Below are 230,686 nucleotides of genomic sequence, written 5' to 3' on the forward strand. Positions count from 1 at the left end.
CGTAAGTTCAGGCTTTCTCTGTAAATATGGCGGTGAGGGAGGGATTCACTGCGGCGCTGCGCGCCTTGCCCTTCGGGTGGCCTGCGGCCATGCAAAACGGCGCTGCCGTTTTGTCGAACCCTGGCGAGGGGTCTCACCCTCCCTCAAGGGGATTTCTGCATACAAAAAAGCCCGAACGTGAGTTCAGGCTTTCTCTGTAAATATGGCGGTGAGGGAGGGATTCGAACCCTCGATACGTTTTCACGTATACACACTTTCCAGGCGTGCTCCTTCAGCCTCTCGGACACCTCACCGGGGGTTGTCCTCTCAGACAACGGGCGCTACTGTAGGGAAATTCCCCCGCAGCGTCAACACACTTATGCCTCGTTATGGTGCGATTAGCTAAAGTTAACGCAATTTGCTGTTTTACTCGCCAGATGTACGTATTCAGGCGTCTGACGGGCGCTACAGCGTGTTTTGCATTTGTACGAATCACGTGACAATTACCCCGTGAGCTGTGTGGGGAAGGGAAGGATGGTATGCTGGCACGGTAAAATAAGCGCCAGGAGAAGCCATGTACCCCGTCGATTTACATATGCACACCGTAGCCAGCACTCACGCCTATAGCACACTGCATGATTACATTGCCGAAGCCCGGCGTAAGCATATTCAACTGTTCGCCATTACGGATCACGGTCCAGATATGGCGGATGCCCCGCATCATTGGCATTTTATCAACATGCGCGTCTGGCCCCGGATGGTGGACGGGATCGGTATCCTGCGAGGTATCGAGGCCAATATCAAAAATCTTAACGGCGATATCGACTGCACGGGACCGATGCTGGAAAGTCTGGATCTGATCATCGCAGGTTTCCACGAACCGGTGTTTCCCCCGCAGGATAAAGAGGCGCACACCACCGCGATGATCGCGGCGATGGCGCAGGGAAACGTCCATATCATCAGCCATCCCGGCAATCCGCGTTACCCGATCGATATCCCGGCGGTTGCCGCTGCGGCAGCCAAGTATGAAGTCGCATTGGAGCTGAACAACTCCTCCTTTATTCATTCCCGCAAAGGAAGCGAGGCCAACTGTCGAGTCATCGCTGAAGCGGTGCGCGATGCGGGCGGATATCTGGCGCTAGGGTCGGATAGCCACGTGGCGTTCGCGTTGGGCGAATTTCCCTACTGCGAACGCATTTTGCGGGAGATTGATTTCCCGGCGGAACGCGTGTTGAATGTCAGCCCTCGTCGGGTACTGGATTTTCTGGAACGCCGCGGTAAGCCGGCTATCCCTGAATTAGCCTCTTTGTGACGTTGTCACTCTTTATCTACAGGTTTAATGCATGAATGAATTCTCGATTGTGTGCCGTGTTCTCGGCTCACTGTTTTACCGTCAGCCGCAGGATCCGCTGCTGACCCCGCTCATGACGTTGGTCAAAGAGGGCAAGCTAGCCCCGCAGTGGCCGCTGGAACAGGATGCGCTGCTGACGCGAATGCAAACCAGCTTGAAGGCCGAAGGGCTTGATACCGTGAGTGCCGACTATTTGCGGCTGTTTGCCGGGGACGAGCCGGCGGTAACGCCCTGGCGTTCCGGATACGAGCCAGCGTCACCGGAAACGGCTGNGCGCGAATTTTTACAGCAACGCGGCATGCCGCTCGGCGAAGGTCCGTCAGACCACTTTGGCGGACTGCTGCTTGCCGCTTCATGGCTGGAGGATCAGGCGGAGGAAGATGAGACCGAGGCGCAGACTGCGCTATTCGATACCTACCTGCTACCGTGGAGCGACCGCTTTCTGGGCAAAGTCGAAAGTCATGCGACGACGGGGTTTTACCGTTCGCTGGCGATAGTAACGCGCGAAGCGCTGGAAGCGATGCGCGAAGAGCTGGCAGAGACAAGAGAGGGCGAGGAGTAAGCGAGCCAACGTTTCCCTCAAAAAGATAAGGCTGACCGTGAGCGAGATCGTCTCCGNCCAGCCACAAAATTACTCGGTCAGCTGGATCACCAACTGACCCGGTTTGACTTCTATACCCTTCGCCAATTTCTTGGCCATCGCTTCTTTCGTGCTGTGCTCAGCATTCAACACGTAGGCGGGTTTCTGGTCGAAATAACTTTTCAGCGATTGATTGAGATAAGGCGTCAGCGTTTTAAACATCGACTGCATTTTTTCCGGCTGCACGCTGTAATCCGTCAGCGTCATCTCTTTAAGATAAATGGCGCCCTGCGCTTTATCGAAGACCGGTTGCGCCTTGAGCGTTAGCTTCATGTCTGCCGACTGTGCGCCAATCAGTGAGCTGATATCGACTTTGGCATTGCCGCTGAGGGTCACTTTGCCCGGTTCTTCGCGACCGATCTGTGTGGTGAGATCGGTCAGAACGATATGAGCATCCACGACACCCGGCACGCCAATCTGTTTCTGATAGTCATTATGTTCCTGTAAATACTGATTGACTTCCTGTTCGCTCAGGGTGTATTGGGTCAGCTGATTACAGCCGCTGAGCATCAGTCCGCCCAGCAATGCCAGTGTCGCCCATCCTGTTTTTTTCATTGTAATAACCTCGTTAATTCCCTTAATACTATCGATATCTGATAGCGGGGCAGCGTGCGCTTTTGCGTGAACAGCGCCAATCGGAAAGTCCTGAAACGGTAACGCACATACCGGCACGTCATGTTCCGGTATGTGACGGCGATTCTGGTGCTTATTGAGCCATGCCGCTCAGCAGCGGGATCTGGGTTTGTTTGGCCATGTTGTCGCGGTAGTCCGCCACCTTCGACGGCACGCTGACGCCATTGACGATGGTCAGGGCGCGAAGCAGCGGGAACAGGTGAATATCATCCATCGACAGCTCGCCGTTACAGGCGTTGGCCTGAACAATCAGCGGTTCGAGATCTTTGAGATCGTTGCTGATGTTTTTGATCAAACCGGCGGAGTGGCTCAGCAGCTCTTCAAAATCGCCGCCCTGGGCCTGCTTTTTATTGATGAAATAGTCGCGTGCGGCAGGTGTGGCGAACTCTTCGAAGGGCGCACGGCTGAGGCGAGGCATGACGAGACGGCGATATACGTCATCGGAGACTTTGCGCAGCCAGGCGTCGATCTGTGGATTCGTCGGGCCGGTCAATAGAGGCTTGCCATCAGACGCATCGATATATTCCACGATATCGAGGCTTTCTGGCATAAAGCTTCCATCTTCTTTTTGCAGGATGGGCAGCATCTTTTTACCGACCATGGAGATGGGCGTTTTTTCGTCATCATTAAGCAGGTATTCCAGTTTCACCGGGATATCTTTCAGGCCGAAAATCATACGAGCTTTCACACAGAATGGGCAGTGGTCGTAAATATAAAGTTTCATACCAATCTTCCTTTGTTGTCGATCAATGCGATGCCGCTGCCGTATACACAGGGCGTCCCTGCGAGCACGTGATTTAAAAAGGGGGCATCTGTGACGAAAAAGTATGGGGGGGTTTTCGCTTGAGATCAATTCGGGTGGCGAGGGCGCCCGACACAAAACAGGCGGAGGGGAGATTAACGATCGCCCAGCATCGCAGGCTCAATACGCCGCAAATGGAATTGCCAGTAGAGCGCGGCCAGCGTCATCAGGCCGATGATCCCGAGCATACACCACGGCAGTTCAGGCTGGCCCAGCGCACGCCCGCTGTCGTACAACCAGCCGCCGCCGCTATAGCCGAGCGCGCCGCCCAGCGCCAACCCCATACGGCTGAAGCCCATATAGCTGCCGCGGGCGCGGGCGTTCGCCAGCGAAGCGCCCAGCGTTTCGCGCGCGGGTTCTGCGATAATAGAGCCGAAATAAAACAGGCCGATTAGAACCAGCAACAGGTTAAGGTGCGTCGCCATCCCCATCGGAAACAGACTGAGCGTCATAATGAACAGCCCGGCCATGAGACGCTGCTCCAGCCGAAAATGTTTTTCGCTCCAGCGCGCGACTGGGTAGAGCAACGTCAAAGAGAGCGCGGCTTCGATGGCGTACATCCATTTCACCGCCGCGGGCGTTCCGGCGACTTCGTTGACGACGATCGGCATCATCAGCAGTACCTGCACCGCCAGCATGAAATACCCGGTCAATGTCAGGACATAGATGACGAAACGGCTGTCGCGCAGAACCCGCAGCATGCCTTCACGCATGGGCGTTCGCGTGGTGGAAATGCGATAGGCGGGCAGCAGCCAGGCATTCGCGCCCGCAGCCAGCAGGAACATAAAGGCGCCGACCCAGCAGACGACGTTGAAATTGTATTGCATCAACCAACTGCCGAGCAGCGCGCCGGTGACTGAGCCAGCCGTGTCTTGCATCAGCAAGAGGGAGAAGAAGCGCCCGCGTTCGCTGGGACGGGTCAGCTTGATGACCAGCGCGGTGCGCGGCGGGTCGAATAACGTGCCGCCGAGTCCGGAAAGAAAACAGGAGAGCATCAGCACCAGCGGCGTAGTCGCCAGCGCCATGCAGATGAAACCGGCCGAGCGCATCAGCATGCCGGTGATAATCATCGGTTTGGCGCCGAATCGGTCGGCAATCGCGCCGCCGAAGATCCCTAAGCCTTGCTGGGTGAGCTGGCGCAGCCCTAATGCGGTGCCGACCGTCAGCGCGGCCCAGCCCATTTGGTCGACAAATCGTATGGAAATCAGGGGGAACACGACGAAAAACCCTAAAATCACCAGCATATTATCAAGCAGAATGAAATATTTACCCAGGCTGCGCGCCTGCGTCATCAAAGGCATGTTGCACCGTCACGGAAAGAAAGGATCCTACTTGTTTATTCTCTCGCCAATTGTGTTATGGCGATAGGTGACTTGGAGATAATATTTTTTTATCGTCAAACACCGCTCGATGCAGAGCTGTGATAATTGCAGATTGCAGACGTATTCAAATTGCGTGATAACCGCGCGTTGGAGCGGTTACGTTGATGCAGTCAACGCGGTTTATAGTAAGCTTAACGTCATGTTTATCCGCTTATTGCTGGCGAATAGACGTTTTTCAGTTCCATAAACATAATCGATTAACCACCCCGAACCTGAGGGAAGAGAAATGTTTGGCTATCGTTCCACATCTGCCACGGTACGTTTGACGACGGACCGGCTGGTGGTACGTCTGGCTCATGAACGTGATGCCTGGCGACTGGCAGAGTATTACGCGGAAAACCGCGAATTTCTAAAACCCTGGGAGCCGGTACGTGATGCCAGCCACTGCTATCCCTCGGGCTGGCAGGCGCGTCTGAGCGCGATCACCGATATGCACAAACAGAACAGCGCGTTCTATTTCTTGCTGCTTGACCCTGAGGAAACGGAGGTGCGCGGCGTCGCCAACTTCAGCCATATTCTGCGCGGATCTTTCCACGCCTGCTATCTGGGCTATTCGCTCGGGCAGAAATGGCAGGGGCAGGGGCTGATGTTTGAAGCGCTGAAAGCCAGCCTGCGCTACATGTTTGTTCAACAGCGCATGCACCGGGTTATGGCCAACTATATGCCGCACAACCACCGCAGCGGCGGTCTGCTGGCGCGTCTCGGATTTGAAAAAGAGGGTTATGCCAGAGATTACCTGCTGATCGACGGCGAATGGCAGGATCACGTTTTAACTTCCTTGACCAATGACCGCTGGGCGCAGCGGAAGTGATTGCCCGGCGATCAGAACTGTCGCAAAAATCCGGGCGATCAGTCACTTCTGCAGCTTAACGGTGCGGAGCGGGGGCACCAACCGGTAGCTTTTGCTCGCACAATGCGTAGACTAGGCGCACCCAATAGATGCGTACGGCCAGACGGCTGTTTGCGTCATTATCTTCCCCGGTATTCAGAACACTCGCATGAATTTACTTAAATCACTGGCTGCGGTCAGTTCAATGACAATGCTTTCGCGCCTGCTGGGCTTTGTGCGTGACGCCATCGTCGCCCGCGTATTCGGTGCAGGTATGGCGACCGATGCTTTTTTTGTCGCTTTCAAACTTCCGAATCTGCTGCGTCGTATTTTCGCCGAGGGCGCGTTCTCCCAGGCTTTCGTTCCCATTTTGGCCGAATATAAGAGCCAGCAGGGAGAAGAGGCCACCCGCACGTTTCTGGCTTACATCGCCGGGATGCTGACGCTGGTGCTGACGTTGGTGACGATCGCCGGCATGCTGGCCGCGCCCTGGGTGATCATGGTGACGGCGCCTGGCTTTGCCGAAACCCCGGCGCGTTTTGAACTGACCTCTTCGCTGCTGCGCATCACATTCCCCTACATCTTATTGATTTCGTTGACCTCGATGGTCGGGTCCGTGCTCAATACCTGGAACCGTTTTTCGGTGCCCGCGTTCGCGCCGACGCTGCTCAATGTCAGCATGATCTTTTTTGCCTTGTTCGCCACGCCCTATTTTCACCCGCCGGTGCTGGCGCTGGCCTGGGCCGTGGTGGTCGGCGGCGTCTTGCAACTGGGATATCAACTGCCGCATCTCAAAAAAATCGGTATGTTGGTCTTGCCGCGTATCAAATGGCGTGATCCGAGCGTAGCGCGCGTGATGAAGCTGATGGCGCCGGCAATTCTCGGCGTGTCGGTGAGCCAGATCTCGTTGATCATCAACACGATTTTCGCTTCTTTTCTGAGTCAGGGCGCGGTGTCATGGATGTATTACGCAGACCGTCTGATGGAGTTCCCCTCCGGCGTTCTGGGCGTAGCCTTGGGCACTATCCTGTTGCCTTCGCTGTCAAAAAGCGCCGCCAGCGGTGATCATAAAGAGTACTCCCACCTGATGGACTGGGGGCTGCGACTTTGCTTCTTGTTAGCGTTGCCGAGCGCGGTCGCGCTGGGCATCTTGGCAAAGCCGCTGACGGTATCCCTGTTCCAATACGGTAAGTTCAGCGCTTTCGATGCGGCGATGACACAGCGGGCGCTGGTGGCGTATTCCATCGGGCTAATGGGGCTGATTCTGGTGAAAGTGCTGGTACCCGGATTTTATGCGCGACAGGACATCAAGACGCCGGTGAAGATCGCTTTGGTGACGCTGGCGCTAACTCAGTTGATGAACCTGGCGTTTATCGGTCCGCTTCAGCATGCAGGATTAGCGCTGTCGATAGGGCTGGCCTCTTGTCTCAACGCCGCGCTGCTGTTCTGGCAACTGCGTAAGCAGCAAATTTTCCAGCCGTCGCCGGGGTGGGCACGTTTTCTGGTGCGGCTATTGCTGGCGGTCGTCGTGATGTCGGCGGCGCTGTTGGCGCTAGACCAGATCATGCCGCCATGGGATCAGGGCAATATGACGGNTCGAATCTTACGCTTGATGGCGATGGTGGTGGCCGGCGCCGGCGCTTACTTCGTCTCGCTGGGGCTGATGGGATTCCGTCCGAAAGATTTCTCGCGCCGCAGTATCTAATAACCCACATCAACAACCCACATCAACAATACGAACGGCGAGTTCGCTCGCCCTAGTTGCGGTGGTCGTTGCGATGAATGGCCGTCTGACTCACGCCTCTGCTCTTAATACACCTTCTCTGAGAAAAGCGTTATCAGCTGCATTGCCGGGAACAAGGCAAGCCCGGTTGATAGCAAATGATACGCATGTGAAAACGTCGTCTGGGATGATGGATCAGGGATGCTAAGAGGGGAGAAACACGCCGCCTTCAGAAAGACGGCGTGAGGAGGTAAACGCGTTACATCTTCTCGACGGTCTGGATACCTAGCGTGTCCAAACCTTGCTTCAGCGTCTTCGACGTCAGCATGGCGAGTTTAAGACGGCTCTGACGTTCCGCTTCGTTCTCGGCATTCAGGATCGGGCAGTGCTCGTAGAAGCCGGAGAACAGGCCGGCCAAATCGTAGAGATAAGCACACATGACATGCGGCGTACCGTCGCGAGCCACGGTTGTAATCACTTCTTCGAACTGCAACAGACGCGTCGCTAGCGCCTGTTCGCGCTCGTTGGTCAGTACGATGGGGTGGGTCAGGCTGGCTTCATCAACGCCGGCGCGCTTAAAGATAGAGGCGACGCGGGTGTAGGCATACTGCATATAAGGCGCGGTATTGCCTTCAAACGCCAACATGTTGTCCCAGTCGAATACGTAGTCAGTGGTGCGGCTTTTGGAAAGATCTGCGTATTTCACCGCGCCGATGGACACGACGTTCGCCAGCTCGGCCACTTCGTCCTGCGGCATTTCAGGGTTTTTGTCCGCGATCAGTTTTACCGCACGTTCGTAGGCTTCATCGAGCAAATCAGCCAGCTTGATGGTTCCTCCGGAGCGGGTCTTGAACGGCTTGCCGTCTTTGCCCAGCATCATCCCGAACATGTGATGCTCCAGGCTCACGCTATCGGGGATGTAGCCAGCTTTGCGGACGATGGTCCAGGCCTGCGTCAGGTGCTGATGCTGACGAGAGTCGATGTAGNAGAGGACGCGGTCGGCGCCCAGCGTCTCGTAGCGATACTTGGCGCAGGCGATGTCCGTGGTGGTGTACAGGTAACCGCCGTCTTTCTTCTGGACGATCACGCCCATCGGTTCGCCTTCCTTATTTTTAAACTCTTCAAGGAAAACGACCGTGGCGCCTTCGCTCTCAACTGCAAGGCCCTTGGCTTTCAGATCGGCGACAATGCCCGGCAGCATGTCGTTGTACAGGCTTTCGCCCATGACGTCGTCTTTCGTCAGCGTGACGTTAAGTCGATCGTAGTTATGCTGGTTTTGGCTCATGGTAATGTCCACCAGCTTGCGCCACATGGCACGGCAATATTCGTCGCCGCCCTGCAGTTTCACTACGTAACCGCGAGCGCGTTCGGCGAATGCGGCGTCGGCGTCATAATGCTGTTTCGCCTCGCGGTAGAATGCTTCCAGGTCGGACAGCTCCAGCTCACCGGCGTTTTCGTTCTGAACTTTTTCCAGATAGGCGATCAGCATGCCGAACTGCGTGCCCCAGTCGCCGACGTGGTTGGCGCGGATGACGTTGTGACCGAGGAATTCCAGCGTTCTTACCGCCGCGTCGCCGATGATGGTGGAACGCAGGTGGCCGACGTGCATCTCTTTAGCCACGTTGGGGGCGGAGTAGTCGACGACAATCGTTTGGGGTTCTACCGGCGCCACGCCCAGTTTCGGGCTGGTCAGCACGCGCTCTAACTGCGCGGACAGCCACTGAGGATCGAGGAAGATATTGATGAAGCCGGGACCGGCGATTTCAGTTTTGGCGGCAATTCCTTCCAACTGCAACAGCTGGACGACTTTCTCCGCCAATTGACGCGGAGGCATGCCTAATTTTTTAGCCACGGCCATCACGCCGTTAGCCTGATAATCACCAAATTGCGCTTTTGCCGATTGGCGAACCTGCGCTTCGCTGTCAGCGGGTGCGCCCGCCGCAACCAATGCCTGACGGACTTTTTCGGAAAGAAGAGCCTGAATATTCACCGGGTTACCTTACATTACAAATTAAGCCCTGCTTATACCATATTTGATAGATTGAGTCAGCAGAGCGGCGGTGTCACAGGCTCATCGGGGTGCTCATGATGTTGACGCATCACGGTTAAAAAAGCACAGAGGAAATAGGGAAGAAAACAGCCATACAGATAAATCTAAAAAATAAATAACCAGAGAGTCATTAACGTTTTTTATTTCGTCTATCAGTCACCAAACGCGTGTTTTTCATGTTTTTGAGATGACGAAAGATAGCGTAACCGGCTAATGCAATTAATAAAACCGATACAATAAGTAGAAACATGGCGAACGACCTTTTTATATCTTTTGGAATAATGAAATTATCCCTTTTATTGTTTATTAACAATGGGGGAAAGTGTATTTAAGATTACTCCCATGATATATAGGAATATGCGTAAAAACAGTGAATTAAGGTCGTTATTTACGTCAGGGTATTGTTGGAGGCAAGCAAAAAAAAACATCATGGCCAGGAATGATTTTCGTTAATAAATTAATCAGCGTGATGATCTTAAACGATAAAAAAACATACAGAAAACTGACAATCGACTGACAATTCCGTTTAAAGCTGGATGCTGATGCTAACTCTCTGTAAATTAATAAAGCAATTAAGTTAACGGAGGTATTTGAAAATAAAATGGCTGCTAATACATCGCAACCGCTACCCGCGTCATTAATGGAAGATCTGTCTCGATTCGAATCAGAGATGTTCAAACTGGCTGAGCAGCTTTCGTTAGATATTGCGCAGTTTGAAGCCGATCACATTTCACTGCGTTGCCATCAAAACGCAACGGCGGCGCGCTGGCGCGAGGCGCTGCTGGACAAAGGCGCGACGCTGTTATCTGAAAATATCATCAACGATCGGCCTATTTGCCTGTTTTTGCTTCCTCAACCGATGACGGTCGGCCCTTGGCAAATTGCGTGCATCGAGCTGCCGTGGCCGGGGAACAAGCGCTATCCTCATGAAGGCTGGGAGCATGTGGAAGTGGTCCTTCCGGGGGATCCGGCCACGCTTCATCAGCGGGCGTTGGCGTGTCTGCCGGATGCGGCGCTACTCACTCCGGGCATTCGTCTTAAATTCAGTCAGCCGCAGGGAGAGCAAGAACGATTGCCTAATCCCACGCTGGCCGTGACCAACGGTACGGTCACCCTTAAGTTTCACCCCTTTAGCTTGCAGAACATCGTCGAGAGCGAAAGGGATTCGCTCCCGCTACGCGGCGATCGCGCCGGGCGCTGAAGTCGATATTGTGCGCCACTTCATATCCTGTAATGTTGCTCTCCTCAAGAACAGTAACGCGGTGCCATAGTATATTGAGACATTGATTCAGGAGCACTGTTGCTCCTGGCCGCGATTTTAGGGAGGGACCTATGCCTAAGCTGGAAGTATGCTGCTACAGCATTGATTGCGCATTGACGGCAGAACGTGCCGGGGCTGACCGTGTGGAACTGTGCGCGGGCCTGCGGGAGGGCGGACTGACGCCGGGATACGGCATGCTACGCCAGGCGCGGGAGCACCTCACGCTCCCGGTGCATCCGATGGTACGGCCTCGTGGCGGCGACTTTTGCTACAGCGCGACGGAGTTCTCAGCGATTTTGTATGATATCGATCAGATACGCGACCTGGGATTTCCGGGCGTGGTCGTCGGTATATTGGATGACGAAGGGCATATCGATTTAGCGCGCATGAAGCGGGTGATGACGCATTGCGAGGGTTTAGCCGTGACGTTTCACCGCGCGTTCGATATGTGCTTCAACCCGCGACAGGCACTGATGCAGCTTGCCGATTTGGGCGTTTCCCGCGTGTTGACTTCCGGCCAGCAGCAGAGTGCCGAAAGCGGTTTGCCGTTATTGCGGGAACTTAACGCACTAGACCGTGGTCCTATCATTATGGCGGGTTCTGGCGTACGTCTGACCAATCTGCATAAGTTTCGCGCTAGCGGAATTAAAGAATTGCACAGCTCCGCGGGCCAGTGGCTGCCGTCGCCCATGCGTTATCGCAAAGCGGGCGTGACCATGAGTGCTGACGTCGACGGCGACGAATTCCAACATTACTGTGTTGATGGCGATGTGGTGGCGGCCATGAAGAGCGCCTTGACCTCCGATCAGCACACCGCTTCAGTGACGTGATGTGACGCGGTGTGCCTACCTTTGCCGCGCAGCATACTTCAGCAGGTTTGCTTGCGAGTACCAAGCCCCGGTGTGTTACCGGGGCTTTTTTTCGCCTATCGTCAGGCCATCTGACTCGCTTATCGGTGATATCGCCATCAGGCGATAGTGAAAAGTGAGGAGAAATCCTTTTTTCCCACAGGTCGGAACACTTGAAAGCAAACCCCTATTTCAATCGGCACGGCCCCTCAGACACAAGTGTTCCCGGAAAAATAGCGTAGAGAAGGCATCGGGTTCGATCAAAAGAGTAGAGGGCTTGAGAGGACGTGATGGCGATCGTCTTGTGGGCGGTTTGATGGCCAGGCGAGCATAATGGTGATTTGCCCCGGCGCGTAACCGGGGGTATGTGCGACAACGTATCAGGGTTTTTTGGCGACGACGACTGCGCGGAGTGGAGCCGGGTAGCCTTCTACCGTCTTGGTGCTATCCGCCGGGTCGAGGAAGTCCGCCAACGACTCGCTCACCATCCAGTCAGTGCGTCGTTGTTCCTGCGTGGTGGTGACGCAAAGATCGACAACCCGGACGTCCGTAAAGCCGCATTTTTCAAGCCACTGGGTGAGCGCCGCGGGTGAGGGAAGGAAATAGACGTTACGCATCTGGCCGTAGCGTTCACCTGGCACCAGCACGCTGTTTTCATCTCCTTCAATCACCAGCGTTTCCAATACCAGTTCACCGCCGCTGACCAGCTGATCTTTTAACTGCCACAGATGATCCAACGGAGATCGTCGGTGATAGAGTACGCCCATCGAAAAGACGGTGTCGAACGCGGCCAATGCCGGCAGCTGTTCAATGCCTAAAGGCAATACGTGGGCGCGACGGTCGTCGCCAAGCAGTCGGCGAACGGCTTCAAACTGACATAAGAACAGCTGCATAGGGTCGATGCCGACGGCCAGGCGAGCGCCCGCGCCGACCATGCGCCACAGGTGATAACCACTGCCGCAGCCGACATCGAGAATATGCCGGTCCTGTAGGGACGAAATATGCGGTAGCACGCGATCCCACTTCCAGTCTGACCGCCACTCGGTATCGATAGAAACGCCGTAGAGCGAGAAGGGTCCTTTGCGCCACGGCATCAAATTACGCAGCAGCTGTTCGATGCCTGCGCGCTGGCCGTCATGGATGTCGGGCGTCATCGTGGCCGTGACGCCGTTTTGCAAGTCGAGCGTCGTCGGCGTCAGTTCAGGCAGATGTTCCAGCGTGTTGAACCACTGTTTAAAACGGCCATGCAGCGACTCCTGCTGCCACTGGGTAATTTGCGCCGGCAATGTGTTCAGCCAGTGACTGAGCGGCCCGATGGCAATCTGCTGATAAAAGCGTCCGAAGTCGATCATTGCGCGCTCTCCGCTTTGATTGCCAGCAGGGAGCCGAAGTTGAAGCACTGGAACCAGACGTCGCTGTGTTCGAAACCGGCCTGCGCCAGACGCGCTTTATGCGTGTTCACACTGTCCGTCAGCATGACATTTTCCAGCATGCTGCGTTTTTGGCTGNCCTCCAGTTCGCTGTAGCCGTTCGCGCGTTTGAAATCATGATGCATGTTGAAGAGCAGGTCGCCGATGGTGTCATCGTCAAAGCTAAATTTTTCCGATAAGACCAACGCGCCGCCGGGGCGCAGCCCTTCATAAATCCGCGTCAGCAGGGTTTGTCGCTGTTCCGGCGCCACAAACTGCAGGGTGAAGTTCAGCACGACCAGCGAAGCATTTTCGATCGGCGTCGCCAGCACGTCGGCTTCGCGTACGTCGACAGGTGTGTCGGCGCGGAAGGCGTCAATATGTCGGCGACAGCGTTCAACCATCGCAGGAGAGTTGTCGACGGCGATAATCTGGCAGCCAGGCACCTGAATATGGCGACGCATGGACAGTGTGGCCGCGCCCAATGAGCAGCCCAGATCGTAAATCTGAGAGTTCGGCTGAACAAAGCGCTCGGCCAGCATTCCGATCATCGAAATAATATTGGAGTAGCCGGGCACCGAGCGCTGGATCATGTCGGGAAAGACCTCGGCCACGCGTTCGTCAAACGTCCAGTCTCCCAGATTGGCGATGGGAGCGGAAAAAAGCATATCGCGGTTGGTCATAGCGGAAAAATACATGTGAGCAAGAAATTGGGGCGCATTCTATCAGAAACGTGGAGCAAAGAGAGAGTGTCAAGGCAATACGGTAAGCGCGGGGTGTCCCGTCTTACCGTGGAATAGGGGTTAGCGCAGGGTCAGGATCAGTTCCCAGGGCAGATAATACAGATTTGCCAAAACCATCAATGCCAGAGAAAGGTAGGTCGACATCATGCCATAGCGGCGCCAGCGGAATTCTCGCTGCCGTAAGCCATAGTAATGAAACAGACGACCGACAATCAGCAGAATGCCGCAGAAATGGATCATGCCGATTAATGCGCCGTTCATTTCCATCAACACCAGCATGATAGCGCCGATAGGAATATATTCGACCGCGTTACCGTGAACCCGAATCGCGGTTTGCAGCTCGTAAAAACCGCCGTCGCCGTAGGCGACACGGTACTGCATCCTGAGTTTCACGACGTCAAAGGAAAGCTTGATTAACAACAATGCACCGAGCACCACATATAGCGTGCTTACCATTTTCTACTCCATTGCCTGTCCAAAGCGGCTGGCAGAATAATAGCCTCTCTTTTGCCCAGCTGTCGCCTGCAACGGCACGGTTTTTTATCTAAAATTTTCTGCCAATACGAATTGAGTATAAGAAAAAGAACTAACAAATGCCTTGTCAGAGTCGGTTAAAACAGCGTTGACTGCTCTGGCCAATGCGGCCGCGGCGGCATATCCGAAATTACGGCGCTTAGTTTGGGCCAAAGCCGACGTGCCAGCTCCGGCGCGAAACCGATATCCGGCGTGTGAATAAATAGGTAGGGCGAATGCTCGTTCTGCCAGTGAGCCAGTTTCGCGAGCCAAGGCGCGAACCAGCGCTGGTTATCCTCCTGACTGTCGTTGCCGATGAATCGAACCAGCGGCTGTGAGGCGGTCACTACGGCGTGGACGGGAACGCGTGGTTTTTTACGCTGAGCTTCTCGCATCGCTTCACTGTCGGCTATTGCGCTATGAACCGGCCTGCTGTCCATAATGACGCGGTTGACGCCACGCTGATGCAGCCCCTGATTGAGCCGGCGCTCATCCTCGCCTTTGGCGAAAAACTGCGGGTGACGAACCTCGACGCCGTAGGTATAGCCCGACGGCAGCGCATCCAGAAACTGCCACAGGTCCGGCAGTTGTCCGGGACCGAACGCAGCAGGCAACTGCAGCCACAATTGTCCCATTCGAGTCGCGAGCGGCGCCATACAGCGAAAGAACTGAGTCACTTCCGGCTGGCAATCCCGCAGCGCCGCCTGATGGCTGATGGTCGACGGGAATTTGAAGCAGAAACGGAAATCATCGTGCGTCATATCCCGCCAGCGTAAAACCACGTCTGCGGACGGCAGCGCGTAAAACGTGGTATTGCCCTCCACGCAGTTAAAATGTCTGGCGTAGTCCGCCAGATCGCTTAAACCCAATTTTCCCCAGGCCGCGTGCTGCCACTGCGGCAATCCGATATACATAGTTTGCGTTATGCCTTCTATTCCGTGTCCCTGGTTAACGCTTGCGCGATCTCGGCGCTGTTCCGTACCCGCGCGATACGCGGGAAAATATGCGTCATACTGCTCTGATGCTGTTCCGCGCTGCCGGCACTGCAGAGATCTTCGGCTATCACCAGGTTATAGCCGTGCTCCCAGGCGTTGCGCGCGGTGGATTCTACGCCGATGTTCGTGGAGATGCCGCCCAAAATGAGGGTGTCGATGCCGCGGCGACGGAGTTGCAAATCGAGATCCGTACCATAAAACGCGCCCCACTGGTGTTTGATGATGCGGATATCGCTGTCGCTGAGGTTTAGCCCAGACGCAAACGTCAGCCAATTCTCCGGCAGGGCTGCGGCTGCATTGGGTTGGTCGACCGTTTGCCGCGGAGCGTCGCCAAAGTCTGCGGACCAGCCGACGCGCACCAGGATGACCGCCGCGCCGTTCTGTCGGAAGATTGTCGCCAGCTTATCTGCACGGCTTACCACGTCTTGGGCGGCATAAGGACCGCCGGCGAAAGGAAGAATACCTTCCTGGAGATCGATCAGTACCAATGCGGTGGAGGAGGGTGTCAGTTTCAGCATTGTGATGGCCCCGTTGTGTGATGACTCTGGTCTTCAATCTTGGCTTCAGACTAGGCGGAGGCCCGTAAACAGGCCAGCAAAAAACGTTTACCAGATGATAATCATGTTAACTTTTTTACCAAACAAAGGGCAGCGCGGTGAAGAAAGCCGCCACAGCCCGTCGGGACTCTTATCGAAAGGGGGAAATTCCTTTATAATGCCCCCCTTTTTTCATCGGACAGTATTCCCGCAAATCATGCCGTCGCTTCGCCAGCCGTCAATCGGGTTGGCCGGGCGCGGCAACGGCGGTTGAGTATAAAGGACATCGTGATGCGTACTGAATATTGCGGACGGTTAAACTCGTCCCACGTGGGCCAGGAAGTGACATTGTGCGGCTGGGTTAACCGTCGACGCGATCTGGGTGGCTTGATTTTCATTGATATGCGTGACCGCGAAGGTCTGGTTCAGGTCTTTTTCGATCCTGATCGACAGGACGCATTTACCCTGGCTTCCGAACTGCGTAACGAATTTTGTATTCAGCTGACCGGTCAGGTGCGCGCCCGTCCGGACAATCAGGTGAACAAAGACATGGCGACGGGTGAAGTGGAAGTTATCGCGACTTCACTGACCATCATTAACCGCGCTGAGCCGTTGCCGCTGGACGGCAATCAGGTCAACAGCGAAGAAGCTCGCCTGAAGTACCGCTACCTCGATCTACGCCGTCCTGAAATGGCGCAGCGTCTTAAAACGCGTGCACGCATCACCAGCTTTGTACGTCGTTACATGGACAACAACGGTTTTCTGGATATTGAAACGCCGATGCTGACCAAAGCCACGCCGGAAGGCGCGCGCGACTATCTGGTGCCAAGCCGAGTACACAAAGGCAAATTCTACGCGCTGCCGCAGTCACCTCAGCTGTTCAAACAGTTGCTGATGATGTCAGGCTTCGACCGCTACTATCAGATCGTAAAATGTTTCCGTGACGAAGATCTGCGTGCAGACCGTCAGCCGGAGTTCACCCAGATTGATGTGGAAACATCATTCCTGACGGCTCCGCAGGTGCGCGAGCTGATGGAAAGACTGGTGCGCGAGCTATGGTTGGATATCCTCGACGTCGATCTCGGCGAGTTCCCGATCATGACCTTTGCGGAAGCCATGCGTCGCTACGGTTCCGACAAGCCGGACCTACGCAACCCGATGGAGCTGGTGGACGTCGCCGACCTGTTGAAAGAGGTCGAATTTAAAGTGTTCTCCGGTCCTGCCAACGACGCCAGCGGCCGCGTTGCCGCGCTGCGCGTGCCGGGCGGCTCGCAGCTGAGCCGCAAACAGATCGATGAATACGCGAAGTTTGTGGAGATTTACGGCGCTAAAGGGCTTGCCTACATCAAGGTTAACGAGCGTGCGAAAGGCCTCGAAGGTATCCAGAGTCCGGTCGCCAAGTTCCTGAATGAAGCGATCATCGCGGCAGTGCTGGAACGCACTGGTGCGGCGGACGGCGACATCATCTTCTTCGGCGCAGACAAAGCTAGCGTGGTCTCTGACGCGCTGGGCGCGCTGCGACTGAAGCTGGGTCGCGACCTGAAATTGACGGAAGAAGGCACTTGGCGTCCACTGTGGGTCATCGACTTCCCGATGTTTGAAGACGATGGCGAAGGCGGTTTGACGGCGATGCATCATCCGTTTACCGCGCCCAGCAACATGACGCCAGCGCAGTTGGAAGCCGAGCCGACTTCGGCCATCGCCAACGCCTACGATATGGTGTTGAATGGCTATGAAGTGGGCGGCGGGTCCGTACGTATCCACAATGGCGACATGCAGCAGGCGGTATTCCGCATTCTGGGTATTACCGAACATGAGCAGCGCGAGAAATTCGGCTTCCTGCTGGATGCCCTCAAATTCGGCACGCCGCCGCATGCCGGTCTCGCATTTGGTCTCGACCGTCTGGTCATGCTGTTGACCGGGACTGACAACATTCGAGATGTCATTGCGTTTCCGAAAACCACGGCGGCAGCCTGTCTCATGACCGAAGCCCCGAACTTCGCCAACCCGGCGGCATTAGATGAACTCTCCATCGCAGTCGTGGGCAAAGGCAAAACGGCACAGGATCAACGGTCAGAGAATCCATGATATGACCTATAAGCGACCCGTTTCGGTTCTGGTGGTTATCTATGCCCGTGATACCGGGCGGGTGCTCATGTTGCAACGGCGCGACGATCCTGACTTCTGGCAGTCGGTTACCGGCAGTCTGGAAGAGGGAGAAACCGCGCGGTATGCCGCACAGCGTGAAGTAAAGGAAGAGGTGGACATCGATATCGCGGCGGAAGCGCTATCGCTTGTCGACTGTCATCGCTGTGTTGAGTTCGAGCTTTTTGCTCATTTAAGACATCGCTATGCCCCGGGGGTCACGCACAATAAGGAATCGTGGTTCTGTCTGGCGTTACCTACGGAACGTGAGGTGCGGATCAGCGAACACCTCGCATATCAGTGGCTGGACGCGGCCAGTGCGGCGCGTCTGACTAAGTCATGGAGTAACCGGCAGGCGATTGAAGAATTTGTTATTTATCCGGCCTGAACAGGCTTTTTTCGGAGATTTTTATGGCAGGTCATAGTAAGTGGGCCAACACGAAACATCGTAAAGCGGCGCAGGATTCCAAACGCGGAAAAATTTTCACCAAAATTATTCGTGAGCTGGTGACGGCAGCCCGTCTGGGCGGCGGTGACGTCGCATCCAACCCGCGTTTGCGTGCTGCGGTCGATAAGGCGCTGTCCAACAACATGACGCGCGATACCCTTAACCGCGCGATCGCTCGCGGCGTGGGCGGCGATGATGCTGATAACATGGAAACCATCATTTATGAAGGCTACGGCCCCGGCGGCACGGCGGTGATGGTGGAATGCCTGAGCGACAACCGTAACCGTACGGTTTCCGAAGTCCGTCACGCCTTTACCAAAAGCGGCGGTAACCTCGGGACCGACGGCTCCGTCGCCTATCTCTTCACCAAGAAAGGCGTGATCTCCTATGCGCCGGGTCTGGATGAAGACACGGTAATGGATGCGGCGCTGGAAGCGGGCGCTGACGATGTCGTGACCTATGACGATGGCGCTATCGACGTTTACACCCCGTGGGAAACCTTCGGTGAAGTCAAAGATGCGCTGGATGCGGCCGGTCTGGTGGCTGAAGCCGCAGAAGTGTCCATGATCCCTTCGACCAAGGCCGATATGGATGCAGAAACCGCACCGAAACTGATGCGTTTGATCGACATGCTGGAAGACTGTGACGACGTGCAGGAGGTTTACCACAACGGTGATATCTCCGACGAGGTGGCGGCGCTGCTGTAATGGCGTTGCCGGCGATGAACCGGTGGGGAGACAGGCGTTGACGATCATCCTAGGTATTGACCCTGGTTCGCGAATCACCGGTTATGGCATCATCCGCCAGCAGGGGCGGCAGATCAGCTACCTGGGTAGCGGCTGCATTCGCACTGTGGTAGACGATATCCCAGGGCGGCTCAAGCTGATTTATGCGGGAGTGAGTGAAATCATCACGCAGTTTCAGCCGGACTGTTTCGCCATCGAACAGGTTTTCATGGCGCGAAATGCAGACTCGGCGCTAAAGCTTGGACAGGCGCGGGGAGCGGCGATCGTCGCGGCGGTCAACCAATCGCTACCGGTTTTTGAATATGCGGCGCGGCAGGTGAAGCAAACGGTGGTCGGCACCGGCGCTGCGGAAAAAAGCCAGGTGCAGCATATGGTGCGATCATTGCTGAAATTGCCCGCTAATCCCCAGGCGGATGCCGCTGATGCGCTGGCTATCGCCATCACGCATTGTCACTTTAGTCAGAACTTGACCCGCATGGGGCAGGAGAGGCTGACCTTAGCGCGAGGGCGGCTTCGCTAGAGACCAGGCTGGATATTCATCCAGCCTTTTTTATGGTATAAGCTATACCCCATCGTTAAGCGTAAATTCAAAAGGAAACGTCACGTGATAGGTCGTCTCAGAGGCATCATTCTGGAAAAACAACCCCCGCAGGTATTGATTGAAGCCAACGGCGTGGGGTATGAAGTGCATATGCCGATGACCTGTTTCTACGAGTTGCCCGAGCAGGGACAGGAAGCGATCATCTTCACCCATTTTGTCGTGCGTGAAGATGCGCAACTGCTGTTTGGATTCAACAACAAGCAGGAACGTTCCCTGTTCCGAGAGCTTATCAAAGTCAATGGCGTCGGACCCAAATTGGCGTTGGCCATTCTGTCCGGTATGTCGGCGCAGCAGTTTGTCGGCGCGGTCGAGCGTCAGGAAATCGGCGCACTGGTGAAACTGCCCGGCGTAGGCAAGAAAACGGCCGAGCGTCTGGTCGTGGAAATGAAGGACCGTTTTAAGGGACTCAATGGCGAGTTGTTCAATTCAGCTAGCGATCTAACGCTGCCGCCGGTAACGGATGCCGCAGCATCGTCTGCGGATATTGAAGCCGAAGCGGAATCTGCGCTGGTGGCGCTGGGTTATAAGCCGCAGGAAGCCAGCCGGATGATTAGCAAGGTCGCCAAAGCGGGTGCTGATTGTGAAACCCTGATCCGAGACGCGCTGCGCGCCGTTCTTTGAGGTAGCCATGATTGAAGCCGATCGTTTAATTTCCCCCGAGGTCGTCTCCGAAGAAGAGGTGCTGGATCGCGCTATTCGCCCCAAGTTGCTGACGGAGTACGTCGGCCAGCCCAAGGTGCGCGAGCAGATGGAAATCTTTATTCAGGCGGCGAGACAGCGGGGCGATGCGCTGGATCACCTGTTGATCTTTGGTCCTCCCGGACTGGGCAAAACCACGCTGGCTAATATCGTGGCCAACGAGATGGGGGTAAACCTGCGCACCACGTCCGGACCCGTGCTTGAAAAAGCCGGCGATCTGGCCGCGCTACTGACTAACCTTGAACCCCACGATGTGCTCTTCATTGATGAAATTCATCGCCTGTCGCCGGTGGTGGAAGAGGTGCTGTATCCTGCGATGGAAGACTACCAGCTGGATATCATGATCGGCGAAGGTCCTGCGGCGCGTTCAATCAAGCTGGATCTCCCTCCGTTCACGCTGGTGGGCGCCACCACCCGTGCGGGATCGTTGACCTCGCCGCTGCGCGATCGCTTCGGCATCGTTCAGCGTCTGGAGTTTTATCAGGTTCCGGATTTGCAGCATATCGTTGGCCGCAGCGCCGTTTGTCTCGGACTGGAGATGACGGAGGAAGGTGCGCTGGAAGTGGCCCGCCGTGCGCGCGGTACGCCGCGTATCGCCAACCGGCTGTTGCGTCGCGTACGGGACTTTTCCGAGGTGAAGTCGAACGGTGTGATTGACGGCGACATCGCGATTCAGGCGTTGGATATGCTGGCGGTTGATTCCGAAGGTTTCGACTATATGGACCGCAAGCTGCTGTTGGCGGTCATCGATAAGTTTATGGGCGGCCCGGTTGGGCTGGATAACCTGGCTGCGGCCATCGGCGAAGAGCGTGAAACCATCGAGGATGTGCTGGAGCCATTTTTGATTCAGCAGGGCTTTTTACAGCGCACGCCGCGTGGGCGTATCGCCACGCAGCACGCCTATCGTCATTTCGGTCTGACGCGGGAAGAGTCACGCTGATGTGTTTGTCTGAAGGTGTTTTGCAGAAGGCCGCCTATAGTGCGGCCTTCTTCTTTTTAAAACGTCCGATAAGGCAAAAGTCAGGGGAGAGGGGATTGAACTGGCCTGAATGAGGATCACGCAGACCAGCGAAGAAACTAGGCGGATTGCTTCTTCATCAGGCTCAGCATAAACAGCAGAGAGGCGCAGAGCACGACAGAAGGGCCAGCCGGGGTATTGGCATCGGCTGAAAGCGCCAAGCCGCCCGTCACGGCAATCATCCCGATGAGAATGGCGATCCCCGCCATCTGTTCGGGCGTGCGGGCAAAGCGCCGGGCGGCGGCGGCGGGGATGATCAGCAAAGACGTGATAATCAACGCGCCGACAAATTTCATGGCCAGACCGATGGTCAATGCGGTCACCAGCATTAACAGGAGTTTGCTGCGCTGCAGAGAGACCCCGTCGACGTGCGCCAGCTCCGGACTGATCGTCATGGATAGCAGCGCGCGCCATTGCCAGTATAGAACCACCACGACCACCACGACCCCGCAGCCGATGAACCACAGGTCGTCGGTGGTGACGGAAAGCAGGTCGCCGAACAGGTAGGCCATAAGATCGACCCTAACGTTGTTCATCAGGCTAACCACGACCAGACCCAACGAGAGCGCGCTGTGCGCCATAATGCCCAGTAGCGTATCGATGGCAAGGTAAGGGCGCCTTTCCAGCCATACCAGGCCCAGCGCCAGCGCCAGCGTTACGGCGATCACGGCGTAGAAGGGATTCACATCCAGCAGCAGCCCAAAGGCGACGCCCAACAGAGAGGCATGCGCGAGCGTATCGCCAAAGTAAGACATTCTGCGCCACACGACGAAGGAGCCTAAAGGTCCGGCCGCCACAGCCAACAATATTCCCGCCAGCCAGCCGGGAAATAACAATTCGATCATACGCCATCCTGCCTTTTCAGAATCACTTTTCCATTTAAATCATGTCGATGATTGTGGTGATGCCGGTAAACAGCCAGCTGTTCGGCGCCGCGCTGGCCGAACATCGCCAAAAACTCAGGGTGCAGAGAAACGACTTCCGGGGCGCCGGAGCAGCAAACGTGCTGGTTTAGACACAGGACCTCGTCCGTTTTCGCCATCACCAGGTGCAGGTCATGGGAAACCATCAGCACCCCGCAGCCATACTCCTGACGCAGCTGATTGATCAAATCGTAGAGCGCCAACTGGCCGTTGACGTCGACGCCCTGTGTCGGCTCATCCAGCACCAGCAATTGGGGACGGGTAAGAATCGCCCGAGCCAGCAGTACACGTTGGGTCTCGCCGCCGGAAAGTTTTTGCATCGGCTGCTCCGGCAGGTGTCCGGCGTTAACCCGTTTCAATGCCGGGAGAATATCCTGCTTTTTAACGCCGGGGCTGAGTTGCATAAAACGGCTGACCGTTAGAGGCAGGGTGGCGTCGAGATGCAGCTTCTGAGGCACATAGCCAATACGCAGGCCTGGGGTTCGCGTTAGTGTGCCGCTGGCAATGTCCTGTAGACCGAGGACGACTCTGACCAGCGTCGATTTTCCGGCGCCGTTTGGCCCCAAAAGCGTGAGGATACGTCCAGGTTGCAGCGTCAGCGAGATGTCTGAGAGTACGCGCCGGCTGCCGAACTGGACGGAAATGTTATCGAGAGAAACCAGTGTAGACATAGAATTCTGCTTGCAGATACCGTGTGACGTTATAATATAACGAAAATTTTTTCTGAAATCGATGGATGACCTATCATGACACGCCGTAATTTACACCAATGGATAAAAAAAGCGTTAACGGCCAGCACGCTAATGGTGGCGGCTGGGGCTGCCCCAATCGCGTCTGCGGACGTGGTGACGTCCATTCGCCCGCTGGCTTTCATCGCCGCCGCGATTGCTGACGGTGTCACGCCGACGGAAGTGCTGCTGCCGGACGGCGCGTCGCCCCACGATTATGCCCTGCGTCCATCTGATGTCCAGCGCTTACAGTCTTCTGAATTGGTTATCTGGGTCGGGCCGGAGATGGAAGCCTTTCTGCAAAAGCCCTTGAGCCAACTTCCTGCAAACCGCCAGATCACGCTTTCCGAACTACCTGCAATCAAAGCGGCGATGAGTAAAGCGTCTCATCACCACGGCAAGAATGAACATGAGGAAGAGAGTGAGCACGCGGATCATGACGATGCTGCCCACGCTGGAGAGGCGCATGCCGGGCACGACGACGCGCACGCGCACGGCGCGGCGGCGACACATGAAGAGCATGACGACGGCCATCATCACGGCGAGTTCAACATGCACCTTTGGCTGTCGCCGGAGATGGCGCAAGCGTCTGCGATCGCCATTCATGACAAATTATTGGAACTAATGCCGCAGAATAGGGACAAATTAGACGCCAATCTGACTCATTTCACTGAGAAACTTGCGCATACGGATAAAAATATTGTTAATATGCTCGCGCCTGTGCGAAACAAAGGCTATTTCGTGTTTCATGATGCCTATGGGTATTTTGAACAACACTACGGATTAAGCCCACTTGGTTACTTCACAATCAATCCGGCTATTTCGCCCGGAGCACAGCGTTTACATCAAATACGAACACAGTTGGTTGAGCACAAAGCGGAATGCGTTTTTGCTGAGCCACAATTCAGGCCAGCGGTCATCAGTGCTGTCGCCAAGGGAACGCAGGTACGCATGGGCGTCCTGGACCCGTTGGGAAGTGACATCGCTCTGGATAAAGACAGCTATGCACGTTTTCTGCTGCAATTGTCTAACCAGTATCTGAGCTGCCTGGAGAAAAAATCATGAGGATACGAATAAGTGCAGCAGATAGTCCGAACTATCGCTCAGGCGTATAACACCCTCCCAAGACCTCACCGAGTGATGTTGGGGTCTCTGACCATCGTAACCTTGGCCGTCGCCGTTTGGCGGCCCATGGTTTATCCGCCGGTCAATGATGCGCCTGTGATTATTAAAGATGCTGATAATGAAAGAAATCAGCCTAAAACGTTAACCCCTCCCGCCAGCGAACCGCTTGACGCGCCTTCATCCGCTAATGCGAACTCCGCCGACAGCGACGACAATTCGATGCTCGACCAGCCGACGCCCTCGGACGATATTCCGAAGGATGAACTGGACGATAACGTCTCTGACGGCAACGCCGCGCATGAATATGTCGTCTCTACCGGTGACACCCTCAGCAGCATTCTGACCCAGTACGGCATCGATATGTCCGATATCGCGACCTTAGCGGAGCAGAATTCCGCATTGCGCAATCTGAAGATTGGTCAGCAGATTTCCTGGGAGCTTGGGAAGGACGGGGAGTTGCAAAGTCTGCGTTGGCAGGTTTCCCGACGCGAAGTCCGCACCTACACCCGTAAGGGCGATGTTTTCAAAGAAGCGATCGAAAACATGCAGGGCGACTGGCACAACAAAGTGTTGACTGGGCGACTGACGGGCAGTTTTGTCAACAGTGCATTGAATGCGGGGCTAACCAACGGGGAAGTGCGTGAAGTAATTAAAGCGCTGCAATGGCAATTGGACTTCCGTAAATTGCGTCTCGACGATCGGTTCTCTGTGCTGATGTCCCGCGAAGTGCTGAATGGACACAATGAACAAAGCGAACTGCTGGCCGTTCGTCTGCGTAGCGGCGGTAAAGATTATTATGCTTTCCGTTCCGAAGACGGGAAGTACTACGATCGTGAAGGCTCTGGGTTATCTCGCGGCTTTATGCGTTTCCCTACCATGAAGCAGTTCAGAATCTCCTCCAACTTTAACCCTCGTCGGCTTAATCCTGTCACTGGCCGTGTGGCGCCGCATCGCGGCGTCGATTTTGCGTTGCCGGTAGGAACGCCCGTGTTGGCGATCGGGGATGGCGAAGTGGTGGTCGCGAAGCGCGATGGAGCGGCAGGTAATTACATCGCCTTACGTCATGGTCGCCAGTACACTACGCGCTATATGCATCTGAGCCGACTTCTCGTTAAACCGGGACAGAAAGTCAAACGTGGCGACCGTATCGCGCTATCGGGTAATACTGGCCGCTCAACCGGACCGCATTTGCACTTCGAAGTCTGGATCAACCAGCAGGCAGTCAATCCTCTGACGGCGCAGCTGCCGCGCTCTGAAGGGCTGGACGGCAGAGAGCGTCGTGACTATCTGGCTCAGGTGCGCGAGATGCTGCCGCAGTTGCAGCTGGATTAACTTCCTCAACGTCTTGCAACAGCCGGTCGCCTCATCGCCACCGGCTTTTTTTTGTGGGTCGCGTCCTCTCAGGACGGCGATCCGGCTAAATGACTGTTACCAGGCTGACTGCCCACAACGCGGTCACCGTTAAGTACTCAAGAGTAAACGCATGGAAAAAGTGAAGAAAAATCGGTCCGAGTTCATTCCCCAGTTCCAACCTGCTTTTTTTCTCCCACGTTATTGGGGAATTTGGCTGGGAGCAGGTGCGCTGGCGCTAGTCGCCTGCCTTCCGGCCAAGCTACGCGATCCGGTGCTGGGCGCGTTAGGCCGAACGGTTGGCCGCCTATCTAAAGGCGCGCGCCGCCGCGCTCGCATCAACCTGCTGTTGTGTATGCCAGAGATAACCGAGTCCCAGCGAGAGAAGATTATCGATGACATGTTCGCGACATCCATTCAGTCCATTGTACTGATGGTCGAGCTGGCTATTCTCCCGGCCAGACGCGTTTATGAGCGAGTGCGGTGGCACGGCGAAGACATCATCGATACATTGAGAGACCAGGATCGTAATGTGATTTTCATGGTGCCGCACGGCTGGGCGGTCGACCTGCCGGCGATGCTGATGAGTTGGCGCGGTCAGAAAATGGCGGCGATGATCCACAACCAGAAAAATGCGCTGGTCGATTATCTGTGGAACGTGCTGAGACGCCGCTTCGGCGGCAGATTGCACACGCGAAACGACGGTATCAAGCCCTTTATAGGTTCAGTGCGAGAAGGCTATTGGGGCTACTATTTGCCGGATCAGGATCACGGGGCCGAGCATAGCGAATTTGTCGACTTTTTCGCCACATACAAAGCCACGCTGCCCGCAGTTGGTCGTTTGATGAAAGTCTGCCGTAGTGAGATCGTTCCGTTGTTTCCGGTCTACAATGCTCGGACTTCACGGTTGAATATTCATATCCGTCCGCCGATGAGCGATATCGCAGAGGCGGATAATAGAGGCATCGCGCGCCGGATGAATGAAGAATTGGAGTATTTAGTGCGTCCTAATCCGGAACAGTACACGTGGATCCTGAAATTGTTGAAGACCCGCAAGCCGGGAGAAACGGAACCTTATCAGCGCAAAGATTTATAAAATAAAGACTGCTGAGTGTAATATGACGCCGTCTTTATCACACTTCACCGGTGTCGAAAATAACGGCATCGGTGAATCTGGAAATAATTAGTCATTAAATCTTACCCTATCCAAACGCAAGACATAATTAGCGCCTTATTTATGGCCGATATATTATTTTCTCGGACAATTCCGCGTATCAATATTTTCTGTCGCTTGTTATTACTCTGTTCCGGTCCTCATTAAGAGGGCTTTTTGTGTCAGGCCTATCCATTAAGCGAAGGATAAATATCTGACGCGTTTTATATGACTGACCATACTGATTAAATAATGCGGTAAAAGGATATTGATTATGCATTTCAAACCGGTGTTTTTAGGTGTCTTATTCGCTACATCAGCATTGAGTTATACGGCGGCGAACGCGGCTGTCGAGTCTGCTCACGGTAATTCTGTGGCGCCGGTGATAACGGACCCGGGGCGCATCGAAGCTGCTAGCCATGACGTCGGCACGCATTCGGCGAAGAAAGCGGAGGCGGGACGTGAGGCTGCCAAAGCCCACGCAGAAAGTCGCCAAAAAGCGGTACAAAAGAAAAATAATCAATTGCACGAAAAGGCGAAGACGAAAAAATCAACCATCGTGCATCACGAGAATAAGGTGAATTCGTCCAAAGATAAACAGCAGGAATTATTCCCGCCGAAAAAATGAGACGGCAAAGGTGTCAACAATAGACATGGGTTGTGATGAAGTCAGGAACTTAACGCGGCTGATTAAAGAAACACGCTGATGGCACATCCCGAGACAAAGCATTGACTCTTGCAGATAACATTTAATCTTCACCCTAATAAAAAAGCCGGAAGCTCCGGCTTTTTTCTATCCCAAACATCCTCGTCACCAGGGATGATGGCGAATAATAATCCGTTTATTCGACCCGCAAGATCCTGACCGTATTCGTCGTGCCAACCGTGCCCATGACATCGCCCTGCGTGACGATCACCAGATCGCCGGACATCAGGAATCCCTTGTCGCGCAGCAGAATGACGGCATCATTCGCGGCTTCCACGCCATCGGAATAACGAGTGAATTGAACGGGCGTGACGCCACGATACAGCGCGGTCAGGTTCAGCGTGCCTTCATGACGCGACATCGCAAAAATAGGCAGTCCGGAGCTGATGCGGGACATCATCAGCGCAGTGCGACCAGACTCGGTCATCGCGACAATAGCGGTCACGCCTTTCAAATGGTTGGCGGCGTACATGGCTGACATCGCTACCGATTCTTCAACGTTATCGAATTCGGCGTCAAGACGGTGAGTCGACACGTTGATACTCGGGATTTTTTCAGCGCCCAAGCACACGTTGGCCATGGCGGCTACCGTTTCCGCCGGATACTGGCCCGCAGCAGTCTCGGCTGACAGCATGACGGCGTCGGTGCCGTCCAACACGGCGTTGGCGACGTCCATGACTTCTGCGCGTGTCGGCATCGGGTTGGTGATCATCGACTCCATCATCTGCGTCGCGGTGATGACCGCTCGGTTGAGCTTGCGGGCGCGACGGATCAATTTTTTCTGGATGCCGACCAGCTCAGGGTCGCCGATTTCTACTCCCAGGTCGCCTCGGGCCACCATGACGACGTCGGAAGCCAGGATAATATCGTCCATGGCTTCGTCTGTCGCGACGGCTTCAGCGCGTTCGACTTTAGAGACGATTTTGGCCTCACAGCCCGCCTCCAATGCTAATTGACGGGCGTAATTGAGATCGGCGCCGGTACGGGGGAAAGACACGGCCAGATAGTCCACGCCGATTTTAGCGGCGGTCACGATATCCGCTTTGTCTTTATCTGTCAGTGCCGCCGCTGAGAGTCCACCACCCAGTTTGTTGATGCCCTTATTGTTCGACAAGGGGCCACCGACCGTCACTTCCGTATAGACCTTCGAATCAACGACCTCGAGTACTTTGAGCTGAACGCGGCCATCATCCAGCAGCAGGATGTCGCCAGAAATAACGTCATCGGGCAGACCTTTGTAGTCGATGCCGACCGCTTCTTTGTCGCCGTCCCCGCGAGCCAGGTTGGCGTCAAGCAGGAATTTGTCGCCGATGTTGAGGAAAACCTTGCCCTCTTTGAAAGTGGAAACGCGAATTTTCGGTCCCTGGAGATCGCCAAGAATAGCCACGTGGCGGCCTAATCTTGCCGCGATTTCACGCACATTATCGGCACGTAGTTGGTGGTCTTCTGCGGTGCCGTGAGAAAAGTTTAAGCGGACGACGTTCGCACCGGCGGCAATAATTCTTTCCAGATTATTGTCGCGGTCGGTTGCCGGCCCTAGTGTGGTTACAATTTTCGTTCTTCTTAACCGTCTGGACATGGATGACTCCGTTGACTGGTGAAGCTGAAATAGGGCGAAAGTAGCTAAAACACGGCTGACGCCCCTTTCTGAGTGGAGAGGGCGATCCGCACAATGGGGATACCGTGGCGGTTGAACCGTACCGACGAAAAGGCGCGACGCCGGCTGAATGCAAATCAGTTATAAGGGGTGCTGAACGGTCCTTCTTTATCAAAACGCGATTCTTTCAAGGCTTCCTTGACGCGTTTCAAGTTATCTCTAAATTTCGCGCCGCGCCGTAATGTAAACCCTGTCGCCAGAACATCAATCAGCGTGAGTTGGGCGATGCGAGACACCATCGGCATGTAGACGTCGGTATCTTCCGGAACTTCCAACTGGAGGGTCAAGGACGCTTCTCGTGCCAACGGCGTACCTTCGGAGGTAATAGCGATAACCGTCGCGTCATTCTCGCGGGCAATACGTGCCATGTCCACCAGGGTTTTGGTGCGACCAGTGTGAGAAATCAATACGAGGACGTCGCCTTCGCTTGAATTCATGCAGCTCATGCGTTGCATAACCACATCGTCGAAATAGGCCACGGGGATGTTAAAGCGAAAAAATTTGTTCATTGCGTCATGCGCGACGGCCGCTGAGGCTCCAAAGCCAAAGAAGGAAATTTTGCGGGCCTGGGTGAGCAGGTCGACCGCTCGGTTGATCGCGGCGATGTCGAGGCACGATTTGGCGTGTTCAAGACCGGCCATAGTGGACTCGAAGATTTTAGCTGTGTAAGCCTCGACCGAGTCGTCCTCATCCACATTGCGGTTGACGTAGGGCGTGCCGATGGCGAGACTCTGCGCCAGCTTCAGTTTGAAATCGGGGAAGCCTTTGCTGTCCAGCCGTCGGCAGAATCGGTTGACGGTGGGTTCGCTCACACCCGCTAATTTTGCGAGTGTCGCTATACTGGAATGGATAGCTGACTGAGGCGAGGCGAGAATGGCTTCAGCCNCTTTTCTTTCCGACTTACTCAACAAATGTAGGTGCGTTCGGATGTTATCCAGCATTTTCATAGAGTGATACCATCAATGGTCATGTCGATTTCAGTCAAAGGTGAATCGATGCGAATTTCGTGGAAATATACTATGCGCTATTCTGGCGTGGCAGAGGAAGGCGCGGCGAAAGTGTGGTTTTTTCACCAGAACATGACGTGTGTCTAACTTTCAAAATAGTCACTCGCTGTCAAAATTGTCAGCTCATTTTCTCTCTCAGACTCGTATCGTTATTTGTGTGTCAACGAGAATATTAGGTATCACGTTGATACACCGCGATTTGTAGGGTATGTCGCAGGCTAACGGTTTACTGGTCCCAGCCAAAAATAGTACATTACATCTGTAATAAAATTACAGCATCCTGCAATGAGGAGATAGAACATGGCGGTAACGTCAACGGCCCAGGCATGTGACTTGGTGATTTTCGGTGCAAAAGGGGATTTGGCGCGCCGTAAATTGCTGCCTTCACTGTATCAACTGGAAAAAGCAGGTCACATCCACCCGGACACCCGTATCATCGGCGTTGGCCGAGCGGAATGGGACAAAAAGGCCTATACCAAAGTCGTGCGGGAAGCGCTGGATACTTTTCTCAAAGAGCCGCTGGACGAAAAACTGTGGAAAACATTGAGCGGGCGGCTGGATTTCTGCAATTTGGATGTACAGGATGCCGCGGGTTTCAAGCGATTGGGCGAGATGCTTGACCAGGAAAGCCGCGTAACAATAAATTATTTCGCCATGCCGCCCAGCACCTTTGGGGCTATCTGCGGCGGTCTTGGTAAAGCGGGGCTGAACAAAGAGCCGGCTCGCGTCGTGATGGAAAAGCCACTGGGAACCGATCTGGCCTCTTCTCAGGTGATTAATGATCAGGTGGCGGAGTACTTCAACGAATGTCAGGTTTATCGCATCGACCACTACCTCGGAAAAGAAACGGTGCTGAACCTGCTGGCGCTGCGCTTCGCCAACTCGCTGTTTGCCAATAACTGGGATAATAGCACCATCGACCACGTTCAAATCACCGTCGCCGAAGAAGTGGGTATTGAAGGCCGTTGGGGATATTTCGACCAGGCCGGACAGATGCGCGACATGATCCAGAACCATCTGCTGCAGATCCTGACCATGATCGCCATGTCGCCGCCGTCTGACCTGACGACGGATCGCATCCGCGATGAGAAGGTCAAGGTACTACGCTCGCTGCGCCGCATTGACCGTTCCAATATTCATGAGACGACTGTACGCGGCCAATACACTTCCGGATTTGTTCAGGGCAAGAAGGTACCGGGTTATCTGGAAGAAGAGGGCGCCAATAAATCCAGCAACACCGAAACATTCGTCGCCCTTCGCGTGGATATCGACGACTGGCGCTGGTCCGGCGTGCCATTCTATCTGCGCACCGGTAAACGCTTGCCCAGCAAATGCTCAGAAGTCGTGGTGTACTTCAAAAACCCGGCGCTGAATCTATTCCACGACTCTTATCAGCAACTACCTCAAAACAAACTGATTATTCGTCTTCAGCCTGACGAAGGCATTGAGATTCAGATTTTGAACAAGATCCCAGGGTTGGATCATAAACACCGTCTGCAGACGACCAAATTGGATCTCAGTTTCTCAGAAACGTTCGATCAGGAGCATTTGGCCGATGCGTACGAGCGTCTGTTGCTGGAGACGATGCGAGGTATTCAGGCGCTGTTCGTTCGTCGCGACGAAGTGGAAGAAGCCTGGAAGTGGGTTGACTCCATTATGGAAGCCTGGGATCAAGACAACGATGCGCCTAAGCCCTATCAGGCTGGCTCGTGGGGTCCGGTTGCGTCCGTAGCGATGATCACCCGTGATGGTCGTTCCTGGAACGAAGTCGAGTCGTGATTATCCGCGGCCCCGGTTTCGTCGGGGGCCGAGCGGTTACGAATCACGGCGCGGTCCACTTGTGGAGGGACCGCGCCCAATTAATCAATGCCCGTTGGGCATGAGTGGAGAAAGCGCTTAATGAAAAACTGGAAAACCAGTGCGGAACAAATTCTGACGGCAAGCCCGGTCATTCCGGTGATCGTCGTGAATAAACTGGAACATGCAGTTCCCATGGCGAAAGCCTTGGTCGCTGGTGGTATCCGCGTACTGGAACTCACGTTGCGCACCGAATGTGCGGTAGAAGCGATTCGCCTGATTGCGAAAGAAGTCCCGGACGCGATTGTGGGCGCGGGAACGGTGACCAATCCGCAACAGCTGGCCGAGGTTGTCGATGCCGGCGCGCAGTTCGCCATCAGCCCTGGGTTGACTGAGCCGCTGTTGAAAGCGGCGACGGCGGGCGATATTCCGCTGATTCCGGGTATCAGCACCGTTTCTGAACTGATGCTGGGTATGGATTACGGATTGACGGAGTTCAAATTCTTCCCGGCTGAGGCTAACGGCGGCGTGAAAGCCCTGCAGGCTATCGCAGGNCCGTTCGGCAAAATCCGGTTTTGCCCCACAGGCGGCATTACACCGAATAACTACCGCGACTATTTGGCGCTCAAAAGCGTGTTGTGTGTCGGTGGCTCATGGTTGGTGCCGGCTGATGCGCTGGAGTCCGGCGATTACGGTCGAATCACCGATCTGGCTCGTACAGCAGTGGAAGGCGCTAAAGCCTGATTCGGCACATCACACGGTAAATGGGCGTCAATGACGTGATAACCGCGTATAAATTTTGCTTCTGAACCATCTCTTCGGAGGTGGTTTTTTTTGATGATGACCCCGATTAGTATTTCGTCGGACCGCGCGCCCCTTACCTCAACGTATCCTTCTATTAAGTCCATCCTGCCGTAGCTTTCAAACTTGACCCTGACTGACCCTGACTGACCCTGTATGTGGCATCCGCGCTTTTCTGGCTGACCGGATTTTCTGAGATTTTATACCAGCAAAATGCAACTTCCCTCGTGGCCGTTGCCGCAGCACCACCCAAGGCCCGGTCAGGAGCGCTTTGACCTCGGATACATCCCACAGGAAGCATCTGCAAGGAGTCAGCTATTCGGACATGGTTCGTCAGGAACTACGCTGGTCTACAACAAAACGAGGCCAATCAAACGACCCTCTTTTGCCATGTAGAAAATGGTGGCAAGATTATCTCCACATCAGGGACATAACGACATTTGAACGTCAGCATAAAACTGAATTCGGATGTTGTTCGCGAGGAAATAAGGGAAATATGATTTCTATCCAAATGGGGGGTAAGGACAAGACTGCAGAGATCGCCAACTGGTCGATCTGGAGCGACAGGGACGAAGGCTTACAACTGAGGTGCACTGACTTCAATAAAGAAACGACCCAACATCCTCTTTGTGATTGCAACATCTCGCCCGTTCGCGAGCTGGGCGAGATGTTCTTGACCAAGGCCGGCAGCGCCATCGTCACGCCCATCGCGAAGGCAACGATTTATGGTGAGAGGTATGCCGTCGTGTACTACACGGATNCCGACAAGCCGTATGTCTACAAGCTGGAGAGCATCAGCTTTGTCGCGCCGACGGCGATGAAAAACACCCCGGTTTTCCGCTATTTTATGGCTGTGGCGAATGCCCGGCAGGATAGGGCGGACTGCAAGAGCGACCGCGAGATTGCTGCCAATGTCGTTCGCCAATTAGAAAAACTGCCCGCTCGCGCTGACACAGCCTTAGAGGCCTATTGCACGGCGCGGAATAAAACGCTCGCAGAGGGAAAAGGTCTGATCTATCCATTTGGGGTGAACGAGAGCCAGCTTAAGGCGGTCGAGCAAGCTTTCCGCGCCCAGGTCAGCGTGATTGAAGGCCCGCCGGGCACCGGCAAGACCCAGACCATTTTAAACATTCTCGCCAATATCTTGTTGCGTGGACAGACGGTGGCCGTGCTCTCCAACAACAATGCAGCGGTGGATAATGTCTACGAAAAACTGGAGAAATACGGCTTGGGTCATGTGATTGCAAAACTCGGCAATCAGGACAACCGCAAGGACTTCTTCGCCAACCTGCCGTCTCAGCCAACGAGTGAACCCGAACCCGCACCGACTCTGAACGAGATTCAAACCATGCTGGCCCGTTTGAAAGAGCACTTGCACAATCACAATCGGGAGGCGCAATTACAGGTCGAACTCGACGAGCTGATGATTGAGCGGCGTTACCTGCACCAGTGGCAGGCAGAAAGCGGCGTGCGGGCCGTCGCCTCGCTGGACAAGTACGGACTGTCTCCACGCAAGATTGCCGACCTGATNGCTTACCTCGCCTATCTTGGAGAGCAACGCATCCGCCTTAAAGCTCGTATTGAGCTGCTATTCAACTTCAGAATTTTCCGCGCCCGCCCATTCATTCAGGGTGACACGCGCCTGTCCGTTTTCTATGCCTTGCAACTGCACTACTACGACAAAGCGTTACAGGAAAAAGATGCGGAGCTGCGAGCGTGTCGAGCATCGCTGGAGAGCGTAAATTTTACGGCTGCTCTGGAGGAATTGAAGAGGGCGTCGATGTGTCTCCTGAAGCAGCATCTGCACGGATTGCCCAGGGTTTTAGACAGCTTCGATGATAAGACCTACCGCAAACGATTCGATGCCTTTGTGCAACGCTTTCCCATCCTCGGCAGCGGCACGCATTCCATCGTCAATTCCATCGCGCCGGGTGCTGTCTTTGACTACGTCATCATCGACGAAGCTTCATTGCAGGATATTGTGCCGGGGATTCTGGCGTTGGGCTGCGCGAAGAATCTGATCGTCGTCGGCGACAACCGTCAGTTGGCGCATATTCCCGTAGCGTTAGGCCTGGAGGCACCCGCGGAGGCTTACGATTGCGAGCGCTACAGCCTGCTGGATTCGTGCATTAAAGTATTCAAGCAGGCGCTGCCCCGGACTTTGTTGAAAGAACATTACCGCTGCCATCCCAGGATCATTCAATTCTGCAACCAGCAGTTCTACGACAACGAGCTGGTGCCTATGACGAAGGAGGGTAAAGGTGAAGCGCCGTTACGTCTGGTGGTGACAGCCAAGGGCAATCACACCCGGCAGAACACTAACTTGAGGGAGCTGGACTCTCTGCTGAAGCTGCTGGAAGACGAGGGCGAAGCCGTGGGGGTAGACGGCGACGGGCGCGGCTTCATCGCGCCATTCCGAGCGCAGGTTGACCTCTCCGGAACATGTCTGCCGACGGATTTCGTCAAGGATACGGTGCACAAGTTCCAGGGGAGGGAGTGTGATGAGATTGTTTTCTCCACCGTGCTGGACAAAAAACGTTACAACCAAGACCCCAAGCGTCTGCATTTCGTCGATGACCCGCGCATGATTAACGTTGCAGTGTCACGGTCCAAGCATCGCTTCACACTGGTGACGGGCGATGAGGTCTTTACCGGTAATAAGGGGCATCTCGCCGCTTTGATGCGCTACATCGCTTATTACGCGCAGGACGAGCAGATCGTGCGCGCGCCTGTGGTATCGGCGTTCGACCTGCTGTACCGCGAATACGATCAGTCTCTGGCGCGGTTGAATGCCCGATTGCGACCTGAGGACTCACGCTATAAATCCGAGCAGATCGTCGCGCAACGGCTGCGCGAGGCGCTATCTGACCCCTCGTGCCGGGCGTTGCTGTGTCACGATCAGGTCAAACTTAATCAGATCATATCGCCGGGCGTACCTGATTTAACAGAACGCGAGCGTGCCTTCATGGCGCGTGCCAGCTGCGATTTTGTGATCTATTACAAGGTAGGAAAGACCCCTCTGGGGGTGATTGAAGTTGATGGCGGCTCCCATGACCGACCCGACCAGGCGGCACGGGATGCCTTAAAGAACGGTATTCTGTCGAAAGGCGGCATACCTATTCTGCGCCTACGCACCATCGAGAGTCGTATCGAAGAGAGAATCGCCGACTTTATCGGCCGGTGGGCCAGCCCTGTGCGCAGTGAGTGAGGCGACATCGGCGTGCAACATTATCGGCCTTGATCCAGACCGATTGTTAGCAGCATAAAGCCGGGGTATTCAGGATCTCTCTGCGTGCAACGGCGCAACTTGCTAAGCTTGCGTCTCATTCTTGGTGGCCTGTTTTATGGATGAAATCCGCCCGCCGACAGCATGTAGGACAGTATCCATTGGGTGGCGCTGAAAATCGCCTTCAATGACAGGGATACGAAGCTAGCCGGCCCTGTCTATGCAAAGCATATGCGCCTGAAATTAGACGCATCGACCAGCTTTCGGCTGTTTAAGTTACACACTTAATTTTGCGAAGATAAAGGGGAATACACCCAGAATAGCCGGCTCATAACGGCGAGACACGAACGAGGAAAAGGGCGCAGACAGACTGCGCCTTCAACACTAACCCTTGACTTTTACCGCCGCCGCGACGGTCTTGGCGCGTTGCACGGCAGCGTCTGTCGTCTCGTCCATCGCTAATGCGACGCCCATTCGACGCTGGCCGCTGATTTCCGGTTTGCCGAACAGGCGGATTTGCGTTTGTGGCAGCAGGGCGTGTTCCAATCCCTGATAGCGAACGTCACTGCTGGTCAGATACGGCAGTATCACCGCGGAAGCTGCTGCGCCGTACTGGCGAATGGCGCCCACCGGCAAGCCGAGGAAAGCGCGTACGTGTAATGCGAACTCCGACAAATCCTGAGAGATCAGCGTCACCATCCCGGTATCGTGCGGTCGCGGCGACACTTCGCTGAAAATGACCTCATCGCCGCAAACGAACAGCTCAACGCCGAACAGGCCGTAGCCGCCGAGTGCTTTAACGACCTTGCCGGCGATAGCTTTCGCCCGCTCAAGCGCTACAGCGCTCATCTGTTGCGGCTGCCAGGATTCACGGTAGTCGCCATCCTCCTGACGGTGTCCGATCGGAGCGCAGAAGTGAATGCCATCGACGGCGCTGACGGTGAGGAGGGTGATTTCGACATCAAACTTGACCAGCCCTTCGACAATCACTTTACCGCCCCCGGCTCGTCCGCCCTCCTGCGCGTAACGCCAGGCTGAGTCTAGTTGCCGCGCTTCACGCATCAGGCTCTGGNCTTTCCCTGAAGAGCTCATGACGGGTTTTACGATGCAGGGAAAACCGATGTCCTCCACGGCTGCGCGAAAGCCTTCCTCGCTATCGGCAAACCGGTAGGGAGAGGTTGGAACGCCTAGTGTCTCCGCCGCTAGCCGGCGTATTCCCTCCCGATTCATCGTTAATCGGGTGGCCTGAGCGCATGGCACGACGCGTTGTCCCTGCTTCTCAAGCGCGACGAGCGTATCAGTAGCGATGGCTTCAATTTCGGGAACGATGTAGTCAGGTTTTTCCAAAGCGATCAGCTGTTCCAGCGCTTCGCCGTCCAGCATATTTATGACGTGGCTACGGTGTGCGACCTGCATGGCGGGTGCGTCGGTATAGCGATCGACGGCGATGACTTCAATTCCTAAACGTTGGCATTCAATAGCCACTTCTTTTCCCAGTTCGCCCGATCCCAGCAACATGACGCGGGTGGCCCCGGCGCGTAGGGCTGTTCCAATTGTTAACATAAACGTCGTATCCGATGCGGTTAAGAATTCCGGCGCAGTATAAACGAAACCGTTTGCGTACGCATCCGGAGGTCATCTTTAAGACCGTTTGACCGACATTTCATTGCGTCAAGGTGGGTAAGAGAAAGACCGTCATCCTGCGGATGATGACGGTACGATTGGATCATTTACTGTTGGGGTCGTAAGGCAGAGTGGAGAACTGCAAAGAAAGCTGACGATAAAAGCTAACCCTTTCACGGAAATAATCGCGTAAATGCGCAGGCTGCTGCTGTTCGAGTACGTCAGGGATGACCGGCATGTTATAGCGCTCTTTGAAAGCGACACCGGAAGCGGCGAGATCGACGTTTACTTTTTCCATCTCTTCGAATGAGAGGTCGGCCAGATTATGTCCCATGATGTCCTCCTGTGTGTGGCGCGACAAACATAAAACAGCCCGGTTCAAATGGCAAGCGACGCGCTAACCCTCGTTAGATTCATCCCTAATCACAGTAAAATAAGAGCAATGAATGAATTCAAACGCCAATGTTGAACATTGTCTTTAAACGAAATCGATACCATGAAAAGTAATAAAAACCATTCTCATAGATGAATGATAATACTTTGAATTTAGGATAAAAATAATGAGATTATTCGTTAATAGTATGTGTTTAATTTTAATTTTTCCGTGCATAATGCCCTTCAAATAGTCCCTAGCCAGTGGAAAAGGATTCAACATGTTAAAAAAAGAAATGATCCAAAAGCTGAATGAACAGCTGAACCTCGAGTTCTACTCAGCCAACCTGTATTTGCAGATGAGCGCGTGGTGTGGAAATAAAGGTTTCGAAGGCGCATCGGCTTTCCTGAAGTCTCATTCTCAGGAAGAAATGGAGCACATGCAGCGTCTGTTCGACTACCTTGACGATACCGGCAGTATGCCTGTCCTTGGCGCGATTGAAGCTCCCCCGGTAGAGTTCGATTCTCTGACTGATATTTTCAAGCTGACTTTTGAACACGAACAGCTGATTACCGGAAAAATTAACGAGTTGGCGCATGCGGCCATGACGTTGCAAGACTATTCAACGTTCAACTTCCTGCAATGGTATGTGGCTGAGCAGCATGAAGAAGAGAAGCTGTTCAACTCTATTCTGGATAAACTAGCGATGGTAAGTACCTCAGAAGGCGGGTTGTTCTTTATCGACCAAGACCTCAAAAGAATGGCGGCAAGCACTACGCCTTCTGCTTGATAACGATACAGAGGCGGTGTTCATCCGACATCGCCTTTTCTCTGCATATCTCCTGATTCCCCCCTTGCTCGACTTCCCCCCAGTGCGTCGGTATGATTCTACCGAGGTTTATTCTTGACGGCTTGAATCAAGAAACCTTGTAAATACAACGGTCTGTCTTGCTTTGGAAATCAAAATGAAAAAATTAATCTGGCTTCTGATAACGACCTCTTTTTGCTCTTCAGCGCTCGCGGCGACGGGGATCGCCAACATCAGCAAACTGCAATATGGCGACAACTGGGCGTTCACTCGCGAAGAAGTGCAGTTGATCTGCCGACCTGGCAACGCGCTGTATGTCATCAATCCCAGCACACTGATGCAATATCCGCTTAACGATGTTGCCTGGACGCAGGTCAGACAGGGTAAAGTCAACGCTCAGCCACTGGATATCATCCTGCTGGACGATCCCAAACAGCCTGGGCAGAAAAAAAGTTTGCAACCCTTTGTGACCCGCGCTGAACAACTGTGCCAATGACAATAGGGCCGTTATCCCGAGGGTTATCGAGGTGCGGCAGGTATAGTGATTGAGCTAACGATCACAAAATGGGCCGAATGATGGCGCTGAAGTACTAAGTCAGCTCATACATAGCTGGAAAAGGGAAATGCCTCGTCTACGCTTAAAGCGTGGGTTCCTCGGAGCCTGCGTCAATGCCAACTTTTAGCGCACGGCTCTACCCTAGAGCCATTTCCCTAGACCGAATACAGGAATCGTATTCGGTCTTTTTTTTATGGTTAATTTATGAAAACTCCAATTTGGTTTAGCCCCCCTAAATGCATATCAGCTTATCGTGTTGTCAGCATTCAGTAGCGATTAAGCGCAGAAAGCGGTTAGCCGGCTTTTGAACACGGTTGTTAATGGGCCAGAACTTACCGCCGCCACCCTAGCTGGTTTCTGCTATTCGAAAGTCCAACATTAGGATTACTCTTTTTTGCTTAAGCAAGAATTTGGGTCAGGATCAGGCTATTCGTCAAAACCCTGCTTTGGGATGACGGCGAGACGGAACTGCGCACGCTTCGTGTTCGGTAAAATACCTTCGCGCCTCGGTTGATAAAGAAAAGCCAGAAGTGTATCACTCTGATGGACACCAGATTTAATTCCTCTACGCGAAGGCATAACGACCCGCGAAAAAGCCTTCTACACCACCAACGCCAACGAATCGTGGAACAGCGTAATCCAGCTGGGGATAACGAAATGCACAGTCTTCCGACTTCCGGACAGACAACTCAGCTCGGAAGGTGATTTATCTGGCTGTCGGGGATGCGTCAAAAAAAGGGGTATGCCGATCCAAAACAGGTGGCTGGCGATAAGCCGCTTTATTATCAAGTTCGGTGACCGCCTGGGCGATCACCTTAATCGGGTAGAAGTGACAAAGAATTATTTACAGAGTCGAATAAAACTAATTCTACCGCAATATTCATCGCGTTTATCAAAGTCATCCTGGTGATCGCACAAAACTGATCACACCAAAAAGCTAGCCTAGAATAAGGTTGAAATAAATTGCTTCTTTATTCCTGTTTCATTCTTCCACGCAAATAACTTTCGACGTAGTCGTCAAGTTCCTTCAGTCGCCCCTGAAATGAGTCAATCATGTGATCTTGTTCTGGCTCAGGCAGTTGACGAAATAAATTAAGCATTCGAATTTCACGATCTTTCAAGCCCGAGTCTTCGTCGACCTTTTTACCAAAGAGCCAGGCGATGGAAACACCACTCGCATCCGCTACGGCCAGTGCGGAGGCTTTGCTAATGGTTCCCGTTTTAAACCATCCAGTAACCGCTTGCTTGCTGACGTTTGCGGCTCTGGCCATATCGGCCTTGGAAAAACCTTTTTTGTTAAGTTCAGCGAGCCTGGAAATAAGGCTGTTATCAAAATCGTTCATTGGCATAGCGTTCATTGTGTTCCGGAACTGAGTTCGGCATGGTTAATTGAAAATTGATTTTTTAATAAAGTAATTCTTTATATCCCTATAGATATATTTAGGATAAATCATGTTAAGCAATGATTTGGTTAAATATAACAGTGAGTAAAGCTTAGTGTCATTCAATGGTTGATTCGCTTTTGATGCTGTGTGATGAAATGATGTCACGCTGGTAATGTTTCCTCCCTCTTAAACAGTGGGTGACATCGGCGCATAATTTCTTTAGTCGTGACTATATTTAACTAGCTTCACGTTTTGGGAGCAATAGTTATTAGTAATAAATTGAATGGGAGAATAGTCTAATTCGGCATCGATGAACCTTTTCAAGTTGAATTCTCATGGAGGAGATAACCATTCGTATTAAGGCAATAGGGTCTAAGAAAATGAAGTTTATCAGATATAACGTTTAGTCAGGTCATAACATGGCGATGTGGATAAGAGCCTTGGGTTGCTTAGCGCTCACATCCAGAAAAATTCGAGAGTCAGCGAAGAATAAGCGAGATTCAGGCGGCATCGGCCGCAAATACCAAGGGACCTTCTTCACGCTAATGTGTCACGGAGTCAGCCGCAACGATGACTTCTTTTTTCAATGAATCATCGACCTGGACACACCAGAGTTTGTCACCCTTCATTTATAGATAACCATCTTAGAACCAATGGATCGGCTTTGGACAACATCGCCTTCATTGAACGTAGGCTATTTCTCAGCTATGTAAATGATTTTCACTATAACCGGTTTATCATTTTTAGTTGTTTATTACTGTGAAATTAGTTGATGAGAATTCACTGAATTGAACAAATATTTTTATTCTCGAACGATCATAGACGTGTGGGGCAAGTTCGGGTAGCACCTTTAATATTCAACAGATGTTGTCTATGACAGGGTTTATTTTACAGAGGATTGAGAAGGACGTTTGGATAGAAATTATTAATGTGAAAACGATTGCGATTATGGCTTTATTTTTTATGAAAGCGTTGGTCTTAAAAAATTATTTTAGGCAATGAGCAGGTAAGGTAAGAGATTATTTTGGCGCTCTCCAACAATTATCGGGGAAAAGGCTCATGCCCTTATAACTTGACAAAAATACGAGCCGGTGTGGCGGGGCGGCTGAATAGCATGGAGTCGATTAGGTGCATTTGCCCCTATCTGCTACAAAGTGAAGTATCAAAAGCGATGATTAAGACTTGGATAAGCCAGGATTGAGCTGTGTGGCTACCACGTCGATATTTCGGGGTGAGGCTCTATATCCTGCCATGTATACTCTGATTATTTTTTAAAACGTCAATGGCGGTTTGCATGGCAATTTTATCATCACGCCGTTTCTGCTTGCCTTGCATGACTTGCAGAAAATCAAGCAGGGNGCGCGTGTTGACTGGACGACCGACTTTGATCACTTCCAGAACGGCGTTGCCTAAGATGATTTTGACCGGCGGTAGCTGGGCAGGATACCAGTTCAAGGCGTCTTCTGATTTCATATTAAAATTCTCTGGGAAGGGCAGTATAGCACGTTGCCGTCCCTAGGTTCTTAACTCATCTGCAGCTTATCGCTGCTCGGCTTCCTGGTGGAGGTGGCAATGTTCTGCCGGGTGACAACGGCACCAGGCGACATTCCGTTTGCTGATGAAGGTATCGAAAGGGGCTATCGTGACGAATATGGAGAGCGTAGGAAAGTTTTGGGCTGACTGATTACCCGCTGCGTGTATTAAGAATGCCTCCTGATAGCGTCATGAGGTGAACCTTGATTGAAGTCAGCCCAGGGATGGGGCGCGCCACGATCAGAATAACTATTCTGTCCGATTATTATCATTTGTGTCGCGACTTTTATCCTTATCACCTTGGTTGCGGGCGCGACGCTGTAGGAATAACTCTATCGTTTGATAACCCGCAATCCCCAACGCTGCGCCAATCCCATTAATGGCAATTGGGGACAGCGTCGGGAATTGTATCAATGCGACTCCGGCAATCATCGACACAAAACCTCCCAATAATAACCGGCCGGTAAATTGTCCCATACTGATGGGCTTGCCGCCGATCAAAACCTTGCCGACGGCAATCAGCAGGCCGATAAGGAATAGCGACAATACACTTTTATCTGCTTCACTCATTATGTTAACTCCTCTTGTAGGTCATTGATGGGGATGAATTTTCTTTTTGGCTAACGCATACCCCGTCCAAACGTTCATCTAAGCTGGATTTGACTAGCTTTCCGATGGCACGCCACGCGTCGGAAGGAAGATGAAATGTTGCTGTCATGCGGATCATTCCTGATTGCAACGTTGCGATACCAGTCACGTTATGTAATCAGTTTACGGCCCTTGGGAGCCAGCGCTTTGGGTTGTATAAGCGGGGAGCAAACAGTGTGTCTGCCAATGCAGGGAAAGCCGGGTTGAAACATGCCGCTGAAGNCAGCGGCAACCGACAGGGAGTATAGACAGGTAGAATTTTTTTGCTGATCTATTCGGTGACAGCGTCACTTATCACTGTTTTTCACGTCGTGTTTATAACCGCGAGATGAGTGAATACTTTGGCGTTTAGCCTGATACATCGCCGTGTCTGCCTGGTGGATGAAATGATTGACATCCAGACGGTCATTTTTACCCAAAATGGCGATACCCACGCTGGCGGACAGGAGGATGTTTTGGCCGCGGATGCGAATGGGCTTTTGAAAGCGCTCTTTTAGTGTACGACAAAGCTCATTCACTTCGTGCTCCATATCATGGTGCTCATGCCGCACCATCACGAACTCATCTCCTGAGAGCCGTCCGATTAAATCTTCTGGGCGGGTATTTTGACCTAAAATGCGTGCAAAGGTTTTGATGACTCGATCGCCGAATTCGTGTCCGTAACGGTCATTGTAGTGTTTGAAGTTGTCCAGATCGAAGAACAGCAGCGCCAGACCGCTCTGTCGTTGCTTCATTGCGAGCTGATTGAGGTAGGAGATCACGGCGCGTCGGTTGGGTAATCCGGTGAGATGATCGTGATTGGCTTCGAATTTCAGCTGATCGCGCAGGGATGTCAGGTCGGTGATGTCAGTGGAGAACACATATACCCCTTGCTCTGGCGGCTCTGCGGGCACCATCTGAGTGTGATAGGTGATTCGTTCCCCCGAAGGCAAGTCGACGGTGTGCTCAATATGCAACGGCCGCCGATCATTGCGCACCTTATCCAACAACGGGGTAAACAGCTTGCGCTCCTTAGGACGCAAGATTGTGTTAATGCTGCAATTGATAGGCTCATCGCCCGTACTTCCCAGCAGCAGCTTAAGATGACGATTGGCGAAGGTGAAGACGTTGTCAGGGCTGATGCATGAAATCATCGCGGGAATATTATCGGTGATGTCCTGGATGAACTGATGGCTATGCTGCAGCTCTTCCGTACGCTGTTCAACACGCTGTTCCAACTCTTTACTTAACGTGAGAAGCGCGGCTTCCGAGGCTTTCTGATTGCTGATGTCGGTAATTGCCAGCAGCAAGCCATGCTGGCTGCCATCGGGATTGTACAGAAGCGCCACCGACACCATCGCCCACATCAGCGAGCCATCCATCCGGCAATAGCGCTTCTGGAACGTTGTATTGCGATGGCCCATTTTTAAAAGGTGGTCATAACGCTCTCTGGTTAACTCGAGATCACCGTGGTACGTGACACTTTCCATGGTGGTCTGCAACAGCGCTTCCTCGGAATATCCCATCATTTTGCAGATCGTGTGGTTGACCCTGATAGGTTTTTTATCCGGCGTCATCAGTACGAGGCCAATCGCCGCCTGAGAAAAGATCTGACGGTTGACGTAATCTGCTCTGTGGAGCATATCTCGCGTGCTTTCGGCTTCCGCCTGCATCTCGACTCTCTGCAAATAGGTTTGCACTACATAAGCCATGTCGCTCAGCTGTTCAAGCTTTTTGCTGTCGAATTCAATGGGCTGGCTGTGATACAGACAAAGCGCCCCCAGCGGGATGCCGTAGAACGAACGTAGCGGATAACTGGCATGGAATCGGACCTGTTGCTTGCCCGTCACCATGGGATTATCGCTGAATCGGGGATCTTTCCGTGCGTCGGAAACGATAAGCGGTTCGTTGGAAGCCACCGTGTGAACGCAAAAGGAGATCGATAAAGGCGTCTCCGAATAGGGAAAGTTTCGCCGTGATAACGACCATTGTCGGTCGGAGTCGATTAAAGAGATCACCACGCTATCGACCTCGAAAAAGGACTGGGTAATGCGGGTAACACGTTCCAATTCTTCGACCGGTCGCGTATCCAGGATGTTCATCATGCGCAAGAGGGCACTCCGTTGTTCCTTAGCGCCGGCATCGAGAGGCGGAGTCATGGTTATGCCTTAAGTAATTTACTGTTAGGGTCGATGCCCGGATGGAGTGTCGTTCAAAAAAGAGTGGCCATCCCGGCATGTATAAAGGTTGTAAGGCCGATTAATCCTGCACGCCAGACTGGCCGCCAGTTCACCCTGTTCAGGAGGTGACAAGCCACAGAAGAAACGAACCTCTTCGGGAAAGAACGCTACGCTACCATTTCAGCATAATGCAACTTTTAGTTATTTATTCCACAGCCGCGGGCCGCCAGTAGCGTAAGTGACTGCTGTTAATTTGAATTATAGCCAGAAACTTCCTTGTGAAGAGATTTCTCGCCCGAACTCACTAATATGAAAGAAAAATTATATGGAAAACGACGCGTTTATGCCAATCGGCCGCTCAGGGGGACTCGTCAGGTGATAAGCCAGTGACGCCTACAATGGCTCTATGCCGACTATTCGCGTGTGTGGACGCAAATGCCATTGACGTAAGTTTTAGCCACATTTCTGTCATCACCTTGCATCATCAGAGCAAAAAGCTTCTCATCCAGCGTGGTCGCCTGCTCCTGTCGCAAGCGCTGTAGGGGGGTGTATGCCCAGTCGAGGACCACGAAGTCCGCCTCTTTCCCCGGCAGAAAATTTCCCAGTTTATCATCCAATGACAGCGCCGCCGCGCTCCCTAATGTCGCTTGATACAGCCCCTCTCGGGCGGACAGTTTTTCGCCCAGCAACTGCTGAACCTTGTAACCCTCATTCAGTGTTTGCAGGAGAGATAAACTGGTGCCTGCTCCGACATCCGTGCCCAGCCCCACTCGGATCCCGGCGGCTTTCAGAGAATGCAACGGAAACAGTCCGCTGCCTAGGAACAGGTTGGAACTCGGGCAGAAGGCGACAGAAGAGCGGCTGTGCGACAGCGTGTCCACTTCTTCCTTTTCGAGATGGAGGGCATGTGCGAACAGGGAGCGAGGACCGGTGAGACCGTGGTGGTGATACACATCCAGATAGTGGCGATGCTCGGGAAAAAGTGATTTCACCCAGGCAATCTCCTGCTTGTTCTCGCTGAGATGCGTTTGCATATAAACGTCTGGGAATTCTCGCAGCAGTTCACCCGCCAGCCTTAATTGTTCTGACGTGGATGTCGGCGCGAAACGTGGCGTTACCGCATATAAAAGACGCCCATGATGATGCCATTTTTGAATCAGGGCGCGGCTGTCCTGGTAGCTCTGTTGCGCACCATCGCATAAGGCGTCAGGCGCGTGTCGGTCCATCAACACTTTCCCGGTAATTAACCTCATCGCTTTATCCGCCGCTGCGGTAAAAAGTGCGTCGACAGACTGCGGGTGCACGGTCGCAAAAACCATCGCGCTGGTGGTACCGTGCCGCAGCAGCTCCCGGATAAATATGTCAGCCATCTGGCGAGAGTATTCGGCATCCGCGTATTTTTGCTCGGTCGGGAACGTATAGGTATCAAGCCATTCCAACAATTGTTCTCCGTAAGAGGCGATCATTTCAATCTGGGGGAAATGGACGTGCGTATCGATAAACCCGGGCATGATCAACCGGCCCCGATAATCTCTGACTGTCAGAGGCGCTAACTCGTTGGCAGCAACGTCTCTATAATTCAGCGCATTCAGTACTTTACCGTTGCGAACAATCAACAAGCCATCCTCAATAAAGTGGGTGGCTTCTGCGGGGTTATGCCGAGGGTCGGCGGTAAAGTGAAGCAGGCTGGCGCGGTACGCCTGAGTGTCAGCGGCATCAATCATTCACACCTCCCTGAGAAGCTAAAACAGGTTTTATCCATAAATGAGACCTCTGAATATTCATCGATGGCGAAGAATGGAGGGCATCAGCTGATTTTTGAGTGTGCTTGTCTGTAGCAGGAATTCGTCTGTTTGTTTGCACGTACGTAATGAAGGACCATAGGTGCAAGTGACTGAAAATCAGTAAAAGTCACTTGATACTAAAAGCACGGTCCGGCGGACGTCAATAACAGAAGACGGCTGAAATGATAAAGCTGATAAGCGAATCGAAGGTTCTTCAGTAATAGCCAGAATGGGGGGCGTTTCCCCCTCACTAAGCAAGGGGGGAGGAAGTGATTAGGGCGGAGGGGTATCGGCAAGAGGTTCTACGGGGTCCACTTTTCTTGGCACCATGATTGATCGTGTGACGGCTTCCAAGGTCACGAATGTGTGCCCGCAGTTAACGTTAGTACACTGGTGGTAGCGCTCCTTGGCGCCATCTGAAAGATATCGGCTGGAACGTGCATGGGCGGCGTGGTGGCATAAAGGGCAATGCATCATGTTGGGTATCTCCTCAAACATATTCATCTTTTCGACATAACTTAATGGTGAAACCTTTTATTTGAATTTGCAAACTTTTTTCTAAAGCAATTCTTGCAAAAAAAGACGGGTAGCGAAAACAAACCGCGATTTATCAATATTTTATTGTTTGTTTGTCGAAATTTGACGATTCGATAAAGTGTTTTTTATTTGATTTTTTGTTCACAAAATGAGTTTATGATATTACAGTTAACGGTGTAAAAGAGAGCGGATGTCGGTTTCGTACTTTCATTGGTGGAGCGCGTTGGCTATCATTCGCGCGCTCTGTCACGGAATCCGTCTTGACAGCAAATTATTATGGTCGGGCTGTTTTACTGTCGGAAATAATTGTTTACAGTGTAAGCCTTGGTTAACAGCCCGCAGAAGAGTTATCGGAGAGTAAGCGTGACAGGTTCCACCCCTTTAGACGTGAGGCAGCTCATCAACGAACGTCCCCTTAGCGCCTATCAAAAGCTGATTGTCATCCTTTCATTCTGCATCATTGCATTGGACGGCATGGATATCGCCATCATGGGCTTTATCGGACCTTCGCTGAAAGCCGCCTGGGGAATAGGCAACGCTGAGCTGGCGATTGTGATCAGCGCGGCACTAGTGGGGCTGGCTATGGGCGCGATGATTTCGGGCCCGCTTGCAGACTGGCGCGGACGCAAAGTCGTTATCATCACCAGCGTATTCCTGTTTGGGCTGTGGACGCTATTGGCGGCGTTCTCCGAAAACGTACAGCACCTGATTATTTTCCGTTTCCTGACCGGGTTAGGGCTGGGCGCCGCCATGCCTAATGTAGGCACACTGGTCGCGGAATACGCACCGGAAAAGAAACGCTCGTTTATCATCACTATCGTATTCTGCGGCTTCAGTGTGGGCGCTGCGGCGGGCGGATTTGCCGCCTCCTGGCTGATCCCACAGTGGGGCTGGCATACCGTGCTGCTGATGGGCGGGATTCTGCCGCTATTGCTGCTGCCGTTCCTGGTGGTGAAACTGCCTGAGTCCGTCAGATTCCTGGTGGCCAAACGCGCAAATTCAGAGCGTATTCATCACATCGTCGAAAAAATCGCTCCCGGTGTCAGTCACAGCGGGACTCAGTTCGCCATGCCCGCAGAAAACAAAAAAGCCACGTTCGCCGTACGTCTAGTCTTATCTAAAGAGTACCGCTTCGGCAGTTTCATGCTGTGGGGGGGGTATTTCTTTGGGTTATTCATGGTGTACTTGTTAGGGAGTTGGCTGCCTACTGTCATCAAAGAGGCCGGGATGACGGTCACTCAGGCGACGGTTATCACCGCGCTGTACCAGTCTGGCGGTGCTTTTGGTTCTCTGTTCGCCGGTTGGCTCATGGATCGAATCAATCCTCACCTGGCGCTCGGCGTTATCTACGCGGCGGGCGGCGCGGCGACGGCGATGATCGGGTTGTCGGAATCCTATTTTGTTTTACTCGCCCTACTGGCATCGACCAGCGGTTTTTGTCTCAACGGCGCGAATACCGGCATGAATGCGCTTTCCGCGCGTTTTTACCCGACGGCGGCGCGTGCGACGGGGTCAGGATGGATGCATGGCGTTGGGCGTATGGGCGCGATCATGAGCGCATTTGCCGGCGCGCAGGTGCTGGGCATGGAATGGAGCTTCGGTATGATGTTCGCCGTTCTGGCTTTGCCAGCCTTCCTGACGGCCTTAATGATCTTGGCGAAAGGACAGCTTGGTCGTCGTCATCGCTCCGTCGCTTTTATCTATTAGACTTCTGTGGTGTTGCCCTGAATGCCGGGGNAATACTGTTTCCACATTTTATCGGCTGCGTTTCGCATGCCGTTCCCAATTTTCTTGACGCGACCGCGCTGACTTTCTTAATGCGACATAACAGGCCCCGTGACCGCCGTGTACGGGCTGTGCGACGCAGAATGCCTGTACTGACTCAAATTGAGACAGCCAGCGGGCAAGGTAGCTGCGTATAATATTGGCATGAGATACCTCATCGCGGCCTTTACCGTGAATAATGAGCAGATTGCGCAGGTGGTCGTGCTCCGCCTGAAGCATAAACTGAAATAGGCTGTCACGGCAGACGGACACCGGTTTTCTTATCAGATTCAGACTGGCATCCAGCGAGTATTTTCCCTGACGTAGTTTATCCAGTACGCCTCGCTGGATCCCATCTTGAGTGTGCATCAAGGGTTCATCCAGAGGAAGCATGTCGATGTAGCCGCTGATCAGGAAATTAGTCGGTTTGCTGAACGCTACACTCTTTTTTTTCTTCAAAGCAGGCGCTTTTTGAAGGTGTACCTTCGTGCAGCAGGAGGGCAGTGGCGTGACATCGTCAACCGCGTGTCTGAACAGAAATTTTTCATCAGGCGTCATGTGAGTCCCCTCAATTAGCTACGGAGCATGATGACTATAACGGGAGCTGAAAAAAATATCATCGGGTTGCTTGAATCCAGTTACCGGAGCACGCCCCCATCCTGGATGCCAGGGGATGCGACGATAAAGGCGTGCACAATTATCTGACATAAATCAGCGCATAGTCTTATTGTTTTCCCTTTTTTCAATGTCTTGATTTGACCTTATAATATTCATGGTTTCATCAATATTTCATTCTGGGATTGCTTACATCAATCAGTGGTGCTGTAGGAAAAGCAGGAAATACAATATTGTTTTCTGTTCGGCTCTGTATGAGTAAATTATTCATTTCAGATGACTTGAGAAATAAAAAAGAGAGGCGTTGACGAGTGACGCGTAACGCTATTTTTCATGCTATGAAAACATTGTGTATTCAGGGGGATTTCACTTTTTTCTGATAAAGCTGTAGTCGCGGCAGCGAAAAATACAATTCAAAACATGAGCATTGGAAGTTTGCTATGAGCGATCCTTTCATTTGCTCCATCCTCTTAAGCGCGACGCGTATTAACCCGGCGACACGGCTAACCACATATGACGGCTGACCGGATCTATCGTGGGCTGCTGTAATGCGCGAGAGTCGCATGAGCAAGTCTGTCTGGCCGAGGAGAATAAGTAGGTAATAAGGCCGTGCTTACACCGCAAATCAATGATTGATACAGTGATAGTCGGGCTTTCCTGAGGGTGTTTTACTAATCTGCGGCTAATTGACGGTAAAGCTTTAAAACCAACGACGATTTATTCATCAGTGCGCCTGACAGAAGAAATATAATAATGATCATTGATGACTCGGGTAGGTAATCACCGTTGCATATGAAGCGTTCTTGATAGGGATACTGAGGTTCGAGTAGAAATTTTCACATACGACTTGCCATCGAAGATTGGAAATTATTCCAACAAGCCTACCTAGGCGGTTAATAGACATTAGGTCAAAACGACACTATTTTTAGTGAGTCACCCGTGTTGATGAATCACTGGATGAGAATAGGTTTGTTAACTTCCGCGTCCAGGCTGATAAATATCAAAAATGACGGCAAGATAATGCCTTTGGACAAGACTTTTTTGTTAACAGAAACATCAACTATTCAGGGATGCCGTGCGGGAACGCTGTCTACAAGGAATGCCGATTTAACCAGGCTTTGAGCCGCTGAATATCGCCGCTGTCCTGCAGCGCTTGCTGAAAGTCTTCCGCTTCTACCGCACCATGAGCCAGATCGGCAATCAACGACATCGCGACTTGCATCTCGTCAGGCCGGATATGTGAGAGTAGCGTCATATCCGCAATTAGCTTGATTCTGGCTAAGGTCAATTCTTGATTTTCGAGATGTTCCACAATAGTCTGCCCGTCTTCTTAACTGTATTTATGTACAGTATTTTATAGAATGCCATATTCGTCAACCCATAACTGCCCACGGAATTTGAGAAATGGACTTCTTAGCGTTACACCCAGTGCTATGATTATAACCTATTGATTAAAAATGAGTCGTTAAGCTGGTTGTGATCTTGAGAAAGGAAAAAGCGGGCTTGCGGCCTGATGTGGCGATTTTTTGATTAGTAAGTAAGTTAACTGAATCGTTGCACTGGAAATTTGGGGAAAAGGCCGCAATATTTCCATCCTGGATAGCGGTAAAATTGTAATATCATCAGATGTCGCGCAGTTTTACTTCGATAATCAAAGCTGTGACGGTTTTTAGGGCGGTTAAGGCACATATCTTATCTATTTCCATGCTCAAGAGGTGTTTTTGAACAGAGAAAGCAATACCACAGCAGCGGTTTCTGTGCTGGGGAGAATCCTGTCAAGCTATGGGGTGAAAACACAAAAGGAATTGAGCGAAGTGACAGGTATTCCGGCAAATACCATCAGCAACTGGGTTCAGCGAGGCAGTGTCCCCGGCAATATTATCCTAAAATGCGCGCTTGATAACGGCGTTGATGCAGGGTGGCTGGTGACCGGCGAGTTCGTTGACACGCCTGAGATGTTGCATCAAGACGTCGATCTCAAGGGCAAAGCGCTCTATGACCAAGTTCTGGCTTCTGGCGGTCGTGCCGTGTTGCGGCGGATGCTTGATGCCTACGGCTTTAGCACGCAAAAAGAGCTGGGCGAGCTGTTGGATATCGCGCCCGGTACCATCAGCACCTGGATCCGCCGTGATTTTTTCCCGGGTGATGTCGTGGTGGCGTGCGCGCTGGATACCGGCGTATCGCTGGAGTGGCTGGCTATCGGCAAAGGATCTCCCCATCACATAAGGCATACTGACGCAAATGATGCCGGGGATACCGTTTTGGTGCCGCGTAAGACGCTCAAGGCGGGCAAGCTTCAACTAGACAGTGACTGGAAAGCAGATTCCGTGCTCCTGCCTGCAGGCGTGCATTCGCCTCTGTTAGTGGAAGGCAGTACCGCGTCATGGCTGGTGGATACTGGCGTTACCTGCCTGGCTAACGGTCGTTGGCTGCTGGATATAGACGGCAGAAACGATATCTATGATGTTTCGCTGCTGCCGGGTAAAAAGATCTCCGTGACAGGCAGTGCCGCGCAATTCCAGTGCGGAGCTGATGAAGTGTCGCCGGTTGGACTGGTGGTCTTAACCATTATCCGCAATGTCTGAAGGGGCGAAGCGCCTATCGCTTCGCTCTACGTCACCGCAGGTGAATGGGTCATACCAGATTTACTGGAGCATGAATTTGCGGAATTAACAAAGCGCGCTTTGTGGATAAGCTGAATCTGATGACGCAGTCCTGTGCGTGTGCGCCGTGTTTATCGGTTTATACCGCTGCTTGCCAGTGTGATGCGGTGCAGACATTAGCGACTGATTACATGTCGCGGTATTCTTGCGCGGGGCGCCAGAACCCGTCGATAAAGTCTTCGATGGGATAACATCCGCCATTTCGAATGCGTTGCTCACCCATGGTTTTCAAACATTGTGTTTCTGTCTCATAAATGCCCGTAACCAGGTCTTCACAACTCCCGCCCACATAGCAGACAAAAATGATCAATACGAACATGAAATGCCTTCCTCTCTGGATGAATGAGGGCTTGAGAACTAACAGGCTAATGCGGGAAGTGTAGTTGAAAGTGAGTAAGAAAGGGGATGCCTGAGCCGCATCCCGGAAGTCACAGTATTAGTCGCCGCAAGGAGCGGCGCTGGCGCCATCGCGAACCAGGTCCCGTGGAAGCGCGTTTTTAAACCGGCTGCCGATGCGTTTCGCGATTCCCAGCGTGGCGTTGCGCCAAATTAACAGTGCTTCGCTGACATCGGGCAACGCTTCGGGATAGACATCCTTTCCCTGAAACCACGCCTGGGTCTCTGCGGCATTTAGTTCAAACGCGGCGGAGGCGGTTACATCCCCCAATGCGACAATTGCCTCATGCTGCCAGCGATAGCCTTTGGCATAGCGCTCGGCTAGCTTGACCCCGACTCTGGAGAAGCGGACTTTTCCAAGCAACGGTGTCAACGCGACGGGGAATAACCAGATTTCATCATCGCGCTGCCACAATTGAAGTTGCTCTCCGCACCATTCGATACCTTGTTCACGAGCTGCGGCAATGAGTTGCTGCGCTACTTTGCCTTGTAGCGGACTAAATGGAAACTTGCCCATTTTAAAGCCCGGATGCGGCAATGGCGGCACGCTGGCGGTTTTTCTCAGGCGTGCGACGAAGAATCCCTCGCTATCGAAAATCTGAGGGAAAACGTGCAGAAAACCGTCCTCAGTCGCGGCCTGATGAGCTGTTGGAAATAGGTCGTTTAAAGGTTCAATCACACAGGCGTCCGGGAATTGCGCTAGCAGCCAGCGGCAAACCTCCTGATTTTCATGGTGGTTAAGGGTGCAGGTGGAGTAAATCAGCGTTCCTCCCGGCTTCAAGGCGTGGAACGCACTCATGATCAGCTCGCGCTGGGTTGCAGCGATGTTCGCGATACTTTCAAGCGACCAGTGACTCATCGCTGCGGGATCTTTCCTGACTACGCCTTCGCCGGAACAAGGGGCATCCAGTAGCACGGCGTCAAAGCTCTCCGGCAACGCGCTGCCGAAGACGCGCCCGTCAAAATGCGTCAGTGCGGTATTACTGACACCGCATCGGTGTAAATTGGCATGCAATACTTTTACCCGACTGGCCGCATACTCGTTGGCGACGATACCGCCTTGATTATTCATCAGCGCTGCGATTTGCGTAGTTTTCGAGCCTGGCGCCGCTGCAACATCCAGCACACGTTGTGGCTGCGCTCCACCTGAAAAGAGTGCGCTGACGGGCAGCATCGAGCTGGCTTCTTGGATGTAAAACAAGCCGGCGAGGTGCTCAAGCGTATTGCCGAGCCGCACCACTTCTTCATCCGCATTCGTCAGCCAAAATCCCGTCTCACACCAGGGGATGGATTCCAGCGCCCACCCATGGGCTGCGGCAAGCGCACAGAAGTCCGCTACGCTAATCTTGAGGGTGTTGACCCGGATACTGCGACGCAGAGGTCGTTGACAGGCCGCAATGAAATCATCCATTGAGAGATGGCTTGGCATGATGCGCTGAGTGGCATCGATGAATTCGGCTGAGAGCGTTGCTGGGATAGGTTTGGCCACTGGCAATTTCCGTTAGGGCAAAAGCAAAGCGCGGATTTTAGCATAAAGTCATGACTTGCTGGTTCGGGGCGGTCCCTGCCGCCTTGTTCCGGGGATAAGCGGGTAAGACGTCAGTTGGGAAGTGAGACTGTCCTGAATTTTAATGGATCCGCATTTGCTGATTTTATGCGAATGAAGAAATCTAGTAGCATCCTGGTCTGAATACTTATTTAATGGCGCGTCGGCGTGAAACACTGGGCAGTTTGGAAAGAAAATCTTACCGTATGATGAAAAAACAAGAATTTTACGAAGAGTTGGTGAGGGATTTATCGTCACTGATCGCGGGTGAAAACCGATTTATTACTATACTGGCAAACAGCAGCGCCTTGTTGTACGAACGGCTGGAACGCGTTAATTGGGCCGGTTTTTACCTGCTCGATCAGGACACGCTGTTCCTTGGCCCGTTTCAGGGGCGCGNCGCGTGCGTCCGTATTCCTGCGGGTAAAGGTGTATGCGGTCGGGCGGTATCGGAAAAACAGGTACAGCGGGTGGGGGATGTTCACGCATTTCCCGGCCATATCGCCTGTGATGCGGCAAGCAATGCAGAAATCGTATTGCCGCTGGTGGTCAATGAACAATTTATTGGCGTGCTGGATATCGATAGCCCGGAATACCAGCGGTTTGATGCCGATGACGAAGCCGGGTTGAGTGCCGTTGTTTCAACGCTCAATGCTCAACTGGAAAACAGCGATGTACTTAGTTTCATCAATTCTCTCAGTTGAGACACGGATAACGTAGCAATTGCCGATGACGTCATTATAATGACGCCTGTTCATGCCTGCGCCGGTTGGCGAACCCGTTGTAATCAGGAAATTTCATGGAAAATCAACCTAAGTTGAATAGTAGTAAAGAAGTCATCGCTTATCTGGCAGAGCATTTCCCGCTCTGTTTCTCCATTGAAGGCGAAGCACGGCCGTTAAAAATCGGTATTTTTCAGGATCTGGCCGCTCGCGTGCCCGAGTCCGATAACATCAGTAAAACGCAGTTGCGTTCAGCGTTGAGGCTCTACACCTCCAGCTGGCGTTATCTGTATGGCATCAAGCTGGGAGCGCAGCGTGTCGATCTGGACGGTAATCCTTGCGGAGAGCTGGAAGAGCAGCACGTAGAGCATGCGCGTAAACAGTTGGAAGAAGCGAAAGCCCGAGTCCAGGCACGTCGTGCTGAACAGCAGGCTAAGAAACGGGCGGAAGGGGGCGATGCTGCCGAACCTGCACGTAGACGTCCTTCCGCGGGNAAAAACTCGCCCCGCCGCGACAACGGCGCTTCCACCACACGTAAGCCGCGCCAGCCTTCTTCTCGTACAGCACCAACATCCTCATCGGATCGACCGCGCCAGTCTCGTGCGGCTCGAGAAGATCAGCAGGCGCCGCGACAGGCTGTGACGGATATCTCCAGCCTGCACATCGGCCAGGAAATCAAAGTCAGAGCGGGCAAAAGCGCCATGGATGCCACTGTGCTTGAAGTCGCCAAAGATGGAGTCAGAGTTCAGTTGGCTTCAGGAATGGCGATGATCGTACGCGCAGAACACTTGCAGTTCTGATACGGAGGCCAACCTCGGCATGAACAAATTCGTAAAATCGACCGTATTGAGCTGCCTTCTGTTGGCGGGCAGCAGTTTTGCCAATGAGAACATCACGCGGGTCGATCAGATTCCACAATTGCAGCCGGAAGCGCAAGATGCCACCGTTAGTGAGCGCGTCTCGTCACGGTTTTTGCGTTCCCATTACCGGCAATTCATGCTGGATGAACAGTTCTCAGACAAAATTTTTGCTCGCTACCTCAACATGCTCGACTACAGCCACAATGTGCTGTTAGCGTCTGATGTAGCGCAGTTCGACAAGCAAAAAGGGCAGTTGGGTCAAGACCTGAACAATGGTCGACTGGACTTGCCTTATGCGTTATACAACCTGGCGCAGAAACGTCGCTTCGAGCGTTATCAGTATGCGTTGTCGCTGCTGAACAAACCGATGAACCTTACGGGCAACGACTACATCGACCTCGATCGAGACAAAGCGCCTTGGCCGAACTCGCAGGACGAGCTGAACCGTCTGTGGGACGCGAAGGTTAAGTTCGACTGGCTCAGCCTGAAACTGACGGAAAAAACCGACAGCGAAATCAAAGATATTCTGACTAAGCGCTATCAGTCGGCGATTCGCCGACTGGTTCAGACCAACAGCGAAGACGTTTTCCAGCTCGTGATGAACTCACTCGCGCGTGAGATAGACCCGCACACCAGCTATCTTTCCCCACGCAATACCGAACAGTTCAATACCGAAATGAGCCTGTCTCTTGAAGGCATCGGTGCCGTATTGCAAATGGATGAAGATTACGCCGTGATCAACTCCATGGTGCCGGGCGGCCCGGCGATGAAGAGCAAACGCATCGTAGTCGGCGACCGCATTGTCGCAGTCGGTCAGACGGGAAAACCGATGGTGGACGTTATCGGATGGCGATTGGATGATGTCGTCGCATTGATCAAGGGACCGAAAGGCAGCAAGGTACGCCTTGAGATCCTCCCGGCCGGCAAAGGTACGAAAGCCAAAACGGTAACGCTGACGCGTGAGCGTATTCGCCTTGAAGATCGTGCGGTCAAAATGACCATCAAAAATGCCGGTAAGGATAAAGTCGGCGTACTGGATATCCCCGGTTTCTACGTGGGGCTGACGGATGACGTAAAAGTTCAGCTCCAGAAACTGGAAGCCGAGAACGTCAGCAGCGTGATCATTGACCTACGGGGTAACGGCGGCGGAGCGCTGACTGAAGCCGTCAGCCTTTCCGGACTGTTTATCCCGAGCGGTCCCGTGGTACAGATTCGCGATAATAACGGCAAGATCCGTGAGGACAGCGATACCGATGCCACCCTCTATTACAAAGGTCCGTTGGTAGTTCTGGTAGACCGCTTCAGCGCCTCAGCGTCGGAAATCTTCGCCGCGGCGATGCAGGATTACGGACGCGCGTTGATTGTGGGCGAACCGACCTTCGGTAAAGGCACTGTGCAGCAATATCGGTCCCTAAATCGCATCTACGATCAGATGCTGCGCCCGGATTGGCCAGCGCTCGGTTCGGTGCAGTACACGATCCAGAAGTTCTACCGTATCAATGGCGGCAGCACCCAGCGTAAAGGCGTAACGCCTGACATCATTATGCCGACTGGGCTGGAAACGATTGAGACCGGAGAGAAGTTCGAAGACAACGCCTTGCCGTGGGACAGTATCAAACCGGCTGATTACACCAAAATGGGTGATTTCACCGCATTGTTGCCGGTCCTGAAGGCGGATTACGACCAGCGTATCGCCAAAGATCCCGAGTTCCAGTACATCCAGCAGGATGTCGCTCGCTTCAAGGCGCTCAAGGAGAAACGCGACCGTGTTTCTTTGAATTTGGCTCAGCGCCAGAAAGAGAACAATGACGATGAAGCAATTCGTCTGCAGCGAATCAATGAGCGGTTGGCCCGTCAGGGGAAACCGACGCTGAAGTCTCTGGATGCGTTGCCGAAGGATTATCAGGAGCCGGATCCGTATCTGGATCAAACTGTGCAGATTGCTGAAGATTTAGCTCTGCAAAAACAGGCTAAATGATAAACCTCGCAGTATGAATAACAGGCCCTGGCGAATAACGCCGGGGCCTGTTTGTTTCTATCCCCCGTTTTTATCCCTGTTTTTTTCGCGATTCCAATGCGTCTGATTCTCAACGAATCGTCACATTTTCTGTTTTATAACGCCTACCTATGCCTGCTTTGATATGAGTCAAACGGCAAACTGTCGACTGAAATATATTAAGAATTATTCTTACTTGTCTTTTTATCTCACAAAAAGACAGCCGTTTAAGCACACTCCCGCATGACAGGGATAGATAGGAGGTCCGCGGATGACCTTATGTATTCAAACACTGCTCGATGTTCCCCTTAACACACATAGCGTGGTCGCGCGTATACGTCTCGCGGGCGAACAGCAGCAACGGCTGATGGATCTGGGTATCCGTATCGGACGAGACGTCCGGGTTATTCAGCGCGAGGTCAATCAGCCGTTAATGCTGGCCGCAGGCGACAGCCGAATCGCCATCAACTGGGATATGGGTAAGCAGGTGTGGGTATCGCCACAGCAGTTAGGAAGGAATGGATAACATGACATTAGAAACTCTGACCGCCGGAACCCACTGGAAAGTCGTGGGATATCAGAAAGGCGCCGCAGATTACCGCAAGCGGCTACTGGCGCTTGGCGTGACTCCGGGCGTCGAATTCACCGTGTCGCGGGTGGCGCCGCTGGGAGATCCCATCGAACTGCGTGTGCGAGGCTCCGCCATCAGCGTACGTAAAAATGAAGCCAAAATCATGATCTTGGAACAGTGTTAATGCTGCTCAGCGAGTAAGGATGTTATGGATACGCAATCCGTTATTTGTGTCGTAGGAAATCCCAACTGCGGTAAAACCACGCTTTTCAACGCATTGACCGGGAGTCAACAGACGGTCGGCAACTGGCCTGGCGTGACGGTAGAAAAAAAAGTCGGGGAATGCCGTCTTGAGGACCGTCGGATCACTCTGGTGGATCTGCCAGGCGTCTACTCTCTCAATCCGTCTTCCGAGAGTGCCGAAGACGAGCGTGTCGCGCGCGATTACATTCTGGCTGGCGAAGCCCAGCTGGTGTTGAATATCGTCGATGCCGCCAATCTGGAGCGTAACCTGTACCTCACCTCACAGCTGCTGGACATGAAGGTGCCGATAGTGGTGGCGGTCAACATGATGGACATCGCCGCTTCTCGTAAGTTGGATATTGATATAGATGCGCTGCGACGAGAATTGGGCTGTCCGGTCATCGCGATTACCGCGACGAAGAAGCGGGGGATAAGCTTGCTGAAGGCGATGTGCCAGGAGGCGTTGGAGCATCCTGCGATTCCTCCGGTTGAGGTGCCTTACGATCCGCCTTTGTATGAGGCCGCACAGTCGATCGCCAACTTGCTGGAGCGCCAATCGGCCAGCGTGAATGCCTACTGGTCGGCGCTCCAGCTGCTAGAGCGCGATATCACGATGCGCAGCCACATCCCGGAAGATGTGCTGATCATTGCCGACGGAAAGGTGGCTGCGTTGGAAGAACACTACGGCGACGAGCTGGATATCTTTTTGGCTGACGCCCGCTATCGGTTCGCGGCGTCGGTTGCCAACCACGCGGTAGTCCGCCGTGGCGAAATCTCGGCCACATTGACTGACAAAATCGACCGGATTGTGCTTCACCGTCTATTGGGGATCCCGATTTTCCTGTTGGTGATGTACCTGATGTTTATCTTCNCCATCAACATCGGCAGCGCCTTGATCGATTTCTTCGACAAACTGTCCGAAACCCTCTTTGTTAAAGGTTTCGGCGAACTCTTATTGGCGCTCCACAGCCCTGAATGGCTGAAGACGCTGCTGGCTGATGGGGTCGGATCCGGTATACAGACCGTCTCGACCTTTATCCCCGTGATTGCTTGCCTGTACCTTTTCTTGTCCTATCTGGAAGACTCCGGTTATATGGCGCGAGCGGCATTCGTCATGGATCGCTTCATGCGGAGTTTCGGGCTACCTGGGAAAGCCTTCGTGCCGCTGATCGTCGGCTTTGGCTGTAATGTGCCAGCCGTGATGGCGACACGAACAATGGAAAAGCAAAGCGACAGAATCGTCACGGTGATGATGGCGCCCTTCATGTCCTGTGGTGCGCGGTTGCCCGTGTATGTGTTGTTCGCAACCGCGTTATTCACTCAGGGAGGCCAGAATCTAATATTTGGACTTTACCTGATTGGTATCGCCGCAGCTATCGGCACCGGCTTTCTGTTGAAAAAAACCGCGCTGCAGGGCGATGCTTCGTCTTTCGTCATGGAAATACCGCCGTACCACCTGCCCGGACTGAACAGCGTGCTGGTTAGAACCTGGGAGCGACTAAAAGGCTTCGTGCTGCGGGCTGGCAAGCTGATAGTGGTGGTCGTGACGGTGCTAAGCTTCTTCAACTCGCTGGGGACAGACGGTACGTTCGGCAATCAGAACACCCAGAAGTCCGTACTTTCCGTTATCGGTCAGGAGATGGTGCCAGTCTTTAAACCGATGGGGATCTCGCAGGACAACTGGCCGGCGGCTGTCGGTGTGTTTACCGGTATTTTCGCCAAGGAGGCGGTTGTGGGGACGCTGGATTCGCTCTACGGCACGATGGCGAGTCAACAAAGCGGCGCCGATAACGAAGCAGACGCGCCATTTAGCTTGTGGGGCGGTGTTCAAGAAGCGTTAGCGACGCTGCCGGAAAACTTCGGCAAGCTTGGCGACGCGTTGCTAAATCCCCTGGGAATTGAAATTGGAGATCTCAGTGATACGGCGACAGTCGCGAAAGATAATGAGTTTTCGGTGACCTCTCTGACGGTGATAAGCCAACAGTTTGATGGCCGCTTAGGCGCATTTAGCTATCTGCTGATGGTGTTGCTGTATGTACCTTGTGTGGCGGCGGTGTCCGCAATTTGGCGTGAGGTGGGGACAGGCTGGACACTGTTCTGCGTCGCCTGGACGATCGAGCTAGGCTATGGCGCCGCCGTGTTGGTGTATCAGATTGGTCGCTTTGCCCGACACCCGCTGTACTCGACGGTAGCTATCGCCGGTGTTGCCTTGATGGGGGGGATGACTGCGCTATTGCTACGTCATCGTGGGGTATCGCAGCAGCGGCTGGCCCACCATGTGCAATGACACGGCGCCTGCAAAAGGGTCGCAAGGGGGTAATGCATGACCTTGATAGAGTTACGCGATTTTGTTCGCGCAAAGCGTCAAGTCTCGGTACATGACATCAGCGTCGCATTTCATGTCGAACCCGGCGTGATTGACGGCATGATGAGCATTTGGGTTCAGAAAGGGCAGGTTCGCTTTCACGCGGCGCCCGTGAGCAGTCAATGCGGCAGTTGCTGCTCCTGTGACAAAAGTCTCAGCCAGTATTACGAGTGGCTGGAGACGCCCTCTGAGATCGCAACGCGCTGATCGTTCCTCTCTGATTTCCCGCTGAATTTGCTTAAAGTTTAGCGGGAATTTCCTGTTCTTTTTATGTTATGAAAACATATCGCTAACGTTGCGGGTTAGGCGGTTTCGCTACATGCATTTTCACATGCTTCTCCTTTTCCAGCTCTGAAGCGGCTTTGGCGGCGATTTATAGACTATCGTTATGTAGCGAAACTAATAAAAACTGATATGACGCAATATCAACCTGGAAAGCCCTCTTCATAATGCAACCTGCGGTCCATCCAAGGGAGTTAAAGATGGAAAAATTACTCGATCGTTTTTTAAACTACGTGTCTTTTGATACCCAATCCAAACCGGGCGTGCGGCAGGTGCCGAGCACCGATGGGCAATGGAAGCTGGCACAGGTTCTACAGCAAGAATTGATAGGCTTGGGATTGGCGCAGGTGACGGNCGGAAATCATGGCTGTGTTACCGCGACGCTGCCGAGCAATGTCGCCTGGTCTGTGCCGACCATCGGCTTTATCGCCCATATGGACACGTCCCCGGACTACACCGGGAAACATGTCAATCCGCAGATTGTTGAAAACTACCGCGGCGGCGACATTGCGCTTGGCGTGGGAGAGGAAGTGTTGTCGCCGGTCATGTTCCCCGTGCTGCATCAACTGCTGGGGCATACGCTGATCACCACAGATGGTAAAACGTTGCTGGGCGCTGACGACAAAGCCGGTATTGCCGAGATCATCACCGCCATCGCTCGCCTCAAAAAGCGACAGATCCCGCATGGCGATATCCGTATCGCCTTTACGCCGGATGAGGAAGTGGGTAAAGGCGCTCAATATTTCGATGTGGCGCGCTTTGGGGCCGAGTGGGCATACACCGTGGATGGCGGCGGTATCGGCGAACTGGAGTATGAAAATTTCAATGCGGCTTCCGCTACGGTCAAAATCGTCGGCAACAACGTTCATCCGGGCAGCGCGAAAGGCGTGATGGTCAATGCGCTGACGCTCGCGACGCGTTTCCACCAACGGGTGCCAGCCGACGAGTCTCCCGAGCACACCGACGGCTACCAGGGGTTTTATCATCTTCACGGCATTAAAGGCACGGTCGAACGGGCGGAAATGAAATACATCATTCGCGACTTCGAACGCAGCGGATTCGAACAGCGCAAAAAGACCATGATGGATATTGCCGCACAGGTCGGGAAGGGGCTTCATCCTGAGTGCTATATCGAAGTGAGCATGGCCGACAGCTATTACAACATGCGCGAGCAGGTGGAACAGCATCCGCATGTCATCGCTCTGGCGCAGCAGGCCATGCGCAAATGTGGGATTGAACCGGTGATGAAGCCGATCCGCGGTGGTACAGATGGGGCGCAGCTCTCTTTTCGCGGATTACCTTGTCCCAATTTATTCACCGGTGGCTACAACTATCACGGCAAACATGAGTTTGTCACTGTAGAAGGAATGGAAAGCGCCGTGGCCGTTATCATGAATATCGCCGAACTGACAGCCCAAAATACGCGTGAATCATTGCAAACGCAGCACGGGTATTCGATCAAAGTCTGAGCGCGTTTCGTTCGGCGTCATGATGATGAGCGAAAGCGACAGGGGGCTGGCGTCACGCATCCCGTTATTCGGATGCGTGAACAAAGGGAGGTCTCGGTGGTTAGTCTGCGAAGTACCAGTAGCCGATATTAATCAGCGCGGTCAGCTCTGCGAGGAAGGACGGATCGTCCAATGCGCCCCCCAGCATTTCGCTGTCGATAATAGGGTGTTCCGCCAGTGCCGACAGCGCTTCCTGATGCAGGCTGTTTAGCGGTTCGCCATTGACGAAACAGCGTCCCTCCAGCCAGATCACCCGTAGGCCACCCAGTCTACGCAGCGTTTCGCCCTGTTGCATCAACTCGTAGATTTCTCCCGACTGATAGGGCGGTTCCGCCGGCGACAGATCCAACTCGTGGCGCGACTGAGAGATAAACTCGCCAAACCACAGCCGGAACGATTCCGGCTGTTGCACCAGATCCAGCATCATCTGCTGAAGGCGATCCAGTTCTGCCGGTTGCACGGTAGCGGGATGCTCGCGCGGCGTGATATCCGGATCGCTATAACGATGGCTGCCCAATTCGCGTGCCAGAACGTAATCGGCAAAGCCGCTGACCAACTCACGCGCGCTGGGCGCGCGGAATCCCACGGAGTAGTTCATCGAATTTTCCAGCGCATAGCCTTCGTGCGGGAAGGCGGGCGGAATATACAGGATATCGCCCGGCAGCAGCTCTTCGTCGATGATGGCTTCGAACGGAGCGACCTGTAGCAGGTCGGGATGCGGACAATGTTGTTTCATCGGCACTTTCTCGCCGACACGCCAGCGGCGTCGACCGGTTCCCTGGATGATGAAAACATCGTACTGGTCGAGGTGCGGGCCTACGCCGCCGCCGGGGACCGAGAATGAGATCATCAGATCGTCGATACGCCAGTCCGGAAGATGGCGGAAAGGGCGCATCAGCGCGGCCGACGGTTCATGCCAATGGTCTACCGCCTGTACCAGCAGTGACCAGTTGGTTTCACCTAAGTGATCGTAGCTGTCGAAGGGACCGTGGCTGACGGCCCAGCGTCCGTCCTGATGACTGACCAGGCGGCTGTCCACCTCGTTTTCCAACGCCAGACCGGCCAGCTCGTCAGGACTAAGGGGATCGGCAAACGACGTGAAGCCGCCCTTGATCACCACAGGACGTTTTTGCCAGTAGCGAGCCAGAAAATCCGGCCAATCGAGATTAAGTTGGTAGTCCATCGTACATTTCCATTATCAGAGGGCTGAAGGCGATTATAACGGAACCGCCAGTACTGTGCGGACCTTTCAACGGTCGTTTTGATGGAGGTGCTGGCGGCCGAAAATCGCTTCGACTTTGGCGCCGCCCAGCGGACTCTCACCGATGATAATCTCCCCCTGATATTGCTCGATAATCTCTACCGCGACGGCGAGACCGATGCCCTGACCGGGACGCATCGTATCCGCCCGCTGGCCACGCTGAAAAATGACTTCCCGCTTGCTTGTCAGGATGCCGGGGCCGTCATCTTCAACGATCAGGTGCAGCATATGGCCTGAATATTGGGCGCTGATTTCGACGAATTCCAAACTGTATTTGCAGGCGTTATCGAGGATATTGCCCATCACTTCCATAAAGTCATTTTTTTCGCCAATGAATGTCGTCTCTGGCGCGATATCGAGTGACAGAGAGACGCCTTTACGCTGATACACCTTATTGAGGGCGGAGCAAAGGCCGTCCAGCATGGCAGGAACCGACTGAACTTCCCGGGTAATGCTGAGGTGATCCGTATGAACGCTGGCGCGATGCAGGTAGTAGCCGATCTGCTGAGATATCCGACTAATCTGCGTCAGCATCTCGGGTTCCGCCTGCTCGATGGTGAGCTCTTTGCCGGTACGCAGGGCGCGCAGCGTGGTTTGCAGCACGGCCAGAGGCGTTTTGAGACTGTGGGTCAGATCGGTCAACGCGGTACGGTACTTATGGTAGCGCTTGCGTTCGTTCTTGAGCAGCGTGTTCAGGTTGCGGACCAGGCTGTTCAGCTCCCGAGGCGGCCGCTCATCCAGATTTTCACGACTGCCGTTTTCGAGTTCCTGTATTTGGTTAGCCAGATTCTTGATTGGTCTTAAGCTCCAGTGGGCCGCCAGCCACAGCAGGGGAAGGACGAGTACAAGATGGGCTATGAAGACGTAGCGGAACCATTCCCAGACAACATCCGCCTGCTGTAGCTCCTGAGGAACACGGTCGACGACGACGATGGTTAGCTGTGGCAGATGATCGGAGGCGCGATAGACATTAACGGCTACGGAGTGGGTAAACGGTTTTTTTTCTTCAAAGCTGTAACCTTTGAGGCGATTCTGGATGGCAGGGCTACCTTGCAGCACGGCGTTGCTGGTGTTGGGGTCGGTATCCAGCTCATGATAATCTGTTTTGGACAGCCATTCTGGTTTTAACCGCGATTCTAGCTCGGGCACCGCGCGCTCGCGCCACAATAGTTTGCCGTGCTGATCGTAGATGAACACCAGCGTGGGGTAATTAATATCAATCTCGTCCGGCTGGGCGATGGTCAATTGATTATCCCGCCACTGGGCTAGGCTATAAAATAGGTTGCTTTCGCCCCGAAGAAGACGGAAAGACGTTTTATCGAAGCTAACGCTATAGCCCACGATAGCCACCCCACCGTAGGAGAGTGTGAGCGCCAGCACGACGGCGGCGGTGGCGATTAGAAAGCGAAAGCGTAATGACAGGGGCGATTTTTTGATCATGTATCAGCCCTGGCGGCCCTGGATATCGAAGCGATAACCCTGACCACGCACGGTCGTGATGACGTCATGTGAATCCGCAGCCTGAAGTTTTTTACGCAGGCGCCCCATCAGGACATCAATGGTGTGACTTTCGCGTAGTTCGGCGTCGGGATAGAGCTGCAACATCAGCGAATCTTTACTGACGACTTTGCCGTGATTGCGGATGAGCGTTTCAATTATCGTATATTCGAAGGCGGTGAGTTTTATCGGCGAATTATGCACCAGCAGTTCACGTCGTGACAGGTCAACTTCAAACGGCGGCATGCTAATCACCTGAGAAGCCAGGCCACTGTTACGGCGCATCAAGGCCTGCATTCGCGCCATGACTTCTTCCAGATGGAAAGGTTTGGTGACGTAGTCGTCGGCACCGGCTTCCAGCACGACGACCTTCTCCTGCCAGCTTTCGCGCGCCGTTAATACCAGAATGGGAATTTTGACCTGCTGAGAACGCCAACGGCGGATCAGACTGACGCCGTCCTCGTCAGGTAGACCAAGATCGACGATAGCGATATCCGGCGCATGTTCATGCAAAAAGTAGTCGGCTTCTTTAGCGTCTGCCGCTGCATCAACCTGATGGCCCATTTCGTTCATCTGAACAGTCAAGTGATGACGTAAAAGAACATTATCCTCAACAACCAGAATTCGCATATGTCTTCCTATGAAAGAACGTTGATTAACCAAGCTTATCCGAAGGTCGACGCGCTGGGAGTGGTCGGTTTCGCTAGCTTGGTTGAAAAATATATTATTTACTACGGCAATAAACTTAGAGTCAACAAACTGTGGGAATAAAGGGGGAGAGGGCAGGCGGAACAAGGTCCGCCTGCCCGATTGCCGGCTACTTCAGCTCATCGACCATTTTGACGGCGCGGCCGATATAGTTGGCAGGGGTCAGTCCCTTCAGACGGACTTTCTCTTCTTCGGGAAGTTCCAGACCCTCGATAAAGGCTTTCATGCCTTCCGCATCGACGCGTTTACCGCGCGTCAGCTCTTTCAGTTTCTCGTACGGTTTTTCGATGCCGTAGCGACGCATTACTGTCTGAATAGGCTCGGCAAGAACTTCCCAATTGTGATCCAGCTCATCCAGCAGATGCTCCCGGTTGACTTCTAATTTACTGATGCCTTTCAGTGTAGATTGATAAGCGATCAACGCATAGCCCAATCCAACGCCCAGGTTTCTCAGCACCGTAGAGTCAGTCAGGTCTCGCTGCCAGCGTGAGACCGGCAGTTTGGCGGACAGGTGCCCCAGCACGGCATTCGCCAATCCGAGATTTCCCTCGGAGTTTTCGAAGTCGATGGGGTTGACTTTATGCGGCATGGTCGAAGAGCCGATTTCGCCGGCGATGGTCTTCTGTTTGAAGTGATTGAGCGCCACATAACCCCACACGTCGCGGTCGAAGTCGATCAGGATGGTGTTGAAGCGAGAGAGGCAGTCGAACAGCTCGGCGATGTAATCATGCGGCTCAATCTGCGTGGTGTAAGGGTTCCAGGTGATGCCGAGCGACGTGACGAACTCTTCGCTAAAGGTGTGCCAGTCGACGTCCGGGTAAGCGACCATGTGTGCGTTATAGTTGCCGACCGCGCCGTTGATTTTGCCCATCACCTCCACCTGTTGTAACTGGCGGAATTGCCGCTCCAGGCGGTAAACCACGTTTGCAAACTCTTTCCCGATCGTCGACGGCGTAGCGGGCTGACCGTGCGTCCGTGAAAGTAGCGGGATGTCGCGGTATTCCTGCGCCAGCGCGCCAATCGCATCAATGGTCTTGCGCCAGATCGGCATTATCACTTCACGCCGCGCCGTTTCCAACATCAGGGCGTGAGACAGATTATTGATATCTTCGGAGGTGCAGGCGAAATGGATGAATTCGTTAACTGCCTGAAGAGCCGGAACGGCGGCCACTTTTTCCTTCAGAAAATACTCGACGGCTTTAACGTCATGGTTAGTCGTGCGTTCGATGGTTTTAATGCGGGCGGCATCGTCAACGCTGAATTCAGCGACGATTTTATCAAGGTAAGCGTTTGCGTCGGTATCAAATGAAGGAACTTCTTTAATCGCCGCACACGAGGCCAGCTTTTGCAGCCACCGTACTTCCACCTGCACGCGGAATTTCAGCAGGCCATATTCGCTGAAAATAGTGCGCAGGGCGCTGACTTTATCGCCGTAGCGTCCATCAATAGGGGAAACGGCGGTCAGTGAGGTTAATTCCATCGCGAGCAACTCCTGGGATCGTTTTTAATGAAAGACAAAAGCGTGACTACAAGTATCTCATGATGGCGGACGAACCGGAATCGTCGTCCGCCGGTCTGTCTATTGGTCGCGGCAGCGCGACAAAATCTGCTGTGCCTGTTTGACCAGCGTAGCGCGTGAAAACATAAGCTGCAGGCGTCCTCCGCCAATTTGCTGCCATAGCACAGCGGCACGAATGCCCGCCAATAAAATGGCGCGTACCTTAGCTTGAACCTGCGCGTTTTTGAGGACTTCCTGCGAGCCGGTCACCTGGATGCGCGGCCCCAGAGGACTGATGACGTCCACGTAGATGCCCGCCAGCACGTTAATCATCGGGTCGGATAATAACTCATAGTGCTCCAACTGACGCCCCAACTGGTCGACACGGTTGCCAAGCTCGCTGAGAGCATTGCCGTTTTTGTTCAAGCGACGTTCCAGCGCCATGAGACTAAAGGTATAGCGGGACTGATCGGCGCCGATTTTTTCGCGCGACGACGAACCGAGGATGCGAAGCAGAGTTTCAACGCCCAGCTTCAGATTGTTCTCGTCGTTACCAAAAATCTCCAGCGTGCTGGCGGCGTCTGTCACAAGAACGCTGTTGAGCGACGTCTGCAGCGCCGCCTGCGGGCAGGTTCCTGTTGTCGCGAGCTGCTGAACCAAACAGGCGGACTGACAAATTCCTGCCAGCGCCAGCGTAATGTCGTAATAGTTTTTGGCCACGATGGCTCCTGTATCCTCATTGCTTTCTGACGTCGACCGTCAGGAGTATGCAATCCGCGCGGAGAGCGTTAAACGGCGGGAGCGGGTATTCGCGCCGTACCGCTGTGGCAAGAGCGGAGGACGCTTGCGCGGACACCGTTATTTATCGCGCAGGCGCTCCTCGATAATCCCCCCGCCAAGACAGATGTCGCCCTGATAAAATACCGCGGACTGGCCCGGCGTGACGGCGGCAACCGGCTCATCGAAGCGAACTTCGATACGGTCTGCGTCCAGCGGCGTGACGGTGCAGGGAATATCAGTCTGACGGTAGCGAGTTTTCACCACGCAGCGAAAGGGTTCGGTGACGGTGTCACGATCGACCCAGTGCAACTGTTGCGCAATCAAACCGTCAGACATCAGGCGAGGGTGATCATGGCCCTGAGCCACGTACAGCACGTTGTTCGCCACGTCTTTGTCCACGACATACCAGGGATCATCGCCGCCTTCTTTTACGCCGCCGATGCCGAGGCCTTTACGCTGCCCAAGCGTATGATACATCAGGCCCTGATGCTGGCCCATGTTGCTGCCATCATCTACGGCGATGATCGTGCCGGGTTGCGCTGGGAGGTAACGGGCCAGAAAGTCGCGAAACTTTCGCTCGCCGATGAAGCAGATCCCCGTAGAGTCTTTCTTCTTGGCCGTGGCCAGATCTAACTGTTCAGCGATTTTACGAACTTCCGGTTTTTCCAACTCGCCGACCGGGAACAGGCTTTGCGCCAACTGTTGGTGACTGAGGGTGTACAGGAAGTAGCTCTGATCCTTGTTGCCATCGAGTCCGCGTAACAGACGGCTTTTACCATCGATATCCTGACGGCGCACATAGTGGCCGGTCGCGATGTAATCCGCGCCCAGATCCTCAGCGGCGAATTCCAGAAACGCTTTGAATTTGATTTCCTTGTTACACAGGATATCGGGGTTCGGCGTACGACCAGCCTTGTACTCTTCCAGAAAGTGTTCAAACACGTTGTCCCAATATTCCGCCGCGAAGTTGACGGTATGCAGGACCATGCCGAGTTTGTCGCAGACGGCCTGCGCATCGGCCAAATCGGCAGCCGCAGAACAGTATTCCGTGTCGTCGTCCTCCTCCCAGTTTTTCATGAACAGGCCTTCGACCTGATAACCCTGTTGTTGTAGGAGGTATGCGGAAACGGAAGAATCAACGCCGCCGGACATGCCGACAATGACTTTTTTCTGGCTGTTATCTGACATGACAGTCTCGCGAATAGAAAAGATTTAATGCAACAAATTAAGGGAAAATTGACAGGCCGCATAGGGTAGCACATTGGCCGCAGTGCCGCATCACGGGCATCGGGGTCAGGCCTGATAGGGCCAGTTGAATGCGCCGAGCACGCTTAAGGGATAGCGGATACCGCTTTGATAGCAGCGAATGCTTTCCGCGACCAGCGGCGAGCGTAATCTGTCGGAGCGTAGAATTTCCTCTGCGGTCAGCCAGTGGCAGCAGTCGATATCGCTGTCCTGAGGCGCCGTGGCGACCTGCTGCGGCAAATCAATTGTGAAGCTGAAACGCAGGAATGGCGTGCCGTCCTGCGCCACCCACTGATGAAGCTGCAGGAAGTGCTGAGGCTGCGTTTTGACGCCGGTCTCTTCATACAGCTCGCGGCTGGCGGCTTGAATCAGCGTTTCTTCGGCTTCGAGATGACCGGCCGGCTGGTTCCAGAGACTTTTGCCGTTAATGGTTTCTTCCACCACTAAAAAACGACCTTCCGCCTGAACGATGTTGGCGACGGTGACATGAGGTTTAAACATGCGTGATTTCCTTCCATTCCCCGGGCGATAACCCGGCCAGAGTCTGATTAGCCATACTGTAGCGGATTAAGCGCAGCGTTGGGAAACCAATGTGAGCCGTCATGCGGCGAATTTGCCGGTTGCGGCCTTCCTGCAACGTAATTTTCAACCAGCTCACCGGGATGCTTTTTCGCTCACGAATGGGCGGATTGCGCGGCCATAACCAGTCGGGCTCGTCCACCAATTCGACCCCCGCGGGCAGCGTGATGCCGTCGTTGAGCGTCAAGCCCGCACGAAATCGCGCCAGTGAGTCTGGGTCGGGGATACCCTCTACTTGCGCGTAATAAATTTTGGCCGTTTTCTTTCCCGGCTGAGTCAGTCGCGCTTGCAATGCGCCATCATTGGTGAGCACCATGAGCCCTTCACTATCGCGATCCAGGCGTCCGGCGGCATAGACGTCGCCGACAGGAATATAGTCTTTCAGCGTGGCGCGGCCCGAGTCATCCGTAAATTGGGAAAGCACATCGAAAGGCTTGTTAAACAGAATGATTCGACGCGGTTTCGGCGCTGTGGTTTTTTTTGCGGTTGAACGAGAACTGAATCGTTTAAGTTTGTGATTTCTAACAGGGATTTTATTCATTTTATTCATAGCTGAGAGTGACAAAGTCATTATACTCGAAAGGGTTGCGGTTGGCGCGGGTTTGATATTCCAGTAGTATTGACACGCATATTACATCTCATTAACAAAATGTGCTCTAAGGAGAGGTTAATGGAAAGCAAAGTAGTTGTACCGGCTAAAGGTCAGAAAATTACGGCAGATGTAGCAGGCAAATTAATCGTGCCAGATAACCCGATTATCCCTTTTATTGAAGGGGACGGGATCGGCGTTGATGTCACGCCAGCAATGATTAATGTGGTTGATGCCGCAGTCAAAAAGGCCTATTCGGGCAAACGGGCCATATCCTGGATGGAGATTTACACCGGCGAAAAATCGACCCAGGTCTATGGCAAAGATGTGTGGCTACCGAAAGAAACGCTGGATATCATTCGCGAATACCGCGTCGCCATCAAAGGCCCCCTGACCACGCCCGTCGGCGGCGGTATCCGCTCTCTCAACGTCGCCCTCCGTCAGCAGCTTGATCTTTATATCTGCCTCCGTCCGGTGCGCTACTTTGACGGCACGCCAAGCCCGGTAAAACATCCTGAACTGACGGACATGGTTATCTTTCGTGAAAATGCCGAAGATATCTATGCTGGCATCGAGTGGAAAGCCGGTTCTGCGGAAGCGGACAAGGTCATCAAGTTCCTGCGCGATGAGATGGGCGTTTCCAAAATTCGTTTCCCTCAGCAGTGCGGCATCGGGATTAAACCGTGTTCCGAAGAGGGCACCAAGCGCCTGGTGCGCGCGGCTATTGAGTATGCCATCACCAACGAGCGCGATTCAGTAACGCTGGTGCACAAAGGCAACATCATGAAATTCACCGAAGGCGCATTTAAAGACTGGGGCTATCAGCTGGCGCGGGAAGAGTTCGGCGGTGAACTGATTGACGGCGGTCCGTGGGTAAAAATCAAGAATCCGAATACCGGCAAAGACATCGTCGTCAAGGATGTGATTGCGGATGCGTTCCTGCAACAGATTCTGCTGCGCCCAGCGGAATATGACGTTATCGCCTGTATGAATCTGAACGGTGATTATATCTCTGACGCATTAGCCGCCCAGGTTGGTGGTATCGGCATTGCTCCCGGCGCGAATATCGGCGATGAATGTGCGCTATTTGAAGCCACGCATGGCACCGCGCCGAAATACGCGGGTCAAGATAAAGTTAATCCTGGCTCCGTTATTCTCTCGGCTGAAATGATGTTGCGTCATTTAGGCTGGTTCGAAGCGGCGGATTTGATCATCAAAGGCGTAGAAGGCGCGATCAAAAATAAAACCGTGACCTATGATTTCGAACGTCTGATGGATGGGGCGAAACTGCTGAAATGTTCTGAGTTCGGCGACGCTATCATTGAGCACATGTGATAATCACAGCGGCAAAATAATTTATGAGGGAGGCTTATGCGCCTCCCTTTTTCTATGCCGCTCTACGGCAAACCTCCTCATCATCTCGCCTCGACAGTTGCAACGACTCGGCATTTGCTCGCACGCTACCGTACGGGTTGGCGTCCTAAACTCGTCGGCCAATGACGACTTCCATTATCATCGCCTTTGATTTCCGAGCCTGCTCGCAAAGCCACGGTGCGCTCCTCGAATGAATATGACGAATGGCCTAGTATCAAATTACTTTGAAGCATTGCGGGTGGAATTAGAACGTACCCTGGTCAATATTGATCATATTTTGTCGGGATTTAGGGCATAGATACAAATTCTTCAGGCGCCACTCACTGAGTGGCGGTGATTTGCTATTCTTTATTGTGAGAATAAGAATTCTATATATGAAGCAGAACGTTTTTTGCCAGAAAGGAAATAGAACCGGGCTGGTAAGAAACCGTGTCTTAGGAACACTGTTTTGATTTGAGCGGCGTATGTCGCTTTATCAAACCGCGTTCAGGAGCGCTAGTTCATCCTATTATCGTTCACCGCGATGATCAGTATTGACGACAATAACAACAATGGAACAGTAAGGGGAACCCCCATGAGTCGAGCCCCAGTGAACAAAAAAAATGTGAACAGCCGACTTGATGCGGTGCGTGAGTATGGCATCGACGGCCCGTTGTCTGATGACTCCGATCTGGAGAATCTGATCAAATTGGCCGCGAACGTATTCAATGTCCCCGTCGTTGCTATCTCCATTCTGGACAAAGAGCGTCAACTCTTCGTAGCAAGCGTGGGGTTTTCCGTTTGCCAAATGGCCCAGGAAGATTCCTTTTGCAACTATGCCATCCAAAAGAAAGGCATCTTGGTCGTGCCGGATGCGCGTCGAGATCCCCGATTCAAAAATAATCCAATGGTGACCGGTGCTCCACAAATTCGGTTTTATGCCGGTATACCGTTGCGATCGCCTCTCGGTCAAACTATCGGCACGCTGAATATTGTCGACTTCAAGCCGCGTATCGGTTTGAGCGCGCGCGATGCTCACAATTTGCAGGATTTGTCTACGTTGGTTATGGATAAGCTGGAAATGCGGCGTCTCGATGTGGCCAGAAAAACGGGTCAGGCAAGCTTTGAGCGAGTGGCCCGGCTGTCCCCCGACGCTATCCTGTGTGTGAATCATCAGGGCATTATTACTTTCTGGAATGAAGCTGCCGAAAATCTGTTGGAATATTCCAGAGAGCAGATAGTAGGACAACATATTAGCAGCGTCGTGCCGGATATGTTTATTGTGCAGTTGCACCATTTGTCTACTGATGAAACGGCACGCTCCAAGGGCAGCCGGATTGAGCTGGATGCAGTGACCCAAAGTGGCGCGCTGCTGCCCGTCGAGCTGTCCGTTGGAATGTGGCAACAAGGTGAGGGCGATAGCTACAGCCTGATTCTGCGCGATACCTCTGAACGCAAGCGTTACCAGGAAAGGCTGTTCTTGCAGGCGCATCGGGATCCTCTAACGGGGCTAATCAACCGCACGCTGTTGGCTACCTCGCTGAATCAGCTATTAAAGCAGCATCCGTCTGGTTGCCTCATGATCGTCGATCTGGACGGTTTCAAAGATATTAACGACAGCCTGGGTCACGCGAGTGGCGACGAAATTTTGGTCAGCGTGGCGCAAAAACTGTTGGCTGATGTCAGACAAGGCGATGTGGTGGCACGCATGGGCGGCGACGAATTCGCAATATTGCTTCCGCAGTTGGAAGACCTCCAGGTCGCGGGAGAAATGGCCCGGCAAATCAACCATGATATTTTCCAAACGGTCATCGTCGGGGACAAGCAGGTATATACCAGTGCCAGTATCGGACTTGTAATGTTTCGTTCACAAGGCGCGACAACTCAGGAGCTGTTAACCAGTGCTGATTTAGCTCTGTATCAGGCTAAAGCCGATGGGCGTAACTGTTATCGTTTTTTCACGCGTGAACTGCGTGAAATCTTTCAAGCCAAACATGCATTCCAGCTGGAATTCATTCGTGCTTATGAAAAAAATGAATTTGAGGTGTTTTATCAGCCTCAGGTGAATTTGATCAACAACGAGATTGTCGGCGCCGAAGCATTGCTGCGCTGGCAGCATCCCTATAAAGGAGTGCTGGCGCCCAGCGCCTTCTTGACCGCGCTGGAGAAAGGTCCTTGGGCGGAGCGCATCGGTGATTGGGTCGTGCAGGAGGCCTGTCAACAGGCGGCGGAATGGCGAAAAGCGGGAGCCGAAAATTTCCGCATCAGTATCAACTTGTTCGCAGCGCAGTTCCGCTCCGGCATGTTATCTCAGAAAATCAGGTCTGTGCTGGAAAAAACCGGGCTTCCTCCGAGCGCATTGGAGCTGGAGATCACCGAAAACATCATCATCCGATACGATGAGAATATGCTCAGCCCCCTAAATGAGTTGCGTAATGAAGGTATCAGCATTGCCTTTGACGACTACGGCACAGGATACGCGTCGCTAAGTATGCTGAAGAACTATCCGGTTACCCGTCTCAAGATCGATCAGACGTTCGTACGTGCCATGTGCGAGTCACCGCCAGACGCGGCTATCGTTAGGGCCATTTTGTATCTGGGAAAAAGCTTCAGGCTGGATGTCATTGCAGAAGGTGTGGAAACGCAGGAGCAGTGTGAACGACTGAGAAATAAAGGATGTGAACAGGCACAGGGCTATCTGTTTGGACGTCCGATGCCAGCCGCCGACTTTGCTCGCCAGTTAGGCGTAGAGAAGGCCTGATTTGCCTATTAATAGTCAATCACAGTTATTGGGTGATTATATCAGGCGGTCGACAAAGAAAGCGTGATGTGCTGGGTAACGCCTAATGTCATTTAGCCGTGTGAACTCCGTGTGCGCTGTTGTTGAATCGTCGCTCACCCTTAATTTTTATGTTTTTTTTTGCGTAGCGTCTCGATTTTCCACGGATGATAACCTTTTGCGCGACACCAATAATTGAAAACGTAAAGTTATGTTGTTTAGGTAACTTAGATATCAAGAATGCTTGAAAAAGCCATTGCAGCCCATACGATATAAGCGTTGCATCCCAATTGTAGCTTTTGCCTGAGAGAGGAAATCAGACTTATATGATGCGTATTGCGCTTTTCCTAATTACCAACCTGGCGGTGATGTTGGTTTTTGGGCTAGTACTTAGCTTAACGGGTATTCGGCCCAGTAGTGCTTACGGCTTGATGATTATGGCCGGTCTGTTTGGCTTTGGCGGTGCTATTGTTTCATTGCTGATGTCGAAATGGATGGCGTTGCGCTCCGTCGGCGGTGAAGTGATTGACCAGCCGCGTAACGAAACCGAGCGCTGGTTAGTCGAAACGGTGCGAGTACAGTCTCAGCAGGTGGGGATTGCCATGCCGCAAGTGGCCATCTATCAAGCGCCGGATATCAACGCCTTCGCCACCGGAGCTCGTCGGAATTCGTCCCTGGTGGCTGTAAGCTCTGGGTTGCTCCAGAATATGAGTCGCGATGAGGCGGAAGCGGTTATCGCACACGAAATCAGCCATGTGGCTAATGGCGACATGGTGACTATGACCCTTATCCAGGGCGTTGTTAACACCTTCGTGATCTTTATATCGCGTCTGCTGGCTCAAGTCGCGTCGGGCTTTCTTTCCGGTAATCGCGATGACAGTGAGAGCAGCAACGGTAATCCGCTGATCTATTTCGCCGTGGCGACCGTGCTGGAATTGGTCTTTGGTATTCTGGCCAGCATCATCACGATGTGGTTCTCCCGTTACCGCGAATTTCATGCGGATGCTGGGTCCGCCAAGCTGGTGGGTCGAGAGAAGATGATTGCGGCGTTGCAGCGTTTGAAAACCAGCTATGAACCTCAGGAAGAGAGCAGCATGATGGCGTTTTGCATTAACGGCAAATCGAAGTCATTCAGCGACCTATTCCTGTCGCACCCTCCGCTGGACAAACGTATTGAGGCGCTGCGCAGCGGGGCTTACCTGAAATAATCCCTGCTTGATTTGAATCTTCAACAAAGGCCCTGTGGGGCCTTTGTTATTTGTATCTGCCATGGCAGATACGTCTTTCTTGCCGGAGTGCAGATTGTATAGCTCCAAGGATAAACATGTGACGCTAACCGTTTGAGAGATAAATTATCGTGCTGTTATCGAATGACTGAGGTGCTAAGTGGTAAAATGCTCCTTGAGTCGAAACATCCTAGGATTTAAGCATGAGTGGGGCGGTATCAAACATGTTAGAAATGGTTTTGGTGATAATGATTATTTTGCTGGCGCTGTTGGTGTGGTTCTTCGTGAACCGCGCGAGTGTGCGAGCAAATGAGCAGATTAGACTTCTGCAGGAAATCGTCAAACAGCAAAAAAAACAGCTTGCTTTGATGCAAACACTCATCCCTGTACCTCCCAGCACTGAGCCTGTGCAAGAGGCTAAACAGGAAGAGGACGATACTGACGTTTACTTCAGAAATGTTATTCCCGAGCGTTGAGTTTAGTGTCTCATCGGCTGTCCGACATCAAAGTAAGGGGGATAGCCGCTGATTTTGTCTTTTTATCGCTTGCAAAAAATACCGAGAATCTTGTTAGCTTCGCCGTGCTGTCTACTTATCCCTCTTATCCCCGTCAGCTTGCCGAATACGCCACTGTTTTATCAGCCCATTTCCCGCCGCGGGTGGCATGTACGGGGTCATGATGGTACTCTACGCCGTCAGGTTAATAGGGTTTGCTGCGAACATCGTTAACGATGTTGCCGTCTTTGTTATCCCGCTATGAATCACTGTCGTGGCAGCGTTTTAACAATTGTGGGTTAAACACGCTGCCGACAACTGAAATCAACACAATTATCTTTTGTATGTGATCTTGCGTGTGGGTCACCACTGCAAATAAGGGAATTATCATGCCTGTTATTACGCTTCCCGACGGCAGCCAGCGTCATTATGACCACGCCGTCTCTCCTCTTGATGTCGCCCTCGATATCGGTCCGGGTTTGGCCAAAGCCTGTATCGCCGGCCGAGTTAATGGCGAGCTGACCGACGCAACGGATTTGATTGAGTCTGATGCGCAACTGGCGATCATCACGGCTAAGGATGAAGCGGGTCTGGAAATTATTCGACACTCCTGCGCGCATTTGCTGGGTCATGCGATCAAACAGCTATGGCCGGACACTAAAATGGCTATCGGCCCGGTGATTGACAACGGTTTCTACTATGATGTCGATCTGGACCATACGCTGACGCAGGAAGACGTGGAACTGCTCGAAAAGCGGATGCACGAGCTGTCCAATAAAGACTACGACGTTATCAAGAAGACTGCGAGCNGGCAGGAAGCGCGAGATACTTTCGTATCACGCGGCGAAGTCTATAAAGTCGCCATTCTGGATGAAAACATCAGCCACGACGACCTTCCTGGCCTGTATCATCATGAAGAATACGTTGACATGTGTCGTGGGCCGCACGTTCCCAATATGCGTTTCTGCCATCACTTCAAACTGCAGAAAACCTCGGGGGCTTATTGGCGTGGCGACAGCAGCAATAAAATGCTGCAGCGTATATACGGTACGGCATGGGCAGACAAGAAACAGCTCAATGCTTATCTTCAGCGGTTAGAGGAAGCGGCTAAGCGCGACCACCGTAAGATCGGTAAGCAGCTTGACCTGTATCACATGCAGGAAGAAGCGCCGGGTATGGTGTTCTGGCACAACGACGGGTGGACGGTTTTCCGTGAGTTGGAAGCATTTGTTCGTCTCAAGCTGAAAGAGTACCAGTATCAGGAAGTGAAAGGTCCGTTCATGATGGACCGGGTGTTGTGGGAAAAAACCGGACACTGGGACAACTACAAAGACGCAATGTTTACCACTTCGTCTNAAAACCGGGAATACTGCATCAAGCCGATGAACTGCCCGGGTCATGTACAGATATTCAATCAGGGATTGAAATCTTACCGCGATCTGCCGCTGCGCATGGCTGAGTTTGGTAGCTGCCATCGTAACGAGCCTTCGGGGTCTCTGCATGGCCTGATGCGTGTCCGCGGGTTTACTCAGGATGATGCTCATATCTTCTGTACGGAAGATCAGGTTCGTTCTGAGGTCAATAACTGTATTAAAATGGTTTATGACATGTATAGCACCTTCGGTTTTGAAAAAATCGAGGTGAAGCTGTCAACCCGTCCGGAAAAACGTATTGGTTCCGATGAAACGTGGACCCGTGCGGAAGAGGATCTGGCGGCGGCGCTGGCTGAAAATGATATTCCATTTGAATATCAGCCGGGAGAAGGGGCTTTTTATGGTCCTAAAATCGAGTTTACGTTACATGACTGCCTGGATCGTGCGTGGCAGTGTGGTACTGTACAGCTCGACTTTTCATTGCCGAACCGTCTAAGTGCGTCTTATGTTGGCGAAAACAACGAACGTCAGGTCCCGGTAATGATTCACCGGGCTATACTGGGCTCAATGGAGCGCTTTATCGGTATTCTTACCGAAGAGTTTGCGGGATTCTTCCCGACCTGGTTAGCTCCGGTACAGGTGGTGATTATGAATATCACCGACAGTCAGTCTGATTATGTCAGCGAATTGACCCAAAAATTGCAAGAAGCGGGCATTCGCGTCAAAGCAGACTTGAGAAATGAGAAGATTGGCTTTAAAATCCGCGAGCACACATTGCGGCGTGTTCCCTATATGCTGGTCTGTGGCGATAAAGAAGTGGAAGCAGGTAAAGTTGCTGTCCGCACACGCCGCGGCAAAGATTTGGGGAGTCTGGATGTCAGCGAAGTTATCAGTAAGCTGCAACAAGAGATTCGCAGCCGTAGTCTTCATCAATTGGAGGAATAAGGTATTAAAGGCGGAAAACGAGTTCAACCGGCGCGTCCTAATCGCATCAACAAAGAAATTCGCGCACAAGAGGTACGCCTAACTGGCGTCGATGGCGAACAGATCGGTATTGTCAGCCTGAATGAAGCGCTAGAAAAAGCCGAAGAAGCAGGCGTTGATTTAGTAGAAATCAGCCCGAACGCCGAACCGCCGGTTTGCCGAATCATGGATTACGGCAAGTTCCTCTATGAGAAGAGTAAGGCCACTAAAGAGCAGAAGAAGAAACAAAAAGTTATTCAGGTCAAGGAAATCAAATTCCGGCCTGGTACCGATGATGGCGACTATCAGGTCAAACTACGCAACCTGATTCGCTTTCTGGAAGACGGTGACAAAGCCAAAATTACTCTGCGTTTTCGTGGACGTGAAATGGCGCACCAACAGATTGGTATCGAAGTGCTTAACCGCGTTCGAGACGATCTGAGTGAACTGGCAGTCGTGGAATCTTTCCCATCGAGGATTGAAGGCCGTCAGATGATCATGGTGCTTGCACCGAAGAAGAAACAGTAAGGCATTCAAGTAATCGAGTCCGCGCTATGCTTGCGTAGCGCGGTTTCGTTCGCCTTATCTGATTCGTTTTATTAACAATGCGAAGTGGAAATAACAATGCCAAAGATCAAAACAGTACGTGGCGCCGCTAAACGCTTTAAGAAAACCGCCGGCGGTGGTTTTAAGCGTAAGCATGCTAACCTGCGTCATATTCTGACCAAAAAAGCGACTAAACGTAAACGTCATCTGCGTCCTAAAGCTCAAGTTGCCAAAGGCGATCTGGGTCTGGTCATACGTTGTCTGCCTTACGCATAAGTTACCTTTTCATTCAGAATAAGATTTTAGGAGAGAGCATATGGCTCGCGTAAAACGTGGTGTGGTTGCTCGTGCACGTCACAAGAAAGTATTAAAACAAGCGAAAGGTTACTACGGTGCCCGTTCGCGCGTTTATCGTGTTGCCTTCCAGGCAGTAATCAAAGCTGGTCAGTACGCGTACCGCGACCGTCGTCAGCGGAAACGTCAGTTCCGCCAGCTGTGGATTGCACGTATCAACGCAGCAGCCCGTCAGAACGGTTTGTCCTACAGCAAATTCATCAATGGCCTGAAAAAAGCCTCTGTTGAAATTGACCGTAAGATTCTTTCTGATATCGCCGTTTTCGATAAAGTGGCCTTCAGCGCACTGGTTGAAAAAGCGAAAGCAGCTCTGGCGTAAGCCGGTTAGAAGAGGGGGCTTGCTCCCTCTTTTGATTTTTAGCTCATGAGCCTCGTCGATTATTTTTCATCAGCTTTGAAATAATTGAACGCAGCGCTTAGCCCCCTCAGAGATAAATAACGACAAGGTAACGCAAGTATGAAAACTGCTATTTTCCGTTTCTTTTTTTACTTTAGCGCCTGAACTCAGGAGGCTTTGCGCGTAAGAAAAGAAACGAAAAGTAGCGCTTAAGCCTCCCTTGTGGAGGCTTTTTTATTGGTCAGGGAAAGGCCCAGGACCATACAAGTCGTACTATCAGATGCACTGAGAATCATACTTTTCCAATCATCACCGTGGCCGTAGAGGCAGAAGAAGAGGAATGTAATGCAACATCTCGCAGAACTGGTTGCTAAAGCCAGAACAGCCATAGAAGAGGCGCAGGATATCGCCGCATTGGAAACTGTGCGCGTGGAATACCTGGGCAAAAAAGGTCACTTAACCCTTCAGATGACCTCGCTGCGCGAGCTGCCTGCTGAAGAGCGTCCTGCAGCGGGTGCTGTAATCAACCAGGCCAAGCAGGAAGTTCAGGAGGCGCTGAATGCCCGTAAACAGGCAATGGAAAGCGCTGAACTGAATGCTCGCCTTGCTGCGGAAACCATTGATGTATCAATGCCGGGACGAACTATCGAAAATGGCGGTCTGCACCCGATTACGCGCACCATCGACCGCATTGAAACCTTCTTTGGCGAGCTGGGTTTCTCCGTCGTATCGGGACCCGAGATAGAAGATGATTATCATAACTTCGACGCGCTGAACATCCCCGGCCACCATCCCGCTCGCGCCGACCACGATACGTTTTGGTTTGATGCCAAACGCCTGTTGCGGACACAAACCTCCGGCGTGCAGATCCGAACGATGGAAAAGCAGCAACCGCCTATTCGCATCATCGCGCCGGGCCGCGTTTACCGTAACGATTACGACCAGACACATACCCCGATGTTCCATCAGATGGAAGGACTGATTCTGGATAAAAACATCAGCTTTACCCACCTGAAGGGCACACTGCACGATTTTCTGCGTAACTTCTTTGAGGAAGATTTACAGGTTCGCTTCCGTCCTTCGTATTTCCCGTTCACCGAACCGTCCGCCGAAGTGGACGNCATGGGAAAAAACGGTAAATGGCTCGAAGTTCTGGGCTGTGGGATGGTGCATCCGAATGTTCTGCGCAATGTTGGCATCGATCCGGACGTGTATTCCGGTTTCGCATTCGGCATGGGGATGGAACGACTGACCATGCTGCGCTACGGCGTGACCGATCTGCGCGCTTTTTTTGAAAACGATTTACGCTTCCTCAAACAGTTTAAATAAGGCAGGAATAGCATTATGAAATTCAGTGAACTCTGGTTACGGGAATGGGTTAACCCAGCTATCAGCAGCGAAGCCTTATCTGAACAAATCACTATGGCCGGTCTGGAAGTTGACGGCGTAGAGCCTGCCGCCGGTGCGTTTAACGGTGTGTTTGTGGGTGAAGTGGTCGAGTGTGAACAGCATCCTAATGCCGACAAACTGCGCGTCACCAAAGTGAATGTAGGCGGCGAACGACTGCTGGATATCGTCTGTGGCGCGCCTAACTGCCGTAAAGGTTTGAAAGTGGCGGTGGCGACCATCGGCGCGGTATTGCCGGGCGATTTCAAGATTAAAGCCGCCAAGCTTCGTGGTGAACCGTCTGAAGGGATGCTGTGCTCCTTCTCTGAATTGGGCATTGCCGACGACCATAACGGAATTCTGGAACTGCCCGCTGATGCGCCGATTGGGACTGACCTGCGCGAGTATCTGAATCTGGATGACAACATTATCGAGATTAGCGTAACGCCTAACCGAGCGGACTGTCTTAGCCTGCAAGGCGTCGCGCGTGACGTCGCCGTGTTAAATGGTGTTGCCTTCAACGCGCCGGAAATCACGCCCGTCGAACCGACAATCACTGACACTTTCCCTATCAGTGTCGAAGCCCCGGAAGCTTGTCCTCGTTACCTCGGCCGCGTGGTGAAAGGGATCAATGTGAAAGCGTCCACACCGCTGTGGATGCGTGAAAAACTGCGTCGCTGCGGTATCCGCTCCATCGATCCGGTTGTCGATGTCACCAACTACGTTCTGTTGGAACTTGGCCAGCCGATGCACGCGTTTGATCTTGCCCGTCTGGACGGGAACATCACGGTTCGCACCGCGCAGGAAGGCGAAATGTTGCGTCTGTTGGACGGTAACGATGCGAAGCTGAACGCAGAAACGCTGGTTATTGCCGATAGCAGCAAAGCACTGGCAATGGCCGGTATTTTCGGTGGCGAGCACTCGGGGGTGAATGAAGAAACGCAGGACGTTTTGCTGGAATGCGCCTTCTTCAATCCGTTGGCGATCACCGGTCGCGCGCGCCGCTACGGCTTACACACGGACGCTTCTCATCGTTATGAGCGTGGCGTTGATCCAGAGCTGCAATCTCAAGCCATGGAACGCGCCACGCGTTTGCTGCTGGATATTTGCGGCGGCGAAGCCGGCCCGGTAATTGATGTGACGCACGATAAAAACCTGCCTGCTCGCGCTACGATTGCGCTGCGTCGTGAAAAATTAGATCGCCTGATCGGCCATCATATTGCTGACGACAAGGTGAGCGATATTCTCGAACGTCTGGGCTGCCAGGTAACGCGTACCGCCGACGGCTGGCAGGCGACCGCGCCGAGCTGGCGTTTCGATATGGAGATTGAAGAAGATCTGGTTGAGGAAGTCGCTCGTATCTACGGCTACGACAATATTCCTAACGAAGCTGCGCTGGCACCGTTGAAAATGACGAGCCACCGTGAAGCTCATCTTTCTCTGAAACGCGTTAAGACCATGCTGGTGGACCACGGCTATCAGGAAGCGATTACCTATAGCTTTGTTGATCCAAAAATTCAGGCACTGGTACATCCTGGCGAAGAAGCGCTGATTCTGCCTAGCCCTATCTCGGTTGATATGTCCGCTATGCGCTTATCGCTGTGGACTGGTTTGCTGGGCGCAGTCGTTTATAACCAGAATCGTCAACAGAGNCGTATCCGTATTTTTGAGAGCGGATTGCGTTTTGTGCCCGATAGAGACGCGGAGCAGGGTATCCGTCAGGAAATGATGTTAGCAGGTGTGATCACAGGTTCCCGATATGAAGAGCATTGGGACCTGGCACGACAGCCAGTTGACTTCTATGATTTAAAAGGTGATTTTGAAGCTGTGCTGGCTTTGACGGGTAAACTTTCCGCCGTCGAGTTCAGAGCTGAAGCGAATCCTGCGCTACACCCAGGTCAAAGCGCCGCGATCTACCTGGATGGGCAACACATTGGTTTCATTGGTGTTATTCATCCAGAACTGGAACGGAAGTTGGATTTGAACGGTCGCACCGTCGTATTTGAAGTGCTTTGGGACAAAATTTCAGACCGTGTTGTGCCCGAAGCGGCTGATGTTTCTCGCTTCCCGGCTAACCGTCGCGATATCGCCGTTGTGGTCGCTGAAAACGTGCCTGCAGGAGATATTCTGGCTGAGTGCAAGAAAGTTGGCGCAAATCAGTTAGTTGGCGTAAACTTGTTTGATGTGTACCGGGGCAAGGGCGTAGAAGACGGATATAAGAGTCTGGCTATTAGTCTGGTATTGCAGGATACCGCTCGTACACTGGCAGAAGAGGAAATTGCCGCCACAGTCACGAAATGCGTGGCAGCATTGAAACAGCGATTCCAAGCATCCTTGAGGGATTAAACCTATGGCGCTTACAAAAGCTGAAATGTCAGAATACCTGTTTGAAAAGCTTGGGCTGAGTAAACGGGATGCCAAAGAGCTAGTCGAGTTGTTTTTTGAAGAAGTTCGTCGTGCCTTGGAAAATGGCGAGCAAGTCAAGTTGTCAGGTTTTGGCAATTTCGACCTGCGAGACAAAAACCAACGGCCGGGACGTAACCCAAAAACAGGCGAGGATATTCCGATTACGGCGCGCCGTGTGGTCACATTCCGTCCGGGGCAGAAGTTAAAAAGTCGGGTTGAGAATGCTTCACCTAAAGACTGAGTAAGTTGTAAGTAAACGAAAAGGCCGCTTTAGCGGCCTTTTTCTTTTACGGAATCCTCTGGAAAGCCGTCCTGTAAACGTGGCGTTTTCGTCCTGGCTCGCGGAATTTCCGGTACCGGACGGCGATCGTCCCAAAGATGCTTGAGAGCAAGCACGGGATGGTGCAGCAGCATTCTCGGTCCTGACCAAAGCATGATGAGTTTCATCATTTCACGTTTGGTCGGTTGATAACAGTGGATTGGACACTGCTTGCAGGCCGGTTTTTCTTCCCCGAAATAACATTTATTGAGACGGTTGATCGCATAGCGAAACAGCACCGTGTAGTGGTCATTGCCATCGAGAACGGGATGAGATTTGGCATACAGTTTGATCATTTGTCCGACAGTGCGAATCTCGCGCTGAATTCGTTTACCCGGTGGAGGGCGGCGCATCATAGTTATCTCACGTTAGAACTTTGACTCACAGTGTAGTCGCAATTGTATGACTTGAAGCCTACGGGACGCACAGAAAAGAAAACGGCAGCCTGGCTGCCGTAAAAGTTTCAGAGAGGACACTGATTTTGATGCAGTTGAAGTTCTGTTATTTCCAGAAATCGTCGAAAACGGTAATCGGCGGACGGCGTTTATGCTCCGTTTTGCGGTACCAGTCCTCAATGATCGCTGCGTCGCGCCGATCGATTTTCTTACCTTCGAGATAGTCGTCAATACTCTCGTAGGTGACGCCCAAAGCAACTTCATCAGGTAATGCAGGACGATCTTCTTCCAGGTCGGCAGTCGGGGCTTTGGTATAAAGATGGGAAGGGCACCCGAGAAGTTTCAATAGGGACTTACCTTGACGTTTGTTCAACCGGAAGATCGGGTTAATATCCGTTCCGCCATCACCGTATTTGGTAAAAAAGCCGGTAACGGCTTCTGCTGCATGATCCGTTCCGACGACCAGCCCGGCATTCATTCCGGCGATGCTGTATTGCGCTTTCATGCGCTCACGCGCCTTTTCGTTGCCCTTCACAAAATCAGACAGCTCAATGCCGAGTTCTCGGAGCGTCGCTTCGCTGGCATCTACGGCAGGTTTAATATTGATGGTCAAGACGCGGTCCGGCTGGATAAACTGAATTGCGTCCTGACAGTCCTGCTCGTCAGCCTGTACGCCATAGGGAAGGCGAACAGCGATAAACTGATACGCCGAGTTGCCGGTCTCTGCGCGAAGCTCTGTGATGGCCATTTGGCAGACTTTGCCCGTCAACGTGGAATCCTGGCCGCCGCTGATGCCGAGCACCAAGCTTTTGACGAAAGGATGGGCCTTGAGATAATTCTTTAAAAAATCAACGCTGACTCGGACTTCCTGTGCGGGGTCAATCGTGTTTTTGACGCCTAGTGCCTGAATGATGCTCTGCTGTAGTGACATTTCGCCTCTCCTGAACTTATTGATACGGCAGCATAATTAATAGGATTGTCTCAGTTTAACGTGACTTCCCACGGAGTAAAAGAATAAGCGAACGGGCTAGGATTGCCCAGGGAGACCTATTTTCTTACCCATTATCAGGTCATTAAAGCATTGACGTCGGGTTGAAAAACCGCCTTTTGCCATCTAGCCTTAAACTAACTAATACCAAAAGAGGTAATGCAATGAACAAGAATCGATTATTAATGTGTATTGCTGCAGGGCTGGTGCTCCTTTCTGGTTGTACGGCATATGACCGTGCAGAGAATTATTTCACCAAGCCGGTGGTAAAAGACGTCAAAAAAGGGATGACCAAACAACAGGTCAATCAAATCGCAGGCCCAGCTTCTACCCAGGCCACAATGATTAATGCTCGTGGTACCTGTAATACCTATATCCTGGGGACAAAAGACAAGAAAATACAGTACTACTTCGTCAGCTTCGATGAAACGGGTCATGTCCTGAATAAAGGCTTCCAAAGCTGTCAGGAATACGATACTCATCCTCAAAGCTAACCTGGGTCGAGCAACAAAAAAAGCCGAACATCTTGTTCGGCTTTTTGGTTTTTAAACGCGAAAGATCAAACTTACTGCTGCTTTAATTCCACGTCTTCCCGCGAATTAAACACCTGTTTGTCGGTTTGCTTCAGTAACTGACTAGTCACCGTTCCCGCCGTCATCGAGCCGCTGACGTTCAACGCGGTACGCCCCATATCAATCAGGGGTTCGATTGAAATAAGCAGAGCCACCAGCGTGACCGGAAGCCCCATCGCGGGCAGGACGATCAATGCCGCGAAGGTCGCGCCGCCGCCCACGCCAGCCACGCCGGCGGAACTGATGGTCACGATGCCCACCAGCGTGGCGATCCAAACCGGGTCCAGCGGGTTGATGCCCACCGTTGGTGCGACCATCACCGCCAGCATGGCCGGATACAACCCCGCACAACCGTTTTGACCGATGGTGGTGCCGAACGAGGCGGCGAAACTAGCGATAGACTCCGGGATGCCCAGACGTCGGGTTTGCGCTTCAATACTCAGTGGGATAGTGGCCGCGCTGGAGCGGCTGGTAAAGGCAAAGGACAGTACCGGGCCAACTTTACGGAAGAAGCGAGCCGGGTTGATGCCGGTCAGCGAGAGCAGCAGGGCGTGAACGACGAACATCATGGCCAGTCCCAGATAAGAAGCAACCACAAAGCTGCCGAGCTTGATGATCTCCTGTAGGTTGGAGCTGGCCACCATCTTGGTCATCAACGCCAGCACGCCGTAAGGCGTCAGACGCATGACCAGTCGCACCAGCTTCATCACCCATGACTGAAGAGTATCGATGGCGATCAAGACCTGTTGGCCTTTTTCAGCGTCATCTTTCAGCAGTTGGAGCGCGGCGACCCCCAGAAACGCGGCGAAGATGACCACGCTGATAATGGCTGTCGGACTGGCGCCGGTCAGATCCGCGAACGGATTCTTGGGGAGAAGCGACAGGATTAAATTCGGTACGGAGAGATCGGCGACCTTACCGGCGTAGTTGTTCTCAATTGCAGACAGTCGAGCCGTTTCCTGAGCGCCTTGCACCAGCCCTGAGGCGTTAAGTCCGAACAGGTTGGTGACGAAAACCCCGACCAGCGCGGCAATCAGCGTAGTGAAAAGCAGCGTGCCGATGGTCAGCAGGCTGATTTTTCCCAGCGACGAGGCGTTATGCAGCTTCGCCACCGAGCTTAGAATAGACACAAAGACCAGCGGCATGACGACCATTTGCAGTAGTTGGACATAGCCATTGCCGACGATATTGAACCAGGCAATCGACTGTGCAATCACGGGTGCATTATTGCCGTAGACCAGGTGCAATCCCAGGCCTAACAACACGCCTAGCACCAGACCCAGCAGCACTTTCTTCGCCAGACTCCAGCGCGCGTTGCCGCAGTAATTCAGCGCAATCAGTAGCAGGGCGAAAACAATGACATTCAGTATGAGCGGAAGATTCATCTCCACTTCTCCCTCGTTGGTTATCTTTTATCTTGCTCCCCGGCCGAGGAGGCAAGCGCGCTAGAATAACAGGTCTTTTCAACGGGTGTTACCGGCAAACTGGGCAGGTTGCACCTAAAAACGCAGTGAGGTGCTGCGTTGTGGGGTGAGTAGCTGGTGGAGTTGTATGCTAAGGCCCTGGAGCCATTTCGGTGGTTGAGGATAGTTCCAGCTTTCCAGCGACTTCTGGGGCTGCCATAACGACAGCACAATCAGCCCTGAACATAGCATCCGTTCCAGCTGATTGCCTTTTTGGCTTTGTAATATAGGGAAGCGGAATCGCCAGCGGCACGGCCATAGTAGCGGTACGCCTGCAGACGTCAGCATATCCGCAACGATATGGCTGAGATAGCCCACTATCATGGCGTGGTAGACGTCGCCGGGCACAGGCCAACTCGCGGGGAGCTGAGTGTGGATAAAGTACAGCCCGGCGATGATGGCTAACAGGCTGTGAGTAAAGCCGCGATGTCCACACAGGCGCGCTACCGGGACAGAGATCCACTTCAAACGTTGTCCCAATACTGATTTAGGGTGGTCGATATCCGGCAACAACGAGGTCAACATGGCCGCAGGGATAATATGCCACCAGTCTCCGGCTGCAAGGGCGGGAGAAAGCTCTGCTTTTTTGGCGAAAATGGCGCTGGCAACAGCGAATAGAAGGTGGCCTTCGGCGGTCATGCGATATCTCTGGAGGCTGTCATTTTATACAGTATAAAATATTGCGACGAGAGGTTAAAGGCGTGACGGCGTAACTCTTTATGATATCAGGCTTCGTAAACAGGCGATTTGAAGCCGTTATTGTGAGGTTGGTAAGCGGGAACGTAGGGGCCTGGGCGGCAGGAAAAGAGGTATCCCCGTGGTGAATCCACGGGGAAGAGACGATTACAGCGACAGATCGACGACGATACGGCCTTCAATCTTACCGGCATGCATGCGAGCGAAAATGTCGTTGATATTTTCCAGCGGTTCAACGGCGATATTCGCTTTCACTTTGCCTTTGCTGGCGAAGTCTAGTGACTCTTGCAGGTCTTTACGCGTCCCAACGATGGAACCGCGAACGGTAATGCCGTCCAGCACCATGTCGAAGATCGACAGGTCGAATTTACCCGGCGGTAGGCCGTTCAGAGCGATGGTACCGCCGCGGCGGGCCATGCCGATGGCCTGCTCGAATGCTTTCGGAGAAACTGCGGTGACCAGAACGCCGTGCGCGCCGCCGATTTCTTTTTTCAGATAGGCCACCGGATCGGTGTTTTTCGCGTTGACGGTGACGGTCGCGCCCAGACGTTTGGCGAACTCCAGCTTGCTATCGTCGATATCGACGGCTGCGACGTTTAGGCCCATCGCCTTCGCGTACTGAACAGCCAGATGACCCAGACCGCCGATACCGGAGATAACGACCCAGTCGCCCGGTTTTGTGTCGGTCATTTTAAGACCTTTATAAACGGTTACGCCTGCGCATAGGATCGGGGCGATTTCATTAAACTCGACGTCGTCCGGCAGGATACCGACATAGTTGGCATCGGCGAGGCAGTATTCTGCGAAGCTTCCGTTGACGGAGTATCCGGAGTTCTGCTGTTTTTCACACAGCGTTTCCCAACCGTCCAAACAGTAGTCACAGTGTCCACAGGCGGAATACAGCCAGGGAACGCCCACGCGATCGCCTTCTTTCAGGTGAGTGACGCCCGCGCCGACTTTCACCACGTGTCCCACACCTTCGTGGCCCGGAATAAATGGCGGATTGGGTTTGACCGGCCAGTCACCTTCTACGGCGTGGAGATCGGTGTGGCATACGCCGGTGGCGGCAATTTTAACCAATATCTGACCTGGACCCACTTCCGGTACCGGCACCTGCTCGATAACCAGAGGCTGTCCGAAGGCTTTTGCAACTGCTGCTTTCATCATCATGAAACCATCTCCGTTGTATTGGTGATATATCGATAGTAAGCGTAGCATATCGGCGGGATAAAAAATGTGAAAAGAGAAGCAAATTCGTTCTCATTAACAGTTTGATATACTTGTTAAAATCTTTTTTGACGATGCGGATGACATCCCTATTTTCTGTAAGGAAAACAGGGATGGGAAGGATAAAGAGGAACAGGATTGACGGGTGCTTCGGGTTGACGGAGCACCGCAGAGTTGTTCAGTAAATGTGGGCCGCGGTGAGCTCTTGCAGCGACGCCAGTTTAACGTCAGCTAATGCCCAACGCGGGNCGTGGCGCATCTCTGCTGCCGGAACGACGATAGAACGCATGCGGGCGGCCTTGGTCGCGATCATGCCATTGACCGAATCTTCCAGTGTGACGCAGGCGAGTGGGGATACGTCCAGCGCCTGCGCCGCGCGCAGATAAACTTCGGGATGTGGCTTGCTATAGGGGAGTTGATCGGCGGACATCAGCGTATCGAAATAATCCCGCAGATTAAACATCTCCAGCACCTGCTCCAACATAAACAGCGGGGAGGCGGAAGCCAGACCAATCTTCAGATTTTGACTGCGGCACAGTTGCAACGCCTGCTCCACACCGGGTAACAAAGGACGGGCTTCTTCCACGCACTGAATGGTACGTTTGATAATGCGGGTGGTGACCTCTTCTTTGCTCGGGCCTTTCCAAGGGGAGTGCTGATACCAGAGTGCAACTACCATATCGATGCGCAGGCCCAGCAGGTCCGGCATGCCATCGGTTGATGACATATCCACGCCCAATCCGCTGATGACCTCGTGTATCGAACGCTCCCAGAACGGCTCGGAGTCGATCAGCAATCCGTCCATATCGAAAATGGCCGCGTTAATAGGGTAAATGGCAGGCATAGGGCTGGGCTCCTGTGATGGAAACAAAATCGAAAAGAATTGCAATTATAAACCAGTTATACGCTAAATCATTGCTTCAAAAGGCCATCCCGCAAGAAAACGTTGACTCGCTGGAAACCTGAAGTACCCTGCTAACGGTTTTTATGTGTCTACACTATGTGTTATCTCATCGAGATATTTAGGCTGCGTCACTCATCAAGGGGAACTCATGACGTATCAACAGGCAGGCCTCATCGCCGTGGTCAAACGTATTGCGGGATGGCTCATTTTTATTCCGGCCGTGCTTTCTACGATCATTTCGCTGGCGAATGTCATTTATGACTTCACGGAGAGAAAGCAGGGGATTAATGGGGTCATGCAAGACTTTTTGCACCTGGTCGTGGAAGTGCTTCGCTTCAATACGCCGTTTCTCAATCTCTTTTGGTATAACTCGCCGGTGCCGGACTTTAGCCGATTATTCTCCTCGCCGACTCTGATGTTCTGGCTTATTTATATTTTAATCTTTGTCGGGTTAGCGATGCAGGTCTCCGGTGCGCGCCTTTCTCGTCGGGTGAAACATATTCGTGAGGGGCTGGAGGATCAGATGATCCTGGAAAACGCAAAAGGCAACGACGGCAAAACCCGTGACGAGCTGGAAAACCGGGTCAAACTTCCGCGTCATACCATTCTGTTGCAGTTCTTCCCGCTGTACATATTGCCGATTATCGTCGGCGTCATTGGCTATGTCGTGCTCAAAGTTATCGGTTTGATCGCCTGATGACGCGAGTCGGGGAGCAGCCCGACTCACGCCATATCCGCTGCCTGTAGCTGTGCTTCGATCGCCTGCTGCGCCGCAGCGATGCACTTACCACCGAACAAATTCGCGCGATTGAGCAAAGTGTAAATCTGGTAAATCGGTTGCCGTTCCACAAACCCTTTCTCCAGCGGCCAAACATTCTGGTAACCGTCATAGATTTGCGGCGGCAGTTCCGGATAGAGCGGCAGCATCGCCAGATCGCACTCCCGATCGCCCCAATAACAGGCTGGGTCGAACAAATACACGCCACCCGCGCTGTTCCCCCAGTTGTTAGACCACAAATCGCCATGCAGCAGCGACGGCGGCGGCTGGTGGCCAGACAGNTTCTGTTCTGCAACGGTCACCAACGCATCGATATCTCCGAAAGACATCCCTTTTTCTGCCGCCAGTTGCAGTTGCCAGCCGATTCGTTGTTCGGCAAAAAAACTGGACCAGCGGCGGCGCCAGGCATTCGGCTGCGGGGTGGTGGAGAGGTCGTTATCGAAGTCAAAGCCAAACAGGAGTTGTTCGCTCCACTGGTGCAGGCGCGCCAGCTGTTCGCCGAGACGCCAAGCGCCGTGCGCATCCAGCGGCCTGAATTCGATATATTGCAGGAGAAGGAAGCTGGTGTCTCGGTGGCTGCCGACGCCATATACCTTAGGAACGTGCACCGTTTCGCTGCGGGCCAGTAGTTCGAGCTGTTCCGCTTCCGCCCGGAATTTCGGCAGCATTTCCCGTGAGTCACTTTTGATAAAGACGTCGTGCTTGCCATAACGGAGATACCATGCGGAATGAATTTCTCCGCCTGGCAGTTCCCTGCGATCCCGTAATTCTCCCGGCCCCAAATGCTCTGCCAATAATTGACCGATCGAGTGCCACATAGAGAAACCTCCTGTTGGAATGACGCGATATATCGTTACGTTAGCGGTTTATGTCCTCTGGAGCTCGTCACCGTCGCCGTCCATCGCTATGATGCGTTTGGACTGACGACGGGCAGGGCAATGAAAGTTTGGGTTAAATATACGGCGCTGGATTCACCATACCGCCAACCGTCATCTTTTGTCACTGTCGGCATTCTGAATTTTTGCGATTAAACGCGGCTGCGTGGGCGGCGAGACTTCACTTGGTGATAGCTCAGCGCGACGGCAAACAGACATGCCTGAATAATGACGATGCACGGACCGGTTGCGCCATCGATATAAAAGCTCACCAGCGTGCCGGATACGCACGATAAAACGGATATTGTGGTCGCGATAATCAGCATGCGGTCAAACGTCTTGCAGAGCATATAGGCGATGATACCGGGGGCGATCAGCATGGCGATCACCAGAATCACGCCGACGGCCTGTAAAGACGCGACGATAGTCAGCGACAGTAGGCACAGCAGCCCATAGTGCAGCCATTTAACCGGCAGTCCGATCACGCGGGCGTGGTTAGGATCGAAACAGTACAACATGAAGTCCCGGCGGCGCAGCAGCACGATCGTCAATGTGCCGGCAGCGATAATGACGATTTGCCATAAGTCACTCGCTGAAATCCCCAGCACGTTGCCAAACAGGATATGGGTAAGATGCTGGTCGCTGTCGACACGCGCAAACATCACAAGTCCCAGCGCGAACATACCGGAGAAAATAATCCCCATAACGGTATCTTCCTTCACCCGACAATGGGTCTTTACATAGCCGGTGGCGACTGCGCAGAAGAGGCCGGAGGCGAAAGCCCCTATCGCCAGTGGCATGCCGAGTAAAAAGGCCAGCACAATCCCCGGCAGCACGGCGTGGGAAATCGCATCTCCCATTAAAGACCAGCCCTTCAGCACCAGGTAGCAGGACAGGACGGCGCAAACAACGCCAGTGATGACCGCCGCCAGCAGGGCGCGTTGCATAAAAGGGTAGCTCAGCGGGTCGGTAATCCAATGTATCAGACTCATAGGTTCTCTCCCCGGCTGGCCCGTCTGCGTTGGCGACGCGCAGCCAGCACGCCATGTTTTGGCGCAAACACAAAAGCTATCAGGAACACCAGCGTTTGTAGCGTGACGATAACGCCGCCGGTGGCGCCGTCAAGGAAGAAACTGATATAGGCGCCCATCGCGCTCGTCAGGGTTCCTACGGCGATGGAGATTAAAATCAGGTAACCAAATCTGTCGGTCAGCAGATACGCCGTCGCGCCCGGCGTAATTACCATAGCAATGACGAGAATCGCGCCTACGGTCTGTAGTGCGGCGACGGTGCAGGCGCTCAACAAGGTAAAAAACAGTATTTTCAGTCTCATCGGCGACAAGCCAAGCGAACTGGCATGGTTTTCATCGAAAAACACCGCCAGTAAATCTTTCCACCGCAGACATAATATGAGGAAGGTGACGACAATGATCACCAATACCTGCAAAGCGTCTTCATCAGCAATGCCCAGAATATTGCCAAAGATAATTGACTGGACATTGATGGACGTTGGGTTGAGCGAGATGATCAGTAGCCCTATGGCGAAAAAAGTCGAAAAAATAAAGCCAATAATAGCATCTTCTTTCAGGCGCGTTATTTGTCTGACGAACGTCATGGCCAATGCGGCCAGCATTCCGCTAAAAAACGCGCCAGCCGCATAAGGCAGCCCCAGCGCGTAGGCGCCGGCGACGCCCGGCACGACCGAATGGGACAGGGCGTCGCCCATTAAAGACCAGCCCTTGAGCATCAGGTAGGCGGAGAGGAACGCGCAGACGGCGCCGACCATCGCGCTGACCCAGATGGCTTTCACCATGTAGTCGTAGCTAAAGGGAAGGAGTAATTCGCTCATGGCGTTTTTTTCTCCCCCGGCTGCTGGCTAAACGTCGGTGGATCGCTTTTGGTCGAACCGTAAAACACGGCGGGACGTTCGTCATCCGTTAATACCGTTACGCAGCGACTATCGTCGTCAGCGTGCAGATTGGCCCCCCCCAAGTTGATATGACGAAGTACACCGCCAAAGGTTTTCTCCAGATTGGACTGCGTAAACGTGCTATGAGTGGGACCTGAGGCGAGAACGGTTTGATTGACCAAAATGACCTGGTCGCAGAACTCCGGCACGCTGCCGAGATTGTGGGTGGCGACAAGGATGAGATGACCTTCTGTCCGTAAAGCGCGTAGCAGGTCGACGATGGCATTTTCCGTTTGAACATCTACGCCGGTAAACGGTTCGTCGAGCAATAAAACGCTCCCCTGTTGAGCCAGCGCCCTCGCGAGAAAAACTCGTTTTTTCTGGCCGCCGGACAGCTCGCCGATTTGACGTTCGCGTAGGCTAGAAAGCCCGACACGTTCAAGCGCCTCCGCAACGATAGCTTTATCTTTCGCTCCCGGTATTCGCAGGAAGTTCATCTTCCCATAGCGGCCCATCATGACGACGTCGTAAACGCGTACTGGAAAATTCCAGTCAACTTCCTCTGTTTGCGGTACATAGGCAATCAGGTTTTGTTTCAGTGCGGAAGCGATAGGTTGCCGATTAAGTTTTACCTCTCCGCTGGTGGGCTTCACTAGTCCCATAATGCTTTTAAACAGAGTGGATTTACCGCTTCCATTGACACCGACCAACGCGCAAATCGTGCCGTCGGTCAATGAAAAGGAGGCATCTCGGATAGCCTGGTGACCGTTATTGTAAGTGACAGAAACGGACTGTACCTCCAACGACAGCTGATCAGTTGTTGCCTCTGCCGATTGATTCATCGTTCGAATCCTTTAGCGATGGTATCGACCGTGACCCGAAGCAGGTCCAGATAACTGGGAACCGGTCCGTCTTGAGTGGACAGAGAGTCGACATATAACACTCCGCCGTATTTGGCGCCGGTTTCTTTACTTACCTGGCGTGCTGGTTTATCGGAAACGGTGCTTTCGCTGAAAATAACGGGAATGTGTTTTTGACGGACCTGATCGATCACCCGGCGAACCTGCTGCGGCGAGCCTTGCTCATCAGCATTGATCGGCCAGAGATAGATCTCGTTCAGATGGTAATCCTTGGCGAGATAGCTAAATGCGCCTTCGCTGGTCGCTAACCAGCGCTGCTCCGCTGGAATGCGCGCGAGTCGCTCGCGCAGTGGGGCATCCATGGCTCTAATTTTTTCGGAATACATGCGGGCGTTCTCGTTATAAGTATCTGCATGGGCAGGGTCGTACTTTACTAGCCCCTGACGAATATTCTCGACGTAGATCAGTGCGTTAGTGGGGGACATCCATGCGTGAGGATTCGGATTGCCATTGTAAGGGCCTTCTCGGATGGGAAGAGGCGTGATGCCTTCGGTTACTACGACGGCAGGTACGTTTTTTATGTTCTCAAAAAAGCGTGTGAACCAGCGCTCCAGATTCATCCCATTCCACAAGATCAGTTGGGCCGACTGAGTTTTGACAATATCTCGCGGTGTGGGTTGATAATCATGGATATCCGCGCCGGCTTTGGCGATGGAGACTACCGTCGCGGCATCGCCAGCAACGTTTTGTGCCATATCCTGAATAATCGTCGAGGTTGTTACAACACGGAATTTATCAGCAGCGTGTACGGGCGATAAGGTCAATGCACTGCAAAACAACCAGACGAAGGTATAGAAAAAAACGGAAAGAGAGTGTCGAGACGAATTCATTCAAAGTCCTCGAGGCTAATTGTATGGTTTAAATGATAATACTTATCATTCAATTTATGGTATGACGCTCTCGAATCAGTGTCAATCTTTCCGATTTCTGTACAATCGCTGTAAACAAGAGAGTGTAAGGCTGTAGGGCGTTGGGCTCGCTAAGTTCTGCCTTAGTTAACAGATTAGCGCAAGATTAATGAATGTCGTTAAATGTTACAAAGTTTGTGTGGTTGTCTTGAGGCTATAATTCTTATGGAGACCATTTTCCCACGCGTGAGCTGCCTCTAACGCATCAAAAGGGCCTTATCTCAAAGGTGTCAACACTGGAATGTGGCGTCATCGTCGCCGCTGGTTTTCTATCAAACCGATAGTGCGAAAGTGTTTGTTTTATAGGCTTTGATATTATCGAAAAGGGTGGCTGAGTAACGCAGAAAAAGAAGAAGAGAATGTTCGTTCTATATTAAAACCAGTGTTTAGTGTTAGCAGTTCAAGGTACTGATGTTTTCTCGTCCAATGAGATGTAATGCTATCTATCCATAATGACAAATTAATTAATCAGGTTACTGGCGAGCTGACGTGAGGGTGCCATAATAATCATGTCTAGAGTAAGGTTACGTTGTGTGTTCATTTTTATCATCAAACTGCGCACTAATAATGCCAGCTATTAGAATTAGATATACGAATAAAGCATGAAATATACAAATATGTGCGTCGTGCCAACCATTGGTAAAAAATGGCTTGCCAAGGATCACAGAGTATGTGATAACGCATTTGGATGAAACGAGGTTCAGTTCTGTATATGAATGGCATTTTCCGTAAAGAAGTCTTGAGTACTAACGTTCACGTTGAATACCACTTCTCTGTCGATCCTTACTTTGGTGCCTCTAGCAGCAACGACTCAAATTTATCTGTACAACGCCTTCGGGCGGTCTAGAACGTTTAAAGGAAATATTGAAATGGCAAAGATTAAAGGTCAGGTTAAGTGGTTCAACGAGTCTAAAGGTTTTGGCTTCATTACTCCGGCTGACGGCAGCAAAGATGTATTCGTACATTTCTCTGCAATTCAGGGTAATGGCTTCAAAACTCTGGCTGAAGGCCAGAACGTTGAGTTTGAAATTCAGGATGGCCAGAAAGGTCCTTCAGCAGTAAACGTCACTGCACTGTAATTTACACATTCTGCGTAATAAAACCCGCCTTGATGCGGGTTTTTTGTTTTTGTCGTCAGCCGAACTATGCAACAAAAAGGTAACAAGATGTCGTCTGCGCTTTACCAATGCCCCCTGTGCCATCAGCCCCTTCAACCCGAACCCTCCCGCTGGACCTGCGGACAACACCATTTCGATCGCGCGAAAGAAGGGTACGTCAATCTGCTCCCAGTGCAGTTCAAGCGCTCAAAACAGCCCGGAGACAATGCGGAAATGATGCAGGCCCGTCGCGCATTTCTGGATGCGGGCCATTATTTGCCTCTACGCGATCATCTGTGCGCGGCGCTAAAAAGCCAATTGACGGAGCAGGCTGAGGCGGTATTGGATATTGGCTGTGGCGAAGGGTATTACACGGATGCATTGTCATCATGCCTGGCGGATGACGGCGTACAGGTTTGTGGTTTAGATGTCTCTAAAGTGGCGATCCAACGCGCCGCACGCCGGTATCATCGTGTGGATTTTTGCGTTGCATCTAGCCAGCGTCTACCGTTCAACGCGCACTCATTGGATGCGGTATTGAAGATTTACGCTCCTTGTAACGATCAAGAGCTGGAGCGCGTTGTGAAGCCGGACGGTCTGGTGATGACGGTTTCTCCCGGTCCGCGACATTTATATCAGTTGAAAGAGCGCATTTATCGAGAGGTAAAACTGCATCCAATAAAGGAAGAAACGCTGGTGGGATTTAAGCTGGAAGACACGAAGACGCTTAGCTACATCCTGTCTCTAACAGGCGAGGAAGCGGCGGCGCTATTGCAAATGACGCCTTTTGCATGGAAGGCGTCACCGGAGGTGATGGCGTCATTGACGGCTGAATCACTGTTTGAATGTGAAACGGATTTTCTGATTCGAACGCACCGCAAGCTGTAATCGTGATAAATAGGGCGGCGAAAGAAAGGCTCGCTTCGTCGACCTGATCATCCGGCCAGGCTGGATAGATGGCTGTGCAGAATATTACACCCGATACCAATGAGCACTACGCCGCCCATGATCTCCGCTTTCTTACCGAGCAGCGGACCGACGTAACGTCCAATCATCATACCGAAGGTGACCATAATCATGGTGGCGCATCCAATTACCATCGCTGTGTGAACAATATTGACCTGCAGGAAAGCGAGTCCCACCCCTATCGCCATCGCGTCAAGACTGGTGGCGATAGCGGTGCAAACTAACGTAAATAGACCGTGTTTGCGGAGTTTACCGTTATGGGCGGAGGTTTCTTCACCCTTGAATCCTTCGACGATCATACGTGTGCCGAGGATTAACAGCAGGCTGAAAGCGACCCAGTGGTCCCATTCAATAATGAAGCGACTGGCGTAGAAGCCGAGGCCCCAACCGATTAATGGCGTGATGGCTTCGATGAGACCGAAAATGAGTCCTGTGCGGATGGCATCGCTAAAGCGAGGCTTGTGTAAGGCGGCGCCTTTACCAATTGAAGCGGCGAAAGCATCCATGGACATGCCAAAGGCAAGAATTAGAGTTGCAGATAGATTCATTGTAAATAGCCTCGGCGGGGCGTTTCTCCATATCACACGATCTATCCCCCCAACCAGATAATAGATCGCGTGCATATGGTCTCNCCTGCCTGTCTGGCCGTTCGCACCACGTTTTTAAGAAAAACGAGCATGTTGACACGAACATTCCTGATAAGAAACTCAGGAATTAGCTACTCCCCAAATGACCGCGCAACCTTAACATATTATTTCTGGGCTAAACAACAATAAATATATTGAGGAAAACAAATGCAACTGATAATTATTTTCACCTTTGACATCTGTGAAACATACCCGAAATGACAGTATAATTCGCATGGATAAAAAACGGAGAAGATAACGCTGATTATCCTTTGCCATCATATGGGGATGACTAAGTTTCAATTTATTGATTTTCAATCATAAAATTGTAGATTCTTTCCAGATCATCTAATTCACGGACGCTGATTTTTAATGCTTTTTTTTCCAAGGAAATAATTAGAACGCCGTCTTCGGATAAATTGATATTTTTTATTCTCGCATAAGGAATATAAATGTTTTCATAAAAGAAACCCTGTTGTTTAAATAGTAGTTTGGGGTGTCTGATAAAGAAAAGATAAATAACCATCAGTAACAGGGAGAACAGTAATATCGTGGTAATTATTGTGCCCAAACCTGTAATGTTTTTATAAATTAAAATACCAATCAACCCGATATAAATTACCGCATCCAAATGACTGTGACGACGTAATAATATCCGCAGGCGTGTTGGCCCCTTGCGACGGTCCATTAGAAATTCATCATAAACGGCATAGATGAGGGTGAGGGCGATACAGAGGATGATAACGATATCGGTGAAAGTCATGGCAACTCCATGAATGGACCGGGGACAGCAACTATCCCCGGCAGGAGAGCGTTACAGCCCCAGTAGGCCAATCCAGTAACCGAAGATGCCGATGGCGAAGAAGCCCATGATAAGCCAAAGCGCATTCACCTTGCGGCGAAGCAGCCACATACAGCCGAAGGTCAGCAGCAGCGGCACCAGCCCTGGCATGAGCTGATCGAGGATGGATTGCACGGTAGTGACCGTGGTGTGACCATCCTGACCGGTAACGCGTGACACTACCATGGGGATATTGACGTGGGTCCATTTGTTAACCAGCGCCCCCATGACGAACAGACCAAGGATTGACGCCCCCTCCGTCATTTTTTGCAGGAAACCGCCACCCATATCGCTGACGATGTCCGCGCCTTTACGGTAGCCATAGGCGACGCCGTAATAGCGCACGAGCAGACGTACCAGATTAAAGAGCACGAAGAACAGGATCGGGCCGAGCAGGCTTCCCGTCATGGCTATCCCGGCGCCGAGCGCGGCGAATACCGGGCGGGCGGTTCCCCAAAAGATCGGGTCTCCGACGCCAGCCAGTGGTCCCATCAATCCGACTTTAAGGCCGTTGATGGCGCCGTCGTCGATGGGCGCGCCATTAGCCCGCTGTTCTTCCATCGCCATTGTCACGCCCAGAATTGGAGCGGCGACAAAGGGATGGGTATTGAAAAATTCCAGATGGCGCTTGATCGCCTGTTTGCGTTCTTCCGAATTTTCCGGATACAGACGGCGGATGACAGGTACCATCGAGAAACAAAAGCCGAGCGCCTGCATACGTTCGAAGTTCCACGATCCCTGGAACAGGTTAGAGCGAATAAACACGCCTCGTACGTCGCTGGCAGTGAGTTTTTTTACTTGGGTTGAATCGGTCATGATTTCACTCCTGTTAATCCAGTTCGTTGTCGAGATCGTTGTTGCCCTGAGCGGGAGCCGCCGCACCTTGAGCCTTGTTGTATTTCGGGCTGACCTGGATATACAGCACGGCCATGACAACGCCAATCACACCCAGTGCGACCAGGTTGAAGTTGGTGAAGGCCGCGGNGACGAAGCCGAGATAGAAGAACGGCATCAGATAGCCGGCGCGCATCATATTGATGACCATTGCATACCCAACAACGACAATCATACCGCCCGCGATATTCAGACCGTTGGTGACAACGTCCGGTATAGAGGAAAGCAGGGTGTGCACCACTTCGGTCCCGACGGAAATAGCGACGAGAACGGCCGGGATAGCGATACGCATGGCTTGCAACAGCAGCGCGGAGATATGGAGCCAGCTGATCGCCGACAGATTGCCGCGCTCAGCCGCACTGTCCGCCGCATGCTGGAAAGCCACCGTGATGGTGCGAACGATGATGGTCAGCACCTGACCCGCCGCCGCCAGTGGGATAGCCAGTGCGATCCCCGCGCCGACGCTCTGTCCGCCCGCGATGACCAGGATCGTGGAAATAATGGACGCCAACGCGGCATCGGGCGCCACGGCGGCCCCGATATTCATCCACCCCAAGGCGATCATTTCCAATGTCCCGCCGATAATAATACCGGTTTTAATATCGCCGAGAACAAAACCAATCAAGGTACAGGCCACCAGAGGGCGGTGGAACTGGAACTCATCAAGAATGGACCCCATCCCCGATATACAAGCTACGATAAATATCAGCACAATCTGAAGCGTGGTGATCTCCATTGTACTTCTCCTGTATGAATAGCATTCTGAGTCTTTAAAGGGTTACGCATCACTATTTTTGGTGTATTAGCGAGCCGCCTTGTTAATTAAATCCATCATGTTGATTTTGCTATCGCTTGAAACTTTACGGACCTCTAACTCGATACCGCGATCGGCCAGTTTACGAAATGCCTCAATATCTTTTTCATCTATGGACACGGCGTTATTGACCTGTATTTTCCCTTGTCGGTAGGCCATGCCGCCTATATTGACTGATGGCAAATCCACACCGGCTTCAACCAGCGTTTCGACATCGGTAGGATTGGTGAACAGCAGCATGACGCGGTCGCCAGCATATTTGGGGTTGTTGTAAACACGAATGGCCTTCGCAACGTCTACCACATGCGCGCTGACCCCGGGAGGCGCGACCTGAGTCAACAATGTCTTGCGCACGTTGTCCGCTGCGACTTCATTGCTCACGACAATAATGCGGTTGACGCCGGTTTCTTTGGTCCAACGGGTTGCTACTTGTCCATGGATTAACCGGTCATCAATACGTGCCAGACCGATTTCCATGTGACCGCCGGAGCCAGGCAGGTCGGCGGCAGCGGGCTTGGCGGCAGGCTGTGCCACGGAGACCGCTGGGGTTGCATTAGCTGTTTTGAGCGCTTTGACACCAGCGCTGCCTGCCTCAAGAGCGATAGCCACCAAATCGGCAAAGTCCGGATCGTCGTCACGCGCCATAAAAGTCTCAACCAGCATGGGGATGTTGGCCCCGGTGATCACTTCATGGTTTTCTTTGCCTGTCACCAGGCGACTGGCTGCATTGAAAGGACTGCCCCCCCAGGTATCCACTAGGATGAGGACGCCTTGAGTCGTGTCCAACTCGCTGAGTTTAGCCTCGTATTTTTCCAACAATGTTTCAGCATTTTCGCCGGGAACAAAATCAACCCAACTGACGTTGTCTTGTTTTCCCAAGATCATTTCAGCCGTATTGAGTAGTGGCCCGGCAGTGGCACCGTGAGTGCATAAGATCATTGCGATACTCACTTGCTACCTCCTCATTTGACACCTTCTTAAGGTGCGTTGTGTACAGGGAGGACGGGGACGCATCTTTTGAAAAGGTTTCCCGTCTTGTTGACAATAGTTTGCTCAATGTTTTTACGAATCCGCGTCGTGAATAAGCGGAGCTGCTTGGGATGAACTGTGAATCGATTCAAGCCGTTCAGAAATGTCTTACCAAGCCGTGACTTATTTTATGTTGCGAAAAAATAAATAGTGTGACGCCGCTCCCCAATCTTTGGGGGCAAAATGTGATCTGTCATACGAATCCTGAAAAGTGTGCTTTTGTTATCAATATTGGCGAAGAAAGTACGCCTATAGAAAATCTTTGTTAAAACCAGAAACAACCTGCTAGAGTTAACATTCTTTCAATTAAAGAGGAGTTACAGGCGGACGCCTTTCCTATGGACTGTCATCGACGATTCATTTCTATTACACCGGCTGCGGCGGGTGATTGCTACTTCTTAAATGGCCATTCCGACCCACATCAGCCCCAAGCCGATCGTGCACACACTTCAACCTTATTCAAAAACGCTGTGGCATTAATGTCATTAGTTCGTTCATTTTTCGGAGTCTGACATGGAATTTTTGCTAGATCCTTCAATCTGGGCAGGCTTACTGACGTTGGTGGTACTCGAAATTGTTCTGGGCATCGACAACCTGGTGTTCATCGCCATTCTGGCGGACAAACTTCCGCCAAAACAGCGTGACAAGGCTCGAGTCATCGGCCTGTCGCTCGCACTGTTGATGCGTCTGGGACTGCTCTCCTTGATTTCCTGGATGGTGACGCTGACGCGTCCGCTGTTTCACGTCGGCGACTTCAGCTTCGCTGGTCGAGACCTGATTCTGCTCGCCGGGGGGATATTCCTTCTCTTCAAGGCGACCATGGAACTGCATGAGCGGTTGGAAAACCGTCCGCATGATCCCAACGCCAGTCGCGAACATGCTAATTTCTGGGCGGTCGTGATTCAGATCGTCATTCTGGATGCGGTTTTCTCTCTGGATGCGGTGATTACCGCCGTCGGGATGGTCAACCACCTGGGGATCATGATGACCGCGGTGGTCATCGCGATGGGCGTGATGCTGCTGGCCTCGAAACCGCTGACGCGATTCGTGAACGAACACCCTACGGTGGTGGTGCTGTGCCTTAGCTTTCTGTTGATGATTGGGCTTAGCCTGGTTGCCGAAGGTTTTGGTTTCCATATTCCCAAGGGATACCTCTATGCCGCGATTGGTTTCTCCATCGTCATCGAACTGTTCAACCAGATTGCGCGTCATAACTTCGCGAAGCATCAGTCGCATCGTCCCATGCGCGAGCGTACCGCCGAAGCGATTTTGCGCCTGATGGGCGCGCGTGCCACAACCCACGAACAAAATGATCAGGAAGAGCCTCAGCAGCGGATCGAAGAGACATTCGCCGAGGAAGAACGCTATATGATCAGCGGCGTCCTGACCCTGGCCTCGCGTTCATTACGTAGCGTCATGACGCCGCGGACGGAAATTTCCTGGGTGGACAGCGAGCGTTCCACTGAGGAGATCCGCCTTCAGCTGCTGGATACCCCGCATAGCCTTTTCCCGGTCTGCCGCGGGGAATTGGATGAGCTGGTGGGCGTCGTGCGCGCGAAAGATCTGCTGGTGGCGCTGGAAGAAGGGCAGGATGTGGAAAAATTTGCCGCTGTGACATCGCCTATCGTGGTGCCGGAAACGTTGGACGTCATCAACCTGCTACCGGTTCTGCGCCGTGCGAAAGGCAGTCTGGTTATGGTGACCAACGAGTTTGGCGTCGTACAGGGGCTGGTGACGCCGCTGGACGTGCTGGAAGCGATTGCCGGTGAATTCCCCGACGAGGATGAAACGCCGGAGATTGTTGCCGACGCCACAGGCTGGCTGGTGAAAGGCGGGACCGACCTGCACTCGCTACAGCAGGCGTTGGACATGCAAGATCTGGTAGACCCGAAAGAGGATTACACCTCGCTCGCCGGACTGCTGCTGGCTCACAGCAATGAGTTCCCGCATGTAGGAGAAGTGCTGGAGTTTAGCCGCCTGAGATTTACCATTATGGCGGCCAGCGAATACCGCATCGAACTGGTGCGTATCGAACGCATTGTCGACCAGCCGGATCACGACGAAGAAGCGTAATTGGTTTTACCCTCGGCTGTGCGCATTCGCGCACAGCCTTTTCAATTCAGCGCCGCCTAATCACACTGCACTTTGATGGCCAACCCGCCGCGCGACGTTTCCCGGTATTTCGCATTCATATCTTTACCGGTTTCATACATCGTTTCGATCACTTTATCTAATGACACCCGAGGTTCGGAGGTGCGCCGTAATGCCATGCGCGATGCGTTAATCGCCTTGACGGCCGCAATCGCATTGCGTTCGATACACGGCACTTGAACCTGACCGGCGACGGGATCGCAGGTCAGCCCCAGATTGTGTTCCATCCCAATTTCCGCTGCGACGCAGACCTGTTCGGGGCTGCCGCCCAGCAGTTCGGTCAGACCGGCGGCGGCCATCGAACACGCGACGCCGACTTCGCCCTGACAGCCAACTTCGGCTCCCGAAATGGAGGCGTTCATTTTGTACAAAATGCCGATAGCGCCTGTCGTCATGAAATAGGGCAGGAAAACCGGCGGGCCGACGGGTTCGATGAAGCGATCGTAGTAGGCCAGCACGGCGGGAACGATACCGCAGGCCCCGTTGGTCGGCGCCGTGACGACGCGACCGCCTGCCGCATTTTCTTCATTGACGGCCAGAGCGAACATATTGACCCAGTCGACCACGGTCATGGGATCATGAGTCAAGGCATCGGACGACATCAACATGCGTCGCAGTGCGGCAGCGCGGCGAGGAACGCGCAATGGTCCGGGAAGTACGCCTTCGGTATTAAGACCGCGGTCGATGCACTGGCTCATCGCGCGCCAGACATGCGTAAAATAGTCCTCGATCTCGTCCTGCGGCCGGATGGCCCGCTCATTGCGCAACATCAAGGCAGAGATGGACAGACCGTTCGCTTTACACTGAGCGAGCAACTGCTGCGCCGAGTGATAAGGATAGGGCACGTCCACGGGGGATAATACGGGCTGGCCGAAGTGGGCCTCGTCGACGATAAAGCCGCCGCCGATAGAATAATAGGTCTGGCGGTAAATCAGCGCCGCGCCCGCGTATGCGCTCAGCGTCATACCGTTTTCGTGCAGCGGCAGGTTTTCCGAATGAAAAGTCAGTCCGTCGGCCTGGGAAAACGTCACGTCATGATGCCCGTTCAAAGGCAAGCGCTGGTGGAGAGCGACATCCTGAATAAACGTGGGAATAGCATCGATGTCCACGGTATCCGGCTGATTGCCGGCGAGACCCAAGATGATTGCGATATCCGTGTGGTGACCTTTGCCGGTGAGCGCCAGCGAGCCGTAAACATCGACTTTCACACTATCGGTCTTGGCGAGAAGGCCGGCCTGCTCCAATTCATCGACGAACTGTTTACCGGCCTTCATTGGGCCGATGGTATGAGAACTGGAAGGCCCGATACCGATCTTGTACATATCGAAAACGCTGATCACGCAGCACTCCTTTGAACGTCCGTCGAACGCCTTTGTTAGGCGGCTAAATATTGGCGCTATTGTAGTGGGATTACGGGGGGCGGAGGCGTCTTTTCGCATGAAATAAACTTATTGCACCAGGCTATGAAGACCATAAAAATCTAATGTCGGACAGGGGATGTCGGCAATCAGCATAGGGGAAACAAGCAGACACGATGAGATGCAGCGATAACGTCAAGCGGGGCTAAAACGATACGGCTCGCCGTTGAATGAGTGTGGTTGTCGCTGCCACGAAGGTCAACGCTCGGCGTGTTGGTGATTGGGGGCTGTGCGAAATAACGGCCGTGATTGCATGATTAAGAGTCTGCGACCTGCAATGCCAACTGACGAATAATCGTCGCGGTCAGCCCCCAGACCCACTGATGCTGATAGCTGCGCAGATAAACGCGATGCTGACGATTCTCGCGTTCGAATTCCAGCGAATGATAGCGGTGCAGGGCAAAAGCTTCTCGTAGCGGCATTTCGAACACGGCGGCCACCTCGTCCGCCTGCGCCTTCAGTGTCAGGTCCGGGGGCAGCAGGCCGATGACCGGGGTGACCTGAAAGCCGCTCACGCTGTCCTGTGAGGGCAGCGTGCCTAACACCTGCACACGGGACGAGGGGATCGCCACCTCTTCATACGCTTCCCTCAGCGCAGTGGCGATCAGTGAGCGGTCTTCCGGGTCGGCCGCGCCGCCGGGAAAGGCCACCTGACCCGCGTGTGTGCGGAGATTCGCGGCGCGTCGGGTTAACAGCAACGTGGGTTCGCGACGACGAATAATCGGCACCAGCACGGCGGCCTGCCGTAGAAAGCGGCTGGACGGCGTCGCTTCCGGCGCTTGCAGTTGGAAACGGGTGACGAACTGGGCCAAGTCGAAAGGGACTACGCTTTCCGCCTCCGTGGCACGATTTTGTGTGATGAAATGAGTCACGCCAGCTCCTCGTCGAATCGCTATCAAGAGTGAGACATCAGCACCGGCAGAATACGTCCGACCTTATCGAACGTTTCCTGATATTCCGCCGGCTCCTCGCTGTCGGCGACGATCCCGCCGCCGGCCCAGCAGTAGATCGAACCTCGGTCGGTGACGAGTGTACGGATGGTGATATTGGTATCCATAGTGCCGCAGATGCTCAGGTAGCCGATGCTGCCGCAATAAGCGGTCCTGCGCTGTGGCTCCAGCTCTTCGATAATCTCCATCGCCCGGACTTTTGGCGCGCCGGTGATGGAGCCGCCGGGGAAACAGGCGCGCAGCAGATCGGCCGCGTGCAATTCAGCGGGCAGCTGCGCCTCTATGGTGCTCACCAGATGGTGTACCGCCGGAAATGCTTCAACCACAAACAGCTCCGGTACGCGGACGCTGCCGGGCGAAGCCACGCGGCCGATATCGTTGCGCAGCAGGTCGACGATCATCAGATTCTCAGCCCGATCTTTGGCCGAGGCGGCCAGACGTTCCGCTTGCCTGACATCATCTGCGGCATCGGGAAGACGGGGCAGCGTGCCTTTAATCGGGCGGGTCTGAATATGATGGTCGTTCAGCCATAAGAAGCGCTCGGGCGACACGCTGATGACCGTATTATGCGGCAGCTGGATAAAGGCCGAAAAAGGCGCGCGATTGCTGGCGGAAAGACGCAGGAATGCCTGCCATTCGCTGCCTTCATAACGAGCTTGAAAGCGTTGCGCCAGATTGACCTGATAGCAGTCGCCGGCGCGAAGATAATCCTGAACCTGACGAAATTTGGCGCCGTACTCTTCACGCGACATGCTCGCCTGCCAGTGGGAGGTCAACGTGAAGGGGGCGATGGACGTCGAAGCGCTCTGCGCTTTCAGCCATGCCAGCCGCGGCGCCGGGTCGCCCTGCGTGATCAACGTCAGCCGGCGCTGATGATGGTCGGCAATCAGCGCCCAGTCATACAGACCTACGGCCATGTCGGGGATATCAATATCCTGCGCAGCCCGCGTCGGCAGCCGTTCCACGCGTCGGCCCAGATCGTAGCCGAACAGCCCCAGCGCGCCGCCCTGGAACGGCAAATCCGGCGTGGGCGTAGCGGTCAGGCCTAATTGTTCAAGCTGGTGCTGTAACAGCTGAAAGGGATCAGCGGGCGAAACCTGAACCTTGTCGCCCTCGGCTATTTCCGTGGTGTCGCCGCGGGTTTGTAGCGTGACTTTGGGATCGGCGACCAGAATATCGAACCGATTATGCGTGTGTTCAGCGGTGCCGGAGTGCAGCAGCATCGCCCAGGGCTGTTCAGCGAGCGGGGCGAACTGGGTTAACAAAGCGTCCGGTTGATAGGGCAGAGCATGGTAGACTAACGACATTGGCATATAGGTTTCGAGCGATCTCATACGGGTATTGACCGGAAGTATACCGGTCGCGTGGACATGAAGGCACCTCAACATGCAAGCGTACCACACTCGTGAGCCGTGCGACGCCTATGATGCCGGGATGACCCCGCCAGATTCAGGAGAGAGAAATGTTTGCAGGTATTCCGTCGCTCACGCATGAACAGCAGCAGCAGGCCGTAGAAGAAATCCATCGATTGATCTCGGAAGGGCTCAGCAGCGGCGAAGCTATCGCCCGTGTCGCGGAGGCGCTTCGTCAGGGACATCAGGGAGAGCGTGTTGTCGCGCGCTTTGAGGATGACGAGGACGACGAAACGCGGCAGGAATAGCCGCTGGCAGCGTCGAGATGTGTCCTGTGATGCTGGATATTTTGCTCGTTGGCTCCCCGTTGGCTTATGGCGCTGACGGGGAGTGATCCTTGTGCTTTCCTGCTCGGTAATTGACCCCTTTGATGTTGTGGTCGGCACGTCAGGATGTGTATTGCCCTAGAGAGTAGAGCGTACAGCGCTCAATGATATTCGGTCTGATACCGAGAACGCCTGCGCCACGGAGGCGATAGGCACTTCCCTCCGTCAAGTTAATCAAGCTGATGACCTTATGCGTTTGGCTCGGTAGCCGCTGAGCCAAAATGGATTGCTTTTCTTTGTTTTCATAAAGACAACGAACATGGTCGTTGATGGCCATAAACGGCGGCGCGCAAGTCAAATGCACGGGGGTGTGTACGGAAGAATCACTCCGATTCCAGCACATGATCAGAGAGCGATTGCTACAGGTAAAGAAGAAGGCTTTGTAGTGGACTTCATCCTCTCCTTTCCTTGCACTCCATGACATGTCTTGTACGTGATTCACATTGCCTTCCAGCAGAAGATCGCTGTCTTTTGCCTGACTACGCCACTGCTCATCGAGTGCTTTGACGATGAAATGAGTCTCGTTAGTCGGGGGGGAAGTAAAAAAACGCCTGTCCTGGCTTTTCACTCGGGCGAGATATTTCAACGACAGGATGTTAAACGGATGATAAAAAGCGAACAGGTTGGAAAGACTGACTGACGCCCCTATCGCCGCAAATATGCCGACCATCGCTACGGTGGTGGCAAGGACGGGGTAAGTATGAATAAAAATGCAAAACGCGATGGCGGCAAGCAACGTTAACAATGACGACACGATGCTTTGAATCAGTATCGGCCCCGCTTTCTGAGACGCGTTTTCAGGTTCGAGTATCAAACCATTGTCATCGGCTATCCAGTGTATCCAGTAACTCCCGTCAGCGAGTTGATGGGCGCAAAAATACCAGTTGCCCGTCGTGGATAAGCGTTCAAATTGTTCGGGGTGTTTATAGTTTACTTTGTGGGTGTAAAAGACGTTGCCTTGGTAAATGACGCGCAGATAATCGCCGAACCGATCCCCGTTGGGGGTGAATGAGGTACTGGGGATCGTAAAAGTATAAAGCTGGTTCAAAATGAACATCCCTGATCTATAAATAGTTTGCGTCGCAATTTTATCTGTTCGCGCCCAAAGATAAAATCTCGGTCTGGCACTTACCTTCTGGCCTGATCACTCTGCGTCGCCCAGCGGCACGCCTATCACGCCGTCCAACTCATCCTCTTTACGCGTCTCCAAAAACGGCTATTGGGCATATTAAGGTGGAGGCCGGGGGGCGAGCTTGGCATAATCCTCCCACTCGCATCGGCGCCGCCGGTGCCGATCTATCCCCCAGCAAAGAGAGAAAGCGTGGCTTCAGCAGCAAACGAGATTGATGATTTTGCCCCTGAGGGCGCATTGGCAAAGGCCATCAAGGGATTCAAACCTCGAGAGCCGCAGCGGCAGATGGCGGCCGCCGTCGCCGATGCCATTGCCCGCAAAAAGCCGCTGGTGGTCGAGGCGGGAACCGGAACGGGCAAAACCTACGCCTATCTTGCTCCCGCGCTCCGGGCCGAAAAAAAGGTGATTATCTCCACCGGCTCCAAAGCTTTGCAAGACCAGCTCTACAGCCGCGATCTGCCGACCGTGGCGCGTGCGCTTAACTATCCCGGTAAACTGGCTCTGTTGAAAGGGCGCTCCAACTATCTGTGCATTGAACGGCTGGAACAGCAGTCGATGACGGGGGGCGATCTTTCCAAGGATAACCTGCGAGAGTTGGTTAAGCTGCGGGGCTGGTCCTCGCTGACCGATGACGGCGATACCAGCGCCTGCCGCGATGTGCCGGAAGACAGTCACATCTGGCCGTTAGTCACCAGCACGAATGACAACTGCCTCGGCAATGACTGCCCGCACTATAAAGAGTGCTTCGTGGTCAAGGCTCGCCGCCGAGCGATGGATGCGGATGTCGTGGTGGTCAACCACCATCTGTATCTGGCGGACCGGGTCGTGAAAGAGAGTGGTTTTGCGGAGCTGATCCCCGACGGTGACGTCGTGATTTTCGACGAAGCCCATCAGATTCCCGATATTGCCAGTCAGTATTTCGGTCAGCAGCTAAGCAGCCGACAGCTGTTCGATCTGGCGCGGGATATGGTCATTGCCTATCGTACCGAAGTACGCGACGCGGCCCAGTTGCAGAAAAGCGCCGATCGGCTGTCGCAAAGCACGCAGGATTTTCGCCTGGCGCTGGGCGACCCCGGCTATCGGGGCAATCTTCGTGACGTTGTCACTGATGCCGGGCTGCAGCGAGCACTGCTGCTGCTCGATGATGCGTTGGAGCTGTGTTATGACGTCGCCAAGCTCTCTCTCGGGCGCTCCGCGCTGCTGGATGCCGCGTTCGAACGCGCCACCCTTTACCGCCATCGGCTAAAACGGTTGCTGGACGTGCAACAGCCCGGTTACAGCTATTGGTATGAATGCACCAGCCGCCATTTCGTGCTGGCCTTAACGCCGTTGTCGGTGTCCGACCGTTTTCATGAAGTGATGAAAGAGAAAGCCGCGAGCTGGATCTTTACTTCCGCCACGTTATCCGTGAACGAAAAGATGGATCATTTTACCGCTCGACTGGGACTGGAAGAGGCGGAAACGTTGCTGCTGCCTAGCCCCTTTGACTATGCCCGCCAGGCGCTGCTGTGTGTCCCGCGTTTTCTGCCGGAAACCGCGCGTCGGGGCGGCGGAAAGCAGTTGGCGCAGATGTTAACGCCGCTGATTCAGGCGAATCAGGGGCGCTGCTTTATGCTGTGCACCTCGCATTTGATGATGCGTGAGCTGGCGGCGGAGTTTCGCGCCAGCCTGACCCTGCCGGTATTACTGCAGGGCGAGACGAGTAAAACCCAATTGCTGTCGCAGTTTCTGGCGGCGGGCAACGCGCTGCTGGTGGCGACCAGCAGTTTTTGGGAGGGGGTGGACGTACGGGGCGATGCGCTGTCCTGCGTCATCATCGATAAACTGCCGTTCACCTCGCCGGACGATCCGCTGCTGAAAGCGCGAATGGAGGACTGCCGCCTGCGCGGAGGCGATCCGTTCAATGACGTGCAGTTGCCAGACGCGGTTATCACCCTCAAGCAGGGCGTGGGGCGGCTAATCCGCGACGTCGACGATCGCGGCGTACTGGTCATCTGCGATAACCGTTTGGTGATGCGACCTTATGGCGAAGTCTTTCTCAATAGTTTGCCGCCCGCGCCGCGCACGCGAAGCCTGCCGGAGGCGGTGGATTTCCTGACGCGCAAAGCGTAGCGGCGTTCCGACTCTGTGCTATCATGCGCGCCGTTATACGTTTATTTCCCGCCTGAGGTTGGCATGTCTACGCGAATTTTAGCGCTTGATACCGCAACGGAAGCCTGTTCCGTTGCCTTGTGGAATGAAGGCGAAGTCCACGCATTGTTTGAAGTTTGTCCCCGCGAACATACCCAGCGTATTTTGCCGATGGTTCAGCAGATCCTAAGCGAACAGGGCCTGGCGCTGAGCGATATGGATGCTCTGGCGTTCGGTCTTGGCCCCGGCAGTTTTACCGGCGTGCGGATCGGCATCGGCATCGCACAAGGGCTGGCGCTGGGTGCTGACCTGCCGATGATCGGTGTGTCCACGCTGGCCACGCTGGCGCAAGGCGCCTTTCGACTGACCGGCGCCAACCAGGTGCTGACGGCGATAGATGCGCGCATGAGCGAAGTCTATTGGGCGCAGTACCGCCGCGATGAACAGGGTGTCTGGTGCGGTGAGGCGTCGGAAGCCGTGCTCTCGCCCTCGCAGGTGCAAGCGCAGACGTCTGCGCTCGACGGTGAATGGGCGACCGCCGGTACCGGCTGGCAGACTTACCCCGATTTAATCCATCCCGCCGATGCGGTGCTGCAAGATAGCCAGTATTTGTTGCCGCAGGCGGAAGATATGCTGCCGCTGGCCTTACAGCATTGGCAGTCGGGCGCGACATTGCGCGTTGAGCAGGCTCAGCCGCGCTATCTGCGCAATGAGGTCGCCTGGAAAAAATTGCCGGGACGTGAATAACCAATAACCGCAACTTATTGCATGGCTTATAGTCAAATTATCAGGCTATCAAATAAGGTACATGCTATGTCAAGTGAACGGCAGTGGAGTCGTCGAGTGAAGCGCGTTGTCTGCAGGTCGGGCCGCTATGGGCTGCTGCTAGTTTCGCTGGGCGCGTTAACCGCGTGCGTGACCGTACCCGAGTCTCTGCGTGGGACATCGGAAACGCCGCAGATGGATTTGGTCCGGGTGATGAGCGCGCCCGCAGTTTACGTCGGTCAGGAGTCACGCCTGGGCGGACGGGTGGTGGCGGTCAGCAACGAGGCGAGTCGTACCCGCCTTGAAATTAGCAGCATGCCTTTGGATGCAGGGGCAAGACCTATTTTAGGCGCGCCGTCGGAAGGTCGTTTTGTGGCTTATGTTAACGGCTTCCTTGAGCCGACGGATTTTAACCAGCAGCTGGTCACCGTCGTGGGGCCTATCACCGGCTCCGAACAGGGCAAGATAGGCAATCGTCCTTACCATTTCGTCGTGGTGCAGGCCGACCGCTATAAACGCTGGCGTGTCGTGCAGCAACTGGCGCCGTCCGCAGGAATGTACGATCCCTGGTGGGGATATCGCGGCCGTCCCGGTTGGGGGCCGCGCTGGGGATGGGACGGCGGGTTTGGACCGGCCAGACTGGAAACGATAGTGACGGAATAGTCGTGCTACAACCGGTTGTCCTCCCGCATGACGACGTAAGGTGCGTTTCGCGGGGGGCTGACCGGGTGGCGATTTCCGGCGCACTGAATTAACTAGGGTGACTGCGGTCGCCTTATTTTTTGTGAATGATGGCATAGGTGATTACACGTTTGACAAAAAACGAGTACGTCGCTTTGCGGGAGTGATGTGACATCTCGAAGACTGTCCCGTACACCGCCAGAGAAGACCTATGGAGTGAAGTCTTGGAAAAAATTTGGTTAGCGCGCTATCCGACTGATGTTCCCGCAGAGATCGAGCCGGATCGCTATTCGTCATTGATGGAACTGTTCGAAAATTCGATGGCGCGAAATGCCGATCGGCCTGCGTTCATCAACATGGGCGAGACAATGACCTTTCGCCAGTTGGAACAGCGCAGCCGGGCATTTGCCGCCTATTTACAGCACCAGCTCAAATTGAAGAAAGGCGACCGCGTCGCGCTGATGATGCCTAACCTGCTGCAATATCCGATTGCGCTGTTCGGTATCCTCAGAGCCGGTATGGTCGTGGTGAACATCAATCCGCTTTACACCCCGCGTGAGCTTGAGCACCAGTTGAACGACAGCGGCGCCAGCGCGATGGTGATTGTGTCCAACTTTGCCCATACGCTGGAAAAAGTGGTGTTCAACACCCCGGTGAAGCACGTGATCTTGACCCGTATGGGGGATCAGCTTTCGGCCGCCAAAGGCACGCTGGTCAATTTCGTCGTCAAATACATCAAGCGGCTGGTGCCGAAATATCATCTTCCCGACGCCATCTCCTTTCGCAGCGTGCTGCAACAGGGCAAACAGATGCCCTATGTCCGTCCTGAACTGGATCGCGGCGATTTGGCTTTCCTGCAATACACCGGCGGAACCAGCGGCGTGTCCAAGGGCGCCATGCTGACGCATCGCAACCTACTGGNTAATTTGACTCAAATTCGCGCGGCATATGGGTCGTTGCTGCACGAAGGCAACGATTTGGTAGTAACGGCATTGCCGCTCTATCACATCTTTGCGCTCCTTGTGAACTGCCTGTTGTTCATCGAAATGGGCGGTCAGAACTTGCTCATCACCAACCCAAGAGATATTCCAGGGATGGTCAAAGAGCTAGCCCGTCATCCGTTTACCGTTATCAGCGGCGTCAACACGTTGTTCAACGCACTCTTGAATAACGACGATTTTCATCGGCTGAACTTTTCGACGTTACGCCTGTCCGTCGGCGGCGGCGCGTCGGTGCAGAAGGCGGTGGCAGAACGCTGGGAGGCGCTGACCGGCAATCATTTGCTGGAAGGGTATGGATTGACGGAAAGCTCGCCGCTGGTCACCGGCAATCCCTACGATATGCAGCAGTACACCGGCAGCGTCGGATTACCGATTCCATCGACGGAGGTCCGCATCGTTGATGAAAAAGCGAATGACGTGGCGCTGGGCGAAGCGGGAGAGCTGTGGGTCCGGGGACCTCAGGTCATGAAGGGCTATTGGAATCAGCCGGAAGAAACGGCGGCGGTGCTGAAAGATGGGTGGCTCGCCACAGGTGACATTGTCACTTCTGACGAGCAGGGGTTTTTACGCATCGTCGACCGTAAAAAAGACATGATTCTGGTTTCGGGGTTTAACGTCTACCCGAATGAGATCGAAGATGTCATCGTTCGTCATCCTGACGTAATGGAAGCGGCCGCGGTCGGCGTGCCGAGCGAGATATCGGGCGAAGCGGTGAAGGTGTTCGTCGTACGTCGTCCCGGTAGCGCGCTGGAAACGGAGGCGCTAATTGCCCACTGCCGTCGCTATCTGACGGGGTATAAGGTGCCTCGCCAGTTCGAATTTCGCGATGAATTGCCGAAATCTAACGTCGGCAAAATTTTGCGACGTGAACTTCGGGATCAAACCAAACCGTCCTAGGCTATTGTTATATCAGATTGTTTACGGGTCGTTAGCAGGTTATGGTTTACCTCGTCACGTGTGCATTCCGTCATCCGCGATGGACGACCCGAATTAACCTGAATATGGATACACCGCGCGTCAACCTTGAGTCATTGGGTTGCCGGTGTTTTGTCTTCGTACGATTTTCGATTTTGCGCTCTCATGCCTGGCGCGTTGGCCTTTTCCGACGCGCCTTTTATCGCCATGACCCTTGTTGGACATAACCAAGAGAATGATGTTTTGAATTATCAGTTGATCACTACCGATGCCGGGCTATCACAGGTTTGCGCGCAGGCGCGCGCTACAACGCAGGTGGCGCTGGACACCGAATTTGTCCGGACACGCACTTATTATCCGCAGTTGGGACTGATTCAACTGTATGACGGCGAAACGCTGTCGCTGATCGACCCGCTTCCAATCGAGGATTGGACGCCGTTTAAAGCACTGCTCGGCGACGCTGATGTGACCAAATTTCTGCACGCGGGCAGCGAAGATCTGGAAGTGTTCCTGAACGCGTTCGGCCGTGTGCCGACGCCGTTTATCGACACGCAGATTCTGGCTGCGTTTTTAGGTAAGCCGTTGTCCTACGGGTTTGCTGCGCTGGTGGCGGATTATCAGCAGGTGACGCTTGATAAAAGCGAATCCCGCACGGACTGGATGGCGCGTCCGTTGAGCCAGAAACAGTGCGACTACGCGGCGGCCGACGTGTTCTACCTGTTGCCAATGGCCAAAACGCTGGTGGAGCAGACGGAGGCCAGCGGCTGGATGGATGCGGCGCTGGATGAGTGCCTGTTGCTGTGCCGCCGACGTCAGGACATTCTGGCGCCGGAACTGGCTTACCGCGAGATCAGCAACGCCTGGCAGCTGCGAGGCCGACAGCTGGCCTGTCTGCAGCGTCTGGCTGACTGGCGTCTGCGCAAAGCGCGCGAACGCGACAGCGCGGTCAACTTTGTCGTGCGCGAGGAGCATTTATGGCAGGTTGCACGCCATCTGCCGACGTCGCTGGGCGAGTTGGATTCGCTGGGCCTGAGTGGACCGGAGATCCGCTATCACGGCAAAACGTTGCTCGCACTCGTCGCGGAGACGGGGGAATTGAATGAGGCCGACTTCCCGCCGCCGGTAGCGAATCTGCTGGATTACCCCGGTTACAAGGCGGTATTCAAAGAGATCAAAGCGTTGATACAGGCGACCAGCGTCAGCAGCGGATTATCCGCAGAACTGCTGGCTTCTCGCCGCCAGATCAATCGTCTGCTTAACTGGTACTGGAAATTGTCCATCGGGGGGAATACGCCCGAACTGGTCAGCGGTTGGCGCAATACACTGTTCGGCGATGCGCTGCGGGCTATTTTGAACCGCGATTAAGGTCGGGGACGTTGCAGGTGTTGGCGTTGGCTGGCGTTGGCAACGTCCTGACACCGCAGGAAAGGGCATCGGTCGCTTGAGGTGGCGTGCTGAGAGTGAGAGGGAACAACGACGGCAGATGATAATCGCCGCGAACCGGCCCGAATGCGCTTAGCGCGTATCGGGCACGGCCGCGACGTGGTGGTTACTTCGGTGTTTCTTCCGCTTCCGGCAAGGTGACGTTTAGCTCCAGAACGGAAATGTCGTCGCCTTTTTGTTCAAGCTGGACGGACACCATTTGCGGGTCAATCTGCACGTATTTGCAGATCACTTCCAGAATGTCTCGTTTCAACTGTGGCAGATAATGGGGCTCGCTGTCCCCACGGCGCCGCTCCGCGACAATAATTTGCAGCCGTTCCTTGGCGATATTGGCTGTCGCTTTTTTGCGGGACAGAAAGAAATCGAGTAAGGCCATGGTTTACCCCCCAAAAAGTCGTTTGAGGAAGCTCTTCTTCTCTTCCTCGATAAAGCGGTAAGGGCGATCTTCACCCAGTAAGCGATCTACTGTGTCGGCATAGGCTTTACCGGCATCGGCCGAATCATCCAGGATCACCGGCTCGCCCTGGTTAGATGCGCGCAGCACCGACTGATCTTCGGGAATGACGCCCAGCAGCGGAATACGCAGAATTTCCAGTACGTCTTCCATGCTCAGCATATCGCCACGACTGACGCGGCCCGGGTTGTAACGGGTCAACAGCAGATGCTCTTTGATCGGTTCTTCGCCGCGTTCGGCGCGCCGTGATTTGGACGACAAAATGCCAAGAATTCGGTCGGAGTCACGTACGGATGAGACTTCCGGATTGGTGGTAATCACCGCTTCGTCGGCGAAGTAGAGTGCCATCAGCGCGCCGGTTTCGATCCCCGCCGGCGAATCGCAGACCACGAAGTCGAAATTCATTTCATTCAGACCGTCCAGCACTTTTTCGACGCCTTCACGTGTCAGCGCGTCTTTGTCACGGGTCTGAGAGGCAGGGAGGATGTACAGATTTTCAGTGCGCTTATCTTTAATCAGCGCTTGATTCAACGTCGCATCACCTTGGATGACGTTGACGAAATCGTAAACAACGCGGCGCTCGCATCCCATGATCAGGTCAAGGTTGCGCAGGCCAATATCAAAGTCGATGACAACTGTCTTTTTGCCTTTTTGGGCTAAACCGGTAGCAATGGCCGCGCTTGAAGTAGTCTTGCCAACGCCCCCTTTACCCGATGTAACAACGATGATGCGTGCCATAAATGATTCCTTGATAAGGGCTTAGTCTAGAGTTTGTATGTTGAGAACATTGTCCAGCAGGTTGAGATTTACCCGTGCAGCCTGCCCAAAAAAATCTTGCGGTATCTGGTCGCTGAGCCAATACCGGCCCGCGATGGATACCAACTCTGCGGCCAGATGGGTGCAGAAGATCTGACTGTCAACGTCGCCAGAAACACCTGCCAGGGCACGGCCCCGCATCATGCCGTAAATGTGTATATTGCCGTCTGCGATAATTTCGGCGCCCGCACTCACGCTGCTGGTGACGATGAGATCGCAGTTACGCGCATAAATCTGTTGCCCGGAACGAACGGGCGCGCTAATCACTTTGGTTTTCACCGGCTCCGGCGGCGGGGCGGCGGGTTCGGCGGCCCGCCGCTCTTTACCTTCGTTCAACAGTGGGAGACCTGCGCGGACGATAGCTTGTTTGAGCTGCTCGTCCTGGCAGCCGCTCACGCCGACCACACGCAGACCAGAAGCGGCAACAGCTTGCTGAAGCGTCACCCAATCGGTGTCGGCGGTCAGTGTTGAGACATTGATGACAACGGGCGCGTTTTTAAGAAACGCGGGAGCCTGTTCGATTTTTTCCTGCAGGGCTTGATAAATTACCTCGGGTTGAGATTCATGCAAATGAACCACCGATAAGGTAAAGCTGCTGCCTTTTAACTCAATTGGCGATTGTGACATCTATCCTGACTCAGTTTCGGCATCTTTAAACCCCAGAGTAACATTTAACTATGATATTCCAGAGCGCTATAAGCATGTTATAGTCACCTGTATATACAGGCAATACACGACACCCATTTAATTTAGAGTAAAAATATGTTTTGTGCGATCTATAGAAGTAACAAACGGGATCAGACATATCTCTATGTCGAAAAAAAAGACGATTTTTCGCGCATTCCTGAATCGCTGATGAAAAGTTTCGGCGCGCCGACTTTCGTGATGCTTTTACCGTTGGATGGACGGAAAAAACTGGCTTCGGCAGATATCGACAAGGTGCGACAATCGCTTAAAGAACAAGGATTTTATCTTCAGGTACCCCCGCCGCCGGAAAACCTGCTAAATATACATCATGGGTCGATTGAAAAATAATAGGGTTATTATTTTCGGACAATACCTTATCGCCAGCAGATATTAATGAGCTAGTAACGAAAAATAGTCAGGTCGCAAATTAATCTACGTACTGACTTTTATTCGGACTGCATTTCATTTCCTGATTTTATATACAGTGTTTGCCGGTTTAATTGTTTATCCGTCCTTATTGGACTTATCTGAGGGACCTTTTCCCTTATGGATAAAGACGGATCCCGACGACATTTTCGCTCACGTTTGTGTGCTTATCTTTTTGTCATCAGTATCGGTATGATGGGGAGCCTGGCGCCGCGGGCGTGCCGGGGTCAATATCTCAACAGACAGGTCAGGAGATGATGCATGTATCAGCACAGAGACTGGCAGGGGGCGTTACTGGACTTCCCTGCGAATAAAGTAGTGTGTGTCGGCAGCAACTATTCCGAGCACGTCCGGGAAATGGGCAGCGCCACTTTTCCAGAGCCGGTGTTGTTTATCAAACCGGAAACGGCGATCTGCGATCTACGTCAGCCCTTAGCGATCCCCGGCGATTTGGGGCCGGTACACCATGAAATCGAACTGGCCGTTTTGATCGGCACATCGCTAAAGAATGCAAACGAAGACCGCGTCGCTCGGGCCATCACTGGCTATGGCGTGGCGCTGGACCTGACGCTGCGTGAACTCCAGGCCTCCTTTAAGAAGGCCGGTCAGCCGTGGGAAAAGGCGAAGGGCTTTGATGGGTCTTGTCCGATATCCGGTTTCATACCTGTTGCAGAATTCGGCGACCCACAGAATACCGATTTGGCACTGAGCATCAACGGCGAAGTACGGCAGCAGGGAAATACGCGCGACATGATAACGCCGATTCTACCGTTGATTGCCTACATGAGCCGCTTCTTCACCTTGCGGGCAGGGGATATTATTCTGACCGGCACACCGCAGGGCGTCGGGCCGCTGCAGTCGGGCGATGCGCTAAAAATCACCTTGAATGATAAAGCGCTGGAAACCCGCGTGATTTAATCCACATCAGGCCATCTGTCCTGTGCGGCAGGTGGCTTCTCCTTATTACCTCGTTAAACTTGTTAGACGGGCCGCTTCCCGTCACCTTGGATACTATTGCAATGAATCAATCACCTTTTTGGCAACACAAAACGCTGGCGGAAATGTCTGACGAAGAGTGGGAAGCACTCTGCGACGGTTGTGGCCGCTGTTGCCTGAATAAGCTCATTGATGCGGATACAGAAGAGCTTTACTTCACCAATGTCGCCTGTAATCAGCTGAACATCAAAAGTTGCCAATGCCGTAACTACGCCCGTCGATTCGAGTACGAACCGGACTGCATCAAGCTGACAAGGGAAAATCTGTTGTCTTTTGAATGGCTGCCAGAAACCTGTGCTTACCGCCGGATACATGAAGGCAAAGGTCTCGCGAGCTGGCACCCGCTAATTGCCGGTTCAAAACAAGCGATGCACCAAGAACGTATCTCTGTGCGCAATATCGCCGTCCGCGAGCGTGACGTTGTTGACTGGCAGGNCCATATTTTGAATAAACCGGATTGGGCCAGGTAATTAAGATCACGATAGAGTCAGCTGCTGCCAGGTTAATGCATGCGGCAGCTAACGAGCTATCCCCCTCAAATTTCTGTGCAGAAAGCTGAGCTGATCCGCGCTACTGTTGGTCGTCTGTTTCCCTGAATCACCATGAACATGTGTACAGCGTTGCGTCTGACACTCGTGAGCATCCAAAGCTGCCCGTTTAGCTAAAATCCATCGTCATCGACTTTGATATTGGTTTGCGCTACCGCGACGGTATGTTTTAGAACACAGGTCTTCGGGGGCGTATTCCCACATTTTGTCGTTCGTCATTCGTGCTGCTCCAAAGTCCCGCAACAACAAACAGTCGCTACCCAATCCCTTCTGCGTCGTAAGTCTTGACAGATACCCGTGTGAAATTATCTGTGCGGGTAAATTTAAACCCGCGCGGATTCTTTTATTAGCAAATGACTTACTCATGCGTGTGCCATGTCAAAGGCACCGCTGGGCGCGAGAACTGGTAGATTAAATTATTGCGCGGTGCTGAGCGTTTTGACTAATTGATGTCAGCATCCTCAATCTGATCAATCCGCTTACGGGTCTGATAAGGTACCAGTATGGAGCAAATTTTTTCCGTGCGTCTTTATCCAGGCAGAGCACCCGTGTCTCTGTTCTCAATCGAATAGACGCATTGTCCAATCGATCAATGGAAAAGCTTAAGGTGAGTTTGGCTGACGCGGGTTCACTGAAGGCGAAAAAATCTTCTGCATCAACGAGTGGGGTTTGACCATAATCCGATCTCCAAAATTTCCCGGCCAATCCAAACACAATATCCTGATTGTTTCGTTGTTCTAAAAGCGTGAAATTTTCCATATTAAAAGGCTTTCGTGACCTAAAATTCCTGCCCTGTAGCCGGTCGAATAGCCGTATTGGCATTTCGCGCAGGGTAATGGCATTCCGGAACAAAAAATCGTTATCAGGTCGATAGTTAAGCACCGCTGCCATCACATGTTCAGGTGTTGAAGGGACGTCCAATGCGTGTTTTTCGCTGAAATGATAGGTAGGTAAGTACGTATCAATTAAGTCCATGTTGATTTCCCAATGAAGATTTTGTGGCGGGGGATGTTCCGTGTTGTGAAATATGCGGGCTTACCTGCAGGTGGTCAGATCCGATGCGCCGGATAGAGGACGTAAGGACCACGCGCAGAGTATAACAGTACACAGATCAGGAATATCTCTGAATCAACCTTGCGGATTATGGGTCGCCGTCGGCGCTGTTGGTTTATTGCTCGGACTCGCTGTAGGTATACCTCCTGTGGAGGGACTCATCCAACAGGGCATATCCATATCCAGTCTGCTGGTTCGTCTTTTGAGTTTGTGGGTCATGTCTTACGTTGGATCGACATCAGGAGGGTTTAGGCGTTCACCCCGGTGACTACGATATTGGCCGAGCGCTGTTATTCCTGGCCGGTTTTCTTGACCGTCCCCAGTTTGATGGTTTCAACAATCATATCGTTGATATCCTCCGCCACCGCAGCGGCATCCTCATCGTCCAGCTTGGACAAATGTTCATAGTCGGATTTCACCACCCGCGTTTCCGCAAGCTTGGTTAGGCTCTCTCTTTGCTCGTCGTTCATGATGGAAATCATGAATCCAATGACGGTTCGCAGCGCGGTGACTTCTTTCAAAAGATAGAGATCGGCAGTAATCATGGTCGGTATGTCCCATTGAATGGCGATGGAGTGTAACCCTCAATATAGCTCATAAATTCAAGGGGGATTGATGCGCAGAGGAACTGCTGTCAGCGGTGAGAAAAGCGTGCGGTGGACCGCGAGAAGGAGCCGCGACGGGGGCGAAGAGGCTGGGACGGGGGAGGTGGAAAACGCGCAGCGCCTATCGTTTTAGCACTAGCGAGGTCGCAATAAAAAGCCCTGGGAAACAGGGCTTTTATCACTGTGAGGATTTATTTGTCCGACGTAAAGTAGTCTTTGTCGCCTTCCATCGGAATGTAGGCGCGGACCCACTCATTGCCGTCAATGATTTCCCAGCTATGACCCGGACCTTTCAGATCTTCCGCCAACAGGACGGTACCCGGCGCGATGATGAAAGTAGAGCCATTGCTGACTTTAAATTTCAACGTGCCTTTCAGCGTGATCACATACTGCTTTCTCGGGGCGGCATGGGTATTTTTTTCCCAGTCCTCGGTCGAGTTGCTGATCCAGAATTTTTGGGTCGGGATTTTTTCCAGCGCAGGAATACTGCCTTTAACAAAGCTGGAATTGTCGCCTTCGACGTTGATAAGTTTGATTGCGGGGATTCTTGCTTGTTCTGCGACTGTGACCTTGCCAGATTCACAGTAGCCTTTCAGGGACACGGCCAAAGCTGCAGCCATAAACAGGAACGCTTTTGCTTTTTTCATCTACTCGAGCCTAAAAAGATAATGGTTTTATTAGCCTGAATATAGTCAGGCTGGCGGGGGATGNTAGAGGAAAGCGATAAAAACGCCATCAATCGCTGCCAATGGTAAAACCGATGAAACGGCGGTCAGGTCTTAGACCTGAGAAGGGCGGTTGAAGACGAATCGGGTGTGGAAAAGGGGAACGTGGTTCGGGACGAAGACGGCCCGGCTGGGCTTTGACAGGCAACCGGGCGGCAGAGCGAGAGGGGTTTAGTGGAATAGATCGCGACGTTTGGGTCTGAACAGCTGAGCAATTAGCACCAGCGCGCAAACCAGCAAATAGGCGCCGAAGATCACGATCATCCATTGCGGCATTTCCAATCCCATAAAATGCCACTGACGTTCGGCACAGTCACCCGAAGCGCTAAACACGGCCGGAACCCATTTGTCTAAAGGCAGCCAGGAAGGAAAGTTGACGAAAAAGTCGCAGGTGGCGAAAGGCGATGGGTGAAGCTGAATGTCGGTATGTTTCAGCGCCAGCAGCAGTCCTTCGAAAGCGCTGTAAAGCCACAGTGCGATGGCTGGTAAACGGATAACGACGCTGCCCGGCGCGATAGCGCCTAGGAGTCCTGCGGCCATGACGCCAAACATCGCGTTACGTTGATAAATGCAGAGAACGCAGGGCTTCAACAGCATCACATGCTGAAAATAGAGCGCGATCAGTTCGAAGATTAGGCTGGTCAGCGCCAGAAGCAGCCATGCCCCCCGACCATGAGAGCAACGGTGTAAATATCGCAACATCAGCAGCATAAAAGTATTCCATGGAAAACGTTCGAATTATAACAGCGCTATCGATTTCGCTGTCCTCACAAAGAGTGATGCCCTCAGTAATAACAACAGTCTGAGAGGAGAAATCATCTTTCCTCCAGGGCGGGATTTTTTCGCAGTGTAGTGCATACTCTTTTGTTTTTTAAGGTGATATCAGCAAAAAACGTAAGTTTTCACCTAAGAGTTACTATACACGATATAGGCGGGTGGATGGACTGGCGCGGCCGGTTATATAGGCAGCGATCACAACAAATATGTGTCAGGCTGTAAATTGTCAGGCGAGGGGGGCGTTATCATTTCCCATTACCAGGCGGGCATGCCGAATAACCCGGATAAATCAACCCTGACGGCCCTCCAAGTAAAAAAAGCTGCCCAGGATGTGTTCCATGTCATAACTCGGCATTTTTCTCTCCCTTAAAACTTCTTACACTATAAAATGAGTCCTTAATAAGAATTTCTCGATGGTGTGAGCCTCAGTATCGCTGTCTGAGCCGGTGTGCGGGGGGGCGCTACTGAATTGTTTTGTCACCCCCGGAAACTATGTGATGGTAAAGGGGTTTGTTATGATGATGTTGACTTTCTTAAGTAAGCATCGCTACGGAATATAAACTTATGGTTATAAAGGCGCAAAGTCCGGCGGGATTCGCGGAAGAGTATATTGTTGAAAGTATATGGAATAATCGTTTCCCCCCTGGAACCCTCCTGCCAGCAGAAAGGGAATTATCCGAACTTATTGGCGTCACGCGTACCACGCTGCGGGAAGTATTGCAGCGTCTTGCGCGTGACGGTTGGCTGACCATACAGCACGGAAAACCGACGAAGGTAAATAACTTCTGGGAAACCTCCGGTCTGAACATCCTGGAAACATTGGCGCGGCTCGACCACGATCGCGTACCGCAGCTCATCGATAACCTCCTGTCCGCACGAACGAATATCGCGGGCATTTTCATTCGGACCGCAGTGCGCCAGCATCCCGAACAGGCGCTGGAAATCCTGCAGCAGGCCGATACCGTTAGCGATACCGCGGAAGCTTTCGCCGAACTGGATTACACGATATTTCGGGGACTGGCGTTTGTTTCGTCCAACCCGATTTATAGTCTAATCCTGAACGGGCTAAGAGGGTTGTATATCCGCGTCGCTCGCTATTACTTTTCCAATCTTGACGCTCGCGAGCTGGCGCTGAAATTTTATCGTCAGCTCGGTACCCTGTGCCGCGAAGGGCGCTACGAACAGGTGCCGGAGACTGTGCGCGAGTATGGTAAAGAAAGCGGCGCCATCTGGCATGATATGCAGAACGCCATCCCGCACGATCTTGCAGGAGGCGGTCGCTGACCTGAGCGAATAAAAAACGGGTAACCTGTCAAAGCGGTTACCCGTTGCTTCAAGTGTCGGACGGCTAAGACTGATTGCGAGGCGGGCAGCGGTCGATCAGCTCCACGCTGCCATCTTCATTCAACTGCTCCATAAACACTTCAAATCCCCACAGGCGATACACATGTTTCATGACCTCATGACTGCTCTTGTCGAGCGGAGCTCGATTTTGCGGGATATAGCGCAGCGTCATCGAGCGGTTGCCGCGCAGGTCGACATTCCAAATCTGTATGTTGGGTTCGATATTGCTTAAATTGTATTGCGCGGAGAGTTCCTGTCGGATTTTCTTGTAGCCTTCCTCATTATGGATCGCGGCGATCTCCAGGTAGTTATTGCTGTCATCATCCAGCACGGTGAACAACCGGAAATCACGCATCACTTTCGGCGACAGGAATTGGCTGATGAAGCTTTCGTCTTTGAAGTTTTGCATTGCGAAATGCAGCGTATCCAGCCAATCCGTACCGGCGATGTCCGGGAACCAGTGGCGATCTTCCTCCGTGGGGGCCTGACAGATACGCTTGATGTCCTGAAACATGGCGAACCCTAGTGCATACGGGTTGATGCCGCTGTAATAAGGGCTGTTGTAAGGCGGTTGATAAACCACGTTGGTGTGGCTATGCAAGAATTCCATCATAAAGCGATCGGAGACTTTGCCCTCATCGTAAAGATGATTGAGGATCGTGTAGTGCCAGAAGGTAGCCCAGCCTTCGTTCATGACCTGCGTCTGCTTCTGCGGATAGAAATACTGACTGACCTTACGCACGATGCGTAGCACTTCACGCTGCCAGGATTCCAGCAGCGGTGCGTTTTTCTCCATGAAGTAAAGCAGGTTTTCTTGCGGTTCTGCCGGGTAGCGCGGCGTTTTTTCCGGCGCGGATTCCAGCTCGCGCCGTGGCAGAGTTTTCCAGAGGTCGTTTACCTGACTTTGCAGATAGGCTTCACGACTTTTCTGCCGTTGCTGCTCCTCTTCCAATGAGATTTTCTGAGGGCGTTTATAACGGTCTACGCCGTAATTCATCAAGGCGTGGCATGAGTCCAGCAGGCGTTCCACTTCCACCACGCCATAACGCTCCTCACAGCGCGCAATATACTGGCGGGCGAAAATCAAATAATCCACAATGGAACTGGCGTCGGTCCAGCTGCGGAACAGATAGTTGCCTTTGAAAAAGGAGTTGTGGCCGTAGCAGGCGTGGGCGATAACCAGCGCCTGCATGGTCATGGTGTTCTCTTCCATCAGGTAAGCGATACACGGGTTGGAATTGATGACGATTTCGTACGCCAATCCTTGCTGCCCGTGCTTATACAGCTGTTCGGTCTCGATAAACTTCTTGCCAAACGACCAGTGGGTATAGTTAATGGGCATGCCGATGCTGGAGTAAGCATCCATCATCTGTTCGGAAGTGATAATTTCAATCTGGTGGGGGTAGGTGTCTAACCGATATGATTTGGCGATCCTGTCGATTTCATCCAGATAGACCTGAAGCAACTCGAACGTCCAGTCCGGCCCATCGCTCAGACATTGTGGGTTTTTTACCCGATCATCAATTGATACAGCCATCTGCGCGCCCTCACAATTACTTGTCACCACATTATCGCGTGACACTGTTTAATCGTAGTTCAATCTGAAAAATCAGTGGCATGGATGTTTATTATTCGGTTGGCGAGTGAGTCATCTTACGCCGACGCCGCTTCAACCGCGTAATAACTAAAAGCTATATCAAAGAGGATCCTGTCATTGAGGAACCCCATAGGGAGGAGGGGCAGCGCCGGTCATCTGAGTGCCTATACGTAAAAAACGGCGATGCTGATTGAGCGAGTTTCACGACCCGGCCAGGGTATGCACCTGGCCAAACGCAGAATGAAGTTGCGCTCACGGACCGTCATCGACGCGATAGATGGCTGAGCGAGACCATAAGCACGGAGAGCAGGATCAATGCGCCGACCGGCGCAAGGACGCACCAGGGCGCGCGTTCGACATACGGCATGCCTTCCGCCAGAATTCGGCCCCATTCCGGCGCTGGCGGCTGTTGCCCCAGCCCCAGAAAACCCAGTGAAGCCAATGCCAGCGCGATGCCGGGTAGGCGAAGCATGGCGTGGCGCATCAGCGGCCCCAGCAGGCCTGGCAAGGTATAATGCAACAGGCATTGACGGCGACCCATCCCCAGAACGGGAGCGATGAGCACATAGGGTCGCGCATGAATTTCGGTCACCAGCGCGGCGGTATGCGCCGCCAGCGGCGCCCAACTGACCAGCATGACGGCGACCGCCGCGCCGGTAATGGAGGGGCCGTACAGCGCGGCCACTATCATTCCCGAAATGACGGGCGGCAGGGCGTTCGTCATTTCAATCGGTCCGGTGAACAGCCGGGGAAACAGGCCGATGCATAACCCGATCGCCAGACTCCCCAACGTGACGATCAGTGCGGTCGCCAAAGTAACGATCGCGCCGTGGGCGACGCGAGCCAACAGGTCGCGCCCGGTGGCGTCTACGCCGAAAGGCAGCATGAGCGAAGGTTCTTGCAGGCGCATGAAGTCCGAAGAGAGCGGTTCGCGCGGCAGCCCGGTGACCAGCAGCAGCGCGAGCAGGCCTCCCGCCAGCGCGGGGACCCCGTAAGCGCCCGGACGAATAGGGGCTGACTGTATCGGCACCGGCAGTGATGCTGTAGAGATCGCGCGGCCCAGTAGCCTATGGCGCAGCAGACCAATGCCGCTGCCCGCCGCTGTGGCGAACAGCAGCAGGAGTAGCATGCCGCACTGTAACGCAGGCAGATCCTGTGCGGCCGACGCGCCAAGCGTAGCGCGTCCCAATCCGGGGATCGCAAAGACCTTTTCGACGGCAACCGCACCGCCGGTCAATCCTACCAGCACCAACCCTACCTGAGGCAGAACCGCAGGAAGCGCGCGGCGCATCACCGCAAGCAGACACGCGGTGCGCGAGAATCCGGCGACGTGCCAGGTGATCAACCAAGGCTCGGCAAAGGTGGAGCTCAGCGTATCGCTGAATAGCTTTCCAAGCAGGCCTCCCGCGGGCAATCCCAATGCCAGCGCGGGCAGCACGGCGTACTCCCAGCCTCGCCAGCCGTAGGGAGGAAACAACTGCATCCACACGGCCCCGGCGAGCAGCAAAAAGGCCGCCAATAAAAACTCCGGCATGGCGGTGAGAGCGATGGCAATAAGCCCGCTGCCGCGTCGATTGTCGCCGCGTAGTCCCCGGAACACGGTGGGGGCGCACAGAAGCATCGTGACGACGAGGGCGACTAATAGCGCGCAGCTCATCAGCTGCAACGAGACGCCGGTTGCGGCCAGCATGCCCGGCAGTACCGGGTTGCCGGAGACCCAAGAGACGCCAGCGTCGCCATGCATCAGGCCGACGAGCCAGTGCCACAATAGCTGTAGCGGGCCTTGGTCAAGTCCGTAATGCTGGCGGATTGCCGTCAGCGCTTCTTGCGTCGCTTCCTGCTCGCCAGAGCGAGCGCGCAGCAGGGTTAGCGCCGGATCGCCGCCGGATAGCCAGGGCAGAAGCCCGATCAGCGTCACAATACCCGCAGTCATCGACAAACGCGACATCAGTGCGAGCGCGGGTCTCGCAAGAAAGGCGCGAGCGAAAGTGCGGGAGCAGGCCCGACGCATATTCGGTTCGGTCATGGCGTCGGCAGCACCTCATTGACCGTGGTCTCGCTGGTAATCAGCTCTCGCTCTCGCGGGTCGCGCATAACCTGACGCGCCCGCTCGGACTCTCCCTGAATGACCCGCTCATGCAAGAGCGGTATGGCGGCATTGGTGCCGAGGATGCGTTTTTCAGCGCGCATGATGGCCTGACGGNGGGCTTCGCCCGCGGGTATGCTTGCGGCTTCCTGCAACGCCTGATCGACGTCGGGATGGCAGAGCTGAGAGAGGTTGAACGAGCCTTTGCAGGCGAAGTCGCTGTATAGGTAGGCGACGGGGTCGCCGGAGTCTAATACCGTCGCACGGGACAGAATGAAAGCATCGAATTTTCCGGCGAGCGCATCGGACTCTATCTGGGCGTACTCGCGCACCTCCTGTTTGACGGTGAAACCGGCCGCGCTGAGTTGTTGCGACAGGTACACGGCCACTTCCGGCAGCTCGGTGCGGTCGCTAAAGGTCGCCAGCGTAATGGACGCGCCATGCGGCGCCCCGGCGGGCGTCGGCGAGGTGACGGGCTGACGCAGCGGGGCCGCCCACTGCAACGCAGGCCCCAGTAGTCCGACCGCCACATCCGCCCGCTGTTCGTATACGCCGTTAACTAGCGCCGTACGGTCGATGGCGTCGCGTACGGCGGCTCGCAGCGCCGGATCGCTAAATGCGCCTCGGCGGGTATTCAGATATAGCGTGTTGGTGCGCGGCATCGGGACTTCATGCACGCGGGCCGGGTCCAGTAATGGTACCTGAGAGACAGGGATCGCCTCGACGACATCCGCTGACTGAGTCCGTAGGGCGGCGGCGCGAGCCGCGCCGTCCGGTACAAAATCAACGTCAATTCCGGGCGCGGCGGCGAGCTTTCCCCAGTAGCGTTCAAAGCGATCGAGATGTGCGGTGGAGGTACCGTTGACGCGAGTCAGCACAAACGGACCGGTCCCTGCTCTGATTGGATTGACGACACCATTTTCCTGGTAGGCGGCGGGGGACAGAATAGCTAACTGCGGACTTGATAAGCGCTGAGGCAGCAGGGGATCGCGGCGAGCTGTTTTAATAATGACGGCGCGATCGCCGTCGGCGTGAATAGTCAGTTCGACGCCGTCCAAAATACGTGGTTTAGGAACGGCGCGTGTCGCTGCCGTCAGCGCGTTGACCACCGACGACGCATCCATGCTGCTGTCATCATGAAATTTGACGCCGGGGCGCAACGTCAGATGCCAGGTCGTTTCATCCAACGGGCGCCAGTGTGTCGCCAGCACCGGCTGCGTGTCTCCGTTGGCATCCAGTTTTACCAGCGTTTCAGCGGTGCTCCAACGGGACAGTTTGAAGGCGTCATCGCTAAAGGGCGACAACCCGGAACGAGGCGGCAGCAGCATGGCCACCCGAATGCGGGGCGAGGCGGCGCCGTCTGCGCTCGGCGTTTCCTGGTCGAAGCAACCGCTAAGCAGCAGACTGCCGATCAGCAAGGCGGAGGTACGATGCTGGAGAGGTGAAAGGAGGTTCATACACAATCCTTTTGGTTTTAATCGCACGTGGGCGACAGGTCGGTCGAAAATACGGGTACGGCTGCCAGCAGCGCGGCGCTCTGGGCGTGAGCGGGGTACGTCAAGAGCTGAGCGAGGGGGCGGTCTTCTACGATACGGCTTTGATGCATGACCAATACACGCTCGCAGAGTGCCGCGACTGCGGAGATATCGTGCGAGACAACCAGAAGGCCCATCTGTCGACGGCGGGCAACGTGCGCCATTAATGTAATGATCTGCTGGCGGAGCGGGAGGTCGAGTCCGCTGACCGGTTCGTCGGCCAGCAGAAAACGGGGTTTCAGCGCGATAGCGCGGGCAATGGCGACACGCTGAGCCTGCCCGCCGGATAGTTCCTGCGCATTTCTCGTCAGTAAGTCCGGCGCTAACTCCACTTGTTCGCACGCCTCCTGCACGGCATCCGCTATCTTTCCGCGATAGCCCAGCCGTCGTAGCGGCTCGGCTATCAGTTGGAATACGTTATGGTGCGGCGCCAGCGATCCTGCCGGATCTTGCGGAATGTACTGTACTCGCTGGCGATACCAGAGCAAGGCCGATGCGCGACCGGGACGGATGAGGCGTCCTTCGCAGTAAATCTCGCCTTCGGTCAGCGTCTCGAGCGCCAACATCGCTTTCAGCAATGTGGATTTACCTGAGCCGGAAGCTCCCACCAAACCCACTCGTTCTCCCTCCTCGAAACGCAGAGTAATATCGCTTAACGCCTGATAAAAGCGCGGACGCTGGAACCATCGACCGGGCTGCGGGTATCGGCGAGTCGCCTGCGACACATGGAGAAACGGCGTGTTCATCGGATTAGCTTGCCCATTGCAGCGAAGGTTGCGATAGCATCGCCAGCGTTTGGTGCTGTTGCTGTGCGGCGCTAATCAGTGTTCGCGTGTAGGGATGTTGGGGGTGGGCGAGTAGCGTGCGGGTATCACCTTGTTCAACGATATGACCGTCCTTCATAATCAGCAGGCGACGACATAGCGCGGCGGCGACGGCAATGTCATGCGTGATAAACAGCAGCGCGGAATCTGGTTTGTCGAGGCTATAGGCCCGTAGCGTGTTCAGTACCTGTGCCTGCGAAATGACATCGAGCGCGGTGGTGGGTTCATCGGCAATCAACAGAGGGCGCTGGCAGAGCAATGCCAGCGCGAGGCATACGCGTTGACGTTGGCCGCCAGATAGTTCTCCTGGGTGGCGTGGAAGAATGACGTCGGGATTGTCAAAGCCAACGGAGAGCAGCAAGGCGCGAAGCGGCTGAGGCGAGAGGCCGGCTGACTGCATGGCCATTCGTAGCTGTTTTTCAACGGTCACCAGCGGATTGAGCGCCGTCGAAGAGTCTTGAAATATAGCGGCGGGGCGGCTCCAGGCAGAACGACGCTGTATCGGGCGATGGGCGACTTCCTCACCGAAAAATCGAATACTGCCGCACACCTGGGTGTGGATGGGGAGCGCGCCCAGCAGCGCACGGGCGGTGAGCGACTTTCCGGAACCGGAGGCGCCCAGTAAGCCGACGCTTTCGCCCGCCGAGACGGAAAAACTGACGCCGCGAACTTTTATCCGGCCCTGAATCGCTAATTGCAGGCGGCTAACTTCAAGCACAAGTCGACCTCATGAGGCTCATTTTGATATGTGATAACATAACAATAAAATTATCAAAGATAAAGCTGCTTGAGTGCGTTGGCGGGGATAGGCTCGATGAGGCTTGTGACGGAATCGGCGTTGATAAAATCAGCCAGCGCGGGCGCGGCTGGCTGATGAAGGGTCAGTTGTTGACGGTTTGCTTGTGAAACAGCTCGCGGAATACGGGATAGATATCGTCCTGATCGCGAATGTGCTGCATGGCGAAGTTCTCGTACTTTTCCTGTAGGCGCTCGTATTCGCGCCATAGTGTCTGATGAGAGCGGCGTGTGATCTCGATATAGCTGTAATAGCGCACGAAGGGTAACAAATGACTGGCCAGCAGGTCGTGACACAGCGGCGAGTCATCCGCCCAGTTATCCCCGTCCGACGCTTGCGCGGCATAAATATTCCACAGCGCGGGATCGTAGCGCTCCTTAACCACTTCTTCCATCAGCTTCAATGCGCTCGATACAATCGTACCGCCGGTTTCCTGTGAGTAGAAAAACTCCTCCTCGTCTACTTCTTTGGCTTGCGTATGGTGCCGAATATAGACGACTTCCACGTTTCTGTATGATCGGCTGAGGAACAGATACAGCAGGATGTAGAAACGTTTGGCGATATCCTTGGTCGCCTGATCCATCGAGCCGGAAACATCCATCAGGCAAAACATTACCGCCTGACTGGAAGGCTCCGGCCTGCGTTCAAAGTTCTTGTAACGCAGGTCGAATGTGTCTATGAACGGCACGCGCGCAATGCGCTGCCGCAGTTCGGCGATCTCCGCGCGCAGCCGTTCCTCTTCCAACAGCTGGGCTGGCTCGGAGTTCTCCAGTAACGCGAGATGTTCTTCCAACGCGTGCAATTCGCGGCGTTTCCCCGCCGTCATCGCCATGCGGCGAGCGAGGGAATTTTGCAGCGATCGTACGACGCTGATATTGGCGGGCACGCCGTTCGAGGTATAGCCCGCTCGATGGTTTTTATACTCCGTCATCTGCCGATGTTCGGTTTTTTTCAGGTTAGGCAGCGCCAGGTCCTCGAACAGCAGGTCGAGATATTCGTCTTTAGATATCTGAAAAACGAAATCGTCCTGACCTTCGCCATCTTGGCTCGCTTCGCCCTGACCGGAACCGCCGCCGCCGCCGCCCTGCGGTCGCTCGATTTTATCATTCTGCACGAAGTGGTCGTTGCCAGGGTGAACACGGTGGCGTACGCCACCGCGGCCCTGATGAAACATCGGCTCACTGATATCCGAATTAGGGATCGTAATTGACTCCCCGTTGTCCACATCGGTTACCGAACGTTTATTAATGGCATCGGCAATCGAATGTTTTATCTGCGACTTATAGCGGCGCAAAAAACGCTGACGGTTAACCGCGCTTTTATTTTTACCGTTTAGCCGGCGATCGATGAAATAAGCCATGTTTCCCCCAAACGACGTTGCCTGTCGGTCTGTCGCATTAAGACGACTTTCTCACGCGCAGGTACCATTCGCATAACAATCGAACCTGCTTGCGGGTATAGCCTTTTTCCATCATACGGTCGACGAAGTCGTCGTGTTTTTTTTGCTCCTCGGTTGAGGTCTTGGTATTGAATGAAATCACCGGCAACAGCTCTTCGGTGTTGGAGAACATCTTCTTCTCAATCACTGTGCGCAGTTTTTCATAGCTGGTCCAGTTTGGATTGCGACCGTTGTTGCCCGCGCGAGCACGCAACACGAAGTTGACGATTTCATTACGGAAGTCTTTAGGGTTGCTGATGCCAGCCGGCTTCTCGATTTTTTCCAGCTCGCTGTTAAGCGCTTCGCGGTCGAACAGCTGGCCGGTATCGGGATCGCGATATTCCTGATCCTGAATCCAGAAGTCCGCGTAGGTGACATAGCGATCAAAGATGTTCTGGCCGTATTCCGAATAGGATTCGAGATAGGCGGTCTGGATCTCCTTGCCGATGAATTCCGCGTATTTAGGAATCAAATAGCCTTTCAGGTGCTCCAGATATTTTTCCGCCACGTCCTGCGGGAACTGTTCGCGTTCAATCTGCTGCTCCAGCACATAGAACAGGTGTACCGGGTTGGCAGCGACTTCGCTGTGGTCGAAGTTGAACACGCGAGACAGAATCTTAAAGGCGAAACGCGTGGACAATCCCTGCATGCCTTCGTCGACGCCGGCATAGTCCCGATATTCCTGGTAGGACTTGGCTTTCGGGTCCGTATCTTTCAGGCTTTCCCCGTCATACACCCGCATTTTCGAATACGTGCTGGAGTTTTCGGGGTCTTTCAGACGCGACAAGATAGAGAAGCGCGCCAGCGTTTCCAGTGTGCCTGGGGCGCAAGGCGACTGGCTCAGCTCACTATTTTGCAACAGCTTGTCGTAGATTTTGACCTCTTCCGATACGCGCAGGCAGTACGGCACTTTGACGATATACACACGGTCGAGGAAGGCCTCGTTATTCTTGTTGTTGCGGAACTGCACCCATTCCGATTCGTTGGAGTGAGCCAGAATGATGCCGTTGAACGGCAGGGCGGCAATGCCTTCCGTCCCGTTGTAGTTGCCTTCCTGCGTCGCGGTCAGCAGTGGATGAAGCACTTTGATTGGGGCTTTGAACATTTCCACGAATTCCATGATGCCCTGATTGGCGCGGCAAAGTGCGCCGGAGTAGCCATAGGCATCGGGATCGTTCTGGGCGAAATGTTCCAGTTTGCGGATGTCCACTTTCCCGACCAGCGCGGAAATATCCTGGTTATTCTCATCGCCGGGTTCAGTCTTGGCGATGGCCAACTGCGCCAGTATGGAGGGCCAGACTTTAACGACGCGGAACTTGGTGATGTCTCCGCCGAACTCCTGAAGCCGCTTGGCCGCCCACGGCGACATGATGGNGCCGAGATAACGACGCGGCACGCCATNCTCTTTTTCCAATATGGCGGCGTCTTCATGTGGATTGAACAGGCTCAGCGGGTGGTCGTTCACCGGGCTGCGTTCGCCGTCGGCGCTGAGTACGTAGATGGGCACGAGCTGCATCAGGGCTTTCAGGCGTTCGGCAAGAGAGGATTTCCCCCCGCCCACCGGACCGAGCAGATACAGAATCTGTTTTTTCTCTTCCAGACCTTGAGCAGCATGACGGAGATAAGCGACGATTTGCTCGATCGCTTCTTCCATACCGTAAAACTCTTCGAAAGCAGGGTAGCGGGCTATGACCCGGTTGGAAAACAAACGGGAAAGACGTGGTTCTTGCGCGGTGTCCACCATGACCGGATCACCGATAGCCATCAACAATCTTTCGGCAGCATTCGCATAAGCACTGCGATCCTGCTGGCAGATGTTAAGGAACTCTTGCAGAGTGAACTCTTCGTCTTTGGCAGCGTCGTAGCGCTGACGGTAATGATCAAATATGTTCATAGCGATGCCCGTCCTTCGTCGATTAACAACACAGAATAAGAGAGCGAGAGTATGAATACCGCCTATATAATGGTTAGCTCTCCTAAAGAAGAATTCCCCTTCAGAGTAGAGCAACCCTTATGCCAACTTGTGACGCGCTGCGCAGGTTCAACATCAATCTGTGCGGCAAGGGAATGTTGTCTTCACTTTAAAGCGTAGTTTGCCTCGGTGAAATTTCCTTCATTCTTCCTTGGGCTTTTCAAGATATTACAATGACTCAGTCCTTTGCGTCATAGGGAATCCCCCTTTACAGCGGGTCTGAACGAGTATGCCAGCGCTCCCGTCCGCCACTAGAAAAAATGGTTATAAGTTATCCGTTTCAGTCTGTAGTGGCGTTATTTTTCCACCATGACCATAATGGCAACCTACTCCCACGGGAGGCCCGATCGGAATAGGAGAAAGTGAGCAGTGAAAAAACTTCAATCAGTAGGTGTCGCGTTGGCGCTGAGCGTGACGGCGACGTTATCCGCACAGGCGGAGACCTTTTCTCTTGGGGTGGGTGTCATCGGCGAAACATCGGTTTATCGCGGTGACGACAACCACGTCTATCCTTTCCCGCAGGTGGTGTATGAAAGCGATAACTTCTATTTCCGAGGGTTGGGCGGCGGTTACTATCTGTGGAATGACGAGCAGAACAAACTTTCGTTGACCGCCTATTACAACCCGTTCGGATTTAAGCCGGGAGACAGTGACGACGGCAGCATGAAACAGCTGGATAAGCGTCGAGGCACGCTGATGGGTGGGGTGGCTTACCGTCATGATGCGCAATGGGGAACCATCCGCAGCGTCCTGGCCGCCGACACGCTGGGCAACAGCGATGGCGTCGTATGGGATACGGCCTACCTTTACCGCATCGATGCCGATCAGTGGCATTTCACGCCGGGGATTGGCGTGAACTGGTCGAGCGCTCGACAGAACCGCTACTACTATGGCGTGAGCAATAGCGAGTCAGCGCGTTCGGGCATTCAAAGCTATCGACCGGGAGACAGCTGGGATCCGTATCTGGAGCTGAGCGTGGGGTACACCATTACGCCTCGCTGGAACACCTGGATTATTGGTCGCTACACCCGTCTTAGTGATGAAGTGAAAAGCAGCCCGATGGTTGAGAAAAGCGATAGTCTGATGCTGGGCGGCGGAATCAGCTACGCCTTCTAAGCAGGAATGCACTCTTTTTGTGCTTTGAACGCACCGTGAACGTCAGTTAACGGTGCGTTTGCTTTATGATGAAGCACTTCAGTTCAGAAGGGCAGGCATGGTGAGACAATAACCGTACCGGCCTTTCATCCAAAATAGGATTATTTTGCGCTGGTGGAATGAACGCGTATAGAGGTCGCCAATTTAGCCGGCGCATGCCGGGTGAGGTTAAATGGTTGACTGATACGGGCAGTTTCCACACACACGAACGTTTTGTAACCCTCATCGGTGAGATCCGACATCGTTTTTGACAGCTGTTCCCCTGGGTTCCAGGCTACCACATCGCTATGGTCATGGTGGTGCACTTCTATTGTGCGCTCCAGAACCGGATCGTGGATAACGCTGGTCGCTTTAGGTTTGGTATAGACCCGGTCGGTGCGGTTGGGGAATGAGAGGTCACCTTGCTGGAAGCCGGGGTTTTCCGGATCGACCTTATCGATAAAGCGCTCACCCAGCCCGCTGACGTGCACGCGGCTGATGTCCCCGATATTGAAATAGCTGTGCAGGGCGCTGGTCATGCTGTATTCCCCTTCGAACTCCAACTCCACATCGCAAGACGTCTTAGTGAGCACGAAACGCGCATCCACCTTAAACGCCTGCGGCCAAATGGCGCGCGTTTCCTCATTGTCGCGAAGCGTGAGAGTCAGCGTAACGCCGTCCGCATCATCGATATGGGATGAGAAGGCCCAGGGCATGATGCGCGCAAAGCCGTGACTGGGTTCGGCCACGGGACCAAACCAGGGGAAGCAGACAGGAATGCCGCCGCGAATGGCTTTCCCTTCCTTAAATAACGTGTTGTCGCTGAGCCAAATAACCGGTGCGGCGCCGGTGGGTTGCCAGGCGATTAAATGGGCCCCTTGCAGTGCGACGGCGGCTTTCAACTGCGGATGGTCGATGACGACGATCGGCAGTTGATCCTGCTGACGCAACGTAATATGGGGGGAAATCGTTTTACTGACAGGAAGGGAAAACAGGGCATCAGTCATAAGCGGGCCTATTCATCTATAAGTAGAAATCAATCATGAATATTGTGGCACTCATGACGCCATTCCCCAATAGGAATTCGCCGTCTCGTCGACCCGCGTCAAAAAATAGCGTTATCGGTTTCCACGTTACTTTACCTGGAGACGTTAGCGTGCGCAGCTCTGTTTGGACAGGGAATGTCGCCGGCAGGCGGAGGCCATCGCAACTCACCAAGAAAAGACGAGAATAGACGTCATGATGCGAGTGAGAACGACGAATCGGTCAGAGAGTCGGAAAGGGGGGTATAAAACGTCGTGCGGGGTGGGGCATGGCACTCGATGGCGCGTGAGAAGCCATCGCGCAGTAAAAACCGCCGTGGACCAAGATCGTCGTGTATTAAAAAGGGCGACTTGCGTCGCCCTTGATTCAGTTACCGATCTTCAGCTCATTATTTGGAGATGTGAGCAACCAGATCCAGAACCTTGTTGGAGTAGCCTGTTTCGTTATCGTACCAAGCAACCAGTTTCACGAAGTTGTCGCTCAGAGCGATACCGGCTTTAGCATCGAATACGGAAGTCAGTTTTTCACCGTTGAAATCGGTAGAAACCACTGCGTCTTCGGTGTAGCCCAGCACGCCTTTCAGTTCGCCTTCAGAAGCTTCTTTGATTGCAGCACAGATAGCGTCGTAAGAAGCGCCTTTTTCCAGACGTGCAGTCAGGTCAACAACGGATACGTTCGGAGTCGGAACGCGGAACGCCATACCAGTCAGTTTACCGTTCAGAGCCGGGATAACTTTACCGACAGCTTTAGCGGCACCGGTAGAAGACGGGATGATGTTCTGAGATGCGCCGCGGCCGCCGCGCCAGTCTTTGTGAGACGGGCCGTCAACGGTTTTCTGAGTAGCGGTAGTGGCGTGAACAGTGGTCATCAGCGCTTCAACGATACCAAATTTGTCGTTGATAACTTTAGCCAACGGCGCCAGGCAGTTAGTGGTGCAAGATGCGTTGGAAACGATATCCTGACCCGCATAGTCTTTATGGTTAACGCCCATAACGAACATCGGCGTGCTGTCTTTAGAAGGACCAGTCAGTACGACTTTCTTAGCGCCAGCCTGGATGTGTTTACGTGCAGTTTCGTCAGTCAGGAAGATACCTGTCGCTTCTGCAACAACGTCAACACCCGCTTCGTTCCATTTCAGGTTAGCCGGATCGCGTTCTGCGGTAACACGGATGGTTTTGCCGTTAACGACCAGATGACCGTCTTTAACTTCAACAGTACCGTTGAAGCGGCCATGAGTGGAGTCATACTTCAGCATGTAAGCCATGTAGTCCGCATCTAACAAATCGTTGATTGCAACGATTTCAACGTCTGAACGCTCCTGGGCAGCGCGGAAAACAATACGGCCGATACGGCCAAATCCATTGATACCTACTTTGATAGTCATATATTCCACCAGCTATTTGGTTTGTGAATAAAAGGTTGGCTGTAAAATTACAAAAACCTTCCCGAGGGTCAAGCGGAATCGTGTCAATAGTTGCTGTATGTCAAAACTATGGGCAACCCTTGCACGATAAATCATCTATTCGGTCATTTCAGTTGTTGGACAACATGATAGGAGCATTGGCCGGGTATGAGAACACCCGATGGGGGTATTATTGTGACATGGATCACAATTAGCACCCCGTCAGGCTCTAGCCTATCGCAATAACAGGCCAAATAACGTTTCGAGTGTTAATTTTTTGTAGTGCTTACGGTCTATACTCTTTAACACGCATAATAATTTTTTTTGTGAGCAAAGCGATGGACAAAGACCTTAATGACTCTCCTCAGCGCGATAACCTGACGGAAATACAACGATATGTCACCCAACAGCGGGGAACTGAACCGCCGTTTTCCGGCAAGTTGCTGCATAACAAGCAGACCGGCATTTACCACTGCTTATGTTGTAAGCAGCCCCTGTTTTACTCGGATAACAAGTTTGACTCTGGCTGCGGCTGGCCCAGTTTTGATCAACCTGTGTCTGCGGAGGCGATTCGTTACCTGGATGATAATTCGCATAATATGCATCGGGTGGAAATTCGTTGCGGCAATTGTGATGCTCATCTCGGGCATGTATTTCCTGATGGCCCCAAAGAGACGACCGGTGAGCGTTATTGCGTCAACTCGGCCTCGCTAAGTTTCATCGATGCGGAAAATAATCAAAAAATAGACGGCTAGATGTCTATTTAATTGAAACGTTTCAGCTACCAATGATTCCAATGGGGGCGTCGCTACCTCAAGGCACGCTAATACGGTCATTAATCTTGCGTGCCGTGGACCTCAACACCCTCTAACACGCATAAATCAAGGAATATGGGCAATGCAGATTGAGGATGTGTTAAATGCGATGACGCCGGAGATCTACCAGCGTTTGGCGACAGCGGTGGAGTTGGGAAAATGGCCCGACGGCGTGGCGTTGACTGCGGAACAGAAAGACAACGCCATGCAGATGGTCTTACTCTGGCAGTCACGTCATAACGTAGAGGCCGACCACATGAGCATCAATCAGCAGGGCGAAATAGAAATCAAAAGCAAGCAGGCGCTTAAGCAGCGATTTATTGCGGCTGCAGAGCCAATTAGGATGTTTAAACCGCAGGACTGATGGCGTTGACCTTGTTGCCCTCGCCACCGATTATCTAGCCTTACGAGGAGGCAAGCGCGGTGATAAACGCCTGCGACTCTGTCAAGATCGCGCCCTGCGCCTGCATCTCCTCGAGCGCCTTCTGGCTGTCTGCGGGCTGTAGATTGACTCCGCGACAGCCGTCCACCAAGACCTCAGTACGATACCCCAGCGCCAAGGCATCCAGCACCGAGTACTTCACACAATAGTCCGTCGCCAATCCCATGATGGCGAGCGAGTCGATCTGCTGGGCGCGAAGCCAGTCGTCCAGTTCGGTTTTTACCCGATGGCCGTTATCAAAGAAGGCGCTGTAGCTATCTATATCGCTGGCGGTTCCTTTATGGACGACCCAGTCGATAGCCTGCCGATTGAGCGCCGGGTGGAACTCGGCGCCCGGTTCGCCTGCGACGCAGTGCACCGGCCACCATACCTGAGGCAGTCCGTCCAGCATGCCGAGTTCGCCGATGGTCGTGCCGGAATTGGCGGCAAAGCTGCGATGATCCGCCGGATGCCAGTCAAGGCTTGCCACTACGGTGATCTGCGCGTCATGACAGGCGGAGATCGCACGGTTAGCCACCGGGATGACACTATCGCCCTCGCTGATGGCCAATGCGCCGCCGGGACAAAAATCATTCTGCAAATCGATCAGTAACAACGCTTTGCTCATGCCGCCTCCGAATTTTAGCTATTGCTGAGTTCACCCCGCAGATCCTGCTGCATTAGACGGCGGATATCATCGGGGGACAGGTCTTCCCGGCTTAGCAGATAATGCAGCTTGGTGAGCGTCGCTTCAACGGTCATATCGAAACCGCTGATCACGCCGGCTTGAGACAGCGCATTACCCGTCGCATAGCCTTCCATGTTGACGCAGCCGGACATGCACTGCGTCAAGTTGACCACAATAATGCCCCGATCGGATGCTTCCCGCAGCTCCTGCAGAAACGCTTTGTTCTGCGGAGCGTTGCCGACGCCGTAAGAGCGCAGAATTAACGCTCGAACAGGTTGAAGCAGGAAGTTGCGCACGACGTCGGCGGAAATACCGGGGTAAATGGTGATAACGCCGATTGGCTGAGGGGTGATGTCATGAACGACCAGCGAATCTGCCGACTCAACCAACGGCGCCGAGGAGAGGCGACGAATATGGATACCGGTTTCCAGCAGCACGGGGTAGTTGGGTGACGAGAACGCATCAAAGCCGTCGGCATGCGCTTTGGTGGTGCGGTTGCCGCGCAGCAGCTTATTGTTGAAGAACAGACTGACCTCGTTGATAGGATGATTGGCCGCCACATACAGCGCGTTCAGCAGGTTGGTTTGTCCATCGGAACGCAGTTCTGCCAGCGGGATCTGTGACCCTGTCACGATAACGGGTTTGGCCAGATTCTCCAGCATGAATGAAAGCGCCGACGCCGTGAAGGCCATCGTGTCTGTCCCATGCAAAATCACGAAACCGTCATAATCGTCGTAATGCTGCCGTATGTCGTTGGCGATGATCTGCCAGTCTTCCGGCGTCATGTCCGAGGAATCGATCAGCGGCGTATATTCATGAATGGTAAAGGACGGCATTTCCGGCCGATGAAACTCGGGCATCTGTGCCAGCTGCTGCTGGAGATGGCCTGAAACCGGGATATAGCCTTGAGCGGAGTGTTGCATGCCGATTGTGCCGCCCGTATAGGCGACATAAATGGATTTCTTTTGCATGGATGTGATTACGTCAAAATCAAAAAATGGATTATAGAGCGAAGCAAGGGGAAAAGCAGCCCGGCGATTGTCGCCGGGCGGGTGAAGCGATTAGCGAACGTTGCCGCAACTTAGGCAAATGACGTAGCGATGTTGCGGGTCGGTTAGTTTAGTCGATAGAGAGGGTTGTGCGCGAAGCATCTCGCTCAACTCCGCGACGGGCGCAGGAAACAGCGTCTGCAAAGCGTCGGGAAGCGTGGCGTAGACCGAGCTTCGCACCTGATTGAAGAGCACATCCAACACTCCTTCGTCCTCTTCGAACCAGACCAGCTGATGATGATCCAACTTAGCTAACTCCGCCGCCTTCTTCACCGCGTCGTCGAAGTCGCCGAGCGTATCGACCAGGCCGTTGGCTTTTGCGTCACTGCCGATCCAGACGTGGCCCTGCGCAATTTCGTCCACTTGTTCAGGAGTCTTGTTGCGAGACTTCGCCACCAGAGAGAGGAAGTTTTTGTAGCCGCGCTCAATGTTGACCTGCATCAGTTGGCCGAATTCGGGCGGCAGCGCCTTGGTCATAGACAGATCGGCCAGCGGCGAGGTGGCGACACCGTCGGTATGTACGCCAACGCTGTCTAAGGTATTCTCGACCGTATTGATCACGCCGAAGATGCCGATGGAACCGGTAAGCGTACTGGGGCTGGCGACAATAGCGTTAGCTGGCGTGGAGATCCAGTAACCGCCTGAGGCGGCCATGCCTCCCATCGAGACCACCACCGGTTTGCCAGCCTGACGTGCGGCGGCCAGCTCGGCGCGGATTTGCTCGGACGCGGTGACGCTGCCGCCTGGGCTGTTCACGCGCAGGATGATGGCTTTCACCTTCGGATCGAGCCGGGCATCGCGAATTTGTCCAGCCGTCGTATTACCGCCGACATAACCGGGCGCCTCATTCCCATCGACGATCATGCCATTGGCGAAGATCACGGCAATCTGGTTGTTATCCGGCTGAGGATCGGTCAGCGCGTAGTCATAGAAAGAGGTGTAGTTAAAGTCTTTGCTTTTTGCATCCCAACCGAAGGTCTTGATCAGCTGCTGTTCAATGACCGTGCGGGAAGCCACTTCATCCACCAGTTTGTTATCCAGCGCATAGCGTGCGGTGTCGCCGTCCGCCGCGCGCAGGGCGGTGAGCAGGCCGTCGGCGCCAGGGAAGAGCTGCTGAGGCGTGATTTCACGATTCGCGGCTATCGTCGTTAGGTAGTTTTGCCACAGGCTGTTAATCCAGCGTCCGTCGGCATCCCGTGCCGCAGGGGACATGTCATCTCGTATATAAGGCTCGACGGCGGATTTGTAGGTGCCGACGCGGAAGATGTGGGTCGTGACCTTTAGCTTATCCAGCAGCGTTTTATAGTAGAGATTGTTGGTGGCGAAGCCGTGCAGGTCGATGCCGCCCTGCGGCGTCAGGAAAATCTTGTTGGCGTAACTGGCCAGATAGTACTGAGACTGGTCGTAGTTATCGCCTACGGCGTAAATCGGTTTGCCCGTGTCGCGGAATTCGCGCAGTGCTTTGCCGATATACTGCAATGACGGCTGATCGGCGCCGACGAAGTCGGACAGATCCATCACCATGCCGGTAATATTGCGGTCGTTTTTGGCTTGCCTAATCACATCAATGACGTCGAATAGCGAATTCTCTTGATTGCGATTGGCGGACACGCCTAAAAACTCGCGGCCGAACTGCCGCAGCTTATTATTCACTGAGGGTTTATCGACGACGACGCCGGTGATGTTCAACATCAGCGCGCCTTTCGCAGCTTCAGGCGGGGTCGCCTTGAATTGACTGTAAATACCCACGCCAACCAAGATCAGCATGATAAGAAAAATATTGAGGATGAATTCCCGGATGAAATTAAGCAGGCGCCACCCCCACTTAAAGAATCCGCTGAAAATCCGCCACATCGTGCGCATGATAACTCCGAAAATGGGAAAAACAGTTTAGTATCCTAATGAGCGGACAGGTAAAAGTCAGCTTTTTATCTTGCCCTGCGCGGCCACACAGGTTGTTAACTTGTAACAAAACTTCTGGCTGTGCTACCGTTGCGCGCGATCTCGTCTTAACCCTTGCTACCTGATGAATTACAGGAGATGTGTGATGGATGCCTTGGAACTATTACTTAATCGTCGTTCGGCTTCCCGGCTGGCTGCACCGGCCCCCGCTGGCGCTGCGCTGGAAAATATCATTCAGGCCGGTATGCGGGCACCCGATCACGGCGCACTGCAACCGTGGCGCTTCTTCGTCATTCAGGACGAGGGCCTCAGTCGCTTCAGCGATGTGCTGGTCGAAGCGGCGCAGCAAAATCATCTGGATGAGTCGGCTATCGAAAAGGCGCGTAAGTCGCCGTTTCGGGCACCGCTGATTATCACGGTCATCGCGCATTGCGAAGAAAATCACAAAGTTCCTGTATGGGAGCAGGTGGTGTCGGCGGGCTGCGCTGTTCATGCCATGCAGATGGCGGCTCAGGCGCAGGGGTTCAACGGCATCTGGCGCAGCGGCGCCTGGACGCACAGCGAGCGCGTACGCGAAGCCTTCGACTGTCGTCCGCAGGATGAAATTGTCGGATTTCTTTACTTGGGTACACCTCAGCTGAAAGCCTCCTCGACGCTGACGCCGATCGACCCGGATCGGATCGTCCGCTATTTCTGAAGTGATTGGCCATGTCGAATCGCTATCTCGCTGCCTCTATACCAATAGAGAAGCAGCCTTAATAACAACTGCCGGTAGTGCGGTGAATCATGCGACTTTTTATTGCCGAAAAGCCCAGCCTGGCGCGGGCTATCGCCGATGTTTTGCCTAAACCCCATCGGCGGGGTGAGGGTTATATCGCCTGCGGACAGCACGATGTCGTGACGTGGTGCGTGGGCCATTTGCTGGAGCAGGCTCAGCCGGATGCCTACGATCCCCGCTATGCGCGTTGGGCGCTGGACGATCTGCCGATTGTGCCGCAGAAGTGGCGGCTGCAGCCGCGGCCTTCCGTGAGTAAGCAGCTCAATNCCATCAAAAAACTTTTAGCGCAGGCGGACGACGTTATTCATGCCGGCGACCCCGACCGCGAAGGTCAGCTGTTGGTCGATGAGGTGTTGGAATATCTCGAACTTCCTAATGAAAAACGTCAACGCGTTCAACGCTGCTTGATTAACGATCTCAACCCGCAGGCGGTCGAGAGAGCCGTGGCCCGTCTGCGGGAAAACCGTGAATTTATCCCGCTGTGTGTTTCTGCGCTGGCGCGTTCGCGCGCAGACTGGCTGTATGGCATCAATATGACCCGCGCCTATACACTGCTGGGCCGACATGCCGGCTATGATGGCGTGCTGTCGGTGGGAAGAGTGCAGACGCCTGTGCTGGGATTGGTGGTTCGGCGCGACGAAGAGATCGAAAACTTCGTGCCTAAAGACTTTTTCGACGTCAAAGCGCATATCGTGACGCCGGCGGATGAGCGCTTCACGGCGCTGTGGCAGCCCAGTGAATCCTGTGAACCTTATCAGGACGAGGAGGGGCGTTTGCTACACCGGCCGCTGGCGGAACATGTGGTGAACCGCATTGCCGGACAGCCAGCGCACGTCACCGGCTATAATGATAAACGGGAATCAGAAATTGCCCCGTTGCCTTATTCGCTGTCTACGTTGCAGATCGAAGCCGCCAGACGGTTTGGTTTAAGCGCCCAGCAGGTCCTGGATACCTGTCAGCGGTTGTATGAAACCCACAAACTGATTACCTATCCCCGTTCGGACTGCCGCTATCTGCCCGAAGAGCACTTTGCGGGACGACAGGCGGTATTGCAGGCGATTGGGGTGCATCAGCCTGATTTACAACCGCCGGAGCCGATTTTTAACAGCGAACGCCGCAACCGATGCTGGGATGACGGCAAGGTGGATGCTCACCACGCGATCATCCCTACGGCGCGAACAACTAAGACGACGCTGACTCAGCATGAAAGTCAGGTTTATATGCTGGTTGCCCGGCAGTATCTGATGCAGTTCTGCGCTGAAGCCGTTTTCCGCAAATGCGTGATAGAACTCGATATCGCGGGCGGTAAATTTGTGGCCAAGGCCCGTTTTCTGGCGGAAGCGGGCTGGCGCACGCTCCTCGGCGGCAAAGAACGGGACGAAGAGAACGAAGGGACGCCGCTGCCGGTTGTCAGCAAAGGCGATGAACTATTGTGTGAACGGGGAGAGGTGGTCGAGCGCCAGACTCAGCCGCCGCGCCATTTTACCGATGCGACGCTACTCTCGGCCATGACGGGAATTGCCCGGTTTGTGCAGGATAAAGAACTGAAGAAAATTCTACGTGCGACCGATGGTCTAGGAACGGAAGCGACGAGAGCCGGCATTATCGAACTCTTGTTCAAACGTGCTTTCCTGGTCAAAAAAGGGCGTTACATCCATGCCAGCGAAACCGGGCGAGCGCTAATCCATTCGTTGCCGCCCAGCGCCGCGCATCCGGATATGACCGCGCATTGGGAGTCCACGCTGACAAAAATCAGCGAAAAACAGTGTCGCTATCAGGATTTTATGCAGCCATTGACGGAATCTCTGTGCGACATCATCCAGCAGGTCAGGCATCGTGGCAGTATGCCGTTATTACGTGGCCTGCCGCCCGCGCCCGGCAAATCGAAACCAAAAAAGCGGCGTAAGTCGCAGCCTAAGGTGAAGGAGCAAAATTCATGACGGTAAAATGGGGACAGATTCTGGCGGCAACGCTGGTGATTTTCCCTCTCTGGGGGCAGGCTAATCCAGGGAGTCATACGAATACCGATATTGTCGTGCCGGTTCCGCCGCAGGTGATTTGGGGCAACGGCAACCATTCAGGCCAACAGGAAAACGCTCAGCAATGCATCCGTTGCTGCACCTATCAGAACAAGCAGTATTCCGAAGGGGCGGTCATCAAGATGGAAGGCGTATTGTTGCAATGCTCTGAGGATAAGCAGCGGCTCAGCACCAATAATCTGGTGTGGAAAATGGTCAAATAAACCGTGGCGGGGCTGAGATGCGGCCCCGCCGACGAGCGTTTAAAGTGAAAATTCTGCCCAGATAGGCGCATGATCCGATGGTTTTTCCATCGCACGGATGGTGTAGTCGATACCGGTCGAGGTGCAGCTTTCCGCCAGAGACTGGCTTGCCAAAATCAGATCGATACGCAGGCCGCGATTAGTATCAAAGCCTTTGGAGCGATAGTCGAACCATGAAAATTGGTCGTTGCAGGAGGGATTGGCGGCGCGGAACGTGTCCACCAGCCCCCAGTTTTGCAGTCGGGCCAACCACTCACGCTCTTCCGGCAAGAAAGAGCACTTACCGGTGCGCAGCCAGCGCTTACGGTTCTCTTCTCCAATCCCTATATCCAGATCGGTCGGGCTGATATTCAGATCGCCCATGATGACCAGCGGTTGCCCTTCCGGGTGATGGTGTTCGATATAGTTCTGCAGATCCTGATAGAAACGCGTTTTTGCAGGAAATTTAGTCGGATGGTCTCGGCTTTCTCCCTGAGGAAAATAGCCGTTGATGACGGTCAACGGACCTTGAGGGGTATTGATATCCGCCATGATAATGCGTCGCTGCGCGTCTTCCTCATCGGTCGGAAATCCGCGGCGGACCGCCAGTGGTTCTTTCTTCGTCAGCAACGCTACGCCGTAATGACCTTTCTGGCCGTGGTAGAACACGTGATAGCCATGCTGTGCCACGTCTTCCAACGGAAACATGTCGTCGTGTACCTTGGTTTCCTGTAAACCAATGACGTCCGGCTGGTGTTGTTCGACCACTGCGGCTAATTGATGAGGCCGCGCTCGCAGGCCGTTGATGTTAAAAGAAACAAACTTCATGTTCGCTGCCGTTGTAATGAAAATGTGCCGTGATGGTAGCAGAAATGAGGGCGGCGAGTCACGGTCGAGACCCGGCATAAAGGCCGATAGTAACCATCGTTGTGGCAGGGTTGATGGCGGTCCTGAGAGCCCGTATACTCCGCGTCTCGCAGGAGAGAGGAGGCCATCACAGGCCATCCCGCCGAAGGCGCAAACTCCCATAATCGCTCAGGCCACCTTACTGCAGATTCTATCCACGCCAACTGGAGAGCGGTTGCCAGACAACCCACCGAAGGGGCAAGCAGCAGCTGCTGCACAAACTCTCAGGTAAAAGGACAGAGGGAGGGGCACAACCACGAGAGGCTCGTGTGCTGACCTATATCTATCTTATTGCCATCACCGCAGAGGGGATGTCCGGCGCGCTGGCGGCAGGCCGCCGCAATATGGACATCTTCGGCGTTTCCTTGATCGCCTTTATTACCGCGCTCGGCGGCGGCACTGTCCGTGACATTCTCCTCGGCAATTTCCCCATCGGCTGGACTCAACATCCGGCTTACATCTATCTCACGGTCGGCGCCGGTCTGTTTACCGTCATTATTGCGCGCTTCATGCAGCATCTGCATCGGCTGTTTCTGGTACTCGATGCCATGGGGCTCATTGCGTTCACGATTATTGGCTGCAACGTGGCGCTGCNCCTGAATTACTCGTTGACGATCGTGGTCATCACGGGGGTGACGACAGGCATTTTCGGCGGGATCTTGCGGGATATTTTCTGCAACCGCACGCCGATGGTGCTGCGTAAAGAGCTGTATGCCTGCGTCTCGCTGCTGGTCGCGTTGCTGTATCTCGGTTTTCGGCACGTCGGCCTTAACCACGATATCAACCAACTTCTTTCCTTTTTGATCGGACTCTCTGTGCGCTTGGCGGCAATTCGCTGGTCATGGCAACTGCCGGTATTTACCTATATGCCCGGAAGTTGGAAAGGGTAAGCGAGCGGCATTGGCTCATAGAGGGATCTTGAGGCCGACTGCGAGATGTGGAGAGGAACAGGCAACTTCAGCGTGTTGGGTTTGCTTGGGGAGAGACTCTGAGAAGATGGTGGTGGGGGAAGGATGACTCGTCACTTCGTTCCTCGCCCTTCGGGCCGTGCTGCGCACGTTGTCTCGCTATGCTCGACTCGAACCTTGTCGAAGGTTCTCACCTTCCCCCCTACGGGAACAGGCGACTTCAGCGTGTTGGGTTTGCTTGGGGAGGGACTTTGAGAAGATGGTGGTGGGGGAAGGATGACTCGTCACTTCGTTCCTCGCCCTTCGGGCCGTGCTGCGCACGTTGTCTCGCTATGCTCGACTCGAACCTTGTCGAAGGTTCTCACCTTCCCCCTACGGGAACAGGCAACTTCAGCATGTTGGGTTTGCTTGGGGAGAGACTCTGAGAAGATGGTGGTGGGGGAAGGATTCGAACCTTCGAAGTCTGTGACGGCAGATTTACAGTCTGCTCCCTTTGGCCGCTCGGGAACCCCACCACTGGCCTGAAACGTGTTTTGCGTTAAGCGGGGCGCATCATAACAAATGCCGCGCCCCTGTAAAGTCTGAACCGGCAAATTCAGATTCGTTTGCCGGTTTTTTATGCCATCTGACGCTGTCTTGAGCGGCTCGATGACATGAGGTTAAACGTTACAGGATGATCGTGCGATTCCCATAGACGAAAACTCGCTGTGCCAGCACTTGATAGAGCGCTCGGCTGAGGACGTTTTTCTCGACGTCGCGACCCGCACGCATCATGTCGTCCGCGGTATAGGTGTGATCAACATGAATCACGTCCTGCATGATGATGGGGCCTTCATCCAGACTGTCATTCACATAGTGAGCCGTGGCGCCGATGATTTTGACGCCACGCTCATACGCCTGGTGGTAAGGGCGGGCGCCGATAAATGCAGGCAGGAATGAATGGTGAATATTGATAACCTGATTCGGGTAGTGCTGTACGAAGGCCGGGGTCAGGACCCGCATGTATTTCGCCAGGACCACATAGTCCGGCTGATACTGGTCGATCTGCGCGATCATTTTTTGATCGTGTTCGTCGCGGGATAATCCTTCGTGACTAATCAGATGGAACGGAATATCGAAACGTTCAACCAGCGTGCGCAGCGTTTCGTGGTTACCAATCACCGCGGCGATTTCGACATCTAAGCCACCGTAGGCGTTTTTCATCAACAGGTCGCCGAGGCAGTGAGCTTCTTTGGTCACCAGAATCACAATGCGACGACGACCTGCGTTGCTGAGTTCTCGAACGGAGCCTGCAGGTAAAGCGCTGTCCAGATCTTCCAGCAATGTATTATCGTTGAAAATGCCTTCTAATTCGGTGCGCATGAAGAATCGCCCGGTGCGATGGTCGACATACTCGGAGTTCTGCACGATGTTCAACTCGTGCTTATAGCAAATGTTGGTTATTTTTGCGATTAGCCCTTTCGAATCAGGGCAGATGGTACGAAGAACTTTTCTTTGTATATTCTGGGATTGCATGGGGGTGTCGATCCTGTCCAAAGCAAATATCAATTATTTTTTCAGCGCGCGGGAAGGGCGAGCTGTCACTCTATTGTCCGCAGCACTTTTTGTATTTTTTACCTGAGCCGCAGGGACAGGCTTCATTTCTGCCAGTAGGCAGATGAACGCCGTCGACATAGTACCAGCGATCGTGATGGCGAAGGAAGCGTGAGCGCTCTCTCATCAATACGTTACGGTGAGGCGTGTCCTTGTCTGCATATCGCGCCGCAAACTCGACGAATCCTTCATCGGCCGCTTTCCCCGCACTCGTCGCCAGTACGTTAAGACCCCGCCATTCTGTGTTGCTGCAGGTGGCTGCGATATCGGCTCGAAAGTTTTCGGCCTGACAGGTTGGGTGCCATGTGGCTATCAGATAGTCAATGTCTTGTTGAACGTAAGCGCTATAGCGCGATCGCATCAGCGATTCTGGGGAGGGAGCGGCCTTGACACCCTGAATATAAGGCTTACAGCAGCGTGAAAAGGGTTGTTGATTGCCGCAAAAGCAACATTCGGACACAATATCTACCTTAATAATTTTTTAATGAATTAACTAGTTGAGACGTATCTTAAAAACACTTCATATAGTACCCAGCGAGTTTGACGCATGGCAATGTAGTCTAGAATAAAGCAGGCAGGGGGGAAACCATGCGTAAGGTCAAGGTCGGATTGGCTTTGGGATCCGGTGCTGCAAAAGGATGGGCACATATTGGCGTCATCAATGCGTTGAAAGATCTCGGCATTGAGCCTGAAATCGTCGCCGGATGTTCGGTTGGATCGTTGGTTGGCGCAGCTTATGCGACGAATCAGTTGGACAGCATGGCGCGTTGGGTCAGTGGTTTCGGCTATTGGGATGTGATCCGACTAATGGATCTGTCGTGGCGGCGAGGAGGATTACTGAGGGGCGATCGTGTTTTCGAACATGTTCGTCAGTTGTTGCGTACCCAGCGTATTGAGGATTGCGCCATCAAGTTTGGCGCGGTTGCCACCAATTTGAGTACAGGTCGTGAACTCTGGCTGACAGAGGGAGATCTGCACCTGTCTATACGCGCTTCATGCAGTATGCCGGGGTTGCTGTCCCCGGTCTCGTTCAACGGCTATTGGCTGGTGGATGGCGCTGTCGTCAATCCTGTCCCCGTGTCATTAACGAGGGCCTTGGGCGCGGATGTCGTGATAGCCGTTGATTTACAGCATGATGCAAGTCTGAAAAGTCATGATTTGCTCTCCGTGAAACCGCCTCAACCGGCGATGGAAGCCGTATCGGTAGGAGGGTGGTCGCAGCGGATACGCGAGCGACTTCACCTGAGAGGACGGCGTCCGGCGGAAGTCAGACCTACGGCGATGGAGATTATGAGCACCTCGATTCAGGTGCTTGAAAACCGCCTGAAAATGAGCCGTATGGCCGGGGACCCGCCGGATGTATTGATTCAACCCTACTGCCCGCAGATAGCGACGCTGGATTTTCATCGCGCGCAGGAAGCCATAGAGGCGGGCAGACGGGCGGTAGAAAAACAACGAGAGATGTTATTGCCATTGGTTCACCGGGCTACCTGAGCCACATTCGGGTAGTCTGAATGACAACATCAGCACGATGAATATGAACAGACTGAGTTTTAAGGGGCAACTGATGGCACGACCATTAACGGGGAAAGAGATTTTAATCGTTGAAGACGAAGCTGTTTTCCGGTCTGTGCTGGCTGGTTATCTGACCTCATTGGGCGCCAACGTCATAGAAGCGGACAATGGCCACAATGCCTTCGAAATGATTACTCACCAGCAGCCGGATCTCATCATCTGCGATTTGAATATGCCTACCATGGGCGGATTTGAGTTTGTCGATCGATTTCGTCAGCAGAATACCGACACACCTATCCTCGTCATATCGGCAACCAGTCACATGGCTGATGTCGCGAAAATATTACGGCTCGGTGTTCAGGATGTCCTACTGAAACCGGTCAATGATTATAGCCGATTACGCGAAACGGTAATGTCATGTCTTTACCCTGATATGTTTACTTCACAGGTGAGTGAAGTCGATAAGTTAATGCAGGATATGGAATCGCTGAATCAATGCCCGGCCGATGTAAACAAACTATTGGAGCAATTACAGCCGCCTGTCAATCAGACGATTGCGCAGTGCCGTATTAATTATCGGCAACTCACCGTAGCGGATCATCCTGGATTAGTATTGGATATCGTTGCGTTATCTGAAGATGAACTGGCGTTTTACTGCTTGGACGTTACACAGGCCGATCATAATAATGGTGTCGTTGCTGCATTGTTATTACGCGCATTATTCAACGGGCTATTACGCGATCATCTCGCCAATCAGCAGCGTAAACAGCCTGAATTATCCATGTTGTTAAGACAAGTGAATCAACTGTTACGTCATGCCGGTCTTAAGGGCGAGTTTCCATTATTGGTCGGTTATTACCATCACAGTGTGAAAAAACTGATTCTTATTTCCGCAGGATTACATGCGACGCTTAGCGTAAAAGAAAATCAGTTGATGCTTCATAGCGGAATTCCGCTTGGCGCAAAGGATAGCGCTTATCTGAATCAACTCGGATATCAGTGCGAATCGTGGCAATGTCAGATATGGGGAAGTGGTGGGCAACTACGTTTAATGGTTTCTACGGATTAATCTGATGGTCACCGGGATAAGCATACTTCAACCTGTAGCGACGCATTGTAATTATTTGGCTTTCTACAATTTGAGGGGTAATGCGCTTTCTTTTTCCGAGTATGGGTCAGTACCGAGCAATGCGTATCGTAACTGATATACTCAGTGCTCATGGGTAGAAGATAAATAAAGCTCATTATTTGAACGAAATATACGAGGTTGTTTATGTCAGCTGTCAATAAAAAAGTAAAAAAAGCGGTCATTCCTGTGGCCGGGCTGGGAACGCGGATGCTGCCAGCCACCAAGGCTATTCCAAAAGAAATGTTACCGCTGGTTGATAAACCTTTAATTCAATACGTAGTCAATGAATGTATTGCGGCAGGCATTAACGAAATTATTCTGGTAACGCATTCCTCCAAAAATTCGATTGAAAACCACTTCGATACCAGCTTTGAACTTGAAGCTATGTTAGAAAAACGTGTTAAGCGACAACTGTTGGATGAAGTTAAATCGATTTGTCCTGAGCATGTGACTATTATGCAAGTACGTCAGGGCGTGGCTAAAGGCCTGGGGCACGCGGTATTGTGCGCCTATCCTCTGGTGGGCGACGAACCCGTGGCGGTTATTTTGCCGGACGTCATCATTGACGAATACGAGAGTAACCTGAAGAAAGACAATCTCAGTGAAATGCTTCAACGTTTCGATGAAACTGGACATAGCCAGATAATGGTTGAGCCTGTTGAAGACGTCAGCAGCTATGGGGTCGTGGACTGCCAGGGAAGGGAACTGAAGCCAGGTGATAGCGCGCCTATGGTTGGCGTTGTTGAAAAGCCGAAAGCAGATGAAGCGCCATCAAACCTGGCTGTTGTCGGCCGTTATGTTCTGTCGGCTCAAATTTGGGACTTCCTGAAGAAAACGCCTCCGGGAGCAGGGAATGAAATTCAGCTCACCGATGCTATCGCAATGTTAATGGAGGAAGAGACCGTCGAGGCTTATCACCTTAAAGGTATCAGTCACGACTGCGGAAATAAGCTGGGTTATATGTCAGCTTTCGTAGAATACGGGTTGCGCCACAAAACGTTGGGTTCTGAGTTCAACCAGTGGTTGAAAACAGCCGTTCAGGAAGAAAACAACTAATCAATATCATCCCTCTGTTCTATTGCAGAGGGCCTCCTCCCAGCCTGTCTCACGTGTTTTTCCCATTAAATTAAATAAAAAAACACCCCCTGCGAACAGGGGGTGTTTTATAAGAATTAATTATTTGGTGGTATTAAAGCAGGAAGTCATCCAGAGATTTACCCTGTTCTTCGATTGCCTTTTTGATCACTGCCGGGGTACGACCCTGGCCTGTCCAGGTTTTGACTTCGCCATTTTCATCGGTGTACTGGTATTTAGCAGGGCGAGCAGCACGTTTGCTTTTACCAGCAACTTTAGTAGAGCCTAAAGACTGAAGCAGTTCATTGGGATCGATGCCGTCAGCAATTAACATATCGCGATACTGCTGCAATTTGCGAGTACGCTCTTCAATTTCTGCCTGAGCTTGGCTTTCTTCTTCGCGGCGTTCATTAACCACGACTTCCAGTTTTTCCAGCATTTCTTCCAGGGTTTCCAGACTACATTCTCTTGCCTGGGCGCGCAGGGTACGGATGTTGTTTAGAATCTTTAGTGCTTCGCTCATTGTATTAGTCTCAAAATATATTTAATTAGTGGCTGTATGAGAGATAATAGAGCGCTATTTTATTTTCTGCAATAGGTAGATTTGTATTATGGGCAAAAATAACAAATCTAATACAGCCATCACGTATCTACAGACAGATATAAATCTTTCAGAGTTGCTAATACATTTGGTTACGTATACGGCGCCGAATTATGGTCTGACCTGCTGCCACGGTTTGTTTATCCAACAATTAATCGCCAATTGTCCGTCCCTACCGGCTCAATTACCTGTTACCGCCACATCCTTGTAGGGAATAGCATAAATGATGCTCGCGATTGTAGGCTGGCGAGATTGTTACCATCATTTCCAAAGTACCAAAGGGGAAGTAGGAACGGCTCTGTATTTGATATCAGTCGAATTTATTTTAAGGCTAACCAGAGCCCAAAGATCTTGTTTTTGGCAGAAATAAACGCAGGTATCATGAGGGTAAGCCTATTTCCTAGACTTAGAAAAAAAGCAGTATGGTCGTGTATCCTCGCCTGGTGAGAGACGCATCAGCAAAGCTGATGATGGTCTATTTTAAATCCAATAGGGAAAGAACATCTGACAGGAACTATTCACGCATAAATTATATGTCGGCATCCCGCCATCCCTCATTAAGAAGACGGCAACCCGTCATCACCGGTAATTTATTCATATTAATTGCGATGCATATGGGTCCGCAGGTTAACGGTTTTATAGAGAAAACGATGAGATAATTGATTAATCTTACGACATGCTTACTTTTGTAACTATTGATATAAAGAAAATTTTATCCCGCTTACGCTTCGCATCTAAGTCATATTAATAAGCCCTATGAATCTTTGCCGTTGTCAGCGTTAACCTGACAGCGAGTCGTTTTTTCTCTTCGCTATGAGCCGGATATAACGTACCAGAACGCGTTTTGCATGTGTTGCTTAAGGTATTAACCTCAATGCGCGTGCGAATAAGTCTGAACATAAAACGCGACCCATGAAGTATACAGGAATCTTTATTGGCGAAAGGGGCGCGCGCCGCGGTTTGATTAAATAAATAACGGGTCGAGCACTTACCATGCAGCATCCTTTACCACAACAGCTTCAGACGACGCTGGCGCTATTTCCCTTGAGAAGTCGATGTAACCCCTAACCCTGATGCGACATCGGGTGATGTCGGACTTTTATGAAAGACAATAAAAAAACCCCACATTATGGACGCGGGGTTCGATTATCACAACGAGGTTAGTTTACTCAACTCACGACTTTCCGGCTTTTCGCTTTTTAGCCGGCGCCTTCGTGGGTTCAGCGATAGATGCAACCTCTTCTTGCTCTGAGAAGGTGCGGCCATAGTAACAATCCAGCAGAATTTGCTTCACCTCGACAATCAACGGGAAGCGCGGATTGGAACCGGTGCACTGGTCATCCAGCGCATCTTCGGACAGTTTGTCCACGGCCGCCAGGAAATCTGCTTCCTGAACGCCAGCTTCGCGGATGGAGGCGGGAATGCCTAACTCTTTCTTCAGCGACTCCAGCCAAGCCAGCAGCTTCTCAATTTTCTGCGCCGTACGGTCGCCAGCCGCACTCAATCCCAGGTGATCGGCAATCTCCGCATAGCGACGACGGGCCTGAGGGCGGTCGTACTGACTGAATGCCGTCTGCTTGGTCGGTACGTCGTTGGCATTGTAGCGGATAACGTTGCAGATCAGCATCGCGTTAGCCAGGCCATGTGGAATATGGAACTCAGACCCTAACTTATGGGCCATGGAGTGGCACACGCCAAGGAAGGCGTTAGCAAATGCGATACCCGCGATGGTAGCGGCGTTGTGCACGCGCTCGCGGGCCACCGGATTTTTGGCGCCTTCGCGATAGCTCGACGGCAGGTATTCTTTCAGCAGTTTCAACGCCTGTAGCGCCTGACCGTCCGAATACTCGTTCGCCAACACGGAAACATAGGCTTCCAACGCGTGTGTGACCGCATCCAGGCCGCCGAACGCGCATAAGGACTTCGGCATATCCATCACGAGGTTGGCGTCGATAATGGCCATGTCCGGCGTCAACGCATAGTCTGCCAGCGGATATTTTTGGCCGGTGGCATCATCGATGACCACGGCGAATGGGGTGACTTCTGAACCCGTACCGGAAGTGGTCGTAATCGCCACCATCTTCGCTTTGATCCCCATTTTCGGGAATTTATAGATACGCTTGCGAATATCCATAAAGCGCAGAGCCAGGTCCGCGAAATGCGTGTCCGGGTGTTCGTACAGGACCCACATGATCTTCGCGGCATCCATCGGGGATCCCCCACCCAGCGCGATAATCACATCAGGGTTGAACATGTTCATCTTGTCAACGCCGCGTCGCACGACGCTCAGAGTCGGATCGGCTTCCNCTTCGAAGAACACATCCACTTCCATGCCGTGGCGTTTGAGCACGCTGGTGACCTGATCAACATAGCCATTATTGAACAAGAACGGGTCCGTAACGATGAAGGCGCGTTTAGCGCCTTCCGTGGCGACTTCTTCGAGCGCCAGCGGCAGAGAGCCGCGACGGAAATAGATAGATTTGGGAATTTTGTGCCACAACATATTTTCAGCTCGCTTCGCTACCATTTTACGGTTGATCAGATGTTTCGGCCCGACGTTTTCTGAAATCGAGTTACCGCCCCAGGAGCCGCATCCCAGCGTCAGTGACGGCGCAAGTTTGAAGTTGTACAAATCACCAATCCCGCCCTGAGATGCAGGGGTGTTAATCAAAATGCGCGCGGTTTTCATCTTGTCGCCGAAGGTATTAACGCGCGCTTTTTGGTTGTCCTGATCGGTGTACAGGCAGGAGGTATGACCGATACCGCCCATCGCCACGAGCTGTTCTGCCTTCACCACTGCGTCGTCAAAGTCCTTCGCGCGGTACATGGCAAGCGTGGGAGACAATTTTTCATGTGCAAACGGTTCAGATTCGTCAATTTTGCTGACTTCGCCGATCAACACCTTGGTGTTTGTCGGTACGCTGATGCCAGCCAGTTTGGCGATATCCGCCGCCGTCTGGCCGACGATCGCGGCGTTAAGCGCACCGTTTTTCAATAGGACGCCCTGAACGGCAGTCAGCTCCTGACCGTGCAGCAAGTAACCGCCGTGGGTGGCGAAACGCTCACGTACGGCGTCATAAACTTCATCCACAACGACGACGGACTGTTCTGATGCACAAATGACACCGTTATCGAAGGTTTTGGACATGAGGATTGAAGCGACTGCACGCTTGATATCCGCGGTTTCATCAATCACTACGGGGGTATTTCCTGCGCCTACGCCAATAGCCGGTTTTCCCGAACTGTAAGCGGCTTTCACCATACCGGGGCCGCCTGTCGCCAGGATCAAGTTGATATCCGGGTGGTGCATCAATTGGTTAGATAGCTCGACGGAGGGCGCATCGATCCAGCCGATGATGTCTTTCGGCGCTCCCGCCGCAATGGCTGCTTGCAGCACGATATCTGCCGCTTTATTCGTGGCGTCTTTGGCGCGTGGGTGAGGGGAGAAGATAATGCCGTTACGGGTTTTAAGACTGATTAATGCTTTGAAAATCGCGGTGGAGGTCGGGTTGGTCGTAGGGACGATACCGCAGATCAGGCCGATAGGTTCTGCAATCGTCATGGTGCCGAAGGTATCGTCGACGGATAACACGCCGCAGGTCTTCTCATCCTTGTAGGCATTGTAGATATATTCGGAGGCGAAATGGTTTTTAATCACTTTGTCCTCGACAATCCCCATGCCAGATTCGGCAACGGCCATTTTCGCCAGAGGGATTCGTGCATCTGCGGCGGCCAGGGCGGCGGCGCGAAAGATGGTGTCCACCTGCTCCTGAGAGAAGCTGGCAAACTCGCGCTGAGCGNTTTTCACACGTTCGACCAAAGCGTTAAGTTCTGCCACGTTGGTTACGGCCATAATGATCTCCTGTAATTATTCAAACTCTTTCAGTCAATAGTTGCCGTTTGATGAGCTGTCCCGTTGTGAGACACGCTGGTATTACGGAGGCCAGTGTTGAGGCATCTGTCCGTGCCCCATTGACTCAAAGAGCTCGCGCTATACTGATTACTGAGGTCAACATCAGTCGTGTTTGGCTGCGTCTTTGCTACCCTTCAAGAGGGTCTAAAGTGAAATACTTTTTTGGCTATTTATTCTGTGAGTCTCGTTTTAGCGATCGGATTCAGGTTACAGGGTTATCAATTGCATTTTTGTGATCCTTGTCCGATATTTTACCGGCTGACTCCATTCAGCTTTTTTGTATTGATAGCTTTTATCAATCAATATGAAGATTTCATAAAATACAGGTTTTTTGTAGAAAAGTGTATTTATCTGTTTATTTACTTTACAAAGAAAAAAACAGAGGAATATTCGATTATCGAGAGGGACGTATCGTCTTATTTTCATTACAATGCGCCCGTAAATTTTTTATCTTCCTGATGATGGTCTGAGGTGCCGAGTGATGCATTCTGTGCTGGATTTTTCCAGCTTTATAAAATTTTTCGTCGGCTTATTTGCCCTCGTTAACCCTATCGGAGTGTTACCCGTATTTATAGGGATGACCAGTTACCAGGATAATAAGGAACGAGACAAAACGAATTTAACGGCGAATGTTTCCGTGGTTCTTATTCTCTGGGGCTCTTTATTTTTCGGCGACGGCATTCTGCGATTGTTCGGTATTTCCATTGATTCATTTCGTATCGCCGGCGGCATCCTGGTGATGACCATCGCGATGTCGATGATTAGCGGTAAGTTGGGTGAGCATAAGCAGAACAAACAAGAAAAAACGGAAAACGCCAACCGTGAAAGCGTCGGGGTCGTTCCTCTGGCGCTGCCGCTAATGGCGGGGCCGGGCGCTATCAGCTCCCCCATTGTCTGGAGCTCTCGCTATCACGGCTGGCCGAATCTGGTGGGGTTGTCGTTAACTATCGCGCTGTTTTCATTCTGTTGCTGGCTATCATTTCGCGCAGCGCCGATGATTGTCCGACTACTGGGCCAGACGGGTATTAACGTGGTCACCCGTATCATGGGCTTATTATTGATGTCGCTTGGTATCGAGTTTATTGTGACCGGCCTGCGATCGACATTCCCCGGCTTATTATAAGCACCGCTCTTTTTTCTATTTATTGCTTCATTCGTGACGAGTCCCGATATAGGTTGATACTTTTCAGCCTTACAAAACGCCCGATGAACTTTATCGGGCGTTTTGTATTTTTAACGACAGGTGGGGACGCCGGATGTTGTAGATTTCCACCGACTCTCTGACCATCCTCCTTGCCTACGCGATATCGTCTTTCGACCTGTCCAGCAACGGCCAGTTCGAAGCACGGAGAGTAAACACGTTGCGTGCGGCAAACATATTGGTTCATCTGTGTCAGCGTTATTTAGGACGGGTCATCATCTTACCGGCTGCCGCCACGGCGTCAGCCGTTTTTTATGTCAAGAACATAAAGGTTGCTGATGTTTTTTTACTGCGGAAGGATTGATGACTCTGCCATTCATTTATCCCTCGCATAGTGAGGGGGCGCTGTTGCCTGTTTTTGTGCTCGTCCCCATCCCCATCATCAGCGATGACGGGCCGTCAAAATCCACAAGCCGAGCCAGGAAAAGGAAATACGCCAGACTGGTATAAGATTTTCTTATTTCAGAATAATGCGCTGTTAATGATAACAAAAAACCTATATCACGCTGTTGTTTTAATGGAAAGCTCTGAAGCTATCGCGCGGGTTTTACGCCGAATATCTAGTGAGAGAAAATTGAGTAACATCCCGTGAATTCTATTGGCGAAGCGTAAATCATTTGCTACGTTCGGCTTGGTTAGGCGTTTAATCATTACAAAAGGTAAGTTAATTTTAACTTACGATGCAGTTGCTCTTTAGCCGTGATTTCTCGGGGGGAAGGCACGGCCCGGCGGTATGGAAAACCGTTGCGTTTCCCTGTGAGTGGCGAGGTGAGGGGCGACGCACGACAGAAACTCGCTTGGCGGCAGGATTTCGTTTAGGGGCACTGAGGGTGCTTTTACGACGAGGTTCTTGGCCTGGCTTGTGGTGATAACCAGACTCGTTCCCTGGGGAGACCGTGAGCTTGAGTCGATGTGGTGCAATGAAAAAATAAAACAGGAGCATAATCAACAATGGCAAAACACAAATTAAAACCGCGGTGGGTGATGACGGCACTGGGCATTTTTAGCGTATCGATATCCATGTCAAGTTGGGCTGCCGTGATTCCTCCCGGTGTCCAGTTGGCGGAGAAACAGGAGCTGGTGCGAAATAACGGCGCGGAAGTTGCGTCGCTCGATCCGCATAAAATTGAGGGCGTGCCGGAAACTAACGTGTCTCGCGACCTGCTCGAAGGTTTGGTTAACACCGACCCGGATGGAAAGATCATCCCGGGCGTGGCGGAAAGTTGGGATAACCAGAACTTCACGGTCTGGACCTTTCATCTGCGAAAGGATGCCCGTTGGTCAAACGGCGACCCGGTGACCGCAGAGGATTTTGTGTATAGCTGGCGGCGAGTGACCGATCCTAAAACGGCATCGCCTTATGCCTCCTACTTGCAATTTGGTCACATTGTGAATATCGACGATGTGGTTGCTGGTAAAAAACCGACAGAGGCGTTGGGCGTTAAGGCGATAGACGATCACACGCTGCAGGTCACATTGAGTCAGCCAGTACCGTATTTTTATAAATTGCTGGTCTATCCTGCGACTTTCCCGGTGTATAAAAAAACCGTCGAAAAATTCGGCGAAAAATGGACGCAACCCGCAAATTGGGTGGGTAACGGCGCCTATAAGCTGAAAGAGTGGGTGGTGAATGAGAAGCTGGTTCTGGAGCGAAATACCCATTATTGGGACAACGCGCACACTGTTATTAACAAGGTCGTCTATCTGCCTATCACCTCCGAAGTGACCGACGTCAATCGCTATCGCAGCGGTGAAATTGACATGACCTACAACTACCTTCCGATTGAACTGTTCCAAAAACTGAAAAAAGAGATCCCGAACGAAGTCCACGCCGATCCTTATTTGTGCACCTATTATTTTGAAATCAATAATCAGAAGGCGCCGTTCAACGATGTCAGAGTGCGTAATGCGCTCCGTCTGGGTCTTGACCAGGTCATTCTGACCAACAAGGTGAAAAATCAGGGCGATATTCCCGCCTACGGTTATACCCCGCCTTACATTGACGGAATAACGACCGCTAAACCGGAGTGGGCGAGCTGGTCTCAGCAGAAACGTAACGAAGAAGCGAAGAAATTACTGGCCGAGGCCGGCTACAGCGCGCAAAAACCGTTGACGTTCACACTCCTGTATAACACCTCCGATCTGCATAAGAAAATGTCGATCGCGGCGGCGTCCATATGGAAAAGCAACATCGGCGTTAACGTAAAACTAGAGAATGAAGAGTGGAAAACCTTCCTTGATAACCGCCATCAGGGCAATTATGACCTGGCGCGGGGCGGCTGGTGTGCGGATTACAACGAACCCTCTGGGTTCCTGAACAGCATGGTATCCAATAGCAGCAGTAATACCTCGCACTACAACAGTCCGCAGTTCGACCAGTTGATGGATAAAGCGCTGGCGGCGAAAACCGATGCCGAGCGAGCTGCATTTTATCAGCAGGCGGAACAACAGCTGGATAAGGATGCGGTAATTGCGCCGATCTACCACTACGCTAATCTGCGGTTGGTCAAACCGTACGTCGGAGGATTGACAGGGAAAGATCCGCTGGACTATGTCAAAGTCAAAGATCTGTACATCATCAAACATTAAGTTCATTGCTGCCGCGCCACGCCGGGCGGCAGTCTTGCAATAATAAGAACCGCTTTTTGACCGGTTTGATAGGTAAGGTCCATGCTTAAATTTATTCTGCGCCGGTGTCTGGAAGCGATACCGACACTCTTCGTGCTGATTACCCTCTCTTTCTTCATGATGAGGCTCGCGCCCGGTAGTCCTTTCACCGGCGAACGCAACCTTCCGCCGGAAGTGATGGCCAATATTGAGGCTAAATACCATCTGAACGATCCCATCCTGACGCAGTATGGCCACTATTTGGTTCAGCTGGCGCACGGGGATTTCGGCCCTTCGTTCAAATACAAAGACTATTCAGTAAATGACTTAGTGGTACGCGCCTTTCCTGTGTCGGCCAAGCTGGGCGCCGCGGCGTTTTTGCTGGCGGTCATTCTGGGCGTCACCGCCGGCGTGGTGGCCGCGTTAAACCAGAACGGAAAATGGGACTTTACGGTGATGGGATTTGCGATGACGGGCGTGGTGATCCCAAGCTTCGTTGTTGCTCCGCTGCTGGTGCTGGTTTTCGCCATCACGCTTCAATGGTTGCCGGGCGGCGGCTGGAACGGCGGGGCGCCCAGGTACATCATTTTGCCGATGGTGGCGCTTTCACTCTCCTATATTGCCAGTATCGCCCGCATTACACGCGGCTCGATGATCGAAGTTTTGCATTCGAACTTCATTCGCACCGCGCGCGCCAAAGGATTGCCCCTGCGCAAGATCATCCTGCGCCACGCCCTGAAACCGGCGCTGCTGCCGGTGTTGTCATNCCTGGGGCCGGCATTCGTCGGCATCATTACGGGGTCGATGGTCATCGAGACGATCTTCGGTCTGCCCGGCATCGGCCAGCTGTTCGTGAATGGCGCGCAGAACCGAGACTATTCGCTGGTGCTCAGCCTGACTATTCTGGTTGGGGCGCTGACCATCCTGTTTAACGCGATTATCGACGTACTGTACGCGGTAATCGATCCCAAGATTCGCTATTAAGTCGAGGCGCAGATGTTTTGGAATAAAAAAAATCGGGACGCGTTGGGCCGCTTTAGCGAACAGCTGGACGTTGAAGGCCGCAGTTTATGGCAGGACGCGCGTCGTCGCTTCATCCACAACCGCGCAGCGCTGACCAGCCTGTTGTTACTGCTGCTGATCACGCTGTTTGTGGTCATCGCACCGCAGTTTTCCTCGTTTAACTATGCCGATACGGATTGGAATATGATGTCGGCCGCGCCAGACATGGCGAGCGGCCACTATTTCGGTACGGACTCCTCAGGGCGAGATTTGCTGGTCCGTGTGGCCGTCGGCGGTCGGGTATCGCTGATGGTGGGTGTGGCCGCAGCGCTGGTCGCGGTAGTCGTGGGCACGCTGTATGGCGCGCTGTCCGGCTACATGGGCGGCGTTGTTGACTCGGTCATGATGCGTATATTGGAAATTCTTAATTCATTTCCTTTTATGTTTTTCGTGATCTTATTAGTGACGTTTTTTGGGCAGAACATGCTCTTGATTTTCGTAGCCATTGGTATGGTGTCCTGGCTGGACATGGCGCGTATCGTCCGGGGGCAGACGTTGAGCCTCAAAGGTAAAGAGTTTATCGAAGCGGCGCTGGTCGGCGGAGTGTCGACGCGCGGTATTGTCCTCAGGCATATCGTGCCAAACGTGTTGGGCGTGGTCGTGGTGTATGCCTCGCTGCTGGTGCCTAGCATGATCCTGTTTGAATCCTTTCTGAGTTTCCTGGGGCTGGGGACGCAAGAGCCCATGAGCAGCTGGGGATCGCTCTTGAACGACGGCGCCAACTCGATGGAGGTGGCGCCCTGGCTGCTGTTCTTCCCGGCAGGCTTCCTGGTGGTCACGTTGTTCTGTTTCAACTTTATCGGCGATGGCTTACGTGACGCCCTCGACCCGAAAGACCGCTGAGGAGAGGCGCGATGACGAAAACAACACAACCCCGCGAACCGCTGCTAAGCGTAAACGACCTGCGGGTGGTTTTTAACACGCAGGACGGCGCGGCCACGGCCGTGAATGACCTCAACTTCTCACTGTCTGCGGGCGAAACGCTCGGTATTGTGGGCGAATCTGGTTCCGGAAAGTCGCAGACTGCCTTTGCCCTGATGGGGCTGCTGGCGGCCAACGGAAAGGTGAGCGGTTCCGCGCGGTTTGATGGCCGCGAGATACTGAACTTGCCGGAACGCCAGCTCAATCGCCTGCGCGCCCAGGAGATCGCCATGATATTTCAGGACCCGATGACATCCCTGAACCCTTATATGCGCGTGGGTGAACAGCTGATGGAAGTCCTGATGCTGCACAAAAAACTGAGTAAAGGCGATGCGTTCGCTCAGTCTGTAGCCATGCTGGACGCGGTAAAAATGCCGGAAGCGAAAAAGCGAATGCGTATGTTTCCGCACGAGTTTTCCGGTGGGATGCGCCAGCGCGTCATGATCGCCATGGCCTTACTGTGTCGGCCTAAACTGCTGATCGCCGATGAGCCGACGACGGCGCTGGATGTCACCGTGCAGGCGCAGATCATGACGCTGCTGGGTGAGCTACAGCGAGAGTTCAACACGGCTATTATTATGATCACGCACGATCTGGGTGTGGTTGCCGGTATCTGCGACAAAGTGTTGGTCATGTATGCCGGGCGAACGATGGAATACGGTTCCGCGCGCGACATTTTTTATACACCGACGCATCCTTATTCAATCGGGCTGCTAAATGCAATACCCCGGCTGGATGTGGAGAATGAGGTGCTGGCGACAATCCCCGGCAATCCGCCTAACTTGCTCCGTTTGCCGCAAGGGTGTCCTTTTCAACCCCGTTGTCCATACTCCCAGGCGGATTGTGAGCAAACGCCGATGTTGACTGAGTTTGAGAAAGGGCGGATGCGCGCCTGCTTCCGTCGTATTGAGGAGGTGGCGCTATGAATTCGATGGAACAATGTAAAACGCTACTTGAGGTCGATGACCTAAAAGTCTATTTCGACGTGCGTAGCGAACAACAGTGGTTCTGGCAGCCGCCCAAAAAATTAAAAGCGGTGGACGGCGTCTCTTTTCGCCTCTATGAAGGAGAAACGCTGGGCATCGTGGGAGAGTCCGGTTGCGGCAAGTCGACGTTGGCGCGGGCCATCATCGGTCTGGTCAAGGCCAGAGGGGGCAGAATCAGCTGGCTGGGTCAGGATCTGCAAGGATTCAACGACAAACAATGGCATGACGTGCGCAGCGATATCCAAATGATATTTCAGGACCCGCTGGCGTCGCTGAATCCTCGTATGACGGTGGGTGAAATTATCGCCGAACCGCTGAAAACCTATCGTCCTGGGCTTTCTCGATCGGAGGTCAAAGAGCGGGTCAAGGAAATGATGAACAAGGTCGGACTCCTGCCGAGTCATATCAACCGCTATCCTCATGAGTTTTCCGGCGGGCAATGCCAACGCATCGGCATTGCCCGGGCGCTTATTTTGCAGCCGAAGCTGATTATCTGCGATGAACCGGTTTCCGCGCTGGATGTGTCTATTCAGGCGCAGGTCGTGAACCTGTTGCAGCAATTGCAGCGGGAAATGGGGCTAGCGCTGATTTTCATCGCTCATGACCTTTCCGTGGTGAAGCATATCTCCGATCGCGTTCTGGTCATGTATCTGGGACATGCGGTGGAATTGGGGACGGACGGCGCGTTATATCGTAATCCGCTGCATCCCTACACCCGGGCGCTGATGTCTGCTGTGCCAATCCCGGATCCGGACAAAGAGCGCAACAAGCAGATACAATTGTTGGAGGGGGATCTGCCATCGCCCATCAATCCGCCATCAGGCTGCGTATTCCGTACACGTTGTCCTATGGTCGGCCCCGAGTGCAGTCAAACGCGTCCGCAATTAGAGGGCGGGATCGAGCATGCGGTGTCTTGTCTGAAAGTGGAAACATTACCGTAACACGGCACCCATCCGCCGTTTGCTCCAGACTCTCCCTGCATACGGGGAGAGTCTGGAATCTTACGGCAATCTGCTATGACACAGAACAGGATAGGGGGAGTCAGCCGCGCGGCGATGTTGGCGGCCCGATTCAGGCCGGAGTAACAACTGAAGGGTCAATTACGCTTTCCACAGAATGTGGCAGAGCTTATGGTCTTTTTCGCGGCAAATCAGCACTCGGGCGAACACATCATTGATTTCCGCATCTTCGCTCTCGGCCAGACCAATGACGACTTCGCAGAAGAAGTCTGGATTCAGATCGAAATCGACGTGATCCTGCCAGTCTTCCGCCGGGTCGAACAGTTCGGCGCCGCCGCGCTCTTCAAACTGCAGGTTAAACAGCAAGACGTCGGCGGGGTCGAGATTATCCGGCGCTAACTCTAGAAAGATGTCGTATGCCTGTTCCAGCGCTTCATCTTCGGTCAGGCGGTTATTTAAATCCATGAGACAGTCCTATTCATCCACAAGGCGTGTTATTAGACCATGAAGGACACGGGGTTTACAGCAGCGGGCTGAAAAAGTAGAACAGACGCTCCACGATGCGTTGCCAATAGGGCCTTCTCTGCCATTTCCCTGCATCCAACAGGCGTGAACGGGCGATATAGTCGTCCTGAACACAGGCCAAATCATTGCCGAAGTCCGCATCGTCGATGACCATCGTGATCTCAAAATTGAGCCACAGGCTGCGCATGTCGAGATTGACGGTGCCGACCAAACACAGCTGGTCGTCGACCAGCACGCTCTTGGTATGCAGCAATCCACCTTGGAACTGAAAGATTTTTACCCCGGCGCTGAGCAGCTCGCTGAAAAAGGCTTTACAGGCCCATCCCACCAGCACCGAGTCGTTTTTGTGCGGCACGATGATATTGACGTCTACCCCTCGCTGCGCCGCTGTGCAGATGGCATGCAGCAAATCATCGCTTGGCACGAAGTAGGGCGTTGTCATGATCAGGCGGCGGCGCGCGGCGTATACCGAGGTCAGCAGCGCCTGATGAATCATATCTTCTGGGTAACCCGGCCCGGAGGCGATCACCTGAATAGTATGGCCGCTTTCTTGCTCAAACGGCATGATGTTGACGTCCGGCGGCGGCGGAAGTAAGCGTTTTCCGGTCTCCATCTCCCAGTCACAGCTGTAAATCACGCCCATAGTGGTTGCGGCGGGNCCTTCGGCGCGCACCATTAGGTCGATCCATTGACCAACGCCGGCATCCTGCTTGAAATAGCGAGGGTCAACCATATTCATACTACCAGTGTACGCAATGCGGTTATCGACCAATATGATCTTGCGGTGCTGACGCAAGTCCATCCTGCGCAGGAACGCACGAAAAATATTCACCCTCAGCGCTTCCACCACCTGAATGCCTGAAGCGCGCAGGATGTCCGGGTAGGCGCTGCGCAGAAAGGTTCTGCTGCCGGCGGAGTCCAGCAGAATGCGGCAGTGGACGCCACGTTTAGCTGCCGCCTGCAACGCGGCCATGACTTCATCGACGAGTCCGCCCTGTTGCCAGATGTAAAACACCATTTCGACGTTATTGCGCGCAAGTTCGATGTCGCGCACCAACGCTTTTATGGTGTCAGGAAATGAGGTGATGAGCTGAAGTTGGTTGCCTTTGACGCCGGCGATACCCTGGCGACGCTCGCAGAGTTGGAATAAGGCGCTTGCCACTTCGCTATTCTCTGTAGCGAAAATCCGGCTGTAGCTCTTAAGCTCCTGCAGCCATTTGGCTGTGGAGGGCCACATTTTGCGGGCGCGCTCGGCACGTTGCTTACCCAAGTGCAGTTCGCCGAAAGACAAATAGGCGACGATACCGAAAAGCGGAAGGATAAAAATCACCAGTAGCCATGCCATGGCGGAGGGAACAGTACGTCGTTTCATCAAGATGCGCAGCGTGACGCTGGCGATTAATAGCCAATAGCTGAATACCAACATCCAGCTTAATACCGCATAAAAAGTTGTCATGGCAAAGCGCACCGTTCCCTTCAGCGAATGCTTATCAGCAAAGTGTACGCATAGTTTACCTAAAGAGGAAATGTCTTGCGTCTGAATAGAATAGGCGACGTCTGACGGCAATCTGGGCCTTAAAACGCAAAGGCGACTTGGATGCTGTAGACGGGGAGGTATAATGTGCGGCGTTCTGCTTCCTGACAAAAAGAGTCTCTCCATGAAACGCAGCCCTAATGAAGTCAGCCGCTGGCGTATGCAACGCCAGGTTCAGCGCCGCCGCCGCCGCTGGCTCGAAGCTCAATCCCGCAGCTATCGTCATATCCATTCCGCCCGGTACTTACAGCAGAAGAAACAGCGTCGAGCGCTGCTTTATGCTGTCGCTTATGAATGGTAACTCACTGGCGTGATTGGTTTTTTAACGCCGCGCCATCCTTAAGCCGCAGATTTGGCGCATCGTTGTCTTTCTCCACGCTGGCGCGGTACGGAATCTCAACGGTGCTTGACGACAAGGGGGCGATGGCGGCCTAAACTCCGTTTTCATTCTGCGAGGACTCAGGCAGTTGGAGGCGACATTGTCGATCAGGTTGATGACATCGGTTATTCGCTGATTGCGTTCGGATATTGCGCCCCTGGCGTCCTTGACGTCGCCCATCATTTTTTCGCCTTTCCCTGCGATATGGCGGGTCTGCTGGCTAGCCGTGTCTGTCGCTCGTGGTTTTCCAGGTGTCGGTCGAGTTCTTCGACATGCTCAGTTGCCGCGCTCAGTGCTTCGAACTGGTATACGGCCTGTATCGATAGTTTTTGGTTATCGTCATTGTCCTGAACAATGGGAGCCAACAGGGTTCCATGCCCTTGCACGCTTGATCGACCAACGTTAACACCCGGATTGCATTACGGTAATGCTTTGTCTCAACGGGTGGACGATCTCTTCAATCAAAAACGATAAGTCCCGCCAACGTACCATTGATCATTAACCAGATTACTCAGGAAGTTAGCCTTGACGGAAGCATGATACGCCGGCTTTTGAGGAGGGGATAGGACAGCTTCTGTCGTCAATCCGCACACGGGGAATCGACCGTATGACACAGTGCGTGACACCGTCACTTATCGACGTGCCCAACTTCGTGCGATGGCGCGCAACAGGAATATAGAAGGGTGGCGAAGAAAGATGAGAAAGAAAGTATCCCACAGGCTGGATAACGTCGGCATGTGGCCATTGTTTATCAGCGTCGTGGGATCTTATCTTTTAATAGAAATGCGTTAAGCGATTAGAACACTTGTTTAAACGGTTTCACGATAACCTGCTGATACACGCCGGCGGCGACATAAGGATCGGCGTCCGCCCAACTTTTGGCTTCTTCCAGAGAAGGGAACTCGGCAATGACGACCGAGCCGGTAAAACCGGCGCTGCCCGGATCGTTGCTGTCTATGGCCGGTAGCGGCCCGGCGGTGAGCAGACGGCCCTGATCGCGCAACGTTTGCAGGCGAGCAAGATGGTCCGGACGCGACGCCTGACGTTTCTCTAAGGTGTTTGCTGCGTCTGTTGCAAAGATAACATAGAACATATTGACCTCTATCATTGTCGGGAAGCGGTTTGTTTGTTCATCTTACGATATGTCAGGAGAAGGGCAACCCCTTGAGTTTGCCAATAAATATTTCTGTTTTTGAGTTTATTTTTACAATTAGAAGGCTTCATGTTGAATATGATTGCTATTTGCATTTAAACTTGATGCGGCCTGAGAGGACACCGTAATACTATGCCGCAAAAAAAGAATTTCCTTACCCGCCGTTATTCATGGCCAGTGATCGTTTCCGTGGCATTTCACGGGTCTCTAGTCGCAGCCATACTTTATGCTTCGCTTAATCGCTCGGCGACAGTGGAGCAGGCGCAGCAGCCTATCACTATGACTCTGGTCGCACCGGCGCCGGTCGATGCCGCTCCTGCGCCTCAGCCGGAAAGCGCGCCGGAGCCGCAGCCTGAACCCGAGCCTGAGCCAGAAGTACAGCCGCCGGAGCCTGTGCCGGTCCCCGTCGCGGTGCCTGAACCCAAGCCACAGCCAAAACCGAAGCCCAAGCCGCAGCCGAAACCCAAGCCAGTGACGAAAAAAGAAAACCCGAAGCCGATCGAAGAGCCGAAGGAGTCGCTATTCACCAGTAACGAACCCACGAAGGCGCCCAATAATGCACCGGTTCGTCAGGCGCCTGTCGCCAGCGCGCCCGCTAGCGGNCCGCGGCCTCTGAGCCGTTCTCAGCCGGAATATCCGGCTCGGGCCTTTGCGCTGCGCGTGGAGGGTCGGGTGAAAGTTCAATTTGACATAGATGGCTCAGGTCGCGTCAGTGACATCCGTATTCTGTCTGCTGAACCGAAGAATATGTTTGAGCGTGACATCCGGCAGGCGATGCGGAAATGGCGATACGAAGAGAACAAGCCAGCTAACAATCTTGTGGTGACGATCGTCTTTAAAATCAACGGCGGGGCGGCGATGGAGTAGTGCAAGGACTTATGTCTGCACGTCGCGAAAGGTTATGCAAAACGGGCGCCTGAAGGCGCCCGTCGTTTAACTAAAGGTTTTCTGCTGTGAAGTGGCTTTTCCCTTCGGGCAATTCCCGTGATTTTCCCGCCTCATCCACCGCTACATAGGTAAATGACGCTTCCGTCGCGCGATAACGTTGTCCGATAGGTTCGGAAGACACTTTCTTCACCCAGACTTCAACGTTGATATTAATGGAGCTACGCCCGGTTTTCAGGCAGCGTGCATAGCAGCAAACCACATCACCCACCGCTAACGGTTTCAAAAAGGTCATGCCGTCGACACGTACGGTTACCACTCGGCCGTGAGCGATTTCTTTAGCCAGAATGGCGCCGCCGATATCCATCTGCGACATAATCCAACCACCGAAAATATCGCCGTTGGCGTTGGTGTCGGCGGGCATCGCCAGGGTGCGTAGCACCAGTTCCCCATGGGGCAAAAAGTCTTGGTTGCTCATAAATGGTTCAATACATCATCCCGGTAAGGTGTTGTTGAAATTCAAGGATGGTGGTCGTTCTCGCGATTATCTTCCGCCGCTTTCTTGTCTGCGGGTAAATGGCGGTAGAGGTAGACCCCGCAGAGTAAGGTAAATAGCAATGTGGCGCCGGTCAATCCAAAAACTTTGAAGTTTACCCAGGTGCTTTGCGGCAGCCTGAAGGCAACATACACATTCGCGAGTCCGCAGAGTAAGAAAAATACGGACCAAGCGACATTTAATCGCGCCCAGACCTGTTGCGGTAGGGAGATCTCTTTCCCCAGCATTTGCTGAATCACGTTTTTCTTCATGACGAACTGGCTGGCTAGCAGGATCAATGCAAATAAAGTGTAAATCACCGTCACCTTCCATTTAATGAACTCGTCATTATGGAAGACCAGCGTGAGCGTCCCGAAGAGGGTCACCATCGCGAACGTGACCAGCATCATTTTTTCAATTTTGCGGTAGATAAACCAACTGACCACCAGAGCCAGGGCCGTTGACGCAATCAGCGCGCCGGAGGCGACATAAATGTCGTAAAGTTTGTAAAAAACGAAAAAAACGACCAGGGGAAGAAAATCAAGAAGTTGCTTCATCAAGGGATTCCATACTTAAGGTGCATTGATGAAAGCCAGCCAGCGGCTGGCGCTCAATGCGTATTATCGCCGCTCCCGATGTGAATACGTCTGTCAGATCGTAATAATTTGCAGAAAATTACAATCATATGCAGCGTCTGGTCGCCGAGAGGACGGGCCGGTGTCAGTTACGCAGCAGCATATAGAGACGGAACAGATAAATGAGCAGCAATGCGGAGATAAAGTTGCTCAGGCCGTTAATGACAATAGCCATCACGGTAGGGGCTGCCAACGGCAAGCGCGCCACCAGCAGCAACAACACCACTTTCGCCACCAGCCACAGCATGACGGCGGGGGCGGTGACGCGGAAGTTGGCGAAGACCAGTTTGCTGCTCTGGCGCATGGAGGTGAATACACCGCGCTTTTCCGTGACGCTGATCACCGGCGATAAACTGAGGGCGATGGCCAACAGGACTCCCGGTACAATCAAAAACAGCATGCCTAATTGAATCAGCAGCGTGCAGATGAGGATCAATAACAGGAGCCGAGGCAAAACCGGCAGGGATGCGCCAATTGCCCTTAACGCGCTGGTGGGCGTGCCAGCGGACACCATCTGAACCAGCAGCAGCAACCCACCCACGAGCAGCGTATTGCCGATCAGTGAGGCAAACGTGCCCGCCGCGGACGCTTTCAACAATACGATCTGCTGTTCGGGGGACATTTGCTGAATCAGATCGCTAAGCCCCAGCTGTTCGCCTGCGGAGAGATCGATATTCGAATCGTTGAGTATTTGCAGTTGTTCACTTCCCGGAGTAAACAGATGCCCCAAAACCACGGTAATAAGCGAGGCCAACAGCGACAGCAGGAGGATGCTGACGAATTGGTTACGCGTGAAATTCATTGTGTCACGGTACAATGTACTGGCCGTGATAGGCATGACAACTCCTTGGCAAAAAGGTTAGCGATAAAATTCAGTCATTAATCGCTAATTGTAACCGGTTCGGCAAGACAGTGGCACCCCGACTGCGACCTCAACTATCTAATTCTTTTTATTCCAAACTTTCTTCCGCCTGCGAGATCACATCGCTGAGTGTCAGCGGCGGCATGCCGTAATGTGCTCGCGCCCGATCGCAGGCGTCATTCGGCCGCTGATTTTCGCCGGAAGCCGCGAATTCATGACAGGGCGAAGGGCGATTGGCATAGATGCGACAGCTGACGGACTCGCCGATAGCGCCGTCCAACGCCGAACAGCGAGGGGTTTTGCTGTTGGTGCCCTGCATGCAACGTAAGAACGGCGTCAAAGGCTCAGTCAGCTCAATCGGAACCGGCCCCGCGGCATCATTGCCTTCGGCCCAATAAAACGACACCCGGAAATAACCGCAGCAGGCGCCGCACTGCATGCATGGATTCACGCTTTCTACCATCGAATCTGCCATCGAAGGACCCCACGGTATTTGACCGCTGAAATTTGGGTTAAGAATAAAAATCTACTGCAGAATCGGGTCATTGGGCAGGGGGATTTTTGTGCAAAAGCACGTTCTGTCTCTTCACGATATCAGCAGCATAGTGGAAGTCCGGCCTGTGGTCAGTGAATGCATCGCTGCCATAGACAGGGCACCATAACCCATCAGAGCAGCCTTAATTTGATTGTGGGGCAACGTTATAAAAGGCGAAAAGAAGCTGAGGGAACCGTACAACTGTTTATCTCTGCCGTACAGGCGACCGCCGTTAAGCCGCGCGAGCTCAGTCAGTCAATCAGGCGCGAGGCGTTGGCATGATTTTGGCAGCCGCGACCAGTGAAGGTTGTGAGATAAAGGCGCTTGGGGGATAGAATCAGGGCGACGTATAAACGCCGCCCGTGCGTCAGCCTTACCTGAGGTGATGGAGGTGATAACGTTTAACCCGGCTGGCGTGTCGCGGCTTTCATTCGGCTGACGAACTCGCCCAGGTGTTTCAGCATCGCTTCCGGCTGCTGCTGGTGCTGCTCAATGATTTTCACGATGGCGGAACCGGAAATCGCCCCGGCGGCGCCGGCTTTGAGCGATTGATCCACCTGAGAAGGCTCAGAGATGCCAAATCCCTGCAGAGGCGGCGCGGCGTGATACTCGGTTAATTTGTCGATGAGATGATTCAGCGGTAGCTCGGCCCGATTTTCCGAACCGGTCACGCCGGCACGCGAAAGCAGGTAAGTATAGCCGCGACCAAACGAGGCAATCGCGCGCAACAGATCGTCATCCGCATTAGGCGGACAGATGAAAATCGGCGCTACTTCATGGCGCATCGCCGCAGTGCGGAACGGCGCCGACTCTTCCAGCGGGACATCCGCCACCAGTACGGAGTCCACGCCGGCCTGCGCGCAGCGCGCGTAGAAGGCTTCGATGCCGTTATTGAACACCAGATTGGCGTACATGAGCAGCCCGATGGGCAGGTGCGGATACTTCTGTCTCACCGCCGCCAGAATATCAAAACAGTGATCCGGCGTGACGCCCGCTTTTAATGCGCGCAGATTCGCGCCCTGAATGGTCGGGCCATCCGCCAGCGGGTCGGAAAAAGGGATCCCCAACTCCAGCGCATCAGCGCCGGATTCCACCAGCGTATCGATGATGCGCAGAGACATCTCAGGGGAGGGATCGCCCAGCGTGATGAAGGGGACAAAAGCGCCTTCGTTTTTCTCTGCCAGACGTCGAAACAGTGCGTTATAGCGTTCCATTACACCTCTCCCCGAGCTTTCAAAATGTCGTGTACTGTAAAAATGTCTTTGTCGCCGCGGCCTGATACGTTGACGACCAGAATTTGCTCTTTGTCGGGATCGGCCTGGATAATTTTCAGCGCTTGAGCCAGCGCGTGGGAAGATTCCAGCGCAGGAATGATGCCCTCATGACGAGACAGCGCTTTAAAAGCATCTAGCGCTTCATCATCGGTAATGGACACGTAGTCGGCGCGGCCGATGCTATTGAGGTAGGCGTGCTGAGGTCCGACAGACGGGAAGTCCAGCCCGGCGGAGATAGAGTAGGACTCCTCAATTTGGCCGTCCGCCGTCTGCATCATCGGCGATTTCATCCCAAAGTAAATGCCGGTGCGCCCATGTTTCAGCGGCGCGCCGTGTTCTCCGCTCTCAATGCCATGCCCGGCGGGCTCGATGCCGATGAGTTTGACGGACGGTTCGTCGATAAAGTCGGCGAACATACCGATGGCGTTGGACCCGCCGCCCACGCAGGCCAGCACCCTATCCGGCAGCCGGCCTTCACGCTCCAGCAGCTGCGCTTTGGTTTCCTCGCCGATCATGCGCTGGAATTCACGCACGATGGTCGGGAAGGGGTGCGGACCGGCCGCCGTGCCCAGTAGATAGTGTGCCTTGTCATAATTGCCGGACCAGTCGCGCATCGCTTCATTACAGGCATCTTTCAGCGTGGATGAGCCGCTGTGCACCGGGATCACTTCCGCCCCCATTAGCCGCATGCGGAACACGTTGGGGGATTGACGCTCGACGTCTTTTCCGCCCATATACACGCGACATTTCAGGCCCAGCAGCGCGCAGGCCAGTGCTGTCGCCACACCATGCTGCCCGGCGCCGGTTTCCGCGATGATCTCTGTTTTGCCCATGCGCTTGGCCAGCAGCGCCTGACCCAGCNCCTGATTGGTTTTGTGCGCGCCGCCGTGCAGCAGATCTTCGCGCTTCAAATACAGTTTGGTGCGGGTGCCTGCCGTCAGGTTTTTACAAAGGGTCAGCGCGGTCGGCCGTCCCGCGTAGTTTTTCAGTAAGTCGACGAATTCCGCCTGGAACTCGGGATCGCGCTGTGCGCTGACGAAAGCCTCTTCGAGCTGACGCAGGGCTGGGACTAAAATCTGAGGGACGTATTGCCCGCCGAACTCACCGAAGTAAGGATTGAGTAATGTCATAATCAGCCTGTCTTATTGATGCAATGAAGTACGATTCTGTTGCGCTGTGCCTAGCGTTCTGAATATTGCCTGGATTTTCCGCGCATCTTTGATACCCGGCTGTGACTCCACGCCGGAGTTCATGTCCAGCCCTGCACAGCCGAACGTGGCGGCCCGGTCGGCGTTATCTGGGGAGATCCCGCCAGCCAGTAGCACGTTATCCAGCTTGGCGCCTTCCAACACTTGCCAGTTAAACGCCTTACCGCTGCCGCCTTGCGCGTTATCCAACACAATGCGATCAACATGGGGACGGTCGAGAGTAGGCAGGGATTCACCGACGCTGACGGCCTGCCAGATTTGACAGTCGGCCGGCAGTTGTTGACGCAGCGCCGCGATGTAAGCCGTGTCTTCGTCGCCATGCAGCTGAACCGCCGTCAGTCTGAGTGCGTGGGCTGCGGTGGCGATGTCGCTTAACGGCGCGTTGCGGAATACGCCGACATAGCGCAACGGCGCACCGGCCATCACGTTAGAAGCTTGCTGCAAAGTGAGGCTGCGCGGCGACGACTCGACGAAGATTAAACCGCCGTAGACGGCTCCGGCCTGGAAGGCGGTCTGGGCGTCTTCCGCCTGGGTCAAACCACAGATCTTGTTATCGCCCAGAATCACCCGGCGAACGGCCATGGCGAGATCGGACTCCGACATCAGTGAACTGCCGATGAGGAAACCGTCGGCATAGCGGCTCAGCGCCTGGATCTGCGCATAGCGAGTGATGCCGGATTCGCTGATAACGGTGACGTCCGGCGGAAGCTGCGGCGCCAGCGTGCGGGTGCGGTTAAGATCGATGGACAGATCGCGCAGATCGCGATTATTGATGCCGACGACCTGAGCCTTCAAGGCAATCGCCCGCTCCAGTTCTTCCGGATTGCTCACTTCGGTCAGAACGCCCATTTTCAGGCTGTGCGCCACCTCGGCCAACTGCTGGTATTGGTTATCGTCTAGCACGGAAAGCATCAGCAGGATCGCATCGGCCTGATAATAGCGAGCTAGATAGATCTGATAAGGATCGATAATGAAATCTTTGCACAGCACGGGCTGGTGAACGGCGGCGCTGACACGGGACAAAAACGCGACGTTACCCTGAAAGTATTTTTCATCCGTTAAAACGGAAATCGCGGACGCGTACTCTTTATAAACCTGCGCTATCGCCGCCGGATCGAAATCTTCGCGAATCAGTCCTTTCGAGGGCGAGGCCTTTTTGCATTCCAGAATGAAGGCCGGTCGTGTTTGCTTTAGCGCCTGATAAAAGCTGCGCTGACTGGGTACTATCTGTGACTGAAAGTCCGCCAGCGGCTGCTGCTGACGGCGGCGTGCAAGCCATTCAGCTTTGTCGCGAACGATTTTGGTTAATACGGTATCCTGCATTTTTACTGTCCTCTGGCCGCCAGATCTTTCACACGCTGATAAACCTGACCGCTGTGAATCACTTCCAATGCCTGCTGCGCATTTTGCACCAGGTTCTCCTGCCCAAACAGTTTTAACAGCAGCGCGACGTTGGCTGCAACGGCGGCGTTGTGCGCCGGTGCCCCTTTCCCTTGGAGCAGGCGGGCCATCATGTCCCGGTTTTCTTCCGGAGAACCGCCGGTCAACGCCGACATCGGGTAGGTTTCCAGCCCGAAATCCCGATGAGTCAGCGCGTAGGTGTCAATATCACCGTCGCGCAGCTCCGCAACCTGGGTCGGTCCGTGGATGGCGACTTCATCCATTCCGCAGCCGTGGACGACGGCGGCGCGCTGGTAGCCGAGCAGCTTCAGCGTTTCCGCGATAGGTTTCACCAGGTCCGGGCTGTACACGCCGATCAGCGCCAGCGGCGGGCGCGCCGGGTTGCTCAAGGGACCCAACACATTGAACAGCGTATGCGTCTTCAACTGCTGGCGCACGGGCGCCGCATGACGAAAGCCCGAGTGGTACTGCGGCGCAAACAGGAAGCAAACGCCCAGTTCGTCCAACGCTTTCCGAGACGCTTCCGGCGACATATCCAGCTGAATGCCGAAGGCGGCCAGCAAATCAGAAGAGCCGGAACGGCTGGTGACGCTGCGGCTGCCGTGTTTGGCCACCTTTGCGCCGCAGCTGGCGGCAACGAAGGCGCTTGTAGTGGAAATATTGATGCTGTTAGTGCCATCGCCGCCCGTCCCGACGATATCGGCAAATGGATAATCCGGGCGCGGAAATGGCTGCGCGTCTTGCAACAGCGCGCTGGCCGCGCCGGCGATTTCATCGGGCGTTTCACCGCGAATTTTTATGCTGATCAGCGCGGCCGCCAACTGAGAAGGTTCCAGCTCATTGCGGATGATTGCCGCGAACAGCTGCTGGCTCTCCTCACGGCTCAACGTTTTTGCGGAGTAAAGCTTTTGAAGTAAGGTTTGCATTGTCCTGTCCTTGCTAATTTATGCCAGAGCCCATTCCAGCGTTAGATTCAGTAAGCGGGCACCCTGGGCGGTAAGAATAGATTCCGGATGAAACTGGAAGCCGCAGACGCGATCCTGATCGTGGCGAACGGCCATCACCATCTCGTTGAAATGTGCGTTAACGGTCAACGTTGCGGGAATATCGCTGCCCACCAGAGAATGATAGCGGGCGACTGGCAGCGGGTTACTCACTCCGCAGAACATGGCCTGTCCATCGTGTTCGATGCTGGACGCTTTGCCGTGCAAGATTTCTCCGGCCTGACCTACGTGGCCGCCGTAGGCTTCGACGATCGCCTGGTGCCCCAGGCAGATGCCGATAATCGGTAAATGACCCCGTAGCCGCTGTAGTAGTTCCGGCATGCAACCGGCATCGGTAGGGGTGCCCGGTCCCGGTGATAGCATCAGCACCGGCTGTTCCATTAGCTTTAAGCGTTCGATAATCGTATCCGCCGACATGATGTTGCGATACACCACCACATGATGGCCGCTGGCGCGCAGTTGATCGACCAGGTTGTAGGTGAACGAGTCGATATTATCGAGTAACAGAATATCAGCCATCAGAACACCTCCTTGGCGTGATGGGCGCTGGCGATGGCGCGCAAAACGGCGCGAGCCTTATTGCGGGTTTCATCGGCTTCGGCCTGAGGGTCGGAATCCAGTACGACACCGGCTCCCGCCTGTATGGTGGCGATGCCGTCTTCCACATAGGCAGAGCGGATAACGATGCAGGTATCCAGATCTCCGCGAGCGGTGAAATAGCCGACGGCGCCGCCGTAGCTGCCGCGTCGCGTTTTTTCGCTCTCGGCAATTAACTGCATGGCGCGGACTTTAGGGGCGCCGCTCAGCGTGCCCATATTCATGCAGGCTCGATAGGNGTGTAAGACGTCAAGGTCGGCGCGCAGCTGACCCACCACGCGGGAGACAAGATGCATGACGAAGGAGTAGCGGTCGACTTTGGTGAGGTCGGCGACATAGCGGCTACCGGGTTCGCAGATGCGCGCCAAATCATTACGCGCCAGATCGACCAGCATCAAGTGTTCCGCCAACTCTTTATGATCGGTACGCATTTCCAGCTCGATGCGGCTGTCCAGATCCCGATCCAGCGATCCGTCGGCGCGGCGGCCGCGCGGGCGGGTTCCTGCGATGGGGTAGATTTCAATCTGGCGGCTGGCGGCATCATATTTAAGCGCGCTTTCCGGCGAGGCGCCGAACAGCGTGAAGTCTTGATCCTGCATATAGAACATATAGGGACTTGGGTTGTGTTCCTTCAGCGTCTGATACGCCGCCAGCGGGGAAGGGCATGGCAGTGAAAAACGGCGCGATGGCACCACCTGAAAAATCTCGCCCAGTCGGATGGCCTGCTGCATCTGTCTGACGACGTCGCCGAAATCTTCGTCGCTTTGATTACAATCGAGCGTCATGCTTTCAACGTGCTGGCGAGGCAGTGCAGGCGCGGGCTGGTTGATCTGGTGCTGTAACTGTTCGAGACGCTGTTCTAAGCGGTAACGCTCGACGGTGTTCGGCGTAAACAGACTTGCCTGAAGATGCGTCGTCTGGTGCTGGTGGTCGACAATCAGCAGGGTCTCGGCAAGATAGAAACAGTAATCCGGACAACGTTGCTGCTGATTCAGCGGGGGCAGCGTCTCGAATCCAGCCACCAGGTCGTAAGCGAACAAGCCGCCGAAGAACATGGCATCCCGTTCATTGTCCGGGCAACTTACCAGCGTCAGCAACTGCCGTAATGCATCGAAAGCGGATAATGAACGCAGACGCGCATCTTCATCCTGCATCGCGTCAATGTCCGGAAAGGTCAGCTCGCGGCTGTTCGGACGCGCTTTGACGATAACGTCCTGCGGCAGTGCGTAATCCAGTAACGGCAGGAGTGATGCGCCATTGGCGGTCAGCGCCTGAACCGAAACCTGCGTTCCCATGGCGGTGATGCGCAGGGCGCTGTCTACGATCAGCAGACTCTGCAAATTCAGCTTACTGTCGACCTCGGCGGACTCCAGTAACAGCGTGGCGGGNCTGGCGCCGCACAGCTGATGAAAAATCGCGCTCGGATCGTCTCGGTATTCTGCCTTGGCGCGAAGTAATTCAATTTCTGGTTTTGTCTTTGGCATGATGGTCACTCTTTTTATCCATAAAAAAACCCGCTTTGAGCGGGCTTAAGGATGCTGCATATCAGATAATGGGTATGCGCGATCGATTCGCCCTCAGAGGGATAAGCGCCACCAACCTGCACTGTATTTTTTCGATTGCATCACCATTTGTCTGCCTCTATACCGTTACTGAACTTGCGTACTAGTTAACTGGAGCGCTGTAGGTAAGTCAACCCAAAAACAAAATTAATTGTAGTAAAGTGTGCGGATATGACGGCCATCGCCATGATTATCTTTCTTACCTTTTTATCGCTATTGATGGCATCATGCCGTCTGAACTTATCTTTGCCCGACGAGATGGATACCACGAGTGTCAGAAGAAACCTCCCTCCTTGCTTCATTCCCACTGTACGACCTGCACAGTCATACCCAAGCCTCCGACGGTGGATTAACGCCTGCCGAACTCGTGCGTCGCGCCGTAGCTATGCGGGTTGGCGTGTTGGCCATTACCGATCATGATACGACCGCTGGCCTGCCGGAAGCGCGAGAGACCATCCGGAACGAGGCGCTGCCGCTGAGACTGGTGGCGGGCGTCGAGGTGTCCACGCTATGGGAAAATCATGAAATTCATATCGTCGGATTGGGTATCGATCCTCACCATCCCTCGATGGTGGCGCTGCTTGCCGAGCAGGCGGACTACCGTCAGCAACGTGCCGAGCAAATTGCGGTCCGGCTGGAAAAAGCACAGGTCCCCGGTGCGTTGGAAGGCGCGACCCGTCTCGCGGCTGGCGGCGTGATCACGCGCGGGCATTTTGCCCGTTATCTGGTCGAGCAGGGGAAGGCCACGGCGATCAATCAGGTGTTCAAGCGCTATCTGGCGAAGGGCAAAACCGGCTATGTGCCGCCGCAGTGGTGTACAATAAAACAGGCCGTCAACGTCATTCACCAGTCCGGCGGTGTGGCGGTTATGGCGCATCCCGGCCGTTATCAGCTTAGCGCCAAGTGGCTAAAACGACTGCTGGCGCACTTTGCCGAATGTCAGGGCGACGCGATGGAAGTCGCGCAGTGTCAGCAGGCGCCCGATGAGCGTACGCAGCTGGCGCGTTATGCGCAGGACTATCATTTGCTGGGCTCACAGGGATCGGACTTTCACTCTCCCTGCGCCTGGATAGAACTTGGACGCAAATTGTGGTTGCCTGGCGGAGTGGAACCGGTGTGGGAACATCCGGCACTGAAAGACGGGCTGACGGCGTGATTGTGAGCCGCACGTGAAACGCCGGGCGCGGAGCGCCCTAGTGGCGGACTTCACGTTTTGAAGAGATGAGGTGGTACATGAGTCAATTTTTTTATATTCATCCCCAAAATCCGCAGACGCGGTTGATCGCACAGACGGTCGACGTCTTGCGCAAGGGCGGTGTCATCGTTTATCCGACTGACTCCGGCTATGCGTTGGGCTGTCAGTTGGAGGACAAATCGGCGATGGAGCGCATTTGCCGCATTCGTCATCTGGACAGCAGTCACCACTTTACGTTGATGTGCCGCGATTTGTCGGAGCTGTCCACTTACGCACACGTGGACAATGCGGCGTTTCGGCTCATCAAGAACAACACGCCGGGTAACTACACGTTTATTTTGAAGGGTACGAAAGAAGTTCCGCGCCGCCTGATGAATGAGAAACGTAAGACCCTTGGCCTGCGCGTACCGGCAAACCCGATTGCGCTGGATCTGCTGGCGGCGATGAACGAGCCGCTGATGTCCACCACGTTGATGTTGCCGGGCAACGACTTCGCCGAGTCCGATCCGGAAGAGATCCAAGAGCATCTCGGCAAGCAGGTCGACCTGATTATTCACGGCGGCTTCATCGGGCAACAGCCCACGACGGTTATCGATCTCACCGGCGATGCGCCGGAGGTGATTCGTGAAGGCACCGGCGACATTACCCCGTTTCTTTAACGCGTTCCACATCGGCAACATTCAGCATACATTCGGCGCGAATGCGGTTATAAGCGCGCCGCAAATTTTCTTGCGCGGGCGTATGACGCCGGTGTCTGTGAATCAAATAATAATTATCATTTTCACTAATAACATCAATAAATCGAATATTTTGGATTTGTTGTGCTTGCCAGCTTATGTGACCGTGCAATACTTGATTGGTCTTTCACCAAATAATATAGAATTGGATCGGATTGTAAGAATGTCAATTATTTGCGTCTTCCTTAGGGTTACAATAACTAGATCAAAGTAATTCTGGTTAAGTTACATCTTAATTTACAATGATGATCTTTTTTAGAAGTTACTCTAAGATGGTATGCTATTGGAATTGGTATTAGGCCTTGAGTGGATAAAGCACTGCCAGTTTAATATTTTTATTTTTCATAAGTGAGGGCAAGTTTGAAAAAAACTCTAGTAACAATTTTAGGGCTTTGTATTTATAGTGGCCTGTTTTATCACCCAGCATTTGGACAAAGCAGCTCAATTCCAGGAAAAGATGTACAGCTTAGAAAAGAGGATATTATAGGTTATATCAAATGGTTAATATTTTCTGGGTGCGAACAAGCATTATCAGGCTATCCAGCTGAGGACTTGATTGATAATGCGACGGAGGGGATGAAAAGAGATGTTAAAAACGACGCTTACGCTGAGGTTCATGATTATATTACTTTGGGATGGAGAATAGGCGGTTGGCTAAACGAAAATAATTGGGAAACAACGAGTGGGGTTAAAGTATCAAACTGTGAAGGATTAGCAAGCAACCTCATAAATAACAAGGATAAGAATGATGCTGCTAATTATGAATCGAGTATTGAAAGTTTTATTTCCTTTCCTTCACAAACAGCGATAGCATTAAAGAATGTTTCTGTTTATCAAACCACGGCAAAATCGTTAGCAGAAATGTATAATAAAAATGAGATTTTGTTAGATGATAAGATCAGAAAACGAAAAGTTGAGATAACAGGTGTAATTCAAAATATTCGAAAAAATTCTAAAGGTAATGTTGTTATTGAGCTGCGAAGCGGAAATGAATTTATGCCTGTACGTCTTAGCATGGATGTTGGCGAAAGAAGAAAATCATCAAAATTAAATAAAGGACAGAAAACAATTATCACATGCGACAAAGTAATGTTTTTTGCGGGTTCTCCTTCAGGGGATAAGTGTACGATTGATTAGTTATCTGATACCAGTAGTGTCAGGTATCTTTTCCAAACCTTAGGATACTTATGAACGTACTCAAGGGAAAAAGAACCGAGCCAGTTTAAAGCTTCACTCGTGTAAAATTTGACTCTTTAGACTAAAATAAGTGAAATCGCTGGCTCAAACTAAAACTCACAGCATTTACTTAATTTAAATGGCTGCAGAGCTTCATAACAGGCGACTAAGTAGTCAGTTAAGGTGATGCTGATAAAAATCTTCTTTTATGGAATTTTGAAGCTCTGTGCACGACCAGCAGCATACAAATTTGTGAGTATTCAAAGATCCGTTTTGTAGCACAGCTATTAATCTAAAAACTCAGTTTATAACTATATACGCTTGTTTATAGCTTATCGTACGCAGTTCGACACGAATAAAACTAGGAGAATCATTTATCCTGAAGTTCGTGTAGTATGTCGGCCCACAAATCATTGTGTATGGCACGTTGTTTACGCGATGCATATGGTGGAACAGTTACATATCAGTGAGTTGGCCTTTTTGTGGGTTAATTCATTGTTTTTGAAAGTATACTAGACGCCTGTGAAGGCGACACTCAGAGGTTGCTCAATGAGCGAAAAGCTACAAAAAGTACTGGCGCGTGCAGGACATGGTTCACGCCGGGAAATCGAAACAATGATTCAGGCAGGGCGCATTAGCGTCGATGGTAAAATCGCCACGCTCGGCGATCGCGTCGAAGTGACCCAAGCGACCAAAGTGCGCATCGACGGTCACGTGGTGACGGTGCGCGATACCGAAGACACGGTATGCCGGGTCTTGATGTACTACAAACCGGAAGGCGAACTGTGTACGCGCAGCGATCCTGACGGTCGTCCGACGGTGTTTGACCGCCTGCCTAAAATGCAGGGAGCCCGCTGGGTCGCGGTCGGTCGACTGGATGTTAACACCTCCGGTCTGCTGCTGTTCACCACCGACGGCGAGTTAGCAAACCGTTTGATGCACCCTAGCCGTGAAGTCGAACGTGAATATGCCGTTCGTGTCTTCGGCTCGGTTGACGACGACAAAATTAAACAGCTGAGCAAAGGCGTACAGCTGGATGACGGCCCCGCGTCGTTCCGCACTATCCGCTATCAGGGCGGTGAAGGCATGAACCAGTGGTATAACGTGACGCTGACAGAGGGGCGTAACCGCGAAGTGCGTCGCCTGTGGGAAGCCGTCGGGGTTCAGGTTAGCCGCTTGATCCGCGTACGTTACGGCGACATCCAACTGCCGAAGAGCCTGCCGCGTGGCGGCTGGTCTGAAATGAAGTTGGAAGACGTCAACTATCTGCGTGAACTGGTCCAGTTGCCGCCCGAAACGGTGAGCAAACTGCCGGTTGAACGTGAACGTCGTCGGATGAAAGCTCATCAGATCCGCCGTGCGGTGAAACGTCACAGCCAGGTAAGCGCTGCGCCAAGCCGCCGTAATCCGCCTTCCAAGCGTAACGGATGATTTACCACGGGATACCCAATGCAATACGGTATCCCGTTTGATTTTTCTGGAACGTCTTTCTTATCAATACCGTCTCCTCCTGCCTGCGTTATTTCGCCGCTCCGGGTTTCCTTCTCGGTTGGGCATCAAAACTCATTCCCGTCTTACGTCGACTGTCATCGCCCATCAGATACAAATAGAGCGGCATGATATCCGCTGGCGTTTTCAGTTTTTCCGGATCTTCGTCAGGGAAGGCAGCAGCCCGCATTGAGGTTCTCGTTCCGCCGGGATTGATGCAGTTCACCCGCAAATTACGATGGCGATACTCTTCGGCCAGCACTTGCATCATGCCCTCGGTGGCGAATTTGGAGACGGCATAGGCGCCCCAGCCAGCGCGGCCTTGGCGCCCCACGCTGGAACTGGTGAAAACAAGTGAAGGGCTGGACGATTTAAGGAGCAGGGGAAGTAGCGCCTGCGTCAGCATAAAGGTGGCATTCACGTTGACTTGCATCACCTGTCGCCAAACGTCGCTCGACTGTTCCGTCATGGGGGCGATCTGCCCCAGCAATCCGGCGTTGTGCAAGACGCCGTCCAGGCGCGGCATCGCCTGGCTCAGCGCATCCGCGATCTGATGAAATTGCTCCGACGTAGCCGTTAGCATGTCGCATGGAATCAGATAGTTGTGGGCGCCGCACTCCTCTTGGATCTGCCGCTCCACGGCGCGTAGTTTGCTTTCTGTACGGCCCAGCAGCACCAGGCGGGCGCCGTAGCGGGCATAGGTCAGCGCGGCTTCGCGTCCGATGCCGTCGCCCGCGCCGGTCACCAGAATAATGCGTTGTTTCAGCAGGTCGTTTTTAGGTTGATAGTACACGTCAATGTCCTCTTTCCGTCGTCAAATCAGACGCTGAACGAAGGGGGATTGCTATCGGCCACGTAAGGCGGACTGAATCCGAAATCGATTTAGGAAGGCATAAATAGAGAATTTATGCCTGAAACGATAGGCATTTTCAATCAGACTGAGGTGATATCCGGGCGGGGCGTTGGAAAAAACAGCGAAAGTGTGAATTTCATTGCTGAGGCATCGCCATTACGTATGGCATACGCTACGTTATGACACTGATGTTATGTAACCCAAGCAGGAACGCTGGCAAAGTCAGTTTCCTGCTCGTCAAAGAATAAGAGGCGGTATTCGTGGAATTAGTGGCTTTATATGGATTATTTCTGGCAAAGACCTTGACCGTGGTGGTCGCCATCGGCGCGCTGGTGGTGCTGACCGTCGGCCTGTCTCAGCGAAAACGCCAGCGAAGCGGCGAGCTGCAGGTGATCGACCTCGGCGAACAGTACCGTGGCGTACAGCAGGAAATGGAAAGCGCAGTGCTAAGCGACGCGGAATGCAAGGCGCTGGAAAAAAAACATAAGAAAGAGGAAAAGGCGAAAACCCGGCTTGAGAAGCAGCGCACGCGGCGCGGCGAGGAGGCGCACGGNAAACCCAGCCTGTATGTGCTTGACTTCAACGGCAGTATGGACGCCTCAGAAGTCAGTTCGCTGCGCGAGGAGATCTCCGCCGTGTTGGCCGTAGCACGCAAGAACGATGAAGTGCTGCTAAGACTCGAAAGCCCAGGCGGCGTGGTGCATGGCTACGGTCTGGCGGCCTCCCAGCTCCAGCGTTTGCGCGATAAGGGGATCCGTCTGACGGTGGCGGTGGATAAAGTCGCGGCCAGCGGGGGGTACATGATGGCCTGCGTAGCGGATCGCATTGTGGCGGCGCCGTTCGCCATCGTCGGTTCCATCGGCGTGGTTGCGCAACTGCCGAACTTTAACCGGTTACTGAAAAACAACGATATTGATGTCGAGCTTCATACGGCAGGTGAATACAAACGCACCTTGACGCTGTTTGGAGAAAACACCGATGCCGGACGGGAGAAATTCCGCGAAGAGTTGGATATCACGCATCAGCTGTTTAAAAATTTCGTCAGTGAAATGCGTCCTGGTCTGGATATCAATGCGGTGGCGACGGGTGAGCACTGGTTCGGTACTCAGGCGAAAGCGTTGGGGCTGGTGGACGCGATTGGCACCAGCGACGATTTGCTGATTGCGGAGATGAAAACGCATAACGTCTTGTCAGTGCACTATTTGCGCCGTAAACGTCTGATGGATCGTTTCACCGGCAGCGCGGGCGCGACGCTGGAACGCTTGATGCTGCGCTGGTGGCAAAGAGGGCATCAGCCTCTCCTGTGACCTGCCAGTCATAGCCCGCTGCTACGGCGGGCTATGACTGAATCAAACTTCCTGCTTTACGCCTCTCGACGTTTCTCCGCTGGCTGACTAATCCTGCAGGCTGTATTTATCAGACAGCTCATGCGCCAGGTATTTGAACATATTGAAAACGGCGGTAGTTTTGCGCGAAGGAAGGCCTTCGTCGTCAAGAAAGTAGTCGCCGCGGAAAACCAGCACGCCGTTTTTTTGTTCGACGTCGGTGGCTTCAATACCTTGCAGATAGTCGTCGTGATTTTTGATGAGGGTGTTGGCTTCAGCCAGCAAGGTGGCGCGATCGATTGGGGTCTTTTCTTTATGGGTGTGCATAACGCCTGTGCTCCTGCGGATAAAATCTTGCCGCATTGTACTGCCTGACGCCTTTACACGGCAAATTACCAGATTTTTATCTTACCCGTTTAAGTTCTCGCGGGGCGATCGGTGGCGAAAACCGCCTTTACATGCTAATTAAGTTGCGTGGTCGCATTTATCAGGTAGAGTGTGGGATTTTCCATAGTCAAGCAGAATAATTTATTTACGCCGTGGATGATAACCGTTAACTATGGTTACAATGCGGTATATGACTATTCCCACGGGATCATAGAGTTGCGGCGGATCAGCGGTGCCTGCAAGCCCGTGAAGACAAGAACAGAACGATGTTCCTCGCAGCCGAAAGCGAATTGAGCTGGGGTGATGACGGTTATCATCCCGTGATGGTGAAGATTTTTTCTTTTCTCAAAGAATTCAGTAGGTAACAATAAATTATGGGTAAAGCTCTCGTCATAGTTGAGTCCCCGGCAAAAGCCAAAACGATCAATAAGTATCTTGGCAATAACTATGTGGTTAAATCCAGCGTCGGTCATGTGCGTGACCTGCCGACCAGCGGCTCTGCGAGTAAAAAGAGCGCGGATTCTGCACAGGGAAAAACCAAAAAAGCGCCAAAAAAAGACGAGAAGACCGCATTGGTCAATCGTATGGGCGTCGATCCTTATCACGACTGGGCGGCGAATTACGAGATCCTGCCGGGCAAGGAGAAAGTGGTTGCCGAGCTGAAAACGTTGGCGGAAAACGCAGAACACGTCTATCTCGCAACCGACCTTGACCGCGAAGGGGAGGCCATTGCATGGCACCTGCGGGAAATCATTGGTGGAGATGAAACGCGCTTCAGTCGCGTCGTGTTTAACGAAATCACCAAAAACGCGATCCAGCAAGCGTTCGAAAATCCAGGCGAACTGAATATCGACCGCGTTAACGCTCAGCAGGCCCGTCGATTCATGGACCGGGTCGTGGGTTACATGGTCTCGCCGTTGCTGTGGAAAAAGATTGCCCGCGGCCTGTCAGCCGGACGCGTTCAGTCCGTCGCGGTGCGGCTGGTGGTGGATCGCGAACGTGAAATCAAAGTGTTTGTTCCTGAAGAGTACTGGGAACTTCACGCGGACCTGCTGGCGTCAAGCGACGTCGCACTCAAAATGCAGGTCACGCATCACAACGGCAAGCCTTTCAAACCGGTCAACAAAACGCAGACCCACGCGGCGGTTTCTCTGCTGGAGAAAGCCCGCTATGTCGTCTCCGATCGCGAAGATAAACCGACCAGTAGCAAACCCGGTGCACCTTTTATTACCTCCACGCTGCAACAGGCGGCCAGCACACGTCTCAGCTTCGGCGTGAAAAAGACCATGATGATGGCGCAGCGGTTGTATGAAGCGGGTCACATCACCTATATGCGTACCGACTCCACCAACCTGAGTCAGGATGCGCTGGAGATGGTTCGCGGCTTTATCGGCGACGAATTCGGCCAACGTTACCTGCCGGACTCGCCTAATCACTACAGCAGCAAAGAGAACTCCCAGGAAGCGCATGAAGCGATTCGTCCTTCCGATGTCAACGTGCAGGCCGAACAGTTAAAAGATATGGAGCCGGATGCGCAGAGGCTCTATCAGCTGATCTGGCGTCAGTTCGTCGCCTGTCAGATGACGCCGGCGCAGTACGACTCCACTACGCTGACGGTCAGTGCTGGCGACTACCAGCTGCGCGCCAAGGGCCGCACGCTGCGTTTCGACGGCTGGACCAAAGTGATGCCTGCGCTACGCAAGAATGATGAAGATCGTTCTCTGCCAGCGGTCGAGGTGGGCGAAACCCTGACGCTCGACAAACTGTTGCCGAGTCAGCACTTCACCAAGCCGCCTGCGCGTTACAGCGAAGCCTCTCTGGTGAAAGAGCTGGAAAAACGCGGGATCGGGCGTCCTTCAACCTACGCTTCCATCATTTCGACAATTCAGGATCGTGGCTACGTCCGCGTCGAGAACCGTCGTTTCTACGCGGAGAAAATGGGCGAAATCGTCACCGATCGCCTGGAAGAAAACTTTCGTGAGCTGATGAGCTACGATTTCACCGCGCGCATGGAAAGCAGCCTCGACCAGGTCGCCAACAATCAGGCGAAGTGGAAAGCCGTGTTGGATGAGTTCTTCGACGAGTTCACCAAGCGTCTGGAAACGGCCGAGCTGGATCCGGAAGCGGGTGGTATGAAGCCGAACCAGATGGTGCTGACCAGCATCGACTGCCCGACCTGTAGCCGCAAAATGGGGATTCGTACCGCCAGTACCGGCGTATTCTTGGGCTGCTCCGGCTATGCGCTGACCCCGAAAGAGCGTTGCAAAACGACGATCAATCTGATCCCGGAAGAGGAAGTGCTGAACATCCTGGAAGGGGATGAGGCCGAAGCCCACGCGTTGCGCGCGCGCCGCCGCTGCCCGAAATGCGGTACGGCAATGGACAGTTATCTAATCGACAATCAGCGTAAGCTGCACGTCTGCGGTAACAACCCTTCCTGTGACGGGTATGAAATCGAAACGGGCGAGTTCCGTCTGAAAGGCTACGACGGCCCGGTAGTGGAATGCGACAAATGCGGCGCGGAAATGCATCTGAAAATGGGGCGTTTCGGTAAATACATGGCGTGCACCAACGAAGACTGCACCAACACGCGTAAGATCCTACGCAGCGGCGAAGTCGCTCCGCCGAAAGAAGATCCGGTGCCGCTGCCTGAACTGCCTTGCGAGAAGTCCGACGCCTATTTTGTGCTGAGAGACGGCGCCGCCGGGGTGTTCCTTGCCGCTAATACGTTCCCGAAATCTCGCGAAACGCGAGCGCCACGGGTGGAAGAACTGGTGCGATTCAAGGATCGACTGCCGGAAAAACTGCGCTATCTGGCCGATGCGCCGGTCGATGACGGTGCGGGCAACAAAACGATGGTGCGATTCAGCCGTAAAACCAAACAGCAGTACGTCTCGTCTGAAAAAGACGGTAAGGCCACCGGCTGGTCCGCTTTCTATGTGGATGGCAAANGGGTTGAGACCAAGAAATAATTCGCACCCGGCGAAAAGACTTACGCCGAGCACGACAGGTAAGAGAATGATATCGGGGCCGTCTTTGACGGCCCCGTTTTTTATTGAACGATCGCACTATTTACCGCGCTCCTGAAGGGGGGATCTGTCGCCGTCATTGCGTACGGGCACCGACCTAAGAGAGTGCGGTCAATCCGTGCGACGCTGTGCCTGAAGGGCAATCAGATGGTCGGCGATCGCTCGGATGACCCAGAACGCCGTCTGCCCGACATCACTATGCAAGTCCTGTGCTAAAGGGTCCCCCGAACGTTGCAGAAAGTCCGCCTCCAGTGAATCCACGAATGCGTCGAAATCAAACTGGCCCGTCCGGGGTTTATCTTTTTGACCTAATACCTGATTTATTCGCAATGACACCAGATGGTTCGCCTTATCGAACGCACACCGTTCGGNGGGCGACAGAGATCCGCCCGGCGTGACGCGGTCACGCCAACGGGGGGAGGCGGCGTGGGGTAAAGAGGGCGTTTTGCTATTCATCTCAGCTTACCTGTAATGCGGCCGAGGTCGGCACTTTGAATGAATTGTTGACGTCACTCAGGCTGTTATTTTGGGCGGTGATAGTAAGCCCGTTGCTGTCGCTTTTAACAAAGGCGAACTTACCGTTCTCCGCATCAACATGGCTGAGGTTGAGATTCCAGTTTCCTTGCTGGCCGCCGTTGGTTCTCACGAAGGTGCCGAAGTCTTTAACCTTAAAATTATCCACCGTGAAGTTGGCGTCCGCATTCAGTTGGAAGACCTTGTCGGAAGCTCCCTGAGCGCTACTGTTGGTGATCGTGACGTTGGCTGGATTGCCGGTGTTCTCCTTCACCGTTAACGCATCCTCGCCGACGTTGGTCCAGTGAACATTATCGATCGTGGCGTCGCCGTGCAGGTGAATGCCATCCGCAGCGTTATCGCCAAAAATGACGTTTTTAACTGAGCCGCCGTCTGCGACTTCAAACAGCGGTTTCTGTCCTTCCGTTTGGCTGCCATTGCCTAACCCAGCCCCCGCGACATAGGTTTTTCCCTGGCCGTCGAAGGTTTCCCCGGCGCCGNCTTTGATCGGCTCGTTGACGACGACCGCATTGGCGTTATCGGCCGTGGGGAAACTGACGGCGCCGCTTTGACCAGTCGCGGACGGCGCTTCGTTCGAAGGAACCGGGGACTTCGACGATGACGGGCTGCTGCCATCGGTTCCCGGCAGCGTTGCTCCTCCCGGCGCGGAAGGCGCTGTCTCCGTGGGTTGGGGCGACTCCACCGCAGCCCCTGACGTGCGATTGTTCGGCTGCGAGCCGGGCACGGCTGATGCGCCGCCGTTGCTGGCGCCACCCTCTTGTGGTTGGCCAAACTGGCTCTTTTGGTTATCCATCAGCATAGCGATCAGTTGCATCAGCGTTTGAGACAGTTGGTCGCTGCTAAACTGCCCACCACCGTCCTGTGTCGGCGAAAGGCTGCCTTGCAGCGCTTGGCTTCCGGCATTCTGCAATGTATCGCGGCTTAGATCCTGTGGATGCGTTGCTGAGGACGTAGCACTTTGTTGCGTGCTTTGCCCGTTCTGCGGCATCAGCGTATCCAACAGCTTACCGAGCATTTCAAGCTGGTTTCGCTGATTCTGTCCGTCCCGGCCGCCAATCCCGCCTGCGGCGACACTGCCATCCGTGGGGCGCATGCCCTCAGATGCCTCCTGACTAGCGGCTTGCAGGGTCAGCAATAGTGCCGCCAACAGTTTGGCCACGCTGTCTAGCGCCGTTTGATGTTCTGTCGTGCTGGCGCCGGTGTTCTGCCGTTCCGCTGGCAGGTTTTGGGAAGAGATGCTGCCCAGATTGGCATTATTCATGCCGGAGCCGGGCAGGGTAGGCGTGGTGTTCAGGTCTGACATAGCGAGTGCCTCGTAAGCTGTTGTTGAGTAAAAAATAGGCTGCGGAGAATATTGAATCGACGGTTCGTCGTTATATGGGTGGTTCAAATATTCGCCGGGTTCCTGTCTCTCCGGTGCGCGAATGACAAGACGCAAGCGTCCATGCCCCCCTTATTTCCGGGCGGAACCTAATGCCTTTTCCCAGCCACTCACTCGGCAATTAGCTTCATCAACAACATCTCTGGGAGACGGCTATGTTGGGCAATATCAGACACATTCATCAGAAGACGGTGGCGGAAGTCGATACGCCGACCGTGTCCGGAGAGGGGCGCGCGGTCTCTCAGGGGCACGCTTCCGTCGCTGGACAGAAGGCGACGGGATCGTTGACTCAGGAAGGTCTGCGTCTGGCGGCAACCCCGCGCGTCAGCCAGCGCGAGGTGCCGCCTGACTCGCTAGGATCGCAGGTAGGTCGCTCCCCCAATCTTCGCGACATGAGAGACGCCATCGACCGTGCGATGCAGGACACTGCCGGCCCCTCGTCGACGGCTGAGACGCCGGTGAAAACCGTCACCACGTTACGGGAGCTGCTGCAACGCTCTGCGTCGAGTGAGACGGGTTCGTCCCGAAGCGCGAGTCTGCATAGCGCGGTTTCCCATTTTGACGGGGCGGCAGGCACGATTGCCAGTCACGCCCCTGCGGCAGTGGGTCTGGGGCTTTCGCTGGATAAAAAAGGCAAGGTCATCTTGGGCGACGATGTCCCAGCCCCGATAAAAACGGTGCTGTCGCAAACGCTGGGTAAACACGATCTACCGTTTGTGGCGCATCACAAGAACTCGAACGGCACCCATCATCTGTTGATGGATAAAATAGGGCGCCTGTTCAGCCTTCATCACGGCAAACACGGGCTGGTCGGTTTGCACAGCAGCGCGCCCTCACGGAAAGACAGCGAATTACTGCACAGCAAGGCGTCGGCAGGCTATGCATTGCATGCGTCTGACACACAGGTGCGCACAGAAGCGAAGCTCAACGGTAAAGACGCCGGATCGCAGTCGCTGCCTAACCCCACCGGCGGACTCCAGTCTCAACTGTCCGGGATTTTTCTGGACGTTCATGACGAGGCGCTGCGCCTCCACGACGGCAAGCTGTTCAGCCTGAGTCCCGAGGGCGTCTGGCAGCCAAAAGACGACCGCAAGCACGCGCAATTGTCCCGACAGGCCGACGGGAACCTGTATGCGGTGAAGGAGAGCCACTTGTTAAGCAACCTGTCGACCGGCATGGAGTCGACCGCCTTTAAAGACAAAATTATCTCGTTCTCCGCCAACCTTGACGGGCAGACGGTGGTGTTGACGACGTCTGACCACGGTGCGGGCAAGCTGCATCTGTTGCCGACGCTGAATGCTCCCAAGAGCGAGCACCGGGCGCTGCAACTGGCTCTAAACGGCACGATCGCGCTGGAACGCGGCAGCGAACAGGTGGATGCCAAAGCCGTAGGACTCGATCGGCAAAAGCTGCTGGTGGCCGATCGTGAAGGGCAGGTTTTTGTCGGGACGTTGCCACAGGGAGACAGTCATCGCGTCGAACTGACCCCCTTGCACAGCCCGGATCTGGAAGGGGCGCTGGGGGTAGGTCATCACACGGAGGGCTTTGTCAGCAACGGCGCAGGCAGTCTGCATGCGTTGGTCAAAGACGCGCAGGGGCATAAACATCTGGCCGCCCCTGCGGCGGAAGGCGGCGGCTTCAAGCCGGGCTGGAACCTAAGCGATTCGCTGGTGGTGGACCACAAAATGGGGCTGCTGCACGTCGCTCTGCCGTCGTCATCTGTCATGAATATGGGACGCTTCGGCATGATGGCGCTGCACGAAGGCAAAGTGCATTACGTGGACAGCGTGACCCGCAGTTGGACGCCGACGACGATTTCCGCCAATCAGCTCAAACGCGGTTTGGATAACCAGCCCTATGTCCTGCATGACGGCCAGCTCAAAGCGTTGACGATCAATCAGAAAGCGGACAGCGTCGTTCATGGCGACAGCAACGTCTTTGCCCTTAGCCACGCGCGCCACGCGCCGAAATCCGGCGATGCATTGCCGGGATTGGGGAAAGACAGTGGCGCCGTCGCGGTTGCCGTGCTGACCGCCAATCGATTCATCTCTGCCAATAAAGAGGGGGACATCCAACTGCATCAGGTCCGTCCCGGCACGAATCGGGCCTCAGCCCCCGCCACGGCGCTACCGAAGGACGGGCTGACGGGGGAGATCCGCGATCTGGCGCTGGATCGCGAAAGCAACCTGTTCGCGCTTAACCATGAGGGCGCCTTATTTATCTTGCCGCGTGAGGCCTGGCAAAACGACCGCGCGGAATCCGGTGTAACGCGTTGGCAACCGGTGGAAACGCCGCAGGGCGGCAAGGTTGATCGGCTGGATACAACGCCGGAGCATGGCCTGCTGGCGCATCAGGACGATCGTCATCAGCGTCTGACCCAAGGCCGTTGGACGGAGCATCGACCGAACACGGAAATCACCGCGCCTCAACCGCGAGAGGCCGAGACGGTTTACCAGCGCTTAGGCGGCGCGACCAAAGCCGTATCTATCCCTGGAACGAGATTAACGGCGAAGCTGGATACGCAAGTGCTGGGGCAAATGGCGCAGGAAAACAAAAAGACCAGCAGCGGTTTTGTCGATCGTATGCGCGCGAATGTCATTAAGCTGCCGGCTGAGCTAGGCAAAAGCGTGGGAGATGGCATTCAGCATCACTTCAAAGGGCGTGCCGGGCTGCATCCGCTCTATTCGGCCCAGGCTTCGGTCTTTAAGCGGCTGGAGGTGCTGAATATGCAACGTCAGCAGAGTCCGCAGGCAAACACCACCGATCTGAAAACCAAGCTGAGCCAGCTGAATCTGGGAGACGCCGGCAAGCCGCTGATGGCGGCGCTGCATCAGTTTCATCAGGACCTGGAACGCAGCTCGGGCAACGCGGCGCTGTTGCTGGGTAAACATCAGGGGCTGATTAACGCCAAAGGCGAGATCAATCACCAGTTCACCCCGTCGGCGCTGAAGTCCGCCATTCAAGGCATGAACTCGCATCGTTCCGGGAAGAGCCTCAGCGACGCGTTAATGACGGCCACGCTGGCGCATCCTTCTTCGGCGGACAGCAAGGCGAGCGCGCTGTTGAAGCAGTTCGTCATGAAAAAGGTGGATATGAGCTACCAGAGCGACAAGGTGGTTCAGGGCGCGCACCGCGACGTCCATGATGAGATGGCGCTGACGAAGTCGCGGCTGGCGCTGGACACGCTGACTATCGGCGATCTGCACGGCATCGTGGATAAGCTGGCGGGATTCTCCGGCGCCTCGCCGACGAAAGCGGATCTCAAACCGATGCAGGAGGCGTTGACGCTGCTGCGGGATCATCAGTATGGCGATCACCACGTGAAGCGCGCCACGGACATGGGATTCACCTGTTTTTCAGCGCTGGAGGCGGATTATGACGCGGTGAAAACCTTCACCCGCGCCTTCAAAGATGAACGGCATGCCGTCAGCGTGACCTCTCGCACGTCGCTGCAGGCGGAGGATCAGGGGCAGTTAACCCAAAAAATGAAAGACACCGTGCTGTCGCTGAATGCCGGCGAAAGTCTCAGCTTCAACCGAAGCTATAACGCGGGCCTGAGCTCGGTTTATGTGATGCCGACGCAACTGGCCAAGGTGACCATTAACCACCTCCCGTCGCCGCTGATCGCCAGCGGCGGCGTGACGGGCGAACGGGGCTACAGTTTAAGTTTCAGCCGGGGAGACAACGGCATCAATGTCAGTTTTGGCCGCACCGGCGGCCTCAGCGCCAAAGCCGGTGTGATCGTCGGTCATGAACCCAAGGCGACGAAAGAAAATCTCATTCTGGATGATGACCATACGCTGACGTTCGATCTGAGGATGGGCGTCAGCGGCTCCGCCACCATTGGCGCGACCCGCCAAAACGGCCTCAGCTTCACGCTAAGCGAAAAAGAGCTGCCGTCGTTTATCGATGAGCTGACGCAGGGGAAGATCAATCCGCTGGATCTCATGAAAAAGGGTACCGAACACCAGGTCAAGCAGGGGCTTTCTGTGAATTTCGATGTGGACGGCGCTTTCACGCTCGACGGTCGCGCCGCGGTCAACATGACGGACAACGACAATACAACCTTCTCCACCACGACCCGAGCTTCGCTGGGCGTCAGCGGCGGCGTCAACGTGTTGTCCGCCAGTCACGATCGCAGCACGGTCCGGGGCCAACTGAACGAGAAAAACACGACCAGCAACAACCGAGTGCGATTTTTTAACCAGGCTTCCGTCGGCGCGAATGCCGCGCTCTGGGCCGGGATGGCGACAACGCAACCCGGCAAGGGGACGCTGCCGGCAGGATTCGGCACCGGGGCTTCAGCCACGCTGTCTGTCGATACCAAAACCAGTCACAGCATCTCTCTCAATGTCAAAGTGGCGGAGCCGCTACAGAAAAGCGACATCGAAGAACTGACGGCTTCGCTTGAGAAACACTTTGCCGATGTGGAAACCCAGCAGCTACTAGGCGGCGTAAACAAACTGGATGATATCGACGAACAGTTGGCCATTATGCATCGGCACTTCGATGCCAAAACGCCGCAGAACGATGGGCAATACAGCGCAATGCAGTCGCTCGGCAAAGCGGTTCGCCAGCAGTCGGCGGCGAAGCATCAGGCGGTGACGCTATCGAGCGTCAGCCATAGCGCCAGCTACGCCAACCTGTCGAAGTTGGACAGCAATGGCGTGCTGCATGCGTTGCGCAAGCTGGTGAACGATAACGTGCCGCCCACCAATGCCGAACGTATCCACGCCTTCATGAATGCCGACCCGGCGTTGAAAGCGGTCATGACCCATTTACAGTCGTTGCCCAACGCCTCCGCCAGCGTGAACCTGGAACCGAAGGACGCGGTGAAAGAGCAGGTGGAAAAAGGCATTCAGAACAACAGCCTGAGCAAACAAGCCATCGTCGATCTGTTCAAGGACAGCAACAATCTGCGCATCGGCTCGATCAGTTTTACCGAGACGGTGAAGAAGAAGGAGGGCTTCACGTTCCCGACGCCTATCGTTGGGGCGTCCAGCAGTGTGGACGTCAGTATGAGCAAGTCGCTGGGAGAAATTCACTTCTCCTACGGACAAAATCAGGACACGCCGAGACATTTCAGTCTGGAAGGCGAGATCGCGCGGGCTAATCCTACCCTGGCGCAGGCGCTGGACAGCCTGCATCAGGAAGGCATTACGCTGGCGAAACACTAATTCACGATGGCACAGGGCAGAAGGAGCTTCACAATGCATTCCCAACAACAACACGTCTCTCGTTTACTGCAAGCGTTTGGTCGGGCCACGCAAACCCCGCTCAGGCTGGATAATGGAATTTGCGTGCTGAATGACGAAAACGGCGAAGAAGCGGCGGTCATTGACGTTCCCGCGCACAGCGAACAACTTTTACTGCACTGCCGGATAGTCGCGCTGGACGGGCTGGAGAGGTTGGACGAAGCGGCGATTTACCGCCTGATGCTGCAGCTCAATTTCGAGATGGCGGCGATGCGCGGTTGCTGGCTGGCGTTGGATGAATTTAATCAGCTACGACTGTGCTTTCAACACTCGCTTGATAGGCTGGATGAAAACCGTTTCAACGCCATGCTTTCGGGATTCATCCAACAGGTGACAGAGACCCGGGACTTTATTATTTCACTGCTGGGGCAGATGCAGGCGGCGTAACCGCACGCGACCGTCATGGCTTCATGCGGGAACGCGACGGTAGGCGCCGCCGCGTATTGCGCCGTAGCCAACGCTTTCAGCGCCGTCAGACCGCTTCGACGTCGATGTGAATGGCGTCGTAGCGCCAGTATTCGTGGTCGCAATCGATGATCCGATCCGACTGGTCCCGGTTGATGCGGGTGATAAATAGCGCAGGGCTGCCTGAGGCGACGTTAAGCGCAGAAGCGGCCAGAGGGGGAACCGGCGTCGGCAACATCGTGAAACGCACCCGGCCATAGCAAACGCCATAGCGCGTCTCATAGATATCGGTCAGGGATTGCGTCAGATCGGACGCCAGAATATTCGGGAAAAATGCGGGATTAAGGTAGTGCTCCACATACAGTACTGCGCGTGCGTCAATGCGTCGCAAGCGGCGGATCTGGTAAACCTTTGCGCCGACCGGCAGCGTCAGTTGCTGACCGATTTCGTCGCTGGCGGCGATCTCGCGAGCTTCCAGAACCTCTGTGGCGGCATGGCGCCCCTGTTGTTNGACCATCGCGTGAAAATGGCTCCGCTGCAAGGGGTTATAGACGATCCGCGGCGGCGAAATAAACCACCCGCGGCGAGGCTCCCGGTAAATCACTCCCTGGGATTCCAACTGTAGCAGCGCTTCCCGTAGGGTAATTCGGGTGGTGGAGAACCGTTCGCTCAACGTTCTTTCCGAGGGGAGACGCGCCTCGTTTCGCCATGTTCCTTCATCAATTTGCGTCCGCAGCGTCCGGCAGATCAGCGCCACGGTTGTCGAGGGTTGTTGCATGAGTTCATCAGCCTATTCTGGAGCACGCCGTGCACCACCGTGGGTACACCACCATTCTTGATCAGAGCGCCATATTGCCACGCAGCCGTCAAAACGTCTTGCTCGAGCCGCGATAGAGAGACGGGAGTATCGAGCGTTAATTTCCACACCGTACACCCAGCAGGCGATAAGGAGCGACTGACATACAAATTTCATCTTTAGAGCGTAGATTGGCGTGGATTTTGCTGGACTAGACCAGCGCTTATTCCTATCACCAGGAGCACTTACGATGAAAATTAAGGTTGCATCCCTATTCACGACAGCCGTTGTGCTGTCGCTTTCATCCGCTCACGCGGCCGAAGGTTCCGTCGCCGAGCTAGAGCAAGCGGCGCGAGCGGAAGGACAGGTTAATAGCGTGGGTATGCCGGACAACTGGGCTAACTGGAAAGACACCTGGAAGGACCTGAATGAAAAATATGGCCTGCGCCATACGGACACCGACATGAGTTCGGCTCAGGAGATCGCCAAGTTCGCCGCCGAGAAACAGAATGCCAGCGCGGATATCGGTGATGTGGGCGCGTCGTTTGGCCCCATTGCGGTGCAAAGAGACGTCACCCAGCCCTACAAACCGACCACCTGGTCGCAGATCCCCGACTGGGCCAAAGACAAAGACGGACACTGGGCGCTGGCGTATACCGGCACCATCGCCTTCATCGTCAATAAGCAGTTGGTCAAAGACGTGCCTCACAGCTGGGCCGACCTGAGAAAAGGAAGTTACACCGTCACTATTGGAGACGTCAGTTCGGCGGCTCAGGCCACCAACGGTATCCTGGCGGCGGCCTATGCGATGGGTGGCGATGAGCACAATCTCAAACCGGCGCTGGATCTGTTCGCCGACCTGGCCAAGGCCGGTCGGCTCGGGCTGACTAATCCGGTCATCGCCAATATCGAGAAAGGCGAAGTGCAGGTAGGAGTGGTCTGGGACTTCAACGGCCTCAACTACCGCGACCAAATTGATAAAGACCGTTTTGTTGTGCTGATCCCGTCGGATGGCTCGGTGACGTCTGGCTATACCACGATAATCAACAAGTATGCCCGGCATCCTAACGCCGCCAAGCTGGCGCGCGAATACATTTTCTCTGACGCCGGTCAAATCAATCTGGCGCGCGGATATGCCCGCCCGATCCGCGCGGAGCACTTGTCGCTGCCGGATGATGTGAAAGACAAGCTGCTGCCAGCGGCACAGTATCAGTCAGCCCGTCCCATTGCAGACCCGGCTGCCTGGGAGAAAAGCGCGCGTCTGCTGCCGCGGCAGTGGCAGGAATCCGTCATGATCAACATGCAGCAGTAACTCGTCTGGGAGCGAATCAAGCATGAAATGTATTCTGGTCGTGTTGGACGGTCTGAATGATCGGGTTGCTCGCGATGCCATGGGATATCTGCAAGCGCAGTGCGATGCGGGACGAGGTCGGCGCTATGCGCTGACCTGCGAATTGCCCTCGCTCTCCCGGCCGCTGTATGAGTGCATCCTGACCGGCGTCACGCCCGTGGAAAGCGGTATCGTCCACAATGAGATTCAACGGCTGTCAAATCAGATGAGCATTTTCCATTATGCCCGTAGCGCGGGGCTGACCACCGCGGCGGCGGCTTACCACTGGGTGAGCGAGCTGTATAACCGGACGCCCTTTGACCCGCCGCGCGATCGGCATACCGCAGATACCCATCTGCCCATTCAGCACGGTCATTTTTACTATGAGGACGACTACCCGGATTCGCACCTGTTTATTGACGCCGAGAGTCTGCGTCGGACATATCAGCCGGACTTTCTATTGGTGCATTCGATGAACATTGATGATGCGGGTCATCATTTCGGCCTGTCGTCGCCGCAGTATCGGAACAAGGCCAGAAGGGCGGACGGCTACCTCTCGCTGCGGTTGGCGGACTGGTTGTCGGCGGGGTATCAGGTAGTAGTGACGGCGGATCATGGTATGAACGACGACCGCAGTCACGGTGGCGTGCTGCCGGAGGAAAGAGCGGTGCCGCTGTTTGTTTTCGGTGATGCATTTTCTCTTGGCGATGCCTCGCCGCGTCAGACGGATCTGTGCGGTACGATCTGCGATATCCTGGGTGCTCCGCACGATAAATCACGCTGTTCGGCGCTGCTTGCTGACGGTATTGGAGCGAGCCGATGAAGAAAAAAGTGTTGGCGATGGTTTGTCTGTTGCCTTTCGCCGTGTGCTTTATTGCTTTTCAGCTGGTGCCGCTGGGGTGGATCGCAGTCAACAGCTTCTACAGTGAAATTAACGCTCGCTGGGGTTGGGATAACTACCGGGACATTTTGACATCGCCGTTCTATCTTCAGGCGATACGGTTTTCTCTGGATATTTCGCTTCACTCCAGCCTCTACGGTTTGTTGATCGCGCTACTCGGTAGTTACTCGCTGAGTCAGCTTCGAGGCGGTCGACTGCATCGCTGCGTGATGGCGTTCACCAATATGACCAGCAATTTCGCCGGCGTGCCGCTGGCGTTCGCGTTCGTCATCCTGCTCGGGTTGAACGGCTGCCTGACGTTATTGCTGAGGCAACTGGGTTTCATGGAGACGTTTAATCTCTACTCCCGTTCCGGGCTGATTATCCTCTACACCTATTTTCAGATCCCGCTGGGGGTCCTGCTGCTGTATCCCGCGTTCGACGGTCTAAAAGCGGAGTGGCGGGAGTCGGCGGCGCTGCTCGGCGCCGGGCGTTATCGTTACTGGCGATATATCGGGCTGCCTATCTTGATGCCGGCGCTGTTGGGCACCTTCGTGATCCTGATGGCGAATGCGCTGGGCGCGTATGCCACCGTGTATGCGCTGACCAACGGCAACTTTAACGTTGTGCCTGTCCGGATCGCGGCGCTGGTCGCGGGGGATATCTCGCTGGACCCCCATCTCGGCAGTGCGCTGTCCATGCTGCTGGTGGTGTTGATGACGCTGATTACGGTGCTTCATCAGTGGTTGGTTGGTCGCAGCTACCTGAATGTGAAACGTTAACTCATCGCGGAGGATCGCTATGTCTGTCTCTGAACGCGTTTACCACCGTTTCGTGGTGGGAGCGCTGCTGTTCGTTCTGGTACTGCCGCTGGCGGCAACCTTGGTCTATGCCTTCGCGACCCAGTGGGGCGCCACCGTATTACCGGATGGCTTTACGACGAAGTGGATGAAAAGTCTCTGGTCGGATCCGCGTTTTCTGACGGCGTTGTGGCACTCCTTGTTGATCTGCGGTGCTTCTCTGCTGCTGTCGCTGTTATTGATTCTGCCGGCGATGTTCGTTATCGCCTATCAATTTCCTCGGCTGGATGCGGTAATGAACATCCTGATTTTGCTCCCCTTTGCCGTGCCGCCGATCGTTTCTTCTGTGGGACTGTTACAGCTCTACTCTTCGGAGCCGCTGATGCTGACCGGTACGCCGTGGATTCTTATCGGTTGTTATTTCACCATCGCGCTGCCGTTTATCTATCGGGCTATCACCAACAATCTGCAGGCGATCAATCTGCGCGAGCTGATCGACGCCGCCCACCTGTTGGGCGCCAGTACCTGGCAGGCGGCATGGCGGGTGGTGCTGCCTAATCTGCGTAAGGGCGCTTTTATCGCCGTCCTGCTCTCTTTTTCTTTTTTGATCGGCGAGTTCGTCTTCGCCAATCTCCTGGTGGGAAGCCGCTACGAAACCCTGCAGGTGTACCTGTTCAACATGCGTAATGGCAGCGGGCATTTCACCAGCGCGCTGGTGATCTCCTATTTCTTCGTCGTGCTGGTTGTGACGTGGCTGGCGAATTTGTTAAATAAAGACAAGGGGTAAAAATGGCCTATCTGCAAGTGATGCAATTGACTAAAAGTTTCGGGGCGACCCCGGNTTTCAACCAGATCGACTTCATGGCTGAAGAGGGAGAATTCGTGACGCTGCTGGGCCCGAGCGGCTGTGGGAAATCCACGTTGTTACGCTGTATTGCTGGCCTTACCCCGGTCGACAGCGGACAGATCCTGCTACAAGGGCAGAACATCGTGCCGCAATCCCCCCAGAAGCGGGGGATTGGTATGGTCTTTCAGAGTTACGCGCTGTTCCCCAATATGACGGTGGAAGGCAACGTCGCTTTCGGATTGAAAATGCAAAAAAAGTCGGGTGATGAAGTGCGCCGCCGCGTCGCGGAAGTACTGGCGCTAGTGGAACTCGAGACGCTCGCCCGGCGATATCCGCATCAGCTTTCCGGTGGCCAGTGTCAACGCGTGGCGCTGGCGCGATCGTTGGTGACGCGTCCACAGCTGTTGTTGCTGGATGAGCCGCTTTCCGCGCTGGACGCTCGAATTCGCCGCCACCTGCGAGAGCAGATCCGCAATATCCAGCGCGAGATGAAGCTGACCGCGCTGTTTGTTACGCACGATCAGGAAGAAGCATTGACGCTATCCGACCGCATCGTACTGATGAATAAAGGCGAAATCGTGCAGAATGGTAACGCGGCGCGACTGTATACGCAGCCGGTCAATGCATTCGCGGCCGGCTTCATTGGCAACTACAATCTGTTGAACGCGGAACAGGCTTCCCGGCTGATTGGGCAGACGTTTACGCACCAGGTGGCTATTCGCCCTGAGTCGATCACGCTGACCCATCCGCAGCAGGGCGTGCCTGCGACAATCGTCAGCCATAGCCTACTCGGCAATGTGATTCGCTATCGGGTGATGGCGCAGGGCATCGAACTTCAGGTGGATACGCTCAACCGTTCGATGGAGCAGGCTTATGATGAGGGAGCTTGCGTGGGATTACTCCTCAATCTGGCGACTGTTCAGGAGGTGGCCTGACGTTAACTCTCTTTGAGCGGACAAAGAGTCTCTCAACAGCCTAAACTGAATCGCACTCACCGCATCAGAGNGAGGTTCACTCCTGAGTCGGGACGATGGAAGTCATGCCGCCGCCGATCTTCTTCCACGGTGAAACGGCGGTATCGAAGAGGGGAAACCGATTGGCCGTTTTTCTGCCACGCGACGTTTTTTGGCTACCTCACTTGCGATAGGAAACGTTGATTGCTGACTGTTAAGGAGCTATCTGTTTTGTTGATATTGCTGCATTTGTTGTCCGCCGTTTCGTTGCTGGTGTGGGGGACGCACATTGTCCGCACCGGCATCATGAGAGTGTATGGCGCAGGATTGCGTCGAATGCTCAGTAATAACGTCAGCCACAAGCCGCTGGCCTTTATGGCAGGGATTGTGGTTACCGCGTTGGTGCAGAGCAGCAACGCCACTATGTTGCTGGTCACATCATTCGTCTCGCAGGGCTTGATTGCCTTGGCCCCCGGGTTGGTGATTATGCTGGGCGCAGATGTCGGCACCGCGCTCATGGTGCGTATTTTGACCTTCGATCTCTCGTGGCTCTCTCCGCTGCTGATATTCAGCGGCGTCTCACTGTTCCTGAGTCGTAAACAAGCGCGCATCGGACAGATGGGGCGTGTGTTGATCGGTCTCGGACTGATCCTGCTGGCGCTGGAGCTGATTGTGAATGCGGCTACGCCGATCACGCAGGCGGCCGGGGTGAAGGTTCTCTTTTCTTCGCTGACGGGCGACATCCTGCTGGATGCCATGATTGGCGCCTTGTTCGCCATCGTCAGCTACTCAAGCTTGGCGGCCGTATTGCTGACCGCGACGCTGACGGCAACCAACGTGATCTCGCTGAAGGTCGCGCTCTGTCTGGTGGTTGGAGCCAATTTGGGCAGTGGCATGCTAGCGATGATCAACGCGAGCAAGCAAAGCATCGATGGTCGCCGGGTCGCGTTGGGTAGCCTGCTGTTCAAACTGGCCGGCTGCGTGGTGGTGCTGCCCTTTGTCGAGATGTTGGCGGTGGAAATGGAAAAACTCCCCGTGAGCACCGAGAATCTGGTCATCTACTTCCATGTGGTTTACAACCTGCTGCGTTGCTTGCTGATGCTGCCGCTGACAGGGCGCATGGCGGAGTGGTGCCAGCTGCTACTCCGCGATAATCAGGAAGAGGACCCGCGTCTGCGTCCGCGACATCTTGATCTCAGCGTGTTGGATACCCCGGCGCTGGCGCTGGCCAATGCCGCTCGGGAGACCTTGCGGATGGGGGACATCGTGGAAAATATGTTGATTCTCACCCACGAAATGATGCACGGCAATTATCTGCAGGAGAAAACCATTCGTCGTCTGGATGACGATGTGGACGTGCTCTACACCGCGATCAAACTGTACCTGGCGCGGATGGCCAAAGAGGATTTAGGTGAGAGCGATTCGCGCCGCTGGGCGGAGGTCATCGAAGTCACCATGAATCTGGAGCAGGCGGGCGATATTCTGGAAAAAATGGCCGGAGATATTCGCGCAAAGGCGCAGGCCTCACGCCGGGCGTTTTCCGCCGAAGGGTTGGAGGAGCTGGATGCGCTCTATTCCCGACTACTCGACAACCTGCGGATGAGCCAGACCGTGTTTTTCAACAACGATCTCGCCAGCGCGAAACGTCTGCGTCGTTCCAAGCATCGCTTCCGGATCATGGATCGCCGTTTCGCTCATGCGCACGTCGAGCGCTTGCGACAGAAGAATGTGCAGAGCCTGGAAACCAGTTCGCTGCATTTAGGGCTGTTGGGCGATATGAAGCGTTTGAATTCGCTATTCTGTTCGGTGGCCTACAGCGTGCTGGAGCTGGAGGATCAGGACGATGAAAAACGTGACGTGATAGAAGGCAGTTAACGGCGGGCTTTCTGTCCGTGGAGTGAGTCAAGCGACGTTCGGAAAACAGGGCTTCGCGAACGTGCGCGAAGCCCCAACGGTGAGTCGACCGGGCCTTAGCGGCGTGAACCGTCGTTGCAGCCGCAGCCCCAGTTTTTCAACTTGCTGGTTTTCCCGATACCGGGATTGAGGGTGTTGGTCGGGTCGTTCTGCTGATAAAACGCCTTAAGCTGTGGTTTGGCCTGGTAAAGATGGCCGACGTTGTGCTCCGCGGGGTATTCCGCGCCTCGTTTATCGAGCAGCTCCAGCATTTGCTCCTTGAGCTTATGGGTATCGACGCCTTTTTTCACGATGTAATCCTGATGGAAAACGTGGCACATAAAGTGTCCATAGTAGAGGCGATGCACCAGTTGATCGCTGATTTCCGGCGGCAGGTGCTCAAACCACTCTCGATCGTTACGACGCAGCGCGATATCTAGCGGCAGGATGTTCTCGACCTCGCGGCTATGCACCGCGTGATACCGAATCGCGGCTCCGGCTGCTGCGAACCGATGTAAGAACGCTTTATCGCCTTCTTCTGGCGTACAAGCGAAAAATTCGCCGTCCGCCTCGCGGAAATAGCTTTCCAACCAGCGATGCGCCTCTTCGATCCCCTCTCCCGACATTTTCAGCATCAGGTGATGCTCGTAGCGGTCGCGATAGGCCCGCATCCGCTCAGGTAACTGAGAGGGCAGCAAACGACTAAGTTGCTGCATGGTGCGATCCACAAGGTGCGACGGGAGAAAGGGGATTTTATCGAAAATGGCGTCCATTCGACCTTTGAGGTTGAAGAACATGGGCATTTTATCGGTGCCCAGCTTGTCGATCATGACGAAGGTGTCTTTGCCGTAGACCTCGGCCATGTTGAACATGTCCCGGTGAAGATATTCCCCCGCGACCGGCAAATGCGTGAAATTCGCCAGAATATGGCGACGAAGTTCGGTCAGCACCTCAGGCTGATTCGTGCCGATGTAGAAGACCTGCTGAGATTTTTGTGCCGGAAAGGTATCCAGTCGGACGGCAAAGACGGCCAGCTTACCGGCGCAGCCTGCGGCTTCAAACAGGCGACGTTCATCGGCATTGAAGCGGGAAGGGGTGTCGGCATCCACGTCCCGGACACGGTCGGCGTACTCATGATCGGACGCCTGTCGCTCATCATTGACCACGTCGGCCTCGGTATATTGACGTTGTTCCAGGCGGACCAGAATCTGTTCCGGCGTTTCGCCCAAATTAATCCCCAGATGATTGACCAGCTCTACCTTGCCCTGATCGTTCACTTGGCCATACAGCGCCATCTCCGTATAAGCGGGACCGCGATGCACCAGCGAACCGCCGGAGTTATTGCAGATCCCCCCAATTACCGAAGCGCCAATACAAGATGAGCCAATCACCGAGTGCGGTTCACGACCTAAGGGCTTCAGCACGCGCTCCAAATGCCATAGCGTGCTGCCGGGCAGTGCGACGATTTGTCGCCCCTGATCCAGCAGTTGCACCTTATCCAGCCTGAGGGTGTTGATGATAACGATTTCACGATCGTAGCCGTCGCCGCTAGGGGTGGAACCTTCGGTCAGACCGGTATTGGCGGCCTGCATAATAACGATGCGATCGGCTTCCACGCTGGCTTTGAATACTTTCCATTGTTCCAGTAGCGATCCCGGAAAGACGACGGCGAGCGCCTCTCCCTGACCGGAGCGGAATCCTTTTCGATAGCGTTCAGTTTTGTGAGTGTCCGTGAGGATATAAGATTTGCCGACGATATGGGTAAGGGTGTGTATAAGCTCCTGGGCGTTTACGCTAAACGGGGTAGAAGTTGCATGATCCTGCATGAGAGTCCGTCCTGTTAATTAATCTTATGATTTCTTTAAAAGGATAGTGCTTATTCAGAATTTTGCGTGTATCTCCGAAATGCCCGGTAAGCTATTGTAACGCCCGCCCGCATAGAGGAGTCGGCTCGGTTTTTAATCGCTCCCCAACGTGAATAACATGTTAATGGGTAAGTTAAATTCATCTAATTATCACCACAAAAAAGACGCGCTTCGATGGCATACTGGACGACTGCAATTGAGCGTGTGGAAAGAGTGTGAAGGGAGTGAAACTGTCCGGCAAACTGTGTAAACGTTTTCTTATCTATGCCTGTCGCGGGCCGCAGCAGATGCTCAATGTTTACTCCGTTGTGCCGATAAGACAAAAACCCCAGGCCAGAATTTATGTTTCCCGTCATTTCTGGTTTTCCTGTTGAAGACCCTGGCATGTGCACTGTCGGTGACCGGCCAGGACGGCGGCGTAATATCCAATTGTGTACCCATGCAGTCAACCTGGCGCCTGGGGCTGCTTAAATCGAGATTGCTGCAGATGGACTTATTGAAAAAGGAATGATAACCCATCTGTATGGAGGAAATATCAATGAATAAGGAAGGTCCGGGCGCTGACTATTACCACATATTGCTCCCCGCTTTGGAGCAGACGATGCTAGCCGTCGTCCTAATTGATGAATGCGACCGCGTCCTGTTTTTTAATGCGGCTGCAGAAAGACTGTGGGGTTACGCTCGCGACGAAGTGCTGGGACAACACATGCGCCCGCTATTACCTAAAACTATGCGGGAAGTGCATAGCCGCTATATCCGCAGGAACCGGCAGGCAAACTTNCCCCGACCAGAAGCAATGAGTCGCGACATCCTCATGGAAAAACGGGATGGACAACAGCTATGGGCGAAGTTTTTCTTGTCTAAAGTTGATGTCGACGGGCGCATTCATTTTATGGCTATCGCGCGTGACGTCACCGATGAGGTCGCCCGTCGGGAAGAGACTCGACTGCTGCTGCTGGCGATTAACAATACCGACCGTGTTGTCTGCGTATTGGATGCGGCTCGACGAATCGTTCAAATCAACCGGGCCTTTACTTCCCTGTTTGGCTATACGGCCGAAGAGTCCATCGGCAAAGGTCCCAGCGAGCTGCTGGCCAGCCCGCGCACGGACAAATCGTTATTGGACAAACTACGGACAAAGACCCAGGACTGGTTAGGCGTCCATGGCGACATTCTGACACTGACCAAAGAGGGGCGAGATGTCTGGGTGCGCTTTTCCGTTAACCCCATTTTCGATGAGAGAAACAACGAACACATCAAAAACTATGTGGTCGTGTTGTCGGATGTCACTGAGGAACGGCTGATCCAGGATTTGGAGCGAGATGCGCTTGAGGCGCTGACCAGCAGCCTGTCGTTTAACGAGCTAGGCAATTTTCTGTGTCGTCGCATCGAGGCGATTGTTCCCGATGTTTTAGTCTCCGTCTGTCGGGTTGAAGACAACAAACTGCGTCCTTGGGCTGCTCCCAGCTTTCACGATTCCTACGGCTCGGACTGGGAAGGCGTAGAGATAGGCGAGGGCGTCGCGGGCTGCGGGACAGCCGCGTTTAGAGGCGAACAGGTGATGGTGGATGACATCGAAACCAATCCACTTTGGGAGCCTTATAAGCATCAGATATTACCGCACGGTCTGCGGGCCTGCTGGACCTATCCTATCAAACAGCGCGACGGTCGGGTTTTGGGCACCTTCGCCTTTTATTTTCGGCAGGGGTTGAAACCGAACACTTTTCTTGAACATATCGCCGACGCGAGTATCCACCTGTGTACGCTGGCGATTGAACGAGAAGACAATCGTCGGCAGATGGCGAGGGTCGTTAGATTCGACGCGCTCACCGGATTACCGAATCGCAGCTACATGCATTGCCATGTGGATGATCTGCTCGCTTCATCCAGCCAGAAGATCGGTTTTTTTAATCTCGATCTGGACCATTTCAAAGATATTAACGACATGTTTGGTCATGCGGCGGGTGACCAGGTGCTGGTGGCGATGGCGAATCGATTACAGTCGTGGATACGTTCTGATGAGTTCATTAGCCGCACCGAGACCGATCAGTTCGTCATTGTCATTCCGAATTTTGATGTTTCGCGGGCATCGGCCCTGGCGAGCCAGGTCCTTAGTATCGTCCGAGAGCCGATCAATATCAGCGGCCATCGGCTGAGTTTGTCGGCCAGTCTGGGTATCAGCCAATATCCCGAAGGCGGCGCAACGAGAGAAGTACTGCTGACGAATGCCATGAACGCGATGTACAAGGCCAAAAAGTCTGGCGGCAATGTGTTCAGATTTTTTAGCGCTGAAATGAACGTGCTGGCGAGCGAGCGGTTGCTGCTCGGCGCAGCGCTCAAGTCCGCCGTGGCGCACCGGCAACTGCACCTTCATTATCAGCCCCAGGTATGTACGCGAAGCGGGCAGTTGTTCGGGGTTGAGGCGTTGGCCCGTTGGCATCATCCCGAATTCGGCGATGTACCGCCCGATCGGTTTATCCGCCTGGCGGAAGATATTGGTGAAATAGACGGCATCGGCCGCTGGGCGTTGGAAGAGGCCTGCCGGCAGATGGCCGCGTGGCGTGCCGAAGGCATTCGTGTGCCGGTGGTGTCGGTGAACCTCTCGTCGTATAACTTCAATCATCCGGATCTTCCGGCGTATGTGGCTCGCCAGTTGCAGACGTACGGGCTTGCGGGGTCGAATCTGACCATTGAGATTACTGAAAGCTTGATGATGGCGCTAACGGATGAAACGTTGGATATTCTTAACCGCATACGCGCATTGGGCGTCGGACTGTCAGTGGATGACTTCGGCACCGGCTTCTCCAGCCTGTCCAGCCTCGCGAATCTTCCGGTCACGGAAGTTAAAATCGATCGCAGTTTCATCGACCAGTGCGGAAAGCAAAACCGGCTGCGTTCGGTGGTGCATGCCGTCATAGGTATTGGACGCAGCCTGGATTTAATGGTGGTGGCGGAAGGGGTGGAAACGGACGATCAGCGCAACGTATTAATCGCGCTGGATTGCCCGGTGGTTCAAGGCTATCTGTTCTCAAAACCGCTGCCGCCGAACGGCTTGAACCAATGGATGGCCTCTGCAATACCTAGTCAACAGCATTGATTCGAGTGATTTGCGGGGAAGGGCGGATCTGACGTGAATACGTCGATGTTCACTCATCGATAGCCGTTTTTCCTGCCCCGTTACCGATGAATTGAAACGGACATCCGGAGTAATCGGATGCTGGATGTCCGTCTTCTGAAATTGTGACACTTAGCGTCCAGTCCCCTTATTAGGACGAGCTAAAATTTTCAATTTGAACGTACTTACGATCTCCGTTGTCACTTAAAAATATTTACTCCAATGCACTGATAATGCTTCACAATAATTGATTTGACGTTTAGGATTTATCTGGGTCACATATATTCTCAGTAAGGATTTTTATGAAAAAAATAGGAATAGCGTTTGTAATTGCACTAGTTCTTTCAGGGTGTGATAAGCCGAAAATCGATACCTCTAATGAAGCGACGGTAAAAGAATCGATTAAAGAAGTGCGAGAATCTTTACCCGAAGACAAACGCGCAGCTTACGATAATGCATTGAAAGTCATTGCTTTCAGCAATGTGAGCATGAAGGATTTGATGCATGCCGAAATGGCTAATAATATGTCTACGGTAAAAGACAAGATGATGAGTAACCTGTCAGGTAAGACTGGCGAAGAAATNCTCGTTTATGCGGATAAGATCAGAAAAGAGAAAGCTGAAAAAGAGAAAAAGCAGGCGATTCAAGAAATTCAGGAGCTAGAGGAAAAACAAAGAAAAGCTGAATTAAGTCTCGATAAAAAGAAAGACTTCGTTATTTCTCGTTCCCGCTTTTATTTCAAGAAAACAGAATATGGCAAGGATCAGCCGGTTATTGAATTAACTATAGAAAATAATACAGGTAAAGCAGTTTCTCGGGCTGAATTTAAAGGTGTTATCTCTAGTCCTGACAGGCAAGTTCCTTGGTTCACTGATACTTTCAGAAGTACTATTCCCGGTGGTTTAGAGCCAGGTGAAAAGGCTGATTTAACCCTGCCACAAAACCCTTACATGAAGTGGGGAGACGTCGATGCACCTTCGGATGCCGTGTTTACAGTCACTATTGTTAGCATTGATGACGCACAGGGAAAACCTATATTTTCCGATGAAGAGTTCTCTGATAAAGACGCGGATCGCCTTTCCTCGCTAAAAGCCAAATATTCAGACATTGATTAATCGTAGAGTACCGGTGACTTACCCGTAGGCAAGTCACCGGTATTATTTTGGAACAATCACCGCCTTTCTATAAGGTTGTAATAAAAAATCCACGCAATAGCGTGGATTTTATAATGTCTTCTGCTTTTCATGAGATTCCGTGAAACCTCATGAAACAACAGAACCAAATCAGACGTTAAACAAGAAGTTCATGATGTCGCCGTCTTTCACGATGTACTCTTTACCTTCTGAACGCATTTTGCCGGCTTCTTTGGCGCCTTGCTCACCTTTGTAGGTGATGAAGTCTTCATAAGCGATGGTTTGGGCACGAATGAAGCCTTTTTCGAAGTCGGTGTGGATCTTACCGGCGGCCTGTGGGGCGGTGGCGCCGACAGGGATGGTCCATGCGCGTACTTCTTTTACTCCAGCGGTGAAGTAAGTCTGCAGGTTCAGCAGCTCGTAACCTGCGCGAATCACGCGGTTCAGGCCCGGTTCTTCCAGTCCCAGCTCCGCCATAAACTCGTCGCGTTCCTCATCATCCAGCTCGGCGATATCCGCTTCAACGGCGGCACAAACAGCAACCACGACGGAGCCTTCTTTCGCTGCGATTTCACGCACTTGATCCAGGTAGGGGTTATTTTCGAATCCGTCTTCGTTGACGTTGGCGATGTACATCGTCGGTTTCAACGTCAGGAAGCTAAGATAACGAATCGCGGCTTTTTCTTCGGCGCTTAGGTCAATAGCGCGCAACATACCGGCGTTTTCCAGCTGCGGCAGGCATTTTTCCAGTGCAGCCAGCTCAGCTTTAGCGTCTTTATCTCCGCCTTTGGCTTTTTTCTGGATACGATGAATAGCGCGTTCGCAGGTATCCAGATCCGACAGTGCCAGTTCGGTATTGATGACATCAATGTCATCAGCCGGATCGACCTTGTTGTTAACGTGAATGATGTTGTCGTTTTCGAAACAACGAACGACATGGCCAATCGCTTCGGTTTCACGAATGTTGGTCAGGAACTGATTGCCGAGACCTTCACCTTTGGAAGCGCCTTTAACCAGACCGGCGATATCCACAAATTCCATCGTGGTAGGCAGCGTACGCTGTGGTTTGACGATCTCCGCCAGTTTGTCCAGACGCGGATCCGGCATCGGTACTACGCCGGTGTTCGGTTCGATGGTACAAAACGGGAAGTTGGCCGCATCAATACCTGCTTTAGTCAACGCGTTGAAGAGGGTGGATTTACCCACGTTAGGCAGCCCAACAATACCGCATTTGAATCCCATGTTTCTATCACCTTAAATAACTTGTTAATCAGACTGTTAATGCAACAGCCCGTTTGAATATGAAAATGACGCCCAATTATACACACATGCGGGAGCGTTATGCGATTGACCCCGTCAAACCTTATGACGCCTTGAAGGCATGCAGCCGATTCATGGCCTTGACCATGCCTTCGCCCAGCATTATTTCGGTGCAACGCAGCGCTTCATCAATGGACTGATCGATCAGGGTTTGTTCACTGACAGGCGGTTTGCCCAGAACGAAACCGACCACTTTGTTTTTGTCGCCCGGATGGCCGATGCCGATACGCAGTCGGTGGAAGTTCGGGTTATTCCCCAGCTTGCTGATGATATCTTTCAACCCATTGTGACCCCCGTGGCCGCCGCCCAATTTCAATTTGGCGACGCCGGGCAACAGGTCCAGTTCATCGTGTGCGACCAGAATTTCATCAGGTTGGATGCGGTAAAAGGTCGCCATTGCCGCCACAGCCTTGCCGCTGAGGTTCATAAAGGTGGTCGGCACCAGCAATCGCACATCCTGCCCCGCAAGTGTCAGGCGCGATGTGTAACCGAAAAATTTGCTTTCTTCTTTGAGCGGCTGGCGGTGGGATTCAGCCAGACGGTCGATATACCAGGCGCCCGCGTTATGGCGGGTAGACGCATATTCAGCACCCGGATTCGCCAGCCCCACAATCAGTTTGATACTGCTCACGATACTTTTCCAGATAGGGCGTTACGCCAGTAACGCTGATGTCAGAGACAAATAACAGGCTCGCTAGTTTACACGCAGGGAGGAGGGATCACCAATATCACTCCGGCCTGGAAAGGACTAAAGCCGCTATTTCACCGGGCTATGAAAAGAAATTGCAGGCGAGGTGACTATTTTTTATTCACTTTCTGTGATCGCTTACGCAACGGTGATTGGCGCAGCACCTATAATTTTAACTAATAAGAGGGCGTGCTACGACATCCCCGTTATCTGTTAAACCTTTCAGGAGGTGGGTATGAAACGCAAACATGCAGTGATGACAGGAAATCTGCTGATGAGTGTTGGCCTGGTGCTGATGGTCGCCAGCGTCGGCTATGCCATCATCAGCCAGTTGCCGGGATGGCATCTGCCAGGATCGGGCCGCTATCTGGATCTGATGGGGATATTTTCCGGCGCGATCGTCTGGCTTATCGGCGCGCGGCTTGGCGGTAGAGATACGGTATCGGACCGCTATTGGTGGGTTAAACATTTCGATAAACGTTGCCGCCGCACAGAACGTCTTCCCTAACGGTTCGACCTGGGGCGACGAACCAACAAAAAAGAAAAAAGCCATCGGAAAACCGATGGCTTTTGCTGACATCGCTGACGTGAACGATTAATGCTCGAACATGGCAGAGATGGATTCTTCGTTGCTGATGCGGCGAATGGCTTCAGCCAGCATGCCTGACAATGTCAGCGACCGCACATTCGGCAGCGCCTTGATATTCTCAGCCAGCGGGATGGTATCGCAGACAATCACTTCATCGATCTGAGAGTTTTTGATGTTGTCGTGGGCATTGCCGGAGAAAATCGGGTGAGTGGCGTAGGCGAACACACGTTTCGCTCCGCGCTCTTTCAACGCTTCCGCCGCTTTACACAGCGTACCGCCGGTATCAATCATGTCATCCACCAGGATGCAGTCACGACCCGCGACATCACCAATGATATGCATCACCTGAGAAACGTTGGCGCGAGGACGACGTTTATCGATGATGGCCATATCCGTATCGTTCAGCAGTTTCGCAATGGCACGTGCGCGAACGACACCGCCAATATCCGGAGAAACAACGATCGGGTTATCCAGATCTTGCTGAAGCATGTCTTCCAGCAGGATCGGGCTACCAAACACGTTGTCTACCGGCACATCAAAGAATCCCTGGATCTGCTCAGCATGCAGGTCAACCGTCAGAACGCGGTCAACGCCAACGCTGGAAAGGAAGTCAGCGACAACTTTTGCCGTAATCGGCACACGAGCGGAACGGACGCGACGGTCCTGGCGAGCATAGCCGAAATAGGGGATTACCGCGGTGATTCGTCCAGCAGAAGCACGGCGCAGAGCATCAACCATGACAACCAGCTCCATCAGGTTATCGTTGGTCGGTGCGCAGGTGGACTGGATGATGAAAATATCACCACCACGGACATTTTCGTTGATTTGCACGCTGACTTCGCCATCGCTAAAGCGACCGACGGCGGCGTCACCAAGGCTGGTGTACAAACGGTTGGCAATACGTTGTGCTAGTTCCGGGATGGCGTTACCAGCAAAAAGCTTCATATCAGGCACGAGAAGAACCTCAAGCTTGCGTCCAGAGAAATACTCGACCCACAGGGGTAGGAAGAATATGCATACGGGTATGGGTAAAGAGCGTTAAAACACCACTGATGCCGGTGGTTTTTTAGCGACCCTCGGGTAGTCCGGAAAGCGTTTGTTGCAAGGGGGATACATTAGCACCTCGAGCAATAAAACCGTTTAAATTTTCCGGGGCTTGGTCGAGCACCTGACGAGCAGCAGACTCGGTGTCGAACTCTGCAAACACACAAGCGCCTGTGCCGGTCAAACGCGCCGGGGCGTATTCTAACAGCCATGAAAGTAGCTGTTCAACCTCACGAAAACGTTTTCTTGCTACAGGTTCACAATCATTGGCGAAGGGATAAGCCAATAACGATTGCAATGTGCGCACCGGGGAATCACGTTTCAGATCGGGATCGTTGAAGATCTCGGGCGTCGAAATGCTGATGCCGGGGTGGGCGACCAGATACCATTTTTCTTCCGGTTCGACGAACGTCAACGCTTCGCCGACGCCTTCCGCGAACGCGGCATGGCCACGAATAAACACCGGCACATCGGCACCCAGACCTAACCCCAGCTCAGCCAGCGCTTCGGATGACAACCCGCATTGCCACAAATAATTCAGCGCGACCAGCACGGTGGCGGCGTTTGACGAACCGCCACCCAGACCGCCGCCCATCGGCAACTGTTTATCAATGGCAATTTCCGCGCCGGAAAAGGGAAGGTCCTGCTGGCGGCAATGCGCTTGCAGCAATTTGGCCGCTCGAACGATGAGATTCTGCTCAACGGGAACGCCCTCCATCTTCGTCAATAGCGTGATCGCTTCACCCGCACGCGGCGTGATAGTCAATGTGTCGCCGTAATCCAGGAACTGAAACAACGTCTGTAGATCGTGATAACCGTCAGCCCGGCGCCCGGTGATATAGAGAAACAAATTCAGTTTGGCTGGAGACGGCCAGCTCATTTTGTTCGTGGACATGGCTTACTGAACCTTCCAGTTATCCATTCTCAGCTTGATGCGCTGTTCGCCCTGACTCAGCTCCAGGCTTTTCGGCATCGGCATGATGCTATCGGTGTACTGCTGATATTTGACGTTCCAGCTCTGGCCGCTTTGTTGATAGGTCACGGTGTGTAACAAATAGTGTTGGTCGAGCGTAAAATGCTGGGCGTCGCCGGGCAGGCCGACAATCCATTGGCGCAGGTTATTCATCGGGATATCCATACCGGTCAACTGGCGGACCATGTCTTCGGCATCTTTACCTGCATAACGTTTGCCCTGACCGTCGGTAATCTGAACGCTATCGGGTTGTGCTTTCAATTCCAGTTCGGTGCTGCCGAGAGGGTTAGTCAGGAGCAGGCGATAGTTCTGCGCAGAGGTTTGTTGCCAGAAAAAGCGGGCATAAAGTTTTTGCCTATCCGAAATATAGGCAAAGGATCCCCGGGTTTCGTATTGGCTTAAATGTTGTACTTTTTGCTCGTGTTGTCGCCACTGCGGAGAGGTCGGGCTTTGCCCAGGCAAATCAGGCTGTCGCGTACTACAGGCTGTGAGTAAAAGACCCGCGAGAGGCAGTAATTGCAGGCCACGGACAAGTTTTTTCGACATGGATTTTGCGTCCTCAGAAACAGGGGTAATGCGGGATAAGGTGTCACGCTAGCGGTCTTCATGTTCATCGTCAATCATTGTTATTGTCGTCGAAAAATGACCAACCGCCGTATTTGGGGCGTATTCCTTCACTTTTCTTGAATGGTGGCTTCAAGTAGAATGCCCCCACAGATGAAGTCCATACTAATATCGGTATTACTCGAAGACTCATGACCCTGCTCGCGCTTGGCATCAATCATAAAACGGCTCCGGTTTCTTTGCGTGAACGCATTGTGTTCACGCAGGACTCTCTTGGGGCAGCGCTGCACAGCCTGCTACAGCAACCGCTGATACAGGGTGGGGTGCTGCTATCCACCTGTAATCGTACTGAACTCTACCTGAGCGTGGACGCCGAAGAGAATCAGCGTGAACAGCTCATCCACTGGCTGTGTGAGTATCATCACCTTAGCGCGGACGACGTGCGTAAAAGTCTTTATTGGCATGAGGGCAATGCGGCCGTCAGCCACCTCATGCGCGTCGCCAGCGGGTTGGACTCACTCGTCCTTGGCGAGCCTCAAATCCTTGGACAGGTCAAAAAGGCGTTTGCCGAATCACAACGTGAACAATCGCTGTCAGGCGATTTGGAACGGTTGTTCCAGAAATCCTTCACCGTTGCGAAACGTGTCCGTACCGAAACGGATATCGGCGCCAGTGCCGTCTCCGTCGCCTTTGCCGCTTGTACGCTGGCGCGTCAGATTTTCGAATCGCTGGCGGACGTCAATGTTCTGCTCATTGGCGCTGGTGAAACAATCGAGCTGGTGGCGCGTCATTTACGCGAACATCAGGTCAAGCGCATGTGGATCGCCAACCGAACGCGTGAGCGTGCTCAGGTATTGGCCCATGAGGTAGGGGCGGAAGTGATTGCGTTGAGTGAACTGGACGGCCAACTCGCGCAGGCCGATATAATTATCAGTTCCACGGCTAGCACGTTGCCCATTGTGGGGAAAGGGATGATGGAGCGTACGCTCAAAGTGAGGCGTAATCGCCCGATGCTGATGGTGGATATTGCGGTACCCCGCGATATAGAGCCGGAAGTTGGCAAGTTGCCCAACGTTTACCTTTACAGCGTGGACGATCTCCACGCGATCGTGCAGCAGAATCTGGCTCAGCGCAAAGCCGCCGCCGTGCAGGCCGAATCTATCGTGCAGCAGGAAAGCTCGGAGTTTATGGGCTGGATGCGTGCTCAGACGGCGGTGGAAACCATTCGCGACTACCGTTCCCAAGCGGATGCGTTGCGCGAGGAAATGACGACCAAAGCGCTGGCGGCGATTCAGCAGGGCGGGGACGTGGAAGCGATAGTGCAAGAGCTGACGCATCGTCTGACCAATCGCCTGATTCATGCCCCAACCATCTCTCTTCAGCAGGCTGCCCGCGACGGCGATCAAGACCGTTTGCAAATTTTGCGTGACAGCCTCGGCTTGAACTAGCATTCTTCTCACCCTTTTCGATTAACGACAGGATATAACACCACGCATGAAGCCTTCTATTGTTGCCAAACTGGAAGCACTGCAAGAACGCCATGAAGAGGTCCAGGCTTTGTTGGGCGATCCCGGCGTTATCGCCGATATGGACCGTTTTCGTGCGTTGTCCCGGGAGTATGCTCAACTGACCGACATTACCGGTTGTTTCCAGCGCTGGCAGCAAACGCAGGAAGATATCGCCACTGCGGAAGCGATGCTGGACGATCCGGAAATGAAAGAAATGGCGCAGGAGGAGCTGAGTGACGCAAAAACCGCAGGCGAAGAGCTGGAACAGCAATTGCAAGTTTTGCTGTTGCCGAAAGATCCTGACGATGATCGCAGCTGTTATCTGGAAATCCGCGCCGGCACTGGCGGTGATGAAGCCGCGATTTTCGCCGGCGATCTGTTCCGTATGTATAGCCGCTATGCCGAGTCTCGACGTTGGAAGGTGGAAGTGGTCAGCGCGAGCGACGGCGAGCATGGCGGTTATAAAGAAGTTATCGCTAAAGTGGTCGGTGACGGCGCATACGGGCAGCTGAAGTTTGAGTCCGGCGGCCATCGCGTGCAGCGTGTTCCCGCGACTGAATCTCAGGGGCGTATCCATACCTCCGCCTGCACTGTGGCCGTCATGCCGGAAGTGCCCGAAGCCGAATTGCCGGAAATCAATCCGTCAGNCTTGCGCATCGACACCTTCCGCTCGTCCGGCGCGGGCGGTCAGCACGTCAACACTACAGATTCCGCTATCCGCATCACGCATATTCCAACCGGCATCGTCGTTGAGTGTCAGGATGAGCGCTCGCAGCATAAAAACAAAGCCAAAGCGCTTTCCGTGTTAGGTGCGCGCATCCGCGCCGCAGAAGTGCAAAAACGTCAGCAGGAAGAGGCTTCGACGCGCCGTAACCTGTTGGGCAGCGGCGACCGTTCTGACCGTAACCGTACCTATAATTTCCCGCAGGGGCGCGTGACCGACCATCGCATCAACCTGACCTTGTACCGTCTGGATGAAGCGATGGAAGGTAAACTGGATATGCTGATCCAGCCGATTGTGCAGGAATATCAGGCTGACCAGCTGGCCGCATTGTCCGAGCAAGAGTAATGGATTATCAACGCTGGTTGCAGCAGGCTATTCAACGGTTGCAGGACAGTGACAGCCCCCGGCGCGATGCGGAAATACTGCTTGAGTTTGTAACGGGAAAAGCACGTACTTTTATCCTGGCGTTCGGTGAAACCCTATTGTCAGAGACAGAGCGGCTACAACTGTCTCAACTGCTGGANCGGCGTATTGCCGGTGAGCCGATCGCCTACCTTATCGGCCAAAAAGAGTTCTGGTCATTGCCGCTCACGGTTTCTCCCGCCACGCTCATACCGCGTCCGGATACGGAGTGCCTGGTCGAACAGGCGTTGAAGTGTCTTCCCTCTGAACCTGCCGACATACTGGATTTGGGGACAGGCACGGGAGCCATCGCGTTGGCTATCGCCAGCGAGCGCCCTGATTGCCGCGTGCAGGGGGTTGATGTTCAGCCTGATGCGGTGACGTTGGCGAAGGCAAATGCGCAACGCCTTGGTATCAACAACGTTTCTTTCACACAGGGAAGCTGGTTTTCCGGAGTGACAGGTCAGCGCTTCTCCGCCATCGTCAGTAACCCTCCCTATATAGATGCTGAAGATATTCACTTGTCGCAAGGCGACGTGCGTTTCGAACCGCGTCGCGCGCTGACCTCTGGCGATGAGGGCTTGGCCGATCTGCGCATGATTATCACTGAATCTGCCCATTATCTGCTGCCGGGAGGTTGGTTGCTGTTAGAACATGGCTGGCAGCAGGGCTGCGCCGTCCGTGATCTGCTGCTACAGCAAGGTTTTATTCGGGTTGAAACCTGTAAAGACTACGGCGGCAATGAGCGTGTGTCGCTGGGTTTTCGGCCGTAATGCCTCTTCTTTATTGCCAAACGCCGACAAAGTGATACTCATCGCTCATTTTGCCTGTCCCTGGCCGTGGAATGCTGGCTGAGAGAGACCCCGTTTGGCATAATTACTTACATTCTGCCTCGTGTCCGGGGGTTGTGACCCCCGTGACGACGACAGTAAATTAGCTGGATAGCGTTACTGTTTGACCTTGGTGGGCCTGCTATCGATGAAAATGCTGGATTTTCACCAAGTTACCTATGCTGATGGAATACCTATGAGTGCTATTGCCGATTTCGAATTCAACCGCTCACCGTTGAGTGAAGGGGTGATCTTAGTTTCCCAGGAAATACGCTGTGACTTCTCTGCGACGGAAGTTCGACGAAATCTGCAACACCTTGTCGATGAGGCTCGTTTGGCCATCCCGACTCACCTTTCCCCGGAACAAAAGCTGGAAAAACTGATTGCGCTATTTTTCGGTGAGTGGGGTTTCGGCGGCGCCAGCGGAGTGTACCGGCTGTCAGACGTGCTATGGCTCGATAAAGTCCTCTCTACACGTCAGGGGATGCCGGTTTCACTGGGCATCATTTTCATGCATATCGCTCAGCAAATTGATCTGCCGTTAATGCCTGTCATTTTCCCCACCCAGTTCATTATTCGTGCCGACTGGCTGGATGACGAAATGTGGCTCATCAATCCGCTTAACGGAGACACATTAAGTGAGCACGTGCTTGATGTCTGGCTGAAAGGGAATATTGGCCCTTCAACACGCCTGTTGGATGAAGATCTGGACGAAGCGGAGAACGTTATGATTATCCGCAAACTGCTGGATACGATGAAAATCGCGCTGATGGAAGAAAAGCAAATGGAGCTGGCGCTGCGCACCTGCGAAGCCGTGCTGATATTCGACCCGGAAGACCCTTACGAAATACGCGACCGGGGTTTGATCTACGCTCAGCTCGATTGTGACCATATTGCGCTCTCTGATCTCAGCTACTTTGTAGAACACTGTCCGGAAGACCCCGTCAGTGAGATGATCAAAGTGCAGATACACGCCATCGAACAGAAAGATATTGTGTTGCATTAACTGCGAGTTTGGTTTTTTGATTTATCCGACATGAAGGTAACTGTATGAACAACAAAGTGGTAAACGTCGGGGATATCCCGGTTGCCAACAATCTTCCCTTTGTACTGTTTGGTGGTATGAACGTACTCGAATCACGCGATCTGGCTATGCGGGTTTGCGAGCATTACGTCACCGTCACGCAGAAGCTGGGCATTCCCTACATTTTCAAAGCGTCGTTTGATAAGGCTAACCGCTCTTCCATCAACTCTTACCGTGGTCCCGGCCTGGAAGAGGGGATGAAGATTTTTCAGGAGCTGAAGCAGACTTTCGGCGTGAAAGTGATCACTGACGTTCACGATGCACAGCAGGCTCAGCCGGTATCAGAAGTCGTTGACGTTATTCAGTTGCCAGCGTTTCTGGCGCGTCAGACGGACCTGGTTGAAGCGATGGCCAAGACCGGCGCCGTTATCAACGTGAAAAAGCCTCAGTTTATTAGCCCCAGTCAGGTTGGGAATATCGTTGATAAATTCCGCGAGGGCGGTAACGAGCAGGTTATTCTGTGCGATCGTGGCAGTAACTTCGGCTACGACAATCTGGTGGTCGACATGTTGGGCTTCAACGTGATGAAACAGGTCTCTGACGGTTCGCCGGTCATTTTCGATGTCACTCATGCCTTGCAGTGTCGCGACCCGTTTGGCGCCGCGTCCGGCGGTCGCCGCGGACAGGTAACCGAACTGGCAAGGGCAGGGATGGCCGTCGGTTTGGCAGGCCTGTTCATTGAGGCTCATCCGGATCCGGATAACGCTCGTTGTGACGGTCCTTCAGCGCTACCGCTGAGCAAGCTGGAGCCATTCTTGAAACAAATCAAAGCTATCGACGATTTGGTGAAAAGTTTCCCGGAACTTGATACGAATCATTAAGTTATCATCATACTCCTTCAATGAAGCCCGCCGATTAGCCGCGGGCTTTTTACTGTCTAAAAACAACCATACTTTAGTTACAACATACTATAAGTTGAGATTAAAAGAACTCACTTAGACATCGGTGTATTGGCTTATTCGGGCAGAGTGAGAAGGGGCGATGTTCCTCATTCACCATTCGGGCGAGGAATGCATGAGGAAAGTCACTATAAGCTACGTACTCGCACTTTATAGAGCACAACAGCTAATCAATGTCGCCAGGTTTGGCGTAGCGTCACGGTTTTTTTTATCTGAAAGCGATGCCGATAACCCGATGGGTATTGAGAGGGACAAAGCAACGGGATACCGACTATAAGCCGATATCCCGTCAGGAGCGCGTTATTTATATATGTCGGCGCTAATCGTGTAGCGATCGGCGTTGTCCTGCCACTCTTTGGTGATGTGATAGTACTTCGCGCCTTTATCCGCGGCACGTTTGGCGATGGCTTCGGTAATCTCCGTCGGCGTGCTGAACCGGCCGCGAATGCTCACGGAGTCGAATGGCACCATCTGTGCCGCCGTCGCGTTGTTCAGTTCCTGGATACGACTACCGTCTTTTGTCGTGACTGTATATCGCGGACCCACGGTGGAGGACTGCGTCTGGAAGAAGTTCCCAACATTGCTGCTCAGGCTGGAAGAGGTCGCCACGCCAGGGATTTCCACGCGTTTAGCCGCTTCGCCGCCGGCGGCCAGCGCCGCTTTACCGGCCTGAGAGTCGGCAGGGATAACATCCGGACTCTGAACACGGCGTTTAGCCGCATCTTCTTTATAGACGTATGCGGTGATGTTTTGGCTATTGCCGCGGGAGTTGATATCAACCTGACGAACGATGAAGAATGAATAAGCGCCTTTACGATGTGCCGCTTCGCCAATCGCCGCCGCAACGTCTAGCTGCGTCGGGAAATAGCCGCTGACGGTAACCGTGTCAAAAGGCTCCAACTGCGATGCCTCATTTTTTGGCAGCTCTTTCACACCGCTGAATTCACGATAGGTTGTGACGTCGGAAACTTTAGGCGCATCATTATGGTATAGGTCAACCGTCACCGCCCAGCGACCGCCATTAACTTCAGCCGTGCTCTGGACGTAAAACGCATCCGCGCCTTTTTCGTCGGCGCGTTTAGACGCATCAGCAGCCGCTTCATAGATGGCGTTGTAACGTCCCATAAAGGTTATACGGTCGAAGGGTTTGACGGCTGCGGCTTTTTCCGGAGTCAGTTCCTGCGCAGACTGCGCGGAAAACGCTAATATAGAGAGCAGGGTAGATGCAATAACGCGAGTTCTCAGCTTCATAAAAAATCCTTTCGCCTGACGCAGTACGGTTGATTCAAATAGGCACACTGTGTGTTAGCCGCCGATTATGTCACGTAATAATCCCCAGTGCTTCAGCATTTTAAAGCCGAGGTCGTCACCGAATCATCGGCCGGAAAGAGGAGGGCAAACGAGAAAATAAAGACAACTCATAAACCCAAGTCAATCATCACAGGTTTTTATCAGCAATTCCCGCCAAAACCGCGACTATTGGCTGATTTTGTGAACCAATCGAAAATACTTATCTGACAATTATGTTAAGGAACATAGGGCTTTGGGAGTATCGGCCGCGAAAAATCGTGGTTTGACTCGCCCTTCCTGGGGTTTTAGACCAAAATTATTTTACGAGTGGATCATTACTTCCATTTTCAGTAGGTTATAACGGCATTTATCGAAAAGTTCGAGGGTATGAACTTATGCGGTAAATAATTCTTCAGGTAAATCATTATAACAACCTTCGTTAAATATGAGCGAAAAGGGATTCCGTATGCGTATTGGTGTACCAAAAGAACGGCTAGCCAATGAAGCCCGTGTGGCCGCAACGCCGAAAACGGTGGAGCAGCTGCTGAAATTGGGCTTTGAGGTAGCAATAGAACGTGGGGCAGGAAAACTTGCCAGCTTCGAAGATTCCGCTTACGAACAAGCAGGCGCGACACTCCTGGATACCGCAGATATCTGGCAGAGTGACATCATCCTTAAAGTGAATGCGCCTGAAGATGACGAGGTCGCACTGACTCGCGCGGGCAGCNCCCTAGTCAGCTTTATCTGGCCCGCGCAAAACCCTGAATTACTCAATAAACTGGCCGACCGTCAGGTGACCGTCATGGCGATGGACTCCGTGCCACGTATTTCACGCGCACAATCGCTGGATGCCCTGAGTTCTATGGCCAACATTGCCGGTTATCGTGCAATTGTTGAAGCCGCCCATGAATTCGGCCGTTTCTTTACCGGACAAATCACCGCAGCGGGTAAAGTTCCCCCGGCAAAAGTGATGGTTATCGGCGCGGGCGTTGCCGGGCTGGCCGCTATCGGCGCAGCAGGAAGCCTGGGCGCTATCGTACGAGCCTTCGACACGCGTCCGGAAGTGAAAGAACAAGTGCGCAGCATGGGCGCAGAATTTCTGGAATTAGACTTCGAAGAAGAAGCAGGCAGCGGCGATGGTTACGCCAAAGTGATGTCCGAGGCCTTTATCAAAGCAGAAATGGCGCTGTTCGCCGCCCAGGCGAAAGAGGTGGATATCATTGTCACCACCGCACTGATCCCCGGCAAACCCGCACCACGACTCATCACCAAAGAGATAGTGGAGAGCATGAAACCCGGCAGCGTCATCGTCGATCTGGCCGCTCAAACCGGCGGGAACTGCGAACTGACGGTGGCCGATCAGGTCACGGTCACCGACAACGGCGTCAAAATCATCGGTTACACCGATCTGCCAAGCCGTTTACCGACCCAGTCTTCCCAGCTTTACGGCACCAACCTGGTGAACTTACTGAAGCTGCTGTGCAAAGAGAAGAATGGCGACATTGACGTCAACTTTGAAGATAACGTGATTCGCGGCGTTACCGTCGTGAAAAGCGGTGAAATCACCTGGCCAGCTCCCCCCATTCAGGTTTCCGCTCAGCCTCAGCAGGCTCAACCTGCTGCCGCCGCATCGAAGAAACCGGAAGNAAAGCCAGCCTCTCCGTGGAATAAGTACATCATCCTCGCGGTGGCTATCGTTCTGTTTGGCTGGCTAGCCAATGTGGCGCCGCCGGAGTTCCTGTCGCATTTCACCGTGTTCGCGCTGGCCTGCGTGGTCGGATACTACGTGGTATGGAACGTCAGTCACGCGCTGCATACGCCGTTGATGTCCGTGACGAATGCCATCTCCGGCATCATCGTCGTCGGGGCGCTGTTGCAGATAGGGCATGGCGGCTGGGTGTCGTTCTTTTCCTTTATCGCTGTACTGGTTGCCAGCATCAATATCTTCGGTGGTTTCACCGTCACTCAGCGCATGCTGAAAATGTTCCGCAAGAATTAAGGAGTCAAGGATGTCTGGTGGATTAGTCACGGCAGCCTACATCGTCGCTGCCATATTGTTTATTTTCAGTCTTGCTGGGTTATCCAAACATGAAACCTCTCAACAGGGGAACATCTTTGGTATCACCGGTATGGCAATTGCGTTGCTGGCGACCATTTTAGGCCCGAATGCCGATAACGTTGGATGGATCATCGTAGCGATGGCCATCGGTGGCGCTATCGGTGTGCATCTGGCGCGCAAAGTTGAAATGACGGAAATGCCGGAGCTAGTCGCGATTCTGCACAGCTTCGTCGGTTTCGCCGCGGTATTGGTCGGCTTCAACAGCTATATCGATCATGGTGAAATCACCGATCCTGTCCTGATCAACATTCATATGACCGAGGTTTTCCTGGGCATCTTCATTGGTGCAGTCACCTTCACAGGGTCTGTCATTGCTTTCGGAAAGCTGCGTGGAACCATCTCTTCCAAACCCCTGATGCTGCCTAACCGCCACAAGCTGAATCTGGCGGCCCTGGTCGTGTCTTTCCTGCTGCTGTTGGTCTTCGTGAATACAGGCAGTGGTTTTCTGCAGGTGCTGTCTCTGCTGTTGATGACGGCTATCGCGCTGGTGTTTGGCTGGCATTTGGTCGCGTCCATTGGCGGCGCGGACATGCCGGTCGTAGTCTCCATGCTGAACTCCTATTCTGGTTGGGCCGCCGCCGCCGCTGGCTTTATGCTGAGCAACGACCTCTTGATCGTCACCGGTGCGCTGGTCGGTTCTTCTGGTGCAATCCTGTCATACATAATGTGTAAAGCGATGAACCGCTCCTTCATCAGCGTCATCGCAGGCGGGTTTGGTACGGACGGGGCTGTCTCTTCAGAGAGTGAGGAAGTCGGCGAATACCGCGAAACCACGGCGGAGGAGGTTGCTGATCTGCTGAAAGGCTCCAGTTCGGTCATCATCACCCCGGGATATGGTATGGCCGTCGCACAGGCTCAGTATCCGGTTCACGATATTACCGCCAAGCTGCGTGAACGCGGCATCAACGTTCGTTTCGGTATCCATCCGGTCGCCGGACGTCTGCCGGGACACATGAACGTGCTGCTCGCCGAAGCCAAGGTACCTTACGACATCGTATTGGAAATGGATGAGATCAATGATGATTTCGCCGACACCGACACCGTGCTGGTTATCGGCGCCAACGATACGGTCAACCCGGCCGCGCAGGAAGATCCGAACAGCCCCATCGCGGGAATGCCGGTTCTGGAAGTGTGGAAAGCGCACAACGTCATTGTGTTCAAACGCTCGATGAACACCGGTTATGCCGGCGTGCAAAACCCGCTGTTCTTCAAAGAAAATACACAGATGCTGTTTGGCGATGCCAAAGCCAGCGTCGAAGCCATTCTGAAAGCGCTCTAAGCTTTTCTTTTTGGCTCTCCCAACGCCGCCTCGCGCGGCGTTGTTTTTTTCTCACAAAGTTCCCTTGTAACCCCCTCGATAGCCACGATACGAATTTCCAATAGTCAGGCCCCCATCAGGGCATTTACGTGTGGCATTATGCGCGACGGTAAATAGGTCAATCTGTCAGGCAAGGGAGAGTTCGAGAGAGGAGCGGAGCACCTTAACGTTCTGCGCCCCGCCTGAAGCGATAGTTTATCTACTGCACACGATTCAATTATGAATCGACATCGTCGTCACTCTCGCCTGAAGCCAGGGGAGAAACAAAATCATCCGGCTTGATAGCCAGCAAATCGCATTTCAGACGATCGATCACATGCTCGACAGTATTACCGATAAAGGCCGCGGACAAACCGGTTCGCCCCAGAGACCCAAGAACAACGACGCCCGCTTGCAGATGTTCCGCCAAATCGGGGATCACTTCTTCGGGCAACCCTTTTTCGACGTGCGTCAGACGCTCATCGAGGCTGAATTTTTGCCGCAGCGCCTTCATTGCTAACAGGTGCTGGCCGCGAATGGCGTCGTTATACACGCTGGGGTCAAAGTCGGGCAACTCGATGGCTACATTAATGGGTGTCGCCGGATAGGCCCCCACAAGATGCACATCGGTCTGATTGACCTGTCTGGCGAGATCCAACGTTTCGGACACCAATTTGATATTCAGGGGATCGTGCAAAGGATCTTCACTCGCCAGATTAACCGCCACCAAAGCCTGTCCGCCGTCAGGCCAGGGCTGGTCTTTCACCATCCAGACCGGACAAGGGCATTTGCGCAACAGCTGCCAATCGGTCGGTGTAAAAATGACCGCTTCCAATCGATCGTGCTGGTGCGCCATTTTTAGCAACAGGTCGTGCTTGCACGTGATAACTTCCTGAATGATGGCTTCAAAGGGCTTACTGTGCCAGACCACCTTAATTTCGATGGGAATGCCCATATCGCGGTAGTACTGACTTTGCTGAGCAATCCATTCTGTTCGCTGAGCGATAACGCCTTGCCGCATCTCCGTCCGCTCATCGGGAGACAGCAGCGTCGTCATTTCATAAGAAAAATCGTAGATCGGCAGAAACGCCTTGATACGGCCGCCAAGCCGCTGCACCAAATACACGGCGCGACGCAATGCCGGTTGGTCATCCTGATTAGGGTCAATAGCGACCAGTAAATTCTGATACTTCGCCATAGGTCCTCCTTTCGGCTGACGATTCGCAGCCTGTATAAATAAGAGTACCCCAAGAAAATTATTTTGAACAACTGATGATGGGAGCCGAATCAATAATTGATGACAACCGTTGATTCGGCAGGGGCGATTAGATTTTCTGGCGGGCGGTTCCGGCCAGTTCGGCTAAGGCTTCGGTTTTTTCGATTGTAATGTATTTGCCTTTCACCGCCAGCGTCCCGCTTTTTTGGAAGCGGCCCAGCAAACGGCTGATGGTTTCGACCGTCAGTCCAAGATAGTTGCCGATGTCGCCGCGTGTCATCGTCAGACGGAACTCGCGGGGGGAGAACCCACGTTGCGCAAAACGGCGTGATAGATTGTAGATAAACGCCGCCAGACGTTCTTCCGCATTCTTTTTCGACAGCAGCAAGATCATATCCTGATCGCTACGGATTTCGCCGCTCATCAGACGCATCATTTGCTGACGCAGATTGGGCATTTTTCCAGACAGGTCGTCCAGCGTTTCGAAGGGAATTTCGCAGACCATCGATGTTTCCAACGCCTGCGCGAAGCTCGGGTGCAACGAGTTACCAATGGCATCGAATCCGACCAGGTCGCCGGCCAAATGAAAACCGGTAATCTGCTCGTCGCCCTGTTCGGTAATCGTGTAACTTTTAATCGTTCCAGAGCGAATGGCGTAGAGGGATTTCAGCTCATCACCGGCCTTGAATAACGCTTGTCCTTTCTGGATCGGTTTCTTCCTTTCAATGATGTTGTCGAGCTGGTCCAGCTCGTGCTCATTTAAGGTGAAGGGGATGCAGAGTTGGCTGATGCTGCAATCCTGACAATGGATTGCGCAACCACCAGACTGGATGCGTCGGATTATGCGCTTTTCAGGAATCATAAGTTTTGCTCTGGCGATAATTGACATTGGTCAATTTTAACAGCTTTTCAGGTCACTGATAAGACCACAGACACTCAAGATGAACGAATAACACGCTCTGAGAGTTCAGAAATGTGAATGGCTGGTAACCACGTGTTAAACCCTCAAGGCGAAGGTATAAGCCAATGTGAAAATGTTACCCGGCCAATCACACATGGCTATGATAAGTAACCTTCATGTATTAGCAGCCATTGCTTACGCTGAATGCCACCGGCATAGCCAGTCAACGCCCCGCCTGCGCCGATGACCCGATGGCACGGTACGACGATGCAAATGGGGTTCGCACCGTTTGCCATACCGACGGCGCGCGATGCCGTAGGGCGTCCGAGACGGGCAGCGAGCTGACCATAACTCATCACGTCACCGCAGGGAATATCTCTCAATGCCTTCCNCACCTGCTGCTGAAATTCGGTTCCCGCCGCGGCGACAGGCAACGAATCAATCGCCGTCAATTCGCCGGCGAAATAGCGCTGCAGCATATCGCTGAGGCCGCCGGGATTCACGCTGGGGACCAGCCGCACGGGCGAGTCGCGATAGCGGCGTTCAAACATGCGGTGCAACTTTCCCTCGAATTCACGCCATTCGAGCGCACGCAGGTGATGGTCTTCATCGGCAACCACCATCAGCTCCCCAATCGGCGTGGCAATTTTATCGAGTAAAAATGTTTGCATCACGACTCCTCAGAAAGATGAATGGCTGAACGAGCATACTCGCGGCGTCACTTTTTGACTATGGTTAGATCATCGATAAAGGGGGCCGTTACATCACCGTTTCTTGGCCTCCCTCGAATTGCTGGTTTTTAGCACGAACGAAAGCGCGACAGAAAAGAATTCGGAAACACAGCCGATAAGAACCTATTGAGTCAAAAAATTCACTTTTAATGAAGAAATAGGAATGAAGCTATGCCGATGAAATTCCTGGCCCGTTATATTGCCGCCGCAATGTTGCTGACGATGCCGGTTATGGGTCAGACGCAAGACGCCAACGCAGATATGATTGAGGGCTATACGTCACAGGAACTGGCGTCTGCGCTGCCGGATAAGGTCAACGACTTGATACGACGCAGCCTGAATACGGACGCGACTAACCATATTATCGATGCGGAGTACATCGAGGCGACGACGAACCGCAAGGCGCTGATTTCTCTTTATACGCTACCGGTCAATGTTAGCGGTGAAACACCGCTTGCCGATAAAGAAGACGATGTGGATGCCGTTATCGCCAGCGCGGAAAAAGAGATGCTGCGCCAGCGAATCCAGCCGGAGAAACGAACATTGACCAGCAGCAATGGTTCAACCATACGCTGTCTGCAAACGATGCTGAACAAACAGGTACTGCACTCTCTGTGTGCAACTTACATCCAGGGGCGAATTATGGAAGTGCAGCCGGTGACGTTCACTGATACCGCAGTGTTGCCTGACGCCGTAGCAGCTCAGGATAAACTCGTCCTCGAAATCAGCGATAAAATGCATGCGCTACCGGCAAAATAATCGCGACCGGCCGTAGTCTGATGCACAGGCTATGGCTTTTTTTGCCTGATAGCGC

Annotated in this window: 205 protein-coding genes, 2 tRNA genes, 3 other RNA genes, 2 pseudogenes, 1 riboswitch and 2 other annotated features; of the genes and pseudogenes, 103 read left to right on the top strand and 109 right to left on the bottom strand. The window is 53.5% G+C overall.

All coding sequences use genetic code 11. From position 1 onward, the window contains the following. Positions 1-27 precede the first annotated feature (27 nt). A non-coding RNA gene (locus RZ35_RS17225) (RtT sRNA) lies at positions 28-157 on the bottom strand. 46 nt (positions 158-203) lie between these two features. After that, a tRNA-Ser gene (locus tag RZ35_RS05110) sits at positions 204-293 on the bottom strand. A gap of 260 nt (positions 294-553) precedes the next feature. Between RZ35_RS05110 and RZ35_RS05115 the strand changes: the two genes are divergently transcribed. Continuing rightward, entirely contained in the window at positions 554-1,291 is a 738-nt protein-coding gene (locus RZ35_RS05115) for a phosphatase (RefSeq protein WP_026742326.1), read from the top strand. A gap of 31 nt (positions 1,292-1,322) precedes the next feature. Then, the gene (locus RZ35_RS05120; RefSeq protein ID WP_026742327.1) at positions 1,323-1,892 is read left to right on the top strand and encodes a TorD/DmsD family molecular chaperone; all 570 of its coding nucleotides are present in this window, start codon (positions 1,323-1,325) and stop codon (positions 1,890-1,892) included. A gap of 69 nt (positions 1,893-1,961) precedes the next feature. Here the strand turns inward: RZ35_RS05120 and RZ35_RS05125 are convergent, their stop codons facing one another. From RZ35_RS05125 to mdtH, 3 genes are all read right to left on the bottom strand, one after another. Next, the gene (locus tag RZ35_RS05125; RefSeq protein ID WP_026741409.1) at positions 1,962-2,525 is read right to left on the bottom strand and encodes a lipoprotein; all 564 of its coding nucleotides are present in this window, start codon (positions 2,523-2,525) and stop codon (positions 1,962-1,964) included. 151 nt (positions 2,526-2,676) lie between these two features. Next, the gene (gene grxB, locus RZ35_RS05130) at positions 2,677-3,327 is read right to left on the bottom strand and encodes a glutaredoxin 2 (protein ID WP_026742328.1); all 651 of its coding nucleotides are present in this window, start codon (positions 3,325-3,327) and stop codon (positions 2,677-2,679) included. A 173-nt stretch (positions 3,328-3,500) separates the two neighbouring features. Beyond that, positions 3,501-4,706, bottom strand: a complete 1,206-nt coding sequence (gene mdtH / locus RZ35_RS05135; RefSeq protein WP_026741407.1) for a multidrug efflux MFS transporter MdtH — start codon at positions 4,704-4,706, stop codon at positions 3,501-3,503. Positions 4,707-5,013: 307 nt separating this feature from the next. On the opposite strand from mdtH, the gene rimJ reads away from it, so the two are divergent. Then, entirely contained in the window at positions 5,014-5,598 is a 585-nt protein-coding gene (rimJ, locus tag RZ35_RS05140; RefSeq protein WP_026742329.1) for a ribosomal protein S5-alanine N-acetyltransferase, read from the top strand. Positions 5,599-5,785: 187 nt separating this feature from the next. Next, the gene (gene murJ / locus RZ35_RS05145; RefSeq protein WP_026742330.1) at positions 5,786-7,321 is read left to right on the top strand and encodes a murein biosynthesis integral membrane protein MurJ; all 1,536 of its coding nucleotides are present in this window, start codon (positions 5,786-5,788) and stop codon (positions 7,319-7,321) included. 277 nt (positions 7,322-7,598) lie between these two features. Here the strand turns inward: murJ and argS are convergent, their stop codons facing one another. Further along, complete coding sequence (argS, locus tag RZ35_RS05150; protein WP_026742331.1) at positions 7,599-9,329, bottom strand: arginine--tRNA ligase; 1,731 nt, start codon at positions 9,327-9,329, stop codon at positions 7,599-7,601. A 661-nt stretch (positions 9,330-9,990) separates the two neighbouring features. Between argS and RZ35_RS05155 the strand changes: the two genes are divergently transcribed. Both RZ35_RS05155 and cutC read left to right on the top strand, forming a co-directional pair. Beyond that, positions 9,991-10,590 carry a VOC family protein gene (locus RZ35_RS05155; RefSeq protein WP_026742332.1) on the top strand — a complete coding sequence of 200 codons (600 nt, stop codon included), beginning with the start codon at positions 9,991-9,993 and terminating at the stop codon, positions 10,588-10,590. Positions 10,591-10,721: 131 nt separating this feature from the next. After that, a complete protein-coding gene (cutC, locus tag RZ35_RS05160) occupies positions 10,722-11,480 on the top strand; it encodes a copper homeostasis protein CutC (RefSeq protein WP_026742333.1) in 759 nt (252 codons plus the stop codon). Between the two features lie 398 nt (positions 11,481-11,878). Here the strand turns inward: cutC and cmoB are convergent, their stop codons facing one another. The 5 genes from cmoB to RZ35_RS05185 form a co-directional block, all read right to left on the bottom strand. Then, positions 11,879-12,850: a tRNA 5-methoxyuridine(34)/uridine 5-oxyacetic acid(34) synthase CmoB gene (cmoB, locus tag RZ35_RS05165; RefSeq protein WP_026742334.1), complete on the bottom strand. Its 972-nt coding sequence runs from the start codon at positions 12,848-12,850 to the stop codon at positions 11,879-11,881. Then, entirely contained in the window at positions 12,847-13,590 is a 744-nt protein-coding gene (gene cmoA / locus RZ35_RS05170) for a carboxy-S-adenosyl-L-methionine synthase CmoA (RefSeq protein ID WP_026742335.1), read from the bottom strand. The genes cmoB and cmoA overlap by 4 nt, the downstream gene beginning before the upstream one ends. Before the next feature lie 120 nt (positions 13,591-13,710). Beyond that, positions 13,711-14,106, bottom strand: coding sequence for an MAPEG family protein (locus RZ35_RS05175; protein WP_026742336.1), 396 nt, complete (start codon positions 14,104-14,106; stop codon positions 13,711-13,713). A 155-nt stretch (positions 14,107-14,261) separates the two neighbouring features. Further along, the gene (locus tag RZ35_RS05180) at positions 14,262-15,077 is read right to left on the bottom strand and encodes a DUF72 domain-containing protein (RefSeq protein ID WP_026742337.1); all 816 of its coding nucleotides are present in this window, start codon (positions 15,075-15,077) and stop codon (positions 14,262-14,264) included. Positions 15,078-15,094: 17 nt separating this feature from the next. Further along, positions 15,095-15,676, bottom strand: a complete 582-nt coding sequence (locus RZ35_RS05185; protein ID WP_026742338.1) for a hydrolase — start codon at positions 15,674-15,676, stop codon at positions 15,095-15,097. Between the two features lie 309 nt (positions 15,677-15,985). Here RZ35_RS05185 and aspS point away from each other — a divergent pair, with 309 nt between their 5' ends. From aspS to ruvB, 6 genes are all read left to right on the top strand, one after another. Next, positions 15,986-17,782 carry an aspartate--tRNA ligase gene (gene aspS, locus RZ35_RS05190; RefSeq protein WP_026742339.1) on the top strand — a complete coding sequence of 599 codons (1,797 nt, stop codon included), beginning with the start codon at positions 15,986-15,988 and terminating at the stop codon, positions 17,780-17,782. A gap of 1 nt (position 17,783) precedes the next feature. Then, positions 17,784-18,227 carry a dihydroneopterin triphosphate diphosphatase gene (gene nudB, locus RZ35_RS05195; protein ID WP_026742340.1) on the top strand — a complete coding sequence of 148 codons (444 nt, stop codon included), beginning with the start codon at positions 17,784-17,786 and terminating at the stop codon, positions 18,225-18,227. A 23-nt stretch (positions 18,228-18,250) separates the two neighbouring features. After that, positions 18,251-18,994, top strand: coding sequence for a YebC/PmpR family DNA-binding transcriptional regulator (locus RZ35_RS05200; protein WP_026742341.1), 744 nt, complete (start codon positions 18,251-18,253; stop codon positions 18,992-18,994). Positions 18,995-19,031: 37 nt separating this feature from the next. After that, positions 19,032-19,553 (top strand): crossover junction endodeoxyribonuclease RuvC, encoded by a 522-nt coding sequence (ruvC, locus tag RZ35_RS05205; protein WP_026742342.1) that lies wholly within the window; start codon positions 19,032-19,034, stop codon positions 19,551-19,553. An 84-nt stretch (positions 19,554-19,637) separates the two neighbouring features. After that, positions 19,638-20,255, top strand: coding sequence for a Holliday junction branch migration protein RuvA (gene ruvA, locus RZ35_RS05210; RefSeq protein ID WP_026742343.1), 618 nt, complete (start codon positions 19,638-19,640; stop codon positions 20,253-20,255). A 7-nt stretch (positions 20,256-20,262) separates the two neighbouring features. Next, on the top strand, positions 20,263-21,273 hold the full coding sequence (gene ruvB / locus RZ35_RS05215; RefSeq protein WP_026742344.1) for a Holliday junction branch migration DNA helicase RuvB: 1,011 nt from the start codon (positions 20,263-20,265) through the stop codon (positions 21,271-21,273). 137 nt (positions 21,274-21,410) lie between these two features. Here ruvB and znuB read toward each other — a convergent pair whose 3' ends face one another. Further along, positions 21,411-22,196: a zinc ABC transporter permease subunit ZnuB gene (gene znuB, locus RZ35_RS05220; protein ID WP_026742345.1), complete on the bottom strand. Its 786-nt coding sequence runs from the start codon at positions 22,194-22,196 to the stop codon at positions 21,411-21,413. Beyond that, positions 22,193-22,945 (bottom strand): zinc ABC transporter ATP-binding protein ZnuC, encoded by a 753-nt coding sequence (gene znuC / locus RZ35_RS05225; protein WP_026742346.1) that lies wholly within the window; start codon positions 22,943-22,945, stop codon positions 22,193-22,195. Before znuC ends, znuB begins: the two co-directional genes overlap by 4 nt. A gap of 75 nt (positions 22,946-23,020) precedes the next feature. Between znuC and znuA the strand changes: the two genes are divergently transcribed. The 4 genes from znuA (at position 23,021) to RZ35_RS05245 (ending at position 27,258) form a co-directional block, all read left to right on the top strand. Next, positions 23,021-24,067, top strand: coding sequence for a zinc ABC transporter substrate-binding protein ZnuA (znuA, locus tag RZ35_RS05230; protein ID WP_026742347.1), 1,047 nt, complete (start codon positions 23,021-23,023; stop codon positions 24,065-24,067). Between the two features lie 12 nt (positions 24,068-24,079). Continuing rightward, positions 24,080-25,459, top strand: a complete 1,380-nt coding sequence (mepM, locus tag RZ35_RS05235; protein ID WP_026742348.1) for a murein DD-endopeptidase MepM — start codon at positions 24,080-24,082, stop codon at positions 25,457-25,459. 151 nt (positions 25,460-25,610) lie between these two features. After that, a complete protein-coding gene (gene lpxM / locus RZ35_RS05240; RefSeq protein ID WP_026742349.1) occupies positions 25,611-26,573 on the top strand; it encodes a lauroyl-Kdo(2)-lipid IV(A) myristoyltransferase in 963 nt (320 codons plus the stop codon). 331 nt (positions 26,574-26,904) lie between these two features. Further along, the gene (locus RZ35_RS05245; protein WP_026742350.1) at positions 26,905-27,258 is read left to right on the top strand and encodes a hypothetical protein; all 354 of its coding nucleotides are present in this window, start codon (positions 26,905-26,907) and stop codon (positions 27,256-27,258) included. Between the two features lie 214 nt (positions 27,259-27,472). Here RZ35_RS05245 and pyk read toward each other — a convergent pair whose 3' ends face one another. Both pyk and RZ35_RS05255 read right to left on the bottom strand, forming a co-directional pair. Further along, positions 27,473-28,915, bottom strand: coding sequence for a pyruvate kinase (gene pyk, locus RZ35_RS05250; RefSeq protein ID WP_026742351.1), 1,443 nt, complete (start codon positions 28,913-28,915; stop codon positions 27,473-27,475). 155 nt (positions 28,916-29,070) lie between these two features. Beyond that, positions 29,071-29,940 carry a MurR/RpiR family transcriptional regulator gene (locus tag RZ35_RS05255; RefSeq protein ID WP_026742352.1) on the bottom strand — a complete coding sequence of 290 codons (870 nt, stop codon included), beginning with the start codon at positions 29,938-29,940 and terminating at the stop codon, positions 29,071-29,073. Between the two features lie 360 nt (positions 29,941-30,300). On the opposite strand from RZ35_RS05255, the gene zwf reads away from it, so the two are divergent. The 3 genes from zwf (at position 30,301) to RZ35_RS05270 (ending at position 35,806) form a co-directional block, all read left to right on the top strand. Further along, positions 30,301-31,779: a glucose-6-phosphate dehydrogenase gene (zwf, locus tag RZ35_RS05260; RefSeq protein WP_026742353.1), complete on the top strand. Its 1,479-nt coding sequence runs from the start codon at positions 30,301-30,303 to the stop codon at positions 31,777-31,779. A 120-nt stretch (positions 31,780-31,899) separates the two neighbouring features. Continuing rightward, a complete protein-coding gene (locus tag RZ35_RS05265; protein WP_026741381.1) occupies positions 31,900-32,541 on the top strand; it encodes a bifunctional 4-hydroxy-2-oxoglutarate aldolase/2-dehydro-3-deoxy-phosphogluconate aldolase in 642 nt (213 codons plus the stop codon). A gap of 553 nt (positions 32,542-33,094) precedes the next feature. Then, positions 33,095-35,806, top strand: a complete 2,712-nt coding sequence (locus tag RZ35_RS05270; RefSeq protein WP_026742354.1) for an AAA domain-containing protein — start codon at positions 33,095-33,097, stop codon at positions 35,804-35,806. Between the two features lie 402 nt (positions 35,807-36,208). On the opposite strand, the gene purT is transcribed toward RZ35_RS05270, so the two are convergent. Continuing rightward, positions 36,209-37,387: a formate-dependent phosphoribosylglycinamide formyltransferase gene (purT, locus tag RZ35_RS05275; protein ID WP_026742355.1), complete on the bottom strand. Its 1,179-nt coding sequence runs from the start codon at positions 37,385-37,387 to the stop codon at positions 36,209-36,211. A 163-nt stretch (positions 37,388-37,550) separates the two neighbouring features. Next, positions 37,551-37,781, bottom strand: coding sequence for a DNA polymerase III subunit theta (locus tag RZ35_RS05280; RefSeq protein WP_026739311.1), 231 nt, complete (start codon positions 37,779-37,781; stop codon positions 37,551-37,553). Between the two features lie 319 nt (positions 37,782-38,100). On the opposite strand from RZ35_RS05280, the gene ftnA reads away from it, so the two are divergent. The 3 genes and pseudogenes from ftnA to RZ35_RS18285 all read left to right on the top strand — a co-directional run. Beyond that, on the top strand, positions 38,101-38,610 hold the full coding sequence (gene ftnA, locus RZ35_RS05285) for a non-heme ferritin (protein ID WP_026742356.1): 510 nt from the start codon (positions 38,101-38,103) through the stop codon (positions 38,608-38,610). 175 nt (positions 38,611-38,785) lie between these two features. Next, positions 38,786-39,124 carry a YebY family protein gene (locus RZ35_RS05290; RefSeq protein ID WP_026742357.1) on the top strand — a complete coding sequence of 113 codons (339 nt, stop codon included), beginning with the start codon at positions 38,786-38,788 and terminating at the stop codon, positions 39,122-39,124. A 652-nt stretch (positions 39,125-39,776) separates the two neighbouring features. Next, a pseudogene (locus tag RZ35_RS18285) lies at positions 39,777-40,001 on the top strand (IS256 family transposase); the annotation flags it as partial. A gap of 154 nt (positions 40,002-40,155) precedes the next feature. Here the strand turns inward: RZ35_RS18285 and RZ35_RS05295 are convergent. The 6 genes from RZ35_RS05295 to RZ35_RS17230 form a co-directional block, all read right to left on the bottom strand. Further along, positions 40,156-40,533, bottom strand: coding sequence for a helix-turn-helix domain-containing protein (locus RZ35_RS05295; protein ID WP_026742358.1), 378 nt, complete (start codon positions 40,531-40,533; stop codon positions 40,156-40,158). Positions 40,534-41,808: 1,275 nt separating this feature from the next. Next, positions 41,809-42,042 (bottom strand): hypothetical protein, encoded by a 234-nt coding sequence (locus RZ35_RS05300; protein WP_026742359.1) that lies wholly within the window; start codon positions 42,040-42,042, stop codon positions 41,809-41,811. 309 nt (positions 42,043-42,351) lie between these two features. Further along, positions 42,352-42,672, bottom strand: coding sequence for a phage holin family protein (locus RZ35_RS05305; protein ID WP_026742360.1), 321 nt, complete (start codon positions 42,670-42,672; stop codon positions 42,352-42,354). Positions 42,673-43,037: 365 nt separating this feature from the next. Continuing rightward, on the bottom strand, positions 43,038-44,834 hold the full coding sequence (locus RZ35_RS05310) for a bifunctional diguanylate cyclase/phosphodiesterase (RefSeq protein WP_235195088.1): 1,797 nt from the start codon (positions 44,832-44,834) through the stop codon (positions 43,038-43,040). Positions 44,835-45,322: 488 nt separating this feature from the next. Then, positions 45,323-46,633 (bottom strand): guanine deaminase, encoded by a 1,311-nt coding sequence (gene guaD / locus RZ35_RS05315; RefSeq protein ID WP_026742361.1) that lies wholly within the window; start codon positions 46,631-46,633, stop codon positions 45,323-45,325. Positions 46,634-46,966: 333 nt separating this feature from the next. Continuing rightward, complete coding sequence (locus RZ35_RS17230) at positions 46,967-47,170, bottom strand: ogr/Delta-like zinc finger family protein (RefSeq protein WP_071999771.1); 204 nt, start codon at positions 47,168-47,170, stop codon at positions 46,967-46,969. Between the two features lie 423 nt (positions 47,171-47,593). On the opposite strand from RZ35_RS17230, the gene RZ35_RS05320 reads away from it, so the two are divergent. Beyond that, positions 47,594-48,937, top strand: coding sequence for an MFS transporter (locus RZ35_RS05320; RefSeq protein ID WP_026742362.1), 1,344 nt, complete (start codon positions 47,594-47,596; stop codon positions 48,935-48,937). 48 nt (positions 48,938-48,985) lie between these two features. Here RZ35_RS05320 and smrA read toward each other — a convergent pair whose 3' ends face one another. Together smrA and RZ35_RS05330 are read right to left on the bottom strand one after the other, a co-directional pair. Then, positions 48,986-49,552 (bottom strand): DNA endonuclease SmrA, encoded by a 567-nt coding sequence (gene smrA / locus RZ35_RS05325; RefSeq protein WP_026742363.1) that lies wholly within the window; start codon positions 49,550-49,552, stop codon positions 48,986-48,988. Positions 49,553-50,699: 1,147 nt separating this feature from the next. Beyond that, on the bottom strand, positions 50,700-50,864 hold the full coding sequence (locus RZ35_RS05330; RefSeq protein ID WP_235195089.1) for a hypothetical protein: 165 nt from the start codon (positions 50,862-50,864) through the stop codon (positions 50,700-50,702). Between the two features lie 460 nt (positions 50,865-51,324). Between RZ35_RS05330 and RZ35_RS05335 the strand changes: the two genes are divergently transcribed. Then, entirely contained in the window at positions 51,325-52,194 is an 870-nt protein-coding gene (locus RZ35_RS05335) for a phage repressor protein CI (protein ID WP_026742365.1), read from the top strand. A 205-nt stretch (positions 52,195-52,399) separates the two neighbouring features. Here the strand turns inward: RZ35_RS05335 and RZ35_RS05340 are convergent, their stop codons facing one another. Beyond that, positions 52,400-52,591: a YdfD/YebW family protein gene (locus RZ35_RS05340; protein ID WP_026742366.1), complete on the bottom strand. Its 192-nt coding sequence runs from the start codon at positions 52,589-52,591 to the stop codon at positions 52,400-52,402. A gap of 117 nt (positions 52,592-52,708) precedes the next feature. Beyond that, positions 52,709-54,157, bottom strand: a complete 1,449-nt coding sequence (gene rsmF / locus RZ35_RS05345) for a 16S rRNA (cytosine(1407)-C(5))-methyltransferase RsmF (RefSeq protein ID WP_026742367.1) — start codon at positions 54,155-54,157, stop codon at positions 52,709-52,711. A gap of 266 nt (positions 54,158-54,423) precedes the next feature. On the opposite strand from rsmF, the gene RZ35_RS05350 reads away from it, so the two are divergent. The 8 genes from RZ35_RS05350 (at position 54,424) to pepT (ending at position 62,722) form a co-directional block, all read left to right on the top strand. Next, on the top strand, positions 54,424-54,918 hold the full coding sequence (locus tag RZ35_RS05350) for a GAF domain-containing protein (protein WP_026742368.1): 495 nt from the start codon (positions 54,424-54,426) through the stop codon (positions 54,916-54,918). A gap of 95 nt (positions 54,919-55,013) precedes the next feature. Beyond that, positions 55,014-55,736, top strand: coding sequence for an RNA chaperone ProQ (proQ, locus tag RZ35_RS05355; protein ID WP_026742369.1), 723 nt, complete (start codon positions 55,014-55,016; stop codon positions 55,734-55,736). Positions 55,737-55,755: 19 nt separating this feature from the next. Beyond that, positions 55,756-57,774 (top strand): carboxy terminal-processing peptidase, encoded by a 2,019-nt coding sequence (gene prc, locus RZ35_RS05360; protein WP_026742370.1) that lies wholly within the window; start codon positions 55,756-55,758, stop codon positions 57,772-57,774. Between the two features lie 289 nt (positions 57,775-58,063). Continuing rightward, the gene (locus tag RZ35_RS05365; protein ID WP_026742371.1) at positions 58,064-58,318 is read left to right on the top strand and encodes a FeoA family protein; all 255 of its coding nucleotides are present in this window, start codon (positions 58,064-58,066) and stop codon (positions 58,316-58,318) included. Between the two features lies 1 nt (position 58,319). After that, positions 58,320-58,547: a FeoA family protein gene (locus RZ35_RS05370; protein WP_026742372.1), complete on the top strand. Its 228-nt coding sequence runs from the start codon at positions 58,320-58,322 to the stop codon at positions 58,545-58,547. Between the two features lie 24 nt (positions 58,548-58,571). Then, positions 58,572-60,893 (top strand): Fe(2+) transporter permease subunit FeoB, encoded by a 2,322-nt coding sequence (gene feoB / locus RZ35_RS05375; protein ID WP_026742373.1) that lies wholly within the window; start codon positions 58,572-58,574, stop codon positions 60,891-60,893. Between the two features lie 36 nt (positions 60,894-60,929). Continuing rightward, complete coding sequence (locus RZ35_RS05380; protein ID WP_026742374.1) at positions 60,930-61,178, top strand: FeoC-like transcriptional regulator; 249 nt, start codon at positions 60,930-60,932, stop codon at positions 61,176-61,178. A gap of 275 nt (positions 61,179-61,453) precedes the next feature. Next, entirely contained in the window at positions 61,454-62,722 is a 1,269-nt protein-coding gene (gene pepT, locus RZ35_RS05385; RefSeq protein ID WP_051625485.1) for a peptidase T, read from the top strand. Between the two features lie 100 nt (positions 62,723-62,822). Here the strand turns inward: pepT and RZ35_RS05390 are convergent, their stop codons facing one another. From RZ35_RS05390 to rluE, 8 genes are all read right to left on the bottom strand, one after another. Then, entirely contained in the window at positions 62,823-63,944 is a 1,122-nt protein-coding gene (locus tag RZ35_RS05390; RefSeq protein ID WP_026742375.1) for a ribosomal protein uL16 3-hydroxylase, read from the bottom strand. 66 nt (positions 63,945-64,010) lie between these two features. Next, entirely contained in the window at positions 64,011-65,462 is a 1,452-nt protein-coding gene (phoQ, locus tag RZ35_RS05395) for a two-component system sensor histidine kinase PhoQ (RefSeq protein ID WP_036152758.1), read from the bottom strand. Positions 65,463-65,465: 3 nt separating this feature from the next. Then, positions 65,466-66,149 (bottom strand): two-component system response regulator PhoP, encoded by a 684-nt coding sequence (phoP, locus tag RZ35_RS05400; RefSeq protein WP_026742377.1) that lies wholly within the window; start codon positions 66,147-66,149, stop codon positions 65,466-65,468. Between the two features lie 187 nt (positions 66,150-66,336). After that, the gene (purB, locus tag RZ35_RS05405; protein WP_026742378.1) at positions 66,337-67,707 is read right to left on the bottom strand and encodes an adenylosuccinate lyase; all 1,371 of its coding nucleotides are present in this window, start codon (positions 67,705-67,707) and stop codon (positions 66,337-66,339) included. Between the two features lie 99 nt (positions 67,708-67,806). Continuing rightward, the gene (hflD, locus tag RZ35_RS05410) at positions 67,807-68,445 is read right to left on the bottom strand and encodes a high frequency lysogenization protein HflD (RefSeq protein WP_026742379.1); all 639 of its coding nucleotides are present in this window, start codon (positions 68,443-68,445) and stop codon (positions 67,807-67,809) included. A 138-nt stretch (positions 68,446-68,583) separates the two neighbouring features. Next, positions 68,584-69,708, bottom strand: coding sequence for a tRNA 2-thiouridine(34) synthase MnmA (mnmA, locus tag RZ35_RS05415; protein WP_268748620.1), 1,125 nt, complete (start codon positions 69,706-69,708; stop codon positions 68,584-68,586). A 90-nt stretch (positions 69,709-69,798) separates the two neighbouring features. Further along, positions 69,799-70,251 carry an NUDIX hydrolase gene (locus tag RZ35_RS05420; RefSeq protein ID WP_026742381.1) on the bottom strand — a complete coding sequence of 151 codons (453 nt, stop codon included), beginning with the start codon at positions 70,249-70,251 and terminating at the stop codon, positions 69,799-69,801. Next, positions 70,244-70,870: a 23S rRNA pseudouridine(2457) synthase RluE gene (rluE, locus tag RZ35_RS05425; protein ID WP_026742382.1), complete on the bottom strand. Its 627-nt coding sequence runs from the start codon at positions 70,868-70,870 to the stop codon at positions 70,244-70,246. The genes RZ35_RS05420 and rluE overlap by 8 nt, the downstream gene beginning before the upstream one ends. A gap of 129 nt (positions 70,871-70,999) precedes the next feature. On the opposite strand from rluE, the gene icd reads away from it, so the two are divergent. The 12 genes from icd to ihfA all read left to right on the top strand — a co-directional run bounded on the left by icd (position 71,000) and on the right by ihfA (position 84,376). Continuing rightward, the gene (gene icd, locus RZ35_RS05430; protein WP_026742383.1) at positions 71,000-72,253 is read left to right on the top strand and encodes an NADP-dependent isocitrate dehydrogenase; all 1,254 of its coding nucleotides are present in this window, start codon (positions 71,000-71,002) and stop codon (positions 72,251-72,253) included. Positions 72,254-72,866: 613 nt separating this feature from the next. Continuing rightward, a complete protein-coding gene (locus RZ35_RS05435) occupies positions 72,867-75,032 on the top strand; it encodes a sensor domain-containing phosphodiesterase (RefSeq protein WP_026742384.1) in 2,166 nt (721 codons plus the stop codon). Between the two features lie 344 nt (positions 75,033-75,376). Then, a complete protein-coding gene (gene htpX, locus RZ35_RS05440) occupies positions 75,377-76,258 on the top strand; it encodes a protease HtpX (RefSeq protein WP_026742385.1) in 882 nt (293 codons plus the stop codon). Positions 76,259-76,479: 221 nt separating this feature from the next. Then, positions 76,480-76,752 carry a YebO family protein gene (locus tag RZ35_RS05445; RefSeq protein ID WP_026742386.1) on the top strand — a complete coding sequence of 91 codons (273 nt, stop codon included), beginning with the start codon at positions 76,480-76,482 and terminating at the stop codon, positions 76,750-76,752. Between the two features lie 407 nt (positions 76,753-77,159). After that, on the top strand, positions 77,160-79,088 hold the full coding sequence (thrS, locus tag RZ35_RS05450; protein ID WP_026742387.1) for a threonine--tRNA ligase: 1,929 nt from the start codon (positions 77,160-77,162) through the stop codon (positions 79,086-79,088). 3 nt (positions 79,089-79,091) lie between these two features. Further along, positions 79,092-79,634, top strand: a complete 543-nt coding sequence (gene infC / locus RZ35_RS17235; protein WP_071999762.1) for a translation initiation factor IF-3 — start codon at positions 79,092-79,094, stop codon at positions 79,632-79,634. Between the two features lie 96 nt (positions 79,635-79,730). Beyond that, positions 79,731-79,928, top strand: coding sequence for a 50S ribosomal protein L35 (gene rpmI / locus RZ35_RS05460; protein ID WP_026739348.1), 198 nt, complete (start codon positions 79,731-79,733; stop codon positions 79,926-79,928). A gap of 40 nt (positions 79,929-79,968) precedes the next feature. Further along, positions 79,969-80,325, top strand: coding sequence for a 50S ribosomal protein L20 (rplT, locus tag RZ35_RS05465; protein ID WP_026739349.1), 357 nt, complete (start codon positions 79,969-79,971; stop codon positions 80,323-80,325). Between the two features lie 133 nt (positions 80,326-80,458). Continuing rightward, positions 80,459-80,582: a sequence feature (Phe leader region), on the top strand. Next, positions 80,464-80,508 carry a pheST operon leader peptide PheM gene (gene pheM, locus RZ35_RS17930; RefSeq protein ID WP_123225455.1) on the top strand — a complete coding sequence of 15 codons (45 nt, stop codon included), beginning with the start codon at positions 80,464-80,466 and terminating at the stop codon, positions 80,506-80,508. It overlaps the preceding feature by 45 nt. Before the next feature lie 106 nt (positions 80,583-80,688). After that, complete coding sequence (gene pheS / locus RZ35_RS05470) at positions 80,689-81,672, top strand: phenylalanine--tRNA ligase subunit alpha (protein ID WP_026742389.1); 984 nt, start codon at positions 80,689-80,691, stop codon at positions 81,670-81,672. A gap of 15 nt (positions 81,673-81,687) precedes the next feature. Then, positions 81,688-84,075, top strand: coding sequence for a phenylalanine--tRNA ligase subunit beta (gene pheT / locus RZ35_RS05475; protein ID WP_026742390.1), 2,388 nt, complete (start codon positions 81,688-81,690; stop codon positions 84,073-84,075). Between the two features lie 4 nt (positions 84,076-84,079). Further along, positions 84,080-84,376: an integration host factor subunit alpha gene (ihfA, locus tag RZ35_RS05480; protein WP_026739352.1), complete on the top strand. Its 297-nt coding sequence runs from the start codon at positions 84,080-84,082 to the stop codon at positions 84,374-84,376. A 29-nt stretch (positions 84,377-84,405) separates the two neighbouring features. On the opposite strand, the gene RZ35_RS05485 is transcribed toward ihfA, so the two are convergent. Both RZ35_RS05485 and nadE read right to left on the bottom strand, forming a co-directional pair. After that, a complete protein-coding gene (locus tag RZ35_RS05485) occupies positions 84,406-84,807 on the bottom strand; it encodes a nitrous oxide-stimulated promoter family protein (protein WP_026742391.1) in 402 nt (133 codons plus the stop codon). Positions 84,808-84,955: 148 nt separating this feature from the next. Continuing rightward, positions 84,956-85,780, bottom strand: a complete 825-nt coding sequence (gene nadE / locus RZ35_RS05490) for an ammonia-dependent NAD(+) synthetase (protein WP_026742392.1) — start codon at positions 85,778-85,780, stop codon at positions 84,956-84,958. A gap of 221 nt (positions 85,781-86,001) precedes the next feature. On the opposite strand from nadE, the gene osmE reads away from it, so the two are divergent. Then, positions 86,002-86,331 (top strand): osmotically-inducible lipoprotein OsmE, encoded by a 330-nt coding sequence (osmE, locus tag RZ35_RS05495; protein ID WP_026739355.1) that lies wholly within the window; start codon positions 86,002-86,004, stop codon positions 86,329-86,331. A 71-nt stretch (positions 86,332-86,402) separates the two neighbouring features. Here the strand turns inward: osmE and RZ35_RS05500 are convergent, their stop codons facing one another. The 4 genes from RZ35_RS05500 to hxpB all read right to left on the bottom strand — a co-directional run bounded on the left by RZ35_RS05500 (position 86,403) and on the right by hxpB (position 90,639). Beyond that, positions 86,403-87,794 (bottom strand): L-cystine transporter, encoded by a 1,392-nt coding sequence (locus tag RZ35_RS05500; protein WP_026742393.1) that lies wholly within the window; start codon positions 87,792-87,794, stop codon positions 86,403-86,405. 114 nt (positions 87,795-87,908) lie between these two features. Continuing rightward, complete coding sequence (locus RZ35_RS05505) at positions 87,909-88,511, bottom strand: metal-dependent hydrolase (protein WP_026742394.1); 603 nt, start codon at positions 88,509-88,511, stop codon at positions 87,909-87,911. A gap of 204 nt (positions 88,512-88,715) precedes the next feature. Then, positions 88,716-89,732, bottom strand: a complete 1,017-nt coding sequence (adhP, locus tag RZ35_RS05510) for an alcohol dehydrogenase AdhP (protein ID WP_026742395.1) — start codon at positions 89,730-89,732, stop codon at positions 88,716-88,718. 241 nt (positions 89,733-89,973) lie between these two features. After that, on the bottom strand, positions 89,974-90,639 hold the full coding sequence (gene hxpB, locus RZ35_RS05515) for a hexitol phosphatase HxpB (RefSeq protein ID WP_026742396.1): 666 nt from the start codon (positions 90,637-90,639) through the stop codon (positions 89,974-89,976). A 208-nt stretch (positions 90,640-90,847) separates the two neighbouring features. Between hxpB and RZ35_RS05520 the strand changes: the two genes are divergently transcribed. Continuing rightward, positions 90,848-91,396: a YniB family protein gene (locus RZ35_RS05520; protein ID WP_026742397.1), complete on the top strand. Its 549-nt coding sequence runs from the start codon at positions 90,848-90,850 to the stop codon at positions 91,394-91,396. 26 nt (positions 91,397-91,422) lie between these two features. Here RZ35_RS05520 and RZ35_RS05525 read toward each other — a convergent pair whose 3' ends face one another. The 5 genes from RZ35_RS05525 to RZ35_RS05545 all read right to left on the bottom strand — a co-directional run bounded on the left by RZ35_RS05525 (position 91,423) and on the right by RZ35_RS05545 (position 96,011). After that, the gene (locus RZ35_RS05525; RefSeq protein ID WP_026742398.1) at positions 91,423-92,295 is read right to left on the bottom strand and encodes a fructosamine kinase family protein; all 873 of its coding nucleotides are present in this window, start codon (positions 92,293-92,295) and stop codon (positions 91,423-91,425) included. Positions 92,296-92,504: 209 nt separating this feature from the next. After that, entirely contained in the window at positions 92,505-93,344 is an 840-nt protein-coding gene (locus RZ35_RS05530) for a metal ABC transporter permease (RefSeq protein ID WP_026742399.1), read from the bottom strand. Further along, entirely contained in the window at positions 93,341-94,201 is an 861-nt protein-coding gene (locus RZ35_RS05535; protein ID WP_026742400.1) for a metal ABC transporter permease, read from the bottom strand. Before RZ35_RS05535 ends, RZ35_RS05530 begins: the two co-directional genes overlap by 4 nt. Then, positions 94,198-95,103, bottom strand: a complete 906-nt coding sequence (locus RZ35_RS05540; RefSeq protein WP_036152766.1) for a manganese/iron ABC transporter ATP-binding protein — start codon at positions 95,101-95,103, stop codon at positions 94,198-94,200. The genes RZ35_RS05535 and RZ35_RS05540 overlap by 4 nt, the downstream gene beginning before the upstream one ends. Then, positions 95,100-96,011, bottom strand: coding sequence for a metal ABC transporter substrate-binding protein (locus tag RZ35_RS05545; protein ID WP_026742402.1), 912 nt, complete (start codon positions 96,009-96,011; stop codon positions 95,100-95,102). The genes RZ35_RS05540 and RZ35_RS05545 overlap by 4 nt, the downstream gene beginning before the upstream one ends. Positions 96,012-96,801: 790 nt before the next feature. Here RZ35_RS05545 and RZ35_RS17240 point away from each other — a divergent pair. The 3 genes from RZ35_RS17240 (at position 96,802) to rlmA (ending at position 98,074) form a co-directional block, all read left to right on the top strand. Next, positions 96,802-96,936 (top strand): DUF2627 domain-containing protein, encoded by a 135-nt coding sequence (locus tag RZ35_RS17240; protein WP_071999772.1) that lies wholly within the window; start codon positions 96,802-96,804, stop codon positions 96,934-96,936. A 22-nt stretch (positions 96,937-96,958) separates the two neighbouring features. After that, a complete protein-coding gene (gene cspE, locus RZ35_RS05550; RefSeq protein ID WP_005968829.1) occupies positions 96,959-97,168 on the top strand; it encodes a transcription antiterminator/RNA stability regulator CspE in 210 nt (69 codons plus the stop codon). A gap of 87 nt (positions 97,169-97,255) precedes the next feature. Then, positions 97,256-98,074 carry a 23S rRNA (guanine(745)-N(1))-methyltransferase gene (gene rlmA / locus RZ35_RS05555; protein ID WP_026742403.1) on the top strand — a complete coding sequence of 273 codons (819 nt, stop codon included), beginning with the start codon at positions 97,256-97,258 and terminating at the stop codon, positions 98,072-98,074. A gap of 47 nt (positions 98,075-98,121) precedes the next feature. Here the strand turns inward: rlmA and mntP are convergent, their stop codons facing one another. From mntP to manX, 5 genes are all read right to left on the bottom strand, one after another. Then, complete coding sequence (gene mntP, locus RZ35_RS05560) at positions 98,122-98,700, bottom strand: manganese efflux pump MntP (RefSeq protein WP_026742404.1); 579 nt, start codon at positions 98,698-98,700, stop codon at positions 98,122-98,124. 382 nt (positions 98,701-99,082) lie between these two features. Beyond that, positions 99,083-99,541, bottom strand: coding sequence for a DUF986 family protein (locus RZ35_RS05565; RefSeq protein ID WP_026742405.1), 459 nt, complete (start codon positions 99,539-99,541; stop codon positions 99,083-99,085). 51 nt (positions 99,542-99,592) lie between these two features. Beyond that, complete coding sequence (locus RZ35_RS05570; protein ID WP_026739369.1) at positions 99,593-100,435, bottom strand: PTS mannose transporter subunit IID; 843 nt, start codon at positions 100,433-100,435, stop codon at positions 99,593-99,595. 13 nt (positions 100,436-100,448) lie between these two features. After that, the gene (locus RZ35_RS05575) at positions 100,449-101,249 is read right to left on the bottom strand and encodes a PTS mannose/fructose/sorbose transporter subunit IIC (RefSeq protein ID WP_026742406.1); all 801 of its coding nucleotides are present in this window, start codon (positions 101,247-101,249) and stop codon (positions 100,449-100,451) included. Positions 101,250-101,315: 66 nt separating this feature from the next. Beyond that, positions 101,316-102,278, bottom strand: a complete 963-nt coding sequence (manX, locus tag RZ35_RS05580) for a PTS mannose transporter subunit IIAB (RefSeq protein ID WP_026742407.1) — start codon at positions 102,276-102,278, stop codon at positions 101,316-101,318. Positions 102,279-102,869: 591 nt separating this feature from the next. Here manX and RZ35_RS05585 point away from each other — a divergent pair. Then, positions 102,870-104,429, top strand: a complete 1,560-nt coding sequence (locus RZ35_RS05585; RefSeq protein WP_026742408.1) for a TerC family protein — start codon at positions 102,870-102,872, stop codon at positions 104,427-104,429. A gap of 56 nt (positions 104,430-104,485) precedes the next feature. Here the strand turns inward: RZ35_RS05585 and RZ35_RS05590 are convergent, their stop codons facing one another. The 3 genes from RZ35_RS05590 to pabB form a co-directional block, all read right to left on the bottom strand. Continuing rightward, positions 104,486-105,847, bottom strand: a complete 1,362-nt coding sequence (locus RZ35_RS05590; protein WP_026742409.1) for an L-serine ammonia-lyase — start codon at positions 105,845-105,847, stop codon at positions 104,486-104,488. A 335-nt stretch (positions 105,848-106,182) separates the two neighbouring features. Beyond that, a complete protein-coding gene (locus tag RZ35_RS05595) occupies positions 106,183-106,797 on the bottom strand; it encodes a CoA pyrophosphatase (RefSeq protein WP_235195090.1) in 615 nt (204 codons plus the stop codon). 23 nt (positions 106,798-106,820) lie between these two features. Beyond that, entirely contained in the window at positions 106,821-108,188 is a 1,368-nt protein-coding gene (pabB, locus tag RZ35_RS05600; RefSeq protein ID WP_026742411.1) for an aminodeoxychorismate synthase component 1, read from the bottom strand. Positions 108,189-108,337: 149 nt separating this feature from the next. Here pabB and RZ35_RS05605 point away from each other — a divergent pair, with 149 nt between their 5' ends. Continuing rightward, positions 108,338-108,535, top strand: a complete 198-nt coding sequence (locus RZ35_RS05605; protein WP_026739376.1) for a YoaH family protein — start codon at positions 108,338-108,340, stop codon at positions 108,533-108,535. 139 nt (positions 108,536-108,674) lie between these two features. On the opposite strand, the gene RZ35_RS05610 is transcribed toward RZ35_RS05605, so the two are convergent. Beyond that, positions 108,675-109,670: a hypothetical protein gene (locus RZ35_RS05610; RefSeq protein WP_026742412.1), complete on the bottom strand. Its 996-nt coding sequence runs from the start codon at positions 109,668-109,670 to the stop codon at positions 108,675-108,677. A gap of 264 nt (positions 109,671-109,934) precedes the next feature. On the opposite strand from RZ35_RS05610, the gene RZ35_RS05615 reads away from it, so the two are divergent. From RZ35_RS05615 to rnd, 5 genes are all read left to right on the top strand, one after another. Beyond that, on the top strand, positions 109,935-111,857 hold the full coding sequence (locus RZ35_RS05615) for an ATP-dependent DNA helicase (protein WP_026742413.1): 1,923 nt from the start codon (positions 109,935-109,937) through the stop codon (positions 111,855-111,857). Between the two features lie 63 nt (positions 111,858-111,920). Further along, entirely contained in the window at positions 111,921-112,622 is a 702-nt protein-coding gene (gene tsaB / locus RZ35_RS05620) for a tRNA (adenosine(37)-N6)-threonylcarbamoyltransferase complex dimerization subunit type 1 TsaB (protein ID WP_026742414.1), read from the top strand. Between the two features lie 66 nt (positions 112,623-112,688). Further along, entirely contained in the window at positions 112,689-113,303 is a 615-nt protein-coding gene (locus RZ35_RS05625) for a Slp family lipoprotein (RefSeq protein WP_051625486.1), read from the top strand. A gap of 242 nt (positions 113,304-113,545) precedes the next feature. Next, positions 113,546-115,219: a long-chain-fatty-acid--CoA ligase FadD gene (gene fadD, locus RZ35_RS05630; protein WP_026742416.1), complete on the top strand. Its 1,674-nt coding sequence runs from the start codon at positions 113,546-113,548 to the stop codon at positions 115,217-115,219. Positions 115,220-115,480: 261 nt separating this feature from the next. After that, positions 115,481-116,602, top strand: coding sequence for a ribonuclease D (gene rnd, locus RZ35_RS05635; protein ID WP_026742417.1), 1,122 nt, complete (start codon positions 115,481-115,483; stop codon positions 116,600-116,602). Positions 116,603-116,786: 184 nt separating this feature from the next. On the opposite strand, the gene minE is transcribed toward rnd, so the two are convergent. From minE to minC, 3 genes are read right to left on the bottom strand one after another with little or no spacing between them, the layout of a single operon-like run. Continuing rightward, a complete protein-coding gene (gene minE, locus RZ35_RS05640; RefSeq protein ID WP_026739383.1) occupies positions 116,787-117,056 on the bottom strand; it encodes a cell division topological specificity factor MinE in 270 nt (89 codons plus the stop codon). 3 nt (positions 117,057-117,059) lie between these two features. Beyond that, on the bottom strand, positions 117,060-117,872 hold the full coding sequence (gene minD / locus RZ35_RS05645; RefSeq protein WP_026742418.1) for a septum site-determining protein MinD: 813 nt from the start codon (positions 117,870-117,872) through the stop codon (positions 117,060-117,062). A gap of 21 nt (positions 117,873-117,893) precedes the next feature. Continuing rightward, positions 117,894-118,577: a septum site-determining protein MinC gene (gene minC, locus RZ35_RS05650; RefSeq protein WP_026742419.1), complete on the bottom strand. Its 684-nt coding sequence runs from the start codon at positions 118,575-118,577 to the stop codon at positions 117,894-117,896. Between the two features lie 135 nt (positions 118,578-118,712). Here minC and RZ35_RS05655 point away from each other — a divergent pair, with 135 nt between their 5' ends. The 3 genes from RZ35_RS05655 (at position 118,713) to RZ35_RS05665 (ending at position 120,529) form a co-directional block, all read left to right on the top strand. Beyond that, complete coding sequence (locus RZ35_RS05655; protein WP_026742420.1) at positions 118,713-118,985, top strand: YcgL domain-containing protein; 273 nt, start codon at positions 118,713-118,715, stop codon at positions 118,983-118,985. Positions 118,986-119,324: 339 nt separating this feature from the next. Next, positions 119,325-119,981: a fumarylacetoacetate hydrolase family protein gene (locus RZ35_RS05660; protein ID WP_026742421.1), complete on the top strand. Its 657-nt coding sequence runs from the start codon at positions 119,325-119,327 to the stop codon at positions 119,979-119,981. A 101-nt stretch (positions 119,982-120,082) separates the two neighbouring features. Next, positions 120,083-120,529: a YcgN family cysteine cluster protein gene (locus RZ35_RS05665; RefSeq protein WP_026742422.1), complete on the top strand. Its 447-nt coding sequence runs from the start codon at positions 120,083-120,085 to the stop codon at positions 120,527-120,529. Positions 120,530-121,018: 489 nt separating this feature from the next. Here RZ35_RS05665 and RZ35_RS05670 read toward each other — a convergent pair whose 3' ends face one another. From RZ35_RS05670 to dsbB, 4 genes are all read right to left on the bottom strand, one after another. After that, entirely contained in the window at positions 121,019-121,582 is a 564-nt protein-coding gene (locus tag RZ35_RS05670; protein WP_026742423.1) for a hypothetical protein, read from the bottom strand. Between the two features lie 368 nt (positions 121,583-121,950). After that, positions 121,951-122,205, bottom strand: a complete 255-nt coding sequence (locus tag RZ35_RS05675) for a hypothetical protein (protein WP_026742424.1) — start codon at positions 122,203-122,205, stop codon at positions 121,951-121,953. Between the two features lie 251 nt (positions 122,206-122,456). After that, positions 122,457-122,912, bottom strand: a complete 456-nt coding sequence (locus tag RZ35_RS05680; RefSeq protein ID WP_026742425.1) for a cupin domain-containing protein — start codon at positions 122,910-122,912, stop codon at positions 122,457-122,459. A 249-nt stretch (positions 122,913-123,161) separates the two neighbouring features. Further along, on the bottom strand, positions 123,162-123,692 hold the full coding sequence (dsbB, locus tag RZ35_RS05685) for a disulfide bond formation protein DsbB (protein WP_026742426.1): 531 nt from the start codon (positions 123,690-123,692) through the stop codon (positions 123,162-123,164). A gap of 639 nt (positions 123,693-124,331) precedes the next feature. Here dsbB and fadR point away from each other — a divergent pair. Next, positions 124,332-125,051, top strand: a complete 720-nt coding sequence (gene fadR, locus RZ35_RS05690) for a fatty acid metabolism transcriptional regulator FadR (RefSeq protein ID WP_026742427.1) — start codon at positions 124,332-124,334, stop codon at positions 125,049-125,051. Positions 125,052-125,115: 64 nt separating this feature from the next. On the opposite strand, the gene RZ35_RS05695 is transcribed toward fadR, so the two are convergent. The 7 genes from RZ35_RS05695 to RZ35_RS05725 all read right to left on the bottom strand — a co-directional run bounded on the left by RZ35_RS05695 (position 125,116) and on the right by RZ35_RS05725 (position 135,281). Beyond that, positions 125,116-126,648 (bottom strand): SpoVR family protein, encoded by a 1,533-nt coding sequence (locus RZ35_RS05695; protein WP_026742428.1) that lies wholly within the window; start codon positions 126,646-126,648, stop codon positions 125,116-125,118. A 322-nt stretch (positions 126,649-126,970) separates the two neighbouring features. Beyond that, positions 126,971-128,719 carry an ABC transporter permease subunit gene (locus RZ35_RS05700; protein WP_051625503.1) on the bottom strand — a complete coding sequence of 583 codons (1,749 nt, stop codon included), beginning with the start codon at positions 128,717-128,719 and terminating at the stop codon, positions 126,971-126,973. 11 nt (positions 128,720-128,730) lie between these two features. Further along, a complete protein-coding gene (locus RZ35_RS05705) occupies positions 128,731-130,251 on the bottom strand; it encodes an ABC transporter substrate-binding protein (RefSeq protein WP_026742430.1) in 1,521 nt (506 codons plus the stop codon). A 17-nt stretch (positions 130,252-130,268) separates the two neighbouring features. Beyond that, positions 130,269-131,075: an ABC transporter ATP-binding protein gene (locus tag RZ35_RS05710; protein WP_036152774.1), complete on the bottom strand. Its 807-nt coding sequence runs from the start codon at positions 131,073-131,075 to the stop codon at positions 130,269-130,271. 4 nt (positions 131,076-131,079) lie between these two features. Continuing rightward, the gene (locus RZ35_RS05715; protein WP_026742431.1) at positions 131,080-131,871 is read right to left on the bottom strand and encodes an ATP-binding cassette domain-containing protein; all 792 of its coding nucleotides are present in this window, start codon (positions 131,869-131,871) and stop codon (positions 131,080-131,082) included. 163 nt (positions 131,872-132,034) lie between these two features. After that, positions 132,035-133,309 carry a YeaH/YhbH family protein gene (locus RZ35_RS05720; protein WP_026742432.1) on the bottom strand — a complete coding sequence of 425 codons (1,275 nt, stop codon included), beginning with the start codon at positions 133,307-133,309 and terminating at the stop codon, positions 132,035-132,037. Between the two features lie 37 nt (positions 133,310-133,346). Then, a complete protein-coding gene (locus RZ35_RS05725) occupies positions 133,347-135,281 on the bottom strand; it encodes a PrkA family serine protein kinase (protein WP_026742433.1) in 1,935 nt (644 codons plus the stop codon). Between the two features lie 447 nt (positions 135,282-135,728). Between RZ35_RS05725 and RZ35_RS05730 the strand changes: the two genes are divergently transcribed. Continuing rightward, positions 135,729-136,475 (top strand): MipA/OmpV family protein, encoded by a 747-nt coding sequence (locus tag RZ35_RS05730; protein WP_026742434.1) that lies wholly within the window; start codon positions 135,729-135,731, stop codon positions 136,473-136,475. Between the two features lie 140 nt (positions 136,476-136,615). Here the strand turns inward: RZ35_RS05730 and RZ35_RS05735 are convergent, their stop codons facing one another. Together RZ35_RS05735 and gapA are read right to left on the bottom strand one after the other, a co-directional pair. Further along, positions 136,616-137,500 (bottom strand): D-hexose-6-phosphate mutarotase, encoded by an 885-nt coding sequence (locus tag RZ35_RS05735; protein ID WP_026742435.1) that lies wholly within the window; start codon positions 137,498-137,500, stop codon positions 136,616-136,618. Positions 137,501-137,925: 425 nt separating this feature from the next. Beyond that, a complete protein-coding gene (gapA, locus tag RZ35_RS05740; RefSeq protein ID WP_026742436.1) occupies positions 137,926-138,921 on the bottom strand; it encodes a glyceraldehyde-3-phosphate dehydrogenase in 996 nt (331 codons plus the stop codon). 356 nt (positions 138,922-139,277) lie between these two features. Between gapA and msrB the strand changes: the two genes are divergently transcribed. Next, positions 139,278-139,694, top strand: coding sequence for a peptide-methionine (R)-S-oxide reductase MsrB (gene msrB, locus RZ35_RS05745; protein ID WP_026742437.1), 417 nt, complete (start codon positions 139,278-139,280; stop codon positions 139,692-139,694). Between the two features lie 142 nt (positions 139,695-139,836). Continuing rightward, complete coding sequence (locus RZ35_RS05750; protein ID WP_026742438.1) at positions 139,837-140,118, top strand: YeaC family protein; 282 nt, start codon at positions 139,837-139,839, stop codon at positions 140,116-140,118. A gap of 40 nt (positions 140,119-140,158) precedes the next feature. Here the strand turns inward: RZ35_RS05750 and pncA are convergent, their stop codons facing one another. The 3 genes from pncA to sppA form a co-directional block, all read right to left on the bottom strand. Continuing rightward, positions 140,159-140,803 carry a bifunctional nicotinamidase/pyrazinamidase gene (gene pncA / locus RZ35_RS05755; RefSeq protein ID WP_026742439.1) on the bottom strand — a complete coding sequence of 215 codons (645 nt, stop codon included), beginning with the start codon at positions 140,801-140,803 and terminating at the stop codon, positions 140,159-140,161. 14 nt (positions 140,804-140,817) lie between these two features. Further along, positions 140,818-141,834, bottom strand: a complete 1,017-nt coding sequence (ansA, locus tag RZ35_RS05760; protein ID WP_026742440.1) for an asparaginase — start codon at positions 141,832-141,834, stop codon at positions 140,818-140,820. A 90-nt stretch (positions 141,835-141,924) separates the two neighbouring features. Continuing rightward, positions 141,925-143,775 (bottom strand): signal peptide peptidase SppA, encoded by a 1,851-nt coding sequence (gene sppA, locus RZ35_RS05765; RefSeq protein WP_026742441.1) that lies wholly within the window; start codon positions 143,773-143,775, stop codon positions 141,925-141,927. A gap of 184 nt (positions 143,776-143,959) precedes the next feature. On the opposite strand from sppA, the gene RZ35_RS05770 reads away from it, so the two are divergent. The 3 genes from RZ35_RS05770 (at position 143,960) to RZ35_RS05780 (ending at position 146,834) form a co-directional block, all read left to right on the top strand. Next, on the top strand, positions 143,960-144,511 hold the full coding sequence (locus tag RZ35_RS05770) for an NAD(P)H nitroreductase (RefSeq protein ID WP_026742442.1): 552 nt from the start codon (positions 143,960-143,962) through the stop codon (positions 144,509-144,511). Between the two features lie 89 nt (positions 144,512-144,600). Then, positions 144,601-146,532 (top strand): DNA topoisomerase III, encoded by a 1,932-nt coding sequence (locus RZ35_RS05775; protein ID WP_026742443.1) that lies wholly within the window; start codon positions 144,601-144,603, stop codon positions 146,530-146,532. Then, entirely contained in the window at positions 146,529-146,834 is a 306-nt protein-coding gene (locus tag RZ35_RS05780) for a DUF1496 domain-containing protein (protein ID WP_026742444.1), read from the top strand. The genes RZ35_RS05775 and RZ35_RS05780 overlap by 4 nt, the downstream gene beginning before the upstream one ends. 39 nt (positions 146,835-146,873) lie before the next feature. Here the strand turns inward: RZ35_RS05780 and xthA are convergent, their stop codons facing one another. After that, positions 146,874-147,680: an exodeoxyribonuclease III gene (gene xthA, locus RZ35_RS05785; RefSeq protein ID WP_026742445.1), complete on the bottom strand. Its 807-nt coding sequence runs from the start codon at positions 147,678-147,680 to the stop codon at positions 146,874-146,876. A 232-nt stretch (positions 147,681-147,912) separates the two neighbouring features. Then, positions 147,913-148,008, top strand: a riboswitch (glycine riboswitch). Positions 148,009-148,027: 19 nt separating this feature from the next. Between xthA and RZ35_RS05795 the strand changes: the two genes are divergently transcribed. Then, entirely contained in the window at positions 148,028-148,648 is a 621-nt protein-coding gene (locus RZ35_RS05795; protein ID WP_026742447.1) for a trimeric intracellular cation channel family protein, read from the top strand. Between the two features lie 107 nt (positions 148,649-148,755). Here RZ35_RS05795 and RZ35_RS17245 read toward each other — a convergent pair. From RZ35_RS17245 to RZ35_RS05810, 5 genes are all read right to left on the bottom strand, one after another. After that, a non-coding RNA gene (locus tag RZ35_RS17245) (RtT sRNA) lies at positions 148,756-148,880 on the bottom strand. A gap of 46 nt (positions 148,881-148,926) precedes the next feature. Beyond that, a non-coding RNA gene (locus RZ35_RS17250) (RtT sRNA) lies at positions 148,927-149,051 on the bottom strand. Positions 149,052-149,096: 45 nt separating this feature from the next. After that, positions 149,097-149,181 (bottom strand) — tRNA-Tyr (locus RZ35_RS05800). Between the two features lie 151 nt (positions 149,182-149,332). Further along, the gene (purU, locus tag RZ35_RS05805) at positions 149,333-150,181 is read right to left on the bottom strand and encodes a formyltetrahydrofolate deformylase (protein WP_026742448.1); all 849 of its coding nucleotides are present in this window, start codon (positions 150,179-150,181) and stop codon (positions 149,333-149,335) included. Positions 150,182-150,251: 70 nt separating this feature from the next. After that, positions 150,252-150,719, bottom strand: coding sequence for a YchJ family protein (locus tag RZ35_RS05810; RefSeq protein WP_026742449.1), 468 nt, complete (start codon positions 150,717-150,719; stop codon positions 150,252-150,254). 128 nt (positions 150,720-150,847) lie between these two features. Between RZ35_RS05810 and rssA the strand changes: the two genes are divergently transcribed. The 3 genes from rssA to galU all read left to right on the top strand — a co-directional run bounded on the left by rssA (position 150,848) and on the right by galU (position 153,959). After that, on the top strand, positions 150,848-151,753 hold the full coding sequence (rssA, locus tag RZ35_RS05815) for a patatin-like phospholipase RssA (RefSeq protein ID WP_026742450.1): 906 nt from the start codon (positions 150,848-150,850) through the stop codon (positions 151,751-151,753). Positions 151,754-151,826: 73 nt separating this feature from the next. Continuing rightward, a complete protein-coding gene (gene rssB, locus RZ35_RS05820) occupies positions 151,827-152,843 on the top strand; it encodes a two-component system response regulator RssB (RefSeq protein ID WP_026742451.1) in 1,017 nt (338 codons plus the stop codon). A 204-nt stretch (positions 152,844-153,047) separates the two neighbouring features. Beyond that, positions 153,048-153,959, top strand: a complete 912-nt coding sequence (galU, locus tag RZ35_RS05825; protein WP_026742452.1) for a UTP--glucose-1-phosphate uridylyltransferase GalU — start codon at positions 153,048-153,050, stop codon at positions 153,957-153,959. Between the two features lie 133 nt (positions 153,960-154,092). On the opposite strand, the gene hns is transcribed toward galU, so the two are convergent. Together hns and adhE are read right to left on the bottom strand one after the other, a co-directional pair. Beyond that, positions 154,093-154,500, bottom strand: a complete 408-nt coding sequence (gene hns / locus RZ35_RS05830) for a histone-like nucleoid-structuring protein H-NS (RefSeq protein WP_026739418.1) — start codon at positions 154,498-154,500, stop codon at positions 154,093-154,095. 1,252 nt (positions 154,501-155,752) lie between these two features. Beyond that, positions 155,753-158,431 (bottom strand): bifunctional acetaldehyde-CoA/alcohol dehydrogenase, encoded by a 2,679-nt coding sequence (adhE, locus tag RZ35_RS05835; RefSeq protein ID WP_026742453.1) that lies wholly within the window; start codon positions 158,429-158,431, stop codon positions 155,753-155,755. 538 nt (positions 158,432-158,969) lie between these two features. Between adhE and RZ35_RS05845 the strand changes: the two genes are divergently transcribed. The 6 genes from RZ35_RS05845 to oppF all read left to right on the top strand — a co-directional run bounded on the left by RZ35_RS05845 (position 158,970) and on the right by oppF (position 166,209). After that, positions 158,970-159,614, top strand: a complete 645-nt coding sequence (locus RZ35_RS05845) for a YchE family NAAT transporter (protein WP_026742455.1) — start codon at positions 158,970-158,972, stop codon at positions 159,612-159,614. Positions 159,615-160,676: 1,062 nt separating this feature from the next. Then, a complete protein-coding gene (oppA, locus tag RZ35_RS05850) occupies positions 160,677-162,281 on the top strand; it encodes an oligopeptide ABC transporter substrate-binding protein OppA (RefSeq protein WP_051625504.1) in 1,605 nt (534 codons plus the stop codon). An 81-nt stretch (positions 162,282-162,362) separates the two neighbouring features. Further along, complete coding sequence (oppB, locus tag RZ35_RS05855) at positions 162,363-163,283, top strand: oligopeptide ABC transporter permease OppB (RefSeq protein ID WP_026742457.1); 921 nt, start codon at positions 162,363-162,365, stop codon at positions 163,281-163,283. A 12-nt stretch (positions 163,284-163,295) separates the two neighbouring features. Then, the gene (gene oppC / locus RZ35_RS05860; protein ID WP_026742458.1) at positions 163,296-164,204 is read left to right on the top strand and encodes an oligopeptide ABC transporter permease OppC; all 909 of its coding nucleotides are present in this window, start codon (positions 163,296-163,298) and stop codon (positions 164,202-164,204) included. A gap of 11 nt (positions 164,205-164,215) precedes the next feature. Continuing rightward, positions 164,216-165,208 carry an ABC transporter ATP-binding protein gene (gene oppD / locus RZ35_RS05865; RefSeq protein WP_026742459.1) on the top strand — a complete coding sequence of 331 codons (993 nt, stop codon included), beginning with the start codon at positions 164,216-164,218 and terminating at the stop codon, positions 165,206-165,208. Next, positions 165,205-166,209: a murein tripeptide/oligopeptide ABC transporter ATP binding protein OppF gene (gene oppF, locus RZ35_RS05870; protein ID WP_026742460.1), complete on the top strand. Its 1,005-nt coding sequence runs from the start codon at positions 165,205-165,207 to the stop codon at positions 166,207-166,209. Before oppD ends, oppF begins: the two co-directional genes overlap by 4 nt. 159 nt (positions 166,210-166,368) lie before the next feature. On the opposite strand, the gene RZ35_RS05875 is transcribed toward oppF, so the two are convergent. Both RZ35_RS05875 and cls read right to left on the bottom strand, forming a co-directional pair. Further along, positions 166,369-166,692, bottom strand: a complete 324-nt coding sequence (locus tag RZ35_RS05875; protein ID WP_026739426.1) for an HI1450 family dsDNA-mimic protein — start codon at positions 166,690-166,692, stop codon at positions 166,369-166,371. A 55-nt stretch (positions 166,693-166,747) separates the two neighbouring features. Then, entirely contained in the window at positions 166,748-168,208 is a 1,461-nt protein-coding gene (gene cls / locus RZ35_RS05880; RefSeq protein ID WP_026742461.1) for a cardiolipin synthase, read from the bottom strand. Positions 168,209-168,410: 202 nt separating this feature from the next. On the opposite strand from cls, the gene RZ35_RS17805 reads away from it, so the two are divergent. Continuing rightward, the gene (locus RZ35_RS17805; RefSeq protein WP_099049247.1) at positions 168,411-168,587 is read left to right on the top strand and encodes a YciY family protein; all 177 of its coding nucleotides are present in this window, start codon (positions 168,411-168,413) and stop codon (positions 168,585-168,587) included. An 874-nt stretch (positions 168,588-169,461) separates the two neighbouring features. On the opposite strand, the gene RZ35_RS05890 is transcribed toward RZ35_RS17805, so the two are convergent. After that, entirely contained in the window at positions 169,462-169,758 is a 297-nt protein-coding gene (locus tag RZ35_RS05890) for a YciI family protein (RefSeq protein ID WP_026742463.1), read from the bottom strand. A 192-nt stretch (positions 169,759-169,950) separates the two neighbouring features. On the opposite strand from RZ35_RS05890, the gene tonB reads away from it, so the two are divergent. After that, complete coding sequence (gene tonB, locus RZ35_RS05895) at positions 169,951-170,685, top strand: TonB system transport protein TonB (protein WP_026742464.1); 735 nt, start codon at positions 169,951-169,953, stop codon at positions 170,683-170,685. Between the two features lie 70 nt (positions 170,686-170,755). On the opposite strand, the gene yciA is transcribed toward tonB, so the two are convergent. The 9 genes and pseudogenes from yciA to RZ35_RS05945 form a co-directional block, all read right to left on the bottom strand. Beyond that, positions 170,756-171,181 carry an acyl-CoA thioester hydrolase YciA gene (gene yciA / locus RZ35_RS05900; RefSeq protein WP_026742465.1) on the bottom strand — a complete coding sequence of 142 codons (426 nt, stop codon included), beginning with the start codon at positions 171,179-171,181 and terminating at the stop codon, positions 170,756-170,758. Between the two features lie 41 nt (positions 171,182-171,222). Next, positions 171,223-171,795, bottom strand: coding sequence for a septation protein A (locus RZ35_RS05905; protein ID WP_026742466.1), 573 nt, complete (start codon positions 171,793-171,795; stop codon positions 171,223-171,225). Between the two features lie 163 nt (positions 171,796-171,958). Next, positions 171,959-172,711, bottom strand: coding sequence for a YciC family protein (locus RZ35_RS05910; protein WP_026742467.1), 753 nt, complete (start codon positions 172,709-172,711; stop codon positions 171,959-171,961). A gap of 112 nt (positions 172,712-172,823) precedes the next feature. Beyond that, on the bottom strand, positions 172,824-173,198 hold the full coding sequence (locus RZ35_RS05915; protein ID WP_026742468.1) for a YkgJ family cysteine cluster protein: 375 nt from the start codon (positions 173,196-173,198) through the stop codon (positions 172,824-172,826). 473 nt (positions 173,199-173,671) lie between these two features. Then, positions 173,672-174,484: a tryptophan synthase subunit alpha gene (gene trpA / locus RZ35_RS05920; RefSeq protein WP_026742469.1), complete on the bottom strand. Its 813-nt coding sequence runs from the start codon at positions 174,482-174,484 to the stop codon at positions 173,672-173,674. Beyond that, positions 174,484-175,677: a tryptophan synthase subunit beta gene (gene trpB, locus RZ35_RS05925; RefSeq protein WP_200873752.1), complete on the bottom strand. Its 1,194-nt coding sequence runs from the start codon at positions 175,675-175,677 to the stop codon at positions 174,484-174,486. The genes trpA and trpB overlap by 1 nt, the downstream gene beginning before the upstream one ends. A 9-nt stretch (positions 175,678-175,686) precedes the next feature. Further along, entirely contained in the window at positions 175,687-177,075 is a 1,389-nt protein-coding gene (gene trpCF / locus RZ35_RS05930) for a bifunctional indole-3-glycerol-phosphate synthase TrpC/phosphoribosylanthranilate isomerase TrpF (protein ID WP_026742471.1), read from the bottom strand. Positions 177,076-177,077: 2 nt separating this feature from the next. Beyond that, positions 177,078-178,676, bottom strand: a pseudogene (gene trpD, locus RZ35_RS18290) (bifunctional anthranilate synthase glutamate amidotransferase component TrpG/anthranilate phosphoribosyltransferase TrpD). After that, the gene (locus tag RZ35_RS05945; RefSeq protein ID WP_036152788.1) at positions 178,676-180,238 is read right to left on the bottom strand and encodes an anthranilate synthase component 1; all 1,563 of its coding nucleotides are present in this window, start codon (positions 180,236-180,238) and stop codon (positions 178,676-178,678) included. The pseudogene trpD and the gene RZ35_RS05945 overlap by 1 nt, the downstream one beginning before the upstream one ends. A 20-nt stretch (positions 180,239-180,258) precedes the next feature. After that, positions 180,259-180,358, bottom strand: a sequence feature (Trp leader region). 229 nt (positions 180,359-180,587) lie between these two features. Between RZ35_RS05945 and rnm the strand changes: the two genes are divergently transcribed. From rnm to rluB, 4 genes are all read left to right on the top strand, one after another. Next, the gene (gene rnm / locus RZ35_RS05950; RefSeq protein ID WP_026742475.1) at positions 180,588-181,472 is read left to right on the top strand and encodes an RNase RNM; all 885 of its coding nucleotides are present in this window, start codon (positions 180,588-180,590) and stop codon (positions 181,470-181,472) included. Between the two features lie 77 nt (positions 181,473-181,549). Next, a complete protein-coding gene (locus RZ35_RS05955) occupies positions 181,550-182,170 on the top strand; it encodes an L-threonylcarbamoyladenylate synthase (RefSeq protein WP_026739441.1) in 621 nt (206 codons plus the stop codon). A gap of 438 nt (positions 182,171-182,608) precedes the next feature. Next, positions 182,609-183,385 carry an OB-fold protein gene (locus RZ35_RS05960; RefSeq protein WP_139171472.1) on the top strand — a complete coding sequence of 259 codons (777 nt, stop codon included), beginning with the start codon at positions 182,609-182,611 and terminating at the stop codon, positions 183,383-183,385. Between the two features lie 588 nt (positions 183,386-183,973). After that, positions 183,974-184,855 (top strand): 23S rRNA pseudouridine(2605) synthase RluB, encoded by an 882-nt coding sequence (gene rluB, locus RZ35_RS05965; protein WP_026742477.1) that lies wholly within the window; start codon positions 183,974-183,976, stop codon positions 184,853-184,855. Positions 184,856-184,943: 88 nt separating this feature from the next. Here the strand turns inward: rluB and RZ35_RS05970 are convergent, their stop codons facing one another. Next, positions 184,944-185,705 carry a YciK family oxidoreductase gene (locus tag RZ35_RS05970; RefSeq protein WP_026742478.1) on the bottom strand — a complete coding sequence of 254 codons (762 nt, stop codon included), beginning with the start codon at positions 185,703-185,705 and terminating at the stop codon, positions 184,944-184,946. Between the two features lie 320 nt (positions 185,706-186,025). Between RZ35_RS05970 and sohB the strand changes: the two genes are divergently transcribed. Further along, positions 186,026-187,072: a protease SohB gene (gene sohB / locus RZ35_RS05975; RefSeq protein WP_026742479.1), complete on the top strand. Its 1,047-nt coding sequence runs from the start codon at positions 186,026-186,028 to the stop codon at positions 187,070-187,072. A gap of 87 nt (positions 187,073-187,159) precedes the next feature. Here sohB and RZ35_RS05980 read toward each other — a convergent pair whose 3' ends face one another. After that, the gene (locus RZ35_RS05980; RefSeq protein WP_026742480.1) at positions 187,160-187,417 is read right to left on the bottom strand and encodes a YciN family protein; all 258 of its coding nucleotides are present in this window, start codon (positions 187,415-187,417) and stop codon (positions 187,160-187,162) included. A gap of 254 nt (positions 187,418-187,671) precedes the next feature. Then, positions 187,672-187,950, bottom strand: coding sequence for a hypothetical protein (locus RZ35_RS18060; protein WP_162174222.1), 279 nt, complete (start codon positions 187,948-187,950; stop codon positions 187,672-187,674). Between RZ35_RS18060 and topA the strand changes: the two genes are divergently transcribed. Beyond that, positions 187,852-190,449: a type I DNA topoisomerase gene (gene topA, locus RZ35_RS05985; protein WP_026742481.1), complete on the top strand. Its 2,598-nt coding sequence runs from the start codon at positions 187,852-187,854 to the stop codon at positions 190,447-190,449. The two genes, RZ35_RS18060 and topA, sit on opposite strands and share 99 nt — an antisense overlap. Before the next feature lie 514 nt (positions 190,450-190,963). Here topA and RZ35_RS05995 read toward each other — a convergent pair. After that, positions 190,964-192,343, bottom strand: coding sequence for a pectate lyase (locus RZ35_RS05995; RefSeq protein WP_026742483.1), 1,380 nt, complete (start codon positions 192,341-192,343; stop codon positions 190,964-190,966). A 233-nt stretch (positions 192,344-192,576) separates the two neighbouring features. On the opposite strand from RZ35_RS05995, the gene RZ35_RS06000 reads away from it, so the two are divergent. Continuing rightward, complete coding sequence (locus RZ35_RS06000; protein WP_026742484.1) at positions 192,577-197,598, top strand: AvrE-family type 3 secretion system effector; 5,022 nt, start codon at positions 192,577-192,579, stop codon at positions 197,596-197,598. Positions 197,599-197,631: 33 nt separating this feature from the next. Beyond that, the gene (locus RZ35_RS06005; RefSeq protein WP_026742485.1) at positions 197,632-198,063 is read left to right on the top strand and encodes a type III secretion system chaperone; all 432 of its coding nucleotides are present in this window, start codon (positions 197,632-197,634) and stop codon (positions 198,061-198,063) included. Positions 198,064-198,148: 85 nt separating this feature from the next. On the opposite strand, the gene RZ35_RS06010 is transcribed toward RZ35_RS06005, so the two are convergent. Beyond that, on the bottom strand, positions 198,149-198,859 hold the full coding sequence (locus tag RZ35_RS06010) for a UTRA domain-containing protein (RefSeq protein ID WP_026742486.1): 711 nt from the start codon (positions 198,857-198,859) through the stop codon (positions 198,149-198,151). 268 nt (positions 198,860-199,127) lie between these two features. On the opposite strand from RZ35_RS06010, the gene RZ35_RS06015 reads away from it, so the two are divergent. The 6 genes from RZ35_RS06015 (at position 199,128) to RZ35_RS06040 (ending at position 205,562) form a co-directional block, all read left to right on the top strand. Next, complete coding sequence (locus tag RZ35_RS06015; protein ID WP_026742487.1) at positions 199,128-200,189, top strand: ABC transporter substrate-binding protein; 1,062 nt, start codon at positions 199,128-199,130, stop codon at positions 200,187-200,189. A gap of 22 nt (positions 200,190-200,211) precedes the next feature. Beyond that, entirely contained in the window at positions 200,212-201,030 is an 819-nt protein-coding gene (locus RZ35_RS06020; RefSeq protein WP_026742488.1) for an alkaline phosphatase family protein, read from the top strand. Next, a complete protein-coding gene (locus RZ35_RS06025; RefSeq protein WP_026742489.1) occupies positions 201,027-201,869 on the top strand; it encodes an ABC transporter permease in 843 nt (280 codons plus the stop codon). The genes RZ35_RS06020 and RZ35_RS06025 overlap by 4 nt, the downstream gene beginning before the upstream one ends. A gap of 19 nt (positions 201,870-201,888) precedes the next feature. Next, positions 201,889-202,674: an ABC transporter permease gene (locus RZ35_RS06030; protein WP_026742490.1), complete on the top strand. Its 786-nt coding sequence runs from the start codon at positions 201,889-201,891 to the stop codon at positions 202,672-202,674. 2 nt (positions 202,675-202,676) lie between these two features. Further along, positions 202,677-203,669: an ABC transporter ATP-binding protein gene (locus tag RZ35_RS06035; RefSeq protein WP_026742491.1), complete on the top strand. Its 993-nt coding sequence runs from the start codon at positions 202,677-202,679 to the stop codon at positions 203,667-203,669. A 249-nt stretch (positions 203,670-203,918) separates the two neighbouring features. Continuing rightward, complete coding sequence (locus tag RZ35_RS06040) at positions 203,919-205,562, top strand: Na/Pi cotransporter family protein (protein WP_026742492.1); 1,644 nt, start codon at positions 203,919-203,921, stop codon at positions 205,560-205,562. Between the two features lie 95 nt (positions 205,563-205,657). Here the strand turns inward: RZ35_RS06040 and dld are convergent, their stop codons facing one another. Then, on the bottom strand, positions 205,658-207,406 hold the full coding sequence (gene dld, locus RZ35_RS06045; RefSeq protein ID WP_026742493.1) for a D-lactate dehydrogenase: 1,749 nt from the start codon (positions 207,404-207,406) through the stop codon (positions 205,658-205,660). 577 nt (positions 207,407-207,983) lie between these two features. On the opposite strand from dld, the gene dosP reads away from it, so the two are divergent. Then, positions 207,984-210,542 carry an oxygen-sensing cyclic-di-GMP phosphodiesterase DosP gene (dosP, locus tag RZ35_RS06055; RefSeq protein ID WP_026742495.1) on the top strand — a complete coding sequence of 853 codons (2,559 nt, stop codon included), beginning with the start codon at positions 207,984-207,986 and terminating at the stop codon, positions 210,540-210,542. 320 nt (positions 210,543-210,862) lie between these two features. After that, positions 210,863-211,675, top strand: a complete 813-nt coding sequence (locus tag RZ35_RS06060; protein ID WP_026742496.1) for a DUF6694 family lipoprotein — start codon at positions 210,863-210,865, stop codon at positions 211,673-211,675. A 168-nt stretch (positions 211,676-211,843) separates the two neighbouring features. Here the strand turns inward: RZ35_RS06060 and ychF are convergent, their stop codons facing one another. After that, positions 211,844-212,935, bottom strand: a complete 1,092-nt coding sequence (gene ychF, locus RZ35_RS06065) for a redox-regulated ATPase YchF (protein WP_026739461.1) — start codon at positions 212,933-212,935, stop codon at positions 211,844-211,846. A 121-nt stretch (positions 212,936-213,056) separates the two neighbouring features. Continuing rightward, entirely contained in the window at positions 213,057-213,644 is a 588-nt protein-coding gene (pth, locus tag RZ35_RS06070; protein WP_026742497.1) for an aminoacyl-tRNA hydrolase, read from the bottom strand. Between the two features lie 292 nt (positions 213,645-213,936). Between pth and ychH the strand changes: the two genes are divergently transcribed. Further along, a complete protein-coding gene (gene ychH, locus RZ35_RS06075) occupies positions 213,937-214,209 on the top strand; it encodes a stress-induced protein YchH (protein ID WP_026739463.1) in 273 nt (90 codons plus the stop codon). Positions 214,210-214,296: 87 nt separating this feature from the next. Here the strand turns inward: ychH and prs are convergent, their stop codons facing one another. The 3 genes from prs to lolB all read right to left on the bottom strand — a co-directional run bounded on the left by prs (position 214,297) and on the right by lolB (position 216,853). After that, positions 214,297-215,244: a ribose-phosphate diphosphokinase gene (gene prs / locus RZ35_RS06080; RefSeq protein WP_139171474.1), complete on the bottom strand. Its 948-nt coding sequence runs from the start codon at positions 215,242-215,244 to the stop codon at positions 214,297-214,299. 112 nt (positions 215,245-215,356) lie between these two features. Further along, on the bottom strand, positions 215,357-216,229 hold the full coding sequence (ispE, locus tag RZ35_RS06085; protein WP_026742499.1) for a 4-(cytidine 5'-diphospho)-2-C-methyl-D-erythritol kinase: 873 nt from the start codon (positions 216,227-216,229) through the stop codon (positions 215,357-215,359). Positions 216,230-216,232: 3 nt separating this feature from the next. Continuing rightward, complete coding sequence (gene lolB / locus RZ35_RS06090) at positions 216,233-216,853, bottom strand: lipoprotein insertase outer membrane protein LolB (RefSeq protein WP_026742500.1); 621 nt, start codon at positions 216,851-216,853, stop codon at positions 216,233-216,235. A 209-nt stretch (positions 216,854-217,062) separates the two neighbouring features. Between lolB and hemA the strand changes: the two genes are divergently transcribed. The 5 genes from hemA to kdsA all read left to right on the top strand — a co-directional run bounded on the left by hemA (position 217,063) and on the right by kdsA (position 222,240). After that, a complete protein-coding gene (gene hemA / locus RZ35_RS06095; protein ID WP_026742501.1) occupies positions 217,063-218,319 on the top strand; it encodes a glutamyl-tRNA reductase in 1,257 nt (418 codons plus the stop codon). Between the two features lie 46 nt (positions 218,320-218,365). Continuing rightward, entirely contained in the window at positions 218,366-219,448 is a 1,083-nt protein-coding gene (gene prfA / locus RZ35_RS06100) for a peptide chain release factor 1 (protein WP_026742502.1), read from the top strand. Further along, complete coding sequence (gene prmC / locus RZ35_RS06105; RefSeq protein WP_026742503.1) at positions 219,448-220,278, top strand: peptide chain release factor N(5)-glutamine methyltransferase; 831 nt, start codon at positions 219,448-219,450, stop codon at positions 220,276-220,278. Before prfA ends, prmC begins: the two co-directional genes overlap by 1 nt. 253 nt (positions 220,279-220,531) lie before the next feature. Then, a complete protein-coding gene (gene sirB1 / locus RZ35_RS06110) occupies positions 220,532-221,341 on the top strand; it encodes an invasion regulator SirB1 (protein ID WP_026742504.1) in 810 nt (269 codons plus the stop codon). A gap of 44 nt (positions 221,342-221,385) precedes the next feature. Beyond that, entirely contained in the window at positions 221,386-222,240 is an 855-nt protein-coding gene (kdsA, locus tag RZ35_RS06115; RefSeq protein WP_026739471.1) for a 3-deoxy-8-phosphooctulonate synthase, read from the top strand. 378 nt (positions 222,241-222,618) lie between these two features. Here kdsA and ydgH read toward each other — a convergent pair whose 3' ends face one another. Beyond that, positions 222,619-223,569 carry a DUF1471 family protein YdgH gene (gene ydgH, locus RZ35_RS06125; protein ID WP_026742506.1) on the bottom strand — a complete coding sequence of 317 codons (951 nt, stop codon included), beginning with the start codon at positions 223,567-223,569 and terminating at the stop codon, positions 222,619-222,621. A gap of 505 nt (positions 223,570-224,074) precedes the next feature. Between ydgH and pntA the strand changes: the two genes are divergently transcribed. Both pntA and pntB read left to right on the top strand, forming a co-directional pair. Next, on the top strand, positions 224,075-225,607 hold the full coding sequence (gene pntA / locus RZ35_RS06130; RefSeq protein ID WP_026742507.1) for a Re/Si-specific NAD(P)(+) transhydrogenase subunit alpha: 1,533 nt from the start codon (positions 224,075-224,077) through the stop codon (positions 225,605-225,607). A gap of 10 nt (positions 225,608-225,617) precedes the next feature. Next, positions 225,618-227,006, top strand: a complete 1,389-nt coding sequence (gene pntB / locus RZ35_RS06135) for a Re/Si-specific NAD(P)(+) transhydrogenase subunit beta (RefSeq protein ID WP_026742508.1) — start codon at positions 225,618-225,620, stop codon at positions 227,004-227,006. 256 nt (positions 227,007-227,262) lie between these two features. Here pntB and uspE read toward each other — a convergent pair whose 3' ends face one another. The 3 genes from uspE to ogt all read right to left on the bottom strand — a co-directional run bounded on the left by uspE (position 227,263) and on the right by ogt (position 229,812). Next, the gene (gene uspE, locus RZ35_RS06140) at positions 227,263-228,222 is read right to left on the bottom strand and encodes a universal stress protein UspE (protein WP_026742509.1); all 960 of its coding nucleotides are present in this window, start codon (positions 228,220-228,222) and stop codon (positions 227,263-227,265) included. A gap of 127 nt (positions 228,223-228,349) precedes the next feature. Continuing rightward, a complete protein-coding gene (gene fnr, locus RZ35_RS06145) occupies positions 228,350-229,102 on the bottom strand; it encodes a fumarate/nitrate reduction transcriptional regulator Fnr (RefSeq protein WP_026742510.1) in 753 nt (250 codons plus the stop codon). A gap of 197 nt (positions 229,103-229,299) precedes the next feature. Next, entirely contained in the window at positions 229,300-229,812 is a 513-nt protein-coding gene (gene ogt / locus RZ35_RS06150; RefSeq protein WP_026742511.1) for a methylated-DNA--[protein]-cysteine S-methyltransferase, read from the bottom strand. A 231-nt stretch (positions 229,813-230,043) separates the two neighbouring features. Here ogt and RZ35_RS06155 point away from each other — a divergent pair, with 231 nt between their 5' ends. Beyond that, positions 230,044-230,631, top strand: a complete 588-nt coding sequence (locus RZ35_RS06155) for a hypothetical protein (protein ID WP_026742512.1) — start codon at positions 230,044-230,046, stop codon at positions 230,629-230,631. Positions 230,632-230,686: the final 55 nt, after the last annotated feature.

The organism is Lonsdalea quercina subsp. quercina (genome assembly GCF_000688655.1).
GTDB lineage: Bacteria > Pseudomonadota > Gammaproteobacteria > Enterobacterales > Enterobacteriaceae > Lonsdalea > Lonsdalea quercina.

Bases quoted from the DNA above. Each gene is read 5' to 3' on its own strand.
- RZ35_RS05115 (WP_026742326.1), top strand. From the start codon at position 554: ATGTACCCCGTCGATTTACATATGCACACCGTAGCCAGCACTCACGCC.
- RZ35_RS05125 (WP_026741409.1), bottom strand. From the start codon at position 2,525: ATGAAAAAAACAGGATGGGCGACACTGGCATTGCTGGGCGGACTGATG.
- grxB (WP_026742328.1), bottom strand. From the start codon at position 3,327: ATGAAACTTTATATTTACGACCACTGCCCATTCTGTGTGAAAGCTCGT.
- mdtH (WP_026741407.1), bottom strand. From the start codon at position 4,706: ATGCCTTTGATGACGCAGGCGCGCAGCCTGGGTAAATATTTCATTCTG.
- rimJ (WP_026742329.1), top strand. From the start codon at position 5,014: ATGTTTGGCTATCGTTCCACATCTGCCACGGTACGTTTGACGACGGAC.
- RZ35_RS05155 (WP_026742332.1), top strand. From the start codon at position 9,991: ATGGCTGCTAATACATCGCAACCGCTACCCGCGTCATTAATGGAAGAT.
- cutC (WP_026742333.1), top strand. From the start codon at position 10,722: ATGCCTAAGCTGGAAGTATGCTGCTACAGCATTGATTGCGCATTGACG.
- cmoB (WP_026742334.1), bottom strand. From the start codon at position 12,850: ATGATCGACTTCGGACGCTTTTATCAGCAGATTGCCATCGGGCCGCTC.
- RZ35_RS05175 (WP_026742336.1), bottom strand. From the start codon at position 14,106: ATGGTAAGCACGCTATATGTGGTGCTCGGTGCATTGTTGTTAATCAAG.
- RZ35_RS05180 (WP_026742337.1), bottom strand. From the start codon at position 15,077: ATGTATATCGGATTGCCGCAGTGGCAGCACGCGGCCTGGGGAAAATTG.
- RZ35_RS05185 (WP_026742338.1), bottom strand. From the start codon at position 15,676: ATGCTGAAACTGACACCCTCCTCCACCGCATTGGTACTGATCGATCTC.
- aspS (WP_026742339.1), top strand. From the start codon at position 15,986: ATGCGTACTGAATATTGCGGACGGTTAAACTCGTCCCACGTGGGCCAG.
- nudB (WP_026742340.1), top strand. From the start codon at position 17,784: ATGACCTATAAGCGACCCGTTTCGGTTCTGGTGGTTATCTATGCCCGT.
- RZ35_RS05200 (WP_026742341.1), top strand. From the start codon at position 18,251: ATGGCAGGTCATAGTAAGTGGGCCAACACGAAACATCGTAAAGCGGCG.
- ruvB (WP_026742344.1), top strand. From the start codon at position 20,263: ATGATTGAAGCCGATCGTTTAATTTCCCCCGAGGTCGTCTCCGAAGAA.
- znuB (WP_026742345.1), bottom strand. From the start codon at position 22,196: ATGATCGAATTGTTATTTCCCGGCTGGCTGGCGGGAATATTGTTGGCT.
- znuC (WP_026742346.1), bottom strand. From the start codon at position 22,945: ATGTCTACACTGGTTTCTCTCGATAACATTTCCGTCCAGTTCGGCAGC.
- znuA (WP_026742347.1), top strand. From the start codon at position 23,021: ATGACACGCCGTAATTTACACCAATGGATAAAAAAAGCGTTAACGGCC.
- lpxM (WP_026742349.1), top strand. From the start codon at position 25,611: ATGGAAAAAGTGAAGAAAAATCGGTCCGAGTTCATTCCCCAGTTCCAA.
- RZ35_RS05245 (WP_026742350.1), top strand. From the start codon at position 26,905: ATGCATTTCAAACCGGTGTTTTTAGGTGTCTTATTCGCTACATCAGCA.
- pyk (WP_026742351.1), bottom strand. From the start codon at position 28,915: ATGTCCAGACGGTTAAGAAGAACGAAAATTGTAACCACACTAGGGCCG.
- zwf (WP_026742353.1), top strand. From the start codon at position 30,301: ATGGCGGTAACGTCAACGGCCCAGGCATGTGACTTGGTGATTTTCGGT.
- RZ35_RS05280 (WP_026739311.1), bottom strand. From the start codon at position 37,781: ATGGGACATAATCTGGCCGACCTCTCATTCGAAGAGATGGAAAAAGTA.
- ftnA (WP_026742356.1), top strand. From the start codon at position 38,101: ATGTTAAAAAAAGAAATGATCCAAAAGCTGAATGAACAGCTGAACCTC.
- RZ35_RS05290 (WP_026742357.1), top strand. From the start codon at position 38,786: ATGAAAAAATTAATCTGGCTTCTGATAACGACCTCTTTTTGCTCTTCA.
- RZ35_RS05295 (WP_026742358.1), bottom strand. From the start codon at position 40,533: ATGCCAATGAACGATTTTGATAACAGCCTTATTTCCAGGCTCGCTGAA.
- RZ35_RS05305 (WP_026742360.1), bottom strand. From the start codon at position 42,672: ATGAGTGAAGCAGATAAAAGTGTATTGTCGCTATTCCTTATCGGCCTG.
- RZ35_RS05310 (WP_235195088.1), bottom strand. From the start codon at position 44,834: ATGATGAACATCCTGGATACGCGACCGGTCGAAGAATTGGAACGTGTT.
- guaD (WP_026742361.1), bottom strand. From the start codon at position 46,633: ATGATTGATGCCGCTGACACTCAGGCGTACCGCGCCAGCCTGCTTCAC.
- RZ35_RS17230 (WP_071999771.1), bottom strand. From the start codon at position 47,170: ATGATGCATTGCCCTTTATGCCACCACGCCGCCCATGCACGTTCCAGC.
- smrA (WP_026742363.1), bottom strand. From the start codon at position 49,552: ATGACGCCTGATGAAAAATTTCTGTTCAGACACGCGGTTGACGATGTC.
- RZ35_RS05330 (WP_235195089.1), bottom strand. From the start codon at position 50,864: ATGACGCTACTCTCACATATCCGGCCTGACGAGATGCAAGTCGCGATG.
- RZ35_RS05340 (WP_026742366.1), bottom strand. From the start codon at position 52,591: ATGTTCGTATTGATCATTTTTGTCTGCTATGTGGGCGGGAGTTGTGAA.
- prc (WP_026742370.1), top strand. From the start codon at position 55,756: ATGAACAAATTCGTAAAATCGACCGTATTGAGCTGCCTTCTGTTGGCG.
- RZ35_RS05365 (WP_026742371.1), top strand. From the start codon at position 58,064: ATGACCTTATGTATTCAAACACTGCTCGATGTTCCCCTTAACACACAT.
- RZ35_RS05370 (WP_026742372.1), top strand. From the start codon at position 58,320: ATGACATTAGAAACTCTGACCGCCGGAACCCACTGGAAAGTCGTGGGA.
- RZ35_RS05380 (WP_026742374.1), top strand. From the start codon at position 60,930: ATGACCTTGATAGAGTTACGCGATTTTGTTCGCGCAAAGCGTCAAGTC.
- RZ35_RS05390 (WP_026742375.1), bottom strand. From the start codon at position 63,944: ATGGACTACCAACTTAATCTCGATTGGCCGGATTTTCTGGCTCGCTAC.
- phoQ (WP_036152758.1), bottom strand. From the start codon at position 65,462: ATGATCAAAAAATCGCCCCTGTCATTACGCTTTCGCTTTCTAATCGCC.
- phoP (WP_026742377.1), bottom strand. From the start codon at position 66,149: ATGCGAATTCTGGTTGTTGAGGATAATGTTCTTTTACGTCATCACTTG.
- purB (WP_026742378.1), bottom strand. From the start codon at position 67,707: ATGGAATTAACCTCACTGACCGCCGTTTCCCCTATTGATGGACGCTAC.
- RZ35_RS05420 (WP_026742381.1), bottom strand. From the start codon at position 70,251: ATGTTTAAACCTCATGTCACCGTCGCCAACATCGTTCAGGCGGAAGGT.
- rluE (WP_026742382.1), bottom strand. From the start codon at position 70,870: ATGAATAAAATCCCTGTTAGAAATCACAAACTTAAACGATTCAGTTCT.
- icd (WP_026742383.1), top strand. From the start codon at position 71,000: ATGGAAAGCAAAGTAGTTGTACCGGCTAAAGGTCAGAAAATTACGGCA.
- RZ35_RS05435 (WP_026742384.1), top strand. From the start codon at position 72,867: ATGAGTCGAGCCCCAGTGAACAAAAAAAATGTGAACAGCCGACTTGAT.
- htpX (WP_026742385.1), top strand. From the start codon at position 75,377: ATGATGCGTATTGCGCTTTTCCTAATTACCAACCTGGCGGTGATGTTG.
- RZ35_RS05445 (WP_026742386.1), top strand. From the start codon at position 76,480: ATGAGTGGGGCGGTATCAAACATGTTAGAAATGGTTTTGGTGATAATG.
- rpmI (WP_026739348.1), top strand. From the start codon at position 79,731: ATGCCAAAGATCAAAACAGTACGTGGCGCCGCTAAACGCTTTAAGAAA.
- rplT (WP_026739349.1), top strand. From the start codon at position 79,969: ATGGCTCGCGTAAAACGTGGTGTGGTTGCTCGTGCACGTCACAAGAAA.
- ihfA (WP_026739352.1), top strand. From the start codon at position 84,080: ATGGCGCTTACAAAAGCTGAAATGTCAGAATACCTGTTTGAAAAGCTT.
- RZ35_RS05485 (WP_026742391.1), bottom strand. From the start codon at position 84,807: ATGCGCCGCCCTCCACCGGGTAAACGAATTCAGCGCGAGATTCGCACT.
- nadE (WP_026742392.1), bottom strand. From the start codon at position 85,780: ATGTCACTACAGCAGAGCATCATTCAGGCACTAGGCGTCAAAAACACG.
- osmE (WP_026739355.1), top strand. From the start codon at position 86,002: ATGAACAAGAATCGATTATTAATGTGTATTGCTGCAGGGCTGGTGCTC.
- RZ35_RS05500 (WP_026742393.1), bottom strand. From the start codon at position 87,794: ATGAATCTTCCGCTCATACTGAATGTCATTGTTTTCGCCCTGCTACTG.
- RZ35_RS05505 (WP_026742394.1), bottom strand. From the start codon at position 88,511: ATGACCGCCGAAGGCCACCTTCTATTCGCTGTTGCCAGCGCCATTTTC.
- adhP (WP_026742395.1), bottom strand. From the start codon at position 89,732: ATGAAAGCAGCAGTTGCAAAAGCCTTCGGACAGCCTCTGGTTATCGAG.
- RZ35_RS05520 (WP_026742397.1), top strand. From the start codon at position 90,848: ATGACGTATCAACAGGCAGGCCTCATCGCCGTGGTCAAACGTATTGCG.
- RZ35_RS05530 (WP_026742399.1), bottom strand. From the start codon at position 93,344: ATGAGTCTGATACATTGGATTACCGACCCGCTGAGCTACCCTTTTATG.
- RZ35_RS05535 (WP_026742400.1), bottom strand. From the start codon at position 94,201: ATGAGCGAATTACTCCTTCCCTTTAGCTACGACTACATGGTGAAAGCC.
- RZ35_RS05540 (WP_036152766.1), bottom strand. From the start codon at position 95,103: ATGAATCAATCGGCAGAGGCAACAACTGATCAGCTGTCGTTGGAGGTA.
- RZ35_RS05545 (WP_026742402.1), bottom strand. From the start codon at position 96,011: ATGAATTCGTCTCGACACTCTCTTTCCGTTTTTTTCTATACCTTCGTC.
- RZ35_RS17240 (WP_071999772.1), top strand. From the start codon at position 96,802: ATGAATGGCATTTTCCGTAAAGAAGTCTTGAGTACTAACGTTCACGTT.
- cspE (WP_005968829.1), top strand. From the start codon at position 96,959: ATGGCAAAGATTAAAGGTCAGGTTAAGTGGTTCAACGAGTCTAAAGGT.
- rlmA (WP_026742403.1), top strand. From the start codon at position 97,256: ATGTCGTCTGCGCTTTACCAATGCCCCCTGTGCCATCAGCCCCTTCAA.
- mntP (WP_026742404.1), bottom strand. From the start codon at position 98,700: ATGAATCTATCTGCAACTCTAATTCTTGCCTTTGGCATGTCCATGGAT.
- RZ35_RS05565 (WP_026742405.1), bottom strand. From the start codon at position 99,541: ATGACTTTCACCGATATCGTTATCATCCTCTGTATCGCCCTCACCCTC.
- RZ35_RS05570 (WP_026739369.1), bottom strand. From the start codon at position 100,435: ATGACCGATTCAACCCAAGTAAAAAAACTCACTGCCAGCGACGTACGA.
- RZ35_RS05585 (WP_026742408.1), top strand. From the start codon at position 102,870: ATGGAATTTTTGCTAGATCCTTCAATCTGGGCAGGCTTACTGACGTTG.
- pabB (WP_026742411.1), bottom strand. From the start codon at position 108,188: ATGCCAATGTCGTTAGTCTACCATGCTCTGCCCTATCAACCGGACGCT.
- RZ35_RS05605 (WP_026739376.1), top strand. From the start codon at position 108,338: ATGTTTGCAGGTATTCCGTCGCTCACGCATGAACAGCAGCAGCAGGCC.
- RZ35_RS05610 (WP_026742412.1), bottom strand. From the start codon at position 109,670: ATGTTCATTTTGAACCAGCTTTATACTTTTACGATCCCCAGTACCTCA.
- tsaB (WP_026742414.1), top strand. From the start codon at position 111,921: ATGTCTACGCGAATTTTAGCGCTTGATACCGCAACGGAAGCCTGTTCC.
- RZ35_RS05625 (WP_051625486.1), top strand. From the start codon at position 112,689: ATGTCAAGTGAACGGCAGTGGAGTCGTCGAGTGAAGCGCGTTGTCTGC.
- minE (WP_026739383.1), bottom strand. From the start codon at position 117,056: ATGGCCTTACTCGATTTCTTTCTGTCCCGCAAAAAAGCGACAGCCAAT.
- minD (WP_026742418.1), bottom strand. From the start codon at position 117,872: ATGGCACGCATCATCGTTGTTACATCGGGTAAAGGGGGCGTTGGCAAG.
- minC (WP_026742419.1), bottom strand. From the start codon at position 118,577: ATGTCACAATCGCCAATTGAGTTAAAAGGCAGCAGCTTTACCTTATCG.
- RZ35_RS05655 (WP_026742420.1), top strand. From the start codon at position 118,713: ATGTTTTGTGCGATCTATAGAAGTAACAAACGGGATCAGACATATCTC.
- RZ35_RS05660 (WP_026742421.1), top strand. From the start codon at position 119,325: ATGTATCAGCACAGAGACTGGCAGGGGGCGTTACTGGACTTCCCTGCG.
- RZ35_RS05670 (WP_026742423.1), bottom strand. From the start codon at position 121,582: ATGGACTTAATTGATACGTACTTACCTACCTATCATTTCAGCGAAAAA.
- RZ35_RS05675 (WP_026742424.1), bottom strand. From the start codon at position 122,205: ATGATTACTGCCGATCTCTATCTTTTGAAAGAAGTCACCGCGCTGCGA.
- RZ35_RS05680 (WP_026742425.1), bottom strand. From the start codon at position 122,912: ATGAAAAAAGCAAAAGCGTTCCTGTTTATGGCTGCAGCTTTGGCCGTG.
- dsbB (WP_026742426.1), bottom strand. From the start codon at position 123,692: ATGTTGCGATATTTACACCGTTGCTCTCATGGTCGGGGGGCATGGCTG.
- fadR (WP_026742427.1), top strand. From the start codon at position 124,332: ATGGTTATAAAGGCGCAAAGTCCGGCGGGATTCGCGGAAGAGTATATT.
- RZ35_RS05695 (WP_026742428.1), bottom strand. From the start codon at position 126,648: ATGGCTGTATCAATTGATGATCGGGTAAAAAACCCACAATGTCTGAGC.
- RZ35_RS05700 (WP_051625503.1), bottom strand. From the start codon at position 128,719: ATGCGTCGGGCCTGCTCCCGCACTTTCGCTCGCGCCTTTCTTGCGAGA.
- RZ35_RS05710 (WP_036152774.1), bottom strand. From the start codon at position 131,075: ATGAACACGCCGTTTCTCCATGTGTCGCAGGCGACTCGCCGATACCCG.
- RZ35_RS05720 (WP_026742432.1), bottom strand. From the start codon at position 133,309: ATGGCTTATTTCATCGATCGCCGGCTAAACGGTAAAAATAAAAGCGCG.
- RZ35_RS05735 (WP_026742435.1), bottom strand. From the start codon at position 137,500: ATGACTGATGCCCTGTTTTCCCTTCCTGTCAGTAAAACGATTTCCCCC.
- gapA (WP_026742436.1), bottom strand. From the start codon at position 138,921: ATGACTATCAAAGTAGGTATCAATGGATTTGGCCGTATCGGCCGTATT.
- msrB (WP_026742437.1), top strand. From the start codon at position 139,278: ATGGACAAAGACCTTAATGACTCTCCTCAGCGCGATAACCTGACGGAA.
- RZ35_RS05750 (WP_026742438.1), top strand. From the start codon at position 139,837: ATGCAGATTGAGGATGTGTTAAATGCGATGACGCCGGAGATCTACCAG.
- pncA (WP_026742439.1), bottom strand. From the start codon at position 140,803: ATGAGCAAAGCGTTGTTACTGATCGATTTGCAGAATGATTTTTGTCCC.
- ansA (WP_026742440.1), bottom strand. From the start codon at position 141,834: ATGCAAAAGAAATCCATTTATGTCGCCTATACGGGCGGCACAATCGGC.
- sppA (WP_026742441.1), bottom strand. From the start codon at position 143,775: ATGCGCACGATGTGGCGGATTTTCAGCGGATTCTTTAAGTGGGGGTGG.
- RZ35_RS05770 (WP_026742442.1), top strand. From the start codon at position 143,960: ATGGATGCCTTGGAACTATTACTTAATCGTCGTTCGGCTTCCCGGCTG.
- RZ35_RS05780 (WP_026742444.1), top strand. From the start codon at position 146,529: ATGACGGTAAAATGGGGACAGATTCTGGCGGCAACGCTGGTGATTTTC.
- xthA (WP_026742445.1), bottom strand. From the start codon at position 147,680: ATGAAGTTTGTTTCTTTTAACATCAACGGCCTGCGAGCGCGGCCTCAT.
- purU (WP_026742448.1), bottom strand. From the start codon at position 150,181: ATGCAATCCCAGAATATACAAAGAAAAGTTCTTCGTACCATCTGCCCT.
- rssA (WP_026742450.1), top strand. From the start codon at position 150,848: ATGCGTAAGGTCAAGGTCGGATTGGCTTTGGGATCCGGTGCTGCAAAA.
- rssB (WP_026742451.1), top strand. From the start codon at position 151,827: ATGGCACGACCATTAACGGGGAAAGAGATTTTAATCGTTGAAGACGAA.
- galU (WP_026742452.1), top strand. From the start codon at position 153,048: ATGTCAGCTGTCAATAAAAAAGTAAAAAAAGCGGTCATTCCTGTGGCC.
- hns (WP_026739418.1), bottom strand. From the start codon at position 154,500: ATGAGCGAAGCACTAAAGATTCTAAACAACATCCGTACCCTGCGCGCC.
- oppA (WP_051625504.1), top strand. From the start codon at position 160,677: ATGACGGCACTGGGCATTTTTAGCGTATCGATATCCATGTCAAGTTGG.
- oppC (WP_026742458.1), top strand. From the start codon at position 163,296: ATGTTTTGGAATAAAAAAAATCGGGACGCGTTGGGCCGCTTTAGCGAA.
- oppD (WP_026742459.1), top strand. From the start codon at position 164,216: ATGACGAAAACAACACAACCCCGCGAACCGCTGCTAAGCGTAAACGAC.
- oppF (WP_026742460.1), top strand. From the start codon at position 165,205: ATGAATTCGATGGAACAATGTAAAACGCTACTTGAGGTCGATGACCTA.
- RZ35_RS05875 (WP_026739426.1), bottom strand. From the start codon at position 166,692: ATGGATTTAAATAACCGCCTGACCGAAGATGAAGCGCTGGAACAGGCA.
- RZ35_RS17805 (WP_099049247.1), top strand. From the start codon at position 168,411: ATGAAACGCAGCCCTAATGAAGTCAGCCGCTGGCGTATGCAACGCCAG.
- RZ35_RS05890 (WP_026742463.1), bottom strand. From the start codon at position 169,758: ATGTTCTATGTTATCTTTGCAACAGACGCAGCAAACACCTTAGAGAAA.
- yciA (WP_026742465.1), bottom strand. From the start codon at position 171,181: ATGAGCAACCAAGACTTTTTGCCCCATGGGGAACTGGTGCTACGCACC.
- RZ35_RS05905 (WP_026742466.1), bottom strand. From the start codon at position 171,795: ATGAAGCAACTTCTTGATTTTCTTCCCCTGGTCGTTTTTTTCGTTTTT.
- RZ35_RS05910 (WP_026742467.1), bottom strand. From the start codon at position 172,711: ATGCCTATCACGGCCAGTACATTGTACCGTGACACAATGAATTTCACG.
- RZ35_RS05915 (WP_026742468.1), bottom strand. From the start codon at position 173,198: ATGGTAGAAAGCGTGAATCCATGCATGCAGTGCGGCGCCTGCTGCGGT.
- trpA (WP_026742469.1), bottom strand. From the start codon at position 174,484: ATGGAACGCTATAACGCACTGTTTCGACGTCTGGCAGAGAAAAACGAA.
- trpCF (WP_026742471.1), bottom strand. From the start codon at position 177,075: ATGCAGGATACCGTATTAACCAAAATCGTTCGCGACAAAGCTGAATGG.
- RZ35_RS05955 (WP_026739441.1), top strand. From the start codon at position 181,550: ATGAGTCAATTTTTTTATATTCATCCCCAAAATCCGCAGACGCGGTTG.
- rluB (WP_026742477.1), top strand. From the start codon at position 183,974: ATGAGCGAAAAGCTACAAAAAGTACTGGCGCGTGCAGGACATGGTTCA.
- RZ35_RS05980 (WP_026742480.1), bottom strand. From the start codon at position 187,417: ATGCACACCCATAAAGAAAAGACCCCAATCGATCGCGCCACCTTGCTG.
- RZ35_RS18060 (WP_162174222.1), bottom strand. From the start codon at position 187,950: ATGACCGACGCTGGATTTAACCACATAGTTATTGCCAAGATACTTATT.
- RZ35_RS06000 (WP_026742484.1), top strand. From the start codon at position 192,577: ATGTTGGGCAATATCAGACACATTCATCAGAAGACGGTGGCGGAAGTC.
- RZ35_RS06005 (WP_026742485.1), top strand. From the start codon at position 197,632: ATGCATTCCCAACAACAACACGTCTCTCGTTTACTGCAAGCGTTTGGT.
- RZ35_RS06015 (WP_026742487.1), top strand. From the start codon at position 199,128: ATGAAAATTAAGGTTGCATCCCTATTCACGACAGCCGTTGTGCTGTCG.
- RZ35_RS06020 (WP_026742488.1), top strand. From the start codon at position 200,212: ATGAAATGTATTCTGGTCGTGTTGGACGGTCTGAATGATCGGGTTGCT.
- RZ35_RS06025 (WP_026742489.1), top strand. From the start codon at position 201,027: ATGAAGAAAAAAGTGTTGGCGATGGTTTGTCTGTTGCCTTTCGCCGTG.
- RZ35_RS06030 (WP_026742490.1), top strand. From the start codon at position 201,889: ATGTCTGTCTCTGAACGCGTTTACCACCGTTTCGTGGTGGGAGCGCTG.
- dld (WP_026742493.1), bottom strand. From the start codon at position 207,406: ATGCAGGATCATGCAACTTCTACCCCGTTTAGCGTAAACGCCCAGGAG.
- ychF (WP_026739461.1), bottom strand. From the start codon at position 212,935: ATGGGATTCAAATGCGGTATTGTTGGGCTGCCTAACGTGGGTAAATCC.
- ychH (WP_026739463.1), top strand. From the start codon at position 213,937: ATGAAACGCAAACATGCAGTGATGACAGGAAATCTGCTGATGAGTGTT.
- ispE (WP_026742499.1), bottom strand. From the start codon at position 216,229: ATGTCCACGAACAAAATGAGCTGGCCGTCTCCAGCCAAACTGAATTTG.
- lolB (WP_026742500.1), bottom strand. From the start codon at position 216,853: ATGTCGAAAAAACTTGTCCGTGGCCTGCAATTACTGCCTCTCGCGGGT.
- hemA (WP_026742501.1), top strand. From the start codon at position 217,063: ATGACCCTGCTCGCGCTTGGCATCAATCATAAAACGGCTCCGGTTTCT.
- sirB1 (WP_026742504.1), top strand. From the start codon at position 220,532: ATGAGTGCTATTGCCGATTTCGAATTCAACCGCTCACCGTTGAGTGAA.
- kdsA (WP_026739471.1), top strand. From the start codon at position 221,386: ATGAACAACAAAGTGGTAAACGTCGGGGATATCCCGGTTGCCAACAAT.
- ydgH (WP_026742506.1), bottom strand. From the start codon at position 223,569: ATGAAGCTGAGAACTCGCGTTATTGCATCTACCCTGCTCTCTATATTA.
- pntB (WP_026742508.1), top strand. From the start codon at position 225,618: ATGTCTGGTGGATTAGTCACGGCAGCCTACATCGTCGCTGCCATATTG.
- uspE (WP_026742509.1), bottom strand. From the start codon at position 228,222: ATGGCGAAGTATCAGAATTTACTGGTCGCTATTGACCCTAATCAGGAT.
- fnr (WP_026742510.1), bottom strand. From the start codon at position 229,102: ATGATTCCTGAAAAGCGCATAATCCGACGCATCCAGTCTGGTGGTTGC.
- RZ35_RS06155 (WP_026742512.1), top strand. From the start codon at position 230,044: ATGCCGATGAAATTCCTGGCCCGTTATATTGCCGCCGCAATGTTGCTG.